The organism is Methanosarcina soligelidi, from assembly GCF_000744315.1.
GTDB classification, from domain to species: Archaea; Halobacteriota; Methanosarcinia; order Methanosarcinales; family Methanosarcinaceae; genus Methanosarcina; species Methanosarcina mazei.
The window spans coordinates 402,965-633,650 of the sequence record NZ_JQLR01000001.1 but is presented as its reverse complement, the minus strand read 5'-3'; the positions used below and the strand labels follow the sequence as shown (position 1 = coordinate 633,650).

At 41.9% G+C, this 230,686-nt stretch carries 192 protein-coding genes, 5 tRNA genes, 1 other RNA gene and 5 pseudogenes (1 of these 203 only partly in view); 87 read left to right on the top strand and 116 right to left on the bottom strand.

Going from position 1 to position 230,686, the window contains the following annotated elements:
* Together M886_RS02900 and M886_RS02895 are read left to right on the top strand one after the other, a co-directional pair.
* Nucleotides 1-318, top strand: the final stretch of a protein-coding gene (locus tag M886_RS02900; protein ID WP_048050624.1) for a DUF166 domain-containing protein. The gene continues 345 nt to the left of window position 1, outside the view; the window shows 318 of its 663 coding nt (coding positions 346-663); its start codon lies beyond the left edge, outside the window; the stop codon is at nt 316-318.
* A 91-nt stretch (nt 319-409) separates the two neighbouring features.
* Nucleotides 410-820 carry a DUF2111 domain-containing protein gene (locus M886_RS02895; protein WP_048039624.1) on the top strand — a complete coding sequence of 137 codons (411 nt, stop codon included), beginning with the start codon at nt 410-412 and terminating at the stop codon, nt 818-820.
* 198 nt (nt 821-1,018) lie between these two features.
* Here the strand turns inward: M886_RS02895 and M886_RS02890 are convergent, their stop codons facing one another.
* Nucleotides 1,019-1,849: a F420-dependent methylenetetrahydromethanopterin dehydrogenase gene (locus M886_RS02890; RefSeq protein WP_015411578.1), complete on the bottom strand. Its 831-nt coding sequence runs from the start codon at nt 1,847-1,849 to the stop codon at nt 1,019-1,021.
* A 402-nt stretch (nt 1,850-2,251) separates the two neighbouring features.
* On the opposite strand from M886_RS02890, the gene serB reads away from it, so the two are divergent.
* Nucleotides 2,252-2,959 (top strand): phosphoserine phosphatase SerB, encoded by a 708-nt coding sequence (serB, locus tag M886_RS02885; protein WP_048050623.1) that lies wholly within the window; start codon nt 2,252-2,254, stop codon nt 2,957-2,959.
* Nucleotides 2,960-2,999: 40 nt separating this feature from the next.
* Nucleotides 3,000-3,857, top strand: a complete 858-nt coding sequence (locus tag M886_RS02880; RefSeq protein ID WP_011033055.1) for a coiled-coil protein — start codon at nt 3,000-3,002, stop codon at nt 3,855-3,857.
* 296 nt (nt 3,858-4,153) lie between these two features.
* On the opposite strand, the gene M886_RS02875 is transcribed toward M886_RS02880, so the two are convergent.
* The 5 genes from M886_RS02875 to M886_RS02855 all read right to left on the bottom strand — a co-directional run bounded on the left by M886_RS02875 (nt 4,154) and on the right by M886_RS02855 (nt 10,058).
* The gene (locus tag M886_RS02875; RefSeq protein WP_048050622.1) at nt 4,154-5,344 is read right to left on the bottom strand and encodes a radical SAM protein; all 1,191 of its coding nucleotides are present in this window, start codon (nt 5,342-5,344) and stop codon (nt 4,154-4,156) included.
* 110 nt (nt 5,345-5,454) lie between these two features.
* Nucleotides 5,455-6,612: an NAD(P)/FAD-dependent oxidoreductase gene (locus M886_RS02870; RefSeq protein ID WP_048050621.1), complete on the bottom strand. Its 1,158-nt coding sequence runs from the start codon at nt 6,610-6,612 to the stop codon at nt 5,455-5,457.
* Between the two features lie 28 nt (nt 6,613-6,640).
* Nucleotides 6,641-7,582 carry a UbiA family prenyltransferase gene (locus tag M886_RS02865; protein ID WP_048039626.1) on the bottom strand — a complete coding sequence of 314 codons (942 nt, stop codon included), beginning with the start codon at nt 7,580-7,582 and terminating at the stop codon, nt 6,641-6,643.
* 293 nt (nt 7,583-7,875) lie between these two features.
* Nucleotides 7,876-9,348 carry a tRNA guanosine(15) transglycosylase TgtA gene (gene tgtA, locus M886_RS02860; RefSeq protein ID WP_048039627.1) on the bottom strand — a complete coding sequence of 491 codons (1,473 nt, stop codon included), beginning with the start codon at nt 9,346-9,348 and terminating at the stop codon, nt 7,876-7,878.
* Nucleotides 9,349-9,470: 122 nt separating this feature from the next.
* A complete protein-coding gene (locus tag M886_RS02855; protein ID WP_048039628.1) occupies nt 9,471-10,058 on the bottom strand; it encodes a pyruvate kinase alpha/beta domain-containing protein in 588 nt (195 codons plus the stop codon).
* Nucleotides 10,059-10,716: 658 nt separating this feature from the next.
* On the opposite strand from M886_RS02855, the gene M886_RS02850 reads away from it, so the two are divergent.
* On the top strand, nt 10,717-11,466 hold the full coding sequence (locus M886_RS02850) for a proteasome assembly chaperone family protein (RefSeq protein ID WP_011033047.1): 750 nt from the start codon (nt 10,717-10,719) through the stop codon (nt 11,464-11,466).
* 4 nt (nt 11,467-11,470) lie between these two features.
* Nucleotides 11,471-11,860, top strand: a complete 390-nt coding sequence (locus tag M886_RS02845; protein WP_011033046.1) for a DUF473 domain-containing protein — start codon at nt 11,471-11,473, stop codon at nt 11,858-11,860.
* A 366-nt stretch (nt 11,861-12,226) separates the two neighbouring features.
* Here the strand turns inward: M886_RS02845 and thsB are convergent, their stop codons facing one another.
* From thsB to M886_RS02825, 4 genes are all read right to left on the bottom strand, one after another.
* Nucleotides 12,227-13,855 carry a thermosome subunit beta gene (gene thsB, locus M886_RS02840; RefSeq protein WP_011033045.1) on the bottom strand — a complete coding sequence of 543 codons (1,629 nt, stop codon included), beginning with the start codon at nt 13,853-13,855 and terminating at the stop codon, nt 12,227-12,229.
* Between the two features lie 672 nt (nt 13,856-14,527).
* Nucleotides 14,528-15,145, bottom strand: coding sequence for a 4Fe-4S binding protein (locus tag M886_RS02835; protein WP_200880731.1), 618 nt, complete (start codon nt 15,143-15,145; stop codon nt 14,528-14,530).
* A gap of 1 nt (nt 15,146) precedes the next feature.
* Nucleotides 15,147-15,509, bottom strand: coding sequence for a transcriptional regulator (locus tag M886_RS02830; RefSeq protein ID WP_011033043.1), 363 nt, complete (start codon nt 15,507-15,509; stop codon nt 15,147-15,149).
* A gap of 620 nt (nt 15,510-16,129) precedes the next feature.
* Complete coding sequence (locus M886_RS02825) at nt 16,130-17,434, bottom strand: ISNCY family transposase (RefSeq protein WP_048040114.1); 1,305 nt, start codon at nt 17,432-17,434, stop codon at nt 16,130-16,132.
* Between the two features lie 118 nt (nt 17,435-17,552).
* Between M886_RS02825 and M886_RS18540 the strand changes: the two genes are divergently transcribed.
* Nucleotides 17,553-17,726, top strand: coding sequence for a hypothetical protein (locus M886_RS18540; protein ID WP_155395169.1), 174 nt, complete (start codon nt 17,553-17,555; stop codon nt 17,724-17,726).
* Between the two features lie 169 nt (nt 17,727-17,895).
* Here M886_RS18540 and M886_RS17435 read toward each other — a convergent pair whose 3' ends face one another.
* From M886_RS17435 to M886_RS02765, 11 genes are all read right to left on the bottom strand, one after another.
* The gene (locus M886_RS17435; protein WP_160173152.1) at nt 17,896-20,352 is read right to left on the bottom strand and encodes a PAS domain S-box protein; all 2,457 of its coding nucleotides are present in this window, start codon (nt 20,350-20,352) and stop codon (nt 17,896-17,898) included.
* A 32-nt stretch (nt 20,353-20,384) separates the two neighbouring features.
* Nucleotides 20,385-20,759, bottom strand: a complete 375-nt coding sequence (locus tag M886_RS02815; RefSeq protein ID WP_015411566.1) for a circadian clock KaiB family protein — start codon at nt 20,757-20,759, stop codon at nt 20,385-20,387.
* Nucleotides 20,760-20,764: 5 nt separating this feature from the next.
* Complete coding sequence (locus tag M886_RS02810) at nt 20,765-21,265, bottom strand: circadian clock KaiB family protein (protein WP_235203856.1); 501 nt, start codon at nt 21,263-21,265, stop codon at nt 20,765-20,767.
* On the bottom strand, nt 21,266-22,978 hold the full coding sequence (gene kaiC / locus M886_RS02805; RefSeq protein ID WP_048050619.1) for a circadian clock protein KaiC: 1,713 nt from the start codon (nt 22,976-22,978) through the stop codon (nt 21,266-21,268). It lies immediately after the preceding gene.
* Nucleotides 22,979-23,692: 714 nt separating this feature from the next.
* A complete protein-coding gene (locus M886_RS02795) occupies nt 23,693-24,916 on the bottom strand; it encodes a SufB/SufD family protein (RefSeq protein WP_048042591.1) in 1,224 nt (407 codons plus the stop codon).
* Entirely contained in the window at nt 24,898-25,641 is a 744-nt protein-coding gene (locus M886_RS02790; protein ID WP_048050617.1) for an ABC transporter ATP-binding protein, read from the bottom strand. Before M886_RS02790 ends, M886_RS02795 begins: the two co-directional genes overlap by 19 nt.
* 511 nt (nt 25,642-26,152) lie before the next feature.
* Nucleotides 26,153-26,821, bottom strand: coding sequence for an MBL fold metallo-hydrolase (locus tag M886_RS02785; RefSeq protein WP_048044543.1), 669 nt, complete (start codon nt 26,819-26,821; stop codon nt 26,153-26,155).
* Between the two features lie 118 nt (nt 26,822-26,939).
* Entirely contained in the window at nt 26,940-27,911 is a 972-nt protein-coding gene (gene nrpRI, locus M886_RS02780; RefSeq protein WP_011033034.1) for a global nitrogen regulator NrpRI, read from the bottom strand.
* 778 nt (nt 27,912-28,689) lie between these two features.
* Nucleotides 28,690-29,223 (bottom strand): DUF5817 domain-containing protein, encoded by a 534-nt coding sequence (locus M886_RS02775; RefSeq protein ID WP_048039307.1) that lies wholly within the window; start codon nt 29,221-29,223, stop codon nt 28,690-28,692.
* A 2-nt stretch (nt 29,224-29,225) separates the two neighbouring features.
* Nucleotides 29,226-29,900, bottom strand: a complete 675-nt coding sequence (locus tag M886_RS02770) for an undecaprenyl diphosphate synthase family protein (RefSeq protein ID WP_011033032.1) — start codon at nt 29,898-29,900, stop codon at nt 29,226-29,228.
* 104 nt (nt 29,901-30,004) lie between these two features.
* Nucleotides 30,005-31,189, bottom strand: a complete 1,185-nt coding sequence (locus M886_RS02765; protein ID WP_048050616.1) for a redox-regulated ATPase YchF — start codon at nt 31,187-31,189, stop codon at nt 30,005-30,007.
* A 171-nt stretch (nt 31,190-31,360) separates the two neighbouring features.
* Between M886_RS02765 and M886_RS02760 the strand changes: the two genes are divergently transcribed.
* Nucleotides 31,361-31,432 (top strand) — tRNA-Arg (locus M886_RS02760).
* A 276-nt stretch (nt 31,433-31,708) separates the two neighbouring features.
* A complete protein-coding gene (locus M886_RS02755; protein ID WP_048036635.1) occupies nt 31,709-32,125 on the top strand; it encodes a cell surface lipoprotein in 417 nt (138 codons plus the stop codon).
* A 183-nt stretch (nt 32,126-32,308) separates the two neighbouring features.
* Here the strand turns inward: M886_RS02755 and M886_RS02750 are convergent, their stop codons facing one another.
* The 12 genes from M886_RS02750 to mtaA all read right to left on the bottom strand — a co-directional run bounded on the left by M886_RS02750 (nt 32,309) and on the right by mtaA (nt 49,464).
* Complete coding sequence (locus M886_RS02750; RefSeq protein ID WP_011033029.1) at nt 32,309-33,097, bottom strand: helix-turn-helix transcriptional regulator; 789 nt, start codon at nt 33,095-33,097, stop codon at nt 32,309-32,311.
* A gap of 351 nt (nt 33,098-33,448) precedes the next feature.
* Nucleotides 33,449-34,234 (bottom strand): helix-turn-helix transcriptional regulator, encoded by a 786-nt coding sequence (locus tag M886_RS02745; RefSeq protein WP_011033028.1) that lies wholly within the window; start codon nt 34,232-34,234, stop codon nt 33,449-33,451.
* 128 nt (nt 34,235-34,362) lie between these two features.
* Nucleotides 34,363-36,291: a hydantoinase/oxoprolinase N-terminal domain-containing protein gene (locus M886_RS02740; protein WP_011033027.1), complete on the bottom strand. Its 1,929-nt coding sequence runs from the start codon at nt 36,289-36,291 to the stop codon at nt 34,363-34,365.
* Nucleotides 36,292-36,438: 147 nt separating this feature from the next.
* Entirely contained in the window at nt 36,439-38,454 is a 2,016-nt protein-coding gene (locus tag M886_RS02735) for a hydantoinase/oxoprolinase family protein (RefSeq protein WP_048038096.1), read from the bottom strand.
* A gap of 395 nt (nt 38,455-38,849) precedes the next feature.
* The gene (locus tag M886_RS02730) at nt 38,850-39,842 is read right to left on the bottom strand and encodes a cation diffusion facilitator family transporter (protein WP_048039809.1); all 993 of its coding nucleotides are present in this window, start codon (nt 39,840-39,842) and stop codon (nt 38,850-38,852) included.
* A gap of 398 nt (nt 39,843-40,240) precedes the next feature.
* Entirely contained in the window at nt 40,241-40,825 is a 585-nt protein-coding gene (locus M886_RS02725; protein ID WP_011033024.1) for an acetate uptake transporter, read from the bottom strand.
* A gap of 55 nt (nt 40,826-40,880) precedes the next feature.
* Nucleotides 40,881-42,266, bottom strand: a complete 1,386-nt coding sequence (gene mtaB, locus M886_RS02720; protein WP_048042605.1) for a methanol--corrinoid protein co-methyltransferase MtaB — start codon at nt 42,264-42,266, stop codon at nt 40,881-40,883.
* A gap of 12 nt (nt 42,267-42,278) precedes the next feature.
* Nucleotides 42,279-43,055, bottom strand: a complete 777-nt coding sequence (gene mtaC / locus M886_RS02715; protein ID WP_011033022.1) for a methanol--corrinoid protein MtaC — start codon at nt 43,053-43,055, stop codon at nt 42,279-42,281.
* Between the two features lie 1,039 nt (nt 43,056-44,094).
* Entirely contained in the window at nt 44,095-44,286 is a 192-nt protein-coding gene (locus tag M886_RS02710) for a hypothetical protein (protein WP_048038091.1), read from the bottom strand.
* A 645-nt stretch (nt 44,287-44,931) separates the two neighbouring features.
* Nucleotides 44,932-46,089, bottom strand: coding sequence for a CobW family GTP-binding protein (locus M886_RS02705; protein ID WP_048050615.1), 1,158 nt, complete (start codon nt 46,087-46,089; stop codon nt 44,932-44,934).
* 436 nt (nt 46,090-46,525) lie between these two features.
* The gene (locus M886_RS02700; protein ID WP_048050614.1) at nt 46,526-48,145 is read right to left on the bottom strand and encodes a methylamine methyltransferase corrinoid protein reductive activase; all 1,620 of its coding nucleotides are present in this window, start codon (nt 48,143-48,145) and stop codon (nt 46,526-46,528) included.
* Nucleotides 48,146-48,444: 299 nt separating this feature from the next.
* Nucleotides 48,445-49,464 carry a methylcobamide:CoM methyltransferase MtaA gene (gene mtaA / locus M886_RS02695; RefSeq protein ID WP_200880730.1) on the bottom strand — a complete coding sequence of 340 codons (1,020 nt, stop codon included), beginning with the start codon at nt 49,462-49,464 and terminating at the stop codon, nt 48,445-48,447.
* 526 nt (nt 49,465-49,990) lie between these two features.
* Between mtaA and M886_RS02690 the strand changes: the two genes are divergently transcribed.
* Nucleotides 49,991-52,858: a cation-translocating P-type ATPase gene (locus M886_RS02690; RefSeq protein WP_048039634.1), complete on the top strand. Its 2,868-nt coding sequence runs from the start codon at nt 49,991-49,993 to the stop codon at nt 52,856-52,858.
* Nucleotides 52,859-53,099: 241 nt separating this feature from the next.
* Nucleotides 53,100-53,465 carry a response regulator gene (locus M886_RS02685; protein WP_048036673.1) on the top strand — a complete coding sequence of 122 codons (366 nt, stop codon included), beginning with the start codon at nt 53,100-53,102 and terminating at the stop codon, nt 53,463-53,465.
* Between the two features lie 364 nt (nt 53,466-53,829).
* Here M886_RS02685 and M886_RS02680 read toward each other — a convergent pair whose 3' ends face one another.
* The 9 genes from M886_RS02680 to M886_RS02640 all read right to left on the bottom strand — a co-directional run bounded on the left by M886_RS02680 (nt 53,830) and on the right by M886_RS02640 (nt 64,407).
* A complete protein-coding gene (locus tag M886_RS02680) occupies nt 53,830-54,615 on the bottom strand; it encodes a helix-turn-helix transcriptional regulator (RefSeq protein WP_048039635.1) in 786 nt (261 codons plus the stop codon).
* 463 nt (nt 54,616-55,078) lie between these two features.
* Nucleotides 55,079-55,264: a hypothetical protein gene (locus M886_RS02675; RefSeq protein WP_048042152.1), complete on the bottom strand. Its 186-nt coding sequence runs from the start codon at nt 55,262-55,264 to the stop codon at nt 55,079-55,081.
* 321 nt (nt 55,265-55,585) lie between these two features.
* Complete coding sequence (locus M886_RS02670) at nt 55,586-56,098, bottom strand: NADH-quinone oxidoreductase subunit B family protein (RefSeq protein WP_048036648.1); 513 nt, start codon at nt 56,096-56,098, stop codon at nt 55,586-55,588.
* 85 nt (nt 56,099-56,183) lie between these two features.
* On the bottom strand, nt 56,184-57,809 hold the full coding sequence (locus M886_RS02665) for a hydrogenase large subunit (protein WP_048050612.1): 1,626 nt from the start codon (nt 57,807-57,809) through the stop codon (nt 56,184-56,186).
* Nucleotides 57,810-57,820: 11 nt separating this feature from the next.
* Nucleotides 57,821-59,359 carry a proton-conducting transporter transmembrane domain-containing protein gene (locus M886_RS02660; protein WP_048036650.1) on the bottom strand — a complete coding sequence of 513 codons (1,539 nt, stop codon included), beginning with the start codon at nt 59,357-59,359 and terminating at the stop codon, nt 57,821-57,823.
* Nucleotides 59,356-60,042 carry a hydrogenase-4 component E gene (locus tag M886_RS02655; RefSeq protein ID WP_011033010.1) on the bottom strand — a complete coding sequence of 229 codons (687 nt, stop codon included), beginning with the start codon at nt 60,040-60,042 and terminating at the stop codon, nt 59,356-59,358. Before M886_RS02655 ends, M886_RS02660 begins: the two co-directional genes overlap by 4 nt.
* Nucleotides 60,039-60,980, bottom strand: coding sequence for a respiratory chain complex I subunit 1 family protein (locus M886_RS02650; RefSeq protein WP_048050611.1), 942 nt, complete (start codon nt 60,978-60,980; stop codon nt 60,039-60,041). The genes M886_RS02655 and M886_RS02650 overlap by 4 nt, the downstream gene beginning before the upstream one ends.
* Nucleotides 60,977-62,917, bottom strand: coding sequence for a proton-conducting transporter transmembrane domain-containing protein (locus M886_RS02645; protein WP_230670650.1), 1,941 nt, complete (start codon nt 62,915-62,917; stop codon nt 60,977-60,979). Before M886_RS02645 ends, M886_RS02650 begins: the two co-directional genes overlap by 4 nt.
* A gap of 818 nt (nt 62,918-63,735) precedes the next feature.
* On the bottom strand, nt 63,736-64,407 hold the full coding sequence (locus M886_RS02640; protein WP_048046283.1) for a dihydrofolate reductase family protein: 672 nt from the start codon (nt 64,405-64,407) through the stop codon (nt 63,736-63,738).
* 110 nt (nt 64,408-64,517) lie between these two features.
* Between M886_RS02640 and M886_RS02635 the strand changes: the two genes are divergently transcribed.
* Nucleotides 64,518-65,429 carry an ABC transporter ATP-binding protein gene (locus M886_RS02635; protein WP_048050610.1) on the top strand — a complete coding sequence of 304 codons (912 nt, stop codon included), beginning with the start codon at nt 64,518-64,520 and terminating at the stop codon, nt 65,427-65,429.
* Nucleotides 65,422-66,675, top strand: a complete 1,254-nt coding sequence (locus M886_RS02630; RefSeq protein WP_235203855.1) for an ABC transporter permease — start codon at nt 65,422-65,424, stop codon at nt 66,673-66,675. Before M886_RS02635 ends, M886_RS02630 begins: the two co-directional genes overlap by 8 nt.
* 762 nt (nt 66,676-67,437) lie before the next feature.
* On the opposite strand, the gene M886_RS02620 is transcribed toward M886_RS02630, so the two are convergent.
* The 5 genes from M886_RS02620 to M886_RS02595 all read right to left on the bottom strand — a co-directional run bounded on the left by M886_RS02620 (nt 67,438) and on the right by M886_RS02595 (nt 74,469).
* Nucleotides 67,438-67,986: a cobalamin B12-binding domain-containing protein gene (locus M886_RS02620; protein WP_015411537.1), complete on the bottom strand. Its 549-nt coding sequence runs from the start codon at nt 67,984-67,986 to the stop codon at nt 67,438-67,440.
* Nucleotides 67,987-68,047: 61 nt separating this feature from the next.
* A complete protein-coding gene (locus M886_RS02615) occupies nt 68,048-69,973 on the bottom strand; it encodes a right-handed parallel beta-helix repeat-containing protein (protein ID WP_084685037.1) in 1,926 nt (641 codons plus the stop codon).
* A 541-nt stretch (nt 69,974-70,514) separates the two neighbouring features.
* On the bottom strand, nt 70,515-72,086 hold the full coding sequence (locus tag M886_RS02610; protein ID WP_048050607.1) for a PAS domain-containing protein: 1,572 nt from the start codon (nt 72,084-72,086) through the stop codon (nt 70,515-70,517).
* 279 nt (nt 72,087-72,365) lie between these two features.
* Nucleotides 72,366-72,438 (bottom strand) — tRNA-Gln (locus tag M886_RS02605).
* A 1,776-nt stretch (nt 72,439-74,214) separates the two neighbouring features.
* Complete coding sequence (locus tag M886_RS02595; protein ID WP_011033001.1) at nt 74,215-74,469, bottom strand: type II toxin-antitoxin system HicB family antitoxin; 255 nt, start codon at nt 74,467-74,469, stop codon at nt 74,215-74,217.
* Between the two features lie 224 nt (nt 74,470-74,693).
* On the opposite strand from M886_RS02595, the gene M886_RS02590 reads away from it, so the two are divergent.
* Entirely contained in the window at nt 74,694-74,978 is a 285-nt protein-coding gene (locus tag M886_RS02590) for a non-histone chromosomal MC1 family protein (protein ID WP_011033000.1), read from the top strand.
* Nucleotides 74,979-75,230: 252 nt separating this feature from the next.
* On the opposite strand, the gene M886_RS02585 is transcribed toward M886_RS02590, so the two are convergent.
* A complete protein-coding gene (locus tag M886_RS02585; protein WP_048036659.1) occupies nt 75,231-75,422 on the bottom strand; it encodes a hypothetical protein in 192 nt (63 codons plus the stop codon).
* 184 nt (nt 75,423-75,606) lie between these two features.
* On the opposite strand from M886_RS02585, the gene M886_RS02580 reads away from it, so the two are divergent.
* Together M886_RS02580 and M886_RS02575 are read left to right on the top strand one after the other, a co-directional pair.
* The gene (locus M886_RS02580) at nt 75,607-76,869 is read left to right on the top strand and encodes an anion transporter (RefSeq protein WP_048050606.1); all 1,263 of its coding nucleotides are present in this window, start codon (nt 75,607-75,609) and stop codon (nt 76,867-76,869) included.
* A gap of 190 nt (nt 76,870-77,059) precedes the next feature.
* Complete coding sequence (locus tag M886_RS02575; protein ID WP_048050605.1) at nt 77,060-79,162, top strand: methyltransferase domain-containing protein; 2,103 nt, start codon at nt 77,060-77,062, stop codon at nt 79,160-79,162.
* Nucleotides 79,163-79,385: 223 nt separating this feature from the next.
* Here M886_RS02575 and M886_RS02570 read toward each other — a convergent pair whose 3' ends face one another.
* From M886_RS02570 to ilvE, 3 genes are all read right to left on the bottom strand, one after another.
* Nucleotides 79,386-80,480: an OBG GTPase family GTP-binding protein gene (locus tag M886_RS02570; RefSeq protein ID WP_048050604.1), complete on the bottom strand. Its 1,095-nt coding sequence runs from the start codon at nt 80,478-80,480 to the stop codon at nt 79,386-79,388.
* A gap of 379 nt (nt 80,481-80,859) precedes the next feature.
* Nucleotides 80,860-82,788 (bottom strand): molybdopterin biosynthesis protein, encoded by a 1,929-nt coding sequence (locus tag M886_RS02565; protein ID WP_048051622.1) that lies wholly within the window; start codon nt 82,786-82,788, stop codon nt 80,860-80,862.
* A 428-nt stretch (nt 82,789-83,216) separates the two neighbouring features.
* Nucleotides 83,217-84,095 carry a branched-chain-amino-acid transaminase gene (gene ilvE, locus M886_RS02560; RefSeq protein ID WP_015411527.1) on the bottom strand — a complete coding sequence of 293 codons (879 nt, stop codon included), beginning with the start codon at nt 84,093-84,095 and terminating at the stop codon, nt 83,217-83,219.
* Between the two features lie 346 nt (nt 84,096-84,441).
* Between ilvE and M886_RS02555 the strand changes: the two genes are divergently transcribed.
* A tRNA-Arg gene (locus M886_RS02555) sits at nt 84,442-84,516 on the top strand.
* A 425-nt stretch (nt 84,517-84,941) separates the two neighbouring features.
* Here M886_RS02555 and M886_RS19445 read toward each other — a convergent pair.
* From M886_RS19445 to M886_RS02520, 7 genes are all read right to left on the bottom strand, one after another.
* Entirely contained in the window at nt 84,942-85,448 is a 507-nt protein-coding gene (locus M886_RS19445) for a PspC domain-containing protein (protein ID WP_048050603.1), read from the bottom strand.
* Between the two features lie 93 nt (nt 85,449-85,541).
* Nucleotides 85,542-86,909, bottom strand: coding sequence for an SO_0444 family Cu/Zn efflux transporter (locus M886_RS02545; protein WP_048050602.1), 1,368 nt, complete (start codon nt 86,907-86,909; stop codon nt 85,542-85,544).
* Nucleotides 86,906-87,253, bottom strand: a complete 348-nt coding sequence (locus M886_RS02540) for an ArsR/SmtB family transcription factor (protein ID WP_048042181.1) — start codon at nt 87,251-87,253, stop codon at nt 86,906-86,908. Before M886_RS02540 ends, M886_RS02545 begins: the two co-directional genes overlap by 4 nt.
* Before the next feature lie 107 nt (nt 87,254-87,360).
* Nucleotides 87,361-88,134 (bottom strand): energy-coupling factor transporter transmembrane component T family protein, encoded by a 774-nt coding sequence (locus M886_RS02535; protein ID WP_048051621.1) that lies wholly within the window; start codon nt 88,132-88,134, stop codon nt 87,361-87,363.
* A 70-nt stretch (nt 88,135-88,204) separates the two neighbouring features.
* Nucleotides 88,205-89,068, bottom strand: coding sequence for an ATP-binding cassette domain-containing protein (locus M886_RS02530; RefSeq protein ID WP_015411521.1), 864 nt, complete (start codon nt 89,066-89,068; stop codon nt 88,205-88,207).
* Nucleotides 89,044-89,868 (bottom strand): energy-coupling factor transporter ATPase, encoded by an 825-nt coding sequence (locus tag M886_RS02525; RefSeq protein ID WP_048050601.1) that lies wholly within the window; start codon nt 89,866-89,868, stop codon nt 89,044-89,046. The genes M886_RS02530 and M886_RS02525 overlap by 25 nt, the downstream gene beginning before the upstream one ends.
* 85 nt (nt 89,869-89,953) lie before the next feature.
* A complete protein-coding gene (locus M886_RS02520; RefSeq protein WP_048050600.1) occupies nt 89,954-90,517 on the bottom strand; it encodes a biotin transporter BioY in 564 nt (187 codons plus the stop codon).
* 440 nt (nt 90,518-90,957) lie between these two features.
* Between M886_RS02520 and M886_RS02515 the strand changes: the two genes are divergently transcribed.
* The 15 genes from M886_RS02515 (at nt 90,958) to M886_RS02445 (ending at nt 109,839) form a co-directional block, all read left to right on the top strand.
* Nucleotides 90,958-91,032, top strand: a tRNA-Arg gene (locus M886_RS02515).
* 235 nt (nt 91,033-91,267) lie between these two features.
* Nucleotides 91,268-91,723: an N-acetyltransferase gene (locus M886_RS02510; RefSeq protein WP_048050599.1), complete on the top strand. Its 456-nt coding sequence runs from the start codon at nt 91,268-91,270 to the stop codon at nt 91,721-91,723.
* Nucleotides 91,724-91,958: 235 nt separating this feature from the next.
* A complete protein-coding gene (locus M886_RS02505) occupies nt 91,959-92,612 on the top strand; it encodes a metal-dependent transcriptional regulator (protein ID WP_048046288.1) in 654 nt (217 codons plus the stop codon).
* Between the two features lie 60 nt (nt 92,613-92,672).
* Nucleotides 92,673-94,670 carry a ferrous iron transport protein B gene (gene feoB, locus M886_RS02500; protein ID WP_048050598.1) on the top strand — a complete coding sequence of 666 codons (1,998 nt, stop codon included), beginning with the start codon at nt 92,673-92,675 and terminating at the stop codon, nt 94,668-94,670.
* Nucleotides 94,671-94,908: 238 nt separating this feature from the next.
* Nucleotides 94,909-95,088, top strand: a complete 180-nt coding sequence (locus tag M886_RS02495; RefSeq protein ID WP_230626461.1) for a hypothetical protein — start codon at nt 94,909-94,911, stop codon at nt 95,086-95,088.
* Nucleotides 95,089-95,891: 803 nt separating this feature from the next.
* Nucleotides 95,892-96,860 (top strand): hypothetical protein, encoded by a 969-nt coding sequence (locus M886_RS02490; protein ID WP_048050596.1) that lies wholly within the window; start codon nt 95,892-95,894, stop codon nt 96,858-96,860.
* Between the two features lie 52 nt (nt 96,861-96,912).
* On the top strand, nt 96,913-100,440 hold the full coding sequence (gene smc / locus M886_RS02485) for a chromosome segregation protein SMC (protein WP_048050595.1): 3,528 nt from the start codon (nt 96,913-96,915) through the stop codon (nt 100,438-100,440).
* Entirely contained in the window at nt 100,433-101,437 is a 1,005-nt protein-coding gene (locus tag M886_RS02480) for a segregation/condensation protein A (protein ID WP_048046290.1), read from the top strand. Before smc ends, M886_RS02480 begins: the two co-directional genes overlap by 8 nt.
* A 44-nt stretch (nt 101,438-101,481) precedes the next feature.
* Entirely contained in the window at nt 101,482-102,597 is a 1,116-nt protein-coding gene (gene scpB / locus M886_RS02475) for an SMC-Scp complex subunit ScpB (protein ID WP_048050594.1), read from the top strand.
* A gap of 194 nt (nt 102,598-102,791) precedes the next feature.
* A complete protein-coding gene (locus M886_RS02470) occupies nt 102,792-103,343 on the top strand; it encodes a TATA-box-binding protein (protein WP_011032977.1) in 552 nt (183 codons plus the stop codon).
* 79 nt (nt 103,344-103,422) lie between these two features.
* Nucleotides 103,423-103,974: a TATA-box-binding protein gene (locus M886_RS02465; protein ID WP_048046292.1), complete on the top strand. Its 552-nt coding sequence runs from the start codon at nt 103,423-103,425 to the stop codon at nt 103,972-103,974.
* A 124-nt stretch (nt 103,975-104,098) separates the two neighbouring features.
* Complete coding sequence (gene aglJ / locus M886_RS02460) at nt 104,099-105,016, top strand: S-layer glycoprotein N-glycosyltransferase AglJ (protein WP_048046293.1); 918 nt, start codon at nt 104,099-104,101, stop codon at nt 105,014-105,016.
* A 415-nt stretch (nt 105,017-105,431) separates the two neighbouring features.
* Nucleotides 105,432-106,718 (top strand): phosphomethylpyrimidine synthase ThiC, encoded by a 1,287-nt coding sequence (gene thiC, locus M886_RS02455; RefSeq protein WP_048050593.1) that lies wholly within the window; start codon nt 105,432-105,434, stop codon nt 106,716-106,718.
* A 335-nt stretch (nt 106,719-107,053) separates the two neighbouring features.
* On the top strand, nt 107,054-109,123 hold the full coding sequence (locus M886_RS02450) for a M3 family oligoendopeptidase (RefSeq protein ID WP_084685035.1): 2,070 nt from the start codon (nt 107,054-107,056) through the stop codon (nt 109,121-109,123).
* A 239-nt stretch (nt 109,124-109,362) separates the two neighbouring features.
* Nucleotides 109,363-109,839 (top strand): methylated-DNA--[protein]-cysteine S-methyltransferase, encoded by a 477-nt coding sequence (locus tag M886_RS02445; RefSeq protein WP_048039647.1) that lies wholly within the window; start codon nt 109,363-109,365, stop codon nt 109,837-109,839.
* 16 nt (nt 109,840-109,855) lie between these two features.
* Here M886_RS02445 and M886_RS02440 read toward each other — a convergent pair whose 3' ends face one another.
* Entirely contained in the window at nt 109,856-110,047 is a 192-nt protein-coding gene (locus M886_RS02440; RefSeq protein WP_048045861.1) for a hypothetical protein, read from the bottom strand.
* 77 nt (nt 110,048-110,124) lie between these two features.
* On the opposite strand from M886_RS02440, the gene M886_RS02435 reads away from it, so the two are divergent.
* Nucleotides 110,125-110,868, top strand: coding sequence for an epoxyqueuosine reductase (locus M886_RS02435; protein ID WP_011032968.1), 744 nt, complete (start codon nt 110,125-110,127; stop codon nt 110,866-110,868).
* Between the two features lie 102 nt (nt 110,869-110,970).
* On the opposite strand, the gene M886_RS02430 is transcribed toward M886_RS02435, so the two are convergent.
* Entirely contained in the window at nt 110,971-111,477 is a 507-nt protein-coding gene (locus M886_RS02430; protein ID WP_048051619.1) for a DUF1616 domain-containing protein, read from the bottom strand.
* A gap of 122 nt (nt 111,478-111,599) precedes the next feature.
* On the opposite strand from M886_RS02430, the gene M886_RS02425 reads away from it, so the two are divergent.
* A complete protein-coding gene (locus M886_RS02425) occupies nt 111,600-112,388 on the top strand; it encodes an SAM hydrolase/SAM-dependent halogenase family protein (RefSeq protein ID WP_011032966.1) in 789 nt (262 codons plus the stop codon).
* A 191-nt stretch (nt 112,389-112,579) separates the two neighbouring features.
* On the opposite strand, the gene M886_RS02420 is transcribed toward M886_RS02425, so the two are convergent.
* The 12 genes from M886_RS02420 to M886_RS02365 form a co-directional block, all read right to left on the bottom strand.
* Nucleotides 112,580-112,996, bottom strand: coding sequence for a GNAT family N-acetyltransferase (locus tag M886_RS02420; RefSeq protein WP_152557981.1), 417 nt, complete (start codon nt 112,994-112,996; stop codon nt 112,580-112,582).
* Nucleotides 112,997-113,831: 835 nt separating this feature from the next.
* Nucleotides 113,832-114,965, bottom strand: coding sequence for a radical SAM protein (locus tag M886_RS02415; protein WP_011032964.1), 1,134 nt, complete (start codon nt 114,963-114,965; stop codon nt 113,832-113,834).
* Between the two features lie 288 nt (nt 114,966-115,253).
* A complete protein-coding gene (gene rpl12p, locus M886_RS02410; RefSeq protein ID WP_011032963.1) occupies nt 115,254-115,568 on the bottom strand; it encodes a 50S ribosomal protein P1 in 315 nt (104 codons plus the stop codon).
* 42 nt (nt 115,569-115,610) lie between these two features.
* Nucleotides 115,611-116,654, bottom strand: a complete 1,044-nt coding sequence (locus M886_RS02405; protein ID WP_048050592.1) for a 50S ribosomal protein L10 — start codon at nt 116,652-116,654, stop codon at nt 115,611-115,613.
* Nucleotides 116,655-117,296, bottom strand: a complete 642-nt coding sequence (locus M886_RS02400; protein WP_011032961.1) for a 50S ribosomal protein L1 — start codon at nt 117,294-117,296, stop codon at nt 116,655-116,657.
* A gap of 241 nt (nt 117,297-117,537) precedes the next feature.
* Nucleotides 117,538-118,023, bottom strand: a complete 486-nt coding sequence (locus M886_RS02395; RefSeq protein ID WP_011032960.1) for a 50S ribosomal protein L11 — start codon at nt 118,021-118,023, stop codon at nt 117,538-117,540.
* 119 nt (nt 118,024-118,142) lie between these two features.
* Nucleotides 118,143-118,601 (bottom strand): transcription elongation factor Spt5, encoded by a 459-nt coding sequence (locus tag M886_RS02390; protein ID WP_015411503.1) that lies wholly within the window; start codon nt 118,599-118,601, stop codon nt 118,143-118,145.
* On the bottom strand, nt 118,598-118,813 hold the full coding sequence (locus M886_RS02385) for a protein translocase SEC61 complex subunit gamma (RefSeq protein ID WP_011032958.1): 216 nt from the start codon (nt 118,811-118,813) through the stop codon (nt 118,598-118,600). Before M886_RS02385 ends, M886_RS02390 begins: the two co-directional genes overlap by 4 nt.
* A gap of 424 nt (nt 118,814-119,237) precedes the next feature.
* A complete protein-coding gene (gene ftsZ / locus M886_RS02380) occupies nt 119,238-120,362 on the bottom strand; it encodes a cell division protein FtsZ (protein ID WP_011032957.1) in 1,125 nt (374 codons plus the stop codon).
* Nucleotides 120,363-120,454: 92 nt separating this feature from the next.
* A complete protein-coding gene (locus M886_RS02375) occupies nt 120,455-120,646 on the bottom strand; it encodes a hypothetical protein (RefSeq protein ID WP_048050591.1) in 192 nt (63 codons plus the stop codon).
* 273 nt (nt 120,647-120,919) lie between these two features.
* Nucleotides 120,920-121,510, bottom strand: coding sequence for an endonuclease dU (locus M886_RS02370; RefSeq protein WP_048050590.1), 591 nt, complete (start codon nt 121,508-121,510; stop codon nt 120,920-120,922).
* Between the two features lie 135 nt (nt 121,511-121,645).
* Entirely contained in the window at nt 121,646-122,941 is a 1,296-nt protein-coding gene (locus M886_RS02365; RefSeq protein WP_048050589.1) for a proteasome-activating nucleotidase, read from the bottom strand.
* Nucleotides 122,942-122,998: 57 nt separating this feature from the next.
* Between M886_RS02365 and M886_RS02360 the strand changes: the two genes are divergently transcribed.
* On the top strand, nt 122,999-123,484 hold the full coding sequence (locus M886_RS02360; protein ID WP_015411501.1) for a multiprotein bridging factor aMBF1: 486 nt from the start codon (nt 122,999-123,001) through the stop codon (nt 123,482-123,484).
* A gap of 396 nt (nt 123,485-123,880) precedes the next feature.
* Here M886_RS02360 and M886_RS02355 read toward each other — a convergent pair whose 3' ends face one another.
* Nucleotides 123,881-124,723, bottom strand: coding sequence for a TatD family hydrolase (locus M886_RS02355; RefSeq protein ID WP_011032953.1), 843 nt, complete (start codon nt 124,721-124,723; stop codon nt 123,881-123,883).
* 304 nt (nt 124,724-125,027) lie between these two features.
* Here M886_RS02355 and M886_RS02350 point away from each other — a divergent pair, with 304 nt between their 5' ends.
* Nucleotides 125,028-126,056, top strand: a complete 1,029-nt coding sequence (locus M886_RS02350; RefSeq protein WP_048050588.1) for an isocitrate/isopropylmalate dehydrogenase family protein — start codon at nt 125,028-125,030, stop codon at nt 126,054-126,056.
* A gap of 165 nt (nt 126,057-126,221) precedes the next feature.
* Here the strand turns inward: M886_RS02350 and M886_RS02345 are convergent, their stop codons facing one another.
* On the bottom strand, nt 126,222-127,544 hold the full coding sequence (locus tag M886_RS02345; protein ID WP_011032951.1) for a homocitrate synthase/isopropylmalate synthase family protein: 1,323 nt from the start codon (nt 127,542-127,544) through the stop codon (nt 126,222-126,224).
* A 777-nt stretch (nt 127,545-128,321) separates the two neighbouring features.
* Between M886_RS02345 and cbiT the strand changes: the two genes are divergently transcribed.
* From cbiT to M886_RS02305, 8 genes are all read left to right on the top strand, one after another.
* Nucleotides 128,322-128,876 carry a precorrin-6Y C5,15-methyltransferase (decarboxylating) subunit CbiT gene (gene cbiT, locus M886_RS02340; protein ID WP_048050587.1) on the top strand — a complete coding sequence of 185 codons (555 nt, stop codon included), beginning with the start codon at nt 128,322-128,324 and terminating at the stop codon, nt 128,874-128,876.
* Nucleotides 128,877-128,966: 90 nt separating this feature from the next.
* On the top strand, nt 128,967-129,575 hold the full coding sequence (locus tag M886_RS02335; protein WP_015411498.1) for a cobalt-factor II C(20)-methyltransferase: 609 nt from the start codon (nt 128,967-128,969) through the stop codon (nt 129,573-129,575).
* Between the two features lie 194 nt (nt 129,576-129,769).
* Entirely contained in the window at nt 129,770-130,498 is a 729-nt protein-coding gene (locus M886_RS02330) for a cobalt-precorrin-4/precorrin-4 C(11)-methyltransferase (protein WP_048042653.1), read from the top strand.
* Nucleotides 130,499-130,521: 23 nt separating this feature from the next.
* Nucleotides 130,522-131,031: a cobalamin biosynthesis protein CbiG gene (locus M886_RS02325; RefSeq protein WP_268745872.1), complete on the top strand. Its 510-nt coding sequence runs from the start codon at nt 130,522-130,524 to the stop codon at nt 131,029-131,031.
* 64 nt (nt 131,032-131,095) lie between these two features.
* A complete protein-coding gene (locus M886_RS02320; protein ID WP_011032945.1) occupies nt 131,096-131,467 on the top strand; it encodes a cobalamin biosynthesis protein in 372 nt (123 codons plus the stop codon).
* Nucleotides 131,436-132,233: a precorrin-3B C(17)-methyltransferase gene (gene cobJ / locus M886_RS02315; RefSeq protein ID WP_011032944.1), complete on the top strand. Its 798-nt coding sequence runs from the start codon at nt 131,436-131,438 to the stop codon at nt 132,231-132,233. Before M886_RS02320 ends, cobJ begins: the two co-directional genes overlap by 32 nt.
* Nucleotides 132,223-132,954: a precorrin-8X methylmutase gene (locus tag M886_RS02310; RefSeq protein WP_015411496.1), complete on the top strand. Its 732-nt coding sequence runs from the start codon at nt 132,223-132,225 to the stop codon at nt 132,952-132,954. Before cobJ ends, M886_RS02310 begins: the two co-directional genes overlap by 11 nt.
* 205 nt (nt 132,955-133,159) lie before the next feature.
* Complete coding sequence (locus M886_RS02305; protein ID WP_048038159.1) at nt 133,160-133,603, top strand: hypothetical protein; 444 nt, start codon at nt 133,160-133,162, stop codon at nt 133,601-133,603.
* A gap of 72 nt (nt 133,604-133,675) precedes the next feature.
* Here the strand turns inward: M886_RS02305 and M886_RS02300 are convergent, their stop codons facing one another.
* The 4 genes from M886_RS02300 to M886_RS02285 all read right to left on the bottom strand — a co-directional run bounded on the left by M886_RS02300 (nt 133,676) and on the right by M886_RS02285 (nt 136,666).
* On the bottom strand, nt 133,676-134,326 hold the full coding sequence (locus M886_RS02300; RefSeq protein ID WP_048050586.1) for a cytochrome c biogenesis CcdA family protein: 651 nt from the start codon (nt 134,324-134,326) through the stop codon (nt 133,676-133,678).
* A 281-nt stretch (nt 134,327-134,607) separates the two neighbouring features.
* Nucleotides 134,608-135,105: a thioredoxin family protein gene (locus tag M886_RS02295; protein ID WP_048042667.1), complete on the bottom strand. Its 498-nt coding sequence runs from the start codon at nt 135,103-135,105 to the stop codon at nt 134,608-134,610.
* Between the two features lie 306 nt (nt 135,106-135,411).
* Nucleotides 135,412-136,254, bottom strand: a complete 843-nt coding sequence (locus M886_RS02290; protein ID WP_200880711.1) for an Mrp/NBP35 family ATP-binding protein — start codon at nt 136,252-136,254, stop codon at nt 135,412-135,414.
* Between the two features lie 49 nt (nt 136,255-136,303).
* Nucleotides 136,304-136,666 carry a DUF134 domain-containing protein gene (locus M886_RS02285; protein ID WP_048050584.1) on the bottom strand — a complete coding sequence of 121 codons (363 nt, stop codon included), beginning with the start codon at nt 136,664-136,666 and terminating at the stop codon, nt 136,304-136,306.
* A 210-nt stretch (nt 136,667-136,876) separates the two neighbouring features.
* On the opposite strand from M886_RS02285, the gene M886_RS02280 reads away from it, so the two are divergent.
* The 7 genes from M886_RS02280 (at nt 136,877) to M886_RS02250 (ending at nt 141,670) form a co-directional block, all read left to right on the top strand.
* Nucleotides 136,877-137,242 (top strand): NifB/NifX family molybdenum-iron cluster-binding protein, encoded by a 366-nt coding sequence (locus tag M886_RS02280; RefSeq protein WP_048050583.1) that lies wholly within the window; start codon nt 136,877-136,879, stop codon nt 137,240-137,242.
* 94 nt (nt 137,243-137,336) lie between these two features.
* Nucleotides 137,337-137,702, top strand: coding sequence for a NifB/NifX family molybdenum-iron cluster-binding protein (locus M886_RS02275; RefSeq protein WP_048050582.1), 366 nt, complete (start codon nt 137,337-137,339; stop codon nt 137,700-137,702).
* 45 nt (nt 137,703-137,747) lie between these two features.
* Nucleotides 137,748-138,602 carry an ATP-binding protein gene (locus M886_RS02270; protein WP_048050581.1) on the top strand — a complete coding sequence of 285 codons (855 nt, stop codon included), beginning with the start codon at nt 137,748-137,750 and terminating at the stop codon, nt 138,600-138,602.
* On the top strand, nt 138,599-139,543 hold the full coding sequence (locus tag M886_RS02265; protein ID WP_048050580.1) for an ATP-binding protein: 945 nt from the start codon (nt 138,599-138,601) through the stop codon (nt 139,541-139,543). The genes M886_RS02270 and M886_RS02265 overlap by 4 nt, the downstream gene beginning before the upstream one ends.
* A gap of 207 nt (nt 139,544-139,750) precedes the next feature.
* Nucleotides 139,751-140,446, top strand: coding sequence for a DUF169 domain-containing protein (locus tag M886_RS02260; RefSeq protein WP_048050579.1), 696 nt, complete (start codon nt 139,751-139,753; stop codon nt 140,444-140,446).
* 189 nt (nt 140,447-140,635) lie between these two features.
* Nucleotides 140,636-141,169: a DUF1847 domain-containing protein gene (locus tag M886_RS02255; RefSeq protein WP_048050578.1), complete on the top strand. Its 534-nt coding sequence runs from the start codon at nt 140,636-140,638 to the stop codon at nt 141,167-141,169.
* Nucleotides 141,170-141,217: 48 nt separating this feature from the next.
* The gene (locus M886_RS02250; RefSeq protein WP_048050577.1) at nt 141,218-141,670 is read left to right on the top strand and encodes a DUF1284 domain-containing protein; all 453 of its coding nucleotides are present in this window, start codon (nt 141,218-141,220) and stop codon (nt 141,668-141,670) included.
* 43 nt (nt 141,671-141,713) lie between these two features.
* Here the strand turns inward: M886_RS02250 and hdrB are convergent, their stop codons facing one another.
* The 3 genes from hdrB to npdG all read right to left on the bottom strand — a co-directional run bounded on the left by hdrB (nt 141,714) and on the right by npdG (nt 144,380).
* Nucleotides 141,714-142,616, bottom strand: coding sequence for a CoB--CoM heterodisulfide reductase subunit B (gene hdrB / locus M886_RS02245; RefSeq protein ID WP_048051618.1), 903 nt, complete (start codon nt 142,614-142,616; stop codon nt 141,714-141,716).
* Nucleotides 142,617-142,629: 13 nt separating this feature from the next.
* Nucleotides 142,630-143,115 carry a CoB--CoM heterodisulfide reductase subunit C gene (hdrC, locus tag M886_RS02240; RefSeq protein WP_048042672.1) on the bottom strand — a complete coding sequence of 162 codons (486 nt, stop codon included), beginning with the start codon at nt 143,113-143,115 and terminating at the stop codon, nt 142,630-142,632.
* A gap of 557 nt (nt 143,116-143,672) precedes the next feature.
* Nucleotides 143,673-144,380, bottom strand: coding sequence for an NADPH-dependent F420 reductase (gene npdG / locus M886_RS02230; RefSeq protein ID WP_048050575.1), 708 nt, complete (start codon nt 144,378-144,380; stop codon nt 143,673-143,675).
* Between the two features lie 545 nt (nt 144,381-144,925).
* Between npdG and M886_RS02225 the strand changes: the two genes are divergently transcribed.
* The gene (locus M886_RS02225; RefSeq protein ID WP_235203854.1) at nt 144,926-146,551 is read left to right on the top strand and encodes a S8 family serine peptidase; all 1,626 of its coding nucleotides are present in this window, start codon (nt 144,926-144,928) and stop codon (nt 146,549-146,551) included.
* 88 nt (nt 146,552-146,639) lie between these two features.
* On the opposite strand, the gene M886_RS02220 is transcribed toward M886_RS02225, so the two are convergent.
* Nucleotides 146,640-147,179, bottom strand: a complete 540-nt coding sequence (locus tag M886_RS02220) for a DUF2284 domain-containing protein (RefSeq protein ID WP_011032925.1) — start codon at nt 147,177-147,179, stop codon at nt 146,640-146,642.
* 677 nt (nt 147,180-147,856) lie between these two features.
* On the opposite strand from M886_RS02220, the gene M886_RS02215 reads away from it, so the two are divergent.
* The gene (locus M886_RS02215) at nt 147,857-149,059 is read left to right on the top strand and encodes a M24 family metallopeptidase (protein ID WP_048050573.1); all 1,203 of its coding nucleotides are present in this window, start codon (nt 147,857-147,859) and stop codon (nt 149,057-149,059) included.
* 356 nt (nt 149,060-149,415) lie between these two features.
* Here M886_RS02215 and M886_RS17630 read toward each other — a convergent pair.
* From M886_RS17630 to M886_RS17625, 3 genes and pseudogenes are all read right to left on the bottom strand, one after another.
* Nucleotides 149,416-150,512, bottom strand: a pseudogene (locus M886_RS17630) (IS630-like element ISMma8 family transposase).
* Between the two features lie 342 nt (nt 150,513-150,854).
* Nucleotides 150,855-151,925 (bottom strand): hypothetical protein, encoded by a 1,071-nt coding sequence (locus M886_RS02200; protein ID WP_048038137.1) that lies wholly within the window; start codon nt 151,923-151,925, stop codon nt 150,855-150,857.
* Nucleotides 151,926-152,763: 838 nt separating this feature from the next.
* Nucleotides 152,764-153,000, bottom strand: a complete 237-nt coding sequence (locus M886_RS17625) for a hypothetical protein (RefSeq protein WP_011032922.1) — start codon at nt 152,998-153,000, stop codon at nt 152,764-152,766.
* Between the two features lie 486 nt (nt 153,001-153,486).
* Here M886_RS17625 and M886_RS02190 point away from each other — a divergent pair, with 486 nt between their 5' ends.
* The 3 genes from M886_RS02190 (at nt 153,487) to M886_RS18535 (ending at nt 158,544) form a co-directional block, all read left to right on the top strand.
* A complete protein-coding gene (locus M886_RS02190; RefSeq protein WP_048037975.1) occupies nt 153,487-154,692 on the top strand; it encodes a hypothetical protein in 1,206 nt (401 codons plus the stop codon).
* A 544-nt stretch (nt 154,693-155,236) separates the two neighbouring features.
* A complete protein-coding gene (locus M886_RS02185; protein WP_235204013.1) occupies nt 155,237-157,552 on the top strand; it encodes a DUF3160 domain-containing protein in 2,316 nt (771 codons plus the stop codon).
* Nucleotides 157,553-158,406: 854 nt separating this feature from the next.
* Nucleotides 158,407-158,544: a hypothetical protein gene (locus M886_RS18535; RefSeq protein WP_155395325.1), complete on the top strand. Its 138-nt coding sequence runs from the start codon at nt 158,407-158,409 to the stop codon at nt 158,542-158,544.
* 316 nt (nt 158,545-158,860) lie between these two features.
* Here M886_RS18535 and M886_RS02180 read toward each other — a convergent pair whose 3' ends face one another.
* Both M886_RS02180 and M886_RS02175 read right to left on the bottom strand, forming a co-directional pair.
* The gene (locus M886_RS02180; protein WP_048041933.1) at nt 158,861-159,265 is read right to left on the bottom strand and encodes a hypothetical protein; all 405 of its coding nucleotides are present in this window, start codon (nt 159,263-159,265) and stop codon (nt 158,861-158,863) included.
* A gap of 413 nt (nt 159,266-159,678) precedes the next feature.
* On the bottom strand, nt 159,679-160,932 hold the full coding sequence (locus tag M886_RS02175) for a M12 family metallo-peptidase (RefSeq protein ID WP_048038602.1): 1,254 nt from the start codon (nt 160,930-160,932) through the stop codon (nt 159,679-159,681).
* Between the two features lie 667 nt (nt 160,933-161,599).
* Here M886_RS02175 and M886_RS02165 point away from each other — a divergent pair.
* Nucleotides 161,600-161,857, top strand: coding sequence for a M24 family metallopeptidase (locus M886_RS02165; RefSeq protein WP_230625092.1), 258 nt, complete (start codon nt 161,600-161,602; stop codon nt 161,855-161,857).
* Nucleotides 161,858-162,100: 243 nt separating this feature from the next.
* Here the strand turns inward: M886_RS02165 and M886_RS02160 are convergent, their stop codons facing one another.
* Genes M886_RS02160 through M886_RS19020 form a run of 3 tightly spaced genes read right to left on the bottom strand, consistent with a single transcriptional unit; the run spans nt 162,101 to nt 163,327 of the window.
* Complete coding sequence (locus M886_RS02160) at nt 162,101-162,829, bottom strand: winged helix-turn-helix transcriptional regulator (protein WP_048038600.1); 729 nt, start codon at nt 162,827-162,829, stop codon at nt 162,101-162,103.
* 35 nt (nt 162,830-162,864) lie between these two features.
* Nucleotides 162,865-163,119 (bottom strand): hypothetical protein, encoded by a 255-nt coding sequence (locus M886_RS02155; RefSeq protein WP_230625094.1) that lies wholly within the window; start codon nt 163,117-163,119, stop codon nt 162,865-162,867.
* Nucleotides 163,100-163,327 carry a hypothetical protein gene (locus M886_RS19020; protein WP_137726745.1) on the bottom strand — a complete coding sequence of 76 codons (228 nt, stop codon included), beginning with the start codon at nt 163,325-163,327 and terminating at the stop codon, nt 163,100-163,102. Before M886_RS19020 ends, M886_RS02155 begins: the two co-directional genes overlap by 20 nt.
* Nucleotides 163,328-163,633: 306 nt before the next feature.
* On the opposite strand from M886_RS19020, the gene M886_RS02150 reads away from it, so the two are divergent.
* Nucleotides 163,634-164,323, top strand: coding sequence for a hypothetical protein (locus M886_RS02150; protein WP_230625095.1), 690 nt, complete (start codon nt 163,634-163,636; stop codon nt 164,321-164,323).
* 515 nt (nt 164,324-164,838) lie between these two features.
* Here M886_RS02150 and M886_RS02145 read toward each other — a convergent pair.
* A pseudogene (locus M886_RS02145) lies at nt 164,839-165,374 on the bottom strand (UPF0228 family protein).
* Between the two features lie 422 nt (nt 165,375-165,796).
* Here M886_RS02145 and M886_RS02140 point away from each other — a divergent pair.
* From M886_RS02140 to M886_RS02120, 5 genes are all read left to right on the top strand, one after another.
* Nucleotides 165,797-167,005, top strand: a complete 1,209-nt coding sequence (locus M886_RS02140) for a C39 family peptidase (protein WP_048037637.1) — start codon at nt 165,797-165,799, stop codon at nt 167,003-167,005.
* 320 nt (nt 167,006-167,325) lie between these two features.
* The gene (locus M886_RS02135) at nt 167,326-169,497 is read left to right on the top strand and encodes a DUF3160 domain-containing protein (RefSeq protein WP_080925729.1); all 2,172 of its coding nucleotides are present in this window, start codon (nt 167,326-167,328) and stop codon (nt 169,495-169,497) included.
* A gap of 577 nt (nt 169,498-170,074) precedes the next feature.
* Nucleotides 170,075-171,127, top strand: coding sequence for a hypothetical protein (locus M886_RS02130; RefSeq protein ID WP_230625096.1), 1,053 nt, complete (start codon nt 170,075-170,077; stop codon nt 171,125-171,127).
* Nucleotides 171,128-171,157: 30 nt separating this feature from the next.
* A complete protein-coding gene (locus tag M886_RS02125; protein ID WP_048050572.1) occupies nt 171,158-171,931 on the top strand; it encodes a hypothetical protein in 774 nt (257 codons plus the stop codon).
* Between the two features lie 365 nt (nt 171,932-172,296).
* Nucleotides 172,297-172,608, top strand: a complete 312-nt coding sequence (locus M886_RS02120) for a hypothetical protein (RefSeq protein WP_048050571.1) — start codon at nt 172,297-172,299, stop codon at nt 172,606-172,608.
* 450 nt (nt 172,609-173,058) lie between these two features.
* Here M886_RS02120 and M886_RS17620 read toward each other — a convergent pair.
* Both M886_RS17620 and M886_RS02100 read right to left on the bottom strand, forming a co-directional pair.
* Nucleotides 173,059-173,753 (bottom strand): annotated as a pseudogene (locus tag M886_RS17620) (M28 family metallopeptidase).
* 162 nt (nt 173,754-173,915) lie between these two features.
* Nucleotides 173,916-174,113, bottom strand: a complete 198-nt coding sequence (locus M886_RS02100) for a hypothetical protein (protein WP_048037646.1) — start codon at nt 174,111-174,113, stop codon at nt 173,916-173,918.
* Nucleotides 174,114-174,422: 309 nt separating this feature from the next.
* Between M886_RS02100 and M886_RS02095 the strand changes: the two genes are divergently transcribed.
* From M886_RS02095 to M886_RS02070, 6 genes and pseudogenes are all read left to right on the top strand, one after another.
* Nucleotides 174,423-174,734 (top strand): hypothetical protein, encoded by a 312-nt coding sequence (locus M886_RS02095; protein ID WP_048050569.1) that lies wholly within the window; start codon nt 174,423-174,425, stop codon nt 174,732-174,734.
* 116 nt (nt 174,735-174,850) lie between these two features.
* Nucleotides 174,851-175,021 carry a hypothetical protein gene (locus M886_RS18530; protein WP_160173151.1) on the top strand — a complete coding sequence of 57 codons (171 nt, stop codon included), beginning with the start codon at nt 174,851-174,853 and terminating at the stop codon, nt 175,019-175,021.
* Nucleotides 174,975-175,454, top strand: coding sequence for a hypothetical protein (locus M886_RS02090; RefSeq protein ID WP_160173150.1), 480 nt, complete (start codon nt 174,975-174,977; stop codon nt 175,452-175,454). Before M886_RS18530 ends, M886_RS02090 begins: the two co-directional genes overlap by 47 nt.
* A gap of 182 nt (nt 175,455-175,636) precedes the next feature.
* Nucleotides 175,637-176,733 (top strand): annotated as a pseudogene (locus M886_RS17615) (IS630 family transposase).
* A 54-nt stretch (nt 176,734-176,787) separates the two neighbouring features.
* Entirely contained in the window at nt 176,788-177,135 is a 348-nt protein-coding gene (locus M886_RS02075) for a hypothetical protein (protein WP_235203853.1), read from the top strand.
* Between the two features lie 38 nt (nt 177,136-177,173).
* Complete coding sequence (locus tag M886_RS02070) at nt 177,174-178,064, top strand: hypothetical protein (protein ID WP_235203852.1); 891 nt, start codon at nt 177,174-177,176, stop codon at nt 178,062-178,064.
* A gap of 238 nt (nt 178,065-178,302) precedes the next feature.
* Here M886_RS02070 and M886_RS02065 read toward each other — a convergent pair whose 3' ends face one another.
* The 6 genes from M886_RS02065 to glnA all read right to left on the bottom strand — a co-directional run bounded on the left by M886_RS02065 (nt 178,303) and on the right by glnA (nt 184,786).
* The gene (locus M886_RS02065) at nt 178,303-179,337 is read right to left on the bottom strand and encodes a Coenzyme F420 hydrogenase/dehydrogenase, beta subunit C-terminal domain (protein ID WP_048050565.1); all 1,035 of its coding nucleotides are present in this window, start codon (nt 179,335-179,337) and stop codon (nt 178,303-178,305) included.
* A 6-nt stretch (nt 179,338-179,343) separates the two neighbouring features.
* The gene (locus M886_RS02060) at nt 179,344-180,087 is read right to left on the bottom strand and encodes a GltB/FmdC/FwdC-like GXGXG domain-containing protein (protein ID WP_048050564.1); all 744 of its coding nucleotides are present in this window, start codon (nt 180,085-180,087) and stop codon (nt 179,344-179,346) included.
* Between the two features lie 2 nt (nt 180,088-180,089).
* A complete protein-coding gene (locus M886_RS02055; protein ID WP_011032917.1) occupies nt 180,090-181,601 on the bottom strand; it encodes a glutamate synthase-related protein in 1,512 nt (503 codons plus the stop codon).
* Nucleotides 181,598-182,650 carry a class II glutamine amidotransferase gene (locus tag M886_RS02050; protein WP_048050563.1) on the bottom strand — a complete coding sequence of 351 codons (1,053 nt, stop codon included), beginning with the start codon at nt 182,648-182,650 and terminating at the stop codon, nt 181,598-181,600. Before M886_RS02050 ends, M886_RS02055 begins: the two co-directional genes overlap by 4 nt.
* Before the next feature lie 306 nt (nt 182,651-182,956).
* On the bottom strand, nt 182,957-183,136 hold the full coding sequence (locus M886_RS02045; protein WP_235203851.1) for a hypothetical protein: 180 nt from the start codon (nt 183,134-183,136) through the stop codon (nt 182,957-182,959).
* Nucleotides 183,137-183,442: 306 nt separating this feature from the next.
* A complete protein-coding gene (gene glnA, locus M886_RS02040) occupies nt 183,443-184,786 on the bottom strand; it encodes a type I glutamate--ammonia ligase (protein WP_048050562.1) in 1,344 nt (447 codons plus the stop codon).
* 336 nt (nt 184,787-185,122) lie between these two features.
* On the opposite strand from glnA, the gene M886_RS02035 reads away from it, so the two are divergent.
* On the top strand, nt 185,123-185,605 hold the full coding sequence (locus M886_RS02035; protein WP_048050561.1) for a TspO/MBR family protein: 483 nt from the start codon (nt 185,123-185,125) through the stop codon (nt 185,603-185,605).
* Between the two features lie 239 nt (nt 185,606-185,844).
* Here the strand turns inward: M886_RS02035 and M886_RS02025 are convergent, their stop codons facing one another.
* The 6 genes from M886_RS02025 to M886_RS02000 all read right to left on the bottom strand — a co-directional run bounded on the left by M886_RS02025 (nt 185,845) and on the right by M886_RS02000 (nt 189,395).
* Nucleotides 185,845-186,072: a DUF1059 domain-containing protein gene (locus tag M886_RS02025; RefSeq protein ID WP_011032912.1), complete on the bottom strand. Its 228-nt coding sequence runs from the start codon at nt 186,070-186,072 to the stop codon at nt 185,845-185,847.
* Between the two features lie 145 nt (nt 186,073-186,217).
* Complete coding sequence (locus tag M886_RS02020) at nt 186,218-186,526, bottom strand: Hsp20/alpha crystallin family protein (RefSeq protein WP_011032911.1); 309 nt, start codon at nt 186,524-186,526, stop codon at nt 186,218-186,220.
* A gap of 67 nt (nt 186,527-186,593) precedes the next feature.
* Nucleotides 186,594-186,893 (bottom strand): Hsp20/alpha crystallin family protein, encoded by a 300-nt coding sequence (locus tag M886_RS02015; protein WP_011032910.1) that lies wholly within the window; start codon nt 186,891-186,893, stop codon nt 186,594-186,596.
* Nucleotides 186,894-187,130: 237 nt separating this feature from the next.
* A complete protein-coding gene (locus M886_RS02010; RefSeq protein WP_048050559.1) occupies nt 187,131-187,559 on the bottom strand; it encodes a hypothetical protein in 429 nt (142 codons plus the stop codon).
* A 76-nt stretch (nt 187,560-187,635) separates the two neighbouring features.
* Nucleotides 187,636-187,983, bottom strand: coding sequence for a P-II family nitrogen regulator (locus tag M886_RS02005; protein ID WP_048050558.1), 348 nt, complete (start codon nt 187,981-187,983; stop codon nt 187,636-187,638).
* Between the two features lie 2 nt (nt 187,984-187,985).
* Nucleotides 187,986-189,395: an ammonium transporter gene (locus tag M886_RS02000; RefSeq protein ID WP_048037700.1), complete on the bottom strand. Its 1,410-nt coding sequence runs from the start codon at nt 189,393-189,395 to the stop codon at nt 187,986-187,988.
* 707 nt (nt 189,396-190,102) lie between these two features.
* Between M886_RS02000 and M886_RS01990 the strand changes: the two genes are divergently transcribed.
* Both M886_RS01990 and M886_RS01985 read left to right on the top strand, forming a co-directional pair.
* The gene (locus M886_RS01990; protein WP_011032906.1) at nt 190,103-191,092 is read left to right on the top strand and encodes an ATP-binding cassette domain-containing protein; all 990 of its coding nucleotides are present in this window, start codon (nt 190,103-190,105) and stop codon (nt 191,090-191,092) included.
* Entirely contained in the window at nt 191,089-191,922 is an 834-nt protein-coding gene (locus M886_RS01985; protein ID WP_011032905.1) for an ABC transporter permease, read from the top strand. The genes M886_RS01990 and M886_RS01985 overlap by 4 nt, the downstream gene beginning before the upstream one ends.
* 392 nt (nt 191,923-192,314) lie before the next feature.
* On the opposite strand, the gene M886_RS01980 is transcribed toward M886_RS01985, so the two are convergent.
* A complete protein-coding gene (locus M886_RS01980) occupies nt 192,315-193,493 on the bottom strand; it encodes an IS256 family transposase (protein WP_080925730.1) in 1,179 nt (392 codons plus the stop codon).
* A gap of 3,514 nt (nt 193,494-197,007) precedes the next feature.
* Between M886_RS01980 and M886_RS01970 the strand changes: the two genes are divergently transcribed.
* From M886_RS01970 to M886_RS01950, 5 genes are all read left to right on the top strand, one after another.
* Complete coding sequence (locus M886_RS01970; RefSeq protein ID WP_011032903.1) at nt 197,008-197,712, top strand: ABC transporter ATP-binding protein; 705 nt, start codon at nt 197,008-197,010, stop codon at nt 197,710-197,712.
* A gap of 26 nt (nt 197,713-197,738) precedes the next feature.
* Nucleotides 197,739-198,986: a COG1361 S-layer family protein gene (locus M886_RS01965; RefSeq protein ID WP_048050557.1), complete on the top strand. Its 1,248-nt coding sequence runs from the start codon at nt 197,739-197,741 to the stop codon at nt 198,984-198,986.
* Between the two features lie 43 nt (nt 198,987-199,029).
* Complete coding sequence (locus M886_RS01960) at nt 199,030-200,244, top strand: ABC transporter permease (RefSeq protein WP_015411474.1); 1,215 nt, start codon at nt 199,030-199,032, stop codon at nt 200,242-200,244.
* Between the two features lie 419 nt (nt 200,245-200,663).
* Nucleotides 200,664-201,545 carry an ABC transporter ATP-binding protein gene (locus tag M886_RS01955; RefSeq protein WP_048050556.1) on the top strand — a complete coding sequence of 294 codons (882 nt, stop codon included), beginning with the start codon at nt 200,664-200,666 and terminating at the stop codon, nt 201,543-201,545.
* A gap of 148 nt (nt 201,546-201,693) precedes the next feature.
* Nucleotides 201,694-202,950, top strand: a complete 1,257-nt coding sequence (locus M886_RS01950; RefSeq protein WP_048050555.1) for a COG1361 S-layer family protein — start codon at nt 201,694-201,696, stop codon at nt 202,948-202,950.
* A 270-nt stretch (nt 202,951-203,220) separates the two neighbouring features.
* Here M886_RS01950 and M886_RS01945 read toward each other — a convergent pair whose 3' ends face one another.
* Together M886_RS01945 and M886_RS01940 are read right to left on the bottom strand one after the other, a co-directional pair.
* Nucleotides 203,221-204,465, bottom strand: coding sequence for an IS110-like element ISMma5 family transposase (locus M886_RS01945; RefSeq protein WP_011032006.1), 1,245 nt, complete (start codon nt 204,463-204,465; stop codon nt 203,221-203,223).
* Nucleotides 204,466-204,534: 69 nt separating this feature from the next.
* Nucleotides 204,535-206,073: an ATP-binding protein gene (locus tag M886_RS01940; RefSeq protein WP_084685034.1), complete on the bottom strand. Its 1,539-nt coding sequence runs from the start codon at nt 206,071-206,073 to the stop codon at nt 204,535-204,537.
* Between the two features lie 516 nt (nt 206,074-206,589).
* Here M886_RS01940 and M886_RS01935 point away from each other — a divergent pair.
* The 3 genes from M886_RS01935 to M886_RS01925 all read left to right on the top strand — a co-directional run bounded on the left by M886_RS01935 (nt 206,590) and on the right by M886_RS01925 (nt 209,473).
* Nucleotides 206,590-207,804 (top strand): ABC transporter permease, encoded by a 1,215-nt coding sequence (locus tag M886_RS01935; RefSeq protein WP_015411469.1) that lies wholly within the window; start codon nt 206,590-206,592, stop codon nt 207,802-207,804.
* Between the two features lie 174 nt (nt 207,805-207,978).
* Complete coding sequence (locus tag M886_RS01930; protein WP_235203850.1) at nt 207,979-208,602, top strand: flavin reductase family protein; 624 nt, start codon at nt 207,979-207,981, stop codon at nt 208,600-208,602.
* Between the two features lie 190 nt (nt 208,603-208,792).
* Nucleotides 208,793-209,473 carry a flavodoxin family protein gene (locus M886_RS01925; protein WP_053228861.1) on the top strand — a complete coding sequence of 227 codons (681 nt, stop codon included), beginning with the start codon at nt 208,793-208,795 and terminating at the stop codon, nt 209,471-209,473.
* 147 nt (nt 209,474-209,620) lie between these two features.
* Here M886_RS01925 and M886_RS01920 read toward each other — a convergent pair whose 3' ends face one another.
* The 3 genes from M886_RS01920 to M886_RS01910 form a co-directional block, all read right to left on the bottom strand.
* Entirely contained in the window at nt 209,621-211,357 is a 1,737-nt protein-coding gene (locus tag M886_RS01920; protein ID WP_048038079.1) for an ABC transporter ATP-binding protein, read from the bottom strand.
* Nucleotides 211,358-211,958: 601 nt separating this feature from the next.
* The gene (locus M886_RS01915; protein WP_015411465.1) at nt 211,959-212,702 is read right to left on the bottom strand and encodes a geranylgeranylglyceryl/heptaprenylglyceryl phosphate synthase; all 744 of its coding nucleotides are present in this window, start codon (nt 212,700-212,702) and stop codon (nt 211,959-211,961) included.
* Nucleotides 212,703-212,708: 6 nt separating this feature from the next.
* Nucleotides 212,709-212,858: a 50S ribosomal protein L40e gene (locus M886_RS01910; RefSeq protein WP_011035257.1), complete on the bottom strand. Its 150-nt coding sequence runs from the start codon at nt 212,856-212,858 to the stop codon at nt 212,709-212,711.
* Nucleotides 212,859-213,381: 523 nt separating this feature from the next.
* Between M886_RS01910 and purB the strand changes: the two genes are divergently transcribed.
* Nucleotides 213,382-214,728, top strand: coding sequence for an adenylosuccinate lyase (gene purB, locus M886_RS01905; RefSeq protein WP_048050553.1), 1,347 nt, complete (start codon nt 213,382-213,384; stop codon nt 214,726-214,728).
* Between the two features lie 971 nt (nt 214,729-215,699).
* On the opposite strand, the gene M886_RS01900 is transcribed toward purB, so the two are convergent.
* The 3 genes and pseudogenes from M886_RS01900 to M886_RS01885 all read right to left on the bottom strand — a co-directional run bounded on the left by M886_RS01900 (nt 215,700) and on the right by M886_RS01885 (nt 220,529).
* Nucleotides 215,700-217,004, bottom strand: coding sequence for an ISNCY family transposase (locus M886_RS01900; protein WP_048050552.1), 1,305 nt, complete (start codon nt 217,002-217,004; stop codon nt 215,700-215,702).
* Nucleotides 217,005-217,098: 94 nt separating this feature from the next.
* Nucleotides 217,099-218,195: pseudogene (locus M886_RS17610) on the bottom strand (IS630-like element ISMma8 family transposase).
* Nucleotides 218,196-218,900: 705 nt separating this feature from the next.
* Entirely contained in the window at nt 218,901-220,529 is a 1,629-nt protein-coding gene (locus M886_RS01885) for a methylamine methyltransferase corrinoid protein reductive activase (protein ID WP_048050551.1), read from the bottom strand.
* Nucleotides 220,530-220,830: 301 nt separating this feature from the next.
* Between M886_RS01885 and ffs the strand changes: the two genes are divergently transcribed.
* The 6 genes from ffs (at nt 220,831) to M886_RS01855 (ending at nt 227,826) form a co-directional block, all read left to right on the top strand.
* Nucleotides 220,831-221,145, top strand: an RNA gene (gene ffs / locus M886_RS01880) — signal recognition particle sRNA.
* 151 nt (nt 221,146-221,296) lie between these two features.
* Nucleotides 221,297-221,381, top strand: a tRNA-Ser gene (locus M886_RS01875).
* Between the two features lie 182 nt (nt 221,382-221,563).
* A complete protein-coding gene (locus M886_RS01870; RefSeq protein ID WP_015411460.1) occupies nt 221,564-222,262 on the top strand; it encodes an RAD55 family ATPase in 699 nt (232 codons plus the stop codon).
* A 1,168-nt stretch (nt 222,263-223,430) separates the two neighbouring features.
* Entirely contained in the window at nt 223,431-225,128 is a 1,698-nt protein-coding gene (locus M886_RS01865; RefSeq protein ID WP_048039362.1) for a type II/IV secretion system ATPase subunit, read from the top strand.
* Nucleotides 225,129-225,140: 12 nt separating this feature from the next.
* The gene (locus M886_RS01860; RefSeq protein ID WP_048037267.1) at nt 225,141-227,090 is read left to right on the top strand and encodes a type II secretion system F family protein; all 1,950 of its coding nucleotides are present in this window, start codon (nt 225,141-225,143) and stop codon (nt 227,088-227,090) included.
* A gap of 118 nt (nt 227,091-227,208) precedes the next feature.
* The gene (locus M886_RS01855) at nt 227,209-227,826 is read left to right on the top strand and encodes a hypothetical protein (RefSeq protein ID WP_048037268.1); all 618 of its coding nucleotides are present in this window, start codon (nt 227,209-227,211) and stop codon (nt 227,824-227,826) included.
* A 21-nt stretch (nt 227,827-227,847) separates the two neighbouring features.
* Here M886_RS01855 and ablB read toward each other — a convergent pair whose 3' ends face one another.
* Nucleotides 227,848-228,693, bottom strand: coding sequence for a putative beta-lysine N-acetyltransferase (gene ablB, locus M886_RS01850; protein ID WP_268745871.1), 846 nt, complete (start codon nt 228,691-228,693; stop codon nt 227,848-227,850).
* A 174-nt stretch (nt 228,694-228,867) separates the two neighbouring features.
* Nucleotides 228,868-230,127 (bottom strand): lysine 2,3-aminomutase, encoded by a 1,260-nt coding sequence (gene kamA, locus M886_RS01845; protein ID WP_048050550.1) that lies wholly within the window; start codon nt 230,125-230,127, stop codon nt 228,868-228,870.
* Between the last annotated feature and the right edge of the window lie 559 nt (nt 230,128-230,686).

Below are 230,686 nucleotides of genomic sequence, written 5' to 3'. Positions count from 1 at the left end.
GACGAAATTTGCTGTACCCTCGAGCCCAACTTATACAATAAGCCCTTTGCTGAGATTTTCGGGTCTCCTGTTCTGGAAGTCAGGACTGAAAACGGGAAAATCGCTGAAGTTAAGGTTTTAAAAGGAGCTCCCTGCGGGAGTACGTGGCATATGGCAAAGGAAATTGTCGGGGTGCCTGTAAAGGATGCTCCTCCGAAAGCCGGCCTCTTAATCCAGCACTATCCCTGTAGGGCGGCAAGGGGTGACCTTGGAGGTATTCATGAATCAGGAGAATTGCATAAACAGGCGCTGATAAAAGCCCTTGAAAATGAGAAGTGATTATATATTCTTTGGAAATATAATCTAAATATGGCAAAAAAAATGGAGTTCATTTTTCAGTTATGAAATTCCTGTTTTTTGCCTGTACTGGTTGCCAAATATCTTTGGGGGTGAAAACATTATTTCCCTATGTATCTCAGAAGATTCAGGTCCTGAAGAACTTGAGTCAATAGCAATTGCAATACATTCGTTAACCGGGCTCCCTACAACCATCAGAAGCCTGAAAAGAAAAGGCCTTAGACTGGAAAAGGGAAAAGTTATTGACAGGGACTATACAGGTCCTGTACTTGAAAAAGTATTAAAAGCCGACAAAGTTATCCATGAAGCTCCTTCAGAGGGCGTGTATCGCGGTAAACATGTCGTAGTTGCTCCTCTTCATTCCAGGGATGGTAAAATTGTTGCGGCTATAGGGATTGTTGACCTTCTGGCTACAATTGACCTTTCATCTGTCTTTTCGGAATACGCATCCGTGCTGGAAGAAGTTGAAGATGCAAAAAAATGACAGCGTAAAATCTATACAAAATTGAAGACTACCAGAAAGTCTTCTAAAGAAGCAACAAACTAATTGTATTTTTGCTGGAGGACTTTGTCCCTATCTCTTTTAATTGAGAGGGACATCTTTTCAGTCCCTCCAGTTTTAATAACAGGTTTATTTCAGAAATAATAACAGGTTATTTCACAAATGATATTTTTTCCAGAATTACTCTGGCTTTTCATATAACCTGACTTTTTTCAACACGGCTCCGTTCTTTGCATGGGGCATCCTGGAGACGGTGTCATTGGATTTCTCTATTTCTCTTGCCTGGTTTGCGAGCTGTGCTGCAGCTCCCATAATCTCATGTCCGGCTGCGGCTGTAAGGCATACCTGCTCGATTTCCTTCAACATGAAGCAAGCAGGGAAGTTGACCTGAGCAACCTTTTCAGCCATGTGAAGGGCAGCAAGAGCTTTTGACTTTGCATAGGGGTTTGCAAAGCCTGCATGTTCGACACATTTCTCGGGTTTAGCGAAAATGTGCGGGAGTTCCAGGTCCTTTCCTGACTTTCCGGATGCGACCTGTTCTGTCACTTTGTCAAGTTCTTCCTGGATAAGTCTTACAACACCACAGATGGAAAGCACTTTCATAGCGTCGGCGTTAAAGGATGCCATCTCGACAGAGTCAAGGAACTCCCTCTTTGCTCCGATAAGGGGATCTACCGGCAGGATAATGTATCCGAAACCTTCCTGCTCAAAAGCCTCACGAGCTTCTTTTTTCGTAGGGCCGTCTGAAACTATGATGCAGGGTACATCTTTCCAGATTTCACGGGCTGCGGTAGGTCCTGGAGCTGCTGCGTTCGGGCTGATAATTACCACGAAGTCAGCATTCCACTGCTTGAAGCTTTCAGTGTCTGCAGCATCGGCAGGAGCCATTTTAGCACCGGTACCAAATACTCTTACAGTGATTCCTTCTCGTGCTGCAATTTCATCCTGGATCAGATTAATAACCTGGCTCATTCCCAGGTTGCCCATTTTTATAAAGCCTATGTTGACCATTTTTTTCAAAATCCTGTGTTGACCTTTTTCTCAATAGTGGAATTCCCAAAGGGTTTATAATCCTTTTGGCAATTTCCTTCCCTTATCACCTTTATTTTATATATATCTACTCTATTTATCATCATTATTCGATATATTTTGCAGCTCCTCCGAAAAGCTTAAAAGGGATGTGATTTATTTCAGTCAAAAACGTTGACATCAATGCTGTTGTTTTGTGGTTTTGTTTTCGCGAAACCCGCATTATAATTTGACAAACTTATCCGTTGGTGGGCTTTTAATGTCAGGGCATATATATTATCTAAAACTGTGGGGGTACCTCTGAAACGGTACTTCGGGCAGTATGCCCTATTTCGGGAATTGTCCCGCTATATCTATAGATATTCAGGTCCAGGTTTTGATTGAGTGAACTGTCCTATAAACGATTCTACTGAAAACAAACTCATTGTTTTTGATATGGATAGCACCCTTATAGACGCTGAGACTATCGATGAGCTCGCCAGGGCTGCAGGTGTTGTAAGCAAAGTAGAGGAGATTACGAATAGAGCGATGCATGGAGACCTCGATTTCGAGCAAGCGCTTGCAGAAAGGGTCAGACTTCTTGAGGGTCTTCCTGTGGAAACTGCCCTTGATGCTGTAAACCAGATAAATCTAATGCCGGGAGCAGCAGAACTTGTCCTGTATGTCAAAAGTCGGGGTTATAAGACTGCTATGATTTCCGGCGGGTTTGCCATAGCCGCCGAGAGGATAGGTAAAACGCTTGGTATCGATTTTGTTGTTTCTAACGAACTGCTTGTGGAAGATGGCTATCTCCTGGGAGAAGTTGTCGGCCCTGTCACACAAAGTGATTCCAAAGCAAAGGTGTTCGAGGAACTGGCACAGCTCTACAATGTCAGGCCCGAGCAGTGTGTGGTTGTCGGGGACGGCGCAAACGATGCCTGTATTTTTGAGATAGCAGGTTTTGCCATAGCTTTCAATCCAAAGCCCATCCTTAGGGAGTATGCGGACGTGGTCATAACAGTAAAAGACCTGAGGGCCGTAATCCCTGTTCTTGAATCTCTTTCTTATCAATGTTGTAATCAGGCACAGCATGTCGACATCGAACACTACTAAAATGCCAGCTTTTTTGCTGGACCGGGAGGCACAATAAGAGATGCTAAAGGAATTGCAGAAAAAAAGATCAGATTTGAAGGACATTTCTGAAGAATCCAAAGAGAAGAGGAATACTCTTAACGCTGAAGCCAGCGCTCTCGCCGCAAAGCGCAACGAACTCAACAAGAAGACGAAAGACCTTATCAACGAAGCCCAGGAATTAAAAGTTCTCAGGGACGAGATTAACGAGAAAGTCAGTGAGTACAAGAATAAGCGCGACGAGACCAATGCCAGAGCAAATGAACTGTTTGCAAAGGCAGACACCATCAGAAAGCAGAACAACCTTGGCGGGCCCTCAATCAAAGCCTTAAGGAAAGACATCGATCGCCTTGAATTCGCCCAGCAGACAGAAGTACTGAGCACCACCAAGGAAAGAGAACTCGTTGGTAAGATCCAGCAGCTTCAGAAACAGTACCATGTTAAAAAAGTCCAGCTTGAGAGCAACCTCGAACTGAAAAATATCCTGGACGAAGCCCAGAAAATCAGGGATGAAGCTTCAGTGTTCCATGACGAGCTTGCAGAGTATGCAAGGCAGGCACAGGAATACCACGAGAAGATGATTGCAGCTTTCAAGGAAGCTGACAGAACCAGAGCAGAGTCAGACATTGCACACAGGGAATTTGTAAAAGCCCAGGAAGCAGCTGACGAACAGCACAAGATTTTCATCAACGCCCAGAAGGAAATAAGAGACCTTGACAAAGAAATCTTCAAGCTTAAGAAGAAAGACAAGGATGGAAAGTCCCGTGTTGTCAAGTCCGAACTCCAGAAAGATGCAAAATCCATTTTCGAGAAGTTCAAGGGCGGAGCAAAGCTCACCACTGAAGACCTGATGACTCTTCAGAGGTCTGGTTTAGTCTAATCAATCTCACAAAATAGATTCATTGAATCTTTAATTTCAATTGCACGTGAAAGCAGCTTTGCTCTCACCTGCGTCTATTTTTCTATTATCAGAACCTTACAGGTATCTGTTTGTTCTACGAGTTAAGTTCCGTGCATCCTGTGCTTTAGACTAGCTGCTGCGCAGGCAAGCTCAGACTACATATATCGTATGAAAAAAGGGAATTCCTGTTTTCTAGCTCCAGCTTTGTCTCTTGCCACTTCGACTTTTTTAACCTGCCTGCACGAAAAATTTAAAATTTGCTTTGAGTCTGAAGTTCATTCTGGAAGTTTCAGATATTTCTCCCTGAACTCCGGATTCCTCATAAGGCAGCATTTTGCATTATATGCGGGGTCTTTCCTGATTTTTTTCCAGATATCCTTCACCCTGTCTCTGTGGACATTCCCGTAAGGAATGGGGATACATGCGCAGGGCAGAATGTTTCCTTCTGGCGTAATATGCAGCCATTTCCTGCCTGCCATACAGCCTGTTGTCCTCATAACCAGCGGAATCGGAAAAATTCTCGGGCCTTCTTTTTCGTGTGCCTGAGCCACAAAGTTATCAAATTTTCTCATATCCTTTGGGGTCATTATTTCGGAGGCGTGGTCCATCCACCTGCCTGTAGGCACTATCTCATAGAAAGAGAGTTCATGGGCTCCGAGGCCTGCTGCAAGGTTATAAAGCTCATCAAGTTCATTGACATTGTCCCGTGAGAGCACCACGTATATATTTACAAGCAGCCCTGCAGCAAGCCCATTTTTAACTGCTTCAACCGCGCTTTTGAATACTCCCTTCCTGCCCCTTACATAGTCGTGTTTTTCTTCATATGCGCTGTCAAAACTGACCGTAAGAGAGTAAAGCCCTGCAGTCTTGAGGCTCCTTGCACGTTCTTCTGTCAGCCCAACCCCGGAAGTGAACATTCCGGTAATGGCTTTTTCAGGGTCAACGTAGTTTATAAGCTCTTCCAGACCTGGATATGTCAGAGGTTCTCCCCCGTCAAAGATAACAAAGGTCGTACCCATTTCGAGAACCTGGTCGATCACATCCCTGACTGTTTCAGGTGAAAGTTTCGCTCTGTTCTTCGTATCAGGAAGGGCACAGTGGATGCAGTTGTTGGGGCAGTCCTCTGTAATCGAGATTGTTACCTGGTCGGGAATGTTTTTCCCTAGCATTGATGAAAGCTGGCTTTTAACAAGGCGGTCAAAACCAGAACTCGGAATCGGGGGCATCCATGTAGAATAGATCAGGCGGTTAGCCTCTATTCTTGCAGGCTTTTCGCCGTTAAAGATTGAGATATTTGCCTTAAGGACGTTTTTCATCAGTGGTGACACTGCCCCGCCTGTTTTCATCGCAAGGCATCCGTCTTCAATTTCGGCATAAACCCTGAAAAGGGGATTTTTGTAAAACTCGTATTGCATATTTTCCCTGCATCTGGATTTCTGGTGGCTTTTATTTTCCGTGTTGTTCAATTACATGTTTCAGTTCTTCTTTTTCAGTAGTTCCTGGTCCTTCTTTTCAGCGCCTTAGCTTTTGTTTACTTCTTTCGTTGATTTATGTTTTTGTTAGTTTATTTTGCTGTTTATTTGTTTCTCAGGAATGCCCCGTACCTGAGCATGGCTGAAGGCTTCTTCTTCAACATGAACGTAAAAACCTGCATAGCCTGTTCAAAAGCGCTGCCGTGGATAAAGGAGAGGTCTTCGTTTTCAAATACTTCTGCCATCTCATCGATTTCCCTATCAGTCATCTTCCTGAGAGTCTCAAGCCCTATACGGCCCACGTAGTGCTCTGCCCTGAATTCCTTTTCCCAGGTTTTCCTGTATTCCGAGAGAACACTTTTTGATACCTCACCTTTCTTTACGGCATCCGCTGCCATGTCCCCGCATATCTGGCCTGCCCTCATGGCATATCCTATCCCGGACTGGCCTGCAGCTCCTCCAACCACCATTATTCCATCCGTTATATACTCCCCGGGTATGGTTACGATAGGGTCTCCTCCGGAAAGTTTTCTGACAACCTCTATTTCTTCAAGCCCTTTAAGCTTTTTAAAACGCTCTACCCAGGCATCCAGGTAAGGGGTCGCGTCCTTTCCGCACCTGCGCACATAAGCACCGATAGCTGCGTTATTGCCTCCCCTGGGCGCATATGTCGTTTTCCAGCCAGGGGCATGGTTCCCGACATAATACTCAAACATTTCAGGTTTGCCAAGTCCTGGAGCTCTTATGTCCAGCTCGGTTCCCCAGGCGATATCTTCAGGGTATTTCATTGTTTTCAAACCCAGAAGAGAAGCCATTTTCGAATTGATGCCGTCAGAAATTATTACAAGTTTCGACCTGAACCTCCCGGCAGAAGTGCTGACAGCAAATTCCTTTCCTTCTCTCCAGATATCCTTTGCTTCGATTCCTGTCCTTATATCAACACCGATTTTAGCGGCTTTCTCTGTATAAAACCGGTCAAACTTTGTCTTGTCAATGGAATAGCCGGGAGTTTCCACTATTACTTCGTGTCCTTCCGGGGAGATGATTTTCATTCCTTTGAGGTGGTGAACAACATAAGATGCGTCTGCCTTTTCTCCGCACCTGTCAAGCATTCCCTTAAAAAAAGAATTTGCAGGGTGGGGTGGATTCCCTATCTCTTTTTTCCTTTCGAGCAAAAGCACATCCACACCTTTCTCACAGGCATTTCTGGCGGCCATGAGCCCTGCAGGAGATGCACCGATTACAATTATATCTGCGTCCATTTTTTTCTATCCTTCCCAACAGGGATTTTTACCAGAGTATGGAGGTATAAGACCCAATATATATGCAGAGCACAACATCCAGAATCATTGACCCGAACATTACTGCCCTGTAATTTGAGCCGTTAAGGAAAAGTGCGCCGCCTCTCTCAGGCGTCGGGTGTTTTATAAAGTCAATGCACTGAGCGAGCATCCAGAGTCCTGAAGCAAGGGCTCCTGCAAAAAATACCGGGCCCAGATGTGCTGACCAGCCTATGATAACCGAGGCAATAACCCCTACAATCCACCAGAAGGTCACAAATCTGGCGGTAAAGGGGATCCCGAAGGTTACGGGCATTGTAGGTGCACCCTTTAACCTGTCCCCTTCCACATCCCTGGCAACTCCTCCGAGTGTAAAAGCCCAGTCAGTAACGCACATCATTAGACCGAAACAGATTGCTGGGAGGGGCAGAATTACTCCATCACTGCCTTTCAGGATCCCTGCCGGGTCAAATGCAAGCCATACCCCGATAGGCACGAGACCATAAGATATCCCCACAGGCAGAAAACTTAGAAAGGTGTTTCTTTTTGCAAAGATCGAGTAAATTGTTATGGTTGCAGCTGCGATAAAGAGAACCACAAGAGATTCAGGGTTCAGGTAAAAAGCAGCAGCTCCCGCAATCAGTAAAAGCAGCCCGGCATATAGCATTGCTGAGTTTTTCGAAACCTTTGAGGAAGGAAGGGGCCTGCCTGGAAGATTGATCGTGTCTATATCAATATCACAGCAGTCATTGAAGACATATGAACTGGTTATGGCCGCAAAGCCTCCGACTACGGCAACCAGGAATGGGAGAATTTCGGGGAGCTCTCCGGTTGCCAGGTAAGAAGCGAGAATTGCACTTGAGGCCGGGAGGGTAAGGTCCATATAGTATAGTTCGGGCCTCAGCAGCCGGAGGTAGGGACTGAGCTCCCCTATTCTTGCTGTAAGGGACAATAGTTTCACCTTTGGTTTTTCGGTTTATAAGGAGTTTTCTGTATCCGGAATTTCGTGTTTCGGGATTTTTTCGGTTTAAGAGCTTGTTTACAAATAGTCCTATAAACTTTCGCATTTCAAAAAAGTTTCCTTTTTCTTTTTTACCGAAAGATTCTGCCAATGCGGGAGAGTTGAAAGTTAGACAATTGGAAGGGTTATTGAGCAGGGTTCTAAACCTAACCGATATTCCGCCCTTCAATTCTCAAAAATTTAATAGAAGTCTGTTCTATTCAAGTTGCAGTCTTTAAGCCTGCTTATTCTTTTTTCCAGGCTTCCCTGTATACAAGCTTTGCCTTTTTTCCGATTTCTTCAATTAAAGGATGCTGGAACTCTTTTTCGCAGATAAAGGTAAATTCTGCCCCGGGATTCAGATCCATCAGTTTAATTGTATTTGACAGGGACGTGCTGAGAGCTTCGTAGTCCGGAAATTTTGGAACCTCGGCATTGAAGGGATACACTTCTTCCATTTCTGCCGGGAAGGCCCCGAATGGAGCTTTAAATGTCAGAATCCGGTCATAGTCCTTTTCTCCTTTAACCGGAGATGTACGTATGATCGCCGAACCTTCAATGCTGAACCTTTCCAGGCGCTTCCCGAAACGCAGAACCTCAGGTCTGGAAGCAGACTCCGGCCCACAGTAGAAATAAGTGCCTTTAGTTGCAGGATCAAACTGTTCCAGCCATGCAGAGTGAGTATAGAGCCTCTTCAGACCGTCAAGGAGTTTCGGGTGGGCACGGCAGCGCTGCTCAACAAGCTCAAGCAGTTTTCCGTCCTTAATAGACTGTTTAATAAGCCGGATTTCCGCAAAAGTCGCATAAAGGTTATGCCGCCCGAGAAGTTCTTCTTTATTTTTAGCTTTTCTTAATTCTTCGGCAGTATATCTGGAGCAGACAGGACAGGAACAGGGCAGGTAGTTCAGTTTCTCCAGGTGGTATGTCCCGTTTGAGGTAATATAACGACCATCTTTTGCGTAAAGGGCATAAGCTGCCGAATCAAAAAGGTCGCAGCCAAGGGCAACTGCAAGGGCAAACATCATCGGGTGCCCTGCCCCGAAAAGATGGACAGGTGAGGTTGGAGAAAGTCCTTTTTTGGATGCTGCAATTACATCAACAAGCTCTGCATAACGGTAGGATTCCATGAGAGGCACAACTGCTCCCAGGGGATAAACTTCAAAATTCAAATCTTTAAGGTGGGATGCAGCCTTTTCCCTGAGTTCCGGATATGTTGAACCCTGGACAGGACCTGCGAGGAGCTGTTTGCTCTGGATGAATTTACGGGCAGCTTCAAGGCGCTCGGCTGTGGTCGCAAGTTCTTCTTCCGCTCTTCTAAAATGGACATCCGGAGGGGTCGGGATATCAAGTGGGACTATAATGTCGCTTCCTATTTTTTCCTGGAACCCGAGGATCTCTTCATTTGTAACTTCCACAGACCCGTATACTGAAAGCTGGAAAGAGCCGGAGTCTGTCATAATCGGGCCGTCAAAACCCAGTAGCTCGTGTAACCCTTTTTCAAGGGCGACAGTACGCAGTTCTTCTTTCCTGTAAATAATGTAGGAATTGGTGATCAGAATCTCTGCCCCGAAACTTCTCATTTCTTTCGGGGAAATAAGCTGGATGTTCGGATTGATAACAGGCATGACTGTAGGGGTCTCAACCACTCCGTGAGGAGTCCTGAGTTTTCCTATCCTGCCGCCTGCGTCCTTATCGATAATTTCAAATATTGCTGACATGCCGCGGTTATAGATGCCGCTCAGATATATTTATCTTTGGGGATTGGAAGGAGTTCGGGACAGATAAAAAGCTGCATCTGTCTTTCTTATCCCCTTTTTTCTTCCCCCAATCTATTTCAGCATCAGTCTTCTTTTGCCCTTGGCATTGCGATTATTTCCCTTACCTGAAGGGAGAAGAAGTCATTGCTGTGAGCCGGCTTCAGCACAAGAGCTACATCTGCACCCCATCTTGTTCCTCCTATAGCGATGATTTCAGTATCATCTGATACCGGGATGTGACCTGAATCCGCTGCCATAATGGCAACTTCTATAGCCACTTTGAAACCTTTTCCGAAGAGGGAGCGAAGGGTATCTGATATTACTTCGATCCTTGAATATCCTCCGAATTTCTTTGTGATGGAACGTTCTATACCGGAAAACATGTGCGACTGGGTAGTAATCACTGCTCCAAGCTCTTCGAGTTTCTTTCTGTACTCTTCTTCCACTTCCCATTCGCCTTTCTCTTTCTGACCGTACTGGTGACTAACCCCAATTACCTTTATGTTGCTGCCTTTTACCGCCTCTGCCATTTTTAAGGCAGTTTTTCCGCTTGTACTGGCAACTACGATACGTGAGATTCCAAGCTCTGCTGCTCTTTTTGCTGCAGCCCCAATAACAGCTTCGGTGTTTTCTTCTCCTACTCTGTCCAGATAAAGAACTGGTTTTTCCATAAATTACTCTCTCCTGTAGTCGGTTTTTATTTTTTATGAGCTTTTTTAATTGATTATTACAATCGCTTTGTGTTTTATTCGGCTTTCGTGCCTATTGAGCTACTTTACTAATTCTGCCTTTACTTATTCCGCTTTTATTTATCCTTTTTTTATTCATTCAGCTTTTATTTATCTTACTTTTATTTATTATGCTTTTATTTATCCTTCTTTTATTTATTCTGCTTTTACTTGTTCTGCTTTTACTTGTTCTGCTTCTATCTTTGTTTCAGCTTCACTTATGGATTGCTTTTACAACTATTTTTTTTGCGGATTTCTCTTACTTTTCTTCTTTCCTGTAAACTTCCTATATTCTTTAAGGCCTTCTTTAAATTCGGTTTATATCTGAAATATATAGCAAACGCCGGATGGGGGAAACATAACAATTAGAATAACTGTTTCTGATCAGAATTATTTTTTCTCTGTAGTAAGAAGAAATATATATTAAAAGGATTCTCTTTTAATAAAAAAGAGGGTTATGGCATCCGAAATCCCGGAATCATCGATATTTTTTTATTGATGCCTGTGCAGAAGGTAGTACAGGTCCGGGCCGGCAAGAAACTTGTTTATTTAGGATTAGATCAGATATACTCATAGGGGTTGTATTTCATGAGGTGGTTTTTTGTCAACTACGACAGACTATGACGACAATGACGTGAAGATTATTACGAAACCTGTACAATCAAAAAATCCTGTTTTGATTGAAGGTTTTCCCGGAATCGGGCTTGTGGGGAATATTGCAAGTCAGCATATCATCGAAGAGCTGAACATGGAGTACATAGGCTCCATTGATTCCAGGTATTTCCCCTCAATTGCAGTGCTTTATGAGGGGCTTATAAACATGCCTGTAAGGATCTACGAAAATGTAGAGCACAATCTCATTATAGTTATTTCCGACATTCCTATCAGCCATTCGGTTTCCTACGATGTAAGTAATGCTCTTGTAGACTGGGCTGAGGCTATCAATGTAAAAGAGATTGCTTCCATTGCAGGGATTGCAATTATGGACGGAGGCCATAAGGTCTTCGGAGCAGCTACCACTCCGGAAATGCTGGACAAAATCAGGGATAAGGTCGAGATTTTCCAGATGGGAACTATTTCCGGAATTTCGGGCAGCGTAATGGCTGAATGTCTGCTGCGTGGGATTCCTGCAATCAGTCTCCTTGGGGCTACGAGGACCCAGAACCCTGATCCAAGGGCTGCATCTTCTGTTATTGGAGTCCTCAATGAGCTTTACGGGCTTTCAATCAGCACTGACAGGCTCATAGAACAGGCCGAGCGCATAGAAATCGAACTCCAGAGGCTTGCTGAAGACGTTCAGGCTACCGAGCGGAAAGGAGAAGTCAAAAAGGAGTTCCCAATGTACGGGTGATCTCATGGAGTACATTACGTTAACAGGAATTGCCGACTCCGTGATCGAGATCCTGAAAAAGCACGATCTCAGGACTCTTGAGATCCGAAATCCGCAGAACTTCTTTGGAGTACTAGGACTCAATGCAGGAGACAGTGTTCTCCTGACTTCCACAAGCCTTCAGGATCTAACTGATGGGACCCAGGGGCTTATAGCAAGAGTTGTCCAGAAGCAGATCTCAGTCCACTCTTTTGTAAGCTCAAGTGAACTCTATATTGAAGAGCGAGAAGCTCTGTCAGCACGCATTCAGCTTGAATGCAGATGTATGGCAAGGGTAAGGAACGTTATCTCAAACGAAATAGGAAAACCCGTTATAGTAGACGCAAGGGAGATCTCCTGCTACGAAGCCCGTTAAAGTTTATTTGATTGGTATACTTGCCAGAACCCAGTTCCGAATATGTTTTTTGGAGCCATTAACCCTCTTATAATATTCGGCTTTAAAATCCGGATTATTGTGGCTAATTTTTTGAAAAAAACGTATTCTCTTTAATTTTCATTTAATTTTTAGTAAGTATTCTCAAAAAAGAGGTGTCTCTTAAAAAGGGCATCTATATAATGAAATTTATCTGAAGCCCCAAAATTTTATCCTGAATCACTTCAGGAAAGAAATTTATTTGCCTTCCAAGTAAAAAATTTTTTAAAATGTTTTTGAAAGAGGATGCCGAAAAATTAAGCTTTTCCGGCAACCTTCTGTTAAGTTTTGATTTTATTCTAAGTCTCTTTACATCATGTCTTCCATGTCGCCGCCTGGCATTCCGCCTGGAGCTGCTCTTCCGCCGCCTGTGGAAGCGATAACATCATCGATCCTGAGGACCATGATTGCAGCTTCTGTTGCTGCATTAATTGCCTGGGTCTTGATTCTAAGGGGTTCGACCACGTTATTTTCAAACATATCCTCGATCTTGCCCTTGTAGACGTTAAGTCCAGCCCTCTTGTTTCCTTTCTCATGCTGTGAGCGCATTTCTACAAGCATGTCAATCGGGTCAAGCCCTGCATTCTCTGCAAGGGTTTGCGGGATAACTTCCAGAGACTCTGCGAATTTTGTTACTGCAAGCTGTTCCCTTCCTTTGAGGGTTGCTGCATATTCTTTGAGCCTGAGGGACAGTTCTATTTCTGGGGAGCCGCCACCGACAACAATCTTCTGGTCTTCTAGGGCAACACCAACGACCCTGAGAGCGTCTTCAAGGGCTCTCTCAAGTCCGTCCACAACATGCTCGGTTCCGCCGCGGAGAAGGATAGAGGTGGTCTTGCTGTCTTTACAGCCCGTAACAAAGGTCATCCTTGAACCTGTGACGTCCTTTTCTTCCACCATACCTGCATAGCCGAGGTCGGATTCGTCGATTTCGTCCAGGTTGGTGATGATTCTTCCGCCTGTGGCTCTGGAGAGCTTGTCCATGTCACTCTTCTTTACTCTGCGCATTGCGAAAATGCCTGCTTTTGTCAGGTAGTACTGGGCGAGGTCGTCAATTCCTTTCTGGCAGAATACTACGTTTGCGCCGGTATCAATCACTTTGTCTACAATTTCCCTGAGCATTGCTTCTTCCTGGTCGAGGAAAAGCTGCATCTGGTCGGGAGTGGTGATCTTTATTTCGGCTTTGGTTTCTGTCTTTTTGAGTTCGATTGGCACGCTTAAAAGAAGGACCTTTGCATCCTTCACAACTTCCGGCATGCCGGTGTGGACGCGTTCCTTGTCGACAATTACACCTTCGACAATCTCAGAGTCCTTAATGCTTCCGCCTGGCCTCTTTTCTGTTTTAACATCTTCTATGTCGACAGTGATCTTCCCATTTTCATCTTTCTCAACAATGGACTTGATTGCACGGACTGCAAGATTGGAGAGGTGAGCCTTGTGGGATTCTGCACCCTTTCCAGTGATGGCTGTGCCTGCGATCTTCTCAAGAGTCTCTGTGTCTTCAGGGGATGCGCTGATTGTAATTGTGTCAAGGATCTTTACAGCCTGGATTGCTGCGAGCCTATAACCGCTTGCGATAACAGTCGGGTGTACGCCGCTTTCAAGCAGGTCTTCTGCCTTTGTAAGTAACTCTCCTGCAAGTACGGCTGCTGTGGTTGTCCCGTCTCCTACTTCGGCATCCTGGGTCTTTGCGACTTCCACAATCATCTTTGCACCGGGGTGCTCGATGTCCATTTCTTTCAGGATGGTTGCTCCGTCATTTGTAATGACGACGTCTCCCATCGCATCTACAAGCATCTTGTCCATACCCTTTGGCCCAAGAGTCGTTCTTACTGCTTCAGCTACAGCTTTTGCGGCCATGATGTTATTGTGCTGAGCGTCTGAACCGTGGGTTCTCTTGCTGCCTTCCCTTAATATAAAGATCGGTTGTGCTGCCAAAAATTCAATCTCCTTTTTAATGATATGAAATAGTGTGAATTTCTATTAGTTGTATTCCTGAGCACTTTTTTTTGTGCTTAATTTTCCTATTCTTAATGCAAGCACTTCTATATAAGAATTCCTCTGGAGGAAAGGTTCCTAATCTGGAAAAAAGGGTCTGCTGGTTCTTTTAATAGGCTCGAATTTCTCCTCCCGAGTTCTGCTTCCCCAGTTCTTCCTCGGGAAAGAAAATCATGGATTTTTCCTGTGAGCGGATTTTGCTTAAAGGGAAAACTTCCAGATTATTTCTAATAGTGGGCTGAACTCAAAAAGACTGATAAGTATTGATTATTGCAGCTCAATATAGAGGACATTTTTAATTTAAAAAAGGAAGTAGAAAGACCTGCAGATACAATCGATTGAAAAAATACTTTATAAGGTGTAAAAAAACCAGTTTTTATCTGAAAAAGGGTTAATCGATAGAATTCTGGTTTTTTCCCTTCTATTTACGGATTTTATCTTTCGTTTTTCTGTTTTTCCTGATGTAACTCAGCGACGTTTTATCAATTCATAACTATAAAAATAATTTAAGTCGATAATGACCTTAATTAATAATAACCTAAGTCGATAATGATCTTAATTAATAATAACCTATGTTAATAACGGTCTAAGTTAATTATTAAAGTTAATAGTTTAGAAATGGAGGGCATCTCTGGGGCAGATACTCACGCAGCGCCCGCATTTTATACAATCGGGATTTGCTCCGGTCTGGCAAATCTTAAGCTGCATGGGGCAGACTTTTTCACATTTTTTGCAGTTAACGCATTTATCTTTTTCAAGTTTCAGCTGGTACTTATTCCCTCCAATAAGGCGCTGGGCGGTCCCCATGGGGCAGAAAGAACACCAGGCTCTGGGGCTCAGGAAAGTTCCGAGGAGAACTGCAATTGAAGTGGTTACAAGGCACATCATTACAAAGATCATGCCTATCTTTTCAAATGTATTGAGGCTTCCGATAGTGCTTGCTACCCTGTAGCCCATAAATCCCATCATCAGGAAAAATATTGGCAGGCGGACCCAGAGACTCCGGAATGCATCGGGTATTTTCCTTTTCTTTGAGATTTTACTGACTCCAAAGTCCACAAGGCTACCTCTAGGGCAGAGATTTCCACAGAACCATCTTCCTCTGAAAGGGCTGCTCAGGAAGATTGCAGCAAAGATCAGCAGCATAAAGTAGCCGAGTGCAGGATACCAGAGTCCGCCGATAGAAACGATCAGTACAAGTATTCCCAGGTAGGGTGTGATTTTGAGTATTTTATTCGCCTCCGTTTTCCCATTCTTTCAGTTCCTGTCCGAGTCTATCAGCCCAGGACTGGACGATTTTTTGAATGATATTCCTTATCTGGTTTTTTGAATATATTTTATAAATGTAAACATAGCCCCCTCCGTCAAGGTTTTGCTGCGATCTCTGAAGGATCTCTTTCTCATGCAGCTTTTTTACGGAGCGCTGGACTGTAGAAACATCAAGTTTCAGAGATTTTGAAAGGGCATCAGTATCAATCCATCTGTCAGGTTCATTTAAGAATGACTTCATAACATTCAGATCAGCTTTTGTAAGGTTGAGGGCGCACTTGATTACATCCTCTACTTTGAACTCTTTGCAGGCAAAATCTATCATTCAATCCCTCTTTTATTTTGCAGTACTGTATTATTCTGTCCGTAGTACTTATATACTGGCAAGTACTGCAAAATAAAGCTAAAAAACTGAAGTACTATATTTTTTGATTCTGTTCTCCAAGCTTATGTTACAGAGAATAATAAGCACACAGAGGGAAAATAAGATACGGCAAATGTGATCCTGAGAAATCGATGAATATTCCTCTTTATTAAACTCATAAGAATCGGAAAAAAATCTATATGGTGACCTGTTTTTTATTTTTTGCCCTAACCTCTGCATAAGGACTGTCTCGACAACAATTTTGGATCGTTTAGTTCCTAGCATCTGTCAGGCTTAGATGGATTAAGGTATGTACCTGAGTCTAATAGCAATATTTATTATTATATTGCACCAATTATATCGACACAATTTCATAATTTAGTGATTTCTCATTTTTTCCTTTCTTAAATCTTCATTTTTCTCTGCTAACCGTCCAAATAAACTGTAATAATCCTTGAGAAACAATTTCTTTGGCATGAATTCCAAAGAATTCTTTTATTCTTTTAATTTTTCACTTATTTTTTGCCTAAAATCGATACGCTCCGCTACATAATCCTTAATTCCTCTCTCAAAATAGATTACTAAAGCTTAAATGGATTAAATAATCTGAACAATTCCAGAAATGACTTTTGTGGTTTCTTGAGCAAATTTAACCTTCTCATTTGAGTAAGTTTAATCTGGTTCTCAATTCCTTTGTCAGTCCTGAACTGCTTCTTGTTGTCGGTTTTTAGACTTTTTGAATAATAGCTTTCAATAGGGTTATTTGTCGCTGGCGCTCCTGGAAGATAATGGAACAAAGTAAGATTTAACCAGTGTTTATTGATCATCCACAATCTTTTTTGAATCGTTTCATCATATGTCCTTATATTTTGCATTAATTTATCAAAGTTATCTTTTGCTTTTTCAAGGCTATTAAGTGGGAGATTTTCCTTTTTTCGTCTTCTTTTAAGCTTTAATTTATGTCTAAACTGGTTAAATTCCTTTTTTGCTTTTTTACTCCATTCTTGATGTTTTTCTTCATTAGTAATTACGTTGAGTTCTTCAGATAGAAGTTTTTCCAGAAATTTAATCTCATTTTCTCGATTGTAGAATATATTCAATAACCTGTACTTCAATAGTTCCTGTTCAATCGTTGTATTCTTTGGGAAATCACTAACTATAAGCTTGTTTAAGTGCATCAAACAATATTGATGGACTAACTTATCCCCAAAAATTTCCTTTAATATATCAGGGTATCTCTTATCAAAATCCGTAACGATAAACACAGGCTCTGATGGATCAAGATTTTTCTGCAGAAACTCCTTAATAGTTTCTGGATTCTTATCTTCAAAAAGTTCATCTGCTATCGTTGTTTGAGTTTTTGCATCCAGTAAGGTTAAACGGTATTTCTGACACCTTCCTTCTTTTGGATGTTGTTCGTCATAGTGTACCATATGTATATTTTCTGAAAATGGAACAGTTTCCTGTTCCATTTCTTTGTAGAATGCTCTTAAAATAGTGCTTCTTGATATTGGATAGATGAATTCCATTATATCAGAAATTCCATCGTATGAAACGTTATGGTATCTGAGTAACTTGAAGAAATCATTGAATGAATCAAAAAGTAAAGCTTTCAGATCTCCCCAAAAACTATAATCTTCTTCGTATGTACGACCACAATTTGAGCATTTATATCTACCAATGTTGATTTCTCCAAGACCTTGTTTAGTATGGGGGTTATAGCCATTATGAACCATTGGAGTATTACAAATTGAACAGACTGGAGGAATTTTTCTACGAAAAATTCCTTGTGTAGTGTATTCATAATTGTTTCCAAAACAACCAAAAACGTCTAAAAGAGCAGGGAGCTCCGAAAAGTTATTAAGAGTAAGGTTTATAGTTACCATTGTTTGTGCCGTAACATCATTACATAATTATAGAATTATAATTTTGTGTAGTGATGTTACACTTACTTTTATCACTAGATTTTGGAACTGAGTCATTATATCATAGGGGAAAATAAAAATGGGGGAAAATAGAAATTCATCTGCAATTGGTATTCTAGTATTCATCATATTTGTTGTGATAATGCTTGCAGCATTTAATACAGCGAACAATTTAACGACAGGCACAGTTTTAGGTACAATTCTTACCGGGCTTTTTATAGGATTTTTAGTAGCTGCCGCAATAGAGCAATAATAAATTCTTGGATTCCCAGTATCTGGCGAGCCAATTCTAAACTTAAAACTAATTTTTGGATCTTGACTTAAGTAATAAATCGAGCTACTGATCGGAAAAGTAGTTATGGAACTTTTGTGGATATTTAAGTGAAAACGGGTTTTGAATAGACAGCCATAAATTGAAGAGCTTACGGCTCTTTATCCCCAAACCAGATTGTAAATTCTGTCCCGCAATTTCTACTGAGCTCTACACAGCCGTCTATTTGGTCAACAAGGATATTTACAAGCTGGAGCCCTAGAGAATCAGCATTTTCGATCTCTATTTCTTTTGATATGCCCTTTCCATTGTCAGCCACTCTGAGTATGTATCGGAAATTATCTATTTCGTTGCAGTGCTGGTCCGAGTCTGATACATTGTTTCCTTTGTCAAAAGTCTCAGCTCTTCTCAGGCTTATATGGACTTCGCCTTCGCTTCCAGCAGGGAAAGCATGCTTCAGGGAGTTTGAAAACAGTTCATTTACAATGATACCAAGAGGGATTGCTGTATCCATATCCAGATATACCTGCTCAAGATCCATTTTCAAGCTGATATTGTCATTTCCTAGATTATATGAGCTGAATAGATCAGCAGTGAGTTTGCGGAGATAAGCTGCAAAGTCAAGGGTGTCGTTTTTATCTCCTTTGTAGAGCTCTTCGTGTATCAGAGCCATTGAAGCTACACGGTTCTGGCTCTCTTTCAAAGTTTCAAGCATCTTTTCGTCACTGAATCTTTCAGCTTCAAGACTGAGAAGAGAACATATAACCTGCAGGTTATTTTTGATTCTGTGGTGGATTTCTTTTATGCGGATTTTGTCCATTTTTTCCAGGGTTTCTTCAGCTTTTTTACGCTCCGTAATATCCTGAACTGTTCCTCTGAGTTGGACAGGATTACTTTTCTCATCAAAGACAACTTTGAATTCCTCATGGACTACACGCTCCTCCCCATTGTTCAGGACAATCCTGTAATCAATACTGGAGAGTTTTCCCTCTAAAGCCTGTTTAGCTGCCTTAATTACTCGGTCTTGGTCGTCAGGATGTACACAATTTAAATATGTGCTATAAGTTACTCCAAATTCCTTAGGCTTAAATCCAAAAATACGATAAACTTCATCAGACCAGTGAACTTCATTAGTTATAAGACTCCGATCCCAGTTTCCGATGTGTGCCATTTTTTGAGCCTCAGCAAGACCTCTTTCGCTTTCTTTTAATGAGCCGTAAGCCTTCTCAAGCTCTATCGTGCGTTCCTGAACTAATTTTTCCAAATTGTTGAGGGTTTGTTTTAGTTTAACTTCTGCTTCTTTTCTTTCGGTAATGTTTGTAAGCATCTTCATAGAGCCCATAAAATTGCCATCTTTATCAAAAAGAGCTTTAGCACTTACAATTGTCCATAGAGGCGTACCATTTTTGCTTATTAATTTTAATTCATGATCTCTATCAATACGCTGCTTTCCTTTTTCCATACTCTGCTTGGCAGCTTCTTTTCCTTCATCACCGGTAAAGTCCCATGCAGACCTTCCAATTATTTCTTCATGATTGTATCCCAGCATCTCTGCCATTCTCTGATTAACATAAGTAATTCTGGCTTCAGGGTCAAGTATCCATATACCTTCGTTTGCTGTCTCTACGATATTTCGGTATTTTTCCTCACTTTCTTGAAGCTCCCTTTCCATTTTCTTGCGCTCAGTGATATCCGTGAGAGTTACTACACAGCCTATTATCCTGCCATTGGAGTTTCTGAGAGGTCCTGAATTTAATAGTAAATGGAGCTTCTGGTTGAACTTCTGGCAACTTTTATATTCTAAGATTGCTTCCAATCCAAGGATGGTATCTCCTTTCAGAGCAGAGGAGACCGGAAGAATACTTTTTCCTGCATCTTTTCCTTCTGAGAACCGGATATCTATGATATCTTCAAATCTCTTGAACGCCGGATCGCATTTACAGACCTTGGACACTGTGTTGCTGAAATATGTGATCCTTCCAGTCGTGTCGCAGACTACTATGGCTTCGGCAGCCTGTTCTATAATTGACCGGGCCAGACGTTCAGCAGCAACTATTTCTTCATTCTTCTTCTGCTCAGTCAGGTCTGTAACCACAAGGCACCATGCACTTGGTGATCCCTCGGACTGCAATGAACTGATAGACAGGTATACTGGTACAGACGTACCACCCTGAGCCCTAAATTTCAACTCCCCTACACTGTTTTTCTGTTTCAGGAGTGCCTTAAAGGTAATAGCATCTTCTGGCGCAATAAATCCATAAATAGACGTACCTACTACAGCCCCGGATGACATCTTTGTGAGTTCTGCAAATTGGCGATTGCAGTAAAGAATAGTACCGTCGGAGGCAAGGGTGGCAGTACCCTCATTCATCGTCTCCACAAGGACGCGATACGCCCGGTCGGCACTATCCAGGGTGAAAATCAATTTTTCTTGAGGTCCAGGTATAATCAAAGCATCAAGATCCCCCTCACTGATGGCACGCCTGAGTTCTTCGGCCTCTTCCAGCTGTATTTTTAGATCCTGTATCTCTGCTTCCAGGGCATGATTTTTATCTAACAGCTCCTGATATGGCACGTTTCCCTGATCTTTCGCCAATTTTGAACTCATATTTACAACGCCCTTCCCCAAAAATTGCATTTTTAGCATTCTTTATCTTTTTTTGATTTCAGGTCCATCCCCATAAGAACCCTTTCGGTATCTGACATGCTGCCTATGAGCTTTCTTAATGGTGGAGGGAGCTCTTTTATAAGAGTAGGAGCTGCCACTATCTGCCCATCTCTGGCAAAGACAGGATGCTGATAGATATCAATAACCTCAAGCTCATACTTGCCGGGCGCATACTCTTCAAATATATGCTTGATATTGTTTATCGCCTGTATTGATTTGGGCCCCATCCCCGCGACATAGAGGCGCAGAACATATATGTTGTTATCTTCTCCTTTGGCAAGGGCTTCTTCAAAGGCTGCTGTTGAGTCCTTAACATCTGACTTTCTGGCCTCTTCGGTATCGGACATTAGCATCACTCCACAGGACGCAAATCCAGGCCTACCAGGACTCGCTCCGTATTCGAGAGATCTCCTATAATTTTCTTTATTGGTGGAGGGAGTCTTCTAACCAGTGTTGGAACAGCTAATATTTGATCTCCTTTAGCCAACTGCGGGTTCTCCAGAAGATCGATGACTTCAATCCTGTACCTGCCGCCAAGATGTTCTTCGCAGATTTTCTTTAAGTTGGCGAAGGCTGTCAAACTCTTTTTAGTCTGACCAGCTACGTATAGCCTCAGGATATAAAATTCCTGGTCAGATGTCGTATCAGACTCGAGAAGCTCGGGCCCGTTTTCACTTTGTGCCGCATTTCCCATATAATTTCCACCATTTGAACATAAGAAGGAGCAATTTTTCCCTGGAAGCCCCCTTCTCTTATTTTTTGAACCCCATACATTTTTAACATAGACTATTGGATGGCGAAAATGTCCACTTGTCTGGGTTTTCAGATTGTTGCCTGCGTAAACCACGCCCATTCAGGGCTTCTCGGCTTTCCTTATTCGAGCCAGCTCACTTCTACCAGTTGCAAGCGCTTCATTCCTCAGTTGCTGGTCGGAGATAAGCCTGTCAAGCTCCTCTTTCTGCGTCTCATATTCAGAATTCAAGCTGGCAATCTGGGCATCCAGAGATTTGAGCTTGGTCTCAAGTTCTCTCTTTTTTCTATCAGCATTCTGTCTTTGAGCCACTGCCTCTGCCAGGTCTTCAGCTTTCTGGACAGCTTTAGAAGATCCCATAAGTAAATCTCCAGATGGCCCCAGGTATACATCCTGTATCTCTATTCCATGGTCAGCCAGAAGATACTCCCTGATCTGGTTTGAATGTCCCATGCCTCTCGACTTAATAACAGATATTCCACGATTGCGCTCATTGCTGTTCTCGAAGAAGCGAAGATTGACCCAGGTATCCATAAGGGAAGATATGCCCTCAGCATTAATGCCAGCAGTACTCTCTTGTACTACCAGGCTTGTACACACAGCAGTAATATTCCTGAGCTTTAAGTGATCGATAAACCTGGTGAGCATGAGCCTTACATCGGTCTGAGTGCCCACATTGGTCAGGTTAGAAATGGGGTCTATGACTACAACGTCCGGTTTGAAGGTGTCAAGGAATTTGCGCATTGTAATCAGATGCATTTCCAGCCCGTACGCCATAGGTCTGGATGCATGGATCTTCAGAAGTCCAGAGTCTAAATAAGGTTGGAGGTCTATACCTATGGACCTCATGTTCCTGATTATCTGGTCTGGAGATTCTTCATATGCGAAGTACAGGCAGCTTTCCCCCCTTTCACATGCAGCTTTACAGAACTGGGCTGCAAAACTGGTTTTTCCTGAACCAGCTGTTCCTGAGATAAGTATGGTGGTACCGCGGTAGTAACCCTGCCCTCCAAGCATCGTATCCAGGCGCGGTATGCCCGTAGATATTCTTTCTCTAGATGCCTCATGTTCCAGGCCCAGCGAAGTGATAGGCAGGACCGATATTCCATCTTCTTCTATTAAGAAGGGATACTCGTTACTGCCATGCTTTGAGCCTCTATACTTAATAATGCGCAGGCGCCTGGTTGCAATCTGTTCCTCCATTCTGTTATCCAGGAAAATTACACAGTCTGCGACATACTCTTCCAGTCCGTATCTTGTAAGAGATGTTTCTCCTCTTTCCCCGGTGACTATAGCTGTTACACCCCTGTCCTTTAGCCACCGGAAGAGCCTGCGGAGTTCAGAGCGCAGTATCGCTTCGTTCTGGAAACCTGAGAACAGAACCTCAAGTGTATCCAGTGCAACACGTTTGGCACCTATGGAATCTATAGCCAGCCCGAGCCTTATGAACAGTCCCTCCAGGTCATACTCGCCTGTTTCCTCTATTTCGCTCTTCTCAATACGAACATAATCAACTATTAGCTTGTTCCTGGTTTCCAGGCTATCCAGGCCGAATCCCAGAGAGGCAAAATTCTCAGCCAGATCCTCAGAGGTCTCCTCAAAAGCCATGAATACCCCCGGCTCGCCGTAATTTTCTGCTCCTTTAACCAGGAATTCCATAGCCATGAGAGTCTTTCCCGAACCCGCACTTCCATACACCAGGGTCGTGCGTCCCTCAGGCAGTCCCCCATAAGTTATATCATCCAGACCGCTTATGCCTGTTGGGGTTTTCTTCAAACTTTTTTCTTTTAAATCTCTGTCCTTTTCTTCGACCATTAATTCCCCTTCTCACTCTCTGGTGCATAAAATACATTACTATAAATTCTTATTTTCCATTAAGTCTTTCAGCATTGAAAATTAAGCTATGTAATGCTGTTCTTGTAAATAATAATCGGGCTCCGTATTTCAGAAACAGATCTTCTACCCTGACGAAGGATTTTCTTTCCTCCAGTCACCTCAACTAGTAATAAAACTTTAAGACTTCTATTTTGTTTTGATTCAATTTACCCTAAATTCTCACTCATGAGATCAGGAATCTTTCCGAAACCTTCTTGGTAAATAGTTTCTCCTTGATAATAAGTTTTGAAGAAAAGAACAGATATCCGGAAATTTTACATCTTATTTTTATATAAATAATCGAACAGAAACGTTTTTATATTCCTTATCCAATTTGCAAATTAAGGTTTAATGAGCTTGCCTGTTTTAAGGTTTATCTAACTCAAAAAGACCTAATCTTAAAATCATGCTTTATGCTCGTTAAAATCCACTTATACCACAAAAGCCGGCAGGTTTCTCCTTTTCTCCTGCCGGAACCACACACCCTTTTCTCAATTAAAAAATACCTTATTCTTTTCTCAATTGTAAAACCTGTCTTTTCCAATGTTTTTTTCAGCGGCTGCCTCTTCCCCTCCCGGCAGTTCGATCTTTTTCCTCAGGCTTTTTCAGAGAAGTTTTTCCGGGGAGACTCAGAAGTCCCCCGGCCTGCAGAAATTACATTCCAAGAGCTGTCTGTGCAATTGTGTTTTCTATTTCTTCCTTAAGCTCTTCCGGGATTCCCCTTATACCCACGTCCAGGAAGCCTCTTATGATCATTCCGACTGCTTCATCCTCGGTAAGCCCTCTTGCCATCAGGTATTCCACCTGGTCTTTAGCAATTTTTCCAACGGCTGCCTCATGAGTAAGCTCTATGTCGTCCACATTTGCCTCCAGGATAGGGATTGCAAGCTGGCTGCCTTTATCGGTAAGGACAAGGCCTTTACATTCGAGGTGGCCTTTTGCACCCTTTGCATTTCCTATCATCTCTCCACGTGCAATCAGCCTCCCGCCTACGGTAATTGTTCTTGAAATCAGCTCTGCTCTTGTACCCGGGGCATTGAAAATAGCTTTGCTCCCAAGGTCAAGCTCGGAACCCGGGTGCGCAATTGCTATGGTATTGAGCCTGGTTACCGCCCCCTCTCCTTCGAGCCTGACAGTCGGGTAAGTCTGTACAGAGCGCACGGGCTTTAAGCAAATATAATTACTGACATAAGTCCCGCCTTCTTCAACACTCACAACCGTTCTCGGGCGGACTCCTATCTGTTCTGCCCAGTTGTGGATCATTGTAAAATTCAGGGTGCCGCCTTTCTTTATGTACATCTCGGAAATCCCAAGGTGCAGACCTTCTTCAACTCCTTTTTTAGTTGTACACCCCGTTATTATGTCAAGAGTCGCCCCTTCCTCAACAATTATGATGTTATGTACTGTCTGGGCTGCCTTTTTGCTTCCCAGCATAAGGCATGTCTGGACAGGCATGGAGGTTTTCTTTCCCGCAGGCACTCTGATAAAATAACCGTCAGCGTCTTCCAGATAGGTTTTTGCGGTGTATTTGTCGGCATCCACCTGAACAAGTTTCCAGGAGTAATCTTTAAGCCATTCGTATTTTTCCATAGCCTTGTGGGTTGACATCAGCTCCACGTTTTTATCTTTAAGGGTTGAGTGAGAAACCGCATTATCCAGTACCAGAAAACTTCCTGACCTGCCTTCTTCGCTCGGGATCACCCCTACCTGGAGCAGTGTCTTTTTGCTTTCTTCATCAAGAGACTGGAGGTCTTCAATTGGTTTGCTGACCTTAGAACCTTCTTCGTATTTTTCCAGTTCAAAGTCCTCTCCGAAAGCCGCTTTCTTCTCAGCTGCGCTCTCGGCTCTTTTTTTAAGGCTCACCTGTTCAGTCTGCATGTTATACACTCCTGGTACCCTTTGTTTTTAATCTCTTCAAGCATTTTCATAGGATTCCCCGAACACATAACCGTGCCGTTGCAGAGGATATATCCCCGGTCTGCCTGCACATAGTCCAGAACCTGGCCCGTGTGTGTAATAATAAGAGCTGATTTACCTTTCGTGCATCTCTCTCCGGGACAGTCCATCCCTTCGTCAAGCAGTTCTTTTATTGTCATCCCTACCTGCTCTATACTCACAAGATCCACTCCTGACTCGGGCTCGTCCAGAAGATAGAGCGTCGGGTTCTGGGCTGCAAGCTGGAGAAGTTCGGAGCGTTTAATCTCCCCTCCTGAAAAACCAACGTTCACATCCCTGTCGAGAAAACGCTTCATATCAAGGTTTTCTGCAAGTGCTTCAGGGTCTTTCTTTCCTTTTGATGTTACTTTTACAAGGTCCCCGAGTTTAATCCCTGTCATATCGGGCGGACGCTGCATCATAATACCAAGCCCGCGGCGGGCTCTTTCATCCACTGGAAGGTGAGTAATGTCCTCTCCATTGAACAGTATCCTGCCTTTCAAAACCTTGTACTCGCTGAAACCCATAATCGTCCTCATGAGGGCAGACTTCCCGGCTCCGTTTGGTCCGAAAAGTACATTTGTGTACCCTTTCTCAACCTCGAGGTTCACATCATGGAGTAAGATTTTTCCGTTGACCTCTACAGTCAGGTCTTCTATTTTTAGCATGGTATTTTCTCCCTTTATCTCTTTTCGGATACTGTTTCCCCGATTTTCTTCGTATCCTGAGAAATAGCCGTTTAGAGTGAGTCCACTTAGTTCTATCTGGCAGAATAAGGACCAAGATCAGGCTGGCCTGACAGCTCTGTCTCATCTCCGGTTCTCTGCACAAAATCCTTTATCCCTTTTGGAGGGCATTATATTTCTAATTATATGTTCTCTGAGTGCTTCCGAACATTCTTTTGAAAATAAAATAACAAGTTTGTATTGAATCCTGAATTAAAACACTTAATTAAAACACTTAATTAAAACACTTAATTAAAACCCTGAATTGAAATTCTTCCAGATCCAGCAACCTGAATCAGGCCGATTTTGAGGTTATTAAAAGATAATCTTCAACCGCCTGAAATATAGAAATTCCTGTGTAAGCTGTCTGATAGTATAAGATGTACGATAGGTCTTCACTTTTTCTAGAAAAATAGTATTCATCAAATTATTATCTTGTTAACTTCAGTCTCACTTAATATGTTGTTAACTCCAGTTTCAGGCCAGCTTGAGTTTCCATAAATTTCGTGGGGAAAAGCTCTTTTATTTTTTCCTTATGGGTTGTGCAGTGCCCGGCTGCTATCAGTTCCATTCCTTCGAGCCTCTCAAATCTGTCATCGTCGTGCAAGCCGCCAATAATTCCTTTAACTTCTCCGTGACAAAGAGCAGCGTCCAGAATTGCGGCAATGCCTGGGTGAGCACAGCCCGTAAGGACGTAGGATCCTTTCTCCGTACACAGAACCAGGGACTGTTCCTTTATTTTTTCTCCCAGTTCCCCTGTACTCCAGATGCCATCAGATATCTCAATAGACTCCTTCACCTCTATCAGCTCAGCTCTCTTCCGGATTTCCCTTTTGAGGTTCTCTGAAAAAGATGCAGGAACATAAACTGTAATGCCGGAGTTTGCGTTAAGGATTTCTGGCAGACCGCCTATATGGTCCCAATGCTGATGGGAAAGAACCAGTTTATTTACACAGGCAGGGTCAATGCCTATTTTCTCCATATTCTTTAGAAGAAGAGTCCCATCCCAGCCTGTGTCGAAAAGAAGGGTTTCAGTGCCTGTTTCAATTAGAGCTGAAAACCCCCAGCTTCCTGTTAAACCGGGACATGCTTCATTATCGTACAACACTGTCAGCCTGAGCATTTTCCTGCCTCACGTTTCCATCTTAGTTTTTGCCTGTATTTCAAAATTTGATTTATATTAAATTTATATTAGATTTATATTAAATTTGTATTAGATTTATATTTGATTTATATTAAATTTATATCTCTTTCATTGTCTGATAATCCAGCATGGTAGAAATTGGGTTTGTCTCTATTTCAATTCCTGTTTCCTCAAGTGCGCAGATCCCGTTAATTCCTCCCACTACCGCAGCCCCGAACTTTCCGGTTTCAACCGGAGCTCCAAGTAAATACTCATCAATTTCTCCCAGAGTGATACAGCCTGCAAGACCCACTTTTTCTGCTTTTTTCAAAATTTTTCCTGTCATCTCGTAAGCAGAGGAATTTATCTGACGCATATTGGCAAGTATTTTTCCTTCCCCTTTCTCAAGTACTTCAAGAACTGAAGTAGGAGTCCTATTCATAAAAATCTTTATTGGGTCTATAGAGGTCCCGCTGTAAGAAATAAGGTCAAGGAAACGTGCAGGTTTTTTGTTTTCTATCTGGAGTATCCCTCCGTAAGCAGGTTCTACGGGAATTCCTGCTTTCAGAAGAAGCCCGTCAAAAGTGACGCTGCACACGGTAGCTATTCCTATTTTCCCCGGAGGCAAAGACATTTCCAGCGAATCCTCTTCGAAAATTCTTACTCTCGGGCTTATCATATAGCCTGCGTGAGCAGTATACGAAATTAACTCGATAACAGTTTCGAAATCATCTTTGTCAAAATAAGAGATATTTACCACAACATCCCCTTTGTCAGTTTCAGGGTTATAGGTGGTTCTGAATGCCATTTCTTCTATCCTGGATATTACAAAACCGAAACGGTCCCCAATGAGGGCGTCATTCATTTCGTTTTCCCCAAGATCAGTAAGTGTACGCCCGGCGTATCCGTGCTTGCGTGTAAACCCTCTCTCATCCAGGATCCTGAGGTGGTAACGGACAGCCCGCTCTCCTATATCATAGCCCCGGTTGTTCAGTTCATCAGCTATAGCCCGGGCACCTATGGGCTTGTCACTTTCATGAATCACCCTCATGATTTCAATGAGTTTTCTTTCTATTTGCGGATCCATCATGTCTATAACACCGTTATATCCTGTATAAATTCCGTAACGTTTACGGATAATAATGATAAAACCACAGAAGCCACATAATAAACCTTTTATGGGTGACTCTGATCGACAAATTCCAGGTGGTTTCAGTGGGGTTTCAGTATAATAGTTCCCGGATCACTTAATAGGTATTTTTTCAGTAAGCTCCGGATTAATATAATAATTTATGAATCTCATTGCCTATTATCCAGTTACTCAAACCGGATTCTTTTTTGCTTTTAAATGCTTAATTATAGTAAATCTTTTCGTACTTAATATATGTTTGTCTTATTCAACTTCGTAATAAATGTGCTAGAAACCACGGAAAAGAGATTTCCTGACAACAAAAAGTTCTTTAACAAACTCTTTATTAATTTTCCTTTTATTTTATCTCTGTCATTTGAACTGATAACCTTATTAAGTGCTATTTTTAAAAAGTATTTAAAAGTGGATATATCAACCGTAAATTTTCATTCGGGATTATGTACAGGAATTATATACTTGAATTATGTGGGGGAATTATGTGCAATGATTATGTAGGGAATCATGTGAGGAATTATGTGGAGGAATTATGTGCAATGATTATGTAGGGAATCATGTGAGGAATTATGTGGAGAAATTATATGCAATGATTATGTGGAGGAATTATGTGCAGGGATTGTACCAGAATAATCTACAGTGGTTCTCTGCAGGAACTATCTATAATCAGGTACGGTAATGAAATCTCAACATCTATCAGCAGTATATCAGATTATGTTCATAGTTATATGAGTTTTACAACCCCTGGTTCCGGAGAATAAAGCTCTCCTGTTTCCAGAAGTTTTTTCAGGATTATCTCAAACCTTTCCTTACTTATCCCTTTTTCCAGAGCTTCCTCACGAAACTCTTCTATCTTCATCTTCCCACATGAAGATTTAAGGATCTCACTCATGATTGACTTCTGGTCTCTTTTAACTGATATATTTCCGGGAGCAGCTCCTGATGCCAGAGGTTGTGCCTTTTTCTGTACAGCTTCGTTTTCAAAACCTGAGCTGCCAGAATCTTCTGAAAAGGTTTTCAGGGAAAAAGTTTCTTTTCCTTTTCCGGAAATCTCAGCTTGCAGACGAGTCCTGAAGTCCACAGCTTCAGGTAATTCCTCAAAAGAACCGAACACTCTAAGTTTTCGAGCATGCAGGAGTGCTCCGCATTTCTGGCATCTCAGAGTCTTTTTTCCGGTTTCGCTTATCTGAGCATGCTGCCTGCATTTAGGGCAGACAACCACAACATAATGACTTCCTGTCCTTTCCCCAAACTCCATCTTTATTTCCCGTACCTTCTCTGTCTTTTCTGAAAGTCCCTGATTACTCTCAGGAGATCTATTTTCCTTACATCTTTCCAGTTAACATCCGTAAAATACAGTTCCGAATATACGGACTGCCAGACAAGGAAATCCGAAAGCTTCTGCCCTCCTGAACGGATCATTATATCCGGCTCATGCTTAACAAGGAGGTGTGATTCAAGCATTTTTTCGTCAACTTCTTCAGGCCTGATGCGCCCTGCCTTAACTTCGTCAAGTATAGAAATTACAGCCCTGGTGATTTCCCCTCTCCCTCCAAAACCAAGGGACAGATATACAAAAAAATCCTTGCCCTGCCGGCTGCAATTTACTTCCCCCTCAAGACCGCATATTTCGTACCCTGTTCCGGAAGGAAGGCCCATAAAACTTTCTTCCAGCTGTTCACCAAGAGTTGAGGCAAGCTCGGCTTTCATAGTCTGGTCAGCCTTCAGGATGTCCACATAAATGCTTACGAGTTCCACCTTAAACTTTCTGAATGTAAGAAGCGCGGTCAGGAGTTTTTCAATCCCTTTATATTCGAGGAGGTCGGCCTCTTTGAGAATAAGAGCCACATGTGCAGGGATCTTTGTAGCTGACCTTGTGATTTGCCAGGACAGATACCTCTCATAAAGTGGCTGACCAAAGGAAAGCAGGTCCATTGAGTATTCCTTCCGAATAAAGCCTTAAATTCGGTGTTTTTTTAATTCTTATTTCACCCGGCAGTTTTTTCCGACATGAGCTTTTCCGGTCTTTTCTACGCGGCTTACTTTGCAGTAGATACAATTTTTATTACATCTCCATTTTTCAGTTCATGTTTTTCCCCGAGCCTCAGCCTTGTCCTTGCATTCACTGCGTACAGGAAACGGTCTCCTATTTCTGTATGGATCTGGTATGCGAGATCGTGGCAGGTAGATCCCTTTTTCATGAGATAAGCATCCGGAAGCATATTTCCAAGTTTGTCAGACCATTTCCCTTCATCTTCTACCGGATATACTACAATCAGGTCCAGAAGTTCAAAGACAGTCCTGTTAATGCACTCCTGAATGCCTGTAGTGCCGAACCGCTCAAGTACCTTATGGATGGCTTCAAGCCCTTTTTTCTGGGCTTCTGTAATCTCTTCCGTAAGCAGCTCGAAATCTCTATCTCCGGGGGTGTATTTTATTACCCCTGCCTTTGCAGCTGACCTTAAAACCAGTTCAGCTGCTGCACTTGTAGATACTACTATCCTGTCAAGTTCTCTGAGTTTTTCCAGGTTCTCTCTCGGGGCAATATCAGTCTTGTTTGCTGCGATAAGCATGGGCTTGCTTATCTCCCTCATGGTATCGCAGAGGCGTATCATGTCTTCTTCAGTCCACTTAATATGATCTATCCTTGAAAGCCCTGTTTCAATCAAGGCGGCGTTTACATGAGATTCCTTTATCCCTGCTCCGGCAAGCTGTTCTGAAATTACCACTTCAAGCTTGAGCCCTTCAGCCTGGATTTTTCTGGAAAGCTTGACCCAGTTCCTCTCAAGAATCCCGTAAAGCCACATCGTAATTTCCCTGTTCAGGAAAGCCACGTCGTCAAGGGGGTTGTGGTCTCCGATATCCACAGGGTTGCCTTCAGCGTCCGTCCCGCCTGAGGCATCTACCACGTGAATTATTGCCTGAGCCTGCCTGAGTTCGTCCAGGAATGTGTTTCCAAGCCCTCTGCCTTTACATGCGTCAGGCACAAGCCCTGCAACATCTATAATGTCAATAGGAACAAGCCTGACCCCGTCCACGCACTTCCCGCATGTTTTTCCTTTCTCTTTGCACGGGCATTCCGCCCGGACATATGTGACGCCGTGGTTGGCATTTATGGTTGTGAAAGGATAGTTTGCAATCTCAACATCTGCAAGGGTAGCCGCTTTAAAAAAGGTGGATTTGCCCGCATTGGGCTTTCCTGCAAGGCCTATGGTCATCGACATAAATTATAAAAAAGAACTTGTTGCATTTAATCTTTATTGATATTGAAGTCCCTTGAAAAAGGTTTTTCCTCTCTTTTTTCAGAGTTATCTTATTGAATTATTGCACGCCTGGCTTTTTTTCAACAATAAAGTTTATATTCTAGAATGTGCTTATCAGTGGTGCTCGCTTGCGTCCCGATAGGGTAGTGGATATCCTTGAGGCCTGCGGAGCCTTAGACCTGAGTTCAAGTCTCAGTCGGGACGTAAATTTTTATTTCTGGTTGTTTTTTGGTTACATTCCGCATTTCGTTATACCACTGCTTCTTCTGGATTTTTGCATCCCTGCTTTTTACTATTTTTTGTTCCAGATTTTTTGTACTTAATGTTTTGATTTAACTTTCTATGCTCCTTTTGTTTTTCTTTTAATTTCAGTTTTTATCCTTTATTTTTTGTTTCTTTCTCACCAATCTTTTAAAATCTATCAAAAAGGTAATCTATATAAATTAACTTATAAATAAAGGCTTAAGGATGGTGAGATCCATGAAAGGGAAAATTCTGGTTTTACTTCTGGTATTTGTGTTTCTGTTTGCTTCCGGTTGTGCCGGAGAAGACTCAGAGGCCGCATCTGAGGAATCAGATTTAGAAGCCTCTGCAGAGCCGCAGGATGATGTACAGCAGGAAAATGTTAGTTCTGGGTCCGCAAAGGATCATGTTGTCCGCCTTGAATACTACAAAGTAATAAGACCTTCAGAACTGGATGTCCAGACAGGCGATACGGTCTCATGGTGGAGCGGAAAAAGGCAGGGAACCTATATTCTCGTCAGTGAAGAAGGACTCTTTGAGGATCAGGAACTTGCTTACAGTGTTCCCTATAGCTATACTTTTAACAAGCCCGGATCATATCTTTTCACTGTAAAAGATGTTCCGGAAATGAATGTTACTATCAGGGTGAACTGAGAACCTCAGTTTCCCCTTTTTTTAAAAATTATTTTTTCAGCAGATATCTGCTTTCTCTATGATATATGAAAAAAAGAATACATAACATAGTATAATAATTCTTTTTAGAAAAACAGTACTTTACTCTTGCAGGATCATTGCCCTTTAAAGTTTATTTTCTAAAATTAATAAGGGGAAGTTCTTTCAGACCCTGGTAATCGGCCTTGCCATACTCTTATAGTGGTCAAAAAGTTCTTTTCCCCATTTAAGTGCACTTTCATCAAAACTTACCAGGTTATGATTGTAATAGATCCCGCTGTTGCAAAAGAGGGACAGTGCCATAAACTTCTCCGTAACTATGCTTGATGCAATTTTCATATTATTGTTATTGCACACATACAGCTTTGTATACTTCAGGTTCAGGAAATGCTCAAGTTCTTTTTTGTAGTCGTTAAGCATCCTGTCATAGACATATTCCGTAAATACAAGCGTAATGTCCGTACCTTTTGCAGCAAGCTCTATACAGAGAGAAGGGTAGATTGGAAGGAAAAATGATGAGGATATCATTACCTTCTCTGATTCGGATAGGTTTTTAACCACTTCTTTCGGATACTCAAAAACATGGTTTCGGTCAGGATTCACTTCTATATAATTTCCAAGCTTTCCGATGTCATCCAGAAACTCGGGAGGAATTGACGTCATGTCCTGGTTTACCCAGTAGTTGTGGTTTTTATCAAATACATTAAATGTTTCAAGAATAGCTTTCATCTTGGGAACCAGAATCTCTCCGATACTTGAAAGCTTATATAGCCTGTTATTTTCAACAATTAAGTCCTGCTTCATCAGGATCTTTATCTGGGTCATAATCGGGCTTGAACGTACATCAAGTGTGCTTTTAATCTCCTCGATAGTTTTGGGTCCGTCCAGAAGAAGCAGAAGCAGGTTTTTCCTTTTTTCTGAAAGAAAGAGAACATCCAGTAATGATGATTCCATCTAATTCCCTCTCTTGTTTTTCATCCTGTTATATTCAACATTGTATATATCTCTATACCGGAAGTTTAATCACTTCTCAACTATCTCCATAACCATTACCGTTATGGAAAAAGTATTCACAGGTTAAGGGCTGCAGGAACATCCTGAAAATTGCCATTTTTGCGTAACAAATTACTACTATAAGATATATAATTATTTTTCATTAAGCTGGTCCTGATGTTCCCATTTCAGGGCTTTATCCGGCAAAACCCCGATCGATTATTTCTTTATATGCATGAAAAACTAGACAGGGTTCATATCTGGAATTAGCTGGGGTTTTCATCTTTGTTTTTCCTCCCTTGCATTTTTAAATTATATCTTATTTACCTGTTTGGAAAGTCTCTTAAGATAATCGAATAATTCCTGTCCCCACTTCAGAGCAGCAGGCTGAAAACTCATAATGAACTGCTGGTCAAACTTACCATTTTTATCAAAGAGCCCGAGAAGCATTATTTTTTCAGTTACCGTAACTTCTGAGATTTTTATACCTTCTTTTGAGATATAAAGGCTTACGTTGTCCATACTCATTAGCTCTTTTATCATATTTGAGTGCTCGTTTGACAGGTGGTCCCAGACGGACTGCGTAAAATTAAGAGAAAGTTCGGCATCCTTTCTGCCAAGTTCAACATACAGAGGCAGATAAGCAGGGTTGAAATAGGAAGCAAAGGTTGAAGCCATTTTTGCATTTGCCATACTATCAATAATCTTCTGGGAGGGCTCATAGATGTGGTTCAGATCCGGCTCTATCAATGTACAATCCCCAAGCTCAGAAATTCTTTCAAGAAGATGGCGGGGGATCGAATTCAGATCGTGACCTGTCCAGTAACAGTTGTTTTTTTCAACAACTTCAAGGGCACTTATCAGCGGCTTAACCTTTTTAATTATAAACTCTCCAAACACCGTGAGCTTATACATCCGGTCTTCCTGGACAATAAGGTCGCTGTCTATTAGCTTCTTTATCTGGGGAAGAATTGAAGTGGCAGTAACATCCAGCTCTTCCTTAATTTCATCAATATTTTTTGAGCCGCTATCCAGCAGTATTAGAAGATTTTTTCTTTTATCAGAGCGGAAAACAAGATCAATAAGCGAAGACTCCATTTCTCCCTACTTCCTGCAGTATGGTTTCCTGCGATATGCCGCCAGTCCTTACTGCCGGCAGGCTGTTTCTATGGCTGTTCCTTTTCAAATTCAAAATTTCTCCGACTCTTTTGGGGGTGAATGTAAATTCAGTCTGTTGAAAAACCAGGAGCGCAGACCCCTACGAATGTTATCTTTGTTTCCATCGGGGTTCGTTTCCAACCGGGAGGGACAAGGTACTCTATGCTGGTGTCTATCTTTATTGAATTGTCAGGAAGCCCGAAATCTTTCATAGAATCCAGAATGAGTTCTTCCCCGACTTTCTGGGAATATTCCATTGCGGTCCTGTAATGTTCGAATTTTTTTCTTCCGGCCGGGGTAAATACAAGGAAATTCTGATCCGGGTTTTCCATTGAATTTGGTCTTATAGTAATCTCAATTCTTTTAATTCCTTTCCCTACAAGAGCTCCCACAGCATTTCCTACTCTTGCCTGCTCCGGGACAATAATTTCCGCATCAATAAGAGACTTCAGCTCCCCATAGTAAGCTTTTACAGGCCCTCCAAGAAGAACTATTGGAATGTTTACTTTATACTGGACAGGCACTTCTTTTTCCAGCAGCATTTTTATCCCGTCTTTGCCCTTACCTTCCATTATAAAGGACATCAGGCTGTAAGCCATATTTTTTGCAACCTGTTGCTTTACTTTTTTACAGAAAGCGATAACTCCCATCTGAGTAAAGCGGGAGAGTTTTCTTGCCCCTATCTGGGCGGCTTCCACATCCCATTCCGTATATTCTCCAAGGACATGCAGGGCATCTGTTGGTGTAAATCCTATTGCCTGAATTGCCCTCTGGTTGAGAAGGGAATCAAGAACAGCAGGAGAGGGAAACCGATTCATTTTATTTAATATGTCATGTATGGAGACAGGTTCGTCTCCTATCGCTTCAAGCAGTTTCTGTTCACTCTCTGTAGGGTTGTTGAGCGTAGCTCCAGTACTTACAAAAAATTTTGTGGGCTGGAGATGTTCATTGAGCATTGTCCTCAAAGGTATGGGATTTTTCTCCAGTTTTTCTTTGAAATTGGGATAGTTTACCGCAGCAAAACAGAGGGGTATAACTCTTCTCGGGCCTACCCTTATGCATTTTTTGAACCATATATGGCTGTCTCCCCCGTTTGCGGAGCTTTCCATTTTTATGGCTTTTACACGGGTCTGCCAGCCTCCTACAACAGCTCCTTTTTCGCAGAGCTCTGGAACACCATTTTTAATTATGGAGACATCCGTGCTCGTCCCTCCTACATCAATTACGGCACATGTGTCAAGCCCCGAGAGGTGTGAGGCTCCCATAATACTTGCAGCGGGACCGGAAAATATAGTTTCAATAGGTCGCAGCTTTGCTCCCTTTATATCTATGACAGAACCGTCACATTTTAACATCAGGACTTTGGCATCGATATTTCTTTCCTTTATTTCATTCATGATTGAATGGATAAACTGGTAGGTTATGGGGATTAACTGGGCATTTAAAACTGCCGTAGCAGCTCTTTCGTAAGCTCCAAGTTCCTGGGATAGTTCATGTCCGCAGACTACGGGATGCCCTGTAAGTTTAAGGATTACTTCCTTTATCTTGATCTCATGTTCAGGATTTCTGGTGCTGAAATAAGAAGAAACAGCAAATGCGGACACTTTATTTTTAAAGCTAACTGCAAACTGCTCTACAGCCGCAATGTCAAGAGGCTGGAGCTCATCTCCATTGCTATCGTGACCCCCGTTAACCATGATAGTATAATCGGCTGGAAGCTCCCTTGGGACGGTATAGTTTCCTACAAGGATCAGGCCAACAGGATATCCTGTCTTTTCCAGAATGGTATTTGTGGAAAGAGTTGTGGAAACCGACACAAGTTTGACTTGTTTTAGATATTCCGGGTTCAATTCATTAATTGCATTCCGAATTCCGGTCATCAGGTTTGGATAGGTGGTAACCGCTTTACCGGTATCAAGGATCTTGCTGTCCGAATCCCTCAAGATGACAGCATCCGTGTATGTTCCACCTGCATCAATACCCAGACTATATTGCATATCAAAACAGCCCCATTTTTTATTCTAATTGGCGATTTATATCATTTTTAACTATATTAATCCCTTTTAGCCGGATTTATAAAGTTATGCCTCAAGATATATATTTTTACTTATATTGTTCGACATTTCCGTTACTTCTTACTTCCCTCAGGCAATCACACTATTCTTCGGGATTCCTATCCCTACATAAACAAGTTTTGTCTCCAGAGGGACATCCGTCCAGCCGCTTGGTGACAGATGTTTTCTGCTTACGTCTATTCTTATATCTTCTTTCCCAAGACCTGCATTGATCATATAATCCATAACAAGCTGCTTTCCAAGTTTTTCGGCATATTCGAGAGCTTCGGAATATACTTCAAATTTTTTCCTTTCCGATGGTGAAAAGACAATGAACTCGGTTTTCTTTTCCTGCTGCTGGAGTGTATCTTCTATAACTTCACTCTCCGGCGCTGCACAGTGTTCCTCACCTTCAGGCGTCTCTTCTCTTGATTTGGGGATGAACCTTGTTTTTATGAGAATCTCCACCCTCTTAATTCCTTTTCCGACAAGAGCCCCAACTGCATTACCGACATCAGCGTGTTCTGGAACTATAAACTCGGCGCTGATCAGCGTTCTCATGTCTTCTACATATGCTCCCACAGGACCTCCGAGAAGAACGACAGGAATTTCTACTCTGAAACGAGTAAAGTTCTTTCCCTTGAGCACTCTGTCAATCTCTTCTCTGGGCATTCCTTCTATCATATATGCGATGAGGTCTTCTGCAATATTACGTGCAACCCTGCGCTTTACTTCTGCACTGAAATCTTCAGGGTCCAGTTTAAGTGGCCTCCCAAGTAAGTAAGCTCCTATCCTTGCAGCTTCAACATCCCATTCCGTATACTCACCCAGGACGTGCAGGGCATCGGTAGGTGTAAAGCCTATAGCCTGAATAAGTCTTTTCTGTATAAGAGAATCAAGTATTGAAGGCGAAGGGCGTTTTTTCAGGGCTATGAGCAGGTCTCCAAAAGAAACAGGGTCTTTTCCTATGTTCCTGTAAATTTCCCTTTCCCCTGCTTTTAACTCTATAGGTCTGAACCCTGTCCTGACAAAAAACTTCGTTACCTGGATATTTTCACAGAGGTAACCTTTTGCTACCCTGTTATGCTTGAGCTTCTCCCTGAATCCCGGATATATAGCAGAAGCCCTGCAGAGAGGAATGACTCTTCGGGGTCCCACATTGATCCTATCTCCCTTGAGCCAGATATGGCTGTCACCTCCGGTCGCTGAGGTCTCCATGCGGATAGCTTTTACACGGGTCTGCCAGCCTCCAACCACCGCGCCCGAGCTGCTGAGTTCCGGAAGCCCGTTCTGCATCATGGCAACATCCGTACTCGTCCCTCCTACATCGATTACGGCACATGTATCAAGCCTGGTAAGGTGTGAGGCTCCAACAAGACTTGCTGCTGGGCCCGAGAAAATAGTTTCGATGGGTTTTTCCAGAGCCTCTTCTATCCCTACCACTGACCCATCGCATTTCAGCATCAGCATGTTTGCGTTGATTCCGCGACTTTCGAATTCTTCAATTATTGCCTGGATGAACTTATGAGTAATAGGGATCAGCTGGGCATTCAGAAAAGCAGTTACAGCCCTTTCATAGGCTCCGAGATCCTGGGATAGTTCATGCCCGCAAACAACCGGCAGTCCGGTAAGTTCCTTTAAGGCTTTTTTAACTTCAAGCTCATGTTCAGGGTTCCGGTTGCTGAAATAAGAAGAAACTGCAAAAGCGGAAACTTTACTCTGTACTTTGAGTGCGAATTCTTCTACTGCATCAAGGTTCAGGGCTTTTAATTCTTCTCCATCGCTGTTATGCCCGCCTGAAACTGCTATCCAGTAATCAGTGGGAAGTTTCTCAGGGATCACATAGTCCCCCACCATAATAAGCCCTACAGGAAATCCCGTGCTTTCCAGAATCGTATTTGTGGATAGTGTGGTGGATACTGATACCAGCTTTATATCTCCAAGGTATCCCGGATCCAGTTTGTCAATTGCATTTTTCATTCCAGGCAGAGGGTCGGGGTAGGTTGTCAGAGCTTTGCTTGACTCAACCACTGCTCCGTCCGAATCCCTCACGATAACGGCATCGGTATATGTGCCCCCTGCATCAATTCCAAGACTGAAGTGCATTTCTTCATTAACCTCTTTTATGAATTGGATAGTAGCTTCTTAAGGCTTTCCAGAAAGTATTCCGGTCATTCTTTCCTATGGCAGGCCGGTTATCGAGAATACCAGCCTCTGTCAATTCCATCACTGGTTAAAGCCTGATATTATAATTAAGTCTGAATAGTTGTTAAACTTGAAGTAACCAAATAGATATCTGATGATAACTGAATTATATTAAAGGCAGATTTTAAGATTTTAACATCCAGAAAGATTATATTTCCTGAAAGATTATTTTTACCATCTTTGATGAATATAGAAATTAATATGGTAAAAAGCCATCACCAGTAAAACCTTCGTATCAGGTTTATAAGTATCTCCCTATTTTATTTTTCTGAATTTATAATTATTTACTTTCTCTGTCAGGCCAGCATTTTATCCTGAGTGTTTATGCCCTTATTTTCTTTTCTTCCTTCTTCAGAGAATTCCATCTTTTTCCTGAAAGAACAATTTCTTCCAGGGTCAGGCTCTGCTTTTACAAGAGCATAAATGTCTTCTCCATATACTGTTTTTAACCTATTTTCCACTCTGTCTGCAATTTCTGCAACTTCCTGAATGTTCAATGAATCACTTACGGTAATGCAGGCATTGATAGCTATCCCATTCCCTATTTTTCGTGTTTTAAGCTCCCCTGAGCCCGTAACCCCTTCTGTTGTGTTTATTATCTTCCTGATCTTTTTATTGTCTTCCTCATCAAGAGAGGCTTCTATAAGTTCATTGGCAGTGCCATAAAGGAGTTTGCCAGAAGTTCCCAGAAGATAAAGGCTCATGAGAGCCGCAATAAAGGAATCAGTTACAACCCAGTTTTTTCCGGGGAGAAAAGTACACCCTATTCCCAGGGTAACAAAACAGGAGAGAAGTAAACTTCTAATCTGAGCGTTTCTGGTGTAAATGCCGGTTCCTGATAAAGTACCTTCAATTTCTTTCCCTTTACTGCTGAACAAAGGAATAATTTCTCTTGATACCAGGGTTAAAGCGGCTGCGGATAGTGCGAGGATTTCAGGGGCTTCTGTCTCTCTCCCCTGTATAAATATAAGCAGTTCCTGTGAAGCCAGGCTTATTGACTCGATACCGGCAAAAAGGAGTATACATGCCCCTGCTCCAGTAAAGAGGGTTGCAACCTTTCCATGTCCGTAATTATGGCTCCAGTCTTCCGGTTTACTGGCTATAAAAACTTCAAGAAGCTTTTTAAGTTCATTGATTAATTCAGAAAATGAACGGATAGAATCCGCAATAAGTGCTGTGCTGTTTCCCAAAAACCCTGCAAGTAATTTAATAAGGGTTAATGCAAAGCTAAAAAAAAGGGCTTTATATGATATTTTCAGGGTTTTATTCAGGTTTTTCTCCGCTTTCATCAGAAATTCACCATCAATGAATTTTGTCCTTCTTCGGTAAAGCGGGCCCTAAAGGGTCTAAAAGAGGTGTATGTGTTATCTAAAATTTAGCATTCCTCGAACGCCTACATCTTCCCCAACGCGGTACAGAACGCAGTATTTTAAGCCAGGTATGATCAATAGATACGGAGAGGGGGATAAGTTGAAAACACAGATTTAGAATCTGTGTTTTCAAGGGTTGGTGTTTTTTGGGCTTTCTATCCTGTTTTTGCCCTTTCGCTTTGTGGGTTTTGTAGGTCGTCGAGGTTGGTGTAGTTTCCTCAGATTCCGTTTTTCGTTCCGTTTTTCATTCCGTTTTTCATTCCGTTTTTCATTCCGTTTTTATTTACTGAGGATGTAATGCTGTCATTACTTTATCTTTAGAGTGGAGCGACTGCCTTTCCATGGATTTCATTCATTACCATGGCAAGAGCCGTATACATGGACCCGAGGCCCATAATAAGTCCGACATATCCGGCCACTACAAGCAGACCGGCGTTTCCGGTTGCGTTTACAACGGCCAGCAACATAAATAGTATAAATAATGTTACAAATACAAACTGAAGGGCTCTAACTCCGATTTTCATTGTAATGATCAACATGACAAAGGTGTACACACCCCAGGTAAAGAGATACGCGGCCATAGCGATTCCAGAGGAGGGGGAAGCCCAGCCCATTGCAGGCATTACAAGCAGTCCGGCAAGTGAGAACCAGAAAAGGCCAAATGCTGAAAATGCTGTTCCTGCAAAAATATCTCCTTTCTTCCAGGACATAATTCCTGCAAACACCTGGGCAAATCCTCCCAGGAATATTGCCATGGAGACAATCATTGACTCTACAGGGTATACGCCAATATAGCTCAGACTTAACAGAACTGCGGCAAGACCCAGCCCTGTAAAACCAAGAGGGGCGGCGTTTGCTGTTTTATCAACAATTACGGTAGAAGTTCCTGCGTTTTCGCTCATGATTATTCTCCTGAAGCCATTTTTGAAAAAAAATTAAAAAAAGGAAGTTTAGGGCTTAAAGCCCGTAGTTTTCTGGTTTGAAAACTGCAACTTCCTGCTTGAATTTGGTCAGGTTGTCACTCATGAACTTGTCAGCATCGTCGGTAAGAGCTTCGAGGTCGGCTTTAACCTTTGCAAGTGCATTGGTTTCGAACCTTGTGAGTTTCAGCTTGCCGGAGCCGACACCTTCTTCTATGAGGTTGCAGCACTCGATTGCAGCATTCTTGGAACGGAGGTAGTTGTTGTTTCCGTCTTTTGCGATTGCCTGTCCAACCCTGTAGGCGTTGTCATAGGCAAGCACATAGCCCTGTGGGTCTCTGTATTTGTCAGAGAGCACGAGGATGTCCCTGAGGTCCTTTGCCTTTCCGGTCTTGAGGGCGACGTTCATCATGGAACAGTCGTATGCAAGGGTTTCGGACCAGCACTGGACGGTTGTACCACCGAATTCACCGTGGTATTCAACGGACTCGTTAGACCAGAGGTCGCAGCACTGCATGACGAGGTTACCCATCAGGTCAGAGTGTGCGCAGGTTGAGGTCTTACCTTCCTGGGTGATTGGTACACCTGAAATTGCTTTTATGATGGAGTTCTCGTAACCGCAGTCCTTTCCTGGGCCTGTTGCACCTGCTTCATATGCACAGAGGGACCTTGCTGCAGAGATTGCCCTTGCAACAATTGCAGTTGTGTGGGCAAGGTTCTTGTCAAGGAGACCGCCTGCAATGAACATTGCAGTGTTTGCCTGGGCACAGTCTGTGTCACCAGCGGAAACAGTTCCGGTCTTCTTTGCAATGTCAGAAATGTCTTTCCAGACCATTTCCATGTCCATGCTGCCGAGCACACCGATACCGAAGAGGATACCTGCAGTGTCGTTCCTGAGGATGGAGTAGTCGAAGACTTCCTTACCACCCATGCTCTCTACTGAAAGCAGGTCAGCACCGTTCTTGGCGACTTCCTCAAAAGCTTCCATAAAGACGTTGTACTTGTCTCCTCTGAGCTGGAGGTAGTCGCGGTCTTCACGGATGTCACCAATGGTGTGGCGGAGTGCGCACTTTATGCCGTATTCATCGTGGTATTCTTCCATGATGGTTTTCTGGGCGTGTGCAACAGCGCCTCCCCAGTCAGGGTTGTTGGACATCTGTTCGACGTGTTCGGTTTCAAGAACTACAGAAGGAGCCCCGATCTGGACCATCCTTGCCATGATGTCAGTGGTGATCCTTTCGTATTCCTTAACGAGTTTTTCTTTGGATTTTCCTGCCTGGGGTCTCGGAGCATAGTTCACTTCGGGGGATGTGTATCCTGCACCAATTTCGAGTCCAAGGCCTGCCTTTACCGGGAATTTACATTGCCCGAAAATAAGTTCATCTGCGTTAGCGTAAGCCATTGAAGTGTATTTCTTTACCATTTTGCTCCCTCCTTAGTGCTTGTGGAATTCCTCTCTTAATGCTGCGATATCTGTGGTACCTGCTACGATTGCGTCAGCAATCTTGGGGGCATCAGCAGCTTCTTCACCATAAACTCCGAGGTCATACTGGGACACGAAGTCCTGGTTCACAGCACCGCCACCGCATGCAAAGGGCAGTTTGATTCCCTTCTCAAGGAGTTTGTCATTGATTTCCTTGAATGCATACATGGTGGTTGTCATGAGGGCAGTACCTGTAAGCAGTATCGGCTTCTCTTTTGTAACACATTCAATGACCTCATCTACAGGAACATCTCTTCCAAGGTCAACTACATCATAGCCGTTTGCTCTCAGGAGGGCAACAACAATGTTCTTTCCGATGTCATGGACGTCACCTTCTGCGACATGGCAGACAACCTTGCCCTTTGGCTCGGGAACTTCTGTGGTCTTGGTCTTACAATATTCGATACCTGCAAGCATAGCGTCAGCAGACATCATAACGTTGGGGAGGAAAATGATACCATCATCATAAAGCTGGGTTACAACTCCCATTCCTACCATAAGGGCATCGTCAATAAGGGCAATCGGGTTCTTTCCTGCATCGATTGCTGCCTGAAGACCATCTACAACATCGTCTTCTTCTCCCTCGTAGATAGCTTTTGCAATTGGATAAATGAGTTTATCCTTGGGGTAAAGCTCTTCTGCTGCTTCGTCAGGTGTCATTTCCTTTTCGAGGGCGACGTTGTAGCGTACTAATATGCCATCGACATCTTCCAGTTTCAAATCCAACATATTTTAACCTCCATTTTAATAATGAAGAGATCTCAGATTGCTCAGATCTTTGATCCTGCAAGTTGAATCTTCCTGAATTTTCAGGTATTTCATCCCGAAATACTGTCTGAAACAATGAAAATGAATTCGAAAACCTCCAGATCGAATTCTTTCCATTGTGAGAGTTGGATAACCTCTTGGTGGTATACTGGTCGCACGTAGTGCCGAATTACAGGCCAGGTTTTCGTTTTTCAGGCTCCTTAGGAATACTATTTATTTCCTGGGGTTCAGGTTTTTTCCTATTCCTATTTCATGTGCCTTTTAGCCTTTTCCCAGTTAACTAATGAAAGGTGTACTCCCTTTATTATTCGGGAATTCACTTGCAGATGACAGTTGGAGTTTCTGGAATATACCTTCATCTGTGCTAATTTTTGAGCAGCTATAATTTTATAATTATGGCTTCAATTTTCCAGGCAAATGATTTTATAAAAAAGAACTGTTTTTTTACCCCGGTTTATTTAATCAATGGCATCAAAATTTATGAGGCAATTATCGCCTTTTCCAGAATATTTCTTACTGGAATCTTAATTTAATTAAAGATTCTTTTTTGAGCTATGGAGGTTATCAAGTGGACTTGATTTCTATGAAATTTTTATTAAGGCAAAATATTGATCTGCCAGGGCTTTCTCGTAAATGCAAGCAAGTGAAATTAACTTGCTGAGTTATATTTCTGTATCTTTTCAGATATTTTATTTCTCTTCTTTATATATTAGAAGACCTTTGAAAGTCCCATATTTCTAATTGGTACAGGTTCTAATTAAACCTTACTTTTTGCCTTCTTTTCTTCGTTTTTCAAAAAGTGAGCGATCTTTTTCCCTGATAAGTTTTTGTATCTCTGTTTTTAATTTCTTAGTATGATGACTTTTAACTATTTTTTGAAAAAATATTTCCGTATGGAAGCCAGATGCTCTATTGCCTGGATAGAATACTTTTTCTCTCCTTATGTTGAGACTCTATCCATGTAAAAGTCGAGGACAATTTTAACATATATAATCTTTTCTCACGTCAGGTCACAGCTTTCCTGAACCGGAAATATTTTTCCTTCAAATGCATCCATGCTTAAAGGGACTGACTGTGATCTGACCGTAACAGTGAGTGCTTTTTGAATTTTCGTAACTAACAGCTTTCTGACCTCTATTTTCCCGCTTTCCAACACGTCCACAGGTTTTGTTAATCTTTCCGTGGAGCGCATCGCTGACCCTATTATGACTCTATCTCGATAGGACTCCTTCCTCGGAGGCTATCAAGCCGACAGGGAAGAGTAGTTCACTGTGAATCTCTTCGAGGAGTACACCCCTGAATCTATGATCTGACTCTATTATAATAGTATCCGGGGGTTGAGAGCGCAAAGATTTACTATCATTTGCTTCAACGCTTTAACGTCATCTGCGGGATTTTGCCTTCTGCAGGATTCTATTCTGGACTAACATGGAGGCGGGCTTTGGAGAAATGAAGAAACTGTGACGAGAATGAAAATAGTACATCTTCTCTTTAAGTTGTCCTTCTTTTTAAGTTGTCCTTCTTTTTAAGTTGTCCTTCTTTTTAAGTTGTTCTTCTCTTCATGTGCATCTCCTCTTTATGTGCGTCTTTTCTTTGATGATAAAATATACCAGCTAAGAAAAGACTTTAAAAAAGAATATGTATCCATCTAATAATGGGTTGTTCACTCACCGTTGAAATGTAAATTAAACTAATAAAATCAGCATGCTGTAACCAGGAAACATTTCCTGGAATTTCCTGCGGCATCAGGTCAGTAATTTCAGTAAAAATGTTTTAGAATAGGGTTTGACGAGTCAGGTTTTTATCTGGCCCGCCCTTCATTTTCTTTTTCGGCTTTTTATTCTTTTATACCTTTTATGCTCCCGATTCTCTGTGTATGTCCCTCATGTTTGTGTTCATTATGCGCGTGTCCTTCGTGCTTATGTCCATTCTCGGTTTTGTGCGCATTTATCCCTTTTTTCTCAAATGTTTCTTTCACAGAACTGTTTACAGCATCTTTCAGAGCTTCTTTGTCAACATTTGAAACCGCAGAGAGTATCTTGAATGTCGGGAAAGCTCCATCTTTTGATTTAATCACATCTTCCTGAGGCTCTTCGTTATAGATGGTGACACTCTGTTTTACAGTCTCTGTCCCATTGTCCAAGAAGAGTTTTATATGCCCTACAAATTCAGGGTTAAGCTCCAGAACTTTTCCTTTTACTATATTCATTAATTCGGTGGTGAGTTTCCTGGCTTCTTCTGTGTTCAGGTTTCCTCCTTCCTTAATTTCAAACTCTGCCGCATAGCTTCCAACGCCTGAGGCTTTGATGGAGTCTTCGGTTTCCTGCGGCCCTGTAATGCTGGATATATCTTTTGCAGCAGCTGTTTCCTGGATTTTTTTCGGGGCTTCTCTTATATCAGGAAGAACTACCTGCATGAATTTCTCAAATCTTTCACCTGTATCCTTTCCCGAAAGCAAGACCACCTTTGCTTCAGGGTTCAACTGCTGGACCGAAGCTTCGAGTATCGGTATCCTGATTGGTTCTATGAGATCTACCTTATTTATCCCCAGGATTTCAGCATCTATAATCTGCCTCATAGCGAATTCTTTTACCTCTTTCATCAGGTGTTTGAAGCGGCTGCCGTCAATCAGAGTTACAAGTGGGGCAATTTTCACTTCCTCTCCAAAATTCATAAGCTCAACTTCGGTTTTGATCACATGCGGGAAAGCGATTCCTGTGGGCTCGATCATTATGATATCGGGCTTATACTCTTTTACAAGAGTGCTCATTGTTGTTCTCAGCCCAACTTTCAATGTACAGCAGATGCATCCGCTTGTTATTTCCTTGGTGTCGAAACCGAACCTCTTAATCACATCGCCGTCAATCCCTATTTCCCCTATCTCGTTTACGATAATTGCAACTTTTTTCCCTTTATCTGCGAGGTATTTGCCCATATTGATAATGGTAGTGGTCTTTCCGCTTCCCAGGAAACCTCCAACAACAATGACTTCCACTTTTTTTCCTCCGTTTTCTGCCGCTTTCTGCTTATTGTTTTCTTTCCGTTTTTTATTAAAAGTATTGTAAAAATATTTTTTTATTCAGGAATATATGTCAACTTTTCTATCCTCAAAGTATATTTTTCTATCTCTATATGGAGTTCTTAAAATTTTTATTAGTTATCTCACCCATTTCCCAGTAAAACAGGACGATAGCAATGGGATTAAAAGCCTGAAATTGGGTACGAAATTTTAGTTCCCAGGTTAATTTCGCTTTTAGAAAAAGAAAAAGCCTGAATCAAGCCAGTAAAAAGTAATAAAAATTCATGTTTCAGGGATGTATCAGACATATTGCAGTTTAGCCAGCGTTTTTCGAATAAAGCGGTAATCAGGATTTCATTCCTGAATCAGCCGCTTATTCTGTCTGATTAAGCACCCTTATTTTTCCTTTTCCTTAAATTCCTGCAACAGTCAGGTTTTCCCATTTGAACCTGTCATCAGGGCAGGCATGCAGGCAGCGCTGGCAGTTTGCTCCGTCACATAGGTCTGTCCTTATTTTGACAAGCCCGTTGTCTTCCATTCTGAGGGCTCCGTTCGGGCACACCTTTGCACACTTTTTACAGCCCTGGCAGTCTTCTATAACCATTGTGAGGTAGGTCCCGACCTTCTCAAGCACCTCAAGCCCTTCTTCTCCAAGTACGGGGATATCCCTTTCTACCTGGCGGTCAATTTTCAGGATAGTTGAAGGTTCGCTTAACATGGGCAGTTTTTTCTTTTTCAGGAACTTCTGGAGCATCTTGAATGCCATGCCCTCATTCCAGTAAGCAAGTTCAAGCAGGTAAGCTTCCTTAAAGGCTTCCGAGGTTGCAAACATTACATGCGTACCAAGGATTTGCTTTGCAATTGTCTGCAGCTCCCATAGCCTGTCTTCGGAAAGCAGGATTTCCCTGGCAACTGTAAGAGAGGTGTTCCCTATCTGTGATACATAATTTGCATTGTAAGGTATCATCCCTACCTGATGGGCTTTTGCGGCATCCATGTAAGTCCCGGCAGCACCTGACATGTATGCTATCTTGAGGTCTTCCATCTCAATGCCTGCCGCTGCACAGAGGGTGATGTGGCCTGCCCGGAGTGCGCCTATCGCTCTTCCGGCTTCGATAAGGTCATTATTCGTGAACTTGATGCCGTCCTGCAGATAAAGGACGCCTTCAGGAGTCTGGATTTTTGGCAGGACTATTAACTTGTTTCTCATCCCGGCTTCGATAAGGGCAATAACTCCCGTGCCTGTAATGCCTTTTGCAGTGACCTCTCCCTTTTCCACAACTTCCCCTGTTTTCGGGTTTATGAGGTCTCCTTTTGCTGTTTTCATGTCTCTGTCAAGAACATAACAGCGCAGGTTATTGCCTTCAAATTCGACATCACATATTGTGTGAGGAGAAGCAATGGATCCGTATTCGATTTCCTGGCCTTCGAGGGCAGGTCCGGCAGCAGCAGACCCTGTATAAATAATCCCGTTTGATTTAAGTGCCATTTCCGCATTTGTCCCGTAGTCCGTGGCAATTGCAATCTCGTCGCTCTCGATCATGCCTGCTTTTACAATAAGGGCAAGTGCGTCGGCTCCAACTTCGTGTTTTATTGCCGGGGGGACGATGAGTTTACAGTTTTGAAATTCTTCAAATCCGGCAATTTCGGACAGCGGTATAATCCGAGCATCTCTGTTTTGCTCCTGGATATGATACTTCTCTTTCTTACGCTCTCCGGCATATGCAAGGTCTTCAATTGGAATTCCCTGAAAGATAGAAAGCTGGATAGGGTTTCCGCAGATTGCGAACCTTTCCATCTCTTCAGGTTTTACTCCCAGCTCATTAAGGATGTTCTTTACTGCTGTTGCCGAGAGCCCGTGTGCTTTATCAAGACCGTAATGGATTGCAAAGTCGAGGTGGTCCATTACATTTGCTCCTGGCAGAGGGTTCCGGAGAGTTATTACGGTTTTCTTGATCTCGCCGCTCTCCAGGTCAATTTTCTGGGCCCTGAATCCACTGGTTCCCAGGTCAATTGCAACTCCTGTTTTCATATCTTAACCTCCTTCAAAAAAGTTTAAGATTTTCTCAACTAATCCTTTCAACAGCTTTTGTTTTCAATAAATTTCGATAAGTTATAATGAATAAGATATTACTGTGAATGTTGCTGGATTATTTCTGCCCGGACCGAGTATCCTGAACTGCCAGCCTTTCAGGGTCCTGGTTCGGATATGCCTCATCCCTGAGGTCCCTTCCCGGCAAGTAAAAAAAATATGAATTGGGCACGATGTCAGAGCTTGAAATCCCTGGCTCAGAATCTGCCCGTAAAAAAAATAAAGGATTTTATGCCTTATCAGGCGTAGAATTCGTCTCTTGCTGCGACCAGAGCTTTAATATTCTCAAGAGGGGTCATGGGTGCAATTCCACAGCCTGGTGCAAGTACATCAATGCCGCCTTCAAGAGCTTCTTTTGCTTCAGCCTTTATCTTGTCAACAGGTCCGGGCAGAAGAGTGAACGGACTGGAGACATTTCCTACTAACCTTGCTCTGGTTCCGATTGCTTCCTTGCCCTTCTTTGCGCTTCCGATCTTTTCTTCTACGCTGAGGCCTTCAAAACCGCAGTCTGCCATGTCGCTGAGGATCGGGTTCACGTTTCCGCAGATGTGGAGGACAGTTACGGAGTTTACGCTGGAGGAGAACTTCTGCAGCCTTGACTGGAGGAACTGCCTGAAGGAGTCAGGGCTCATAAGGTCAGGAGAGGCGACCGGGTCTGCGATGGCAATTACGTCTGCACCGGCTTCTACCATTGCATTTGCATATATAATTGAAGCTTCGGTTGCGATGTCCAGAGCCTGTTCAAAAAGGTCTGTTTTCTTGATGGACCATTTCATGAAGGATTTAACACTTACAAGGTCGGATGCGACTGTAACAGGGCCTTCCATACCGCCAACGATTGGCACGTCAGGTCCAACTTTTTCCCTTATGATCTTGATTGCTTCAAGCACTGCTGGAATTCTGCCCTTCTGCAGGAGGTCTGCAGGGACTACTGCGCCTTCAAGGTCCTTGGGATAGGGGTGACCGGTAACGGAAGGCTGTCTGTTCTTGGTACCCATGTTGATTTCACAGCCCATGGCTTCGACCAGAACGGTAAGGCAGTAGGGAAGTCTTACAGCTTCAAGTCCGCTGAGCTCGTAGTTGGCGATTGCCAGCTTTGCCATGAGTTCAGGGTTGGTGTGAGCTTCAGGCCAGGGGGCACCGACTACGTCCATGAGTTCTACAATTCCGGTCTGGGTTACGGAACAAACAGGTACTTTGTCAACAGGTTCGCCTTTCAGGGCGGCTAAAAGTCTTGTTTTAAGTGTGAATTCGCTCATATCGGTCATACCTTTTTTTACTTTTATCCTTGTACATTTATTTTTATTACAATTTTATTGTCTACTTGACAATATTATATAGACCTTTTCAATCCAAAATGTTTCACACTCCAGACTAGAGTATCCAGAGTTTAAAGCATATTAAAAAATTAAGGTCTCTTTTGATAAACGCGAATAGATAGCTCTGAATCATCTTTTTTCTCGCCTGAGCGGGAATGAGAATAATCAAAGTAAAAACAATTCTCGAACCCCTCTGTTGAGTCAGAATGCGGACATTTTTTTAGTTAGCAAATTATAAAAGCTAATTGCCAGGAATTTTTTTCTACCTCTTTTTTGATAAATCACACAATAAATTTTAACCCTATTATCTCTCTTATTATTTTTCTTATTGGTGCTTCTCGACCCGGTTATTTCTCCCTTAAATGATATGCAATTCCTGTTCATTCTGTCCGGAGTTTTCAGGATTAAGTAAACTCATTAAGTTAAGTTTCTTATTCTTGCGTTACATTGAATTACAGGGGGTTCGATGGAAAAAGGATCGGCTGGGGTCAAACATGGTTCATGCTCTCCATGGGGTGAAGAACATCTTATTCCTCTTGCTGAGTTCCTGCAGAAGCTGGAAGTAAATGAAAACGGACTGAGCGAAGAGGAAGCCGCCCGCAGACTCCTGAAATGCGGCCCAAATATCCTTGAGGGCGCCGGAAAAGAGAATATACTTAAGAGATACTTTCGACAGTTTCGTAACTTCTTCTCCATACTGCTGATTGTTGGAGCTGCTCTTTCTTTTCTTGGTGAATACCTTGATCCTGGGCAGGGGAATATTTATATAGGAATTGCCCTTGTAGGCGTCGTTTTTCTGAATGGGACTTTCACATTTATTCAGGAATACCAGGCTGTAAAGACAATGGAAAGCTTCCGGCAGCTTCTTCCTCCACATGCAAAAGTCCTGAGGGATGGAAACTTAAGGTACGTCCTCGCTTCCGAGCTTGTGCCAGGGGACGTTATACTCCTTGAAGAGGGAGATAAGGTTCCCGCAGACGGGCGCCTGATTGAAATTAATTCCCTTAAAGTGGATAATTCAGCCCTTACCGGAGAGTCAGAGCCGCAGCTGCGCTCTCTTGAATGTACTCATTCAAACCTGCTGGAGTGCCGGAACATGGTTTTTTCCGGGACTCTTGTGCAGAGCGGAAACGGTAAAGCTGTCATCTTTGCAACCGGGCATGATACCCAGATAGGAAGCCTGGCAACCCTTACAGAGCAGACATCCTCCGTAGACACCCCTATCAGAAAAGAGCTCAACCATTTCATAAAGATCATTTCAGCAATTGCTATTTCCCTTGGCGTTACTTTTTTCCTGCTCGCTTTTTTTCTTCAGGATATTTTTCTTGCAAGTCTTATTTTTGCCATAGGGATCATTGTTGCCAACGTTCCTGAAGGGCTTTTGCCCACAGTTACTCTTGCTCTGAGCCTTGCATCCAGAAGAATGGCTTCCAGAGATGCCCTTATAAAGCAGCTTGAATCTGTGGAAACCCTCGGGTCTACCACTGTAATATGTACGGACAAGACCGGGACCCTGACCCAGAACAGGATGGCAGTGAATTCTCTCATTATAGGGTTTGAAATTCTGGAGCCGGATAAGTCTTCCATTTATCAAGACGGAATTAAGGCGCAGGACATAAATAAAAATGCAAAAAAGGGCCCTGCTGAGAAGGTTGCGGACTCCACAAATATTGCCGGCTCAGGCGAAACAGAAATTTCTGCTGCTTCAAGTCCCGTGATATTTATGGAAAAAATCCCCCCGGCTTTTATAAGGGTTGCAGGTCTCTGCAACAACGCCAAGCTTTATGAGGCGCCTCCGGGCTATACCGGTGACCCGACAGAGGGAGCCCTTCTTGTTTTTGCGAACAGTTTCATGGATATAAGAGGTCTCCAGAGTAAGTATCCGAGGCTTGAGGAGTTTCCTTTTGATTCCCTTACCCGGCGCATGGAAGTTATCTGCCGTACTCCCGAAGGAGAGCTTGAAGCGTACCTTAAAGGCGCTCCTGAGGTGGTTGTGCAGATGTGCACGTCGGTTATGGAGACCGGAACAGTCAGAGAACTGGATGAATCCGGGAAAAAAGAGCTTCTGGAGAAAGACCTCAGGCTTGCAGAAAAAGGAGAACGTGTAATTGCCCTTGCCTTCAGGAAAGCAGAAGATCTGAAAGAATACACCGGGGGCTTCGTTTTCCTGGGTTTCATAGGGATTGTAGATCCTCCGCGCCCCGAAGCAAGAGAAGCTATTGCAAGGTGCCATGCAGCAGGAATTAAGGTTGTTATGATTACAGGAGATCATCCTGTCACCGCAGAGTCGATTGCAAGGAACGTAGGGCTTGCGGGTTCGGAAAAGCCTGAAATTATCACCGGGGACGAGTTAAAATCTTTATCCCGCAAGGAACTTGCCTCAAGGCTCAAAAACCCGAGTATTGTTTTTGCCCGGACTTCTCCAGTCCAGAAGTTAAAAATAGTACAGCTTTTCCAGGCAGAAGGGGAAATAGTTACCATGACAGGAGACGGGGTAAACGATGCTCCTGCTATCAAGAATGCCGATATGGGAGTTGCTATGGGCAGCGGTACGGATGTGGCACGCGAAGCCGCAGACATGGTGCTTCTGGACGACAATTTTGCCACTATAGTAAATGCCGTGGAAGAAGGCAGGACTGTCTTTGATAATATTAAAAAATTTATTGTTTATATCCTTGCAAGCAATATTCCCGAAATTCTGCCTTTCATAGCTTTTGTGCTCCTTTCCATCCCCCTTCCCATGCCCGTCCAGCTTATCCTGGCAATCGATCTTGGAACTGATATACTCCCGGCAATAGCCCTGGGGGTGGAAAAGGGGGAAGGAGACATTATGGAAAGGCCTCCCAGGAAAAAGGATGAAAAATTACTGACTCCTCAGGTTCTTTTGACAGCCTACGGGGTAAAAGGGCCCATAGAGGCTGCTGCAGGCTTCTTCTGTTATTTTGCCGTACTGTTTGAAGGGGGCTGGACTTTCGGAGAAAGGCTTGCAAACACGAATCCCCTTTATATGCAGGCGATAACAGCTTTCTTTTCAGCCGTGGTTATCTGTCAGATCGCCAATGTATTTGCTTCAAGAACAGGGACCCAGTCAGTTTTCTCAGTGGGATTGCTCAAAAACCGGCTGGTTCTCCTGGGAATTGCAAGCGAACTTTTTATTCTTGCCCTCATAATATGGAACCCTTTTGCCAACCTGATTTTCAATACAGCGCCCATTGAACTCAGGTATATGCTGCTTTCAGTTCCTTTTGCAGTTTTGCTCCTTGGGGTTGACGAACTGAGAAAATACCTCCTGAGAAAAAACATTAAATGGGCAACCAGACTTTTCAAATGGTAAATTTTTATATTATGTCTGTATTGTAAAGAAACTGAAGATGATGTTATTACTCTCAATATTTTTCCTTCCTGATACTATTCCTTTAATTGTATGTGACGTAGCAGAGTTTACCTGGAAAAATATCGAAGAATTGAATGGAGAATTCAAAGGAAGTCTCTTTCTATTATGAAAAAAGAAGCTTTCAAAAGAAAAGAATTAATTAATAAGATAAAACAATTAGCTATGCTGAAGAGGCTTGATGATGAAAGAAATTCTTATTGTAGAAGATAACCCCATGAACATGGAATTGATCCTTGACCTCCTGGAGTTTTACGGGCACCGTGTAACCGAAGCTGAAGACGGGATAAAGGCTCTTGAACGCCTTGCTGAGAAAAAATTCGATCTCATACTCCTTGATATGCAGCTTCCTAAAATGGACGGGCTTGAGGTTCTGGAAAGGATCAAAAAGAACCCTGCGACTTCAGAGATCCCTGTGATAGCTGTTACAGCTCATGCCATGAAAGGAAGTGAAGAACACTTTATCGAAATGGGATGCGTGGATTATATTTCAAAACCCATAGATATTCACAGGTTCAGGTCACTTATCGATAAATACCTTGGAGAATAATGGAAAGAAGAAAGGATTCAGCCTGAATAGTCCGGAGCTATGGACCGGTATCTTCTTAAAAAACTGTTAAGGTTTTGTAAATTTTTATAAACTGTGCATGACCAGAGTCCTGGAGCCTGAAATAGTCTCGAAATCTGAAGAGGTCTAAAATGCAGATCCAGGAGCCACGGGAAAAGTAAATTGAGGTTGACAGGCTATTAAAGCCGGAAAACGTTTTTTTTTCGAGGAGCTATTTTTCAATTCGGTTTTCATTCCATATTTGAATTTTGCAGCTTATTTTCATTCCATATTTGAATTTTGCAGCTTATTTTCAGTCTGTCATCAAGGAGAAATGTTTTTATTTTACGCAATTATCCGTAGGCAGTTATATTTTCTCCAGCTTTCTGGACATGTCTTTATAGTATGAAAAAAGCTCTCCGCACCATTTAAGTGCACTTTCGTCGAAGCTCATCAAGCGCTGATGATCAAACTTCCCTTTTTTATCAAAGAGTACGAGCGAGCAGAAACGTTCTGTTACAACGTCTTTAAGAGTTACGTTTTTGTCACAGATATAAACTTCCGCTCTCTTTGATTCTATAAGCATCTTCAGGTCTTCTCTGTAGTCTTTTTTCATCCTGTCATAAACAGGCTCTGTCAGGATGAGACACATATCTGCTTCTTTTTTTATGAGTTCGGAATATATTTCAATATAAAGGGGATTGAAGTATGAAAGAAATATTTTTATATTTCTGGATTCGAGCAGGTTATTTTTAAAGTCTTCAGGGACTTCAAAAAGCCGGTTAAGGTCGGCTTCAAGCATAAAGTAGTTTCCTAGTTCGTCTATCCTGTTAAGGAGGTGTTCGGGAATTGCGGTAAAATCATGGTTGATCCAGTAATCATAGTTCTCCTCAAAAACCCTGACTGTATCAAGAAGAGGCTCCATCTTCTCGACAACTATTTCCCCCATATCCGAAAGCCTGTATGAATTTTTTTCATCCTGCACTATCAGGCGCCCTTCTTTTAGCTTTTTAATTTGAGGCATAATTGACGTAGAATTCACGTTGAGGGCTGTTTTTATTTCGTCGCCTGTCTTGGGTCCTTCTTCCAGAAGGAGCAGTACGTCTTTCCTTTTTTCGGACAGGAACGCCAGGTCAATCAGTGATATTTTCATTTTATTCCATCTCCCCTAGAAGCTTCTGAGGTATGCCGGAGCATTTCTCCTTCATTCCTTTTCAGGAAGCAACTTTTATTGGCAAAAGTCCTTTCTTTCTCCCAGGAGAAAACCGTAATGGGGACTTAATGCAACACTCATGGGCTACTTTTTAGCTGATTCCTTATATTTTTTTCCAAAAAACACTTACTTTCTTAAAGTTAAGCTACTTTTCCTGCTTTTTACTTTCCTTTTTTCCCATATTTTTAAAGGATCTTTTAGCTTACTTTACTTCTATTTTTATCTTTATTTCTTAAATAATATTTTCTAAAGCTCTGTTTTTTATTAAAAGAATTATTTCTTATTTATTGAATATTTTAAGGTTTTTTCGCATAAAAAATGAATATTTGTGACTTTTTATAGATTTAATATAAATTAAAAACTATTTTGGGCTATCTCGATATATTTAAGCTCCCTATGTCGTTTATTTCTTATTAAGAAATTCTTTTGAGCCTTTAAATACTGTCCTTGATGAATTCCATGATACGCTTGAGATCACATTGTTAATTCCATAGACCATATTGTTATATTGTGGCTTTCTGTTGAAGCTCAGATCCCACAGGTCTTCATGTCCCACCGACAGGAGATTTAGCAAAACTTTAGTCTCCATAAAAATTTCTTCCCCACAATTTCTATGAAAGCTGATTTTTGTATTAATTTATTTGTCTGGATAGCTTCAGGGGTCAAATTATAAAAACATAGAAAGTAAAACACAGTAAATAACTGGTATGATAAATAATCAGAATAGAAAATAATCAGAATAGAAAACAGCTGGAATAGAAAACAATTAGACTAAATCTTTCCGACACCTGATGCCTGAAGACTAAATTTCTTCAGTAAACGGGTATGATGTAAACGGGTTCTGATCAAAGGAATATAGCCAGAAGTAAAAAGAAGTTGACTCCTGCATGAGGCAGGAGAGATCCCCGGATTATTCCCGGGCTTTTTTTACAAGGGCAAAAATTCCCTGAAGAATTTCTTTTGGAGAGGGCGGGTTCCCGGGAATTTTTACATCCACGGGAAGGATTTTGTCAACTCCCCCAAGTACGGCGTAAGAACCCTTGTAGATCCCGCCGTCACAGGCGTCGTCTCCGACTGCTATTACATACTTGGGGTAAGGCATGGCTTCATAGGTCTTTTTTGCGGCTTCAGCCATATTAAGGGTGACTGCCCCTGTAACCAGAAGGACATCAGCATGCCTGGGAGATGCTACAAAAGAAATCCCGAACCTTTCAACATCATAATGCGGGTTTCCAAGGTTTGAAATTTCTATCTCCGTAGAATTGTCGCTTCCCGAGTCTAGCTCACGGATTGCAAGGCTGTGCCCGAAAACTTTAGGAACTTCTTTTTTTATTTGTGCTCCAAGGGCTTCCAGTTCTTCGTCCCTGAACTCAAATGTCTCCGTAACTTTCGGACGAAGGAAAAGGGAAAGAGGGTTTACCATATAAGACCTCACTTTTTCTTTATATTCCTTAATTGAATCTGCTCACTGTTTTTTTGCTCGAACCTTCAACTGCCTTTTTCTCTTTTCAAAGGTCCGTTCCTGCATAGGAGAGGTTAAGGCTCTTATTTATCAGGGGGAAATCAGGAACAATATTTCCAAGAACAGCATGTTCTATAGCCTGCCAGTTGCAGAAAGATGCCGTCCTTACCTTATAACGGTCAACAATCCCGTTTTTAAGATATACCCAGTGAAGGTTCTGTCCCCTTGGGGCTTCTACCAGGGAAAGGGAATATCCTGTAGTTCCGGAAATGTTTATCTCTCCGGCACTTTCTCCTCTTCCGCCGTTCTCAGCAAGTACGGGATCCTGCGGGAGTTTTTCCGTGAGACGGAGGATCAGGCCCACAGCTGCACGGATTTCACTGGCTTTTATCTCAAAACGGGAAAAAACATCTCCTTTTTTCCTCAGGCAGTGCTCTGGAGTAAAGTTCCTGTAGGCTCCGTAAGGCCTGTCAAGCCTGGTATCCGAAGAGGACCCAGAAGCTCTGGCAATAGGGCCCGTAAGGTTAAGCGGAGAAATAAGTTCTTTCTTTATCACTCCGGTCGTTACAAACCTGTCAATCAGGGAAGACGAAGATGTTGCCCTGTTATAAGCGGATTCAAAAGACCTGGAAAACTTCCCAAGAAATTCAGGAATTTCTTTCAGAGCCGGGTCTGGAATGTCTTTTTTCAACCCTCCGGGAACGGTGATCCCGCGAAGGAACCTTGAACCCGTTAGCTTCTCGTTCAGCCTGAAAACTTCTTCTCTTAATATGAAGAACGGACTTGCTACAAGCGCGAAACCCACATCTACAGCCATTCCTGCGAGGTCTCCGAGCAGGGAGTAAATGCGCTCCAGTTCGAGCATTACCGCCCTCAGGCGTTCCGCCCTTTCAGGCACCTTTATCCCGCAGACCTGTTCCACTGCCATACAGAATCCTGCTGCGTTTGCCATGCTCTCATCCCCACTTACGGCTTCTGCGAGAGCAACACATTCTGAAGGGTTTTTTCCTTCAGCCAGCTTTTCTATTCCCCTGTGCTTGTAAAAAAGACGGATCTCCAGGCTGAATATAGGCTCTCCTATCACACTGAACCTGAAATGTCCCGGCTCAATTATCCCGGCATGCACCGGCCCGACGGGGATCTGATATACACCCTCCCCTTTGTGCTGCCTGAATTTGTACTCCTTACGCGGAGCCTCAACCGGGCTGATTGGTCCGTTTTTGAAGGATTTCAGGAGGGGGTGGAAACCTTCAGGATAACACTCGTGCAGGAAAAGCCTTCGTGTATCAAAAGCTCCGTCAAATTCAATGCCGAAACCGTCCCTGACCTCCCTTTCAAACCAGGATGCTGAGGGAAAAGTTTCTGCAATCGAAGTAATCCTTTTTTCATTTCCTGTTTCCCTGACGAGAATAAGGACCGGTGACATTCCTTCTTTCTTGAAGGCATAAAATAGGGTAAAGCCGTCCTTTCCCTCAAAGGCTTCCGCACAGAAAAGCCCTATCAGGCTAAACTTCCTTTCCGCAAGTGCAGGGCAGGCCTCTTTAAACCCGGTTTCCGAAATTCTCAGGTATATCTCGTTTTCACGGGCGCTGAGAATTTCAAGCTTCTCCTGTGCGATGCTGGAGACTGTAGAAAGCAGTTCTGTTATATCTTCGTTCATTTTGATGTCCATACATACGCCCCTTAAACATATCCCAGTTCGAGAATTATCGCATCCAGCAGATCCGTCAGCGAGTCCGGAAAATAAAATCCCAGGGCAAGGGCAAGAGCCAGCATAAAAACTGCCGGAATCCTCATCCCGCTCTTAACAGCATACTTACGTGGAAGCCTTATTTCATCATGATCTGCTTCTCCGGCTGCGATTTTCAGTTCAGCCTCTCCTGTTAAGGAATGGGGCCTGGTAATCTGCCCTTCTATTTCTTCCTCCAGGGTTACTTTTGAGAAAGCTTTTAACAGGAAGTTTGCAAAGGAGGCAGCTGCAAGGATGAGCATAAGCAGTATTGCAAGGGTCAGGTAAGGGGAAATTGCCGCACTTTCCAGCAGGATGAAAAACTTTGCCGGGAAAAGGGGAAAAGGCGGCATTCCCACGATCGCAATGCTTCCAAGTATCAGGCTCCAGGCTGCCCTGGGCTGGAGTTTAAAAACATCCCACATGTTTTCACGCATATTGCTTCTGTACTGCCTGTGCAGGATGCCTGCGGAAAACAGCAGGGTTTCCTTTACAAGGACATGGACGAGCATGTAGAAAAGGGCCCAGAAAAGAGCCAGAGGCGTCCCTATTCCTATCCCTATAAGGAGAAGGCCCATATGCTCGACACTCGAGAAAGCTATCAGCCTTTTAAGGTTTCTCTGCTGGAACATGCTGAATGAAGCAAGTGCAATTGAGAAAACCCCTGCTGCAAGAAGGATAGAGGAAGCCTGCGGGGCTGCGCCGCTTTCCCTGAGCAGGGCATACATCCTTATTATGCCGTAGATCCCCAGGTTCTGCATCAGCCCTGAGAGGATTGCGCTCACCGAAGGTGCTCTTGCATAGGCATCCGGGAGCCAGGTGTGAAAAGGAGCTACCCCTGCTTTTGCCCCGAAACCTATGAACATGAATGTGAAGCTCGCGAGGAGCAGGGCAGGTGAAAATTCTGAAACATGAGCTGCCAGTTCTGTCCAGTTGAGAGTGCCTTCCCCAAGTGCCTGTTCCGAGAGTGTGAACAGGAAAATTAATCCCAGGAAAGCAAAGAGCATGGCTCCGGAAACTATAAAGACGTACTTTAAGGCTGCATCGATATTTTCCCTTGCAGAAAGTATCGCAACTAGCATGGCGGCACAGACCGTAGTGAGTTCTGCGAAGATCCAGAAGAGTGCCAGGTTGTCTGAGAAGAGCGCAACTGTGGCTGTAATAAGAAGCAGGTTGAAGGCAAGGTAGAAGGTCTTCAGGTTCTTGGGGTCAAGTTCTCCTGCTTCCATAAGGCTGTCAGTGTACCCTCTGGCATAGAAGGCTGCAGCAGTGAATCCAAGTGCGGTTATCAGTTCTACATAAAGGTTGAGGTGGTCAAGATACAGCGACTCTCCCAGCCTTCCCGGCAGGTCGAGAACGGAAAGGGCCACGCAGCTCACAACAAGGTGCAGCATTCCGTTTCCTGCGGCAAGTGCATTCATAAGCCTGTGAGATTTCGGAATAAGGCCGAATGCCAGGAATATTCCCATTATTAGAAGGTAGTACCGGATCACTGGGATTCACCTCCTGCCCATACCTGCAGTTTCCGGAACTTTTGCCTGTATTCTTCAATGCTGGAGTCCATTCCCACAGCCAGGATTGTGGTCAGTATGACCAGGATAATAAGGTCAATTATAATCAGGACTTCTATAATGAAGGGGAGCTCGGTCACAAACAGGCCAAACATCAGCACCCCGTTTTCCATGCTGAGGTAACCGAGGGCTTTTGTGATGACTCTTTTTCTGCTGAATATTACAAGCATACCCATCAGGGTCAGGGAAAGCCCTATTACCGCCCCGAAAAAGAAAAGCTTAGAGAGGGGCAGACCTTCGAAAACCCTTGAAAGGAAGGTGTAGGAGAGGATGATAAGACCTATACTCAGCAGAAGAGAGGGCGTTGGCTCCAGATATGTAAAATGGAGGTCTCTCCCTATCTTTATTTTCTCTTCTATCCTGGAAATAAAGTAAGGAATCAGGATTACCTTGCTTGCCAGGGTCAGGACCGCCAGTAGCAGGAGCTGGTCTTTCCCGTCCATCAGGTAAAGGAGAGATGAGACTGAAGCCAGCAGGAAAGACTGGATTGTGTATGCGGTCAATACCGAACTCAGGTTTCGGGTTGAAATGATCAACCCTGCACTGATGAGGACAAAGACGAAAAGGATCTTAATTATGCCTTCAAGGAAGGTCGGGTCAATCATGCAAACACCTCGATAAGGATTGTAATGGCTGAAAAGAAAAACGCCATGACGTAAAATGCGGGAAGCCTGAATAGCCTCATCTTTGCAAGGGATGATTCAAAGAGCCCTATTATTATTGCAAGCAGCCCTGCCTTTACAAGGAAGAGAAGGGCTGAAACTGCAATTTTTCCTGCTTCTATCTCAGTACTGAGCCCTACCGGAAGGATTGTGTTGATCAAAATTCCCATCAGCAGGAGCTGTTTAAGGGCATGTGCAAGCTCGAGCAGAGCAAGGTTCTTTCCTGCCTGCTCAAGGATCATTGCCTCGTTAATCATAGTAAGTTCAAGGTGAGTTGCAGGGTTGTCCACTGGGATTCTGCCGGTCTCCACAATCAGGATAATGAAGAGGGAGATTGCGACAAGGACAAGGGTCGGGCTGATTGGAAGAACCTTGCCTGCGGTAAGTGTAAACATCTGGTGCAGGTTAAGGCTTTTCAGGACAAATGCCAGAGCTGCAAAGGAAATTACCATGGTAGGTTCGATTACAGCAGCAAGGCTCATGGACCTTGAACTGCCCATGCCTCCGAAAGCACTCCCCGAGTCAATCCCTCCAAGGGCGGTAAAGAACCTTTCAAGCGCCAGAAGGTACAGGAAAACAATTATGTTCCCCAACCCTCCTGCAGGTTCGGGGACAAATACCAGAGGTACGAAAAGTGAGCAGACAAGAAGGGTTGAAAGGTTAAGGTACGGAGTAAACCGCATGACCCATGAAGAAACAGGGGAATACACCGTTTCTTTTTTCATGAGCTTTTTTAAGTCGTAATAGGCCTGAAAGAGCCCCGGACCCTTTCTTCCCTGGGCATATGCCTTAACTTTCCGAATCAGAGCCATGTATAGAGGGGCTGCCAGCAGGGCAAACAGGGGATTCAGGAGGGCGAAGAGCAGAAACGAGCTGTTCATACAAAGCCTCCGGTTGCTATAATTAATACAATCACTGCAAGAAAGGCGTAAAGGACATAACTGTCAAGTTTTCCATTCTGCAGTTTTGAAACATGTTTTGAAAAAATATCAATTGCCCGCGCAGGTGGGATGTAAAGGTATTCTTCAAAGAAGCGGAGCAGGCGTATTTCCACCTTTCCGTTCTTAAAGAGGCTTTCCTTTTCGTCGAAGTACTCGGGCCTGTTCACAATCTTTGTCCTGTAAATACTTTTGAAGATCATTACAAGAGGCTCGGAAAAGCCTGCAGAACTGTATTCCATATAAGGTGCAAGGGCCGGGATCCCGCATCCCCATGTCTCGCTAATCCTTGCAGGGCCCGTTTCTTTTGAGCGGATTATTACGAAAAGGGCTGTGTATATCAAGCCGAGAAGAATCCCCAGCAAGAGAAGGTCCGGAAAATCGATTTCCCAGCCTGCGAGAGATAGAAGCTGCTTTGAAAACAACCCGCCCAGTATACAGAAAGCTGCCGGCACTGCAGGCCCTAACAGCATGGGTTTCTGGACTTCTTCTGCAAGCCTGCTCTTCTCAGAGCGCGGGATTGCAAGGCAGGTGATCCCGAAAAGTTTTACGAAAAGGGCAGCTGCAAGGGCTCCGGTAAGGGCAAAGCTTGAGAGGGCAATTATCAGAAATATGTTCAGTAGAGGGTCTGTTACGGCAAAAGACTGGAAGAAAGCCTGGTAAAGCAGGAGCTCGCCGGCAAAACCATTTGTTGGCGGCATGGCTGCAATGGATACCGAACCTATCAGGAAAAGGGCAGAGGTTACAGGCATGCTTTTTACAAGCCCTCCAAAGGCTTCGATTTTCCTCGTGCCTGTAGCATGGACCACCGAGCCTGCACAGAGGAAGAGCAGGCTTTTGAATACAGCATGGTTAAAGGCATGAAAACAGGCCCCAGCAAGGCTTAAGAGGGCAAGGGATTCAAGCCCCTCAACTTTGAATACTGCATACAGCCCAATTCCTGTGAAAATAATTCCTATGTTTTCAATGCTGCTGTAGGCGAGCATCCTTTTTATGTCATTTTCTTTAAGGGCATAGATTACCCCGAAAAGGGCTGAAATGCTGCCTGCTGTAAGGATAAGCACTCCCCACCAGAGTTCGGGAGCAGATACCGAGAGCAGAAAACGCAGGAAGCCGTAAACTGCAACTTTCAGCATGACTCCTGACATCAGGGCTGAAACACTTGAAGGGGCTGCAGGGTGAGCATAGGGAAGCCATTTATGGAAAGGGACAAGCCCTGCCTTGACTCCAAATCCGATGAACAGAAAGATGAAAGGTAAAGCCAGATCTGCTGCAGGGTATTCCAGAGGCCCGAAATCGGCAGAACCCGTCAGCCTGAAGAGGCTTATGAAGCCCACGAAAAGAAAAGCCGTACTTATATTGGTCATTACAAAGTAGAAAAAGCCGGCTTTTTTATTCTCCTCGGAAGAGTAGTCATGCAGAACCAGGAGGAGAGAGGAAAGGGACATTATTTCCCAGAAAACCAGGAAACTTACCATATTGCCTGCAAGAACGACCATAAGCATGGCAAGGATGAAAAGATTTGTAAGGGATGCCTGAAGGCTTTTTCTGGCTTCGCTTTTAGCGTGTTCAACGTATTCTACCGAATATATTGAAACTCCGGGCACTACTGCTGCGATTAGCAGGATAAACCCGGCTGCAAGCCTGTCTGCGCTCAGGGTAAAACCAGCGCCCGGAAGAAATCCGGTAACTGGAAAAACAGGCTCTGTTCTGGTGTAAAGAATTATGCCCGCAAAGCCCAGAAGCAGGATTGATGAGAGAAGAGAAAGACCAGAAGAAGCCTTTCTTATGTTTTTACTGCGATACAGGAGAGGGAGGACTGTTCCGGATATAAGGGCAGAGATTGCACCATACATTAAGGCTTCGAGCAATATATTCACTCCTCAAACCCAGGTCTGGCAGCTGAAAGAAAAGCTGAAAACAGTTTTCCAGTTCGGGAAAAGAGTCCTGTTTTTTCAGTTCCTGTCCTGCCTAAAGCGGGACTTTTGAAACTGTCCTCTGCACATGAGATATCAGGGTTAGTTATGTAATTCGTATTGACATTCCACCGTAAATTTCATCCGGGAGGCTGCTTTTCCCGGGGACGTTTTTTGCCTAATACTCTCTCATATTATATAGGTTTACATTATAAAGTTTATTGCACCGATTACTAATTATTATTCATGATATATATTTTTCTGGAAAAAAATCAATAAAGCTTTGAAAAAAGAATAAAAAATTCCCTGAAAGTAATAATCCGGCTTTTCTTTCCGTTTACGAGAAGAAAATTTTCTGTCCCGATATTTTTAACCGGATTAATAAAATTTTGTTAATTAGAATGGTCTAACATTAATATTATGGTTTACTTCCAATATAGCTACTTCAAAACCTTTACATTTTGAAAATATTAATCTCAACTCAAAAAATTTCCGATCTAAATAATGTTTCCGGTATATTATCAGGAAATGATTTTTCCATTTACTCTTTCTTACGGGTCAAGCATTTGAGTCAGGAATGTATAACATTTAAGTCAGAAATGTATAGCGTCAGGAATGCATATACTCCAGAATAATTGAAGCATAGTCCGGCATGTTCTGATGCCCGGGTTCTCATACCTGCCGGTATGGGCTCTTTTTAAGTCCCCCTGGCGAACTCGCAACTATATCTACAGGTTTTTTCGTACCTGAGATAATTTTCTGCCTTATCTTTGCTCTTATCCTTATTCTTTCAAAACCCTGTAAACAAGGTGCACATATTTCTTTTCCACAATCTCGTTTCTTGAAAGCTCCAGTTGAATCCCGCTTTTCTCAATGCCCCTGAAAAGGTTCGTCCCGCTTTTCCCAACAATTTCCGGAGTCAGGACCAAACTTATTTCATCAACAAGTCCCTGTTCAAGTAAAATACTGTTTAATATCCCTCCGCTGTCTGAAACCACAAGTTTAAATCCGTATCTTTCACCTGCAATTTCAAGAGCCTGCCTGACATCCACACGTTCCGCCCCTGCCCGGATAAAATCATAATCTCTTTCCTTGAGGTAATTTATGTAAGATTCAGGGGTTTTCTCCGAGACGAGTACGATTATGTCTTTACTATATTCTGAACGCCTGAATACGTGCATAAGCCCTTCGAGAGTCCCTCTTGAGTCTGCGATCATCCAGTAAGCCCTTGTATCATCCGGATGGATATCAGGCTTTTTGAAGTCCTCTTTATCTTCAGGAGGTATCTTTTCGCAAAAAAATTGTGTCCCCACCTTTGCGGTATTTGACCCTACTATCATGGCATCGGGTTCGTAACTGCCCAGGATCCCATAGTGAACATCAAGGTTTGCATCAAAACCAGTGGTTGAGCCGTCAAGGCTTATGCTGTTGTGTATAACCAGTCTGGGTAGCATGTTTTCACCTCTTCCCCCAAATTAAAAGCATATATAGTTTAATTAAAGTTGTATTAACTTAAATCAAACATTCAATAAACTTATTCTATCTTGGAATATATTTAATCTGGATGCATGCTCTGGAATTTAAAGGCGTATCAAAGTCTTTTGCAGAAAAAAATGTCATCAGAGATATCTCCTTTTCAGTCGAGAAGGGCGAAATCTTCGGGCTGCTGGGCCCTAACGGGGCTGGAAAAACAACCCTTATAAGACTGCTTCTTGACATTATAAAGCCGGATTCAGGCGAAATCCATGTTTTTGGGAGCTCTCTTACTGCTGCCGGAAAGGACAGGATAGGATACCTGCCAGAAGAACGGGGGCTTTACAAAAAAACAAAAATTCTGGATATGCTTGTTTACCTTGCCCGGCTTAAAAATGTCCCTAAAAAAGAAGCTCAGGCAAATGCTGAAAAGCTTCTGAAATCCCTGGAGCTTTATGAGCACAGGGAAAAGAGAATAGAAGAGCTTTCAAAAGGGATGCAGCAAAAAATTCAGTTCCTTTCTTCAATAATCCATGACCCTGAACTTATCATTCTTGATGAGCCTTTTTCAGGGCTTGATCCTGTGAGCACAAAAACCATTAAATCCAAAATTACCGAGTACAGAGACGCGGGCAGAACCGTCATACTCTCCACACATATGATGGAGCAGGCGCAAAAACTATGCGACAGAATTCTTATGCTCAATAAAGGCCAGCAGGTTCTTTACGGTACTGTTGAAGTAATACGGAAAGAACATGGAAAAAACTCTTTGTTTGTTGAGTTTGCGGATAAAAGGAATTTAAGCGTTATTCGAGAAATTCCAGGCATCAAAAAAATTGCATGGCATGAGGGGCTGTTAGAGATTTTTCCTGAGGAAGGGATAAGCGCACAGGCGGTTCTTCAGGAGCTTGTTAAAAGGGCTGAGATACTTCGCTTTGAGCAGGCATTTCCTTCCCTGAACGATATTTTTATTGAAACTGTGGAGAGTGCTTCCGGTGAGTAAGTTTTCCGGAAAAACCTTTATTGTTGCCAGGCACGAGTTTCTAAAAACTGTCAGGCGCAAAGAGTTTCTCTTCATGACCTTTGTTTTTCCTCTCCTCCTTGCCGGAATAGCAATCATTCCCTCCCTGCTTGTCAGTACAGCCACTGTCGAAGACCAGAGAGTAGGCTACATTGACATGACAGGTTCCTTCGAATTCCCGGAATCTTTTATCAGCGAAGGTTTCTCTGCAGGTCCCCTGGAAGCAAAACCCTTAACAATAGAGTTAGTAAGGTATGAAGAGAACTCCGAAGCAAGGGAAGCCCTGCGGTCAGGCCGAATTTCTTCCTATATTATAGTCCCTGAAAATTTCCTTGAGACCGGTGTGATTGAACTTTATTCCTCCAAAAAAGAAATGTCAGTTCCGGGGGCTGAACTCTCGGCTGAGCTTTCGGATATAGCTATTGACTCTCTCCTGAAAGACAGAGTGAATGAGTCTGTGCTCCAGAGGATCAAGGACCCCATCAACCTGAGGCTTTATAATATCGGGGACAACGGGGAGTCGTCAGAGCAGGGAATAGCTGAGATCCTGGCCAGCTTTGGTCTTCCTTTCCTTACCGGTTTTCTCCTTTTTTTCAGCATATTTACCGCGTCAGGCTATCTACTTCGTGGAGTTGCCGAAGAGAAGGAAAACAGGATTATGGAAGTTCTACTTTCTTCTGCTACCCCCACAGAACTTCTTACAGGAAAAATAATAGGGCTTGGCGCAGTCGGCCTTCTACAGATTATTGTGTGGCTCTCTGTCATTGTTATCGGAGGTGGATATGCCCTCCCTGTAAGAGTGGATCCCATGATTCTTTTCCTTGCCCTTATCTATTTCCTGCTGGGCTTTCTCTTCTTTGCCAGCATGATGGCAGGAATCGGGGCAATAACAGGCTCCCTTCAGGAGAGCCAGCAGGTTGCAGGCATCTTCACATTTGCTGCTGCTTTCCCTCTAGTTTTCATGCAGCTCATACTTACAAATCCTGACAGCCCTGCTGCAGTTTTTCTCTCCCTTTTTCCATTTACATCTCCCGTAACTATGCTTTCCAGAATCGCGGCTTCAGAAGTGCCTTTCTACCAGATCGCAGCCAGCCTTTTCATCCTTTTTGTTTCTATTCACGTGGTAATTATAATTTCGAGCCGTCTATTCAGGATTTATTTACTCATGTACGGAAAAAGACCCGAAGTAAAAGAAATCCTGAAGAGCATCCGGGACGCCGGGAGATGAAGGAGGACTATTGAGGAAAGAAAAAGCTGACTTGAACAGCAGTCAGACTTCCAATTTAAATTAATGGGTCAGGTGCCTGCATCTCCTGTCTTATAACCTGTTTGTTTCCTGTTAGATGACTGGTTAAATATTCAAGATGGATGAAAGGGTTTTTAGGGGCTAATCAGGGCATTCGATAATTATATTTCTTAACTGACTTAATATTCTATAATTCTATCGCTGGGATTTTATATTATGAGTTACATAGTATTAATTGGTTCATAAGGGAAGTACTGTAAAATGGAGCAAATTCAGGACAGCCTGAAAACTGATCCCGAAATCTACTTCATTGACGCGCAGGATGTAAGATGAAGCAAATTCAGGACGGCTTGAAAACCGATCTTGCAATATACTTCATTAATGCGTAAGCTGTAAAATGAGGTAAATTCAGGACAGTCTGAAAGCTGATCCCGTAATCTACTTCATGGATGCAGAACCCCTTTGAACCACCAAACTGCTCTTTTTACAATATCCATCTCCATAAACTGCTTTTTTCTGGTTCTTTACATCGCTTTTCCTGATTTTCTTTCGTCTTACTCTCTTATTGCTTTTCTTCCCCTCTGCTGGCCTGATTTTCTTTTCTCTTACTCCCCTCTTGCTTCTCTTTTTACTGCTTTTCTTTCCTCCGGGCTGGCCCGATTTATTACTACATTTATCTAAACAATTTGATTGGGAGAGTTAACGTCTCCCAATCTTCCTGTTCAAAATTTTTGTTCTGTGGGTTTATCCATGGCAGCTTCCGCAATTTGTATTTTCATCAGCCGAAATATGGGTTTCCTGGGTGCTGCTGTTCAGGAGAGCCGATTTTGCTTTTAAGACCGCGTCTTCCGAACCTGAAGCGTAGATGTCAGCTCCTATCCGGTCAGCCCATTCCTGAGTTATCAGCGATCCCCCCACACCTGTTACGACTTTATCCCGTATTCCGGCGTTTTTAAGCTGCTCTTCAATCTGTATCTGCTGGATCATGGTTGTGCTCATGGATGCCGAACTGAATACAAAATCTGCTTCGTGTTCTTTGGCGGCTTCAGCAAATCTTTCAGATGAGACTCCCTCTCCAAGGTTAATTACTTCAAAGCCCTCTTTTTCAAAAGCGGCTGCAATACTGTCCTTGCCATAAGTGTGGGAATCCCCTTCAACAGTAGCGATTACGACAGCTCCCACATTACCTCTATCCTTTCCGCCCGGATCTCCGGCCGACACAGGGAAGATGAATTGAGCAGCAACTATCCCCAGAATTAACAGGACCAGTAAACTCAATTTTTTAACGCACATATTTTTCTCTCCTTTCTTTCTCCAGATTTTTGACTTCCTTCTGACTTTTTTTTCTCCGGAATTACCTGTTCCTTCTGCACCTTTTTCCGCTCACATTTTCAAAATCTTCTGCGGTTTTTCCGGATATAAGGGGAAGATAATCACAGTTTGCTTCCGTTACATTGTAAGGCAGATCTGAAATCATATCCCCGTCCTCGTCAGAAGCTGTTTCTGAGAAACCGTTCCCTTGCGGGGAAACCCATAAATTTCCGCCAAGGTAAGGCCCCCCTGCAATATTCACACCAGCGATTTTCGAAATATTCCAGCTGTTTGTTCCGAAGTCTTCAGCGTTCCGGCTGTTATTCAGGTAATTGTTGTAGATTATATTGAAGTCTGAACCTGTCCCATCTGTCCAGTTCAGGTTAAGAGAGATGCCGATATTATTTCCCAGTATCCTGTTTCCTGATATTGTATTGTTGCCGCAGCCTTCGGTATATAATCCATAGGAGCTGGCTGTGATGGTATTATTGTTCAGGGTATTTTCTTCACTTGACCCGTAGAGGTAGATCCCTTCATAAGCCTCTGAAAGTATATTTCCTTCAAGGGTGTTGTTGCAGCTTGTATCCCCAAGGTCTACACAGCACCAGCTGCTTGAGCTAACAGTGTTTTCTTTAAGGACATTGTCTGTGCTTGTATCACACAGCCAGATTCCCGCCATGTTATTTGAAGCACTGTTATCTTCTACATGGCAGTTCCTGCAGCTGCTCAAAATGAAAGCGTTTCCTTCATTAGAATTTACATCATTTCCCCTTAGAGCTGTCATGGAACAGTTTCCAAGATATACTCCATGTTCACAGTTTGAGATGCTGCATCCTTCAAGCAGAGAATTTTGACTATTATAGAGGTAAACCCCAAAACTGCTGTTTTCAAGACCCAGGTCTTTGAGGGTGATGTTTTCACAATTTATGCAGTATACAACTCCTGCACTGGAATTGGAGTCAATTGTAAGGTCTGAAACTCCTGACAAATAATATATCGATTTCCCGTCTACCTTATTGCTTGTGTCGATGCTGTTATTCATTTCACCTGTGTAATGATAGGTGTAAGCCCCGAAATTTCTGCTGTTGCGGGACATTTTATTTTTTTGGAGTATATTGAAGCTTGAGTCGAGATAAATTCCCCAGTGGTTTGAATTAGCTTTGTTTCCTCTCAGGATGCTTCCGTTCGAGTTCCCGAGGTATATCCCGTACATTTCGTTTGAGTTTGCGGTATTCTTTTCAAGCAGGCTTTCCCCTGAGCCGGTAAGATAAATTCCGTAAAAATTATTCAATGTTTTTGAGCCAGATATACGGCAGCCGGATGAATCTTCCAGGTAGATGCCAACCGCTCCTTCAGATGCGCAATTATTTTGAAGGGTATTGTTTTCGGACGAATTAAGATAAAATCCGTAATGCCTGTTCGATTTTGCTTTATTGTCTTTTATCAGGTTCCGTTCCGAACTTTCAAGCCAGATACCGTTGTCACTGCTTTCCAGGCGGTTATTTTTCAGGATATTTCCGTGTGAATTATTCAGCACGATACTTCTCCAGTTTCCTGAAAAATAGTTGTTAGTGATATTGCTTCCAGAAACGCCGTCAAGGTAAATTCCATATGTGGAATTTGCCCCTTTTATAGAGAACCCGCTGATTTTTACAGAATCAGAAACAATGTGGAACACAGGGGCTTCCGGGTCTAGAGCAGTGATTACGGTTTTTTCAGGGTTATGATTCGTGGAGCTTATTTCCAGTGATTTATTTACGAGTACGTTTTCACTGTACTGCCCTTTCCCAACAAGGATAATATCCCCTTCGGAAGCTGCGTTTACTGCCTCCTGCAGATTTTCGTATGATCCTGTTCCTCCTCCTTCTTTTACATAAAGAGTAGCTGAGGATGCGGAGCCTGATATAAGGATAAGCAGTGTGAAAACAGCAATAAGTACAAATATTCTCTTCCCTTTCAACAGTATCACCTTCCTGTAAATGAACCCCGGTTTATCTCTCTCATAAAGTCTGAATAATGAATGCTGGATGAGTTTTTTCCGGGTAACCCATGAAATTTGGGCAAACTTTACAGGATAGATAAGAAGGTCTCTGCACGACCAGTATTCAGGTTTTCACAGGGACATGGTCAGATTAAAAATCCACCTGAGGGTTAATTCAGAATATCCTGTATTCAGCTAACCCGGAAACAATCCTTAAACGGAGTTCATAGCTGATTTAAAAAAAGAGTTTTAATTTTATTATTTAGACCTGGTTATCTGGATAACAACTGTTATCTTTTACTGCCTGCTGGTATATTGTTCGTTTTTTACTGGTATACTGCTTACTTTTTACTGGTATACTGCTTACTTTTTACTGGTATACTGCTTACTTTTTACTGGTATACTGCTTACTTTTTACTGGTATATTGTTCGCTTTTTACTGGTATACTGTTCACTTTTATGCTCACCGGGCTCTATTCGGTTTAAGGGAGCTGGAAACCCGGTTAAAATTTCAGGTTCAGCAGGTAGTTCAGGACAGGTCTGCCTGGATACATACCGGGGCTATATGGCTTACCACCTGGAGGGCAATGCTCTCAAGGAAGTTGCGGATATTCCATGGAATCTTATCCAGAGTATGGGAAGCAAAGTTCAGGCTGCCTATGATTTCGTTGCTATATTTTAAAGGAATTACCGCAACTGCTTTTATCCCCTCTTTTCTTGCAGCTTCAGCCATTTTATCCGAGTAAAAATCCATTGAATAGATAGGTTTTTCAGCCCAGACCTGTTTTGCTTCATTTGAGTCTGCTTTAAACCTGGAAACTTTTTCTTTGAATTCTGGAGAGATGCCGCGGGATTGAACAAGGTTTATCTGGTCCAGGAGTTCATCCCTGATATATACGCCTCCGGCATCTATCCCGTTTATTTGCAGGCAGGCATCAAGTACCATATTAAGAATGGCATGGAGATTCCATGTCGTGTTAAGTTTTGCTCCAAGTTCCCTCTGTATTTCAAGCATTTTCTGGGCTTCTTTTCTTTCGGTAATATCCACAACCAGGCCCTGAAGATGAGTTGCTCTGCCTTCTTCGTCCCTCTGGACAAAGACTCTTTCTTCTACCCAGAGCATTCTTCCCTCTCCTGTATAAATCCTGTATTCAATGCCGAAAGAACCCTGCCCCTCAGCGATGCTGCGTTTAAGGGTTTCATTAACCTTATTAATGTCATCTTTATGTATTATATCCCCGTACAGCACCTTTCCTGATATGAAATCTTCTACCTTATACCCTAACTGGGTCACATTCTCTGAAACATATTCTGCAGGCAGGTTCTCTTTGTTCTCCCATAAAAAAGCTATAGCCTGGCTGTTGTTGATTATGGTTCTCAGCATGCTCTGCATTTCAATCGATTTACTGAGCGCTTCTTCTTTTTCTTTGTCTTCAGTTATATCAAGCACAAGCCCCTGAATGTGAGTTATCTCGCCTTCTCTGTTCCTCTGAATAAATGCCCTTTCATTAACCCAGCGCACGTCTCCGGCTTTTGTGAATATCCTGTATCCCGTATTGAAGTCAACTTCCCCTCTGCGTATTCGTGTTTTAAGTTCCTCTTTCACTCTGTTCCTGTCTTCAGGATGGATGATATCCCCGTAAAGGAAATTGCCGGAAATAAAGTCCTCAACTGTATATCCAAACTTAACAACATTTTCCGAAACGAATTCTGCAGGCCACTTTTCTTCATTTCTCCATAGAAAAACAACAGCAGGGCTGTTATTTACCACAGTCCGGATTGTTTCCTGCATCTTGAGGACAGAGAGCAAATCCACAATTCCTATTGCTGCAACAACTTTTCCATCTTCGGAGAAAATAGGGGAAACGGCTACATTCCTGCCAAGGTACGTACCTCCCTTTGGGACTCCACGCACAGTTTTACCGTTCCTGAGTACCTCTTCGAGTACAGGTCCCGTATAGTCTCTATCAATTATTTTTCCGTTTTCCAGGCGAAGCCCTTTCCGCTTTAAACTGCGGATAGTGGTCGGGAGCCCTACAAGAGAATGTACTGCTACGGCTATTGCTTCAAGCTCTTCTGGTCCTGCATCTTCGGATATCAAAGAACTAATTCTTTCACCCCCGGAAAGATCCTGATGTTTGAATTGAAATATAAGAACTCTTGAACAGGAGAAGGCATCAAACTGAAAATCAGACTCGAGATTTTTATATTATATCTCTTGAGATATATAGTCACTTTTCATTTATATAATTGAGATTTCTCAAACCTTTCCAGAGTATCTTTTCTAAGTGTACGTGCAGGAATAGATCGGAAGACACTGGATGAACTGAAAAAAAGTATTTTTTATAGATTTTTTTAATCCCTAACTGGAAAAATAGTATAGTCCTGAGCGGATTCGAACCGCTGTCCCGGGCTCCAAAGGCCCGAAGGATTGACCACTACCCTACAGGACTGCGCATGAAAGCTTTTACTTATAGCTTAATTCATGTACTTAATTTTTGTGCCATCTCGGGACTTTTTTGTGAATTTCCTGTAAAATATCAATCATATCAAAAATCATATATTGGCGTTGAAATTTTTCATATAGCAATCTTTTTTGTTTCAAAAAAATTTTTTGTATAATTAATTTAAAGTATTTTACATTATTAGTATATTATGGAGCTGGAAAAGAAAGGTATGGTCGAATAGAGAAGTGTTAGCGGATTGTAAAATAATTGCCCGGAGTTATCGGGTCCTGCTCTGGAACATGTTTGATGGGAGCATTGTTCAGGGCGGCTGGTTGGGGAATACGGCAAAGGATCACGGTGGCACCGGGCTTCTTCTTGTATTAAGCATTCTACTGGTTCTAAACATTTATTGGTTTAAGCATTTTATTGGTCTAAGCATTTTATTGGTTCTAATTTGTAATCAATTAATTTTCAGTTAATTATATCCCGTATTGTTCCGTTTTTATGTTGTTTCAAAATTATTTCTTTATTATCTAATTCCAACAGAATATTATCTAATTCCAACAGAATACTTTTTGCTACGTTTTTTAATTAAAAATTACAAATGCCGCATATTTTATTCTTACTTTAAAACTTTTAATGCAATAATATAATTTGCTGTAGGACAATTTTTAACATAATTAATTTAAAATAACTTACGTTATAATTATATGTTGCAGTTGGGAAGCAATACAGGATAAACCAATGTAATCTGCCACCAAAAAACTGCCTGGAGCCGCTGGTATTCTCTTTGAATCAATATGCTTGGGGGAGCATAATTTGAAGAGGCTGTGTTGGGGGATGCAGAAACTTATGCGGCATCCGGGCTTTTTTTACAACCTTTTTACTCTTTTTTTTACAACCTTTTTACTCTTTTTCACTAACCTTTTCACTAACTTTTTCAATCTCTGCTTTCAGGAGAAGTAACCTCTGAGTTGAAAAAGCAATATATTCATCCGCTATTCTTTTAATTTGCCTTTTTTCTCAGAAAGTAATGGTATTGCAATAATATTTAATATTGAATCCTTTTCAGGCGCTGAATTGTTTCATAATAAAATATATTTCGCTGCGAAACAATTTTTAATATAATTAATTTAAAATAATCAAGAGTTAATTATATATTTGCAACCGGGAGTGAACAGATCGAACGAATGAGTAATGGATGTGAATAAGTACAGGAATTGAGAATCTCTCGAAAGCTTTGATCCTGTTCTTGACCTGTTCTTGACTTATGCTCGGGGGCGCATATCTCTGGAACAAATGTATCGAGGACTACAGCCGGAACAAATGCTTTCGGGATTTTTCTTACTCTGTCTCTGATTAATTCCTTCTTTGATTTTCCTTTTCGCTTTCTCTATCTTATTTTTGTCCTTTCCCCTGATTTTTTATTTCCTTATCTTTTATATCAATAAACGTAAAACCCCTGAGTCCTTAGCCCGGTGGTAATTCACTTTCCTTATATCTTTAATCTCCTATCTGTAATCTTCTTTTGAAGTTTTCAATATGGAATTAATTTTTTTCTGAATGAAAAATTTGGAGTAATTAATTTGAAATAGTAATGATATAATGTTATATTTGTGGAGTTGGGAAGTGAGACGGGTATTAAAATGGAACTGCTTGGGGGCAATTGATCATGCTTCTGATTCAATATGCTTGGGGGAGCATATCTTCGGGGCTTGCTATGTTGGGGGACATAGTAACTAAAGGGCAATAGTGCCTCTAAGCTTCTTCTTACAACACTTTTTACTTCGGTTTTTTATCTTCGGTTTTTTTATCTTCGGTTTTTTTTCCCTTTACTTTAAATTTAGTCAAAAAAGGACGCTTGACCGGAAGGTCAATCCCTTCTATTTCAATATAGAGCTCAACTGCTTCCTTTAGATTTGACACTGCTTCTTCAATCGTTTTTCCCTGGCTTGATATGTCCAGTTCCAGGCATGAGGATATGTACCAGTCACCCTTTTTCTGCACCTTCGCAGTTAAAGTAAACGTTTCTGTCATAATTTGTAATACTTCGGGATTATGTTAAATATTTCGCAGTTGGTCCCCTGTATCTGTCAATTTGTACTGCATAAAGCCTTCTGTTCCGTATATTCTCTTCTCATGGCAGTATGACTAAAGGTTATACCTTAAAGAAAGCAACAACTATTGACCACATTATAAGAAAATTATATATACTTTCAACTTAATCACTCTCTAATAATATACTTTGAGAGATGACCTTTATGGCTGACACACGAAATTTTGTTTTGCGAGATGTAGATGGCACGGAACATGGAGTTTTCACTGGAAAACAGCCTCGTCAGGCTGCTTTGAAAGCTGCAAACAGAGGTAAAGGAACAAAATCAAAACCAGATATTATCCGTCTAAGAGAGCGCGGGACAAAGAAGATTCACGTTTTCAAGGCATGGAAGCAGGTTGTCGCAGCTCCGAAAAACAAGCCTGAATGGATGCCGGATAAAATCAGCAAACCTTTTGTTAAGAAAGAAAAAATAGAAACAATCGAGTAAAATACATTTTTCTTCATATACCCTGGAAAACCGGGGACATTTCATTTTTTTCAAAGCCCACGAGCATCTTCTTTTCCCTGGATATTTTTAATACTTTTTTCTGGATATGTGGTGATTTTTTTCCAGTAGACTTTTCTTTCTAAATTATCCGCTTCAAGCTTAAAATGGGATTCTGTATTTTATAAGCGCTATTTTTCAGAATCCGGGGAATTTTGAGCCAGATGACAAAACGTTTCTTAGTAAAAAAATTTCTTAGTAATATACAATTTTCGAAAATCCCCTGGGCAGTTCTTCCCCCAGGAATTGTTCAACTTCTTTTTTCAGGTTTGTAACCGCTTCTTCGATACTTTCCCCTCTACAGACAATATCCGCCTCCGGGCAGATTGAAATATAGGTGTTCTCTTCTTTCCGAATAGTCACAGAAAAAGGAAAGTAAATTGTCATACCTTGAAATATTATTCAGTTTATTTTAAACATTTCGAGTCTGACATTCCTTATGTCTATTTTCGCTGATCTTTTCTTTCTGTTCTCCCCTACAAGCGCAGGGATTTTATACTTGTACATATATCACTCCCAAAGTTTATGTTAATAGAACTCTGGAATGTATGTTAACAGGCTTGCGGGATTTATGGTAGCTGACTCTTTTGTATATTCTTTTGTATCTTCGCCCGACCTTTCTGTACTCGTCCTTCTCTGTGTCCTTCTGCTTACCGCTCTCAGGCAGGTCGGGTCTTTAAGGTTGCAGATCTGGCAGGTCATGACCCTTGGAGCCATTTCTGTGCTGCTTCTCGGGGAAATTTCACCTCAGGAAGCTCTCAGGGCAATAAACATAGATGTGCTCCTTTTTCTTTTCGGGGCCTTTTGTGTGGGGGAAGCACTTAACAGGAGCGGATATCTTGCCTGGATAGGAGGCCGGATTGTTTCAAGGGCAAAAAATACGGACCAGCTCGTTTTACTGGTAATCTTCTCCACAGGTCTTCTCTCCGCAGTCCTTATGAATGACACCCTTGCTATAATGGGTACCCCGCTGGTTTTGCGTTTTTCAAGGAAATACGGCGTGTCTCCCAAACTCATGCTCTTTGCCCTGGCTTTCGGGATAACCACCGGGAGCGTCATGAGCCCCATAGGAAACCCCCAGAACCTCCTGATCGCAATTGACGGAAATCTTGACTCCCCCTTTGTGGTATTTTTAAGCTCCCTGGCCGTACCTACTATGATAAATCTTGTGCTTGTTTATGCCGTTCTTAAACTCTTTTTCAGCAGCGAATTTGGGAAACCAGCTCTGATACACACCGACGAGCTTATTTCAGATCCCGAACTTGCGGAAATATCAAAAAAGGCTCTTTTCCTTCTGCTGGCTCTTATTACATGTAAAATTCTTCTCGTAGAGTTCTTGCCTGCCTGGGATTTCAGTTTGAGCTGGATTGCCCTTTTCTCGGCTTCTCCCATACTGCTCAGCAAAAGGCGGACTGAAGTTGTAAAAAATATTGACTGGGCAACCCTGGTCTTCTTTGTTTCCATGTTCGTGCTCATGGAAAGCGTCTGGATTTCCGGGACCTGTCAGGAACTCCTGCACAGAATGTCTCCGCAGTTAGGCTCAGTTCCCACTATCCTTGCACTCAGCATAGGACTCAGCCAGCTTATTTCTAATGTTCCCTTTGTTGCGCTCTACCTCCCTGCAATGGGAAGTGGTGTTTCACAGGGACAGTTGATGGCTCTCGCTGCCGGAAGTACAATTGCAGGGAATCTTTTGATTCTTGGGGCCGCAAGCAACGTTATTATACTCCAGAATGCCGAAAAAGAAGGTGAAACTTTCTCTTTTATTGAATTCGCTAAAATAGGGCTTTTAATTTCATTTTTAAATGCTATTATTTACTTTATATTTCTTTAAACTTTAAAAGCAATTATATTTACTTAAATGAAGCAAGGAAATTCGTTCTAGCTTGAAATGCTGTTTTAATACCCATTAATCCTTTAACTGCTCTATCCAGCTGACCCTTTGAGTATATAAATCTCCCTGACTGTCCGATAAACTTGATATACTGAAAGCACATACATTTTTTTCGGGAAGATATCTTATCATGACCCAGAATAATATTGATTCTAATTCCAGGCGCAAACGCGCTAAAGGTGCCGTACAGACGAAAACCCTCGGGCCTGTTGAAGACCTTGAAACTCATGTCCGGTCCGACTGGTGGCAGACTCTTTTTAATTCTCTCTATCTCAAGACTGATGCCGATCTTCTGGATGACATTGAAGTTACAAAGAAAGAAGCTGATCTTGTTGTTTCTATCCTTGGGCTCAACCCTGAAGATGCTGTTCTTGACCTTTGCTGCGGACAGGGCAGGCATGTCCTGGAACTGGCAAGGAGAGGATTTCCAAATGTTGAAGGCTATGACAGATCCCAGTACCTCATCCGAAAAGCAAGGACAAGGGCTCAAAAGGAAAATCTGCAGGTCAGGTTCAGGGAGGGGGACGCAAGAAAGCTGCCTTATCCATCTGACACCTTTTCTGTGGTTACCATTCTCGGGAACAGCTTTGGATACTTTGATTCCACTCTGCAGGACAGAAAAGTGCTCGAAGAAGTTTTCCGGGTACTGAAGCCAGGTGGGAGAGTCTTTATTGACGCTGTAGACGGGGACCACATTAGAAAGAATTTCCAGCCAAGATCATGGGAATGGCTGGACAGGAAGTATTTTGTATGCAGGGAAAGAGCCCTTTCTTCAGATTGTGAAAGGTTGATCTGCAGGGAGGTTATATGCCGTATTGATAGAGGGATAATTGCAGACCAGTTTTACGCTGAAAGGCTGTACAACAGGGAAAGCCTTTTTGAACTGCTTACAGCATCAGGTTTTAGCAGCCCGACCTTCCACACAACTTTCAGCCCTGTCTCGACAGGCACTCAGGACGCAGGAATGATGGAAAAGAGAATTCTGCTTTCGGCCACTGTTGAGAAAGCCTGGCCTTCCGTGGAGTCTTCAGGTGCGGAAAGCAAAAAGCCCCTTAACGTTGTTGTTGTGCTTGGGGATCCAAGGAAGGAAGACCAGGTCAAGCCTGCCTGTGTATTTGACGATGATGATTTCGAAACCGTTAACCGGATGAAGACGGCTCTTTCTGAAAATTCTTATATGAAATTCACTTTCCTTGACAGGCATGAAACCCTTTTCGAAGACCTCAGAAAGAAAGCAGGGAAAACCGACCTTGTACTCAACCTATGTGATGAAGGTTTTTACAACGATCCCGTAAAAGAATTACACGTTCCTGCCATGCTTGAACAGCTTAATATCCCTTACACCGGCGCAGGTCCACAGTGCCTTGCCTACTGCTATGATAAATCTCTTGTAAGGGGAGTAGCTCGTGAGATGAGGATTCCTGTGGCAAAAGGGGTTCTCGTTACAGATGATTCTGATATCTCAAGGCTTTCTCTCTCTTTTCCCCTGCTCGTAAAACCCAATTCAGGAGATTCAAGTTTCGGGATCACACAGAAAAGCATAGTCCACAGCAGAGAGGAACTTCTTGACATCATGAAAGAAACACGGGAAAAAATAGGGTCAGACAAGCCTTTCCTTCTGGAGGAATTCCTCCCTGGAAAAGATATCAGCGTAGGTATAATCGGAAACCCTCCTTCGTGCATCGTGCTGCCCATTACGGAAGAAGACTACTCTGCAGTCCCGGGGGAACTGCCAAAGATTTGCGGGTATGAAGCCAAATGGCTCCCGGATTCTCCTTACTGGAAGATTAAATCCGTACCTGCGGACCTTCCTGAAAAGACCCAGAAGGAAGTCGTAAGGAGCTGCCTTGCTCTCTTTACAAGGCTGGAATGCCGTGATTATGCCCGCTTTGATTGGAGGCTCGACGCTGAAGGCAGGCCAAGGCTCCTTGAGGTAAACCCCAACCCTGGATGGTGCTGGGACGGTCACCTTGCCAAAATGGCAGCTTATGCGAACATCTCTTATTCCGGTATGCTTGCGACAATTATTGGGGCTGCAAAGAAAAGATATGGTATCGGGCTGGGCGGCAAGGTTGTGCTTCAAACGAAGGCAGGCCAGTCCACAAGAAAAAGCCCGGCTGAATGTGCTGCGGAATTCGAGGAAGAAGTTGAGGCTAAAAGCTCAATTGAGCCAGGAAATGGCAGGAAGAGAAATGTTTTCTCAAGCAATTCCGAAACTATAAAGGTTCTCTAAGAGTAGAGGCTCTCTCATAGTGTATGGTTAAAACAATCAAAAATCGGTTAAAAAAATTTGACTTGGAAATAAACCCGGATCAAATAAGCGGGTCTGAAAATTTGCCGGATCGGAGTATATCTGATCCACAAAAGACCGGAATTTTATACTCGAAAAATTGAATAAAAAAACGGAACGCGAAAGACTAATTTTTTTCCTTCGCTTTCCTTTTACTCTGCGATGTTTATTTTTGAATGATTATCGTCAGAATATCTTCGTCTTCCATGGCATGTTCAAGCCCCACTCTCTGACCGGGGTGTTTTGCAGACGAGCCCCATATCTGGGCATAGCGGAACTTCCTGCGGAAATCGCGGTGCAGCCTGTCGCAGATCTGGCCTATGTTCGTCCCGCTCATAACTATAAGGGGTTCTTCCATATCTGCCGGTTGCCCCTGAGGTTTCAGATATACTCGAATAAAGCCAAGGCGGTCGTAAATAGCATTCTTGAGTGTTTCGATATTTGTGCCTTCGTGGGCTGAGATAAAAATCGCGTCAGGGTACATTCTCCGGCATTCTTCTATCAGCTGGGGATACCCAAGGTCCACTTTGTTGACAGCAATTAAAGAACGGACATAACTCCTGTTTCCCAGAACTATATCTATAAGCTGGTCCACAGTGATATTTTCCCTTATGAGGACATGAGCATTATGGATTTTGTATTCGTCAAGGACGGCTTTTATAGTTTCTTCATTGAGGTCCAGCTCTATGGTTGAGTTTATCTCGATGCCGCCCCTGTCTTTTCTTTTAATGCTGACGTCAGGAGGCACTTCATCCACGCGGATTCCTGCCTGGTAAAGTTCATCCATAAGCACTTCATAGTGTTTTGGCTGGAAAACATCAAGCAAAAAGATGACCATATCAGAGTTACGGATGACCGATATAACTTCCTTCCCGCGACCGCGCCCTGAAGACGCGCCTTTTACAAGTCCGGGTACGTCAAGGAACTGGATTGTTGCACCTTTATGTTCAAGCACTCCGGGTACAACTGTAAGCGTGGTAAACTCGTATGCTCCTACCTCTGATTTTGCGCCTGTAACTTTGTTCAGAAGCGTGGATTTCCCCACTGACGGAAAGCCCACCAGAGTTACGGTACCGTCTCCCGATTTTTTGACCGAGTATCCTTCTCCTCCACCCTTTGAGGAAGACTTCTTCTCAATTTCATCCCTCATGCGGGCTATCTTGGCTTTCAGCCTGCCTATGTGGTGGGAAGTTGCCTTATTATACTGGGTCTTCCGGATTTCTTCTTCTACTTCCTGTATTTGCTCCTGTATGCTGCTCATCTGAAACCTGCCGATTTCGGGACTGAAGAAATGATCTTATAGTGATTTTATATTTCGTGAAAAAGAAACCGCATCCAAACGGTCTCTAAAAACCTTTTTTGATCCAAAACAGATCCGTTATCTGGATATTTTATCCTGAATAGTTGGATGCAATATATATACCTATGGAATACTTTTATTGCCCCGGAATTTTTCATTGATAAAATTATTTATTAAAACTTACTGCTGCTAAAAGGGGTTTTCCTAATTTATTCCCTGTTTAAAATTTGCTTTAGATTCCTGATTCCATAGTAGATTTATATTTATATCACTGAATAAGTATAATAATATTTAAACCTTATTGATATATCTTTCTGGTAATTATGGATAGCAGATGCCTTTATCCATTATAAATAATCTCTCCTGTTCTCTCACATACCTGAAGCCCTGCAGGAAGTTTTGAGGCAAATTCTTTCGAGCCAAGGGTTTGAAGGAATTTTTGGACTTCAGGGGTGTCGAGGACCTCTTTTCTGATCAGAAAATCATATTCCTCTTCCGCAATTTTTATGAATTTTATGCCATTATTTTTCTCTGCACAGTTCCTTAAACCTACTCCTGCATCAGCTTTTCCTGAAAGAACCGCTTCGCAGACTGCAACTTCGGATTTTGCTCCTGAAGAGTATCCGTGTATCGAGTCTGTAAACTCTTTTTTGTTAATCTCCTTCTCTCCTGCCAGTTCTTCTATTTTCAAATCCAGGAGTGCCCTTGTCCCGGACCCTCTGTTCCGGTTAATTAAACGCTTTCCTGGCAGGTCTTCAAGTCCCTTAATTGTGCTGTCCAGCCTGACAAGAATCCCGACTTCCCGCCTGTACCCCCTGACAAGTACAGCCCCTGAAAGCTCCATATTCTTCATTATCGGAATATTGTACAGAGCTTCTGCCTGACCCTTTGATTTCGAGGGTAAGTTCACACCCGCAATATCTGCCGTCTTTGCTGCAATTGCGCTGAAACCCCCGCTTGAACCCGTATAAAGTGTCCTGAACCTTAGTCCACTGAGGTCTTCCAGAACGTCAAGCCCTGGACAGAAACCTCCTGATATCTGGAGGTCCGGTTTTTCGACTTCTCCAAAAAGGGTCACTTCCACAGGCGTCCCGGATTCTATAAATTCTGTTTTCGGCGGAATTTCTATAAATCCATCTGCTCCGGAAAGGGAGGTTATGGCACCTGAACCCCGGTCTGCAGGATAAACTCTTCCCCTTACCATCCCAACCGGAAGGAGCTGCTGCCTTCCTTCGGAGCGCAGGTCAGTACCCATTATTCCTTTTTCCATTTTTCTTGTCCCTGCTTCCGCTCTAAGGGATTTTTTAAGCAGAGGAGCCACAAATTCGTTAAAAATCATTAAAGCAGATGTCGGGTTCCCGGGAAGCCCTATAATCGGGATGCCTTTTATGATGCCGATGACAACAGGTTTTCCGGGCTTTATATTGATCCCGTGAGCGAGGGTCTCGCCTGCTCTGTCTATTAGCCTGTACATCACGTCCCCTGACCCTGAGGACGTGCTCCCGGAAGTAAGGATCAGGGCACATTCGGAAACTGCAGTTTCAAGTACTTTTCCCATCAGGTTTTCGTCGTCTTTCACAATCCCGTAAAGAAGAGGGAAAGCTCCGCATTCTTTAACGCCTGCATAGAGCGTATAAGAGTTTGCATCGTACACTTTTCCCTGAGTCAGGTTTTCTCCGGGACTTACAAGTTCGTCTCCTGTTGAGATTATCCCTATGGGCAGCCTGAGTACGGGGACTCCTTTTTTGCCTGTGGAAGCCAGAACCCCGATTTCTCTTGTGCCGATTTTCCTCCCCCTGCGCAGTACCCTTTCCCCTTTCCGAATATCAGAGCCTGCTTTCATGATATTTTCCCCCACGGTTACAGGTATGAATACAGATACAGTCCCGTTTTCTTCATACGTATACTCAACCATTACCACAGCATCAGCCCCTTCGGGAATCGGGGCACCTGTCGCAATCTCCACGGCTTCCCCTGCCGAAATCCTGAATTTTTCATCCGATCCTGCCGGGATATTTCCAAGGAGTTTAAGTTTTACGGGTACTTTTTCACTGCCTGCATAGGTATCTTCTGCCCTGACAGCATAACCGTCCATAACCGCCCTTGGAAAAGGAGGGACATTAATTTCGGTAATTATATCCTCTGCAAGGGTTTTTCCATAAGCGTTTTCAAGAGCCAGATATTCCTTTTCCGGAGTGACCTTAAGGCTGTTTATTATTTTCCGTGCTTCTTCTACAGAGACGAGTTCCCGAAATTCTTTACGTTTCATCAGCATCAAACCCTGAGTCTTATCGGTTTTCAGATTGTTTTTTACCTTAATAGCGTTTCCCGGCATATGTCAACACTTTAAACATTAGAAGTCTCAACTAAAATACTCTCAACTAAAATACTCTCAACTAAAATACTCTCAACTAAAATACTCTCAACTAAAATACTCTCAACTAAAATACTCTCAACTAAGGTACTCTCAACTAAAATATGTTTCAGCTAAAACACGTCTCGGCTAAATACGTCTTATACGAATAAATTCACTAAAATAGTTACATTAATTAAAACAAATTTTGCTAAAAAGGCAGATAATAAAGAAATTAGTAATAAAATCGATCAAAAAAGATTTTTAGCGGGAAAAACCCCGCAATTCTTGCATTTGCTTTAGCATTATTCTTTTCTCAAGCAAATTCTTTCATTCTGATTCTTTTATTTATAAATAGGGGTGCCCGTACTGCGGGTTATTTTGTCAAAGGCTTCAACCATCTTCATTGTGAGAGGACCGGGTTTGCCATTACCGATGATTCTTCCGTCGAGCCTGGTGACCGGAGCAGATTCGGCTGCAGTCCCGGTAACGAAAATTTCGTCTGCCGTGTAGAGGTCAAAAAGGCCGAGGTTTGCTTCGATAACCTTGTATCCCATTTCATCCAGAAGCTCAATGGCTGTAGCTCTTGTGATGCCTTTTAAGTTGCTTATTGTGTGGGGAGTAAAGACCTTATCATTTTTGACGATAAAGATGTTGTCTCCAGAACCTTCGCACACAAAGCCGTTCTGGTCAAGGAATATGGCTTCATCTCCGCCTTTCTCATTTGCTTCTATCTTTGCAAGGATATTATTCAGGTAGTTCAGGGACTTGATGTTCGGGGACAGGGCATCAGGTGCATTCCTGCGGACGCAGACGCTGACTCCTGTAAGCCCGATTTCATAAAGGTTGCCGTACATGGCACCCCATCCCTGGGCGATAACAACAACGCACGGTTTTTCACACTTGCGGGGGTCAAGCCCGAGATCTCCGACTCCTCTTGAGACGATAGGGCGGATGTAAGCGTCTTTGAGGTTATTTTTTCTCAGGGTCTCAAGGATTATTTCGGTCATCTCTTCTCTTGTAACGGGTATGTCCATTGCAATTGCTTTTGCTGAATCAAAAAGCCTGTCAACATGTTCCTTTAACTTGAAAACACGTCCGTTATATGCCCTTATTCCTTCGAACACACCGTCCCCATAGAGGTAACCGTGATCATAAACCGAAACTTTGGCTTCGGATTTCGGGACAAATTTCCCGTCTAAATAAATAAGTAACTCACTCATTTGCAAATCATCCTTCTCGGTTTTTTTGCCTGTAAATTATTTAACCGGAGCTTTTGATCCAGTACGGCCTTTAATCTACAGGCCAATAGCCCAATTTACTTTTTCAGTCTTTATTAGTATGTAAGCTCTGTGCAAAGATCACAAAAGAACTCTGAACTTTGAGAGAGTTACCATACTGGAAGTCTTATAAAACGCTCCAAGTGAAATGGGTATATGCTGATTATATATTACAATTCCGCTTCCACATAAATATTTTAAGATTTAATACAGCCCTAATTTACATTTTCAGACAAAAGGCTTTTATCTTAGAAGGCTCATTTCGTATTCCGCAGTAGAAAAGCAAACAGGGCTCGTGGCTTAGCCAGGATATAGCGCTGGGCTTCTAACCCAGACGTCGGGGGTTCAAATCCCTTCGAGCCCGCTTTATTCTTCTTCTTTCAATTTACCTTTGACAAATAAACCTCGAATTTCTTCCCGGTTTTCTTATCTCTCCTGCTGAAATCCTCTTCTTTCTGTTTTCACCTTCATTATTTCTCGCTTTGTTTTCACCTTCAATATTTTGGCAGTTTTCTCCTGCATAGCTTAGTCTCTTAAGGAAATGCTTAAGCAAGCATTTTTTAAAGCCACAGGGTTCAAAACAGGATTGAAAAGTGTCCTAAACAGGATTAAAAAGTGTTCAAAACAGGATTGAAAGTTCGAATAAATGAAAATAAATTAAAAAACAATTTGTCGGGTGTTAAAGAGACCTGAAGTCCCTGTATAATCTCTCCCTGTTATTTTCTTTGTTTGCAGGCGATTTTTTTCTTTAATTGCCTTTAATCTTTATTGCTTTAAGGATTTCAGACATCATTTAACATTATTTTCCTGAGGCATGATTATTGCCATAATAATGTATATCACGATTCCGGGCCCGATTCCGCTCAACAGGATAAAGAACGCAAAGCCAAGCCTAATAAGGGTTGGATCAACATCGAAGTATTTTCCGAGCCCTCCGCAGACTCCAAAAACCATGCGGTCACTTTTGCTTCTTGTCAGGCGCTTCTTTGTATAGCCTGTGCTTTCCTCTTCTCGGGTTTCCCCTTCAGATCCCATATCTTCTTCCATAGTTCCTTCGGGTTTTTTCCATGATCTCTCTGTATATCCTGTTTCATGTTCTCCCGGAGATTTGAACTCGCTTGCAGCTGGTTCTTCTCTTTCCTGGTATTCCGAATCCATAGTCGTGCCTTTTTCTTCCATTGTTTTCTCAGGCTTTTTCCAGGCTTTTTCTGTGTAACCAGTTTCAAGTTCCCCCGGAGATTTGAAATCGCTTTCTTCAGGTTCCTTTTTTTCCTGGAATTCTGAATTTTCCTGCATATTGTTTATTCTATTTAGGAGGATTTATATTATCTGGTACTTGTTAATTCTTTAACTGTCCCTGCTAGATTTATTGCTGCTCCACTTCTTTTTTCAGTGACATTCGGTGCAGCCGCACCCATGGTTCCTTCGGAAAATTCCGTACAGCATTAGAGAGAGAAGAAGGACCGCAAAACCGAGCTTAATACTCTCAGGGAGCAGTTCTTCTGCGCTTCCAAGGGTTGCAGTAACGCTTATTCCCAGTTTGAAGTAAAGCCAGTCAAGAAGGATTCCTGCTCCAATGGCACAGAGTGAGATTACTCCAACATAAAGGACTGCGGAACGTTTTCCCAGAAACCGGGCGACCATGGTTATGGTTGCCGCATTGGTTGCAGGTCCTGCAAGCAGGAAAACAAAAGCTGTGCCAGGACTCATCCCTTTGGCTACCAGGCTTGCTGCAAGAGGAGTTGAAGCGGTAGCGCAGATGTAAAGCGGGATACCTATTACAAGCATGACCAGCATTGAACTGAAACCACCACCAAGGTATTCCTGGATCAGGGTTTCGGGAATAGCATAGGAAATTATTCCTGCAAGCAGAATACCTATAAGCATCCATTTGGCAATCTCTCCCGGAAGTTCTATGAAGGCATATTTCAGGCATTCCAGAATCTCTTCTTTTATGGACTTTTTACTCCTTTTGTCAGAGAACTGTTCTCTTTTCCCCTCTCCGCAGTGTCCGCAGCCACATGAAGAGGCTCTGTTTTCAGAAGCATGAATTGCAGGCGTAATTTTAAGATGTGAAGTCTCTCTTCCGGGCTCGGACTTTAATTCCAGATTTCCGGACTTTAAAGGCACAGTATTCTGGTCAGGATGTTTCTCTTTTCCCGTTTCCGTTGCCTCATGTGTTCCACAGTTGCATGAAACGGGACCGCATTTATCTCCGCTTACTGATACGCCAACAAGAGTTGAGGCCGCAAGGATTTCAGCTTTCTTTCCGGCTTTCTCATTTTCACTTTTTCCGCTTTTTTCCGGATCCTCCCCTATCAGCAGGTTATCTGCAATCCCTGCAAGGATTGCGGTTACAAGGGTCGCAAGCGGGCGAAAAACAGCCATCAGAGGGTCAAGGAGGGCGTATGTGATAGAAATAGAGTCCATTCCTGTCTGAGGAGTTGAAATCAGGAAGGAAAGGGTCGCACCCCGGTTTGCTCCTCTTTTCCTTATGGACATTGCTGCCGGGATAACTCCGCAGGAGCAGAGAGGAAGGGGAAGCCCTGCCAGAGCGGCATTGATTACGGAACGGATTTTTCCTGCTGATGTTCCAAGATATTCTACAATTTTCTGATCCGGCACAAGGACATTGAGGATGCCTGCGATTGCAAATCCGAAAATAAGGTAAGGAGCAGCTTCTACAAAGATTTCCCATGAAGATATGAGGATGGCCGAAATCAGTTCCGGGATGGAACTGAATATATCAGTACTCAAGCTTTTTCCTCCACGTGTTCAAGGCACATCTCGATAAGTGTGCGTACATGTTCATCTGCGATATAGTAAACTGTAAATTTTCCTTCCCTCCTGACCCTTACAAGGTCGAGCTGCCTGAGGGTCCTGAGCCCATGCGATACGGCAGACTGTGTGACTTCAAGTTCCTCTTCAAGTTCACAGACGCACATCTCTTTCTGTCTGAGTAAAAAAAGTATTTTCAGGCGGGTATCCGATTGGAGCGCCTGAAATATTGCAGACATCCGTGTGATGATTTCCGCGTTGGGAACCTTTTGCATCAGGGTTTTTATCTGTTCAGTGCTTACTCGCTTGCACTTATTTTGCATGATTATATGAACAAATGTTCATGTATTAATCCTTTTCTAAAACTTCTCAAATGCAGAATTTTAAGATAAGATATATCAAAATTTAATGTAAGATATCAAAATGTATCTTAGAGCACCAGCATGATAATTGCAAAAAGCCCCAGAACTAAAAGGGATACCCTGTCTCTTTTCCGCATCAAAAGCTCATGAATCGAAGTCCTGCAGGTCCCCTGATATCCCCTGCTTTCCATTGCAAGGGAAAGTTCTTCCGCATCCCTGACCACTCCTCTTATCAGGGGGATTGTAAGTGCCGGAACAGACCTTACTGGGTTCTTCCCAAAATACATACCTCTTGAAGCCTGGGCAGCTTTTGTCCGCTCAACCCTATCAAAAAGAAGAGGGAGGAAAGCTATTGAGAGGTTCATCATTGTCGCAAGCTCATAGGAATTCACACCCAGCCAGCGGAGAGGCAGAGGGCGCAACATTCTCTCTATCCCGCAGGTGATTGCGGACGGGTCAGTGCTTGCTGTCATAAGGGCAGCAAAAAGCAGGAGAAGGATAAACCTTGCAGAAATCCTGATCCCGTTATAAAGCCCTTCAAGGGTGGGGCGCAGGATCCAGAAAGAAGCCAGTTCCTGTCCTTCCGTGAAGAAAAACTGTGCAAGGAAAATGAATATAATAAACAGAGCCATGGGCCTTACTGCCCGGAAAAAAACCTTTAGCGGAAGCCGGGAAAATGAAGCAAGGGCAATAAAAAAAGTGAAGAGGGTCCCTATTTCTAAAAAGCTTTCCGCCCTGAAAGCCAGGATGCCCAGCAGCATTACGGCTGCAAGTTTTGTTCTTGGATCAAGCTTATGCAGAAATGATTCTCCGGGCACATAACTGAAAACAGGTTCTTGCATGCTCTTCTCTCCTCTTTTTTCTCCCTTGTTTTTTATCACCTGTTTTACATTTTTCAGGATGTTTCTCCGGTTACTTTTCAGTCTGTTTTTCAGCTCTTTCTTTTTCAGCCTTTTCTTTTTCAATCATTAATTTTACACGCAATATCTCTTCAAGGGCTTCCTCAACAGTAAATACTGCAGGATTTACCTGTATGCCTCTGGAATGAAGTTCTCTCATCATGGAAGCCACAGGAGGAAGGGGCACATTTTCAGTTTCCATGTACTCTTTTCTGCTCCCCTGAAAACTTATCCTCCCTTCCTTAATGAGTACTATTCTTTCCAGCAGAGGAAAAAACCCTTTGAGGTTATGGGTTACGGTTATAATTGTCGTCCCCTGCCCCTTTATTTTTTTGAGAGTCTCCAGAATCTCTTTTTTACCGGCAGGGTCAAGCCCTGTTATCGGCTCATCAAGCACAAGGTAGTCCGGCCTGAGTGCAAGGGCTCCTGCAAGTGCGACTCTCTGCATTTCTCCTCCGCTCAGACTCAGGGGGTCTCTGGACAGCATTGAGCGTTCAAGAGATGCGGCTTCAAGGGCTTCAAAAACCCTTTCTTCAGTTTCTTTTCTAGAATATCCGAAATTAAGAGGCCCGAATGCTATTTCTTCATATACTGTCCTGCAAAAGAGCTGGTCTGCAGGCTGCTGAAATACCATCCCTACCCTGCTTTTAACCTTTTTTGAAGAGGGGTCAAGCCCGTTAACTGTTATTCTTCCCGAATCCGGACGCAGAAGGCCGTTAAACAGCTTTATAAGAGTGGATTTCCCTGCACCTTTTTCTCCAAGTATCCCCACAAATTCCCCTTTTTCAATACGCAGGTTAACATCTTTTAAGGCTGCAATTTCAAGAGGGGTATTTCTGGAGTAGAAGACACTTATGTTTTCAAGAATAATCGGCATAGTTCCTCCGCAAAGCTGGAAGGGGAAGAGGTATTTTCCCATGAAATTTCGATTCCATGGTTTTTCAGCTGCTCTGCAAGTTCTATGAGGGAAGGTGGAGTAAGCCCCAGATCTTTAAGTAAAGGATCTGAGAGTATGTATTCAGGTTCTCCTTCAAGCACTATTCTCCCCCTGTCCATTACTATGATCCTGTCTGCAACATGAAGTTCTTCCAGGTTATGTGTGGTATATACAATGGTCTTTCCTTTTTCATGAAGCTTTTTTATGCGCCTGAGGACAGCTTCTCCGGAATCAGGGTCAAGCATGGATGTTACTTCATCAAAAACAAGACATTCAGGCTCCATGGTAAGGACCCCTGCAAGAGCCACGCACTGACCCTGCCCTCCACTCAGGGACTTTGGGGAATGGTGCCTGTATTTCTCAAGTTTGATTTCTGCAAGGGCTCTATCCACCCTTTTGCGTATTTCCGCCGGGGGGAGGCAGAGGTTTTCAGGACCAAAAGCAAGGTCTTCTTCTACAGTCCTGCCAATAAACTGGGTTTCAGGGTTTTGAAATACGATTCCAACAATTTTCCTGAACTCCTGAAGCTTTGAAAAGTCTCCGGCGTCGATGCCCTTTACAATGACCTTTCCTTTCTGAGGTCTTCGGAGCCCATTAAGGTGGAGAGCAAGAGTGGATTTGCCGCTCCCGTTCCTCCCTATTATCCCCAGGTACTCCCCTTTTCTTATCGTCAGATTTATGTTTGTTAGAGCAGGGGTTCCATCAGGATAGCAGTAACTTACGTTTTCGAGCCGGATCATGTGGTATCGAGTTTACATATTTTTATTGATTGTATCAGATTCAATTAACTTCTAAATATTTTGCCGAGACATCCGGTCACAGTCTTCAAAGCTTATAGGTTGTAGCGATATATGCTGCAGCTGCGGTTTTCACTATTTCTCCCGGAATAAAGGGGATGGCTCCGAGGGCAAGTGCTGTCTCGAGACCGATTTCAGCAACCAGCATTAACTGGGTAACACCCAGGGCATATATAGTTAAAATTCCCGCACTCATATTGAGGACATTAACTGCAAGCCCTGACTTTCCAGCGCTTTCTGCTTTTTCAGCGAGTTTGCCTGTAAAGTACGCAGCCACGATAAAACCGAAAATATATCCTCCTGTAGGTCCCAGGAGCACTCCCAGACCTGAACTGCCTCCTGAAAAGACCGGAAGCCCTGCAACACCGAGAAGGGTATATACAACCATGCTCAGACTCCCCCATTTACTCTTTAACATACTTCCTGCAAGCAAAACAAAAAAAACCTGCAGTGTGACAGGAACAGGAGAAAAAGGTATAGGGATCTGTATATAAGCTCCCACAGCAGTCAGGGCTGCAAAAAGGGATGCAAAGACCATTTTCCGGAGTTCCGAGGTATGAGGTGGGTAAGAATTGTCATGTCTTATATGCATGCTTTTTCCTTTCTTGTTATTTTTTATTTACCCGTCTTCCTTTCAGGTCTTCTCGTTTTAATATCATTTGAGTTTTCCTTCCTGAAAAATCATCAGGTAAATCTTTCTTAAAATATATTAATTGAACTGTGTGATCATGATATATCGAGATCCTCCAGGTAGCAGTGATCGTATTGTTAACTCCAATCTTCATTAACTTTTGAATGAGAACGGGTTCTCGATAATCTAAAAAACATTGTTAACCTCGAGGGGGTACATGGTTTACATTTGATTTAAAACTTTCCAGAGAATTCGCTTCAGGACATCTGCTCTTATGATATGGCAGGCTTTCCATGTTTGGAGCGATAATTAAATATATATCTTATGCCGGTATTATGGATACTTCACCTGGAATACAGTTTTACTATACTGTTTCATGCTGTGTTCTGGAAGTTCATTGTGGGCGCGTGGCCTAGCCCGGATATGGCGGCAGCCTCCTAAGCTGTAAATCGGGGGTTCAAATCCCTTCGCGCCCGCTAAAACCCATCTTTTCATTTAAATATATCTTTTATTTACTGTTCGTTTTTGTTTCAAATTTTTCCTTTTCATTTTACCGGTTTTGTATGTCTGCTTCTACAGTCATGTCTCTTTAATTGTGGAAAAATTTCTTATTTAGAAGTACAGTTATCTCCTATCTGCATTACAGCAAATGTTTAAGGTGCAGCGCACTTTCTATTTAAAATACAATTGCAGCTTCAGAGGACACAGAAATTGATCAGAAAAGCCAGGATAAGTGATGTTGTTGAGATGAAACAGATCATCAACACTTACTCCAGGGAGGAGCTTATGCTTGCTCGCTCCCTGAGCGAGATATATGAGAACATCAGGGACTATTACGTTTGTGAGATCGAAGGAGAAATTGTGGGATGCTGTGCCCTGCATGTAGTCTGGGAAGACCTTGCGGAAATTCTTGCTCTCGCCGTTAAACCTGATTGTGCAAGAAAAGGAGTGGGCACAAAGCTTGTCTCAGCCTGTCTTGAGGATGCAAAAAGCCTCGGCATGAAAGAAGTTTTTGCTCTTACCTATGTGCCCGGTTTTTTTGAAACCCTTGGCTTTAATATTGTTGACAAAAACAGCCTGCCCCGGAAGATCTGGTCAGGATGCATCAGGTGCCCCAAGTTCCCGGATTGTAATGAGATTGCCGTCCTTAAGTCAATCAAAGTATGAAAGATCCCGGGAGTTTTCAGGGAGTTTGAGCTTCGCTCTTCCCGAAATCTTTATTTTTTATATTTCCTTTGCAGAACTCAGGTTCTATTTCGGCTTTGAATCGTTTTTATCCGTCTCTTCTCTGACAGGCAAAAAACAAAAACTATTTATTCAGTAATTATTCTTTTTAGGTTGTCCTAATTATCTGAGCCGATCAATTTCGGGCAGGCGCCGGTGCGCTGGCAGGATGGTGTTAATGCATACGGATCGACTTGAAGAGTACCTTGAAACTATTCTTTACCTTATTACAAAAAACCAGAGCCCTGCTAAAACTAAACAAATTGCAGAAGAACTCAATGTGTCATCACCCAGTGTGACGGAAATGATTAAAAAGTTGCATTCAATGGGGTTTGTTGAATATAAACCTTATCAGGGGGTAGAATTGACTGAAAAAGGGGCTGAAGAAGCTGTTCGGATTAAAAGGAAACACCAGGTGCTTGAAACTTTCCTGGCTGAAGTCCTTGATTTTGACCGGAGGGAAGCCCATAAGGAAGCCTGTGAGCTTGAACATGCGGTATCGGATTCGGTTCTTGAGAGAATTTACGATTTCCTTGGAAACCCGGAGTACTGTCCTGACGGACACCCGATAAATATTGATAAAAATAATTTGCAGCGAGAAGAAGCGTTCATTCCTCTGGATGAAATGAAAGAGGGAAGTTCAGGCACGGTTGCAAGAGTAACCCTTCCCAGAGAAACCAAAGAGCGTTTGACCTCCCTTGGTATTATAGCAGGAGAGGATATCGAAGTCCGGCGCAAGCAAAAACAGGGCTGTATTTCAGTCATGGCTGTCGGGTCCGAGATCGCCCTTGGAAGGGATGTAGCAAAAAAAATTTTCATCACTCCTAAATGAAAAGTCCTGTAAAAATGGATGATTCAGCTGTAACTGGAGTGGAGTGTAGTTGACGGAGATGTGATAGAGATTTCCAGCTCATGCTGTAATCCCGGTGAGAGAGGTAAAAATGACCCCCTTTATGAAAGGATTCCTCCCTATGATTTGACACTTGCTTTTATAGGCAACCCGAGCGTTGGAAAAAGCGTTTTCTTTAGCAGGCTTACAGGCGTCGGGGTTGAAGTTTCCAACTATCCTGGCACAACGGTTTCGCTCAAACAGGGAACTGTAAAAGTAAACGACAGGACCATTGAAGTAGTAGACCTTCCCGGAATATACTCTCTGGGGGTTGCAAACGAAGATGAAAAGGTAACCAAGAGATTCCTTATTGAAAATTCTCCTGATGTTATTGTTAATGTCCTTGATGCAAGCCGGCTTGAGAGAAACCTCTATCTGACCCTTCAGCTCCTGGAACTCGATATCCCTATGGTCATCGCCTTAAATCAGGTAGATCTTGCAGCCGAGCTTGGTATCCTTGTTGATACGGATAAACTCTCGGAACTTCTGGGCCTGCCCGTAGTCCCAACTGTTGCAACCTGGGGTGTGGGGCTTGACGATGTCGTGCTTGCGGCTCTTGAAGAAGCAAGAAAAGTCCAGAAGCACCACAGGGTAAGATACAGCCAGTGGATCCGTCAGGCTCTATCCGGGCTTGACCATGCTTTTCCGAATGTATCTCAAAGTGTTAAGATTGCAGCCCTGTTAAACGACGCGGAGTTTGTGGAACTCTGCTGCATGCCGCCTGAAGCAAATGCGATTCTTTCTTCTGCCAGGCGTTTGAGGCAGAATATTGAAATCGATCACGGAATCTCAGTTCCTGACACGGTCGCAAGAGACCTTTACGGAGAGTCCGGATTTATTGTTGACACTGTGGTTTCAAGTTTTGAGCCTAAAAAAAGGTTCCGTGATAAAGTAGATAAAGTTCTTACTTCTCCTCACTTCGGAATAGCAGTCCTTATATCTGCTCTTCTGTTTACGTTTTTAATGGTCTTCAGGGTAGGGGGTTTTCTCGAAACCTGGATTGTTAACGACCTTTTCGAGCCTCATATAATCCAGCCCGTCGAGGAGATGACTCGTGATATGTCTCCCGTTGTCAGAAACCTTATCGTCTATTCCCTGCGAGGTGTGGAAGCCGGATTCGCAATCGCAATCCCGTACATTGCAGTATTTTACGCGATTCTCTCCATATTCGAGGATTCGGGCTACCTGACAAGGGCAGCTTTTCTTCTGGACAATGTAACACATAAACTCGGGCTTCACGGGAGAGCTGTCATCCCTCTTGTTCTGGGGTTTGGCTGCAATGTCCCGGCAATAATGGCTGTACATGCACTCGGTACAAAAAGGGAAAAGAGGATAGCTTCGATTCTTATCTCTCTTATTCCCTGCTCTGCAAGGACAGTTATCATCCTTGGGCTTGTAGGGACCTTTGTTGGTTTCTGGCCTGCGGTTTCGATCTATGTGCTTGAGGTCATCATAATCGGAGCAATGGGCTGGATTCTTGGAAGAACTCTTCCGGGCCAGAGAAGCGGTTTCATTATGGAAATGACTCCTCTCAGGAAACCCGAACTCAAATCAACCCTCAGAAAGACCTGGATGAAAAGCCGTGAATTTTTATACATAGCTTTTCCGCTGCTGCTCGCAGGGAGTGCAGCCCTGGGAGTTGCCGATGCACTGGGACTTCTTTCTGTCTTCCAGGACTTCGTAGAGCCCATATCCGTAGGGCTTCTGGGACTTCCGGCTTTTGCCGCAACAGCTCTTGTCTTTGGGATTCTCAGAAAAGAAATGGCGCTTCAGATTCTTGCAGTACTGGCAGGCACAGCCAATTTTGCAGCAGTGATGACTCCGCTTCAGATGTATCAGTTTGCGGTGATCACTACGATTTATGTCCCTTGCGTGGCAACGATTGCAGTACTGAAGCATGAACTCGGTACAAAAGATACAACTCTAATTGTCACCTTCACAATAGTCCTTGCTGTTGTAGTAGGTGTTTTGATCCGGATTTTCGGGCCTTTATTCCTTTAATTTTTCATTTTTTGTTCTTTTACTGTATTTTTTTCCTTATTCTAGCCTGTGATGCTGAATCAAATTATGTGCCTTAAGCACAATTTTTATATATTAAAACTCTTCTTTATTCCTTTCTCTTTTATTCTTCTATTAACGTTAATTATTAATACTTTATACATCGTGTTTATTTCCGATGACTCGGATTACCGATCACTTACAGAAAAACGTATTTAGTGTTATTATGGATATTTTCGAAATGGACCATTTCCGAGAGCCAGAGGTTGAAGAGGTTCAACTTTTTCTCGAAAGCACCGGAACCCACGGTTCTATTGTTGACGAAACTGCTCTGGATATGGACTGCGGTACATCCCCCAAAATACAGGCAAGGCAAAGTGTACTGCTCAATTTCGATGAACCTGTTCAGCCCATTAAGTAACACTTACCCCTGAGAAGTTCCATCCCATATTGAAATCCAACTCTTTAACTCCTTTTGTTTTAGAGTTAGTTTTTGGGTTTCATTCTCTATTTTGTAAAATTCAGGACCTTGAGCCTTCTTCTATTTATCTAAAACAGTCTATATAAAACTGTCAGCCGTGCCTCTCCTTCCGGAATTTTCTTCTATATTATCCTCTATTATTCTCTATATGTGTTCTTCGTAATTCTCCTGAGCACAGGCCTGCACAGTAACGTCTATTTAATATTTTTTGTTTGAACTTTTTCGGAAAATATTTATTCTGCTTTTCTGTCCCGTTCTTTTGCAGAAAAAATTATTTTTCTATGGAATACCTCTTTTCCCTGCCTGCAATATTATATCTCCTCATGTGAGATGCTTTAGTATGCATATAATTTTTCACAAAAAAACTTAATGATATGGATTTCTTCCCTTCTGGGTATTTTAGGGCTTCCTCTCCTGTTTTTAATAATCATGTTAATTTAGTCTTCTTTCTCCGGAAATTTTATATTTTATGCCCTGTTTTGATTCCTCTGTATGGTCTCTGTATTCGGTTTCAGAAAAGTTAATAAAGTTATCTTATTATAATATAATTTAAAGTAATATGGAAGCCGCTGAATACTATCGATTACCATATATATATAAAGTAAGATTACATCTACTTTATACATATTATTTAAATTTCACTGACCAGATCAGTCTAATTATATTATAATGAAGTTTCATGATAACAATAATTTCCAGGCATAAAAAACCCGGGACCCGAGTTTATTATTAGAGGTATTTTCATGAGAACTGGACAGAGGGACATGCACAATACACCGCTTAAAAGGCGACTGTCAATTACCTGCGAGGAGCTCGAAACTCTCAAAAAATCAATAAAGACTTCGGTTCTCAATGAGCTTCAGGCCGAAGTAGAAAATGGTTCTGGCCCTGATTCCTTTAAGGATCAAATTCTATCCGAAATAAGGGCTGAAATGAGGGGGCTATCCGACTCTGCATCTCTCAAGGCTTCAATCCTTGGTGACCTCAGGTCCGAATTAATTTCCGGTAGAAATGACGAATCCGAAGCTATTGACCGGAGAGTGAAAGAGCTTGCTGGAGTACAGGATGGGCTCGTCAGAGAACTGCTCGACCAGAAAATGCTTATAAAGAAACTGGAATCAGAAGTTGAAAGGCTTTCAAAAGCACTGGAAAGTAAGCAAAATCCTGTTACACATTCCTCTCCTTCTCCCTCTGTTCCTGTCCTTGAAGACCCCCTTGACCTTCCTCCTCTCTCCAGAAAACCAAAGCGTAAACTTGAGTTCCAAAAAGATGGTTCTTCCTCACATGAGAGGAGCGATTTCAGGGAAGCTTCCGCACCTCTCCCGGGTACAAACGCAAAAGTCCAGCTGAAAATAAAAGAGGTTGAACCAGGGGAGCTTGACAGGAAGGAGCCCGTCGAAACAAAATGCGAATACATTATTGCCGAGAGTGGGGACCGAAAACGGTTTAGAGGCACTCTGAGGCAGTCAACCCCCGTAATTGAGGCTCCTGCGGGGCATTTATTTCCCCCACGACCACCCGTTTCTTCAAGGTCCTGCCCTCCCGTGAAGGCAGATTCTGTGAAATCCCGGCCTGATGACGATTACAAATGTGAATACATCATCGCCGAAAAGGCCCCTAAAAGGCATATAATTGAAGAGTCTGTAGACCTGAGAGACAGTGAGGACGCGGAACTCATTACCTGCAGCCGAAAAGATTCCAGGGCAAAATGAGACTTAAAAAAACGAAAGTTCCCTCAAAAACGCAAAACCTCAGAGGCATTCTGTGTACATAAAAGAGATTGAGTTCGTTAATTTCAAGTCCTTTGGAAAAAAAGTAAGGATTTCCTTTTACAATGACTTCACCACTATTTCCGGTCCAAACGGAAGTGGAAAGTCAAATATCATAGATGGGATTCTCTTTGCGCTCGGGCTCACAAGCTCAAGAACCTTAAGGGCTGAAAAACTTACTGACCTTATTTATAACGGGGATGAAGCAAAAAAACCGGATTTTGCCCAGGTTACGATACGTTTTGACAATACTGACCGCAAACTGCCTTTAGAACTCGATGAGATTGAAGTCTCAAGAAAGGTCAGACGGACTAAAAATGCGTATTACAGCTATTTTTACTTTAACGGGAAAGCCGTAAGCCTCGGAGAGATTCATTCCCAGCTTGCAAAGGCAGGGGTAACCCCTGAAGGCTATAACGTAGTAATGCAGGGAGATGTCACACAGATTATTTCCATGACATCTGTGGAAAGGCGGAAGATTATTGACGAGATTGCCGGGGTTGCAGAATTTGACGAGCGCAAGCAAAAAGCACTCGGTGAACTTGAAATCGTCAGGCAGCAGATAGAACGCGTTGATATTATCCTTGAAGAGGTGCGCACCCAGCTTGAAAAACTCTCGGGGGAACGTGACCAGGCCCTGAAATATCAGTCTCTTAAATCTGAAAAGGTTAAATTCGAAGGTTATGTCCTGCTCTCCAAACTCAAGGACGCAAAGACTGAACTGGAAAATGTGGATAAGGAACTGGCAGGAAAAGAAGAGCACCTCGAAAAAGTACAGGTACTGCTTAATGAAAGGGCTCAGGAACTGGAAGCCCTTGAAATAATCCTGGAAAATCTCTCCCTTGAAATCCGGAAAAAAGGGGAAGACGAACAGCTTCAGGTTAAGAAGGAAATAGAAGAGACAAAAGGGGAAATCTCCCGCTGTGTTGACAGCATTGAGGTTTCGGAATCCGAACTTGAAGAAGCTGACGCACGGCGCAGAAAAGCATTTGTTGATATTGACTCTACAAAGGGAAAGGTCCGGGAGCTCGAAGAGAAAATCGAAGCTGAAAACGTAAGGAAAGAAAGCATCTCAGCAGAACTTTCCGAAAGAAAAACCGAGCGCATGCTTCTTCAGAGCAGGATTGCTGATATTGACGCAAAATTCGCAGCAACAAGGGACGAGCTCATGGTTGCCCGCAAAAAGCTCGAGGACGTTAAAAACGAAAAGAACGAGCTTATCCGGAATGAGGACAGGCTTCTTGATGCCCTCAGGAGAAAGTCTTCGGAACTGCGCGAGATCGAGAATCAGATAAAGGACGCACAGGCTGCAGTTACTGCTTCGGACAGCGATACCCTTTCTGTCCAGTATGAAATAGAAAAACTTACAAGCAATCTTGAGTCTCTCATAAAAGACCGGGACGATATCGAGAGCAGCCATTTCAGGATCAAAGAAGACATTAAAAAACTTGAAAGCCGACTTCATACCCTCCAGCAGGAATATGCGATTGCTGAGGCAAGGTTCCGGGCTTCGGAGCATGGGGGAGGTTACTCAAGAGCAGTAGAGCTGGTAATCGGGGCTTCCAGGCAGGAAGAGCTCTTCGGAATCCACGGTACCATTGCCCAGCTAGGAAAAGTAGACCGCAGGTATGCGGCTGCCCTTGAGGTTGCTGCAGGGAACAGGATGCAGGCGGTTGTCGTGGATACTGATGCTGACGCGGCAGAAGCGATCGAATTCCTTAAACGGAAAAAAGGGGGCAGGGCTACTTTTCTTCCGCTTAATAAAATGAAGGATGCTAGAAGGCTTGAAAACCTGAATTATGAAAATGGGGTAATAGGGTACGCAATCGACCTTATAGAATTCGATCCTGATTTCGAGCCTGCTTTCTGGTATGTTTTTCAGGATACTCTTGTTATGGAAGACCTTGCCAGTGCCCGCCGCCTTATGGGCAGGGCAAGAATGGTAACCCTTGAAGGCGAACTCCTTGAAAAGAGCGGGGCAATGGTAGGAGGTTCTCTTTCTTCAAAATCAGGGATTTCTTTTGCAGCAGCGGAAAAAGACAAGCTCCTTGAACTTGCGGAGGAGATAAGGTCCCTTGATGCAAGCCGGAATGCGGCAATCAGCAAACAGGACAGCATTGAAAGCCATGTTTTTGAGCTTAGCAGGAAGATCCGTGACTGTGAGGCTACGATTTCCAGAAAAGAACTCGAACTTCAGGAGATTGCCGGCAGGGAAGCCAAACTCGCAGAACTCCTTGAAGCCAAACAGGCAGACCTGAAAGCGATTGAAGAATCAAGGACCGAACTCAGGGCTGAAATGGACAGGGTAATTGCGGAAAAGACTGAAAAAGAAGGTATTGCGGCTGAACTTGAATCCCAGGTCGCAGAACTTGAAGCAAAGCTTGCAGATTCTCCTCTCCCCGAGATAAACAAAAAAGCGGATTTTGTGGATGAAGAGATCCGCAGGCTTGACGGCAGGATGAGGGATACCGAAGCCAGCCTGAATGCCCTGCAGCTTGAAAAAGAATACGCTGAACAGAAGATTAACGAAGCCAAGGAGCTTATAAAAGAACTCGATGAAAAGAAAGCTTCAAGGCGTGAAAGAGTAGATTCTCTTAAAGCAAAAATTACTGAACTTGAAGCTCAGCTTGAAGAAAAACGGAAACGTGAACTTCAGCTTTCAGATGAGCTTATAGGGCTTCAGAATGAGAGGGAGGGAGTTCAGGCAGAACATAGTGCTGTAAAGCGCAGGGTCAGCACAGCTGCAACAACCCTTGAAAAAGCAAAACAGCAGGTAATTACGCTCACAGCTACCAGGAGCGCACTTTTTGACCAGGAAAAACAGCTGGTTGAAGAGATCGAGAGAAGAGGAATTGAAGATACCTCAGAGGTTCCGAGCTACGAAACCGTTTACATGCGGATACAGGCAATAGAAGAAGCCATGCGCAGGCTTGAGCCTGTAAATATGCGGGCAATTGACGAGTATAATGAGGTGGAATTCAGGCTTTCTGACCTTCAGGGCAAGCGTGATACTCTCTTCACTGAAAGGGAGCAGCTCCTTGAACGCATTGACCAGTACGAACAGCTCAAGCGGGATACCTTTATGGAGGCTTACATAAGCATAAATTCCAACTTCAAAGAGATCTTTTACGAACTTTCTGACGGCATGGGCGAACTTCTGCTGGAAAACCCTGACGACCCCTTTGCCGGAGGAATGACCCTGAGAGCCCAGCCAAAAGAAAAGACCCTCCAGCGCATAGAAGCAATGTCCGGAGGAGAAAAGAGTCTTACTGCACTTGCTTTCATTTTTGCAATCCAGCAGTACCGACCTGCTCCTTTCTACGCTTTTGATGAGATTGACATGTTCCTTGACGGCTGGAATGTGGAGAGGGTCTCAAGGCGCGTAAAAACATCGGGCTCAAAGGTCCAGTTTATTGTTGTTTCTTTACGAAAGCCCATGATCCAGGCTGCAAGCCGGACAATAGGGGTTACTATGCAGGAGAATAATATCACGAGTATTACCGGAGTGAAGCTTAATGGCTGAAATTATTGATAACTCGGCACTTGACATTTCCGGCCTTACTTCTCCCGAGGTCTGCGATTCCGGTGAGAAGGACTCTCTTTTTTCAGACCCTGAAACTTTCGGGCTTCCTACAACTCTTTCTTATCTTGGCATTAACTGGGCTCTTCTTGACCTCTCGGAATTTAACACCTGTGAGCCTCTGGGCATTCTGGTCGAACTTGCAAAGGACGGAAAGATAGACCCCTGGGACATCGATGTTGTGCAGCTAACCGATAATTTCCTGCGCAGGATAGAAGAACTCCAGAAAATGGACCTCAGAATTTCTTCAAGGACTCTCCTTTATTCAGCTATCCTCCTCCGCATGAAATCTTCAGTAATCATGGGGCCTGAAGAAGAGGAGGCAGAAGATTTTGATTCTGGCTTTTTCGATGACGAAGAGCTTCCGGAGCCTGATGAGTTTCCGGTTCCGAAGCTGCCTGTCCGCCGCCTTTCAACAAGGCCTGTTACATTGAATGAACTGATAGTGGAGCTCAAAAAAGCCGAAAAATCACTCTCAAGAAAAAACGAAAAAAGAGCCCGTCTGGCAGCAGAAGAACATGATATTCCTGATGCCCCTCTGGCTACCGGAGATGTGCTCGGGATTGCCCATGACGAGGCTATCAGCTCGAGGCTGGCCTTAATCTGGGGCAGGCTTGTTGAGCTTTTTATGAAGCAGCCTGTTGCGGAATTTTCTGCCCTGACCCACATGAGTGAGGACAGGATAATGGATTACCTTTCCCTTCTCTTTCTTGCTTCAAGCAGGAAGATCTGGCTTTTCCAGGAGGAGCTTTTCGGAGAGTTACATATTTATCCCGGAGAGGATTCCGGTTTTCCCACAGAGAATAACCCTCCTCTTTTCCATCAGATAAAAAAGGGCTTAACAGAAGATGTTTCAGATCTCGAAGACGGCGTAAATCCTGAAGTCCTTTCCTGTGAACCGGAATATATAAATCCTGACTCTTCTGAAGAAGCACATTAATTCCCTGAAAAATAATTTTACTCTCTTTTCTGGTCGTGAAATTTATGAGTGAGCTTGAAATTATCGAAGCGGCTCTTTTTGCTGCAGGCAGGGCAGTAAGCCTTGAAAAACTTATGAAAATTACCGGGAAGCCGAAAAAAAATGTCTCTTCGGCAGTTCAGGAGCTGATGGGTGCTTATTCTTCCCGGAGGTCGGGTCTTGAAATCCTTGATCTTGGAGACCGCTATGTCATGCAGGTGAAGCCTGAGTATTCCGAACTCATGCGTGAGGTTGCCCCAAAAGAACTCTCAGCTCCCAAACTCCGGACTCTGTCCATGATTGCTTATCATCAGCCCCTTCTCCAGTCCGACCTCATTGAAATGAGAGGCAGTGGAGCTTATGACCACATAAAAGACCTGATTGAAAGAGGTTTTGTCGAGTCTGTTCCCTGTGGAAGGAGCAGGCAGCTTTCCACCTCCCCTCTGTTTGCAGATTATTTCGGGCTCAAAAAGAACGATCCCAAAGCTATAAAAGAGAAAATTATCGAGTTATTGAGGGCTCAGGGCGGTCAGAGTGAGATCAACCTCTGGGTCGGGAAAAAGACCATTGCAGTGACTCCTATGTACGAGTCCCTTATGAAGATGTGCGGGATTAAAGATTATTTTGTTGTGAATGCTTACTGCCCTTCCAAAGAGGAAATTTCTCGCCTGCTTGAAGCTGATGTTCTTATAGTTACTGCCGGTTACCTCGATACGGTAAAACAACACTGCGATGGCGAGATCCTTGAGGTCCGTTCGACAACCTTTGGAGACCTTATTGAGGCAGTTTCCTTAATCTCTGAAGAACTTTCCGATGAAGTAGACCCTGAAGCTGTGGAAAACACTCTTCGGAAAATCAGGGGGACAAGAGAAAAATATGTAGCTTCAGCCATGCTCATTGAGAAGAAAGTAAAACCTGCAACTGATATGGTCTCAAAAATCGTCAATGATCTAAATATAAGGATTTCTACGGAAGGCATCCTTATAGCTCCTGATTACGGGACTTCGGGCGAGGGAGTAAGTATCGGAAAAGGGGCTAAAATTCTGGTCCCCACCCACCGCAGTGTAGAGGGAGATCTTCTTGAGAGGGTATATAAAAAATATGACTCTATCATTGAAGGTTTAAAAAATTTTGAGGGCTGATCTCTTATAAAGCCAGGTCGGAGGCCGTTTTCTTCTTTAATTTTTTTTATTTTACTGGCGCCTCCAATTTAAGCTTTTCTGTCGTATTTATATTCTTTATATATGGTATTTATATAGTATGCAGGGCATTTAACTATAGCTTTATATACTGGTTAGAGGATATTACTTTTGCTTTATATACTGAGGGTTGACTAATGAGCGAATCTAGCATCAAAATCGAAAACGTGGTTGCATCCACCAAACTCGCTGAAGAGTTTGATTTAACTGTGATAGAATCCCAGTTCGAAGGGGCTGAGTATAACAAACAGAAGTTCCCTGGACTCGTCTACAGAGTCTCTGACCCTAAAGCCGCTTTTCTGGTATTTACTTCCGGAAAGGTTGTCTGCACAGGAGCAAAAAACGTTGCTGACGTGCACACAGTTATTGGCAACATGGCAAAAAAGCTGAACAGCATCGGGATCAAAACAATGGAAAACCCGCAGATTACTGTTCAGAATATAGTCGCTTCAGCAGATCTGCACACCATTCTTAACCTCAATGCAATTGCAATCGGGCTTGGGCTTGAGAATATTGAATACGAACCCGAGCAGTTTCCTGGTCTTGTATACAGAATTGATGAGCCCAAAGTAGTTGTGCTTATCTTCAGCTCCGGAAAACTGGTAGTTACAGGCGGCAAGACGCCTGAAGATTGCGAGAGCGGCGTTGAAGTAGTCCGTCAGCAGCTCGACAATATGGGGCTTTTATAAGAACCCTCAATCTATTAATTATATACCATTTTTCTGGAAATTAGGTAACTTACTGGCTTTATATGCTAAGGGTGGACAAATGAGCGAATCTAGTATCAAGATCGAAAATGTGGTTGCATCCACCAAACTCGCTGAAGAATTCGACTTAACTGTTATCGAATCAGAGTTCGAAGGAGCAGAGTACAACAAGCAGAAGTTCCCCGGGCTCGTTTACAGGGTTTCAGATCCTAAAGCTGCATTCCTGGTCTTTACTTCCGGCAAGGTTGTCTGTACAGGGACGAAAAATGTTGCCGATGTACACACAGTTGTAGGCAATTTGGCGAAAAAGCTGAACAGTATAGGGATTAAGACCATAGAGGACCCTCAGATTACTGTCCAGAATATTGTTGCTTCCGCAGACCTGCATACTATTTTGAACCTTAATGCAATTGCAATAGGGCTTGGACTTGAAAACATTGAATACGAGCCTGAGCAGTTTCCTGGTCTTGTATACAGAATTGATGAGCCCAAAGTAGTTGTGCTTATCTTCAGCTCCGGAAAACTGGTAGTTGCAGGCGGTAAGAGCCCTGAAGATTGCGAGAGGAGCGTGGAAGTAGTCCGCCAGCAGCTCGACAGTATGGGTCTTTTATAAAATCCTCAAACTTTTTATCTATTATATCCATTTTAATCTGCCTCATAAAGTACATGGGGAATACTAAAATAAAAACGGATTCTGCGGTATTCGTAGAGGCTCCGGCAAAGGATATGTGTGAAACGTGAATAATGCAGATGTTTGCATCCTCATTCCTACACTTAACGAAGCTGCAACTATAGGGGAGCTCATTAAAGACTTTAAGAAAGAAGGCTTTTCCAATATTCTGGTAATAGATGGAAACAGCAGGGACGGAACAGCACAGATTGCAGAAGCTGAAGGCGCAAGAGTTGTCCTGCAGACCGGAAGGGGAAAGGGGCAGGCAATGATCCAGGCTTTTGGACTCATCGAATGCCCCTATGTAATAATGGTTGACGGGGACGGGACATATCTTGCAAAAGAAGCTCCTTTTCTTCTAAGGCCTGTTCTGGAAGGAACAGCCGACCATGTTATAGGCAACCGGCTGGAAAAATATTCTCGGGGCTCTTTTACAAAACTGAACCTGGTTGGCAACCGCCTGATAAATACGCTCTTTGACACCGTTTATGGGGTGCAGTTAAGGGATATCCTCTCAGGTTACCGTGCGTTCACGCTTGAGAGTATAAGGGAGCTTGAGCTTAATAAAACAGGATTTGAGATTGAGACCGAAATATCAGTAGAATGTGTCCTGAAAAAGCAGAGAGTCGAAGAGATTTCGATTACTTATCTCCCCAGAAGTAAAAAAGGTGCAACCAAGCTAAACCCCGTAAAAGACGGAATAAGAATCGGTTCTACTATTTACAGGCTTGCAAAAGTTCATAACCCTATGTTTTATTTTGGGATCATTGGTTTTGCCTTTATTATTGCAGGTCTGTTTACAGGAACCTATGTGGTAGTTGAGTGGTTCAAGGATATCACTCATGTTCTCCTTTCAGTTCTCACGGCCCTGTTTATTATATTCGGACTTCAGATGTTTATTTTCGGGATGCTCAGCGACCTTATAGTAACTCTTCACAGGCAAACGGTCAACTTGATCCAGGAAAGAAATAAGCAGAGAAAATGATCGGGACCTTCTGGTCTTCTGGTCACCCCCAGATTCCTTTCATATACTTCTCAGATTTTATCATATGCTTTTTTTATTCCTGTCCGGGTCAATTTTTAACTTTTTTGTCATGCTATTTATCTTTATTTTTCAGAATAATTCTCAGGATAATTCTTGGTTTAAATCAAGTTTACTTGTGTAAAACTCAGCCATACTTTCGGAATTCTTTATAAAAACCTTATTTTAATGCTGAACTTTATATTTTTCGATATCAAAAGAGGCTCAAGTAAAGTAAAGTTGTTTAAGATTAAAGTTTGTTTTTTAAATAGTGTTATATATAATTACTTTCCTTTTATGTTCTAACTCACAATCCCTTTACTTACATATGAACTCTGATGCTAATCTCATTTACAAATGAAAGCTTGAGGTAATAAAGATGACAATTGTGGAAGATGCACAGAAAGGAATTATCACCGAAGAGATGAAGATCGTCGCAAAGGATGAAGGACTTGACCCTGAATTCATCCGCCGCGGTGTTGCAGCCGGAAGGATCGTTATTCCAACTTCTCCTTACAGACAGGTTAAGATCTGCGGTATCGGAGAAGGGCTCAGGACCAAGGTCAATGCCTCTATCGGTGTATCCTCGGACATTGTTGATCCCGACATGGAAGTCAAAAAAGCAATCGCTGCAGAAAAAGCAGGTGCTGACACTCTCATGGAGCTAGGAACCGGTGGCGACTTCCTTGGAATCAGGAAAAAAGTCATTGACAGCATCTCCCTCTCTGTCGGTTCAGTGCCTCTCTATCAGGCTTTCATTGAAGCTGCAAGAAAATATGGCTCAATTGTGCACATGACAGAAGACGAGCTCTTTAACGCAACCGAAGCCCAGGCAAAGCTCGGAACCAACTTCATGGCAATCCACACAGGGATCAACAACATTACCCTTGACAGGCTTAAAGCTCACGGCAGGTACGGCGGACTCTGCTCCCGCGGCGGCGCTTTCATGAGCTCTTGGATGCTCCATAACGAAAAGGAAAACCCGCTTTTCGCAAACTTCGACTACCTTGCTGAAATCCTCAAGGAACACGAAGTCGTCCTCTCAACAGGAAACGGAATGCGTGCAGGTGCAGTCCACGATGCAACCGACCGCGCTCAGATCCAGGAATTGATCATTAACTCTGAAATTGCTGACAGAGCACACAAGCAGGGCCTGCAGGTCATTGTCGAAGGTCCTGGCCACGTCCCGCTCGACCAGATCGCAACCAACGTGAAGCTCATGAAAGAAATGAGTGGTCACAAGCCCTTCTACATGCTCGGCCCTCTCGTTACTGACATCGCTCCTGGCTACGACCACATCGTAACCGCAATCGGCGCATCCGTGTCCGCATCATACGGCTGCGACTTCCTCTGCTACGTAACTCCTGCAGAACACCTTGCCCTCCCGAACCTCGAAGACGTCATCACCGGTGTCAAGACCTCCAGAATTGCAGCCCACGTCGGCGACATGATAAAGTATCCTGACAGGGCAAAACAGTGGGACCTTGACATGGGCAGAGCCAGAAGGGAACTCGACTGGGAAAAGATGTACTCCCTTGCAATCGACCCGGAACACGCAAGAGAAGTCAGGAACAGCAGGGCACCTGAAGACACAGATGCATGCACAATGTGCGGCAACTTCTGCGCCCTCAAGATCGTCAACCAGAACTACAACCTTGCAAAATAAGCAGGCACTGATTCAACTAAGAGTAAGGCCTCCAGGCTTTACTAATTTCTTCTTTTTTAAACCAATTTTTGTGATCTCATTTCACTAAGGCATTTTAATTTCTCTTTTTTAAATAGTCATTTTTTTCAATAATTTCTCCTTTTATTCATGGCATTTCTTCCTATCTTTTCTTAAAATTTTTATTTCCTGACAGTTCAATTTCGATAGATTTTTAGATATGTGCTTCAAGTATATCAAAAGTTTTTTATAATTTATTAAACTGTTAGCGAGTTTTCCCAATCAACCTAAATTTGTCAAAATAACGAATGCTTTAGAACTATCAGGGGTAGAGGTTTATGAGACGAAAGTCAACTAAAGAGCTCATTGCTCTCGGGACACTTAAAGGACTTATTATTTTTGGAATACTGCTCTTTTTCACAGTTTCCTCTGGGTTTATAGCTTATGCGAAAGAAGATTATTCTTCTGAAATTGCGAGTGCTGATCAAACATTTGAAGAGCTTAATCCCAGCGAAGTTACAACTGAATGGGATGATGAATATCTCTTCAGCAGCAGGGAAGAAGCTTTGAAAGAACTCGAATCTTTAAAGAAGGGATCAGAGGAAATAAACGAAACCTTCCGTCCGGAATTTGGTAATCTGTCGGGACCTGTTTTACTAAACTACATTGAAACCGAAAAGGAGTTTTCAAGGTCTATTGATATTCTCTATATTTACGCATATACTCAGTTAAGCAAAAACGTAAACGACCAGTTCTTTTCATCTCTTCTTGCGGATACCCAGGACCTGGCTACGGAACATGGAAAAGCCGTTGCATTTGCCGCTGTAAAACTGACTTCGCTTTCAACAGAGGAATGGGAACAGCTCTTTTCCGATGAGCCCGGGCTTGAGATATACAGATCCTATCTCGAAGCTTCATATATCCGGTTTGGAGAACACAGGCCAGAAAACGAGTCTCAAGTCGCATATCTTGCAGATATAGAAAACCAGCGCATGAAACTTCAGACTGAGGCAGTTTCACAGATTACTAATAACGTCACAATGGCAGGGAACATAACCCTTGAGAATGGGGAAGAGTTTTCAGTCAATTCTCAGTCCTATGCTACTCTGATTTCTACAGACCCAAGCCAGGAAAATAGGAAAAGATGTTATGAGAAGAGGTTTTACCACCTGATAAACCAGTCGGACTCGATGGCATCTCTTTATTCCGAAAAATCTCAGCTTGACGACCTTGCCGCAAAGGAGTTGAACTATAATGACTCTTACGAAAAATGTCTTTACAATCTTTATCTTACTGATTTTCAGGTTAACGACATGAACTCGGTCTTCAAAGGACGAAAAGATATATTTGAAGGCTATAACGATTTCAGGAAAGAAAAGCTCAGACTCGAAACCTTGAAACCCTATGACCTCGCGCTGGAATTAACCGAAGAGCCGGGTAAAGAGTATACTTATGTAGATGTTCTTAAAAACACTCAGAAGTCCTATGCCGGAATGGACTCCTGTTTCAATAATATATTTTTAGAGATGGCTACAGGCAATTTCATAGACGTATACCCTGACCCCGAAAATGGAAAGCAGCCAGGTGGTTACTGTTACGGGCTCTCTGCCCTGCAGGCCCCGGCTCTGATTTTCATGAATTATAACGGCCTGATTTCGGACCAGAAGACCCTCACTCATGAACTCGGGCACGGGATTCATTTCTATCTGATGGGCAACTCCGTAGATTACCTCTATTGTACTGCTACAACCTATGAAATGGAGATCCCTTCCACTTTCAATGAAGAACTCTTCGTCGATTATGTGGTTGAAAACTCTGATCGTGATACCGCTGTTGCCGTGCTTTCCCAGCACATAGGAGAGTATCAAAACTATTTTTCCTTCCAGCCTATGATAACGGAATTCGAACATAAGGCACACCAGCTCTGCGCTGAAAAAGACCATGAAAACGGTACTGTCAGTGGAGCGGAATTCAATGCCCTCTGGACCGAATTATATAAGGATTACAGGAGCGATTCCATCGAATACTATTCCGAAAACTCTGCGGAATGGACCTATATCTCCCACATCTATCTGGAAAATAACTACTACACCTTTAACTACGCAGTTTCTAAAGCAATAACTCTTGCCCTTTTCAAGCAGTACAGGGAAGATCCGGAAACATTCAATGAAAACTACATAGCCTATCTTTCAGCCGGCTCGACAATGACACCTGAAGAAAAGCTAAAAAAGTACTTCGGAATCGAAATCGACAGGCAGCTTTTTGAGGATGCCATGGATGTCGTGGAATTGAGGATCCAGCAACTAGAGGAACTGAACAGCGGAGAAGAAGAACCGAAATTCGAGTCTGCGGTAGAAAGTCTGAATGTCTATTCAGGATCTTTCTGGAGCCTTCAGTTGCTAAAATGATCAACTGGAAAGTTAATGAATTGAAGAACCAGGAATTTTGAGGGCACACGAACATTTTATTGCTCTCTGCCTCATCTTTTTTTTTCTTTTTATCTTTCTGTGTTTCTGGAAACCTTTTTCTTTTTGTTGTAATACTTCACTTTCTTTCTGCCGTGCGAGCTGCCTGTTGAAGGTTTATTAAATAAACATTTCTACCATAAGTGATAGAACTATCATATAACTGGAAGGAGAAGACCCAGATGTATTATCACATAATTGAATCTCCAGTTGGCCCAATACTCCTCGCAGGAGATAAGGAGGGACTGAAGAATCTTATCTTCCTTAAAGGCAAAAAGAAAATTGAGGTTCCGGCTGATTGGATAGAAAATAGAGAGTTTTTCAAGGATATCTCAGGACAGCTTGAAGCTTATTTTTCGGGAAAACTCAAGACTTTTGATGTAAAGCTGGCTCCGCAAGGAACTGAATTCCAGAAATCCGTCTGGAAAGCTTTATGTGAAATCCCTTGTGGAGAGACCCGAACTTACGGGGAGATCGCAAAAAGAATTCAGAACCCGAAGGCTTACAGGGCTGTCGGGCTTGCAAACAACAGGAATCCGATTGCAATAATTGTGCCCTGCCACAGGGTTATCGGGGCGAATGGAAAACTTACGGGCTACGCGAGCGGGCTGGATATAAAAGAGTTTCTACTAAAACTTGAAGAAAACAATTTGAAATAAGAGAATTACATAAATTTTATTTAAGTTCTCTGCAACACCTATCCAGTTCTCTTTGAATACTGTCAATTTTTTCTAATTGCTCTCTTTGAATGCTGTAAATTTTTTCCAATTTATATACCATTATCAAAAACAACAATGGTATTATAATATAGAATATTATCCCAAAAATAGCTCCAAGGATAACTATTACTTCGCTAACCCCTATCATCGTTAAAAACCCTTTAATTTATTATGATTTTTCACCTATTTGTAACTTTGCAAAAATAAATAAAAGGAGATCCCAGTATGGAGCTCAAAGACAAGATCGAGAATTTTATCAAAGAAGCCGCCGTAAACCCTGGTACTGAGATTCGATATCGTGAACCTCTCGTAGGCTACGCTTCAGCCAGAGATCCAATTTTTGAGGAAATGAAGAAAATCATTGGCTCTCATCACCTGCACCCAAAAGAGATCTTTCCCGAAGCAAAAACGGTTGTCTCGTTTTTCCTGCCGTTTGAAAAAGAACTTGTAAAGCTGAACTGGAAATCTCAGGGACCTGTAAAGGAATGGATTCAGGCTAAAGGAGAAACAGACCGTCTGATAGGAGAAATCAGTGAGAGACTGATTGTTGAGCTGGCAAAAAACGGCATAGAAGCAGTTGTGCCTTCAATTGTTTTTGATTACAAAAATAAGGGTTTTGCTGTTACATGGTCCCATAAAAGTGCAGCTTACGCTGCCGGGCTGGGCACTTTCGGTGTCCACCAAATGCTGATCACGAAAGCCGGATGTGCTGGCCGTTTCGGGACAATACTGATTTCTGCAGAGATCCCTCCTACTCAACGTCCGGCTGAAGAATTCTGCCGTTACAAAAAAGGAGAAAAATGTCTTGTCTGTGTGGACAGGTGTCCGGCTGGTGCCATTAACATAAAAGGGGTAGACACAGAGAAGTGTTTCAGGCTGCTTCAGGAAAACGCAAAGGCTTTTCCGGAGCTTAACCAGCTTGCCTGCGGAAAATGCGCAACCGGACCCTGTGCTCTCAGGTCTCGCTGAAACAAACTAAATTCTTTTTTTTTCTGCGAATTTAGCGATTTTAATTATTTCGTTTTTTCGAGATGTTAGGGTCCAATGTTAAATTTCCTTCAAGTAGATTGCTTATATCGCTGTTATCGAATTATTCTTCGAGATATTCTGATATACATTTATCCCCAGGTAGACGCCTCTATAAGGCGTGCAGAGATCTCCTTCAACTATGTTTTTCTCGCCTTCTTTGTAGAGCGAAAATCCAAGCATCATATTCGTTCCTTCAAATGGTGGGGTTATGGTAACTGCTTTTTCCCATGTTGCGTTGTCCCTGAGACTTATATACTGCTTATCAGGAGGTAAAGGCAAAGAAGTATTTTCAAGCTTAACTTCCATTGTATAATTGACAGGCTTCTGCTCATGGTTTACAATTCCTACTATTACAGTCCCGTTCTCTCCGAGTACGTAATCTGCTGGATAGTTGTCAGCTTTCCCTTCAGGTCCCAGAATATAAAATTCTGTGTAAGGTTCCTTTAAAGACTCTCCTGTTTTTTCGTTGTTCATTTTTTCCCCGCACCCGGATGCGAGAATAGAAAGACTGATGAAAATCAGTATGAGTATTATTTTTGTATACTTCATTTTCTCCACACTTCTTCTATTTTCCTTCTATATTTTTCAATGTTTGACTGTATCTCCTCACATCTTATTATTATTTTTCAATTCAACATAGCCTGAAATAGCAAAAAAGCCGAATAATATGTATGTCTATAATTTCCCTTACCACCGATTTTGGAGGCCTCTACCCCGCAGCCATGAAAGCCGTCATTCTTGGAATTAACCCCGAAGCGCAGATCGTTGATGTAACCCATTCTATCCGGCAGGCAAGTATCAGAGAGGGCGCCTTTGCACTGTACTCGCTTGTCCCTTATTTCCCGGCTAAAAGCGTGCACGTGGGAGTTGTCGACCCCGGAGTGGGGACTTCCCGCCGTGCCCTTGCCCTGAAAGCAGGTCCGGAAGGTGAAGAACAGTTTTTTGTTGGTCCTGATAACGGGCTTATGATCCCTGCAGCCCGCCGCCTTGGAGATATGGAAGTTTATGAGATCACAAACAGGGAAATAATGCTTAATTCGGAAATTTCTGCAACTTTTCACGGCAGGGACATTTTTGCACCTGTAGGGGCCAGACTCTCTAAAGGTATGCCAATCGAGACTGTTGGGAATAGAGTTTCGGATTTTGTAAACCTGGATTTCGAAAATTATGGGGTTGATGGGCAATTTCTTGTAGGGGAAGTCGTTTATACTGATAATTTCGGGAATGTGATTACAAATATCCCTGAGGATGCGGTCCTGAAGTTCCGTACTTTCGGCTCACAGGTGGAAGTTAACGGCAGAAAAGTCTTTTTTGTTCAGACCTATGGTTTTGTAGGGCAGGGAGATGCGCTTATTCTTATTGGCAGTCATGGCTTTCTGGAAATTGCAATTAACAAAGGTAATGCGGCTCTGCAGTTCGGACTCAGAAGTGGAGATACTGTGACAATAAAGGTCCTTTGAAAAAAAGCCGTCATTTATGCGGGTTAAGGGCATAGAAAAGCGGAGAGTAAGGGAAATACCTTATCCTTCGTTTTTTAATGTGCTAATCCGTGATACTTCGAGCCAGCTTGGTCAGAACTTGAATTTAAGATATTCAGCTTCCTCCGGTGCAGGCTAAGCAATTAGTATTTACAGTTCTCTTTTTAGATAAATCATGTCAACAAGCTGTTTCCCATTTTCATATATTGGATGGTCATAATTGTCAGTAAAAAATTCCTGATACGATGCGACTCCGTAAAACCACAACTCTTATAAAAATTTAGAGTTACAGGGCTGTTTCCTGTTCCGACAAGAATAGTTCTGAAATCTGGATAGAAGGAGAACAGAAACTTTATCAGAGCTTTTCCATAGCCTTTTCGCTGACAATCAGGCTGAACCGCGATGTTTTTTAGTTCGTAAATACCGTTTGATTCTTTTGTAACCACGCATTCAGCTTTTACCCCATTGTCATTCAGAACAAACATTTCGCCACGCTCGAGATATTTATCTACCATGTCTTCCTGCTCGTCCGCCAGCAATAGCAGATCTATATATTCTTTTTTACTTCCTGTAACTTTTATGATTTCCATGTCAGGTACCCCTCAAGTCCGTATTTATATCGCTAAATTAACAACCCGATTATAGCCTGGACTCGATTATAGTTTAGTAATCGCAAGAGGACAAGCAATAACTGTCCTCTACTGAATTATTCCAGGTATATCACAAATCCAAACCCCTTGCCAACAGTCCCAGCCTGTAATGAATGATTCGGATTATACACGTTTACGTCCATAAATAATTCCAGTGTATTTCAACTCCTCCCTTCAAACGTAGGGTGAAGTTGTCATTTCAGTGCTAGAAACTGCAAGTCGGCGAGCCGCATCAGGGGTGATCCAGGTCTCAGCAACGGGGGAGACCCAGGTATCCGCGGCAGCAACCCTGGCTTCCGTCTTCTGAGGGAATTGTAACCACTTCCTACTTTCCCGCTTTACCACTCAAGTTAATAATTGAAGTACAGTTGGATTCCAAAAGATGAAGCTCGAAGGCTTGAAGCGTGCGAAGTCGCCGAGCTTGAAATGTAAATGCCTCTACTTTAAAAAATAGTTACGTTTTTTCTGGCAATGAAACACTTTTGATTTCTCTACATATATTCTCATGCTAGTGGTTCAATGTACTTCTTAAGTGTCAATTTCTGAGTTCTACACTTGGAAAAGCCATTTGCTTCGCAAACGTGACCAGACACGTTTGATACGATATTCCGGTTGCCCTGTTTTTCGTTCCTTACTTATCCACACATCGGTTTTAAGTCCTCTTGAGGGAGCGAAGCGACCGAAAAGGACACCGTGCTCCCGAAGCGGAACTCGGGTGCCGAAGCGGAACTCGGGTGCCGAAGCGGAACTCGGGTGCCGAAGCGGAACTCGGGCATCACATCCATTCGTAATGCATTAAAACTTCAGGATTGAAACTCTGCATTAAACTGTTTTCCGTATATCCAAAAAAGAGGCAGCCTTTACAGTTTTCTACGATCTCTTCCCTGCGCTGCGCAGAGTTCTTCCATACCTTTTCAAAACCGTCTTTCATAACGTTTCCAAGAGGTTCCTGATGCACACGGCAGGTCTCGGCAGTTCCGTCATGCGTAACGTTAATAATAATGCCACTTGCTCTGCATTTGTAATCCTTTTTTTCGTCCCTGACCATCCCCAGGTAGGTCTTGGAATTGATTATGGGGTAGCCCTTTTCTTTCATCTCGATTATGAGGTTAACGGTGCTGCGGAACTTTTCCTTATCCCTGATTCCTATTTCTTCCCATATTTCCCGGCTGATTCCGGGGAACTCATGTACTGGTTCAAAAGAAATTTTCACACCCAGTTTTTCTGCAAGCAAAATAAGGGTTTCAATATCATCAAGGTTCTTTCCTGTGAGCACGCAGTTCATCAGGATCGGGTTTTTCTGCTTCTGGAGTTTTCTTACCTCAATAGCTTTTTTCAAGCCTTTCAGAAGGGTTCCGAAATCCATTTTCCTGATTTCTTTATAGCTTTCTGTCCCGTCTACTGAAACCGAAAGGTAGTCCACATTCTCAAGCTCTTCCACTCTTTCGTAAAGAAGCTTCCCGTTCGTGACCATGGAAGTAACCATCCCGAGTTCCTTTGCGCGAGCCATTATGAGGGGCAGGTCCTTTCTGAGGAGAGGTTCCGTGGTCCAGGCATTGTAAACTCCGATTCCAAATTTTTTTGCATCATTGAGCAGCCTGAAGACCTCGTCTCTGGACGGTTCTTTTCCGGGTTCTTTCCTCCAGTATTCACAGAACTTGCAGCGCATATTACAATTAGCATTTACGCCGTGAGAGAGGACAAAAGGGCGTTTTTTGATTCTTATTTGCCAGAGTGCTCTTGAAGCAAGGATGGGATCAAATCGGGACATAACAATCGCGTTTTGTTTTTCTAAAAAGAAATTCGGGTAAAAATGGAAAAGGGGGTCATTAATATCTCCATAGCTATAGCACCCTTTCAGTTCGGGAACAGTTCCTATGTAGATTCCATCTTCATCCTTTTCGATCAACACGACAAATTTTTGCTTGTCGTATTGACTGCTTCATACTCTCTATCTTATTCTATAAATAGGTAAATATGATTTTGAAGATGTGTAGGGAATCTGTGGAGACTTATGGTGTGAGTTCCATCAGTTAACTTTAGAACCAGGGTTGAATTATAATGTTAATCAGAGATATAAAATTGAGAAATAAGTCCGTGCAGATTTAATAATTATTTTTAGTATGTAACAATTATTGCAAAGTTTTGCAGTCCAAAAAAAAGAGAGCCCGCCCTGAGGCGAGCTGAGATATTGAAATTATCCGAAAAGGGCACCGAGTCCGGCCATCCCGTCTTCTTCGGCATGGTCTTCTTCTTCCTCTTCAGGCTCTTCGGCAGGAGCTTCTGCTGCTGCGGGTGCGGCTGCTGCGGGTGCGGCTGCTGCTGCAGGGGCTGCAAATGCTGCCTTTGCGATAGCTTCTTCGATGTCCACGCCTTCAAGGGCTGCGACAAGGGCCTTTGCCCTGGCTTCGTTCACTTCGATACCAGCTGCCTGAAGAACGGCAGTGATTGCTTCTTCGGTAATTGCTTTACCAGCGTTGTGCAATAAGAGAGCTGCATATATGTATTCCATCGTTAATCACCTAACTTTGTATTAGCGTAAATGTAAATCTGTTTATCCGAAAAGGGCACCGAGTCCGGCCATTCCATCTTCTTCGGCATGGTCCTCTTCTTCCTCTTCAGGTTCTTCTTCCTTCTTTTCTTCTTCTGCGGCAGGAGCTGCTACTGTGGCTGCTGCGGCTGCGCTTGCGGCTGCCCCAAGAACTTCTCTCAGGTCGTCGTCCACGGCATTTGCGTCCTTTTCTGCGGCTTCGGATGCAACGGATGTCATCTGAACATGGGCTTTTGCCAGCAAGGAGTCCATGACTCCAGGTTCAAGGATAACAGCATTGACACCAAGGCTCTTTGATTCTGCATAGGCTTTTGCCAGCAGGGTGCCGATTGTTGCGCCTGTCGGGTATGCTGTGTTGACCGAGAGGTTGAAAGCGTTCTGAGCTGCCCTGATAATGTCAGAGAAGTACTTGCTTTCATCAACTGCAAGGAGTTCAGGCTCGTAAATTGTCCCGTCATCGTAGGCGGCTCTAAGGTCAAGCCCGACGATAAGCGGGTATATTTCCAGCTTTGAAAGCATGGTAGCGAGTTTCTGAGGGACTGCCTCGCCTGCTTTACAGACAACCTTTGTTTCCTTTACTGCCACCTTTCCGGCATCGATTGAAGCGGGAATTCCTGCACTCTGGAGTTCACCCAGAATCGGACCGGGCGGAAAACTGGTGGGCCCCTTCTGGACAATTATGTCCTCTGGAGCTATTGCGCCTGCTTTAATCGGAGAAGGAGTCTTTGTCTGCTCAAGCAGTTTGTAAAGCTTGAAGGGACTTTCATTGGTAAATATCAGAGCGGTCTGATTGTCCAGATACCTGGTCATTTCGGGAATAGATTCCCCAAGCTGGTTTAAAGCACGCTCTGTGAGGGTGTTCCTGGAGACTTTGAGCACCGCAACGTCCTTAAGGTCCCGGCGGATCTTCTGGATCTTGGTTGCGAGGATGCCTTCGATCCCAACCATCCCGAAAACTTTGTGAGACTGGATGAGTTCCTTAATATTTTCAATTTCATCCTTTTTCCACTGCGGGATGTGCTCGGTGTGATGCCTTTCTTCTGCCATTTACACCACCCTCTCTGATTTTCCCATGGTTGTCGTGACATAGACCGATCTCAGGTTGTGCTTGCCCTTATCGAGGACACGCTCAAGCCTGGACATAATAGTCTCTATGTTTTCGGAAAGGTCGTCAGGGTTCATGTTCCTTCTGCCGACAGCCACGTGGAAGGTAAGTCTGTCTTTTGACCTGAGCTTGACTGCGTTTTGCTTGCTCTGAATCAGTTCACCGATGTCCTTGTTCGGCATGAGCGGGATAGGCATCTTGCCTCTGGGTCCCAGAACAATACCAAGGTTCTTACCGATAATCGGCATGAACTGAGTTTCTGCAATAAAAAGGTCGCATTCGTTTGCAAGAACTCTGGCTTTATTTTTGTCAGCAGCCAGCTCTTCGAGCTCAACGTCAGAAATAACATACGCAGCACCGGCAGCCTTTGCTCTCAGGCCAACGTCACCCTTTGCAAAAACGCCGATCTTCAGCTCTTTTCCGAGCCCGTGCGGAAGAATTACTTCTTCATCGACTCTGTTCTTTGGTTGGTTCATGTCAAGGTTCTTTAAGTTAATCGCCAGATCCACGCTTTCCGAGAAATTACGCTTTGGCGATTCCTCAATTACTTTCTTGACAGCTTCCAGTATAGTTCTTTCTACCATCTTGTTCCTCCCCGTAGTGTTTGAACTTCATGTCCAGACAGCCGTTCCGGCTTACTACGGTGGTCGTAGGGGGCTCCCCTTTCCGGGTTCTGTTACTCTCAACAGTAAGCCACCAATAACATCCTCTTAGTTATTCTAATCGAAAACTGTTCAAGGCTCTTGTGCTATTAGTGGTATCCAATTTAAAACTATTGGTGTACAGCCAGATCCCGGATTTAAAAGGTGGGAGGAGATAAAAGGCTTACCACGCCTCGTTTGCAAGCAAATCGTCAAATTTGCCTTCATCGAGTGCTTTCTGGCAGTCCTTTGCCTTCATTCCCTCTACATTCACGCCCATAGGGACACAGGTGCCCATGACCTCTTTCATTGTAGCTTTGAGGTCGTAAGAAAGTACGTCTTCCTTTTTCATACGGGCGATCTTTGCAACCTGAGGGATTGTCAGGTTTCCAACAACCTCACTTCCTGCATTTCCAGACCCTTTCTGGATCCCAAGCTCTTTCATGACCAGGGATGCAGTCGGTGGGGTACCTACCTCGATTTCGACGTTTTTCTTGTCGTCAACAATTACTTTCACAGGGACCTGCATTCCATTGTAGTCCCTTGTTTTTTCGTTGATCTTTTCGACCACTTCTTTTATGTTAACCCCGAGCGGACCAAGTGCCGGACCTAATGGTGGTCCGGGATTCGCTTTTCCTCCGGGGACAAGTGCTTCAACAATACTTGTCATCTGAGTCTCACCGGTTTTTATAAGTATGAATTTTGTAGATCTGTTTCAATCCACTCTGAGTGCTGGTGATTTTATTTATTAATAAGCTTGAATTTTCAGTATTCCCAACTGATCCGGGCTTACTCGTTCTCTTTTTTGAGTATTCTTACGGTGTCGCCACGAATCGTAATCGGGATCGGGACCACAGCATCGAAGAGTTCAACAGTAATTTCCTCGTGCCCTTCATCAACCCTTTTAACACGGGCTTTCTCTCCCTTAAAGGGTCCGGAGGTAACCTCAATTATAGCCCCTTCTTTGATTCCGGTAACTACTGGTTTTGGCTTGAGGAAATGTTCGATTTCCGAGATTGAAGAACTCCCCTTAACAAGGGCTCTTGCATGTGGGATTGTCTGGATTGCCAGTTCGACAATTCCTGATTTTGGAGCCTCTACAAGGACATATCCTTTAAGCTCGTCAGGAGCCAGAATTGCTCTTATATCCAGCTTTTCCTTTTTTGCAACCCTGGCAAGTGTCATTGCAACAGACCTTTCCTGATTTGCTGTGGTTTTGATTACAAATATCTGGGAATCCTCACTCATTTGGCCACCCACTGGGGCAACATTGTCAGCAGTACATATATTATAAATCCAACTGCGCCCACAGCCAGAATCCCGGCACCTGCAACTTTGGCAATGGTCAAGAACTCTTCCCTGGACGGTTTTTTAGTAAGTTTCAGGACCCTCAGGTGTGCCCGAATTGCCTGACCAACGCTTTTTGTAGTTATATTCGGTTCTAAGGCGGATTCTACCAATTAATTCACATCCAGGTTTTATGTACATATTTAATTTTATCTGGAATTTCGCGCACAGTTCTTCTTCTTTATGGTATACACCCGAAGTTGCTTTTTATCTCGCAGAATTCGGATTTTACTTTTCAGGAAGAACGGGCGGATTATATTATTGATTCCTATTATATGAAGATATCACTGGCACGATCTATTATACATCTCAAATTTTAGACGCAGGATTATTTTTCATATAAAACCCCTAATCGTGTCAGCAAAAATTTTCTTTTTTTGGTGCCGAATTGTATCGGCATCATACTGCATTTACCATAAAAATAGTTTTCGATTGGATTTATATTTCTACGTTCCTTCTTTTTAGCTTAAGAGGAGGAAAACAGTATTTTTCTCCAACCGAACGTTTTTATCCATTTTTACTTTTTCATCTCTCTGATCACTCTACGAAGTCAATTCCGTACTTATATGTGATGTCCTTATCGTTTCCGTGCCCATATATCTGAGCGGAGGTAACTCCTGTAACCACTATCATTGTACGTACTGTCTTTTCGAGGTCCGGATCAACCTGGGCACCCCAGATAAGGCGAGCATTGCTGTCTATGCGGCTGTAGACTTCCTGTACCACAGATTCTGCTTCAGAAATGGTCATGTCAGGACCTCCAACCACGTTAACGAGGGCAGAGGTTGCACCGGATATGTCCACATCAAGGAGCGGGCTGCGCAGTGCTTTCTGGACTGATTCGACAGCTTTGTTTTCACCGTCAGATTCTCCAAGTCCTATCATAGCAACGCCCCCGTTCTGCATTACAGTCCTTATATCTGCAAAGTCAAGGTTAACAAGCCCGGGCTTTGTGATAAGTTCGGTTATACCTTTTACAGCTCTCATAAGGACTTCGTCAGAGACCTTAAAGGCAGCCTGCAGAGGAAGCTTCGGGACTACTTCAATCAGCTTATCGTTTGGGACAACTATTACCGTATCGGCTACGTCTCTCAGGCGCTCGAGGCCTGCTTCGGCATTTGTCCTCCTGACATGCCCTTCCACGCTAAACGGAAGAGTCACAACTGCAATAGTAAGGGCGCCTGAATCTCTGGCTGCCTCAGCAACTATTGGTGCAGATCCTGTCCCTGTTCCTCCTCCAAGACCCGCGGTGATAAAAACCATATCCGAGCCCTGGACGATTTTGTTAATCTCATCAATACTTTCGATTGCTGCATCTTCTCCGATCTGGGGAAGACTGCCGGCTCCAAGCCCTCGGGTTTTCTTTTTCCCGATGAGAATCTTTTTGCCGGAGCGTATATGAAGGAGGTGCTGAGCGTCAGTATTTATGGCAACAAGGTCTGCTCCCTGGATACCTTCGCCCATCATTCTCTGTATACTGTTTGAACCGCCGCCTCCGCAACCTACCACTTTGATGGTTGTTTTGAGGCTTCTCAGTATTTCTTCAAGTTCAGCGTCCACTTCTATGTTTTCATCAGAGTAATCCGAATTTGAGTTATTTCCCTGCCCACCACGTCCTTCCAGGGCAGATCGAGCAAGGGCTTCTTCCACAATGGATCTCATGCTACTGTTTTCCTCCATTCTGCTGGGGTGATCATTTGATGAATTGTATTAACTATAAGTATGTTACAACACGGAAAAAATTATTTTAACCATCACATATACAGTTTCCAATTTAATAGTTTTCCTTTTCTAGTTTTTGAAATTATACTATATATGTTTAATAATTTTATTAATGTTGTCCTATCTTCAGGTCTGAAGCTGGATTTTTCAGTCCTGAAATTATCTGGTATTTCTTTTTCTTCAAAATTTTCTTCAAAATTTTCTTCAAAATTCTCTTTATTCACATAACCTTCTTTAATATCTTTTTTAATATCTTCTTTAACATCTTTTTTAATTTCTTTGTCTCAAATGTATATTTTTTTATTTTTTATATTTTTTTGAGGCTGGTTCCTGTATTTTTATCTTTCCCTTTTTTTCTGATTTTTTCCATGTTGTTCTTAATTTTACTCCCAGCCGAGCTTATTCAGAGCCGCCCCATGTCAGTTTTTTCTCCTTTTTTCTAATACTCTTTGCCAGAATTTTCTTTTTGAATCCGGTAAAACCAGTTATATTTCAAGTTATGCCTTTCCTCTGGATTCTCCCAGAGTTATGCCGGTTGCAATCAGATGGGCGACTCTGAGAGGCTCAGGAATGCTGCTTCTTATTGAAGTGAGATGGATGATCTTTTCTACGTTTTTTGCCCTTATCCCGGCTTTCTGAATATAAATAGGAGTCCCATTCCTTCCAGTAATCAGTTTTTCTATTTTTCCGGCTTTTTTTATTATTTTCCAGCGTTCCTCTCCGTCCGAGAAATGATTCAGTGCAGATCTGATTTTTTCAAAATCTGGACAGGAACGCATTATCACAATAACCGGAAGCCCTGTTTCTCTGTAGAGTTCCTCTATATCGACAACGTTAAAGCCTCCATAAGTAATCCCATCAAGCATGATAACCCTGAGCTGGTTGTGATGCCTGCTGTTTTTTATCATTGTGACCATCACCTCTGTAGCGTCAAGCCCGTCTCTGGTAATCTCAGAGCGCAGGACTCCATCTATCCAGTCCCCTCCCCTAAAAACAGTCCCAACTATCATTACCTTTTCATTAAGAAGTGCAGAGTCATCTATGCCCAGAATTCGGATTTCGGGTTTTACATGAAAATCTGAATCCACAGCTACCTGTATGTCTGAATTCTAAAAATAGTTTGCCGGTTTCCCGTGAAGCCGCTTTAAGCAAAAATCAAAGGGAAACTGGAGTTTTCCGGAAAATAGGTGCCTTTAAAAGGCTTTTTTTCATTAGCCGGATTTTTACACGAACATGGTTTCCGGAAGGTTGGAAGGCATCATCTTCTGCGTATCCGCAGCCATGGACACCTTTTCCACTGCTTCGAGGAACTCTTCCATCTCAACCAGTTCCTTATCTCTTCTGACCGCGAACATGCCTGCTTCGGTAGCTATAGCTTTCAGGTCTGCCCCGCTCATTCCTTCGGTAGCTTTTGCAAGCTTTTTGAAATCGATGTCTCCTGCAAGAGTCATCTTTTCGCAATGGATTTTAAGGATTTTTCCCCTGGCTTCGATGCCGGGCATGGGAACATGGACAAGCCTATCAAAACGACCTGGCCTGAGAATTGCAGGGTCAAGGACGTCCGGCCTGTTTGTTGCTGCAATAATCCTGATGTTTTTCCTCTTGTCAAAGCCATCCATTTCTGCAAGAAGCTGCATCAAAGTTCTCTGAACCTCTCTATCTGCGCCAGTTGTCTCGTTTAAACGCCTTGCAGCTATCGAATCCAGTTCATCGATAAAAATGATACTGGGAGCTTTTTTCCGTGCCATCTCGAAGATTTCCCTGACCAGCTTGGACCCGTCCCCTATGTACTTCTGCACCAGTTCAGAACCAACAACTCTGATAAATGTAGCATTGGTCCTGTGGGCTACGGCTTTTGCAAGCAAGGTTTTGCCCGTCCCCGGAAGCCCGTAAAGTAATACTCCTTTTGGGGGCTCAATTCCTATCCGGGCAAAGCGTTCAGGCGAAGTTAACGGAAGTTCTACTGCTTCCTGAAGTTCCTGAATCTGCTCGTCGAGACCACCTATCTGATCGTAATCAACTTCAACACTTTCGATAACCTCCATTGCAGCTACAAAAGGCTCTTCCGTGGAAGGGATAACCTCTGCAATGGCAAGTGTATGCTGGTTCAAGGCAACTTTTGCCCCTGGCAGCAGCTTTTTCTCGTCAATATATTGTGAGACGTTTACCAGGAACTGAGGCCCGTTACTGCTACGGACTATAATACGATCATTCTTGATCACGTCAATAACCGTACCAATGATCAGAGGAGAGGTTTTCATCCGATCTAGCTCGGACTGCAGCTTTCGTATCTCCCTCTCATATTTGATCTTTTGGTTCTCTAAATAGCGTTTTTCGGACTCTATCTGGCTGCACTGCTCTTCCAGAAAACTGTTGCGGCTTTCAAGTTGCCTCACTCGGTCCTGGACGCTTTCAGTTGTTTCCCCCAGCTCTCCAGGCTCGATTCCGTCATACACAGATCCGGGCTTCACAAGGTGACTGCGCATGCTTTCATCCTTACTCTTGGTACTTTCCGTCATGGAGCTCCGAATATTATTTAAGTTCATACCGTATATAGCGTTTTCGAAGTGATCAATATGCAGTGCGAAATATGTGGTGCAGAGATCCGCGGAAAGCCTATATGCGTTACAATCGACAACAGCGAACTCCAGGTCTGCCAGAAATGTGCACCGTACGGTAAGCCCGTTGATAAGCGGTCTCCCGTATCAAGGAAAGTCTCTCCGGTAGTTCGTACGGTACCACGAACTGAAAAGAGGCCAAAAAAGGATTTCTTCGATATTCTAAAAGACGAGCTTCTGGACGATTACGATCACATTATCCGGGAAGCTAGAGAAGCCAGAGGCTGGTCTCAGGAGGACCTGGCTGAAAACATCAAGGAAAAAGCATCTCTGATCAAAAAAATAGAACGCAGCGAAATAGTACCCGAAGATTCTGTTAGAAAAAAACTGGAACATGCCCTTAACATTAAGCTTACCGAACGCTTGGATGATGCGGGGCAGGAAGTCTCTCATATGAAGAAAGACACCACTCTTGGTGATATAGTGAAAATAAAACGCAAGTAACAAAGCGCAATTAACAAAGCGCAATTGATCCATGAGTTTTAACTGTAAAGTTTTATATTGAGGTTTTGTTCCACCAGCATAGTTTCCGGCAGGTTTTTCCTTCCGGAAACATGATGGAAATCCGGAAACGAATAATGGAAATATTTACATCCTGAGAGATTCTCTTTTGATTTTGAACCCATACAGGTCCTTTTAATCCTTTTAATGCGTGCTTAAAAAATCAGGCGGGCTGGCTCAGATAGCCACCAGTTTTTTCACTCCTTTCTTTTTTTCTGTGTTTAATTCTTAATTTTTTCTGTGTTTAATTCTTAATTTTTTCTGTGTTTAATTCTTAATTTTTTCTGTGTTTAATTCTTAATTTGAGCCTTTTCCGAAGCCGACTTTCTTAATAGAATATCAGAGTTCAATCTCTATATCATAGACTTTTTCCGGATTTTCTTTATGGATCGTCCAGAAGGGCTCTTCTCCATATGTTTCCATCAGCTTTATGGTTCTTTTAGGGATTGTCTTCGGTCCAAGTACCGCACCCGGCCTGTCAGGGTCATCAATATAATCTGTTTCCATCATAAAGCGAGTCCCCTCTTCAATTGCCTTTTCAATCGCCCCTTTAACCGATATTACTCCCGGAAAAATCCCCAGTTCCTCGCAGGTTTTTACAAGAGGGGGAGAGTAATGCTTGACTACCCTGTACATCTTAATTCCTGTTTTTCTTGCCCTTTCGGCTATGTCCTTAAGTTCGGGTTCCTGCACGCTTTCGGTATGGAGCTGGACTGCGCAGTCCTGTTCTTTTCCGAGAGAAAAGGCATGTTCCATAATTTCGTTTGAAGCTTCCCAGACATCTGAGGGTACGGGATAGTGCGGGCGTCCGGACTTTATTCCCACTGCAAGGCCTCTTTCCACATATCCTGCAGCAAGCTCAAGCCCCTTTTTCATGGTTTCTACTGCTTCTGATAGGTCCATATATTCCGTAATCTTTGAGATCTCAGCAGGATGAACTCCTAAGACCGGGAAAGCTCCAACTCCAATCTCCCGGATTTTCGATGCTATTTCCACTGTTTCGTCAAATACAGCAAGGTAATCTTCAGGTTTTTTAACCGCAATTCCAAGGGACCAGCTTGGTTTGGTGACCAGGATTATATGCGTCCCGCCTGAGTTCTTGAACTCTTTTACGGCTTCAAGCCCCCTTGCTCTCGGGTCTATATGCATATGGTTGTCGGTAATCGGAATTTTTGCAGGCATGCTTGTTTCCTCGAATATTTTCTAAAAACTTTCTTCAAGATTATCTATACCATTGAAACCAATTCTATTAGAGTACTAAGGAAGGGTTATATTCTGCAATCCCATATTTACTTCAAGGAATCCCATATCTATTTCCTGGAAGTATTGGTGTCTATATTATTACCCAAAAGTTGAAATATGAGCCTTACATTGAGTACGCCGCAAGATTCAATTATACTTATTAAATTCTTAGAAAAGTTCCCCCTTTTTTAGCTTTTCATCGCTACGGTTCTTTTAACACGAACCCTATAAATCTGGTGATAACATGACCAAAACCGCAGCAGTAATCAAAGGTGACGGGGTAGGCCCCGAACTGGTGGATGCAATGCTTAAAGTTGCAGAAGCCGCTGGCACTGATGTCGAATTCGTAATGTGTGAAGCAGGAGCCGGCTGGTGGGAGGAGCATGGAGGCAATTCCCTTATTCCTGAAGACACCTGGCAGATCCTTGACAGTTCTGACGCATGTTTCAAGGGTCCGACAACCACTCCAGGAGGAATCGGCTCCCCGAGAAGTGTGGCTGTATCCATCAGGAGAAAGTACGACCTTTATGCCAATGTCAGGCCAATAAAAACCTTCCCGAATTCAAGTGCACCTCTCGGAGATGTCGAAATGGTTTGTGTTCGTGAAGGGACAGAAGGTCTCTACATAGGAGAAGAAATCCAGCTCACAGACGATGTATCCATTGCAATCAGGAAAATTACCCGGACGGCATCCAGCAAGATTGCCCGCTATGCTTTTGAAGACGCAAAAAAGAGAGGTTACGACACAGTTGTGCCAATCCACAAAAGTAACATCCTGAAATTGACCTGCGGCTCATTCCTTGAAGAGGTCGAAAAGGTTGCTCACGACTTCCCGGATATCGAGGTCTGGCCCTACCATATTGATAATATTGCCCAGCAGCTTATCAAGAACCCCCAGATCTTTAACAAGAAAGTCCTCCTTTCCACCAACCTCTTCATGGACGTGATCAGTGAGGAATGCTCAGCCCTTGTTGGCAGTATCGGGCTTATCTATTCCGCAAATATCGGGGACAACTTTGCAATGTTTGAACCTGCTCACGGCTCAGCCCCGAAGTATGCAGGCCTTGACAAGGTAAACCCTGTTGCAACCGTTCTTGCGGGCGCCTGGATGCTGGACTACCTTGGAGAAAAGGACAAATCCGACGCGATCTTTAAAGCCACTGAGCGTGTTATTTCCGAAGGCAAATACGTGACTTATGACCTCGGAGGAAGCGCAAAGCTCAGCCAGATGGCAGATGAGATCGCAAAATACACAGAAGAAATCCTGAAATAAAGATTTGAAAATCAATAATTCGAAAATCCGGGGATTCTCGGAGCACAATAAGTGGTAAAACTGATAATAAGAGATTAATTTGTGTAAGGTTAAATAAGGTTGATATCAGGTCTGAAAAACCTCACACCATTTAATCTGATATTTCTTTTTACCTTTTTTGTGACTTCATTCTTTTTCTTCTACAGGTTCCTGAATTTTCCCTCTGTTTTTGAGTTTTCCTCTGCCTGTTCGTGCAGGATCAGAGATTGGCTGATACAGGAAGTACTTTTCAACGTAAGCAAGGAGCTCTTCATCTGAGATACAGGAAACCCTCTCTTCTTTATCGTAAAGCTTCTGGATCTCTTTCTGGATCTTAAGCAGTCTCCTGTCGTCTTTTTCTACTACGGTTTCGACATCAAGGAGGTTATTTAAGGTTTCCTGAACCTTATAGCGTATTACCTCAAGCCCCGATGAATCACCTATGAGGAGAAGTCTTGTGCCCCCGACCAGTTCAGGAGGGTAGGGCTCATAGTTAAATGGATTTTTCAGGACGCCTGCGGCGTGGATGCCTGACTCATGGGCAAAGATATTTTTCCCGACAACAGCTTTATTTCTCGGGACTCTGAGTCCGAGCTCTTTTTCCATAAATTCCGCAAAACGGGTTACAGGCTCAAGGTTATATTTGTCAAAACCTTCAACCCTGTCAGCCAGGAAGAGAAGGATTTTTTCCATCTCGCTGTTTCCTGCACGTTCTCCTATTCCAAGGAAAGTCACACTTGTCCAGTTGGCTCCATGCCAGAAACCTGCAATCGAACTTGCGGAACCGAACCCGTAATCGTCATGGATGTGGGTTTCTATATTTTTGACCCCAATTTCTTTTTTAAGGTGCTGGATAATTTTCGGGATTCCGTATGGCTCATCGATATTCATGAACGGCATCCCGTACCCAACGGTATCGCAGACTCTTATTATACAGTCAGGGTCGATTTCCATTATCTTTTTTACAAGGGGGAAAACAAAGCCATAGTTATCAGCTCTTGTCATATCCTCAAGGTGAGCCCTTGTCTTCAGCCCGTGGTCAACAGCGTATTGAAGGGCATCGAGATATCTTTCTTCCGCCTCTTCCCTGCCTGAAAGTCTCATCTTGGAATGAATGTGCGTATCCGAGACCGACATCAAAATCCCGGTTTCTTCAATTCCGTCAACTTCCAGAATTTTATCTATGTCTGCTCTTGAAGACCTCGCCCATCCTGTAATTTCGGGGAATTCGTATCCCTTATCGAACATCAGGTCCACAGCGTCCCTGTCTCTTTTGTTGAATACAAAGGCTTCAAGTTTCTCGATCCCTATTTCGTGGAGGTATTCATAAATTTGAATCTTGTGTTCTCTGCTCAGGACTATTCCCGGCATCTGTGAACCGTCGCGAATGGTGCTGTCACTTATGAATACCTCGTTCCCATAGGGCAGCTTCAGCTTGGGGAGGTCCTCATATGATTCATATATTTTCATATATTCGTCTCCTATCTTTTTCAGGATGCATGGCCCTATGTCGAGAGAGTGGGCTTACTCTACTGGATTTTTGCTTCGAAAAAGATGCTGTTATGTATAAAGATCAGAAAATCAGGTATAAACCGAAGACGGTCATCTTCTTGTTAAAAAATATTTATTCTAAGAATTATCTATCGTTTTTCATTTCAGGGGCGCTTTAAACTTTCTTAAATAGACACTTCGATATTCATAGAATTTTCGTTAATATACGCTGTTATACTTAAAATCTCTTTCTTTTAAAATATCTATACTTTTTCTTAAATTTATAATTATAAAAACATTTTGAAGGTATATGGATAAATGTAAATTCCATACTCTCAACCTTTATTTTTCCGAATTTCTTTTAGGAATTTTTGCCTGATGGATAATCATCCGGTTTTCAGAGGGGCTCTATTCATGTTTTCAGGATACTATTATAGGATTCGGTTTACATGTGATGCAATATCTTTTACCTGTCAATTCTCTCTCCTTTTTATGTTTCATTAAAGTTTACTTTCCTTTGTTGCCCTTCTTGCCGATAATAAGGTATATCTACAGCAAGTTATATTTATAATCGGACAGATCTTAAATATCTAATATTATAAAAGTCTCTCACTATGCGACTGCATATGATTTGCCTTTTAATAATTACCTTCTGTCAGCTTTAATTGCTGTGTTCAATTAATATATTTTCAAAATAATATCACCATCTATTTAATTTACTTTAATATATTTGCTTTAATTTTCCCGAGGTAATACATGTCCGAAATAGTAAGTGTTAGCGGCGGTCCGACTAAACCGGAAATAATTGCAGTTTCCCTTTCCAAACTCGGACTTAAAGACGGGGACCGGTTTGCAGATGTCGGCTGCGGTACCGGGTCGGTCTCTATTGAAGCAGCCCGAATTGCTCGGAACCTGACTATCTATGCAATCGATGCCCGTAAAGAAGCTCTTCTCGCCACGGAAACAAATTTTAAGAATTTTGGGATTGAAAATGCCAGGATTCTAGCCGGCGAAGCTTCGGATATCCTTGGTTCAGAAAAGACTATTGATTCCATAGACTGCGCTTTTGTTGGAGGGACGAAAAACATTGGTTCCATACTTGCGAAGCTTGTTGAGAAAAAAGCCCGGAGCATTGTTGTAAACGCGGTCCGCATCGAAACCGTTGTCAGGACGATTGAGGCTATGAAGAGTCTGGATATTTTTGATGAGGTCATTCATGTTGCAGTCTCAAGAAGCTCCCCGATTGCCGGAGAGACCATGTTCAAACCCGAAAACCCGGTTTATATAGTTGTTGGAAAAAAGCAATCCTGAGATTCATTCTTTAATTACCATCAGATTAAATCACCATCAAGTTCATTAATTTACTCTTAATATTTACCTGTAAATTTATGGAGCGATAATATGTTAATAGGAGTAGGACTTGGTCCCGGAGACCCCCAGCTTTTGACCCTCAAAGCAGTGAACGTTTTGAAAAACAGCGATAAGGTATATGTTCCAGGCCGCCTGGCAAAAGACCTTGTAGCTCCTTATGTGGATGCAGAAATCCTTGAGTTCCCCATGATAAGGGATATCGAAGTCCTGAACACTCTCTGGAAAGAAAATGCAGACCGTATTGCCGACGAAGCAAGAAAAGGGACAGTGGCTTTCGGGCTTATAGGTGATCCAAACTTTTTCTCAACTTTCACTCACCTGAAAAAAGTTATGAACAGGCACTATCCGGATGTTGAGACCTCAACAGTGCCAGGAATAAGTTCTATCACATCTTTTGCTGCAAGGACTGATGTGGCTGTTGAGAGTTCCTTTGAGGTCAGTGACGGCTCTGATGTCGGGTATAAGATCCACCTTAAAGCCACACAGCCGAGAAAGATAATCGAACAGCTTGAAACCGAAGGGTACAGGGAATTTATTTTCGCAGAGAGGCTCTTTTCGGATAATGAAACGATTATCAGCAAAAAAGAAGATATTCCGGAAAAAGGGAACTATTTCAGCATTATTTACGGAAAGAAGTAAAGCTGCATGAAACGAATTTCTAGCGATAAAATGAGGTTTGAGTATTGTATAAATTGAATTTCTGTAATAATTGAACTTCTGTAGACAATTGAACTTCTGTAGACAATTGAAAACCTCAATATGCAAATTAACCCTATAATCAAATTAATTCACTATAATTCTGAAATACTCAGGAAAGCAAAGGGAATGGTCAGATGGAAAGAAAAGTATATTTTGTAGGGGCAGGGCCTGGAAACCCCAAACTGATTACCGTTCTGGGACGTGAAATGCTCGAAAAAGCAGACCTTGTTATGTATGCGGGCTCCCTGGTAAACCCTGAAGTCCTTAATTACACTAAAGGGGAAACTGTGGACAGCTACGGGCTTACCCTTGACGAAACCACGAAAATAATCGCCGATGCGGTGGATGCAGGGAAGTTTGTGGTGAGGCTCCATAGCGGAGACCCCTCTCTTTACGGGTCTGTCATAGAACAGATGGAAGAGCTGAGAAAATACGATATTGAGGTAGAAAGGGTTGCAGGTGTCTCCTCGGTTTTTGCAAGTGCAGCAGCTCTCGGAACCCAGCTTACTCTTAACGGCGTTTCCGATACCCTTATCATCACCCGCCCTGCTGGAAAGACTCTGGAAAAAGACCTTATCCCCGAGCTTTCTGCTTATAACACCACAATGGCAATTTTCCTAGGCACCCAGAAGATCAGGGAAATAATGGACAAAGTCCGCTGCCCAAAAGATACTCCCGTTGCAGTTGTTTTCCACGCATCCTGGGAAGACGAAGAAGTTATTACAGGGACTGTGGAAGATATCGCAGATAAGGTCAAAGATGCAGGAATTACACGCTCGGCAATGATTATAATCGGCGGAGTTGTCGACCCTAAAAACTACAGGAGGTCCTATCTATACGGAGTGGCCCAGGAACCGCTGTAATTACCTTTGAAAGGAACAGGGAAATTGCATCAAGGGTAGCAGAGCATCTTGAAGCCGACCTCCTTCTCTACGAAAAGGGTATCTTCAGGAAAGCCTTTGAAAATTACGGGGCAATTGTTGCAGTCTTTGCCACAGGCATTGTGGTAAGGGATATTGCCCCTCTTCTCGATAACAAGTGGTCAGACCCGGCAGTGGTTGTTGTGGACTCAAACCTTAATTTCGCAATTCCTCTCCTTGGAGGTCATCATGGGGCAAATGAGGTCGCCCGAAAAATTGCGGAGTTAGGTGCAGTCCCTGTGCTTACGACAGCTACTGAAGTTCACGGCAAACCCTCGGTGGAGGGCATAGCTGACAGGTTGGGCTGCGAAGTCTTCAATAAACAATCCACAATAGCTGTGAACTGTGCTCTCCTTGACCAGAATGTGGAGGTCCTTGAGGTTAAGGGTCCCAGGATTGTTGTTGTGGATGATGATGTTTCCGTGCTTGTGAGGAAAAAGCAGGCTGAAAAGGATAAAAGTGCCGGAAACAGCTAAAATTAAGGTTCATAGCTAAAATTAGGTTTATAAGTCAATAAATAATGAAACTGCATGAAAAGCAGTGGACAAAAGATTACTGATGATACTCGGTATCGGAACCCGCAGGGGCATTACAAGGGAAGAAGTCCTTGAAGCCGTAAAACAGGCGCTTGATGAGTGTGGTTTGAGTCTCCAGGAGATTACGGCTTTTGCCTCTGCAAAACTTAAAGAAAATGAGCGAGGTCTGCTGGAAGCAGGCGAATTTCTCGGCATTCCGGTTAATTTTTTGCCGGATGAAGTGCTGAACAGCTACAACCCTCCTTCATCCTCCCAGGCTTCGCGCTTCGGATTAAAAGGGGTTGCAGAGCCTGCTGCTCTGGCTCTCTCGGAAAAACACGAATTGATTTGCAGGAAGAAAGTCTATGGCAGAGTCACAATCGCAATCGCAAGATAAGGCATCCGGAAAACTCTATGTAGTAGGGATAGGACCGGGCTCAGTTGAACAGTTAACCCTCAAAGCCCGGGATGTAATCCTCAATGCCGATTATGTTCTTGGAAACAGCACTTACCTGGACCAGATGGAAAGCCTTCTCGGCTCTCAGGAAGTGATCCGCAGTTATATGGGAAAAGAGGTCGAAAGGGCACGAAAAGCTGTGGAACTTGCAAAAACCGCAAATGTCGTCATGATCAGTGGTGGGGACACCAATGTCTACGGCATGGCAGGCATAGTACTTGAGGTAGCGGAACACGAGAACCTTGATGTGGACATTGAAATCCTTCCAGGGGTCACAGCAGTCCTTGCCGGGGCAAGCCTCCTGGGCGCACCAGTTGTTACGGATTTTGCGGTGATCAGTTTAAGCGACCTCCTAACTCCATGGGAAGTAATCGAAAAGCGGCTTAATATGGCTGCGGATGCCGACTTTGTGATAGGTCTTTACAACCCTAAGAGCCGCAAGAGAAAATCCAACTTTGCAAGGGCAATTGAAATTATTCGCAGATACAAAGCCGATTCCGTACCTGTAGGGCTTGTAAAGAACGCCATGAGAGGCGAGGAAGAAGACCAGATCGTGACGACCCTTGGGGAAGTCATGAATTATGAGGACTGGGTGGACATGAGCACTGCTATTCTCATAGGCAACGGAGAGTCCAGGATCTGGAAGTCTCCGAAAAAGGATATAATAATAACTCCCAGGGGGTATCATAAGAAATATGACTACTGAACAAAAAGCTAATGAAAATGCAGGAAACCTTGAAAACCTCGAAGAATTTACCGAGCTTACAGTGGAAGTAGACCCCGAACTTGTAAAGATCTGCAATGACTCCGGGGCAAGGACTGATGAGGCAAAAGCCATCTACATGAAAAGCCGGACAATGATCCGTGAGATTGTCGGTAACTCCACCCCCGAAGACCGCTTCCGGCAGCGCTGTGTTATTGCAACAGGAGACCTTTCAGTCGCCGATATCATGCGTTTCAATAACGACCCCATACCTGCAGGCGTTGAGGCAATTAAAAAAGGTGCCCCCATTTTTGTGGACATCAATATGGTAAAATCCGGGATCACAAAAGCCGGGCATAAATCCGAAATCATCTGCGTGCTTGACGAAGATCCCGACGCTAAAATCGCCAACAAGTACGGGATAACCAGGACATCGGCAGGTTTCCTGGCGGCAAGGGAAAAACTCGATGGAAGCATTATAGCTATTGGAAACGCCCCTTCTGCCCTGATCATGGTCTGCAAGCTTATTGAGAAAGGTGTAAGGCCTGCCCTTATTATCGGTCTTCCTGTCGGTTTTGTCAATGCAGCCGAATCAAGGGAAATGGTCAGAAACCTGAAAATCCCGATTCCTTCTATCAGCTGTGTCGGGACCAGGGGAGGGACTCCGATGGCTGTTGCCTGCGTAAACGAGCTCGTAGCAATCGCAAGAGAAAGTGAGGAGTAATCTCCCCGCTTTCTTTTTTAATTTTATTTTTTCTCTGTTTTTTGTTCTGTCATCGGCTTATTAGTAGCCATCTGTATGATATTATTTCTCTTTTTTTTCTTTTGAATAAATTTATATCTGTAGCACCCTTTTATTACAGGAGTCAAGAATGGACAAATAGTAATGTGTCTATTCTTTTTCACATCTCTTTTTTTGGGGTGAATAATTGGGTAATGCTGCTAAGAAACTGGTTATTTCAGGTATCATTATTTTAATTACTATTTTACTTCTCTCTATCTCTATTCATTTTATGTTTAGAGGACCGGCAGCGCCTTTTTTCGTAATTCATAATCATGACATTATTAGTCATGAAGTAACAGTTGAAGTATTTGATCATAATAGCAAACCAATAGTAAATGAAACATATAATCTGGAACCTCATCGCGATTTTACAAAACGTCGTCCTTTGAGTGTACAGCTCAACAGAGAAAAAGAATATACATTTAAAGTAACTATGGATAAACAAATCACAAATATAAGTACGATGGAAATTCCAGGTCGTAAAACTTCAGTAAACATTCGTTTATATACCAAATCTGGTGAAACCATTCCCTATAACCCTAATCGTGAAGCTATCCCTATTCTCGTAGAGATTGTAGAATGGATGTGAGAAGAAATTAATTAGACTTATTATTTTTTCTTCTCAGGATTGAAATTTAAACTGAGTACTGACCTAATAAATTTAAAATAGCCACCAGAAGTGATTCTGGTAGACCATCCAGAGCCCGACAAGGATGAGCACTACTCCGGCCCCTTTCTTAAGTGCTGCGTCATACTTTGATATAAGTTTTATCTTTGAAGTGGAAAACTGAGCTGAGTATGCGAGCAGGAGCATGGGCACAGCAAACCCTGCAGAGTAAATCATAAGGGTTATTGCACCGTTAACAGTGCTTCCTTCCAGAGCTACCATTGTCAGGATTGATGCAAGGATCGGTCCCACACAGGGGATCCAGAGCACTCCCAGAGAAAGCCCTAAGAGGAGGCCGGAGACCGGACCTTTGTCATTCATTCCTGCAAGGAGGGGAAATTTTGCAAAAGCATTGAACAGGCCGATTTCAAAAATCATTGCAATACCCATTGTAATGATTAAGATTTCTGCCAGGATTTTCAACTGGGTTGTGTATGCCTGAAAAGCTGCTCCGAAGGCAGAGGTCACAATGCCCATAACGGTAAAAGATATGGTTACTCCAAGCACTATGGCAAGGGGCCTTAACTTTCCTTTTCCTGTAGAACTTGCAAGAACTGCAGGAAGAAGGGGAAGGATGCATGGGGACAGGATGCTGAGAACTCCTGCGCCAAATGCAACCACGGGGGAAATAGCTTCATAAGACATGGTTCTGATTTGACGTTTTATTGTTCAGTCATCTACGATTGCTGGTTGCACCAGTGAGTTACTGATCAATTACGAAAAGGCAAGTATATCTCACATATTTAAGAAAAATGTAAAGATATTCGTATGCTTACGTTTCTCAATAACCCCTGCTATTAAAGATACGTTTTTCATCCGAAAATCTGTTTTCAGTCCTAACCATTTAATAAGTTTTATTTTCAGCTGATGATTTAATTTTCAGCTGGCGAGGAAGTTTAAAACTCAGATTTCACTGTATTGCTTTTTTATTTATTTACGTTTTCATGGTAAAGAATTGCTCTATCCAGGAGTTCTTCGTATACCTGTTTATCCATAACCCCAAGAACTCTTGCCTGGAATCTGTCTTTAGTGACGTTTCCGTTATCCTGCATGTAAACATACTCTCCGTCTTCAAGACCAACAACCACAAAGGAATCCGGAATATAAGACGTTACGAAATAAGCTGAAAGATTACGGCTCTGATCTATGTCTGCAGACATGACTGTGGCTTTTCCGGTATATTCTGCTGCCAGGTCACTCAGGATGGGTTTCATCTGCTGGCACGGCCCACACCATTCAGCTCCGAATTTGATAAGGACCGGACCTTCCTGTACGGATGTGTTAATCTGTTCCAGAGCGGTTAAGTTTTCAACAACACTTACCTGGATTTGCTGAGCGTCTGTGGAGTTGTCCGCGTCTTCAGTACAGCCTGCTGTAAAGAGTACAGCTGCAAGCAGGATCAGTAATATGACTAGCCTATTCATGTTCTCAACATTGATTCGTTCATTTGGTATTTCTTCAGGCTTTCAATATCAGTGATTTTCTCGTTACACTAATAATTTTCTTTTAATAGTCCTGAAAGCCTTTTTTCTGCAATAGAATTATCTATCATACACAAATAATTAACTGTAAACAATGATAACAATCATTTATTAATTTCCCGATTTAAGTTATGCGGTAGAATAGGATATCAATAACTATATTAGAGAGCCGTTGCAGACATGGGTTTTATATATGGAGAACTGATAAAAATAAAATAAGGAAAAAAGAGAAAACAAAGAAGTTTTGACTTACTCTTTATCAAGTATTTTTTCAACGGCGTCGACGACATTTTCAAAATTCTTCTGCCATTCCGTGCCGTGTTTAAGCTGGCCCTGAACAACCGTGCCCCTGTCTTCCATTTCCGCGACTCCGGGTTCTATAGGAAGTCTGGCAAGGATGGGGATATTAAAGTCTTTTGAGGCTTTCTCGACGCCTCCGCTTCCGAAGACTTCTATGGGCTTGCCGCAGTGGGGGCAGATTAGCCCGTGCATGTTGTCCACAAGCCCTATTATGGGCACATTTAGTTTTTCCGAAAATGTGATTGATTTCCGGACACTTATAAGAGCCACGTCCTGAGGTGTCGTGACAAGTACGGAACCGTCACAGTTGGGGATAAGTTGTGCCACACTCAGAGGCTCGTCTCCGGTTCCGGGGGGCAGGTCGATAATCAAAAAGTCAAGTGCTCCCCAGAATACTTCTTCAAGGAACTGCTTGATTGCTCCCATTTTGGCGGGCCCCCTCCAGATTATGGGCGAGTCTTTGTTTTCGAGCAGAAAACCAATAGACATCACTGAGAGATTGGGGAGCACCTCTATCGGGAGAATTCCTTCTTCGCTTACTCCAGGTCTTGCGGACTCCAATCCGAAGATCGTGGGGACCGTTGGACCGTGAATATCGCAGTCAAGAAGACCTACCCTGTGCCCGCGGAGAGCGAGCCCGACAGCGAGGTTTGCGGCAACCGTACTTTTCCCTACGCCGCCTTTCCCGCTCATTACCATGATCTTACGCTTGATGCGCCTGAGGTTTACTACGATTTTCGGTTCCTCGGGCTTTTTTGATAAGCTTTCCAGTGGTTGAACCTTATCTGTCATTTTTATCGCCTGTATAAAATTTCCGCAACTTCCAGTTTTTTCCGGATTTTTATATCTCTTTTTCACGAGTCAGCATCTTGTCAGCATCTTCATTGGTATCAGCAGTCTCGATCCTGATATAGTTACCGCCTTTAATTTCTATTGCTTTTCCGGTGCTCAGAGCAAGAGCTACTTTCATCCTGGCGGCTTTCAGATCTTCCCAGAAAGCTCTTCTCGATACTCCTACCCTTGTGGCCGCGTCTTCCTGCCTCAGGCCTTCGATATCTACAAGCCTGAGAGCTTCAAGTTCCTCTATTGTAAGGGATACCACCTCAAGGCCTGATAGTGGAACCCCTCTGGGCTTGAAGTATGTGATTTCAGGGGTTTGCTCAACGCGCCTGGGACATTTTGACCTTCCTCTGCATTTTTTCATAGATTACTTATGCACATTGTGGAATAAATATATAACAATTTCTCTTTTCAAATAGAAAATTATAAATATTTACGCACATATGAGTGAAATTGTACTTTATATTTCTCTGGCTTCCCCCAGTCTGATAGGATTGACATGCATTTACTCACTTTAAATTTACAGAAAAATGCATATTTTGAGAGTCAGCGGATTATAACTGGAGTGTAAAATATGAAAATCTGCATAAGTGCGTGTGGAAAGGACCCTGATTCTGAAGTGGACCCTCAATTTGGAAGATGCAACTATTTCCTGGTGATCGACCCGGATGCGGGATCAATAAGCTCAATTAAAAACCCGGGTTCTGAAGCCTCAGGTGGCGCAGGAATTAAGGCAGCAGAGGCGGTTGTGGGCGCAGGGGCAGATGTTCTCTTAACCGGAAGCTTGGGGCCAAACTCTTTTTCGGTACTTTCTGAAGCAGGCATTGAAATTTACTCCGGAGTCAGGGGCACTGTCTCCTCTTCTCTGCGAGAGTATCAGTCCGGAAAGCTTTCCTCCCTCAAGAGTCCAAACGCTTCCAGTCATAGCGGTATGAAATAAAGTTTGACTTAAAGCTTAAACAGAATAAATCTTTAAAATATGGAAATTTGTAATAATACTTTATCCAATGTAACTTGATAAAAAGGTGACCCGAATGAAAGTATGTATACCCACTAAAGATAACAAAGGCATGGACGGAACTGTAGAGCAACATTTCGGAAAAGCCCCCACCTATACAATCCTTGATGCTGAAACCGGGGAAGTTTCCGTGATCCCCAATACCAGTGAGCATATGGGCGGAGTGGACCTGCCTCCTGAGTTTCTGCGTAAGAATGGAGTTGAAATCATGTTATGTGGAGGGCTGGGGTACAAAGCTGTTAAGATGTTTGAGTCTTGTGGGATCAGTGTTTTTGTGGGTGCTGGAGGCACGGTTCAGGATACAATAGAAGCCTGGAGAGCAGGTCAGCTCAACAATGCCAGTGCCAAAAATACCTGTGCGGAACATGAGCACCATCACTGAAGTGCCTGTTTTTTAATCTACATGTAAAGAGGGAAGTTACATCCTATGAAAATTGCAATAGCAAGTGGCAAAGGTGGTACCGGTAAAACAACGGTTGCAGTAAACCTCGCACTCGCTCTCGAAGAGGTGCAGCTTTTTGACTGTGACGTGGAAGAACCCAATTGCAACCTGTTCCTTGGATTTGAAATGGAGCCTGTAGAAGAAGTGATTTTCCTGGTTCCTGAGATCAATCCTGACAAATGTACACTCTGCAGGAACTGTTCCGATTTCTGCAGATATAATGCCCTGGCTGCTATTCCTAATAGGATTCTTTCATTTCCTTCCCTCTGCCACGGCTGTGGAGGCTGCAGCTTTGTCTGTCCGGCAGGAGCTATAGAAGAAAAGCCCGAAACCATTGGAATTATCCAAAAAGCACTCTCCGACTCTCCTTTTACATTTTTCTGCGGTACTCTGAAAATAGGGAAAGCCACGGCAACACCTATCATAAAGTCTCTTCAGAATCATATCGATGAAAGCAGACCTGCAATTATTGATTCACCCCCGGGGACTGCATGTCCGGTCCTTGCGGTTATGGGATTTGCGGACTATTGTGTGCTTGTGACAGAGTCTACACCTTTTGGCTTTCACGATTTCTGTCTTGCCCTGGAAGCTGCGAGGGCTCTTAATGTACCGGTAGGAGTCGTCCTAAACCGAGACGGGTTGGGAGATTCAAGAGTGGAAGATTTTTGCAAGGCTGAAGGAATTCCTGTTCTGCTCCGTATTCCCAATGACAGGACGATTGCAAGGCTCTATTCGGAAGGCATTCCTTTTGTTAAGGAAATGCCTGAATGGAAAAAACAGTTTAAAGATATGTTTGAAACTATAAAAGCAGGGCTCTGTGAAATTAAGGGGGTACAATGAAGCAACTGGCCATAATTAGCGGAAAAGGCGGTTGTGGAAAGACCACACTTACAGCTGCCTTCTCTTCTCTGTCAGAAAATGCTGTACTTGCGGACTGCGATGTTGATGCATCTGATCTGCCTCTTATTCTTAAGCCTCAGGTGATTAAAAGAGAAGACAGTCTGGGCCTCGAGCTTGCTTCTATTGATCCCGATATCTGTACTGGTTGCGGGATCTGTCTTAAGATGTGCAGGTTCGGAGCGGTTAGCGAAGATTTTACGATAAACCCGTATAGCTGCGAAGGTTGTGCAGTCTGTACTGTCGCCTGTCCGGAAAATGCGGTGTCTTTGATGCCGAGAGTTGCCGGGCAGGCATTTTCCTCCATGACCCGTTTCGGGCCCATGGCTCATGCAAAACTGGGAATCGGTGAGGAGGCGAGTGGAAAACTTGTGAATATGGTCAGAAAAAAGGCAGCAGAACTTGCAGACCAATATTGCTGCAAGCTCGTTATAATTGACGGCCCTCCAGGTACCGGCTGTCCGGTTATTGCTGCTATTACCGGAACTGACCTTGTCCTTGTGCTCAGCGAACCAACGGTTTCCGGAATTCATGACCTGAAACGGGCAATAGAGCTCACCACACACTTCAAAATCCCAGCTGTCGCCTGCATTAACAGATATGATATTAACAAGAAAAAAAGCCTTGAAATTGCGGATTTTTGCAGGGGCGCTGGAATTCCTCTCCTTGCCTGTTTACCCTACTCCGATGTGACCACACAGGCAATGCTGATGGAAGAATCTGTTATAGAGTATGCTGCTCATTCCAGGGATTCGGAGGCTACGGAGTTCGCAAATATTGTCCGCAAGCTCTGGGCAGAGATTGAAACAGGGCTTTCAGAGTTTCCGGATAAAGATAAGTATTCAAAAGCCCTCGAGGTCAGGGAGTTCAAAACTCAGGAATGATCATAGGCCAGAAGTTAGAAAGTTAAATAATATGGCAGTTGTTAATTAGTATGGTAATTTATTCTTTTTACATTGCTGTGAATATTATGGTTAACAGGAATTTGTAACAGCAGGCAATTTTGTAGTAGTAAGGATTATTCTATAGTAATTCAATAAGCAGTAAATTCGACGAGTAGTGAGTTCATAAATAGTCGGTGAGGGAATAATATGGATTATACTCAGCTTGCAGAGAAACTGGTCAAGTACCTTGGCCTTAAATACGAACCTGTCGCAGTGAAAGTCCTTAAAAAAGGAGAGCCGATGCCCGAAGGGTACAGCGAGCCCGATAAAAATCTCAGGCACTGCCAGTCCATTATGAAAGCCAGAAAAGGAGAGTCTTTTATAATCCCTGCTGATAAGCATGCCTGCGTGGTAGGAGCTTCAAGCCTGGGGATTATCCCTACACCTGAAAAGGTGGCATCAGGAGAGTTCCATCATAACCTGGGGATGTTTGACAGCGTGGAAGCTGCAGCCGAAATGATAGGTAAACGCCCTAAGTTTGAGCCTGAAAGCAGGGCTGCAACCGTCGTAGGCCCTCTGAAAGATGCAAAAGTTGAGCCTGACGTGGTTATTCTTGTGGACAGGCCGGAAACCATTTACTGGATTATTCCTGCAAGCACTTACCATAAAGGCGGAAGGGCTAACTTTAGCAGTGCGGCTTTCCAGGCAACCTGCGCCGATACAACTATCCTGCCAAGCCTGACAGGAGAAATAAATATATCTTTAGGCTGCTTCGGGTGCAGAAAAGCTACGGACATCGAAAATGATGAAATGCTTGTGGGCATTCCTTTCAATAAACTTGAAGAAATTGTTAACGTTCTTGAAAAGCTCTATGAAGGTCCTATGCCTAAGGCAAGGAAGTAAACTTCTTGAGACTTTAATTTTTCCTTATTTTTCAATGAGATTTTTTTCTTTTTTCATTGAGCTTTTTTAATCTGGTTTGCTCATCATAAGCTCTCCAGTATATTTCTTTATTTTATGGAAATATTTATACCTGCAAAGTTTATTTATGATTGTAGTACCTATCGTGTTAAAGACCCCGGGAGAAAAAGTGTGCAGTGCGCGTTGTGCAGGAATAAGGAATGCCTGATAGGCAAAAACTGCTCTGTTATAAAATCGGGACTTGATTACAGCGGCGATAACCTTAAGTCAATCCAGATTTCAGCCTGGCTTGAATCGGACCCTACCAAGAGAACAAAGCTAGAGGAAATTGCAATTTACTCGAAAAGGCTCGGGTACAGAAAGATAGGTATCGCTTTCTGTATCGAACATGAAAGGGAAGCAAGGCTTGTTTACGACATCCTTTCAAGGTATTTCGATGTATTTTCAGTTTGCTGCAAGGTTTGCAGTATTGAAAAAGAAAGCCTGGATATCAGGAAAACCGTTGAATCGGAATTTGAGGCAGTCTGTAATCCCATAGGGCAGGCTCTTCTCCTTAATGATGACCGAACTGACCTCAATATTATGCTCGGGCTTAAAACAGGTTATGACATTCTATTCGCAAAATATTCGGAAGCCCCTTCAATAACGCTTCCTCTTCTGGAACTTCCCTCTTCTGGGGATTCCGAGATCGATTTTATTGAATAAAATTTAAATCTGGTTTTTATTTGCGATGCTAAAACACCGGAGAAATACATGCCAGAAAAATCTACATCTAAATTGGAAACTGATTCTGAACGCGACTCTGAAATCCTGAAAATCAGGGCACATCACCTCTGCTGCATCCAGGGATTCCAGGGGTATGGATACAGTCCTGCATTTGTTGCCAATATGCGGGCTGTGATTTCGGATCTGGAAGCTCTCCCTTCCAGGCCTCTTAAGCTTGTGACAGAATGTGATGCAATCTGCGTTTCCTGCCCGAGCAAAAGGGAGTGCACTATTCAGGAATCTATCCTCTCCCGCAGGATTAGACAGATGGATCTTGTTGTCCTTGATAAATTAAAAATAGAGGATGGAAGTGTTATAAATGCAGACGAAGCTTTCAGGCTCATAAATTCCAGAATTAACAGTTCTTCGGATGTTGAAGAGGTCTGCGGAACCTGTAAGTGGAGGCAAAAATGCCTCTGGTATATGCAGGCAGGCAAATAAAAGCCGGCAGGAAAATGTTTTCTGCAGTTTCATATCCTGCAGTTCAACTTAAACCTGCACTGATCTCATATATTTTTGCTAAAAACTCGATGTTCTGGACCGCATTCTGTTCTATGCCCAGCTGATCCGGAGAAAAGCCGAGAGCGAGGCCGAGAAGCTGAGAATAATGAAGGACCGGAATGGAATAGTCTGTTCCGAATTTTTCATTGACAGCAATCTGCCCCCTGTCAAACTGAAGGTGACAGAACGGGCAGGCATTGACTATGCAGTCCACTCCTGCTTTACGGATACAGTCAAGTTTATGCTCGAGCATTTCCAGAGATTCGTCAGCATACCCTGAGCGTACTCCTCCTCCTGCACCGCAGCACATCATTTTGTCGGTATAGTCCACACTCTTTGCGCCAGTGACTTCAACCAGCTCATCAAAGAATACCGGTGACTCCGTATCTCCGAGATTCCTGTCCTTCGAGGGCTTTATCAGGTGGCATCCGTAATGCAGGGCTACTTTCAGGTCGAGGGGAGTTGTAATATAGTCTTTAAGTTTTTCGGGTCCAAATTCTTTGTATAAAAACTCAATTATGTGCCTTACCTCTGATGTTCCCCTGAATTCCATACTTATTTCTTTAAGGCAGTTGTTTGTGCAGGCTTTTATTTCAGGGTCTTTTTTAAGTTCCATATTGGCGTCTGCCAGTGACCCATAGCAGCCATTGCAAACTGTCAGGACATCTCTCTCCATCCTTTCCGAAAGAACAATATTCCGGCTTGCAAGGGCGAGCCAGGTTGCTTTATCAAAAGACTTGAACACTCCCGGGGCAGGGCAGCAGGAAGCTCCAGGCAGGTCACATGCATCGATTTCAAGCCTCTGCAGGCAGAGTTTGGTTGCTTTTTCAATCCCGGGATAGCGGTTGGGTACGATACAGCCAAGGAATAGCGATAATTTGTTCATTACTTCTGCCTCCTTACTTTTCAGCTGCCAGTTCATCGAATTTGCAGGTTTTGAGGAGAGCCTTCAGTTCCTCAAGAGCTTCAGGATACTTCTGGACAGTTTCAGGTATGGGGTCCAGCCCGAGTTCCTCTCTCTTTTTCTTTGTCTCTTCGTCAAGGGGGACTGCGTGTCCGCATTCGAGCACCATTTCCGAGACACGGCGGTGTTCAGGGCGCATAAATCCCTCTCTTACTGCCAGCCGCCTGAGCTCAAGAAGGGCATCTGTGATAGGTATTCCGCGTGGGCAGCGCTCCTGGCAGGTGTAGCAGGTTGTACAGAGCCAGAGTGCATCATCTGACAGAACAGTAGCTCTGTTCTTGCGTGCGTCCCGAATTATTCTTCGGGTATTAAGCCCGGTATGCCGTCCCGAAGGGCAGCTTCCTGTGCATGTGCCGCAATGCATGCAGGAAAGCACGTCCAGCCCCGCAGCCTTTAACACTTTTAGCAGTTCTTCGCTCATACAGGTTCACTGTCTGGTTTTCGATTGATTTTTTCCTTTTTAAAAAATAAGTATAACCGAAAGAAGCAGGTAAGGGAGAAACTCTGCAGCCAGATCCTTATACTGACGGGCAGGTTTCTAATTTCAAAATGATAATTACTTCCAGAGGAAGCTTTTAGAAGTTTTTCAGTTTTATTTTCCTTTCAGAAGGATTTTTAGAATTTTTTCAGTCCTATTATATTCGTATTACTCTTATGATATTTAACATGAGCTAAATTTGTCCGGGATTAAAATCAGGAAAAAGAATTTTTATGTTCCGTATACGCATCGGAGGATAATTGAAAACAATACACCTGATTCCTTCAGGGATGAAACTAAGCGTATTTCTGGCTTTACTTTTTCCACGGTTTATGTCCTGAGAAATTATTTTGTTTTTTCGCTCCAGAGTATTTATGCCGATTTATATGCCCTATCTCATATAAGAGAAATTTTTTGAGTAAGCCCTGCACCCTTTAATTCCTTTTTCGGCAAACTTCATCCCTTATATACGTTTTTCCTGACATTTTTGCCTGGATTGTTCAGGAGAAATTTATTCCGAGGTCTTTAAGCCCGTTCAATTTTGCCAGATTTATAAGTAGCGGGGTCAGGGATTCCATGGTAGCTGCCTGCTTAAGGGGGCCTCCATCAAGGGGTTTGAGGCATCCCATATGCCGTGTAAGCTCCATGACCAGTTTCTTTGCCTCTTCGTCATCGCTGCAAACAAGTGCGTCGTGCACTGCTTTGCATTTAACAACATCCTTGAGTTTTCCTGCAGGAATATTATGGAAGGCTGCAACAACTTTCGTGGTCTCCGGGACATTTTTCTGGATTGCAAGAGCTGCCGAACCCTCTACCGGAGGCCTGTACGCCATAAAGCTACCTTCTTTCACCATTGGGACTACCGGAGAAATAACTATTTTATTCTCAAGTGTCTCTTTTATTTCTTCCAGAAGAGGAAGAACATGGTCAAAACGGATCGTGAGTATTGCCATTTTGGCTGTTTTTGCAGCTTCAAAGTTGTTCATTCCGGTAATACTTATGCCGGATGTATCGAACCCGCAGTTCTCAAGTTCGGATAACGCTTTTTTTGCAGCTTCTTCTGCAGTTTCCAGAGATCTGGACCCAATAATTATCTCATTCTTCACACCTTCAGGCATAAGGTTTTGAAGGGCAAGTCTCAGTACCATTCCTTCTCCTATATTGCCGGTTCCTCCCAGAACAGCTATTTTTAGCTTTTCAGAATTCAATTGAACAGGACCTCCAGTTTGCTATGTCTTTCCATAACATATGTCAGGAAGTTAATATATCTTCTGTCTTAACTCATATGATTATAATACTTAATGTTATATGGAAATTATTTCATTAAGTCATTCTATTTTTTCCCGGATTCTCTCTTATCATCCCACTCTTATGCTACTTTTTATTTTTTAGTTTTGAATATTCTTTTTCTAATAGTTAATGGAAATATTTATAATGTTTCTCGTTATATGTTAAAATAAATTAATTCTGTTGATGGGTTGTTTCAGGGATTACTTCACGTATACCTGTATCCTGTCTGCAGTCCTGACCCGCTACATAAGCAACATCGGGGGTAGTGTATCTGGGGAGTTACACCGCAAAAATACTTTATCTATTAACGCTGGCTACGGTCTTTACATGTCTACTTTTTTCTACTAGTTTTGTAGTGCATGGAGAGGAAGGGTCTTCAGTATTTGAACGGGAAACTTCTTATTCACTGCCTCCTGAGAACGTTTTATTTAAGCAAGAGATCTCATACTCGGTCTCGTCTATTATGAAACCGATAGAGCACGATTCGAGAACAACTTCTAAAAAAACAATTAAAGATAAAAAAGAAACCGAAGAAGCCCTCGCAGCATATGTTCAGATCTTTCTCGGTACAGGTGTAGAGGCCCTGGCTCCTCTTTCCGAGCTTAAAGAGTGGGACGAAGATTCCGGTATGGCTGCAGTCTGCGTTAAACCGGGATCAATTGAAGAGCTCTCCTCTCTTGAAGGCGTGCGTTCAGTCGAGCTGGCTGTTCCTCCCGTCATCAGAAAAATTGAGAGGGGAGATAAAGAGTCTCTTTCTTCATGGAGCTTCTGGAAACAGGGCGGTATAAGTGGAACCGGAATTAAAATAGGGATAATTTCCGATGGAGTAGAAGACATCTCCGAAGCTGAGAAATCGGGAGCCCTTCCTGAAAGCGTGCATGTCCTTTCTCCGGGAAAAGGAACTGAAGGGACTGTAATACTCGAAGTAGTCCATAAGGTGTCTCCGGGTGCGGAACTTTACTTCCACAGCGCAGGAAACAACAAGCTTGAATTTAACAGGGCAATTGACGCTCTTATCACCGAAGGCTGCCAGATTATCTGCGATGACGTTGGCTGGCCTGATGAACCTTTTTTTGAAGATGGTATTGTAGCTTCCCATGTCAGAGAGGTTATTGAAAGCCAGGATATTCTTTATGTGAGCGCAGCAGGCAACGATGCAGGGCGTCATTATCAGGGAATGTTTTTTGATAATGGGTCAGGCTGGCATGATTTCAGCTCAGGGACCAGTGATTCCAGAAATATTTATATGGACGTCCCACAGGGGGAGAAAATAACTGTAGTTCTTCAGTGGAATGACCCCTGGAACTGCTCCGAAAACGACTATGACCTCTATCTGTGTGACTGCTGCAGCGGGGAAGAACTGGTTGCAAGTGAAAAGGTTCAGAGCGGCACAGGAAAACCTCTCGAATACATTCAGTACACCAATATGGAAGAAACCATAAAAGAAGTGAACATTTCAGTTAAAAAACACTGCGGACAGGACAGGATGCTGGAGATTTATATTTACGGAAACTCTTCAGTAAAGATCCATCCGGATAATCTTGTTGAGGAGGACTCTGTATTCGGGCACCCTGCCGTCCAGGATGTTATCTGTGTTGGAGCGGTTGATTCTGGAAATTTGCAGAATAGTATAGCGTCATACTCCTCTCGCGGCCCTGTAAGCATTTACTACCCTGAGTATGAGTTAAGGAACAAAATAGACCTTAGCGGGCCCGGGAGCGTGAGAGTTTCAGGCACAAACGGGAAGGGAAGCCTTTTTGCAGGTACAAGTGCTTCTGCTCCATCCGTAGCGGGAATCGGGGCTCTTGTCTGGAGCATGTGCCCGGAAAAAAACAGCAGTGAAATACGCGAGATCCTGTGTTTTTCAGCCGAAGACCTTGGAGATCCGGGTTATGATACCGTTTTCGGGCACGGCTCTGTCAATAGCAACACAGCCCATTCTCTAAAAAAACTTTACGCAGATTCCAGCTTATCATCGAAAACATATGGAGTTTCATCTGCAGAAACAAGAGGAACATTTTCGCTGAAAAATTCCATACCTTTTGAACAGCTCTGCTCTCTCGCAAAATTGCCTTCGAGAGACAGGTAAAGGAACTTCTCAGGCGAAAAGGCATTTTACCGGTCCCATAGGTGAATTTCCTGCCGGGATTCATTCTCAGGTTCATTCAGCAAGATTTTCACTCCAAAAGTAAGATCCCCACACATGAAACCCTGTCAGGCCTGCAAAACTCAAGCATAACTCCTGCTTCTTCCATTGTTTTCTGGACATTTATCCCGACAGCTTCGGGTGCAAAGCGCCTCATTTCAGGTTTTACACATTTTTCAAGGTTACAGGTCTCACATTCATTGCAGGAGCCTGGCCTGAGAAGGTGTGCAAAAGTAAATCCTTCCCTGAAAGCTTCCTGCTCAAGCTCGAACATCTTATGAAATGAATCCTTCCGAAGCCCTGACCACGCTTCAAGAACGTCCTGAATTCCTGACGTATCCAACTCTTCTACAAGGAGAAGTGCACTGCTGTATTCCCTTATAACCTTCCTGAATTCATCAACTGACATGATGTGTGGAGGGCAACTCAACCTTTTCCCATAACCTCTACATCCGTAAGCACATTTAAGAGCAATCCGGTTCTCAACCGGAATATCTCCTGCCTTCATGAAATAAGCCTTAATTCCTATTTCCGATGCTTTTTTAACAAGGTCTTCATATTTCCCGAGCATAATAACCCCTTCTAAAAGCTTTATCTATTTTGTTTTTGTTTATTTCTCTTATTATTTCCCTCTAATTCGTTTTTCTTCTAATTATTTTTTCTGTTTTGAAAAAATAGGGGTATGCGCAATGTGAGTTTTTTCATCTCTAATTATTATTCTGATAAAATAATAACAACCTGTACATCTTTGTACTTTATACCCTGGTTTTATAGGAAGAAGCGTAAAACCTCGAAGTCTTTAGCTTCGTGAGATATAAGCGTCAACTTCCAAACTGTTATCCGTTATAGATTCTGTAAGTTATTAAGTATCTTCAAAACGTTTTTAATATTAGATTTTGCTGTCACCACAACCTCACAGTTCCTAAGAACGTTGCCGAATTTCAAAGCGAAAACCAAGCGAGGTAACGTTTGAACATCGGGGAGTTGGATAACAGGGCAAGAATCATCCTGAAGGGATCGGGATTAAGCCGTGGAAAGACGGTAGCTATAAGCATCTCAAGTACAACCTCACGCTCATATCTATTTCACCTTCGGAACGAGGGGCTAGAGCCTGCACGACTTGCCTCCAATGGGAGAAAGGATGACTCAGGAAGCCACTCAGTCTTTAGCTGAGTGGTAGTTCACTTGGTTTTTCTTACGGGTTACACTTCTATAATTGTTAGCATATAACTTAGTAAAGGGATCTGCATGATCAAGAAAGTACCTTCAACCGAACTGAAAAACCGTATGAGTTGCTTCAGAAAACAGATGGATATCTCAAATCCCGACTGGGAAATAGCTTTCATCTTCAGCAAAATCAATCTTTATTACTTTACCGGCACCATGCAGGATGGGACGCTTATTATTCCGAGGAACGGAGAAACAACTTTCTGGGTACGGCGCAGTTATGAGCGGGCTCTGGATGAATCGCTATTTTCCTTTATAAAGCCTATGAACAGTTTCCGTGATGCTGCAGGGAGCATAAGTAAAACAGGTGAGCTTCCGGATACGGTATACCTGGAAACCGAAGTAGTCCCTCTGGCTTTATATCAAAGGTTTCAAAAATATTTCCCTTTTAAGAACGTTAAATCCGTTGACGCTCAGGTCTGTGCTATTAGAGCAGTAAAAAGCGAATATGAGCTGTCCCTGCTGCGAGAAGCAGGCAGGATCCACCAGCATGTGCTGGAAGACCTTGTGCCCGGAATGCTGCGGGAAGGAATGAGCGAGGCTGACCTCTCAACCGAACTGTTTTCGGTTCTGGTAGAAGAAGGACATCACGGAGCATGTCGTTTTGGTATGTTCGATACTGAGATGATTCTTGGAAATGTCTGTTTCGGGGAAAGCTCCATCTATCCGACTTACTTTAATGGCCCCGGCGGAAAGCTCGGATTAAGCCCGGCAGCTCCCGTGCTCGGCAGCAGGGATCGAAAATTAAGGAAAGGTGACCTTGTTTTTGTCGACGTCGGGTGTGGGGTTGACGGTTACCATACGGACAAAACCACGACATATATGTTTGGCTCTCCTCTCCCGCAGTATGCCATAGATCTCCATAATAAATGTGTGGATATACAGAATGAAGCTGCAGCAATGTTAAAACCAGGGATTGCCCCTTCTGAAATCTACAATACCATAATGAATGGGCTTGATAAGGAATTTCTGCAAAACTTCATGGGTTTCGGCAACCGTAAAGTGAAATTTCTCGGGCATGGAGTCGGTTTATTAATTGACGAAACTCCCGTAATTGCCAAAGGGTTTGATGAGTCCTTGCAGGAAGGAATGGTATTTGCTCTCGAACCTAAAAAAGGAATTGAAAATATCGGTATGGTTGGAATCGAAAACACTTTCATAGTAACTGCTGATAGCGGAGAATGCATTACAGGAGATAATCCGGGATTGATTCCTGTATATTGATTAGTAAATGAGAATAAAATTTACGTTTAGTGCGTTAAGAGCAAAAAAATTGGGAAGTATAGCTTTTAAAAATAGGATTTACGCAGTTGAACAAAAAACCAGTAACATAAAACACCAAACTGTCTAAAGCGTTATCTTCTCGGAAAGCTCACATATGCTCGTTTTACATCTCAAGTGCGTAACTCCGACTCAGTTCCAAAATCTAGTGATTTCTACATTTTTTGATTGAAATCTTGAATTCCCCTGCAGAATTCAATTTTCGATCAAACTCAATATTCAAGCTCTTCTGGCACAGGTCAATATGTCATGCTCAAAGAATTGTGCCATATTCAAAATCTAGTGTCTTAGCAACTTAATTATGGTGCATAATGCTTGGACATTTTCTCATCAGCAACTTTTCTCGTAAACTTCCAGTTGATCTTACTTTCATGTTCATTTCTTCTCTTTGTCCATGCACCCACTTCGTGGGTAAGTGTCTGCATATCTCCGATCCTTCTGTCTGTACATTCAATATCCATTACATTGATCTCTATTTCTGCAGCATTAAGCCAACTTGCATGTTTTGGTGTGTAATGGAATTCTATCTTGTCCAGAATCTTTTTTGCTTCCTCTTCGCTGAATGTTTCGTAGAATGACTTTTCTTTATGGATATTGAGATTATCCGTAACCAGTCGGATGACTTCAGCTTCAGAATATTTTTCAGTAAGGAGAATTTTCACGAATTGTGCAAAATCCTTCATAGTTCTTCTTTCGGTGACTTGAGTCACCCTTTTTCCTGCTTTAAATTCTACTGCCACGAATACATTTGCGGTTCCATTCCTGACATATTCGTAATCATATTTTTCTGGACTTCCAGGTTTCATTGGGATAGCTTTCCTCTTATCTCCAAGAAGTTGTTTTGGTTTCTCGTCAAGGCATATGAGAGGTTTTTTCGGGTCATATTTTTCTTCATAGAGGTTGAGAATGTTGTACATTCTTTCTCTATACTCGGCATTTATCTTTTGAATGCACCACATCCGTCTTAACCAAGGTTTAGTTTTGCTTTTTTTAGAATAAGCCGGATGCTCTCCTTGTTTATTGTTTCAAACCCTTCTCTCATCTTCAGTTCTTCAGTAAGCAGTACAAGTGTCCACTTTTTTCTTCCATCAGGAGGTTTGGTACATGCTTGCGCTATGATTTCAGCCGTGTGCTTTTCGGTGTATTTTATAGGCTGGCCAGTTCTTGTTTTATCTTCAAGAGCGCTTTGGAGACCTTCATCCAAGTACCTTTTCTTGATTCGCCCAACAGTATTCCTACTAACATTCAATATCTCTACGATCTCGGTGTTCTTTTTATTCTTGTTGGCAAGTAACAGGATTCGTGCTCTTGTTAGTTCTCGTGCACTTTTCTGTCCCTTTTTAACAAAGTCTATGAGGTACTGCACCTCATCTTCTTCAAGTTTTATTTTTGCCATGAATGAAGATACAGATGGGATTCAAAGTTTATAATAATGACTCAAAATTAAGTTGCCATGACACTAGTGATTTTTGATTTTTATGGTTATCACTAGATTTTGGCATTGTGTCGTAACTCCTATATTTATATTTCTATGATTATTTACACTCTACAAAGTATAGCCTTTTTTGTCAGAAATAAATTACTTTCATTTTGGACGGTTGTTTGTTCAGTGATTGATGTAAAATCCTTTTTTTCATCAAAAAAGAAATCCTGGCGTTTTTTAATCACCTAAAATTTAGTTGAGACTCGAAAGGCAATAGGTTACCAATCTCCAGTGTCCTGGAGTTTTCAAACTACATTATCTTTTCTTGAGCCTCCATCCACCACACAGGCAGGCCAGACTCCCCAACAATCCGAAGCCTGGAATAGAATTATTTTTGCTCGATTCATTTCTACCTGAACTACTACCGCTGCCAGATTCGGAATTATTATTTGAATTATCAGATCCTTTTATACCTTCTTCAGGTGTCGACATAAAAATAACTGGAACATTATTCACATTTTGTTTTCTTGCCTCTTGATCAATGGTCTGGTAGATTTCTTCAGCAAGAAAAGTTTTTTCTTCAGGAGACAAAGTTTCGTTAATCTCTACTTCCAATCTAATTCCTGTTGCGTATCTAATTACCTGACCTTGTTCCATATATGGAGTGATTTTTTCCTCGGTAGCATTAGCAATCTCAGATAGCTCATTCACCCAGGAAATTGTCTCATTCTTATCTTTTAACAGAGGAATATTCCCATAAGCTGCAACGGTTTTCTGCACTGGCATGACCGTTTTTTGCTTCATAACTTCTTCAAGTGTATATATATCAGCTTCAGAAAGATTTTCTGTATTTTCCCCAAACCAGTACCAGCGATTAATGCCTTCCAGGTAAATTACCTCCCTATAAGTTCCGTATCCGAATTCTACTGGAATATCCTGTATACCCATTTCTTCTGCAGAATTATCTATTAGAGAGTAGATCTCATCCATTAACTGCTCGTCAACATTGCCATACTTGAACAAAATCACAAAGTATCCCTTGGCATTAATTCCACATGACATTACCTCTCCATGAGGATACATGTATTTGGAGACAACAGTGTCTTTTATCTCATTACTAAGTTCTTCAAGAGTAGAGTTCCAGTTTTCTTTTTGAGTCTCAGTTTCCAGTACAGGAGGCTTTCCGTATCTTGTAATTACATTATTTCCTTGTGAATACAGACCAAAAAAGTAAGTATAATAGTCAAAATCTACATTACTTATTTCTGAATTTTCAGAATTATTACTTTCCGGCGAAAGTTGCACTGAATCATCGGCAGATGCAGGAAATATCAAGACCCCAAAAAATAGAAGTAACGTTATCAATAAAGTTTCAGATTTTTTCATCATACCTGCTCCATGTTTAATTAACTACCGTCAAGATTTATCATTGTACAAAGGTCCGATTTAATAAGAAAATGAAAAATTCTATAAAATTGGCCATCAATTTTTAATTGATTATGTTATTCCCAAGACGCTTTTAATTCACCCTATCTTTCTTTAGGAATAAAGAAGATGTAATTTCATGTTTTTGTTCTCGGTATTGTCTTCTGCAATGCCTATGAAGTCATTCCTAAAATGAATATTTGAAATTATATTTTTACCATTCCTTAAATACAGACAAAGCTAACATAATCATTACCTCTTAGGGCAGATTTTATGGAGTTCAGGTGTACCGGAAATACTTCCAAACTCCATAAACTCATTTTTATCAGTTCTTTAAATGTTTTATGGCCAAATCATCCAACTATTAATCTAATTCCCCGATATATCTCCAAACAGTTTGGATTTAGATTTGACTATTCTTTCAGTTGGGTGATTTGGCTATAAATTAGTTATAAAAGTAAGTTTCCAGAATAATAACATTTAATTAGATCCTGAGTTTGACAGTTTGATTTTTATGTTGAAAGATTGTTTTCATATCTGTTGGAATGATAAGTAATATTATTTCAACAAATTTTTGCCCATTTTTTAAGATTCAATTTGACAGATAGCATGAATCTCAGATAAAATATAGATACTATACAAAAAGTCAGGTGTCAAAAGTGCCAAAATGGGACAAAAATCTCTACTAATTTACCTTATAGTGATTGTGAAGCTGGAGAATCAGAGGCAATTTGATGGAATTTATGAATACTGTCAATTGATTTTTGACAAAAAATTGAAGCTTCTCACTAAATTTAATTTATACTGTCAAACTAAGGATATAGAGATAAATCCTACCGTCAGTTTGGCCGTCTGCATTATCATAGTATGTACCCAGCAATGCGCCACTCGGAGTATACACCTTAAGCCGGAGTGAATCAGTCGAATCTCCCCAGTTAAGATCCACTACCAGAAGGGTCAGGCCGCTACTTACACTTTTTTCATGCAGGTTTGTCTCTCCCTGTCTGATCGTATCATAAATTGTACGAATACCCATTTCCTCGTTAACTGTCTAGGCTTCAGTGTCAATTGCAGGTGTTACGATGTAATTACTTGAGATTTCTGCTTTATCTATATTCTCAGTTGTTGCTGTTGCAGTGGAAGATAAAAAAAGCAAAGTTGTCAACATAATTAAAAATATCTTTCTCGACATTGTTAGCCCTCTTTTTAACACTTGTCAAGACAGTTTACTTAAATTTTATGGCCAAATCATCCAACTATCAATCTAATAGCTCTATAAATCTCCAAAGAACTCGGATTTAGGTTTGCCTATACTCTCAGTTGGATGATTTGGCCACAGATTAATTATAAGAGTAAATTCATGAAAAAAACGAACATTAAAAAGATGTTTGGTGGAGTTCACTCGATTTTCCAGATCCAATTTGAACCCCACTTTGCCCGGAGGCATGAGTTAGTGTTAGCTTTGTGAATATTTAAGGCTTGCTTGATCCTGCCTCTGGAACAAAATGTGCGAGGTAGAAACATGACAACAAAGAATAAATTTGGAATAAGAATATTGTTTTTGACAATGTTCTTAATAAGCACGGTTTTTGTACCGGTGGCGAGTGCCGAAACATTATCTGAAGGTGCTGATGATATAGAAGTTGCAGAGCTAGGACTAATTACATCAGAGGAGCTAAATTCGATAATCAAACAGATTCCTCCAACAGATCCCCATATCCTGGAAAAAATGAGTGAAAATGAGAGCGCTTTAAGAACGTACGGTAAAGTTCCTGAAATTACAACAGGTACTGAGGTTTATAAATGGTTTAATACTTTGGACTGTATCAGGGTTAACCTGAATGAGAACAAAGAAATGAAGCCGTACTTTTATCCTGCAGGCCCACTTGTAGCATACGGTACACATGCAGACGGTTATTTTTGGATTATTGTCGACGAAAGGTATGATATTAAAAACGAGGATTTTGATGCCATTGTCGATTTAATAAATAAACAAGCAATAAAACTAAACATTAAAGATGTGCCAATTATTTTTTCTACTGGCACTCCAATAAATATTACTTCTGCTTCCATTAATCAAGTTTCAACAAGTTCTGTAGACCCGTACCTTGTTTATCGTCGCCCTATTACAGGAGGGATAGCGCTTACTATAGTTAATGGGGGTTCTGGAGCTGACGGGACTATAGGATTTGCTGCTAAAAGAAATAGTGATAATGCCAATGGATATGTAACTACTGGACATACATCTTGGTTCCAAACGGGCTTACCATCATACCAGCCAATATACGGCTCTGGTAATCAGGCTGGGACGGTTTCAAAAATCGGCGTAAATACTGATGCAGCTTTTATACCATATAGTAATGTTACGGCTCGAATACATACTGGTGGAGGGAATTTTGTGAACGTAGCCGGTTACTATTCGGGTGGAATTTCAGGCATGACTCTTACAAAATCTGGAAGAGCAAGTGGATCTGTGACAGGACAATACATCGGAGTTTTGACAGGTCAGACCATTGGTGGGCACTACATGGATAAAATAGAGTTAATGACTACAACATGCACAAGTGGAGATAGCGGCGGACCTGTATATGCTTATTATAATGGGAATTATAAGATCGTTGGAATAATATGTGGATGGACGACAGTAAATCAATCTATACCAGCCACTGTTTATATTCCATGCGGGGAAGTAACGTCTAAGCTCGGTGTAACTCCTCTTACAGCATAAATTTAAGACGTAAATATTTGCGTCTTTTTCATTTTTAGAGAATTTCCGCGAGGAAAAATCGGCAAATAAGTACGTTTGTGCACGTCTGCGGAGTTTGGATAGAAGAATATCAATCGGATCTCAGAAACTGAGTTTAGAGTAAGTGCCCGCAACGAAATAACCTATGCAACTTATTATTTATTGTAACTTTGATTGGCGACCCTGATCGTGAAAATCAAGATGTCCAATCTAATGTCTGCAGAGGTAATTCTGTGACGGGGCCTAAGTATAATAGTTTTCTTTCAGTGGCTCTGTAGAAAACCTACCTAAACCAGCTTCAGGAGGACGAAAATAACTAAGTATAAATGAATCCGCCCATTCAGTTAAAATTAATGGAGATTCATTATATCAGAGGATTTCTACAGAGCCCTTTCAGTCGCAATAATTATAAATCTGCAGTTATTCGTGTTTTTTATTTTTCAATTGTTTCTGAATTTGCCTGCATAAATTAAAAATGGAGGGACTTTACCTGAAAATCAGAACATTGATAGTTATCTGCCTGCTGATGGTGTCACTGATACCTGGGTCGGGCTGCATTGACAGTAGTAGCGAACCAGTCAAAGAAGCCAAACTGGATGAAGTAACAGACAGTCAGGACACTTCATCCAATACTACAGTAGAAACTGCTCATGAGGAAAACTTCTCGGAAGAAAGCAAAGCTACCCTTGAATCTGAAAAAAAAAGCTCTTTTTTCGGATATTATAGTAAAAGAAGCCTACAGTTTGAGGCAGATGTTCCTCCTTATCCTTTGCCTCTAAAAGCTTCCGAAATTGCAAATTATGAAGATTTCTCCCAGAAAATTCCCCTGACAAACGACAGCAGGAATTTACTGTACAAAAATGGATTCGTTGTAATTGAAAGTGGGGCAGCCGGCCTGTTTGAAGCAGAGCCAGTGAGAGTAAACGAAACTTACAAGGATCTGAAAGTGGCTGACGTTCCTATCTTTATTACATCGGATTCTCTTCTTCACCTTTATAATATTCAGTTTGATGAAACTTTAAAACGAGTCGAAGAAAAGGAGTTTTACAACATCCTTTGGAAACTTGATAAAGCCCTCCTTGAAGCCTCCATCGAGGATTATAATAGGTCGATAGAGGATAAAGCTTCTGAAGAAGTAATAGAAGCTTCAAGAAGAAATGTTGTCTACTTTGCTGTGGCTTTGAGCCTACTTGAACCAAAACCCGAGCAGATAGAAGAAAAACCGGAAATTTCAGGGAAGAATTTCTATTCTCAGGACGCGAAACAATACAATGTCGAAATCCCTTCATTTGTAAAAACTGATGTAGAGACTGAACTACGCCTGATAGAGGCTCAAGAAGGTTCTGTACTTTCTCCGATTTTCAATTATGACGAAGATTACTCTCAGTACACCCCACGGGGACACTATACATCTTCTGAAAAATTGAAGAACTACTTTAAGGCTATGATGTGGCATGGTAGAATAAGTATGCTACTTCAACCGGGCATGATTACTGCAAAAGAATTAACGACAGAAGATTCGGTTACAGAAAAATCAGCTGCGGAAAACTCAGTTGCGGAAAAATCTGAAAAGGAAACGATAATTCAGACCATACAGGCTCTTTTAATTTCTGACCACCTTAACAGGGATAGAAACCTTCAGGCCGAATGGGACATAATTTACGACGTGACGGCTTTCTATGTCGGTTTTTCCGACGACCTCGGGCCCTACGAATATGCAAAAGCTCTGGATATTGTTTTTGGGAATAATAGGGAAGGAATAAATTTCGATAACAAAAACCTTACGGCGTTGAAAGCGGAACTGGAAAGATACGAAAGCCCAAAAATCTACAGCGGAACAGGAGCAGTAATTTATGCAGGCTCCGAAACTGAAAACAAAACTCTTGAGGCAACAAAAGGATTCAGGTTCATGGGTCAGCGATACACGCCAGATTCCTATATCCTCCAGAATCTCAATCCTCCTGCCCTGAATATCATGGATCTCCTTGGTTCTGAACGAGCGAAGGAACACCTGAAAAACCTAGATATTTCTGAAAATGAAGAATACAAAGAACGTCACCTGTCTCTGGAAAATGAATTTGAAGCTTTTGATGAAGAGGACTGGGATAAAAACCTTTACTGGGCTCAACTATATGCCTTAAAGCCTCTCCTTGTAAGTTATCCAGAGGGTTATCCTACCTTCATGCAAACCGAAGCCTGGGAAGATAAGCAGCTTAACACGGCCCTCGCTTCTTGGACCGAGCTTAGGCATGATACTATCCTCTATGCAAAGCAGGCTTACTTTGTAAGTGCGTTCTATGATCTGGAAGAAAAACCTGTTCAGGGATACGTGGAACCAGTGCCTGAATTCTATGCAAGGATGCTTGCTCTTACAAAAATGGCGCATAGTGGGCTGGCTGAAATGGAAGTACTTGACGAACAGTCGGATAAAGACTTTACAACTCTTGAAAGCACCCTTGAAAAACTGCTGGAAATCTCGATTAAAGAGCTTGAAAATAAAGAGCTGACAGATGAAGAATATGAGTTCATCAAAAGTTTCGAAAAAAATATAGCTCCAATGCTTGAGAACATAGATGAGGACGCTCAGAGCTCTGTTGTGGTTGCGGATGTTTATACAGATCAGGAAGGGAGAGTTTTGGAAGAAGGAACCGGAAAACTGGACCTTCTAATTGTAGCCTACAAACAGCCTGATGGCAGGATTGTGCTAGGGGCAGGCCCTGTAATGAGTTATTACGAATTCTGGCAGCCCTCGGGAGAAAGGTTAACGGATGAAGAATGGAGAGAAATGCTAGAAAATAATCCTCCCGGAAGACCGGAATGGGTCGAGTCTTTTAAGGTGTAAAAGGTGCTATCTTTGATAGCCTACATTTTTCATCCATTTCTTTCTTTTTAAGGATTTGTCAAACTTGCTACAGAATCTACTTGAGCATAAGAAGGTGATAAAAAATCTAGATGCTGCAGAAATCTTCTGAAACAACTAATATCCATTCAAATTAATGGCCTGACACTTTTTTGCTTATTTTTTTCAATCTCTTACATCTAATTTAGATAGATATTTTACAAAGCCCGAACATATCTTTTCAACATTGTTAGCCCTCTTTTTAATACTTATCAAGACAGTTTACTTAAATTTTATGGCCAAATAATCCAACTAACAATCCAATAGCCCTATAAATCTCCAAAAAGCTCGTATTTAGGTTTATCTATACTCTCAGTTGGATGATTTGGCCACAAATTAATTATAAAGGTAAATCCCTGAGAAAATGAACATTAAAAAGATATTTAGAGAAGTTTAAATTCCCTCTGGGAAGTCTATTTGAACTCCACCTTGCCCGGAGGCAAGAATATGATAGCTTTGCGAATATTAAGGCTTACCTGATCCTGCTTCCTGGGTAAGAGGAATGATTCAGTGTTAGCTTTGTGAATAGTTTTGTTCTTGTATCAACTGCGAGTGCGGCTGCCTAGGATTCAAGTGTAAATAATCTCTCTGATAGTGAGGTTGAAACACGGCATCGATGGGCTAACTCCTCAAAAGGCGAAAGAAATAGAAGCTGAAATCAATCGTATAAGGAACAATGCCTGAAGGTTAAGAGATGTTAACCCGAACTACTTAACCAGATGGCACTTAAGATACCTGCGAGAGATCGATAACCGGCTTAAAGAGCTTGTTTTTACTCTTGAGATTGAGGGGGTGCTATGATGATGCTCATCAATGGGATAGAGGACAGGAGGAAGAAAAAAAATTTCCTTCTCACACCTGGGCAGGATTTTACCTTTATTTGTACCTATCCTAGAAAGGAGTTCTCTGCCATAAATGTGCCAATGAGAATATAGAAAGTTGTCTTAACCCTAAAAACGAACTTTTCATTAATTATGATATTAATTGGGAGGAGAAATTCCTATACTGTGATCACTGCGGCAAAAAGATAGAACCCTCTTACGGAGGTCTATAACATGACTGAGAATACCTGGAGCTTAATAGTAGGAGGAACAGCCATCCCACTCATTTTCTTTCGGAAAAGAACTTTTTCTTCAAGGTGATGATGTTCAGACCTTTTTCATCCTGGAACTGATTCAACTAGCAGAAAAAAAATAGTTTCCACTTAAATAGTAATTTAAGAAAATTTTGCTCAATTTTATACAATCAAATTCACGGAGTAACAATACTTAGATCCAACGGGTTATCGGAACGCGCATTTATATTAATATATAATATATCTGTATCGCTCAAATTTGAGTAAACAGTTTCAGCTTTTATAATATTGTTATCTAATGTAACTTCAATATATGTCCCTGTTATCAGTCTAACCGGATATTGACTTTTTATTTTTTCTTCAGGATCTAAAACATATGATTCATTAAATATAGAGCTGTTATTTGAATCAAATAATTTTACAGTAACTTCATGACTTGTATTGTCCTGATTACGTATAATTAACGTATGATTTTCTTTTTTTTCATGAAGAGAATTATACGTGATAACATAAGGTAAAACAACAGTGAGTATTAATAAAAAGAATATGCCTACAACTATAATTAGCAATCTTCTTTGCATTTTAATCCTCTTAATTAAAATCACTCTACTATATTAGGACTTACGCAGTTGAACTGAAAACCATAAGCGGAAAAGACTTAACCGTATAAATCAGACTAATGTTGACGAGTCCGCATGTGCCTGATTTTACTCCCCAAGTGCGTAAGTCCTATATATAATTTACATCCAATCTTATAGAGATTTGTACCTCTAACAAAAGTTGTATAATAGCCTAATCATTAAATCAAAGTTACTTTAATTGAGGTTATTACACGAGCTTATCCCAAAACTAATATTTTTCTCAAATCAGTAAGTTTTTAGAACATTTTTCCATGATCAGAAACTCGATTAATTGTTAGAAGTATGAGTCTGAGACGCGATTTTGAGTTTTGGGATAAACTCCATAATTGTTTACTAAGGGTTCTTTGGAATATTTATTGGAATCCTGCAATTGTATTTTTATTCGCCACGATGTACAATATATTGTTATGACTAGAATCTCCATGGTCATTTAAGTTAGAGAATTCGTCTTGCATGTAGTTAGGGAAAATCGAGCCCATGAAAGGAGTCCACATGACGGTGTAATAGTGAGATAAACCACTATCCCAGCTATATGCTTCATCGTGAGTTGCACCAAAATTATGTCCAAGTTCATGCGCTGTAAGAATTATTTTTTGTAAAGAGGTTGCTTGATAACTGTTTATATATCCTGCTGACACCATCTGTCCTACTGCATATGCTTGACCCGAATTACCATTAAATACACGCGCACAACCAATATCGCTGCCGGTCATCTCTTTTCCAGTGAATAAAAAAGCTAAATCACTGTTTGTGCTATCTCTATCATTTGCAGCAATACTAGCGAAATCGGATAGCACTTCACAGGCTTCATCATTAGGAATTGTACTATAATATGTGTATGATTTTATGTTTAAATCTACATTAGCTAGTGAAAATATAGATTCGACACCAGCCAATATATTCTGCATCTCAGCATTAGGATTGGAAAACTCTAAGTCAAATTCTTCATCATAGCACGCCATAATATCCACAACAGGTAAGGAAAGTAACAAGGTTGAAATTTGTGCCGGATCCAACGAAGAAGTGGACAAACCCTCTTGAGCCGCTTTTACATCATCTCCGTCAGTATTATACACCAAAATTTTTCTATCCTTAATAGCATCTGATGAATAAACGACATGAACAATTTTTTCATTGTATGTTATAGGGGTCTGTTCAATAAAATAACTTTTATCGCCAACGTTTATTTGTCCTATAATTACATCATCTGCTACTGTTAATAGAACACTACTATTTTCTTTACCAACAACTGTTCCTTTATATGTAGAAATTTTAGGAGCAGGCATCCTTGATCCATTTTCTGTTATAATTATTGCATCATCACTTACTATATCTATTTCTTGAAGGTCAAGCTGGAATTTTTGTCCTGATATTTTTAGTGTGACCTGACCATCAGGAATATCATTAAGAAAAGCTGTAGTATTTGTAGTAACAGTTTCAAAATTATCTAGTATCTCATTGAATTTAAGAGATGTTTTGTCAAAATCAATATTATTCATAATATCTGAATTTTCATTATTTGTAGCTGCACTTACTGCCGGTATCAACGCTATACCAACCAGCATTGTCAAAAGAAGCATATTTATCATAATTTTGTTTCTACTCATTCGTCTAACTCCTAAGTTATTTTTACCTTAGGAGGCAAGATCAAGCAAGCTTAAATACAGACAAAGCTAACATAATCATTGCCTCTTAGGGCAGATTTTATGGAGTTCAGGTGTACCGGAAATACTTCCAAACTCCATAAACTCATTTTTATTAGTTGTTTTAATGTTTTATGGCCAAATCATCAAACTATCAATCTAATAGTCCTATAAATCTCCAAAAAGCTCGGGTTTTGGTTTGAATATACTCTCAGTTGGATGATTTGGCCACAAATTAGTTATAAAAGTAAGAAAAGTAAGTTTCTAGAATAATAACATTTTATAAGATAACAGGAAATGGCCAGTGGTCTTTCTGCAGGGGACGATGATGATTTCGATGTTAAGGTGCCCTTATTATCACGAGGAATAGTATTATGTTCAGAAAGATGTCTAGCAAATCATTGGCAGAGATATTCTTTGTAATGTTACTGCTCATCACTGTTCTTTATTACATATTCCCTAACAATGATTCTTTTTTTATGCTCTTTAGCAAATTAGTAGGTATTACGTTTTATTCTTTGATGTTATTTGCCATTATAAGTATATGTGTTTCAATAATCAGACTTCCTCTTAAATATTGTAAAATGTAATAATGAAGATATTCCTGCCTTTTTATGAGACTATAAAAAGAGTGGGATCGAAAACAGTGACGTTAAATCCCGGTGTTGCCCTCTCCGATATTTGCAATACCATAATGAGAAGGTTACATAACGAATTCCTGCACAATTTCATGGGGTTCAGTAGCTGTAGAGTGAAATTCCTCGGGCATGCCGTCGGCCTCTTGATCGATGAAACTCCCATAATCGCCACCGGGTTCGAGGAACCCCCTCAGGAAGGAATGGTATTTGCCCTCGAACCCAAAAAGGAATTGAAAAAATCGGTATGGTAGGAATTGAAAACACCTTCATAGTAACTTCTGAAGGCGGAGAATGCATTACCGGGGATAATCCGGGCCTGATTCCTGTATATTGATTATTAAATGTGGATGAAAGCTGATGTTTAGTGAGTTAAGAGAAACCGATTGTGAGGAAGTATAGTTTTTAAGAACAAAATAGGACTGCTTTGATAGTTGCTATCTCCCTTTGCAGCTATCTATTCTTTTTTTAACACAGCAATAAAATTGTCTCATGCCTTATGTTTTAAGCCATTTTAGTAGATCTGTTTCCACAGCAGGGTTTATAATATATTTTGAGAACTTCCATTCTGCTTCGGAAATAATAATATCGTCTTCCCGTAACTTTTTTATATGCCAGTGAGTAGTACTTTTGTCTAAACTCAGCTTTTCTGAGATTTCCTGATTTGTAATCCCGGGATTTTCCAGAATATTAAGGAGTATCTGTTTTCTTGTACCGCCTTTGAGGTGTGCTATTATTGTTTTTTCGTTGTTTGTGAATGCATTGGAATTTTGAAAGGCTCTTGTGAACTTTCTTTCTTTAATTAAGGTCAACTTCTCTTCGATTTTAAGTGTCTTGAGATGATACCTTACGCAACCCCGGGTAATTTTCAGTTCTTTTGATATTTCGGAGGGGGTACATCCCGGCTTCTTCAGTACATAATCGATAATTTTCTTTCTCTTATTACGTTTATTTAGATTTCTCATCTGGCCAAGGATTACCGGAGCCATTTTAAAAACAGAAACAAAAATGGCCAGGTATCCTATTATGTAAGCTATTTTGAATGACAGTGGAAACTCCCAGAAAGTAAGAGTCTTGTCCGCCCCACTCATATCAATAGCATCACCCAATTTTTCTAGCTCTTCCTCGGGTGGGCAGGGACCAACAATATATCCTCCGGTATCTGCACTCACCGTATCTGCGACGGCATTCAGGACAAGAATAAAAAGTAAGATCTTTTTCCACATACTGGCTCATAACTTGATTAACTCAGTTTATAAATTTATATCGTATAATCTTCTGTTCCGGTCACTCTGTACCCATATACTTCATACTTCCAGGTTCCTGCTTCAATTCCATTTGGATTTTGTATATAGAGATGAATCCTGCCGTCAGTTATGCCGTCTGCACTATCATAGTATGTACCTAGCAATGCGCCACTCGGAGTATACACCTTAAGCCGGAGTGAATCAGTCGAATCTCCCCAGTTAAGATCAATGACCAGAAGGGTCAGGCCGCTACTTACACTTTTTTTCATGCAGGTTTGTCTCTCCCTGTCTGATCGTATCATAAATTGTACGAATACCCATTTCCTCGTCAACTGTCCAGGTTTCAGTGTCAATTGCAGGTGTTACGATGTAATTACTTGAGATTTCTGCTTTATCTATATTCTCAGTTGTTGCTGTTGCAGTGGAAAATAAAAAAAGCAAAGTTGTCAACATAATCAAAAATATCTTTCTCGACATTATTAGCTCTCCTTTTAACACTTGTCAAGACAGTTTACTTAAATTTTATGGCCAAATCATCCAACTATCAATCTAATTCCTCTATAAATCTTAAAACAGCTCGATTTGGATTTGAATATACTTTCAGTTGGATGATTTGGCCATAAAGTAGTTATAAAAGTGAGTTCATGGAAAAAATGAACATCCAAAAAGATGTTTGGCGGAGTTCAAATTCACTCTGGAAAGTCTGTTTGAACCCCACTTTGCCCGGAGGCATGAGTTAGTGTTAGCTTTGTCTGTACTCAAGAGTAGATTAGGTGGAGAAATATGAGGACTCGTCACAAAATAGGGATCGGATTTGTACTAGTAATAATCATTTCTGCTGTGGTTTTGTCTATCTGGTGGCAAGGCCAGAAGCAGAAGATGTATGATAGTAGCATCAGGAGTAGTTATGATTACGATGTAATATTAACTACAGATTCGACCCTGATCAACGTGACTCTTTACCTTCCACTCCCTGCGATAAACAAGACGTCATCTGTGGGCATGGATATAGTAGAGCATAACTTCAATGACGACGATCCTTCATGGGAATATGCCCTAGTGGACACGGAACACGGGCTCATGCTTTCTATGAAAAATGAGAAGGCAAGAAGTATAGATCTTAGTACAATGGTATTATCCAACCAAACCATAGACACAATGAACCCTGTTGGCAATGAAATGGTTCTTATGCCTAAATACAATCTCACGCATAATGTCAATGCTAGTGGAGCTTATTCACGGACGTCTGAACAATTTGATTATGAAAGCCGGATGTATGCCTACTATGAAACCTCCTCGAATGCAAACGTCAACATTTCAATCTACCTAAACGCACGTAATGAATGGTGGATCGGAGGATGGCAGTATAACAGCTATTGGGAGAGCATGGAAATTAAGTTGTCTGGATCTCAGGATGGATGGACAACAGTAAATGGTGAGCTTGTTACCGGAGAAGGAACGTACGAGATATGACGTATCACCCGTTAAAACGAGTGGCTTCCTGATTCATTACTTATTTTTTTATTTGTTGTAATTTGTGATCGAATAAAGAGAATGATATACCCCACTTTCCGCAGGAAAATTTCAGATTTCATAATTTTTCCTGCTATCGATTTTGAATCTAACGTCGATTTATTGGATTTTTATGCATGAGGTAAAAGCAACTATGTGAGGTATTTAGAAACCAAAAAACGATATCAATCAATTTTCACCAAATTACTTTAATAGTCAAAATTCCTTAAATCTGTTCAAAAAACGCTATCAGGAAAAATGTCAAATTTCGAAAAAATACTGCGGAATGTGGGATAAAAAAATAGTGCGGAAAGTGGGGTGAAAAACATCAACCGTGTAATGGTGGATGACATATGTATCTTCAAAAATGAAAACTCCACTTTGAATAGCAAAGAAAAAGGGGATTAAACCGGCACTTATAGAACTCTCGTTACACTGTCTCATTATGTCTGTAGTGATAATTCAGTACAGGGTTTTTATCCTTCAATATCATCCAGGCCTACAATCAAAACTTTCTCATTTGTTTCGAGCTCATTTTTTATCCTGATTGCATCCCTCTCCAGAATACAATTCTCTCCCACAACCCAGTCCGGTGATCCATCTCCAAAATGGATATAACACACAACAGCCTTTTTCAACTGAAGGTTATTTTTTCCAGCATTGTGAGAAAATTTTCATCCGGAACAAATTCTTCAGATAACATAATTATGTTATAATTTCCTTTTTTGATTTCAACTGCAGAAGTCCAGTTTTCATCTTTCCTTAATTCATATATTTTATCTTCATCTACTTTTATGTAGTACATTCCTCGCCCAATATTAGAATCGTAGTCTATGGTATAATTCACGGGTATATCGTAATTTTCAAGAATGGCTTTAACTCCCGGCTCACTAGTTTCATTTTCAAATTGAATAAGTAAACCAGCTACTTTAACTTCTTGAGATTGCGTCATCAGTACTAAGAAGGTTAGAAGAACAATAAAAACAACTACTACCTTGCTAATTTTATTCACATCAATCACCGAAAAAATGAGGAGTTTTAACTCCTCACATATATACGGTCATCTTCAGAACCAAATGCTTCCCAATAAGGTATGTGGAAATACTTCCAAACTCCATAAACTCATTTTTATTAGTTCTTTTAATATCTTATGGCCAAATCATCCAACTATCAATCTAATTCCTCTATAAATCTTAAAACAGCTCGATTTGGATTTGAATATACTTTCAGTTGGATGATTTGGCCATAAAGTAGTTATAAAAGTGAGTTCATGGAAAAAATGAACATCCAAAAAGATGTTTGGCGGAGCTCAAATTCTCTCTGGTAAAGTCTATTTGAACTCCACGTTGCCCGGAGGCATGAGTTAGTGTTAGCTTTGTGAATATTTAAGGCTTGCTTGATTCTGCCTCCTGGGAAATGAACAGGAGACAAACTATGACGATAAAGTATGAATTTAGATTAGGTGTATTACTTGCAGGATTGCTACTATTGAGTGTTGTATGCATTCTACCTGCATCTGCATCTATTGATGATAAAATAATCGAAAAGAATTATGTCTCAATAAAAGAGGCAGAAATGCATGCCAAAACCGCTCTCTACGATTTCTTATTGATTGGTGCTCCAGGCTCCAACCCTACGGATTGGACAAATGCAACAGTAAACTCAGATCCTCTTATAATATACGATACGAATGGGAAAAAACTTTTTTATCAGTTTACGGTTGAAAGTAATGGGATAAATATAGGGGCAATAAAAGTTGCAGCAAGTAAAGTGCTTGGAGATCCCATCCGGACAATAGAGTTCTATTCTGAAGACTGGGATATGAAAAAAGAAGTTGAAAATACAAAAAAATTAATCGCAAAAGATCATAAAAATGTAAATGTTACCTCCTCAAAAGTTGTATGCTATAGCTATCCTAAAATAGGAATAATGGTAGATATGCAGGAATCTGAGTCCAAAGAAGAAAAAAATAAATTGTTTGACTTCTCTGGTTCTGAAATTGTTGACAAGAGCGTAAATGATACCAACTCCTCTGAAGTTGCTGATGCATGGTCGTTATATGCGGAAATACCTGAGAAAGAAATAGAGGAACGATTAGTAGCTTGGGATGAATATGACGAACGTGCAACGAAAATTGCAGATAATAATTTTAAAGGAGACGAAGTTCAGCTAAAAATTGTTGGAGTCCAAAAAACGCTTCCTTTCACTCGTTATGCGCAACAAAATTACTATTATTGTGCACCAGCTACAGGAAAGATGATTGCGAATTTCTATGAAGTCACTCATACTCAGACATACATTGCTGGTATAATGCTTGTAGTAATGGGTCTAGGAACTAGTGTTACTGATCAACTCGAATATTATGAAGACAGTGATGGGTTAGACAAAGATGGTTCATACATCGATTATAGCCCAACATGGACTGAAGCTAAAACAGAAATAGACAATAATAGGCCTTTAGCAACTTTGATTAGCGGTCATGTAAGAGCTTGTGCAGGCTATTGTCAGGGAGCTGATGGAAACTATTACCTGTACATATACGATCCCTGGAGCCTCAATTTTGGAAATGATTATCGGGGAGGTATATATTGGGAAGACTGGGACTCAATTACTCATAGCCATCATATCGTTGTTAAAGACTAAAAATGAAAAAAAGCTTAAAATTGTTTTTTAATTTTACTATATACATATCCTTTTTGGTTTGTGTACTTGATTTGATAATCAATGCACTAAATATCTTATTTATGTAAACAATTACAAGTTCATTAACTATATCATAAAAATATACTCATTACTCCTGATTTCTAGCCTACTTTTAAGTATAATTTCAATATAAATAGCTATGAGGGTATACTTTGAAAAAAATAACTATAATTATTTTTATCTGCTTGCTGGCAGTATCGTTGATTTTCGGGTGTACAGATAATCAAGATAATCTAGCTCAAGGAAAGAATCCTAGAAACATGACAGATGAATCTCCAAACAAAAATACCTTAGATAAAGAGTATGCAGGCAATATAAACTCTCTTCAGCTTGAGAAACAAAGTTCTTTTTCCAAATATTACAGTAAAGAAAATCTGCAGTTTGAAGCAGATGTTTCCCCTTATTCTTTACCTCTACAGGCTTCTGAAATTTCAAATTATTATCATTTTACCCAGAAAATTCCCCTCACCAAAGAAAACAGGAAGTTACTGTACAAAAATGGGTTTGTTGTAATTGAAAATGAAGTTACTAAAAACCAATTTAAAGCGGAGCAGGTAAATGAAACTTACAGGAATCTGAAAGTTACTGATGTTCCTATTTTCATAACGTCGGATTCCCTTCTTCACCTTTATCATATCCAGTTTGATGAGACACTAAAAAGGGTAGAAGCTGAGGAATTTTACGATGATCTCTGGAAACTTGACAATTCTCTCCTTGAAGCTTCTATAGACGATTATGGCAAGTCGATAGAGGACGATGCTTCTGAAGAAGTAACTGAAGCTGCAAGAAGAAATGTTGCCTACTTTGCCGTGGCTTTGAGCCTTCTTGAACCGAAATCTAAGCAGATAGGACAATCAGGGGAAGATTCAGCTATACTCTTCGATCCTCAGGATGCGAAACAATACAGTATCGAAGTTCCTGCATTTGTAAAAGATGATGTCGAAGCCGAACTCGCTTTGATAGAAGCCCAAAATGAAGCAATGTCTCAGATTTCCAAGTACATCGAAGATTACTCTCAGTATACCCCACGGGGACACTACATGTCCTCTGAGAAACTGAAGAACTATTTTAAGGCAATGATGTGGCACGGTAGAATAGGTATGCTCCTTCAGTCGGATATGATTACTCCAGAAGGATCAACTGCAGAAGACCCAGAAAAGGAAGCTAGAATTCAGACAATACAGGCTCTTTTAATCTCTGATCATTTTGATGGAGACAAAAACCTCCGGGACAGATGGGATAGAATTTATGGTGTGACGGCTTTTTATGTCGGTTTTTCTGACGACCTTGGACCCTATGAATATGCAAAATCTCTGGATACTGTTTTTGGGAGTGATAGAGAAAAAATTAGTTTTGACAACGAAAACCTCACGGCACTTATAACCGAACTGGAAAGACACGAAAGTCCGAAAATCTACGGCGGAACAGGGAAAATAATTCTTGCAGGCTCCGAAACTGATAACAAAACTCTTGACACCACAAAAGGGTTCAGATTTATGGGGCAGCGCTACATTCCAGACTCCTATATTCTTCAGACTCTCAATCCCCCTGCCCTGAATATCATGGACCTTCTCGGTTCTGAAAGAGCTAAAGAACACATGAAAAACCTGGGTATTTCTGAAAATGAAGAATACAAAGAGCGCCACCAATCTCTGGCAAATGAATTTGGAGCTTTTGACGAAGATGATTGGAATAAAAATCTCTACTGGACTCAATTACATGCTCTAAAATCTCTGCTTGTAAATTATCAAGAAGGTTATCCCACCTTCATGCAAACCGAAGCTTGGGAAGATAAACAACTGAATGCGGCTCTTGCTTCCTGGACTGAACTCAGGCATGACACTATCCTCTATGCAAAACAAGCTCGTTTCACAGGAGCTTATACCGAGCCACCAGAAGAAAAACCTGTTCAAGGATACGTAGAACCAGTGCCTGAATTCTATGCAAGGATGCTTGCCCTTACAAAAATGGCACACAAAGGGCTAGCTGAAATGGAAGTACTTGATGAGCAGTCGGATAAAGACTTTACAACTCTTGAAGTCACCCTTGAAAAGCTGCTGGAAATCTCGGTTAAAGAGCTTGAAAACAAAGAGCTGACAGATGAAGAGTACGAGTTCATCAGGAATTTCGGTCAGAATATAGCTCCAATGCTTGAAAACATAGACGAGGATGCCCAGAGCTCTGTTATGGTTGCCGATGTCTATACAGATCAGGAAGGGAGGGTTTTGGAAGAAGGAACCGGAAAACTGGATCTGATAGTAATAGCTTATAAACAACCGAATGGCAGGATCGTACTCGGAGCAGGCCCTGTAATGAGTTATTATGAGTTCTGGCAGCCTTCAGGGGAAAGGTTAACGGATGAAGAATGGGGAGAAATGCTAGAAAATAACCCTCCCGGAAGACCGGAATGGGTCGAGTCTTTTAAGGTGTAAAAGGTGCTATCTTTGATAGCCTAGATTTTTCATCCATTTTTTTCTTTTTAAGGATTTGTTAAACTTGCTACAGAATCTACTTGAGCATAAGAAAGCGATAAAAAAACTAGATTCTGCAAAAATCTTCTGAAACAACTAATATCCATTCAAATTAATGGCCTGACACTTTTTTTGCTTATTTTTTTCAATCTCTTACATCTAATTTAGATAGATATTTTACAAAGCCCGAAAATATCTTTCTTGACATTGTTAGCCCTCTTTTTAACACTTGTCAAGACAGTTTACTTACATTTTATGGCCAAATCATCCAACTGACAATCTAATAGCCCTATAAATCTCCAAAAAACTCGGATTTAGGTTCATCTATACTCTCAGTTGGATGATTTGGCCACAGATTAATTATAAGAGTAAATTCATGAAAAAAACGAACATTAAAAAGATGTTTGGCGGAGTTCACTCGATTTTCCAGATCCAATTTGAACCCCACTTTGCCCGGAGGCATGAGTTAGTGTTAGCTTTGTGAATATTTAAGGCTTGCTTGATCCTGCCTCTGGAACAAAATGTGCGAGGTAGAAACATGACAACAAAGAATAAATTTGGAATAAGAATATTGTTTTTGACAATGTTCTTAATAAGCACGGTTTTTGTACCGGTGGCGAGTGCCGAAACACTAACCGAAGATACCGATAATATTGCTATTGGAGAGATGGAATATCCAGTTCCAGAGCCAGAGCCGATTACTGTGCTTGATACAACACCTAAATTGCCCTATTTGCACTTACTCGAAGCAGATAATGAAGAACAAGAAATCTTATTCAGTTACATTGACAATTGTTACGTTTCCGATGAAGAAAAGGAAGAAATGAAAAAATCAATGGAAGATATTTGGAAAAGATATCCCGATCAAATAACTGAACAGGACAATCTAATGCTTGACAAAGTTGCTAAGGCAACAGCTGAATATCTTAATGATAAGTATGGAAATAGTGAGGTTGGAATTAAGTGGATAGGACAACCAGTTCACGGCGATATAATTAATATATCTGTCAAAAAATGGGGGGTGTCTGATTATTACGCAGGAATAGCTAGAGACCATGCCGATGATCCCGACGATTGGTCGGATAGTGAGATCTGGCAATCTTATCATCATTACTATAACCCCAATACCCATACTGGCTATGCTCCTTCAAACTGTGAATACTATGCAAATATTGCTAAAACAAATTATGGAGACTCACAGCTTACTACTGCATATACAAATCTGGGCTATTCAAGTCATTATTTACAAGATGTAGGAAATCCGCTTCATACAGGCTATGAAGTTGAGCAGGGTATGGATAAATGGATTCATTATGACTATGAAGATTATGTAGAAGCTAACTGGGATAGTGGATATAACTTTAAATCTATAGTGGAGAACAACAACAATTACTATACAATAACCGATCCTGAGCAAGCGACAAAAGATCTAGCTGGGTATTCTAACACATATCTGGACGAGTTATATCAGACTATATATTTCAATCCGGATACATGGGAAAATGATGCAGATATCAGAGACCTTACAGAGGATGTATTACTTAGAACAGCAAAGTATAACTTAGGACTTGTTAAATACATGAGAAGTTAAAAACTTCTCTTTTTTATTTGAGGAGTTGAAATGAAAAAGAAATATATTTTTCTCATTATTTCCTTGACCTTAATTCTAGTGGTTGGATTGTATTTTGTGGAAATGAATTTGAGAGAGTGGCGAAGTGATTATAGAAGATATCATTATTACTATGAGGTTGAAATCAAAGGTCTCTCAGGAAGAGGGGCTACAGGGACGACTGAAATACTTGTTCCAATCCCTGCGACGAATGATGGTGAATTTGTTATTACTCCTTCCCAGAAAGAACCCTCTATTTTAAAAAATTTGTTGCAAGAATATATTCTTCACACTCCGGAAAGTCGCCGAAGAGGCCCTTATTTTGAAAACACCACAGAGGCTCTTGATAACAACTCTATTAACGGAAATTGGACAACTTTTATTGCAGAAACTGAAGAAGGGTACATGTTAGGGTTTAAGACGAATGATTCTATACTTAAAGATATTCTTTTCCGAAAAAACGTAGTTGTGGAGTATATTGATATTTTCGATCCAATTAACAAAAATGGTCCGATACTTTATCCTGCGGTAAATATTTCAAATACTTCTTTGATCGCATACGGAGACCAAGTAAAATATGAAGCAAACCCCACATATGAGAGCTACGTATACATGAGTAATAATGTAGAAGTCGGGATCATTCATTTTGAAATTACTCTCGAAGGGTATAACGATCCGATGGAATGGCCAAAAAGGTATAGAGGCTCTTATTTAAATTATCTGGTTATGGATACTTCCGATAGAGGCAAAATAGAAGCTAGAGTCGTATTAAATCAAGATTTTTAATATAACTTACTTTATCGTCATAAACCTAAATTTTTTAATGAAGAATTTAATCAGATTAATGAATGTTAATCAGAATGATGAAAATTAATCATCCTAATTATGTGTCCGACATTTCGCAGATATACACAAGTGCAGAATTTATTTGTCAATTCGTCTGCTGTTCCCTTATAAAAGCAAGATAACCATTCAAATTACTGTCGCATTGAGAAAATTGATGGCATTTTTGTGGATATCTGTGGAATTCAAATGAACTTTCCAGAATGAATTTCAATTTCCATCTATGCCTGGCAGTAGGAGGATATTAGTTTAAAGGGTCTTAAATCTATTCTATTCTGCCTCTTGGAAAATAAACAGAAGTGAAACAAATGATAGCAAAGAAGTTAGGAGCAGGAACATTATTCTTGGTAATGTTTCTGTATTCATGGTTTTTTATATATAATACTCTTCCAACTAATAGTTACTTTGTGTTTATTGAAAACAAGTGCATAGTCTATGGGTCGACCACTATTTTATATTGGCAAGATCTTCACACTTTTGGATATAATGAACTTATAAAAGTTAAGGTAAAATATGATGATACAGGAAGTTTCAACCTTTATGCATATGACCATGAACAGGAAATAGCTAGTGGTCTTTCTGCATGGGATGATGATAATTTCGATGTAACGGTGTCCTGAGTATAACAAGGAGATGAGTGGTATGTTAAGAAGAATATCCAGCAAATCATTGGCAGAGGTATTCTTCGTGATGTTACTGCTCGTCACTTTTTTTTATTATATCTTTCCTGGTAACGATTCTTTATTTATGCTCTTTGGCCAACTAGTAGGTATTGTATTTTATGCTTTAATGGCATTTGCCATTATAAGTGTAAATGTCTTGATGATCAAACTTGCTATTAAATATTATAAAAAGTAGAAATAAAGACATATACTGCTTTTAATTGGAAAGTAACGGGGCTGGAGAGACATTATAAAGGAGTTCAAATGAGCCTCCTGAAACCTCTGAATTGAAAATATTAACAAATAGAGGCTGATTCTCAGCAGGATCTGCCAGATAAATAACATTTTTTGCTGTCAGAAGACTCGCATTCCTTACTACTGAAAAATCGACATTATCAATCGTATCACTTAATTTATGGAAGTTTTTGTCATTCTGATGCAAAGAATTACTGCAGGTATGTTGTTTTCCCAGAAGATTTCATGATCTCCTCCTATTAAAGGATGAATAAAGTTTGAATAATCCGGAATTTCACATTGAATTTCGATCCCTAAGTCTCTTGCCTCGTTTTCAAGAACAGATTTAAGCCAGGCATTCTGGGGAAGATATTCTATGTAGAGAGGCTCGATTCCCACACAATCCACATTAATGACCGCAACAATATTGTCCTTAAGCTCAGGATGGGCTTCAACCCATGCCTGGCTGGCAAGAAGATTGTATTCTTCCCCGGAAAAATAAAACATATTGTTCTGTTAAAGGATTCATTCTGCAAGACCCTTGCAAGTTCAAGCATGCAGGCAACACCTCCTGTATTATCATCTGCTCCGGTTCCATTGGCTGATTCGCAAACGTAAGTATCGGACCAGATCGGCCAAAGATAGGGATTTCTAATCCAGGAGTCAAAAATATCTCGTAAACCTGATTCTGGACGTACAATTATTTTTGAATCATGACGAGCGGTTATAAGAATTATCTCGTCTTTAAGGGCGTTTCCCTCTTTAATCCCCACAACATTTGTGCCGCTCACATTCCAGTAATTGAAATCCCTTGTATGCACTCTGGCAGAAAAGTTGTCAAGGGAAACTTGCAGGCCTGCTTCTTCCATCTCATTTTTTATAAATAAGGAAGCTTAGGCAGCATTTTGGCTTCCGATTTTTCTTTATCCAAAAGAAGATATAATTCGGGTTGAGTTTTCAAGCCTGATTTCAGAAATGTAAGAAGAAACTGTGTTGTTATAATGTACGTTGGAATCAAAACCATAAACTACCTAGATACCAGTATCCCCGTCAACTGTCCAGGTTTCAGTATCAGTTGCAGGTGTTACGGTATAGTTGTTTGAGATTTCTTCTTTATCTATTTTTTCAGTTATTGCTGCTGCAGTGACAGATAGAAAAAACAGTGTATTGTCAATATAACCAAGAATATCTTTCTTGACGTTGTTAACTCTCCTTTTAACACTTATCAAGAGAGTTTACTTAAATTTTATGGCCAAATCATCTAACTATCAATCAAATAGCCCTATAAATCTCCAAAAAGCTCGTATTTAGGTTTATCTATACTCTCAGTTGGATGATTTGGCCACAAATTAATTATAAGAGTGAATCCATGAAAAAAATGAACATTAAAAAGATGTTTAGTGGAGTTCAAATTTGCTCTGGAAAGTCTATTTGGACTCCATTTTGCCCGTAGGCATGATTAGTGTTAGCTTTGTGAATATTTAAGGCTTGCTTTATTCTGCCTCCTGGGATAACTGAACCGAGAGGTGAACAATATAATGTTACGAAATAGAAAAGTTGCCGTAAATATACTAATTGCGGCATTTTTAGTTATGGATATACTGTTCATGCCAGTGGCATCTGCTTATGACGAACCTGACTGGGATTCTACTTTGAAAGCATCGGCATCTTATAACGGAGTATATGCGTATACAGCCGCTACTCTTGGTCTTTTTGGCGACCCTGTATATATGCCTGGAAGGAATGCATATGTATATAATTATCGCATAACAGGCTGGGAGAAACACGAACTTCTAGTGGAGGATCTACAGCAAAATGTAGGATTCAAAGCGTTGAAATTAAGGAAGTAACAAATAATGCAAACCAAGCAATATGGACCAGTACAGACCCACAGTACATAGGTTCGTGGCCCAGATCTAATGGTAACAGTGCTTATTATGCAAACGTTGCCTATGAAATTTCCTCTATGGCAATCGGTGCAATAAACTCTTATGCAAGTTTTGCTATTTCAGCGACAACCCTTGTAGCTTCTCTACTCAGCGGCTATGATGATGAAATCAATGGAGAGACTGTATGGCGAGAGTGGGAATATGCTCCAGATAACAGATGTTTCATACTTTTTCTGGTGGATGCATGATGTAAAACCGGGTCAAACGGTTAAATTTTCCGTAGAAAACTGCTTATTTGGTCCATACTATGAAGTAGTAGATGTTAAAAAGACGTATACTGTAACAGCCCCAAGTCGTGCTCCGAGCAAAATGACTGAAGCAGAAAAGGAAAAATACGGGATAGAAGTAATTCCTTTAAATGAGTTGGAAGCACGTTCCAGTGAGCTTAATCTCGCCCCTGAAATAGTCGAAGAGCTGATTAAGTACGGAGAACCCGTGTATGTTGCACACAACCTTACTGTAGAAGAAGTGATTTCAGAAGATGAACCTGCTGATAAAGAAGAATTAATTTCCGAACTTGTGAACAGAACTGATTACTCCAGAGAAGAGTTACTTGGTCCGGTAAATCCGTTTGGCAATAAAACAAACAAAAGTGAGGAATCTCTCTCTCTTGAAAAATAAAATCTGGATTGTTTTGATAGTTGCTATATCCTTTGCAACTATTTCATTTTTACTTTATGCTGTAGCTCACGGTTCTGATAACCTCTCCGTAGATAACTGCAGTGAAATATACAGACTAGTGTCATGGCAACTTAATTTTGAGTCATTATTATAAACTTTGAATCCCATCTGTATCTTCATTCATGGCAACAATAAAACTTGAAGAAGATGAGGTGCAGTACCTCATAGACTTTGTTAAAAAGGGACAGAAAAGTGCACGAGAACTAACAAGAGCACGAATCCTGTTACTTGCCAACAAGAATAAAAAGAACACCGAGATCGTAGAAATATTGAATGTTAGTAGGAATACTGTTGGGAGAATCAAGAAAAGGTACTTGGATGAAGGTCTCCAAAGCGCTCTTGAGGATAAAACAAGAACTGGTCAGCCTATAAAATACACCGAAAAGCACACGGCTGAAATCATAGCGCAAGCATGTACCACACCCCCTGATGGAAGAAAAAAGTGGACGCTTGTACTGCTTACTGAAGAACTGAAGATGAGAAAAGGGTTTGAAACAATAAACAAGGAGAGCATCCGGCTTATTCTAAAAAAAGCAAAACTAAACCTTGGTTAAGACGGATGTGGTGCATTCAAACGATAAATGCCGAGTATAGAGAAAGAATGTACAACATTCTCAACCTCTATGAAGAAAAATATGACCTGAAAAAACCTCTCATATGCCTTGACGAGAAACCAAAACAACTTCTTGGAGATAAGAGGAAAGCTATCCCAATGAAACCTGGAAGTCCAGAAAAATATGATTACGAATATGTAAGGAATGGAACCGCAAATGTATTCGTGGCAGTAGAATTTAAAGCAGGAAAAAGGGTGACTCAAGTCACCGAAAGAAGAACTATGAAGGATTTTGCACAATTCGTGAAAATTCTCGTTACCGAAAAATATTCTGAAGCTGAAGTCATCCGTCTGGTTACGGATAATCTCAATATCCATAAAGAAAAGTCATTCTACGAAACATTCAGCGAAGAGGAAGCAAAAAATATTCTGGACAAGATAGAATTCCATTACACATCAAAACATGCAAGTTGGCTTAATGCTGCAGAAATAGAGATCAATGTAATGGATATTGAATGTACAGACAGAAGGATCGGAGATATGCAGACACTTACCCACGAAGTGGGTGCATGGACAAAGAGAAGAAATGAACATGAAAGTAAGATCAACTGGAAGTTTACGAGAAAAGTTGCTGATGAGAAAATGTCCAAGCATTATGCACTATAATTAAGTTGCTAAGACAATAGTGCATATCAACATCTTGGATATTCAAGCCATTACATGGCTGATCTAGGAAACCCTATGCATACAGGTAAGGAATCTGAACAGTATCTAAATCAATGGGTTCACACTTCCTATGAGTCGTATGTAGCCAATAACTGGAATACAGGATATAACTATAAAAATGCAGTACAAAACACTGGCACTTACTACTCAATAACCAATCCTGAACAATCTGCCAAAAATTTAGCAAGTGCGACCCACTCCGATTTGAATGCTTTATATGACGCGGTTTTCTATTATCCAGATACTTTTGGATCCGATTCTGACGTAATCGAAATCACACAAAGAGTTCTGGGGAAGACAGCAAAGTACAATATGGGGCTTGTAAAGTATGTGAGAGGGTAATCCTCTCAATTTTTTAAACATAATCTGGGTGAGTAATAGTGAGAAAAAGAAATTTGCTATTCATAGCTATACTTATTATTCTTTTTGTTGGGGGCATATTTACTCATGCTATTTACATGGATGCAATAGATTGGAGAGATAGGGGCCAAAGATATTATTGCATATATCAGGTTAGTGTGGGAAATCTTTCCGGAAGGGAGGTAGAGGGAACTACTGTAGTAATGGTTCCGATTCCTGCGACAAAAGAAGGCAAACTATTTACTCCCCCGGCTCAGAAAGATCCTTATTTCCCCCAGGAGCTGATGCATGAAATCAACAACTGGCCTGAAAAACACCGCAAAGGCCCCTATTTTGAAAATGCAACGGAAGTTTTTGATAACAAAACAATAAACGGGAACTGGACAACTTTCATTGCAGAAACCGATAAAGGATATATGCTTGGATTCAGAACAAACGAGACAAGGCTCGAAGATATCTCTTATAGTGCAGATTTTGTTGCTGACTACTTCGACATTTTCGATCCCATAAATAATGGGAGCCCGATATTATTCCCAGTTGAAAACGTTTCTAATATTTTTGTAGTCTCCTATGGAGAATACATTAAATATTCCTCGAATCCGACGTATGACAGCTACGTCTACGTAAGCGATAATCTTGGAGAAGGATCGGTATCTTTCTATGTCCATCTGCAGGCAAATAATGACCCCAATGAATGGTCCAGGGAATACAGGGGTCTGTATATGAATGAAATTATAACAAATGTTAATGCCACAGGCAACTTAAAAGTCAGTGCTGTTCTGGGGCAGGTTATACCTCATGGGAACTACACCTTATGGTACGGTCGATATGGTCCAGAATATTATGCTAATGAAACCTTAATGGTGAGACGAAGCAGCGTATCCGGTACATATGCTTTGTATGAAAATTAATGCATTCGGAGAAGATTGGCCATAGGAGCACATCTTTAATTTTAGTATATTTAATTCATGGCAGAAATGTGTGTGGGAAATAGCAGGCAAAATTTCACAAATGTGAAAGTCAAAAAAGCACAAAAAACACACATGATATTCTTCGAATAACACGCCCAAAAAATGAAAGTACTTGAGAGCACTTTCATGCCAAATGAAATAAAGATGAAGCCTGAAACTTCACCTTTATGTTTACTAGTTACTCCGGCTTTCTTGCCATCTTCTTCTTTGCAAGCTTTTCAATAATCCCCAGGCTGACCTCGCCACCAACGCTCAGCTTCCCGCTAGCAACTGCGCTGTCAAGGAGGTGCTGTCCTACAAGGGTGCGGACGATAAGAGTAGTATAGCCGTCAGGACTGCCTACCGAACCGGCAGAAATGTCGGACTTAAGAGCGGTAAAGTCCGTACAGACACTGCATCCCGGGCGTACCGTGTCCTCAAGTTCGGTAAGAGGAATCACATACTGGGTCCCGTCATTAAGTGTGATTTCGAGCTTGCCTTTAACATCAATGCGGCAGACTTTCATTGGTTCGAGTGCATACTCGCTTTTCAGCTTGCCAGCAACGAGTTTTTCGTAGTCGAAGTTTTCGGTACAGAAGAGCCCGAGTACGAAGCGGATTGACTTCTTGTAGGGGCTGACCAGCTGGTGGTCGGACTCAAGCATCTTGCGGACAGCCTGGATAACGCAGGGCACTCCGACAACTGCAATGTTCCTGTACTTCTTGTTTATAACCGCTTCCTTGAGGGAAGAGACAAGAGGGACCCACCAGTTATAGCGGCTTCCTGCCTGGCCAATGAGGGCTTCACTCCTGGTAATTACCATAGAGCGCGGCTTGAGAGTCCAGGGGTCTTCAGTAACCGTAACCACGGCGTCCACGAGGCCGGTGTCGAGAGCATTTGCAAGAATTGCAGTAACGGCTCCTCCGCTCTGTTTTCTCGGGATATCGAACTCGGCTTTTCCGGCAGTAATTTGCAGGTAGTCCCCTAGCAGGCTTGAAGGCTGTTCGTCAAGCCTCGGGCACACTTCATAGCAGGCTCCACAGGGCACATCATCAACAGCAGCTTTACAGTAATTGTTGCTTTTCGGGTGTGTGGAATCGCCGCCTGTTTCGAAGTACAGGGCATCAGCAGGGCAGACTGCAATGCAGGCTCCGCAGCCTGAGCAGAGTCCTGTGTCCCAGACTTTTGATTTCAGGTCAAGGTAACTTTTGCTTATTGGTTTCTTTTCTGCCATTTCTGATCACTCCCAGACGTATTTGCTTGCAAAAGGCCGGCTACTTGCAGGTCCGATCCTTGTATAGTTAGTGTCCAGGAACTCCGCGGGGTCATACCCGAACTGCTCACAAAAACTCTTTATTATCGGAGATATGCGTTCAAGGTCTTCTTCCGTAAATTTGAATTTCTTGGCTCCCACTCCGAGCAGGTAATCATCCACTTCTCCGCGGATGATAATTTCTCCACCGTGGATTCCGCTTCCTATGCCCCTGTCTGTCATGGCTTTCTCTTTGCCGATCCCGAGGACAAGAACAAGGCCTCCTGCCATGTATTCTCCCAGGAAGGAATGGGCTGTGCCTCCAATGACAAGTACGGGTCTGGCTTCCATTTCATACTGCTTCATATGGATGCCGCCACGGTAGCCGATATTGTTCCTTATGAATACCTTGCCGCCCCTCATGCTGTGAGCGACTGCATCCCCGGCGCTTCCATGGATAACAAGCATGCCGCTGTCCATTGTATTCCCTGGGGCGTGTTCGGCGTTTCCGTTAACTATGCAGGTAGGCCCGCTCATGAACATCCCGAGGTCTCCTCCGGGAACTCCGTTGATTATGATGCGGACATTGCCTCTTACCCCGTCGCCTATGAAGCGCTGGCCGAGCACATTATCGAGGATGATCTCTTCTGCCCCGTCTGCAACTGCAGCCCTTATTTTCTGGTTTAAGGGGGTGTAGTGCATACATCTGGCATCAATTCTTACTGTCTTCATGTTCAGGCCCCCGCTGGCAGTACATCCAGGATTTTAAGCATTCCTTCATCCAGCATATATCCGCGCAGGCGGTCCCTGTTTCCGCGCAGGCTCTCTATACTGTTGATGCCTGCCGCACCCATAAGTTCGCTAAGCTCCAGGGTCCATCCGTGAATAAGGTTTGAAACCTGTGCTGCTCCGGCTTCCGGGTCAAGCCTGCTCACAAGGTCAGGGCGCTGGGTAGCAATTCCCCATGGGCAGAGGTTTCTATAACAGTTGCCGCATACTCTGCATCCGAGAGCAACAAGAGCGGCAGTTCCTATATAGACTGCATCTGCTCCGAGAGCTATTGACTTGGCAAGGTCAGCGCTGCTTCTTATACCGCCGCTTGCGATGATGGAAATCTCGTTCCTTACACCCTGGTCCCTTAGTTTCTGGTCAACGCTTGCGATTGCCGCTTCGATGGGGATTCCCACATGGTCCCTGAATACTTTCGGGGCTGCTCCTGTCCCTCCACGGAACCCGTCAATGACCACTGCATCTGCTGAGGACCTTGCAATGCCTGCAGCTATAGGAGCCACATTGTGCACGGCTGCAATCTTTACAAAGACAGGCTTTTTCCATTCGGTCGCTTCTTTCAGGCTTCTGATGAGCTGGACGAGATCTTCGATACTGTAAATATCATGGTGAGGAGCAGGGCTGATTGCGTCGCTTCCAAGTGGGATCATGCGGGTTCTGGAAACTTCATCGTTTACCTTTTCTCCGGGGAGGTGCCCTCCTATACCTGGCTTTGCTCCCTGCCCTATCTTGATCTCAATAGCAGCGCCTCTTTCCAGGTAGTCGATATTTACTCCGAAACGGCCTGAAGCTACCTGGACAATCATGTGATTCTGGTAGGGGTAGAGATCCTTGTGCAGGCCTCCTTCTCCTGTCCCCATAAAAGTACCGGTCTCTGCTACGGCTTTTGCCATACTGAGCTGGGAGTTAAGGCTGATAGCCCCGAAGCTCATGTGTCCGATCATTATAGGGGTATCAAGCTTGAGGTTTGGAGCAAGTTTTGTGTCCAGCTCGACATCTCCGCTCTCGGTTTTTCTGAATTTGAGTTTTGCCGGCTTTTTTCCTATATAGGTCCTGAGCTCCATTGGTTCTCTCAGGGGGTCAATGCTCGGGTTTGTAACCTGGCAGGCATCGAGCAGAAGGCGGTCGTAGATAATTGGAAGGTCTCTGGCATTTCCCATCCCTGAAAGGATGATCTTCCCGCTGCGTGCCTGATTGATTATATCTTCTCTGGCTTCCCTTGTCCAGACTGGGTGGCTGCGGTAGTCAACTGGTTTTTCTGTAATACTTATTGCGTCCCTGGGGCACATGGAAACACAGCGGAGACAGGCAGTACACTTCCTTGATTCTATCAGGATTTTGTCGCCTTCTCTCCTGTATACGCCGTAGGAACAGTTTTCAATGCACCGGCCGCAGTCCATGCACTGGTCGCGGTCAATGCTGACCTTAAATTTTGGGGGTACACTTCCGAGCGTCATTCGATAAACCTCCCTATTATGGGTTCTCCTGCCCTGGGAGTGTAAATACTCTTTACTTCGGGGTCAAGGGTCCTTATTGCTGCTTCTTCACTGGAGATGTAAAGTTTGCTTCCGTTTTCTCCAACTACGAGGGGGCGAAGCTTAATTCTGTCAGTAAATCCTACAATTCCTTCATCAGTGCCGACAACAATAGCAAAAGGACCGTTCATAAGGGCAGACCCATAGGTCAGGCGGACTGCCTTATTTAATTCAGCTTCCTTTTCCGGCATTCTGTCTATGTCGTCCCAGAACGGAGGGGCAAGAGCCCTGACAATCATTTCATGGGAGAGTTCGTGCTGCCTTCCGAGAAGGTCGAAAAGGTAAGCTACAACTTCGGTATCGGTAAAGAGGGTGCATTTGTATCCGTACCCCTCGACATAGCGCTGGTTAGTGCCGTATGAGGTAATTTCTCCGTTGTGCACTACTGACCAGTTAAGCAGGTTAAAAGGGTGAGCTCCTCCCCACCAGCCCGGAGAGTTGGTTGGGTAGCGGTTGTGAGCAAGCCAGATATAGCCCTTGTAGTCTTCAATCCTGTAGAAGTTTGCTACATCCTCAGGCCAGCCTGAAGCTTTAAAAACCCCCATATTTTTGCCGGAGGAAAATATTGTGGCGCCTTTTACATTGGCGTTTACTTCCATGACTATGTACGTTACAATATCATTTTCAGAGTTCATCCTTCCTGCCATCAGGTCTTCCGAGGGTTTGAAGAAATATCTCCAGGGGATATGGACCTTTCTGATTCCTGGTTGAGGGGTAGTCGGAATTTCTTCCTGGTGAACTATTTCTCCCCACTGCTGGAGGAGTTCATCAACCTTCTTTTTTGGCTCAGCCAGGTTATCAAAGAAAACATGAAGAGCATAGTAGTCCGCATATTCGGGGTAAATCCCGTATGCAGCATAGCCTGCCCCGTCTCCACTGCCTCTTTCATTCATGAGACTGAGAGCGGCTTTTATGCCCGACCCGTCCATTCTGGACTTTGTTCGATCTATAAAGCCTATTATTCCACACATTTTGATCACTCTAGAAATGGATAGATATGAGCGTGATAAGAGCAATTTTCTAATAATCCCTTCGTTTCCGGGTATTTCCCAGGACTTATGCGGCTCATTTTTGAGAAATAGTTCAAAAAATTTGCCAGCTGGATAACTGGGTTCTCAAGGAATATTCACAGGTATTAGATTAAAGGGATATTTCACGTAATTCCATTTTGTTTGATTATATTATTAACTTGAATTTGTGATAACTTTCCTGCCTCTGTTTTTTCTATTCCGTAAAATTGAGAGGGTCGCCGCTAAGGGAAGTAAGTAATTTAGTACCTATTTGACAATATATATATGTTTCTTTTTCCAGAACCGGAACTTCCTGACATAACACTGCGAAGCAGGTCGTTTTAATCCTTCAATGTTCTTTTTTGCATCCTTTTTCTCTTTTCTGGATGCCCATCTACAATTTGTATTGTTTTTATTCAGGACTATAATCTCTTTCCCGGCAGGCATATCCTGTTTTCCCGTCTTAGACGCATCAAAAAAAGTAACCACAGAGTCGATAACCTAATGAAATAAAATGATTTTCCGGGGAAAGCATTTTTATACAGAAATTATTTTCCAGTTCTTTTCCTTAATTGCATAAAAAAGAACTTTTACATAAAATCTCTTCTTGCAAGTTCTCTGATTTTTTTCAAAAAATATGGATAAAACTGCCGGCAACATATCCCTTAATGGCAGTATATCCCTTAATAAACGTTTTTAAGGCCTGGAGCAGATCCTCCCGGCACATCTTAAGTCAAACTTTCTTTTCTATATTTACAGCATAGAGAGATATCTGGAAAGTTCCCAGGGGTGAACAACTGCTTTGTATTCGTCCCATTCCATCTCTTTTGCACAGAGGTAATGGCTGAAAACATGTTCTCCGAGGGCTTCCTTTACGAACTTGCTGCCTTTCATTTCATCGATTGCTTCCTTAAGGTCTGCGGGAAGGGAGCGGATTCCTCTCTCTTCGCGTTCTTTGTTCGAAAGGTGGAATATGTTTACGTTGGTAGGCTCTCCGGGATCAATTTTGTTCTTTATTCCCTCAAGGCCAGCTCTGAGCATGAGAGCAAATGCAAGGTAAGGGTTGCATGCCGGGTCCGGACATCTGAGTTCTATTCTTGTTCCGTTTCCTCTGGTTGCCGGGATACGGATCAGGGAACTTCTGTTTTGTGCAGACCACGAAATATAAACAGGAGCTTCATAGCCAGGGACAAGTCTCTTGTAAGAGTTTACTACAGGGTTCGTAACAGCTGTAAATTCTCTGATGTGCTTCAACAGCCCGCCTATATAATACATTGCATCCTGGGACAGTTTAGTTGGAGTGTCCGGGTCATAGAAAACGTTCTTTCCATCCTTAAAAAGGGACTGGTTGCTGTGCATACCTGATCCGTTTACACCAAAGAGAGGCTTTGGCATGAAGGAGGCATAGTAGCCTTTGTGGTAAGCAATTGATTTTACCACGTATTTGAAAGTCACAACATTGTCTGCTGTGCAAAGCACGTCTCCGAACCTGAAGTCTATTTCATGCTGGGAAGGTGCAACTTCGTGATGGGAAGCTTCTATCTGGAAGCCCATGTGTTCCAGGGCGTAGTCAATGTCTCTGCGGACATCCTGTGCACGGTCGAGGGGTGCGAAATCGAAGTATCCTCCCTGGTCGGTAAGTTCGGTTGTCGGGTTTCCATTTGCATCAAGCTTGAACAGGAAAAACTCAAGTTCCGGCCCTACGTTCATTGAGAAGCCCATTTTTTCGGCTTCTTTGATTGCGGTCTTAAGTACATATCTCGGGTCTCCCTTGAAGGGGTTTCCGTCAGGAAGATATACATCTCCGAGAATCCTGGCTACTGCGCCGGTTGCAGGTCTCCAGGGCAGGATTCTGAATGTTGAAGGGTCAAGTGCGAGTTTCATATCAGATTCTTCAATCCTTGTAAAACCCTGGATTGAAGATCCGTCAAACATTACACCGTTTTCAAAAGCTTCTTCCAGTTGTTCCGCAGGAATTGCCCAGCTTTTGATGATGCCGAGTGTATCCGTAAACTGGGTACGGATAAACTTCACGTCTCGTTCTTTTACGGCCTCTAACACATCTTCTTTAGTTGTACACTTTTTCATCTGCACCATTTGATTCCATCCTCACTAGGCATTAGGTAACCATTTGCCTATCTGATACTATATATAATTTACTACAAATCCCGGATCTAAGATACTTTAGAAACCCGGTCAGAACTCGCAAACTATAAAATTATTTATGGCTTCATCCCCACTTACTGTATATATTTCAATATCCTGTATATAAATTTCATTCCAGATGAGATAGATCCCTCAATAAAGTTTAAATTTCAACTTTCTATCTCTAAAAGTTTGTTAAAACTCTTAAATACGCAGAAAGAGAAAGTTAAACTTTTTTAACCTCATTATTAATGAGCTTTGAAGTTCAATATATCATTGAGGTCATATATGTTTCAGAGAATAAATGTTCCCAGATTACTGGCTTGCATAATAATCTGCCAGCTTGCAGGAATAATCGGATCTGTATTTACATCTTCTTCCCTTGATACCTGGTACATTTTGCTTGAAAAGCCATCTTACAACCCTCCTGCCTGGGTCTTCTTCCCTGTCTGGACCACACTTTACACACTAATGGGAATTTCCCTGTACCTTGTTTGGGAAAAAGGTCTGCAGTATAAAGAGGTCAAAACAGGTGTTTTTCTCTTCGGATTACAGCTGGTACTTAATACACTCTGGTCCCTGTTATTCTTCGGGTTAAAGTCTCCTTATTATGCCTTTCTTGAGATTCTCGTTCTCTGGATTGCAATTCTGCTGACTATAATACAGTTCTGGAAAATTTCAAAATCTGCTTCCCTTCTCCTTGTCCCATATATACTCTGGGTTAGCTTTGCAGCTCTGCTTAATTACCAGATCTGGGTTCTCAATTCATGAATGCATATCTCTATCAATAGTTCCCTTCCCACCAGCCATCTCCTTTTTTCTACCGATAGCTCCCCACAAATAGCATCTGTATTAAAAATAAGTATTCAGTACAGGACAATATCTCTGAAGGGATTTATTTCTGGGATCATCCTGCTTCATAAAATGAGTTCTGAAAAAATATATGAATTCTGAAAAAAAGATTATATCCGGAGAATCCGGGTGAACTTCAAGGCAGAATGAGATTTGAGTTAAAAGGAATCATCAGTATGGAGGGCACCGCAACCGCAGCTTCTTCCTAACAGAGTTGATACTCGATGTCTGAGGTGGTGAATGTCGTCCTCTGACATCCTTTCAAGTTCTTGTTTATGTTCTTTTTCTATATGGTCAAACATGGCCTGTTCTACTTCTTCAAGTTCATTCCCGGCAGCCATAAAGTTGCATCTGAACCCCAGATCGCCGCACTTAACAATTTTCATAGCATCTCCTCTCGCAGAATAATTTCTTAAAATAGACTTTCAAAATAGGTTCATTCGATTCAAATTAAATATAATAAAAATTGATTGGATATAAAATTAAGTCTTTATGTTTTTCTCTTTATGCGAAATTTCTGGTATCAACTTTTTAATCTACATGAATGAATCTTGCACAGGTGAAACCTTCTTTGTAAGGAACCTTTATCGTAAGCATTCCATTATTGTTCGCTGCAACAGCTTTTTCCGGGTCTACAGGTCCGTCCAGGAAAAAAGATCCCAGATATTCAACTGTTTCACTGAAAGCTTTTATGTAAAAGCTATTTTCATGCATCATAAGAGTTATATTCTCGTCCTTAACATCCGAAAGTTCAACCTCTATAGTAAGCTCTTCCCGTCTATCGTCATGATACATCGCTATAACTGGAGTTTTTATTATTCTGGGCACGGGATTTTTCATTGAATACTCCCCCCAAAAATCTTGTAGCTTGATGACTTCAAACTTGCTGTCATTTTAAATGTGATATTTATTCTATTTTGACATCAACTGCCTTTTCAAAAGGCTGCTGATATGGTACATTGACTTTGAGCACTCCATTTGAATAGGTTGCAGTAGCTTTCTCAGGGCTTATAGGGCAGCATACTGCATAGCTGTCAGTATACTCAACCCCTTCTTTGGTCGCTTTTACATAAAAACCGTCTTCTACAACCTTAAAAGAAATGTTTTCTTTTTCTACGCCCGGAAGAACTACTTCTATCTTCAAATTTTCATATGTCTCGTCAGGATACGCACAGATAGCAGGTGATAATCTTAAAATCTCAGCCATAACATTCCCCAGATAAAATCGCCTATTAAGATATTTATATATATCTTACATATTTATTTCACTTCAGTCCGGGTCTTTTTTTTATAAACACAATGAGCCAGGTATGTTAATGAGACACAACAGAGCCAGGTATGTTAATCAATGAGACACGAGACATCGCGTGTTTATGAAAATAAATTGAATATAGAAAAGTATTGAAAGATTCTTTTACAAAGAATCTTTATATCTGGTTCCTTTTCAGAGTTTTATAATCCCGAGGTCAAGGCTCAGGGATAGAACAATTGCTATTATCGAGAATAAAAATATTACATAGTAGTTTGCACGCTCTTTTGAAACTGAAAGGCTCCAGAGAAGATATTCCAGTCCTTCAAAGTCCTGGCATGAAAGTTTCTGCCTGGTTCTTATTTTTTCAAGCAGATTCAGGTCTCTAATCACAGCAAACCTTCGTCTTGCAACGCGATATCTGTGAGCGAAGAACCAGAGGTAACCTGTTATTCCCAGATACCATATTGCTTTTCCCCAGAAAACACTGTAGTAGTCAGCGATAATTATACTCCTGAGCAGGACTGCAGAAATCAGCCCTAACCAGAAATACAGATTAATTACGGGCATACCGTACCCGTGTGGAATCTCAAATTTCGAGCTTTCTGATTTTAGTTCGGTCATCGTCTATCTGCCTTATTCTTTAAGCGTTTCTTTGTTCAATGGTAAATAATGTAAATGAGAATAAAGAGGTGCCTGGTTACAGGGCATCTCCGTTCCTTTCTCCGGTTCTTATCCTGACCACGGTTTCTATTGGGATTACGAAGATTTTTCCGTCTCCGATTTCTCCGGTATAAGCTGTACTCTGGATAACCTGTATTATTTCTTCGATCTTTTCTTCCGGCACAACTATTTCTATTTTAGTTTTTGGAAGAAGGTCTACACAGTATTTTTTTCCTCTCCACTGCTGTACGATCCCTTTTTGCTGGCCTCGCCCTTTGACATCGGTAACTGTCAGGCTTGCGAATCCTGCTTCTTCCAGGGCATCTTTTACCTGGTGCAGTTTCAGGGGCTTAATGATCGCTTCTATTTTGCACATCCTGGCCATGTTTATTCCTCCCTCATCAGATACTCGGGATACGCTCTTATTCCGTGCTCACAAATATCAAGGCCCATAATTTCTTCTTCCTCGGATACCCTGAGTCCTATTACGGCATCTAGGATCTTGAAGATTATAAATGATAATCCAAAGCCCCAGACAATGGTTATCAGAACTGCCACGAGCTGGATAAGAAGCAAACTTACCCCTCCTCCGTAGAAGAGTCCGGGAACCGCGGCGGCATACGAAGCGTCTGCAAGGATGCCGTTTCCTATACCTATCGAGAAGAGCCCGACAGAGATCAGACCCCAGGTTCCACAGTATCCGTGTACGGCAATTGCACCTACCGGGTCGTCCAGTTTAAGTTTGTTCTCGTTAAACATGACACCTGCATAGATGATTATCCCGGCAATGATTCCTATTGCTATGGCTCCCCAGTTCGATATCGAGCCACATGGGGCAGTGACTGCCACAAGCCCTCCGAGAAGACCGTTTGCAGTAAGAGATGGATCTGGTTTTCCGGTTTTCATCCAGGTAATTGCCATAGTTGTGACAGCTCCAACAGCACCTGCCAGGAAAGTATTGACCACTACAAGGTTCATGTAAGGGTCGTTTGCGTTAAGGGTGCTCCCTCCGTTGAACCCCAGCCATCCGAGGGCGAGGATCAGAGTTCCGAGGAAAGCAATGGTCAGGTTGTGACCTGGAATCGGTATGGCTTTTCCATCCCTGAATTTGCCTATCCTTGCACCTACAAGGAGTACGCCTGCAAGGGCAGAATACCCACCTATCGAGTGCACCACTCCGGAACCTGCAAAGTCATGGTGTGCCACTCCTATTGCTTTTACGATCGGGCTATCGGCTCCGCTCAGGAGAGCCGTGTCAGCTCCGCTCCATACCCAGTGCCCGTATATTGGGTAGATTACTGCTACCATCAGGACACAGTAAACAAGGTAAGCTTTGAAGTTTGTCCTCTCAGCCATTGCTCCTGAAACTATAGTTGCGCCTGTGGCTGCGAATACCATCTGGAAGAACCAGCTGTTCCAGGTTGCGTTATCCGCACCTGCCAGGAAGAACTGATCAGTCCCTATAAGTCCTGCCGCATCAGCTCCATACATAACTCCCCAGCCCACTGCCCAGTAGACGAGAATGCCGAGAACTACAGTCATGAAGTTTTTCATCAGGATATTGGCTGTGTTTTTACTCCGGGTAAGGCCGGTTTCTACCAGCGAGAAACCCGCATGCATAAAAAATACCAGTCCGCTTGCTATAAGCAGCCATAAGAATGTAAGTGTAGTTTGAAGCCCTTCGATTGCTTCTGCATTTTCTTCTGCCGTTACAGCAAGTGCCGGTGAAGACAGCACTATAAATATCATACAGATTACTATCAGCAGTTTTTCTATCTTCTGTACATTTTTTGACATACCGTTCTTTGCCTCCTTTTTTTCCATCGGCAACCGGTAAGTGGTTGTAGATCTAATATTATTTATAATTTTCTATTAGGCGCACGGCAAGTTAGTGTAAAAGCAGATTTCAATTCCAAAAATACAGGTTCACAAACAGTTTGTTATGTAAAATAATGAGCTCTGAGCCCAACTTTTCCGGATATTTATGAACTTTTATTCTACTCGTAACAGTTTTATCAGTACTTTTAAAGATCTTTCTAATTACCTCATCTGGAAATACTTTATCTGGAAACTCCTTCTGGTTAATAGACAATTTTTGCAATATTTAAATTCACTTCACGATAAATTCCATGATATAAAGATTTCTTTTTCTTATTTATAGTCCCTATTTTAATAGTAATCAATCGGAAAAAAATTGTTTTTTGAAAAAGTAAAATCAGGAAAGTTATCAAGCATTGAATTCAGGAAAAGAAAAGGATTTAACAGAATCTTAGATCATTTTAATGTCATGAAACCAGAAAAGAATGAGCCTATAGGAAGTTAGTTTAGAATCAATATTTCCTAATTATATAAGCGTACTGAGAGACAACTACTTGTGTAAAACTATCTAGATATTTATCCGAACTTAATTGTTTCAACAAATTTATAACTCTCTTGTCACTCGGAATTTGGGGTTAAATCAGGGTGATGGGGTGCATTAATTCATCAGGGAAGGGGGGTTACAGATGACTGCAAATGTCATAGAAGTAAATAATCTTGAGCACTCGTATGGCTCTGTAAAAGCTGTTGATAATATCAGCTTTTCAGTAAAAGAAGGGGAAATATTCTCATTTCTAGGTCCAAATGGTGCGGGCAAGAGTACGGTAATCAATATTCTCACAACACTTAGAAAAATCCAGAAAGGGGAAGCCCGGGTTAATGGATATGACGTGGCAAAGGAGGCAAAATCTGTACGAAAATCTATAGGTATTGTTTTTCAGATGCTTTGCCTTGACCATGAAATGACTGTATGTGAGAATCTCGAATACCACGGTAAAATATATTCAATGCCAAAAAATGAAAGAAAAAAGCGTATAGAAGAGCTCTTAATACTAACTGAGCTGGAGCATAAAAAAGATACTCTGGCAAAAGATCTTAGCGGTGGTATGAAGCGAAGGCTTGAGCTTGCGAGGGGATTGATGACAAAACCTGCAGTCCTCTTCCTGGATGAGCCCACAATAGGTTTTGATATCCAGACAAGAATGAGAATGTGGGAATATTTGAGAGAGATTAAGAGAGAGGGCACTACGATATTCCTTACCACTCATTATATGGAAGAGGCCGACCAGCTCAGCGACAGGATCAGTATAATAGATCACGGGAAGATTATTGTAACCGGAACTGCAGACGAATTAAAGAACAAGCTCGGTAAAGATCTTATTTATCTGGAAACCAGTGATAATAAAATTGCTGCAGATATTTTAAGGGCTATTAAATCAGTAAAAACCGTAACCGAAGATACAAAATCGCTGAGAGTTATGATAGGAGAAGACGTTACTCACGTACTTCCCCAGATCATAGAACAGATCAGAAAGGCAGGGTTAGAAATCACGACCGTGAATATAAAGAAACCTTCAATGGATGACGTTTTCGTTCACTATACCGGACATGGTTTAAGGGAAGGGGAACCACAGGAAAAACCCGAAGGAATAGAGGTCCTGGGGGCATCTGAATGAACTTTGAATTCCGTGCAATATACTGGAGAGATATGGTAAAATTCTTCAGGTACAAGTCCATGCTATTCAGTTCGTTAATTCAGCCTGTAATGTGGCTGGCTTTTTTCGGGCTTGCAATGTCAGATAGTTTTGACCAGCTGACCTCTCTTATTCCTCCTGTTGAAGGAGTCCGAAACGTCAGTTATCTCTCTTATATGGGGGCAGGAATCATTGCCATGGACGTATTGTTCAGCAGCCTTTTTGGTGGAACCAGCCTTATGTTTGATAAAAAGTTTAGTCTGCTGAGGGAAACTCTTGCAAGCCCGGTTCCCAGAGTTCACATTATTCTAGGTGTCGGGCTTTCCGGTGTGACAAAAGCATTTATTCAAACTGCCATGATAATAGGATTTGGGAAATTGATTGGAATGGATTTCTTTACAGGGTATACACTTGCCGAAACGCTTTTCGCAATGGCAGGCATTTTCCTACTTGTAGGGATTTTTACTCTGGGTTTCCTTTTCCTGTCCGGCTCCATTGCTATAACCATAGAGAACCCTGAGGGAATGCAGTCTATACTTACCCTGCTCAGTATGCCCCTTTTCTTTGTAAGCAATGCGTTATATCCGGTTGATGCTTTCCCTAGTTTTCTGAAGTTTCTTTCTATGTTTAATCCACTGACCCTTCTGGCAAATGGAATCCGCTATTTTGCTTTAGGGGACAATTTCTCTGTAATAGGTAATCACTACATTTACACTGCAACAGACATAGGCGTGTCTTTCCTGGGCCTTTTATTCTTTGCCCTATCAATGCTAGCCATTTCACTCTGGAGGTTCAATAAAGTAGACGTATAAATATTTACAAAATCTTTTTTTCATTTTTTAGTTGCCATACTGTTTGCAAAATGATAGTTTTAATCTGTTCTATGGTATTTTTATCTTTTTTTGATATCAACGTTCTCTTCTTTAAAAAGTTCCATAGTATAAAAGCAGGTTATTCAGTCATTGATTTTGAGATTATTTCTGGGTTTTTAACCCCTTCTCTAAGTTTTGGTTTTAAGGATAAGCGGAGTCTATATTTAAGAAGCGTTTCTGTTAAGACGTCAGTTTCTTGTTAAGCGGGTCAGGGAATAATACCTGAATACTTTTCTTAAATTACTTAATTTCTACCATTTCAGACAGAAAGCAGAGGCAGTGTGCCTAATTTTCTGTAAAATTCTCTATACCCTTTTCCTCTTGTTTTTTGATTACTGTTCCATTATTAAATACTTATTTCCTGTAATCCATTCTTCATTTATATCGATCAGTATTGAGACTACAAGTCTCAATACTGATTCGTCATTCGGGAATGCCCCTACTACCTTACTTCTTCTTTTAACCTCCTTGTTAGTTCTCTCCATTATATTTGTTGTCCTTATCCTTCTCCAATGATCCTTTGGGAACTGTATATAATTCATGACGTCATACTGAAACCTTTCAAGGGTATCAGCTGCACCTTTATATCCCATCTTATCCAGTTCCCTTATCAAATCATTGTATTTCTGACGGTCTACTAATGCTTCTTTTATCATATCTGCTACTTCTTTTTGCTTCTTTTTTGGAACCTTTTTTAGAGCTTGCCTCATCAGATGAACATGACACATCTGCCAGCTTGATCCAATAAAGGATTCTCTAACTGCTTTTTGTATTCCTTTATGACCATCAGAAACGATTAACTTGACACCTCTTAATCCTCTTTCTTTAAGGTCTTCGAATAGATCTTGCCAGAAAAGAGAGTCTTCACTGTCTGCTAATTTTACTCCAAGAATCTCACGATAACCGTCGTCCCTGACTCCAGCAACTATAAAGAGAGCTTTATTTTCGTAATGAAGTCCATCTCTTACTTTGAGATAAGTTGCATCAATAAACAAGTAAGGAATTTCGTGTTCTATTGGCTTTGACAAGAATTCAGAAACTTTCTCATCCAGCTCTTTTGTAATCCTGGAAACCGAAGATGCTGAGATTCCCTCAACTCCTAAAGCAGCCATGACCTTATTCACCCTTCGAGTGGATACGCCTTGAAGGTAAGATTCAGCTACAGCGGATAAGATGGACTGTTCAACTCGGGAATATTTCTCAAATATCTGAGTTTCAAAGGGAAATTCACGGAATTGAGGTTTTAATAATTCAACTTCTCCATACTTGGTGAGAAGAGTTCGCGGCTTGTAGCCGTTTCGACTGGCTTTACGGGAATCTGTCCTCTCGTAACGTTGCGCACCAGCCTGGAGGAGGGCTTCCTCCTCCATGACAAGGTTTAAATACCACGTAATTAAACAACGAATTCCATCTTCTTGATCGACAAGATAATCTTTTATGAGAGAGAATAAATCTACCATTGACTCTGCATCCTGTTTTTTTGTGGTGAAAGAAAAAGGATACAGAGTCAATCATATTTTACAGAACTTTCGGTACGCTATCAAAGCAGAATAATAACAAGCAGAATAATAACAAGCAGAATAACAAAAAGCAGAACAAAACAGGACATTAACAAGTCAAAGCGGTCACAATATTAAATATAATTGTAATGCAAAACAGAATTAATGAAATCTGTGTGGATTAATAAAGATTTCTTTAAGCACGAGAGTTTCTTTCTTAATAGCTCTGTAGAAAACCTGCCTAAATCAGCTGCAAGAGGCTGAAAATTATTAAGTAAAAGCATATAAAGCCACTTGGTCACATTAATGGAGATTCTTTATTTCAGAGGATATCCGCAGAGCCTTCTTAAGTATGCTACTAATATGTCCCTGGCAGTAACATCACAGGTTACAACTTCTTCACGGAAGCTCATAATAAGGACACATATGAGAAGTAGAACAACTGAGGATGCTTATTATCTGATCCTGAAAACAGAGGCCCTGAAAATCTTAATTGGTTAATAAGAAATTATTAAAGTCTTTTTCAGGAAGCCTTGCCTTAAAAGTATAATTCAAAAATTATAATTTTTATATTTGATTTTTTTCTTATCTTTATGAGGTTCTTCTTAAATACCTGTGTCTTCTTAAGTCCTCTATTATTTGTCATAATTTCAGGGATTTTTTCCTTCAACTGGAATAAATCAATGTTTTAATTAATTGACTCAGGAGGACATTGCTAATTGAAATGGATTTATTCCGGCTGAAGCTCTTTACTCTCTTTTCTTCCCAATCTCTCTTATTCCAGTATTCTGGCCTGCCTGTTACCAGTGAAATAATGAAATAGTAGGGATACTACTGCTATTGAACCTGTACTATAAGCCGCACTATTTCATTATTCAAAGGCCGATCTGTAGACATCTATGACGCATTACCTGTTGAGGGTTCCATAACCGCTCATCTGCAATATTTTCAAATGTACTATTTCTAGGTAAAGACTTATCTTTGTATAGTTTAAATAGAGAAACATGTAATTCCCTCCACTCCTGAAACTGTTATCTTTTGTTCAAAACCATACCCTTAGAGCTCATCTCAAACTAAATTTATTCTGAATTATATATAGTATTATCAGGGTTATTTTTCCTTATCCGAAACTTGATTGGTTCTCCAACTCTAAAATTTAAAGAAATAAATTCGAGTTCTGAGATCAGCCCTTGAAATCACACTGAATCAAATTTTGAGCAATTTCTTAGCTTTCTTCGCCAACCCCCTCTTGTACTTTATATTTGCGGAGATCTGTTTTACTCTCAAAGGCATGTTTTGGTACAATACATATTAGACAATTGTAGAGATATCCAGCTAAAAAGATTAAGATACTTAATCTTTTTTAATCCCCTCTCCAGATAATCCATATTTAATTAAAGACGATATTTTGATATTCTTTCTTTTTTAAAATTGGATAATCCAATTTTAGGAATTAAAAGAACATCAATATACAGGTATATTATGAATTTATATATAATGTGAAGAACATCTACTCCTTACAAAAAGTAGTCTTTAAGAATTTGGTCACAGAATGTCTCCCCAGGTTAAGTAATTATCATGCTCATGCCCCTCTCTCCTTTTATTAATCCCCTGAATATTTGAACATAAATCATGTAAAAATATTTTAATGTTCGAAAAGCATTCTCTTTTTTTAAAATGATGATCTTTTAAATGTACATTCTGATTTTATTCATATATTTTATCTCATATCTGGATGAACACATTCAAAGGTTAATACAGAAATGAAAACGTAAATTTTTAAAAAAATAGTTAATATGTAAAAAAGTAATAGTTATATATTTATTTTTTAAAGACAAAATTGCCTGAGAAACAGGCAACTTTGTACATGTTATTTTTACGGTTTATTAATTCTGCTGCTTAATTACATACAGTAAAAGAACTTGAGGACGGTGGATTTGTAGACGATTTCGGTGGTCTTATAGAAAATGCTAAGGATCATATCTTTCACTCCATTCTTTTCCTTTATTTTGTTCATTCCCCGTTATACACTCTGCAATGGACTCTGAGTACACAACTCCTTTAATAGCCCTTGCAGTTCCCCCTTATAGCTCAATTACATACAGTAAAAGAGCTGGAAGACTGTGGAATTGTAGACTACTGATACAGTCTTATAGAAAATGCTAAGGATCATATCTTTCACTCCATTCTTTTCCTTTATTTTGTTCATTTCCCGTTATACCCGCTCTATCGGGCCCGGAGCACATAGCCCCTTATAGCCTGGTAGTTTTCCCATCATAGCTCAATTACATACAGTAAAAGAACTTGAAGACGGTAGATGTGTAGGCGATTTCTACAGCCTTATAGAATAAGCTGAGGAACATATCTTTCACTCCATTCTTTTCTTTTATTTTGTTCATTCCCGTTATACATCCGTCTGCAATTGGTCCAGGGATTCACTGCACTCCCAATTGCCCTTTATGACTTTCTTTGCATCCCGGTTATATCCGGTAAATGAATCTTACACAGGTTGCTTTGCAAATCTATACATTCATATCTTATATCGGCTGAATCTGGATTTGAACTCAGATTCAATCTATCGAATTCGATTAGAAGCCGAAGAACATTCCCAGGTTGAAGTTAAATATGAGCTGAAGGAATGTATCAAGGTTGATTATAAAGCCGAATGGCATATTGGTTTCCTCCTTGTTTGTATTGTTTCAATACCGATGCCTATGTATACTCTTTTGAGTAACACTTCTTCGAAAAGCTTGCTTAAAGCTTTCTTTACCAACCCCCCCATAATGTTACTCTGCCAGCCACTCACAGAAATTATTTTTGGAAATTTCTGTTCTATTTAAATTTACAGTTCTAATTTCTAAGTGGCAGTGAGCATACTTAGCTATATATATCAGCTTATATAAATTGAATAGAACTAGACATCCTTACAAATCATAGTTCTTAAAAATTTAGATAAAATGTATTGGACAACTAATTATATATTTTTTACAATTATAAATGGTGGACGTTTATTAAAGTTCTGAATTTTGAATAAATATTTTTCTGCTCCTCTCTTATTTCAGGACAACTTTTTGAAACTGACCTCGTCAGCGATCACAGTTTTCTATTTGACATATGTGCCTTGAATCCTCCAGGAAAAGGGCTTAAAATTCCAAATCTATGACCTGGATAAGAATTTAAATTTCTGCAAACCTTTTGTTTTCAGAAATAACCTGTAAATTCTCTATTTTCTGCTGTCAAAAGTTACTACTGTTTTTATTTCCGTTTTAATAAGAAAGACTGATCTTAATGATCTGTTGAAGAGTCCAAAACAGTGGACTAAATGCTTACTTTAAGAATTAAGCTCCGACACCCACGCTGGAAGACATAAATAATGAACTGTTAGATATTGACTCCAACTTTATAAATAAATTAAGAGAGCATAGGTTAAAATGGACTTTCTTACATAAGGAGTAAAAAAACAATTGAGATTATTTTATGTAATTTTCTTTCTGATCATATCTCAGTAATCATTGGGGGGAGGGATGTGAACATTAATGAAAATAGTTTACCTGATGATAAGTCGCCTATAGTTGAGGTTTCTAACGTCAGGAAAAGTTATATGCTTGGGAAGATGGAAGTCCCTGTACTTTCAAATATTTCCCTTCGAATCGAAAAAGGAGAATTTCTCGCGATTGTAGGCCCTTCAGGTTCTGGAAAAAGCACTCTTATGAACCTTATAGGCTGCCTTGATAGGCCTACTGAAGGTCAGGTCCTTATAAAAGGAAGAGATCTGGATGGGATGTCCGATGAAGAGCTTGCCCGCCTCCGGGGGCTTGAAATAGGTTTTGTTTTTCAAACATTCAATCTGGTCCCTCGATTGACCGCTTTCGAGAATGTTTTGCTTCCTACTTTTGCTAATTCAAGGAGCACAGATCCGCAAAAGCGTGCAAAGGAACTTCTCAGTATTATGGGACTGAAGGACCGCATGCGCCACAGGCCTGGAGAGCTTTCTGGGGGTCAATCGCAGAGAGTCTCAATTGCAAGGGCACTCATCAATGATCCTTCAATTCTTCTTGCGGATGAACCGACTGGAAACCTGGACTCGAAAACAGGCTTTGAAATCCTTAACATATTTATGGATTTAAATAAGGACGGAAGGACAGTCGTAATAGTTACACACGACCCCGAGATCGCAAAATTTGCTGATAGGGTCATCCTGGTAAAAGATGGAACAATTCAATATAATTAATTAAACGATAGATAAGGTGGGAATATATGGGGTTAATTAAAGAGCGTATTATTGCAACTTTTTTTTCTTTACTTCTAGTTGCCTCAGTTTTTGCATGTCCGGCTTCTGCAGCAGTGGGAAGTGCAAACCTGAAAGTAACGATCGTTGAAACAAATCCTTATCCTGCAAAAATAGGAGAGTATCTTACCCTGAATATACAGGTGGAAAATGTCGGAGGAGCCAAAGCTGATAACATTGATATTGAAGTAGTCCCTGAATTTCCTTTTTCTCTTGACTCTAAGGAAAATGCCCGGCAGAACATCGGAGCTCTCAATCCTGGCAGGACTGCTACAAAAGAGTTCTATCTGTTTGTTGATAAAAGCGCCAAGAAAGGAACTCGTTCTATAGACATCCGTACGAGAACGAGCCCGAATGATCCATGGAGTGAACAATCTTTTGATATAAGAGTAGGCACTGAGACATTTACCAGCAAAGGCACTGTCGAACTTGCAGAGATCGTCTCGTCTCCTGAGGTCTTTATGCCAGGAGATGAAGGTACTGTCACAGTAACTCTTAAGAATACCGCAACTGCGGCTACAGTTAGCATCGATGGAAAAGATTACGATACCAATGCAAGGATTCAGGCTGCAGTTTTAAGGCCGTTGTCTGATGGAATTCGTGTTCAGTACGCTCCCTATTACGAAATGGGACTTTTGGGGCCGGGAGAAAGTATTAAATTGACTTTCAATATCGAGGTTGAGGAAGATGCTAGAGAAGGAGTTCACAACCTTGAACTTGATATCGAAGGAAACTCTTATGACTATAACAGCCGGAAGAATATCCCGCTCAAAGTTGACTCTTCAAATATTAAGGTGATTACTTCAAAACCACTTGAGCTGATAAATGGTCAAGCTACGGTAGAGTTTGATGTAGCAAATACTCATCCAAACGAGCTAAACTCTGTCAGCATAAGACCTGCAGCTGAAGGTCTGAAATTTTATCCTGCAGAATACTTCATAGGACCTATGGACCCTGATGAACTCTTCACTATAAAATTTGATGCTGTACGGGACAATTCTTCGGGATCTGACAATGAAGACTCAGAAGGGATAAATATGTCTGTTACTGCAAGCTATAATAATGGAATTAACAGGCACGAAAATGTTGCAGGTAACCTGGAATTTGCAACTGACTCCTTGCCTTCTGAAGGAAACTCTACAGTTGCAATTGCGGGTGTTATTGCAGTCATTTTTATCCCTGCAGCTGTTCTCCTGTATAGAAGAAAAAAACAATGAGTGAATGAAGGCCTTCTAAATGTCATATTTGCGGGGGTAAAATATGATACAATTTGTACAGGCGGCTCAAATTGCTTCAGGAAGCATACGTAGCGCCAAACTTCGTTCTGCACTCACGACACTCGGAATAGTGATAGGCGTCGCAGCAGTAATTATAAACGCATCCCTAGGTGCCAGCTTTAATCAGTTCTTCACTGATGAAGTTTCCTCTGTGGGCTCAAACTTTATAATTGCATATAGCGATCAGCCAAACCTCTTCTATGATAGTGAGCTTGAACTTATTAAAAACACTCCCGGGATTTTAGGAGTTTCTCCCAGGAAGATGGTATCTGGAGAGATCAATTACCTTTCCGATGTTAAAAGCGTGAGCATTGTGGGTGTAAACGGAGATTTTCAGGAAATCCAGGGAATCAAAATGGAAGAGGGCAGTTTTCTTACAGATAAGGATATTTATTCTGCTGTGCTCGGGTATGACCTTGCGAAAGAGGAATTTGGCAGGAGTATTTCGCACAGGAGCAGTGTTGATATTGCTTTCCGGCAGGAGGACGGCACGCTTGTAATTAAAAAATTCAAAGTAAAAGGAATTCTGGAGGATTCAAAAGAAACTATTGTTGGAGGGGATGGCAGTACAGACATGATAGTCTATATCCCTATCTCGACCATGAATGAGATGACTGGGGAACAGGACTATGGAGCCTTTTTTGCGATGGCAGAAAGTTCTGAAAACATCGGCAATATTTCAAAAGACGTGGATAAAAGACTTGCTCGAAGCTTCGGAATTGCTGAAAGGGATCTCAACAATGAAGACTCGAAGCCTTATACTGTATTCGATCAGGCAGATGTCCTAGAAGAGACCGGTGCACTGGGAAAAGCTTTAAGCACTTTTCTGCTCGTCCTTGCTTTAATTTCACTGTTTGTAGGCTCGATAGGAATAATGAATATCATGCTTGTTACGGTCACTGAACGCACAAGAGAGATCGGTATTATGAAGTCCGTAGGTTACAGCAGTTCCAATATTTTGTCCCTTTTTTTACTGGAGTCAATAATGGTCAGTTCTCTCGGCGGGCTACTGGGTACTGCTATAGGAGGTTTTGGAGCCTATATCCTTGAAGAGGCACTTAAACTTCCGCCGGTTTTCCCTTTCAAGTTAATCGAAATCGGAATTCTTATTTCGGTTCTCGTGGGAGTGGGCGCGGGATTGTACCCTGCAAGAAAAGCTGCAAATATGAATCCTGTAGATGCCTTACGATATGAATAAGGGTCTTTTAAGTTTGAAGGAATGACCCTTATTCTTTCAATATTTTTTACCATCTCTATCTTTTTCTTCGAGTTTTTTTCTACTTTTAATCCCGTTATATTAAATAAGTAAAATGACTTTTAATATCTTTTGTTTACAGTACTTTTACTGATAAGCTCATCCCAAAACCAATTTTATTCTCAAATCAATGAAAGTTTCAGAATTACAGCTCGCGATCCGAATCTTGATTGAGTATCCTGAATTCGAGATTGTGAAAAGCAATTTTGAATTTTGGGATCAGCCCCTTAACTGGAAAATTGGTTTTCTCGATATTATCATGAACTCGAATACCGATGAAAAACACTTATAGCTAATAAATACTGATGTCTTTAAACGAATCCATATAATAACTTCAAAGTTGGACAAACAGCGGAGTAAACATGAATTCCAAAACAGCTGATCATGAAGTTTCTTTTCCCGATGTTTCCTCTCTGGAAACAGACGCTAGAGATGAAAATAAGGAAAAGTTGTTTTCGGAAGAAAAACTTTCTTATAGTGAAACTTCTGATACAGAGTCCTTTAAATGTGAGTTGTCCCATTCTGGTCAATCAGGCAGTAATGGTAGAGGAAAAAGTCAACCTGGGCCTCCAGTAATAGAAGTCATAAACGTCAAGAAGAGTTATACCCTGGGAGATATGGAAGTTCCCATTCTCAGTGATGTTAACCTTACAGTATATGCGGGGGAATTTCTTGCTATAATGGGCCCTTCAGGTTCTGGAAAAAGCACACTTATGAACCTTATAGGCTTTCTTGATAGGCCTACGGAAGGAAAAATCCTGATTAAAGGCCGTGATATTATTAAACTATCTGATAAGGAAGTTGCCAGGCTCAGAGGGCTTGAAATTGGTTTTATTTTTCAGACGTTCAATCTAATCCCGAGGCTCACAGCCCTTGAAAATGTTGAGTTGCCCACCTATGCTAACTCACGAGAAGGTGTGGATACGCGCAAAAGGGCAAAAGAACTTCTTGATATGGTCGGGCTTGCGGACCGCATGCACCATAAACCCGGTGAACTTTCCGGAGGACAGTCGCAAAGGGTAGCCATTGCCAGAGCTCTTATTAATGACCCGGCAATCCTTCTTGCCGATGAACCCACAGGAAATCTGGACTCTAAAACAGGCTGTGAAATTCTTGGCATGTTCGCCAGACTTAACAAAGACGGCAGGACTATTATAATGATAACTCATGACCCAGAAATTGCGAAATATGCTGACAGGGTAGTACTCGTAAAAGACGGAATAATCCAGAGCAATACAGAATAAACAGGATTAATTTTGAATCTTCTATACATTTTGAAATTCAATGTCAAAATACTAATAATCTGGATATATAAAAATAGTCAAGATAGATATGAATAATCAGAACTCCCGGATTATTTTATCTGCATTAAGCTAATCAGGATGAGTTAAAATGGAACGAATAAAGACGCCGACTGCCTCCATTATTATATTTTTGCTTTTAGTTTCATCCATTATTGCGACACCTGCATCTGCATCGACTGCCGGTGCTAATCTGAAGATTACAATAGTCGAAACAAATCCTTATCCAGCAAAAATAGGAGAATATCTGGACCTCACAGTTCAGGTAGAAAACGTGGGCAGGGATAGGGCAGAAAACGTTGATCTCGAAATAGTTCCTGAATATCCCTTTTCCCTTGATTCCCAGGAAAATGCCGTGCAGAATATAGGGTCTCTTGCTCCTGGTAAATTTGCATCCAGAGAGTTTCATCTTTTCGTGGACAAGAACGCTCAGAAAGGGGTCAGGTCAATTGATGTTCGTGCCCGAATTAATAATAACAGCCCATGGAGTGAGAAATCATTTGATATAAGAATAGGTACCGAAACATTCGACAGTAAAGGCACTGTCGAGCTTGCAGAGATTGTCTCATCCCCTGAAGTCTTTATGCCCGGGGGCCGGGGCACTATTACAGCAACTCTTAAAAATACTGCAACAACCCCGATTGTTACTATCAGTGGAAAAGATTACGATACCAATGCGAGGATCCAGTCTGCAGTTTTAAGACCACTTTCTGACGAGGTAATCGTCCTTGATGCTCCTTACGGAGAAATGGGCCTTCTTGGTCCGGGTGACAGTATCAAACTGACATTTAACGTTATGGTCTCTGAGGACGCTAATGAGGGAACGCACAACCTCGAGCTTGCAATCGAAGGCAACTCTTTTGATTACAATAGCCGGAAGAACATTCCCCTTGAGGTTGACCCCTCAAATGTAAAGGTCATTCCTTCAAAGCCCCTCACGCTGGTAAATGGCGAAGCTACTGTAGAATTTGATGTGGCAAATACTCACCCAAACAGTTTTAACTCTGTTAGCATAAAGCCTGAAGCTGAAGGTGTAAAGTTTTACCCTGTCGAATATTTTATCGGACCAATGGACCCTGACGAGCTTTTCACAATAAAGTTTGATGCTGTGGCAGACTCATCTCTGGATAACAGATGGGAAACTTCTGAACCTATAAACCTCAGCCTCTCCGCAAGTTATAGCAATGGCATTAACAAGCATGAAAATCTGGTAAGTAATCTTTATATTCAGCAGACTAGGGAAAACCAGGGGAGTAACTCCGGTATGATTCTACTTGCCCTCGTGCTTGTCGCCCTTGCCACTGCAGGTGTGTTCTTATATCGAAAAAAACAGAGTAAAAATAAATAAGTAATCCGGAAGCATTCCGGTAACTAGCTGCTGATGCCTGCAGTTAAATTGTCACTTTTTAATCAGGCATCTTCCTCTGGATCTCCATCCTTAAAATAGAGGTTTTAATCCAGGCCCGTATTTAATGAAAGTTATATATTTTCAATTTTCATCTTCACTTAATAGTTCTGTTTTTTTCAATTTTTTTCCTTTTGTAGATGATTCCACTTTGGCATGAAAGTGCTTTCAAGTACTTTCATTTGGCATGAAAGTCCATGATGAGAAAACTCATCACGTACTCTCTCCTTCCTTTTTTCCCATAATTGCGATAATTCCACTAATTATTGTTATCCTTTCATCAACCGAGAATATGTCTGCCTCAACAATCTTTCTCTTTTTAACTTCTCCCTTTTGGTATCCTGTTTCATCTTCGTACATCTCATCGTTTGTGATCAAATGCCATATTATTGTTGCAATTTTCCTTGCTAAGGCAATAATTGCCTTAGCATATCCAATTGTCTTCTTTTTCCTGTTAAAAAACTCCTTTAATCTGCTATTTTTCTTTCTTGCTGCTGCTTGAGCAATCTGAGTTAGAATCCACCTTGCTACTTTTGATCCTCTCTTAGTGATTCTTCCGTTATGGTATTTATCTGCAGATTGATACACATTAGGAACTATTCCAAGCCATGAAGCAAGTTTATCTCCCGTTGGAAAATCCCTGAAATCTCCTATTTCAGCAATTAGAGTTGCCGCACCAAGCTCCCCAATACCTGGAACTGACATCAAAATTTCCATTTCCCTTTTATGCTTTTGATAAGCATAATTGAAAATTTCTCTTTCAAGAACTTCAATTTCTTCATCTAAATGTTTTATAAGGTTCAGACATATCTGAAGCCTTATTGCAGCACTCTGTGATATTTCTCTATCCAGAATTTCCCTTATCTGAACACTCTTTTTCCGAACATTTGGAGAAAGCGACTCTATAATTTGATCAATATTTTTACCTGAAGAGATTCCTGCTAGAATTGCTCTACCATTTTTTCCAAAAATGTCAGTCAGAACATCACCCAGATGTAACATTTCGGAGGAAAGAATTGCATGAGCTTCATTTTTAATGTCCGTTCTTTTTCTTACAAGAGTTAGGCGAAGCCTGACGTATGACCTGAATTCTCTATGTTTCTTCGGAAAAACTCTTGATGGTTGAACCATCTTATTCAATGCAAGTTTTGCAATTACTTCGGAATCTATTTTATCTGTTTTTTTATGTGTAAATGCTTTCATATCTCGAGCATTTCCAACTATAACAGGCAAATGATCTATCAATGCCTCATAAATCGGAACCCAGAAATCACTTGTTGATTCACAGGCAACAACATCACATTTTTCAGAGGTTACTAAATTTTTAAGATCTAAAATCCCATCATCATCTCTGGCAAAACGATGTTGTTGTTTTTCACCGGATCTACTGAGGATAGTAGCAATAACAAAACGTTTGTGAATGTCTAAACCACAAGATTTGTTTATTTCTCCGTCCAATTTACATTACTCCATCATTTCCAGGACAGTAGAATTGCTTCAAAGGCAATTTGGCATCCGTGATCAAGGTCACATCTGGGCCTTCGATGGCAATTCAATGGTTAGTTTTTTGACGGCTTCGGAGAACCAAAGTAAAAACAACCTTCCTGTCCAAAGGTAATGATGGAGTTCTATTATCAAAAAAGCTAAGTGAAAAAGACTTTCATTTTTTGGGCATGTTATTCCAAGAATATCATGTGTGTTTTTTGGGCATGTTATTCGAAGAATATCATGTGTGTTTTTTGTTTCGTTTTCCTGAAGGGAAGTGTTCTCTGGTTTTGCCGGAATGGTGAAAGTAAATGTACTTCCTTTCCCTACTTCGGAGTCCACACTTATATCCCCTCCATGCAGGTCTACAAAGTTTCTGACAATAAATAACCCAAGTCCTGCTCCCCCATATCCTCGTGCTGCTGAAGAATCTGCCTGTGTGAAAGGCATGAATATTTTCTCGTAGCTATCTTCAGAAATCCCTATCCCGTTATCCGAGACTTTTACTTCGAGAACTCCTTCTTTTTTGCAGGCGCTGATTACAACCTTTCCTCTCGCCGGAGTGAACTTTATGGCGTTACTTACCAGGTTATACAGGATCTGCCTGAGTTTTGAAATATCAGCTTCAACATTTCCTACAGAGGGGTCTATCTTCAGTTCGACATTGATCTTCTTTACCGAAGCAGGTGAAAGGAGGTTCATTCTAACCTCTCCTATGAGGCTTGCAACATCCACGTCCTCATATTTGAGAGTCTTTTCTCCAGCTTCAAGCCTCGAGATATCAAGCAGGTTATTAATGATCTCAAGCAGATTTTTTCCGCTTATAAGGATATTATTGACATATTTTGACTGCTTTGTATTCATGGGCCCGAATGCTCCTTCCAGCAGCAGGTCAGAAAAACCTATAACCGAATTGAGAGGGGTCCTGAGCTCATGGCTCATATTCATTATGAAACTGTTCTTTGCCCGGTTTGTAGCTTCAGCATCTTTTTTTGCTGTAAGGAGGGTCGTTTCAAGCTCTTTTTGCCCGTTTATGTTGCATGTATGCATCAGGCATTCCCAGCCACCTTTTCTTTTAACGAGAACGCCCTTTTCCTCCACAAGCCTGAGAAGTTCGCTGCCCGATAATTCTTCAAGAGGAAAAGTACATAGATATGTAAGCTTTCTTTCGTTATCCCGGTTAATCTCTTTAAGGTTTTCTTCCAGCTTTTCAGGGTCGGGATTCAGGGAACCTCCCTTCCTGGTAATACTAACATTCATTCTAAAGCCGGGGAATCCTTCAGAAAAGGCTTTTTCACTCTTTTCTTTCATGAGTTCTTTTACTGCTGATTCAGGAAGCGGGGAACCTTTAGAGAGCGTGCCGGTGTTAATAATCTCTAATTGAAATGAAGTCAGATATTTCTCGACACTCACATCTGCTTTCTCAAGTTCTTTTTTTACTCTTTCTTCTTCAAGTGCGTCCGTAACAGTCCAGAGGCAGTACTCTCCCCTCTCAATTCCCTGTTTAAAATAGGAAACAAGTAGTTCTGTCAGTTCTTCGATATCACTATATACGGCAGAGAGCTGAGAGCTCTGTGGAATGCTTGAAAAAAGTTCGGGGTATTTGTCAGTCTTTTTTGTCAGAATCTTTCCCCCTCCATATGTTTACAGTAAGCGCATCTTCAGCGCACATCCGGGTTTGAGTGGGGCATGAGACAGAGGCTGCGGAGATGTATGATAATTTTCCGCGCTCCAAATAGGGTTAAAGTTTTAGGGAATCTCCCTGAAAATTACAGGACAATATTAATTTTCAAACATTTATTTTTTCCTAACTTCCAATATTTAATACATATGCTTTTATTTTCTATCATATTACATCAGCATATATAAGAAATGTGCTAATTTCCAATGTTGCAAATTATTCTCCTTTTTTATTGTCTGTCTCTTCGCAAAATATCTGAGTGACCTTTTTATTTTTTTCTTATAATGCTCTTATATATTTGTGAATTAATATCTACTAAGGTTTTCTGGATAATTAATCAGCACCAGGTTAACTGAAGGTACGGATTTCTTACATCCTTTATGATTGCGTGAAGCTTCATTTGACGTGGAGATTGTATGCTGAAGTTGAGGCAAGCTATTGGGATTTCTCTTGGGAGTATAAAGAGCTCAAAGCTCCGTTCAGGCCTGACAACCCTTGGTATTGTCATAGGTATTGCCGCAGTAGTTGCAAATATCTCTCTTGGGGAAAGTTTTAATGTGTTTTTTGAAGAGGAAATAAGTGCCCAGGGCTCCAATTTTATTATCATTTACAGCCAGGAGCCTAACCTTTTTTACAGCAACGAGCTTCAAATAATCGAAAAAACTCCTGGAATCAGCGGGGTCTCTCCAATAAAACAGCAGCTTGGGGAAGTGACCTATTTCTCCCAGAATAAAAATATCGACATCGCAGGGGTGACCGGAGACTATGAGGATACTGCTAACATCGTTATGGAAAGTGGAAGTTTCATAAGCGACCAGGACACTTTTTCCGCAGCTATCGGGTCTGAAATCGCAAATGAAAAATTTGACAGGAGTATTTCTGCCCGCAGTTCAATAGATGTTACCCTGCGTCTGGAGGGTGGGCGGACTGTGACCAGAACGTTCAAGGTGAAAGGCGTTGTTGAAAGCCTGAACGCTTCGTTTACCGGAGGCGGAATAGATAGGGATGTAACCATTTTTGTACCTGTTTCAACCATCAACCAGATGCTCGAAGAAGATGATTTTTCAGCCTTTTTTGCGATGTCTGACAGTCTCGAGGATGTGGAGGAAGTCTCGGATGAGGTGGATGAGCGACTTGCCCGAAACTTTGGGGTCTCATCAAGAGACCTTGATGATGAAGACGCAAAACCCTACAGTATTTTTAATCAGGCGGATGTCCTTGAGCAAATAAACCAGCTTTCTGACACCCTGAGAAATTTCCTCGTTGCAGTAGCTCTCATCTCTCTACTTGTGGGTTCGATAGGAATCATGAACATAATGCTTGTTACAGTTACAGAAAGGACCAGGGAAATAGGGATCATGAAAGCTCTGGGATTTTCAAGCACTGACATTCTTGTCCTTTTTATTGTCGAGTCTATTATTCTCAGTCTGTTTGGAGGGCTTCTGGGACTGATTGTAGGAATTGGGGGAGCTTATGCAGTCACAACCGCCCTTAACCTGCCTTTCCTTTATCCACATTATATTTTCGAGGCAGGAATTCTAGTTGCAATAATTGTCGGCGTTTCTGCCGGAGTTTACCCTGCAAACAAAGCAGCAAAACTCACTCCTGTGGATGCGCTGAGGCATGAGTAAAAACAACGCTCTTAAACACCAGTTCTTACGAATTTTAATTTATCCTTAAACAGAAACCGGAATAATAATTACATATACAGGAGGATACTTATTCAAAAATACATTTTTTGTGTTTTCTTCCACAGGTTCGTGAAAAGGGCAACCAATAACCTGGATTTTTGCTTATATAATTTTGTGGAGGATTTAAGGGTGGAACTCGGAGAGAAGAAGACTATTGGAGCCAGGAATTTCCTTTATCCTATGCCCACTGTCCTTGTAGGTGCCGATGTTAATGGAAAGCCAAATTACCTGACAGTTGCTTTTTGTGGAATTGTTCAGGCAGGTCCCCCTATGATTGCGGTAACTCTCGGAAAAATGCATTATACAAATGAGGGTATCCGGGAAAATAAATGCTTCAGCGTGAATATTCCTTCCAGACATATGCTTGAAGTCACGGATTACTGCGGCATAGTATCCGGGAAAAAAGCCGATAAATCCGACATTTTTCGGAGTTTTTACGGAAAACTTGGGAAAGCTCCAATGATCCATGAATGTCCTGTCAATCTTGAGTGCAGGCTGGTCGATACTCTGGACTTTGGTGGTGGCAGTGAGGTTTTTATCGGTGAGATTCTTGAAAGCTATGCAGAGGAGAAATATTTCTGCAACGGGATTCCTGATGTAGAAAAGATCGAACCCATCGTTTTTTCTATGTATGATAACAATTACTGGGGAATCGGTGAGCACCTCGGTAAAGCCTGGTATTCTGGAAAAAAATTCAGTCAGAATATTAATGAGGACAGAAGTGAAAATAACGTGTAGAAAAAGGGCGCTCTTTGAAGAGGGCTTTTTTGCAGGCGCAAACAAAGGGTTTTGATAGCAATTTTGAAAATTTCAGGCCGAATAATCAGCTTTTACCAGTTTCGATTTCTATGGGACAGCAGGGGGTTATCTTATAAAAATAACAGTATTCAGCGGGAGCCATAAGGGCAGGGAAGGAAATACTCTTATTATGGTTGAGGAGTTCCTGAAAGGAGCAGAAGAAGCCGGGGCAGAGACTGAAAATATTATTCTGGCAGAGAAAAATATCAGGCGCTGCAGGGGGAAATTTGAGTGCTGGCTTAAGACCCCGGGCAGCTGTACTATTCACGATGACATGGAAGACCTGATCTCCAGGTTCATGGGCTCGGATATTGTGGTCTTTGCATGCCCTGTATACTTTGATAATGTCCCTTCCATAATGAAAAGCTTCGTAGAGAGGCTTTCTCCTGTACTTTTGCCTCAATTCGAGGAAGACGGGAAGGGAGAGTACAGGCACGCTAAACGTTATGAAAAATATCCGAAACTTGCCGTAATTTCGAATGCAGGGCTTCCCGGGCAGATAAATTTCGATGTAGAGAGGCTTTTCTTTCGGAGGCTTGCAAGAACTTTTCATACTGAGCTTGTCGCGGAAATCTATAGAGCAGAAGGGGAAATTTTCAGGGGCCAGAAAAATATCATGTTGAAACCTCTCATAGGAAAATACAAAAAACTGCTCAGGTCTGCCGGTAAAGAAATCGTTGAAAACCACATGCTTTCTGAAAAAATAATTGAAGACCTTGGGAAGCCAATTGTACCTTCCAGCCTGTACATAAAATTCGGAAACGAAGAGTGGGACAGGCTCATAAAAGAAAATCAGACCGAATATAAATGATGCCCTGTAACTTATTTTTTTCTCTGGAGCTCAGATAAGGAGCAAATGCTTAAATAAGCTGTAAAAAATCTTATTTGGCCAGCAATACTGGTAAATAATGAAGGAAAGAGTCTATAGCAGACTCTTTAATCACTGGTTTAATACCAGTTATTGACTCTGGAGGTCTCCTTCAACCAGGTCATCCAGGCTGTGTTCCATGTAAGGTGCATTACTCCTGTTAATAAGCTCCTGGCAGACTTCTACAGGCTTTCCGTCCATTACAAGAGCTCCGTTTTCTATCAACAGAGCTCTATGAGCTACTTCCCTGACAAAGTCCATATGGTGGCTTACGAGTACAATTGTTGTGCCAAAACGCTCGTTAACCCTTTTTAGTGAATTTGTCACATCCCTCAGGGTTACGGGGTCAAGGTCTCCGAAAGGCTCGTCAAGCATAAGGTATTCTGGAGAGGTTGCAAGGCTCAGGGCAATAAAAGCTCTGACGTGTTCTCCTCCGCTTATCTGGTAAGGAGTCTTGTCAAGGATTTCAAGTGGAAGGTCAAGGGCTTCGAAAACGGGTTTTGAGTAGATGTCAACATCAGTAACCGGAACTGTTGGGAAAAGTTCGTAATAAATCGTGTCGCTGAGGTTGAGTTCTCTGAGCGCTTCTGTCTTTTCCTCTTCAGGCATATCTGGCAGGCGATAAATTGTATCCAGGGTTTCATCTGAGAGTCCCAGTTCGCTGGCTTTATTTCTTGCATATTCGATTGCACCCTGTTTTTTCAGGCTCAGCCTGAAGCGGATCTGGTCTCTCACAGTTGAGTTTACGGACATTGAGAATTCCTGGTTCATAATGCTCATAATGCGCCTGAGTTCCATACGCTTCCTGCTATATCCGGTGACATCCACCCACTCACCTTTGCAGAGGTACTCGACAGTCCCACTTTTCGGTTTTACCAGACCTTCCATCAGTTTCATTATTGTTGTTTTTCCGGCTCCTGAAGGCCCTATAAACGCCAGAATTTCTCCTTTATAAACATCCAGAGAGAAATCTTTGATGTTGAGAACTTCTCCCATCCGGATAAGAGAATAACGTTTTGATATCTCTCTTACTTTAATGCAGACTTCTTTGTTCCCGGATTCTGAAAGTTCTTCCCTTGGTTTCATATCTTTCAGGAAGTTTTTAAGGACCCAGGCGGGTTCACCATCTGCTGCGATTTTCCCTTTCTCAAGGAAGATAAGTCTGTCTGCAAGATAAGCATGGATTTCAGGAAGGTGGGATACAACTATAATAGGGATATTCAGTTTTTCTTTCAGACTCTTTATAACGTCAAGGATTTCCTGCTTTGTATCCGGGCCTGTCATCGTTACGGGCTCATCAAGGAGAAGGACTTTTGGTTTTGCTGCAAGCTGCCTTGCCATTACAACCCTTTGTTTTTCTCCCCCGCTCAGAAGATTTGTGGAATGAAGGGCTTTGTGTTCCAGGCCCACCAGTTTTATGTACTCCATAGCTTCGTCAAAGAGATCTTTATAATCATCTGTCTCATTGTGCGGAAGAGCTTCATGCCCTACTCTAAGGTAATTCAATTTCCTTATGATGTTTTCTATTGCAGGACCGTTCCAGAGACCGAAATTCCGCTGGAGGTGTATTGCCGTGACACTTTTCAGGAAGTGTTCGCCCTCAATCCCTGAATCCGGAGTTACAACTTTTCCATCAACTTCTATAGTCCCTTCGTTAAAGGGCTCGACTCCACGGATAATCCGTAACAGAGTAGATTTTCCACTTCCGCTTCGACCTGTAATTCCGAGGATTTCTCCGTCCTCCACCGTGAGGTCGATATGGTCTAATACTCTTATTTTTTCGGAACGTACCTCATAATCTTTTACCAGATTGGAAATCCTGATCATAATCATACCTCTTAGTGCTGACTGCATTTTTGGGCCCGATACTGAGATTTTCAGGTCTATTACAAGAAATTACTCGTTCTTGCCTGAATCCTGGGCCATGTAACACTAATTAATATCTTTTATTGTTTAATATGTTACTAGTGTCATGAACATTTAGTTTTTGGTCATTTTATAAGTTAAGAATCGTTATGTATTAACATATAAATACTATAAATTATGCTCAATAATTAAATTGTCATGACACTAGATTAAATTTAAGTGATATTTCTGAATGTGTGTATTATAACAGGTTACTGATGGTCTACCTGTGAACTATTAATATCATATGCTCTGGGAAGTTGAGCATTCAAGAATATTTCTAAGTATAAAAGGTTTCAGAAATAAAAAGTTTAGGTAAAAGTCTTACAGGAAATTCAAAGCAAAAATCTGAAAAGGAACTATAAGTTTAAAATTTGAAGTTAAACAGCAAATCTCTGAAAAGAAATAAGTAAGTTCCGAAACTTTCAGAACCACAAAAATATTAATGTTTAAAATCGGTCAAGCGCAACGAATCTTTTTGATGCAATAAGCAGGTAGCACACCTTGAGCCCTTAACAGGCACTTATCTTTTTATGGCTGATACAATCTCAGCCACCTTTGCAGTAACGTCTTTTACTTCTTCAACAACTGTGCCGGTGACGATCATATCCGCACCTGCAGAGGTACAGATCTTTGCAGTTTCCGCGTTTCTTATCCCGCCGCCAACAATAAGTTTGTTTTCTCCAAGTACCTGCTTGACAGCCCCTATCATTTCAGGGTTGACTGGAGAATCAGCCCCGGATCCTGCTTCCAGATAGGTATAATGCATGCCAAGATATTTGCCTGCAAGAGCATAGACTGCGGCAATTTCAGGCTTCTTTCTTGGAATCAGTTTGGCGTCCCCCACCCAGCCAACAGTGCCTCCAGGTTCAACTATAAGGTATGCCATGGAGATTGGCTCGATCTGGCTTCTGTATACAAGCGGAGCTCCAAGAACCTGGTTTGTAATTACATATCCCAGATCCCTTGAGTTCAAAAGGCTCATAAAAAATACCGCATCTGCGTACTTACTGAGCCCGGCTGAGCTTCCCGGGAAAAGGATTGTGGGGACGTCTACATTCTCTTTAATTTTTATTACAGTCTCATCTAACAGGGTTCCCGACGCTCCGGTTGAGCCCCCTATCATGATGGCATCAGTGCCCCCTTCAACTGCTGCAAGAGCAATTTCGGCGGCTCTATCAGGCGTCTGGGACGCCGGATCGATAAGGGTAAGATGAACTTTTCCGTCCTTTTCAATAATCTTCTGGAGGTGTGCTTCCACCTGCAAAAAAGATCATGCTCCCTTGGATTCCTTGGATTTTACGCGAAGAGCGCTGGAACCGCACTTTCTGCAGCGGGTTGCCCTTGTAGCGTTTCTGGCATTACACTTCATGCAGATTTTCTTGTTTAACAATCTTTCTTCTGCTTCTGGAAAACGACCCATTTTTGTCACCTGCTATTATTTTTTATTATCAATACGGTATATAGCCCGCTTAATGGATGTTAAGACATATAATGTTTTTCATCAAAAATTTCCGCGGCTTACTGGGTTTGAACTCTTTTTCTCTTCTATCACATACCCTGCCCTTTTCTTCATACTCAAAGGTTATTTATTGGTTATGCTGTTTATCCCGTATCCTGCAGGCTGGAGTTAGAGACTGCAGAATATTGCAGAATATTAATGACATCTGTTTAATAGTAATAATATCAATGCTGGCATTTCTGGCGGTAAATGTATTTTTACACTGCCATTAACAGGCTGATATTGATAGCCTGTGAAGTTTATGACTGAATTTATGTAATTCCAGGATTGTCAGGCCAAAGGTAATCTAGTCTGAAAGACAATTTTGACTCAAAAACAATCAGGCAGAAAATATCGAACTCAGACTATTCAAAAACCAGGATTAATTTAAAATTTAATGTAGACCCGGGATAACTTAATTCTCGATTCCAGTGTGGTGATTGATATGGCTATTCATCCTATAGAATACCGGTACGGTACAGCAGAAATGAAATATGTGTGGAGTCAGGAAAACAGACTTGCTAAGATCTTGCAGACCGAGGCAGCTCTTGCCCGGGCAGAAGCGGATATGGGGCTTATTCCCGCAGAAGCGGCTGAAATTATATTCGAAAGCATTACTTCTGTAAAAGCCGAGAGAGTCGATGAAATAGAATCCGAGATCCACCATGACATGATGGCTGTCGTTGTTGCAATTTCAGAGATGTGCAGGGATGACGCAGGAAAATGGGTTCACTTCGGAGCCACTTCAAACGATATTCTTGATACCGCAACAGCTCTCCAGATTAAAGACGCAATTGATATTCTAGAAGACAAACTCAAAACCCTTCTAAAAGTTCTGGTAAACCAGGCTGAAGCCCACAAAAATACTGTTTGCTGCGGAAGGACTCACGGGCAGATAGGTGTTCCAACCACTTACGGTCTTCGTTTTGCAATCTGGGCTTCTGAAATCTCAAGGCATCTTGACCGCCTGTACGAACTGACTCCAAGAGCTACTGTGGGGCAGATGACCGGCGCTGTAGGCACTCAGGCAGCTTTTGGAAAATCGGGAATCCTTATTCAGAAACTTACAATGCAGCACCTCGGAATCGGGGCTGTTGATGTCTCAAACCAGATTATCCAGAGGGACAGACATGCCGAGTTTGTTATGTGGATGGCAAATGTAGTTACAACACTGGACAAGATCGGGATCGAAATCAGGACTCTTCAACGCAGTGAGATCGCCGAGATAGAGGAAAGTTTCGGGAAAAAGCAGGTAGGTTCATCCACCATGCCTCACAAGCGTAATCCTATCAAGTCCGAACAGATCTGCGGGCTCGCCCGAATAGTAAGGGCAATGGTTGAGCCTGAACTCCTTAACAACACACTATGGGACGAGAGGGACCTCACGAATTCTTCAAGTGAACGGATTGTCTTCCCTGAAGCCTGTATACTTACCGATCATATCATTAAACTCGGGATCAGCGTTCTTGAAAACCTCAGGTTCTATCCTGAAAATATCCGCAGGAACCTTGATTCCTTAAATGGTCTGAATATGGGCGAGGCTGTTATGATAGAACTTGCAAAAAGAGGTGTCGGCAGGCAGGAAGCTCACGAACTTGTCCGGACTGCAGCTATGAGAGCTCATGATACAGGGCAGCATTTCAAACAGGTTCTTCTGGATACTCCTTCCGTTTCAAAATATCTGAGTGCAGGAGATATCGAGAACCTTGTAAACCCTGACAAATATATAGGGACAGCAGTGGAACAGGTAGAAGGGCTCGTTATAAAGCTTCGAGAAGCCTATTCACTCTGAAACTCTTTTCCTTTTTTATTAAATTTCATAAATACAAAAAAGTAATTTCTTTCGTGACCCTAAAATATTCTCGATCGTTCTGTTTTTATCGACAGGCTTAAATATAAATATTTATATCAGATGAATCCCTTCTGTATATGAAAGCTTTAACCTGAATATAATTCAATTGGGTGATGAGGCATCTAATTAACGGGTGATGCGTAACTAAATTCTACAGGGCTAGATGTTGTAGATAATTTGTGGTGTGAAAGTGGATAAGATGCCTCATTAACTCCTATGTACAGGTTATTTATAAAATTTATGCTAATTTTATTCCCTGTTTTCCCAGAATAATTCTTTCTCCCACTATCTCTTTTTCTTATCTTTTTATTCTTTTTTATTTAGTTTCTGTTTATCTAACACTAATCATCTACATACCAGTCGAAAATGAAGATCATATTAAGCTTTTTACGGAAAAGATGAATGGATTATTCCGGATGAATGGATACTTTCTTATCTGGCTTCCCATTTTAGGACTTCTATTTTTCCCATACAATGTCTGGACCAGAATGTTATCTACATCTCCGAGAAATAATACTTCTATGAGCTCTCCATGCCCTGACCCGGAAGTTTTCTGAGAAAAGGAAGACAATACATCATAAGGGTATTTAATCTTTTGAGTTTTGCAGGCATTCATGCCTGGATCTATTTGAAATTACTTTATTTGTCGAAAGAAATAGATGATCTCATTTTTTTATTTTATGATTATAAAAGACACAATTTCATAATTTAGTGATTTCTCATTTTTTCCTTTCTTAAATCTTCATTTTTCTCTGCTAACCGTCCAAATAAACTGTAATAATCCTTGAGAAACAATTTCTTTGGCATGAATTCCAAAGAATTCTTTTATTCTTTTAATTTTTCACTTATTTTTTGCCTAAAATCGATACGCTCCGCTACATAATCCTTAATTCCTCTCTCAAAATAGATTACTAAAGCTTAAATGGATTAAATAATCTGAACAATTCCAGAAATGACTTTTGTGGTTTCTTGAGCAAATTTAACCTTCTCATTTGAGTAAGTTTAATCTGGTTCTCAATTCCTTTGTCAGTCCTGAACTGCTTCTTGTTGTCGGTTTTTAGACTTTTTGAATAATAGCTTTCAATAGGGTTATTTGTCGCTGGCGCTCCTGGAAGATAATGGAACAAAGTAAGATTTAACCAGTGTTTATTGATCATCCACAATCTTTTTTGAATCGTTTCATCATATGTCCTTATATTTTGCATTAATTTATCAAAGTTATCTTTTGCTTTTTCAAGGCTATTAAGTGGGAAATTTTCCTTTTTTCGTCTTCTTTTAAGCTTTAATTTATGTCTAAACTGGTTAAATTCCTTTTTTGCTTTTTTACTCCATTCTTGATGTTTTTCTTCATTAGTAATTACGTTGAGTTCTTCAGATAGAAGTTTTTCCAGAAATTTAATCTCATTTTCTCGATTGTAGAATATATTCAATAACCTGTACTTCAATAGTTCCTGTTCAATCGTTGTATTCTTTGGGAAATCACTAACTATAAGCTTGTTTAAGTGCATCAAACAATATTGATGGACTAACTTATCCCCAAAAATTTCCTTTAATATATCAGGGTATCTCTTATCAAAATCCGTAACGATAAACACAGGCTCTGATGGATCAAGATTTTTCTGCAGAAACTCCTTAATAGTTTCTGGATTCTTATCTTCAAAAAGTTCATCTGCTATCGTTGTTTGAGTTTTTGCATCCAGTAAGGTTAAACGGTATTTCTGACACCTTCCTTCTTTTGGATGTTGTTCGTCATAGTGTACCATATGTATATTTTCTGAAAATGGAACAGTTTCCTGTTCCATTTCTTTGTAGAATGCTCTTAAAATAGTGCTTCTTGATATTGGATAGATGAATTCCATTATATCAGAAATTCCATCGTATGAAACGTTATGGTATCTGAGTAACTTGAAGAAATCATTGAATGAATCAAAAAGTAAAGCTTTCAGATCTCCCCAAAAACTATAATCTTCTTCGTATGTACGACCACAATTTGAGCATTTATATCTACCAATGTTGATTTCTCCAAGACCTTGTTTAGTATGGGGGTTATAGCCATTATGAACCATTGGAGTATTACAAATTGAACAGACTGGAGGAATTTTTCTACGAAAAATTCCTTGTGTAGTGTATTCATAATTGTTTCCAAAACAACCAAAAACGTCTAAAAGAGCAGGGAGCTCCGAAAAGTTATTAAGAGTAAGGTTTATAGTTACCATTGTTTGTGCCGTAACATCATTACATAATTATAGAATTATAATTTTGTGTAGTGATGTTACACTTACTTTTATCACTAGTGTCTTAGCAACTTAATTATGGTGCATAATGCTTGGACATTTTCTCATCAGCAACTTTTCTCGTAAACTTCCAGTTGATCTTACTTTCATGTTCATTTCTTCTCTTTGTCCATGCACCCACTTCGTGGGTAAGTGTCTGCATATCTCCGATCCTTCTGTCTGTACATTCAATATCCATTACATTGATCTCTATTTCTGCAGCATTAAGCCAACTTGCATGTTTTGGTGTGTAATGGAATTCTATCTTGTCCAGAATCTTTTTTGCTTCCTCTTCGCTGAATGTTTCGTAGAATGACTTTTCTTTATGGATATTGAGATTATCCGTAACCAGTCGGATGACTTCAGCTTCAGAATATTTTTCAGTAAGGAGAATTTTCACGAATTGTGCAAAATCCTTCATAGTTCTTCTTTCGGTGACTTGAGTCACCCTTTTTCCTGCTTTAAATTCTACTGCCACGAATACATTTGCGGTTCCATTCCTGACATATTCGTAATCATATTTTTCTGGACTTCCAGGTTTCATTGGGATAGCTTTCCTCTTATCTCCAAGAAGTTGTTTTGGTTTCTCGTCAAGGCATATGAGAGGTTTTTTCGGGTCATATTTTTCTTCATAGAGGTTGAGAATGTTGTACATTCTTTCTCTATACTCGGCATTTATCTTTTGAATGCACCACATCCGTCTTAACCAAGGTTTAGTTTTGCTTTTTTTAGAATAAGCCGGATGCTCTCCTTGTTTATTGTTTCAAACCCTTCTCTCATCTTCAGTTCTTCAGTAAGCAGTACAAGTGTCCACTTTTTTCTTCCATCAGGAGGTTTGGTACATGCTTGCGCTATGATTTCAGCCGTGTGCTTTTCGGTGTATTTTATAGGCTGGCCAGTTCTTGTTTTATCTTCAAGAGCGCTTTGGAGACCTTCATCCAAGTACCTTTTCTTGATTCGCCCAACAGTATTCCTACTAACATTCAATATCTCTACGATCTCGGTGTTCTTTTTATTCTTGTTGGCAAGTAACAGGATTCGTGCTCTTGTTAGTTCTCGTGCACTTTTCTGTCCCTTTTTAACAAAGTCTATGAGGTACTGCACCTCATCTTCTTCAAGTTTTATTTTTGCCATGAATGAAGATACAGATGGGATTCAAAGTTTATAATAATGACTCAAAATTAAGTTGCCATGACACTAGATTTTGGAACTGAGTCTTATAAAATAAAAGTTTATATATGATGATTCTCTATCCCACTTAGCGTGCTTTAACCAGAATTCATCCACATGGGTGATTGAGGCATCTAACAAAACAGACTTTATTTAATCAGAAATCTATTATGGGCTAGATGGTAGATTCTTTTTGGTGTGAAAGTGGATTAGATGCCTCAATAATTTCTAATGATGAGGTTATTTATATAATTTGTGTTCATTCTGCACACAACCGCCCAAAACTATCTGCTTAATTCTGTTTTCCCTTTTCCGGACCAGCATACTCTCTTTCTATCCGAGTTTTTTCATTATTCCCTGCATTTTCATCATTTCTCTCAATTAAGCAGAAGTTCTCAGTAAGAGTATAATTCCCAAATTAAGCAGAAATCTCAATAAGAGTATAGTTCCTCAATAAAACAGAAATTCTCAATTCCTCAATAAGAGACGATTCTATTATACAGTACTTCCTGGCAGGGGCAGTACCAGATGACACTTTAAGATGACACATTAAATACTGTCGTGCGTGGGCGTCTCTCAGCTCCAACTCTCATTAAATATTTATTTTAAACTGATGTCTTCCTGCACGATCAGTATTAAAGTGCCGGTTCAGTAGTAACCAGATTTGGCTTACTCCTGCTGTGGGGGTTTGAAAACTTCCAGGTTCTTCCAGTCGAATTTGTCCGGAGGGCAGGCTCTAATGCATTTCTGACAGTGTGCACCTTCACAGAGGTCAGTGCTTATCATAACCCTGTTTTCTTCGTCAATTGAAATGGCATCGTTGGGGCAGACCTTTATGCACTTCCTGCACTCGGGGCAGTCAGAGACTACCATGGTCATATAGGTCCCTACCCTTTCCAGTACGTACAGGCCCTCCTCTCCAAGCACAGGGATATCTCTTTCCACGCGCTTATCGACCACAGGGTTGCTTATAGGGTCATCGAGTGACGGAAGCCCCTTCTTTTTAAGGTATTTCTTAAACATCTTGAAGGGCATCCCCTCTTCCCAGTACGCAAGTTCAAGGACATATGCATCCCTGAATTCCGGAACAGTCGCAAACATTATATGAGTGCCTATTATCTGGCTTGCAATGTCCTGAAGCTCCCAGAGCCTCTCCTCTGAAAGCAGGGTCTCCCTTGCAACTGCAAGTGAAGTATTTCCGAGCTGAGCAATTTTTCCTGTCGAGTAAGGGATTAATCCAATTTTCTGGGCTTTTTCAGCGTCCATGTAAGTTCCGGCAGCCCCTGCCATATAGGCAACATCTATATCTGTCATTTCGATGCCTGCAGCCGCACAGAGAGTTATATGCCCTGCTCTGATAGCGCCAATAGCTTTTCCGGCTTCTTTCAGGTCTCTTTCCGAGAACGAAATATTGTTCTGCAGGTGAATAAATCCGTCCGGGGTCTTGACTTTCGGAAGTTCAACCAGGCCATGCCCTATGGCTTTTTCAATAAGGGCAATAACTCCAGTACCTGTGATCCCTTTTGCTTTAATCTTACCTTCTTCAAGGATTTCTCCGGTTTTAGGGTCAACAAGATCCCCAGGGTCGGGTTTCATCTCTTCGTTCAATACATAGTTCCTCAATGCCCCGTTTTCGAATTCAAAGTCCGAAATTGCAAAGGGAGAAGCAAGGGTTCCGTGCTTTATCTGCTGCCCTTCAAGCGCAGGACCTGCTGCTGCCGAGCCTGTATAAATGATATCCTTTACTTTGAGTGCCATCTCGGCATTTGTCCCATAATCCGTTGCAATTGATATTTCGTCACTTTCAAGCATTCCCGATTTGGTTATGAGGGCAAGGGCATCCGCTCCTACTTCGTGTTTTATGGCAGGAGGGATTACAACTTCGCAGTTGAACTCTTCAAGCCCTGAAATTTCGCTGCTGGGTATTATCCTCGCGTTTCTGGTCTGTTCCTGTATGTTGTACTTCTTTTTCTTCCGTTCCCCTGCGTAAGCCAGGTCTTCGATAGTGATTCCCTGGAAAATAGACAACTGAATCGGGTTTCCGCAGATTGAAATTCTGTCCAGTTCCCCGCTAGGCACATCAAGCGTCTGGAGCAGGGTTTTTACCGCATTTACCGATAGCCCATGTGCAAGATCCTGCCCGTAGCGAATTGCGAAGTCCATGTGATCCATCACATTCGCTCCGGGAAGAGGATTTCTCAGTGTTATTACTGTCCTTTTGATTTCTCTGGTATCCATGTCAATCTTCTGAGCTCGATACCCACTTGTTCCCAGGTCAACTGCAACTCCATATCTCATATAGATCCCCTCATCTTTTTATTTTTCCGGGTTTTTGACATATCACTTAAGCCGTTTGAGATTTTGTGTAATATTACTTTGAAAAATGACGTATAAATAAATGCGGGGATTTATTCTTTATCTAATATTTTAATACCTGGCTAATTTTTTAATTTTCCTGTTCTATGTGTAAAAAATACCTTTTCCGTCTTTGCTTTTTCTTTTCAGGCTGATTAAATATCCGGACTATTTTACTAAAAAATAGATATCGGGAGAGATACGGGTAAGATATTTTTATATACTACATATGTCTTTGTATAGCTGATGAGCTAGTCCGGGTAGCCCGGCGTTACCTGTAACCCGAAATCGCCGATACGCGGGGGACGAAGCCAAAGGAAGATGTGCCAGAGAGATTCCAGCCTGAAGTCTCAACTGAGAAGCCCCGTCCTGCTTGGATGGTGCAGGTATGCGGGCCTGCTGGAAAACAGGTTCTCATACCCTAACCGTGGAAACCGGTCGAGGCCCGGAAGGGAGCAGACTCACTGTGGGCAACCGTCGCTTGCGGGGTCGCGGGGTGGAGAAGAGATCTCAGCCTACTGGAGCTTCCGAGGCGCAGCGACCTGAGGCGTGCTCATCACTTGATCCATTATTGAATCCATTTGAAAAGTTTGGTTTTATAATATAACTGTGATTTTTCACTTAATCAATCCCTTAAATATGTTTCTCTCTCCGGAAAAGGTTAAATATATGAAATGCGTTTTAGGGGACGCGTTTCTAAAGTTCAATGTGACGAGATAGCCAAGCCCGGTATGGCGCGGGATTGCTAATCCCGTGATGCTCCGCATCCCGGGGGTTCGAGTCCCCCTCTCGTCGTTTCTTTTTTAATATCTTTTTAATTTTTATTTCTTCTTTATCTATTTTCTTCTCTTTTCTGTATGTACATTTTATATAAGAGCTCTCCTTATACTCTATAAATAAAATTCAATTCTAGCCCTCTTCTCTGTACTGCAACTCAGAGGGTTAAAGATTATGATAAAATGGACCGAGTTAAAACAATGAAACGGATATCATCAGGGATACCTGAGCTTGACACAAGAATCGGCGGTGGATACCTGGCGGGCAGGGTTCTCCTTATCACAGGGGATACAGGAACCGGTAAAACAACTTTTACCATTCATTTTCTGCACAGGGCATGCCTTGATGGTAAAAAGTGTGTTCTGGTTGCAACGGAAGAACTTCCTGAGGATATTCTTGACCTATCCGAAATGCTGGGTCTCGGGCTTACTAAATATTATGAAAATGGTCAGCTTGCTATTGAGAGGTCCTTTCAGAACCGCTCGGAAAAAGTTCAGACTTCCAAATTCGGTTTCACTCCCGAAGGCCTTGAAATTGAACTGCCAACCCTTTCTGATTATGTACCTGAAGGAACAGATGTCGTGGTTATTGACAATATAGGGGTTTTCACACTCAGGCTCTCTATACAGGACTTCAGGGACCAGTTTGACGCATTGAATTTTATCCTGAGCACCAGAGGTGACTGCACGGCAATGTTTGTCATGGACGACACGGCTTGCAAGATGACTCACAACCTTGCCGAATATTCTGTAAGCGGTTCTCTCCGGCTTATGGTAGACGAAAACCCATATACGGGAAACATTGAACGCTACATAAGAATTCCTAAAATGAGACGGACATGCCTCAGTTTAAACCCTATTAGATTTGAAATTACCTCATCCGGGATTAAACTCCTTTGAGCCTCTGATTAATTATAATTCTATTCTCTTTTTCAAATAATCTCTCTTTTCAAATAATTTTTCTTAAAAATCCTTTTTATATTTTCCTGTATGGATATCAGCTTTTAAATTTGAATTCAATTTTCAATACAAATTAAATATAATATATTTTTTATGATTTATCTTCATGAAAAGATTTATACTATTAAACGCTATTTCTTATTTAATTAATTTCAAAATTTTCAGTAGTTTTTCTCTATATTCATTGAAGAGTAAATTAAATTTCGAATGAAATATCATTGTTTAGTAACATGATGAATACTATTGAAGACCTTTAACAATTATGATAAATTTAAACAGAACATGTATTATTATTTTATACCGATAGCCGAATTTACGAGGGGACTAATCTCCGGTGGGGTGGGCTTCTATGGTTTCTAAAAACGAGAAATCTCCGGATGACTCAGAAAGATCAGAAAAGAACATGCGTACAGGCGAGGAAAAAGATGTTCAGGCAGGCAAATCCTATCTTTTACAGGTGCCTGTCAAGAAAATTCCTTATGAAACCGGTGCTAATACGCCCGGTAGCAGCCCTCAGGCTGGAAAGGATACAGATGCAGATACGGATAATATCCTGCAGGAAGCTTTAAAAGATGAAACTGCGGGAAATGAAAATGATTTCAATAAAATTGCAGAAAATGAGAATGAAGAAGATGGGGATGATCAAAATGAAAATACTCATCTCCCTGATATGAAAATCAAGGTAGAAAGCCGTAAAACCAAACCTGTACTGGAACCTGTACAATTTGAGAGTTTTTCCCCGGAAACAGGGGTTGAAGGAGGTTTGAAATCTGAAGTTTTACATGGCCCATCTTTAATTGCGGACGAGCCCGACAGCGATAAAACGACCTTTTCTGATGGAAATGCGGCTTCTGAACAAAAACCTGCTGTTTCTAAAGAGGCGACTTCTGAAAAGAAAGTTGAACTAATTCAGGAAACTGAAAATAAAGGCATTTTTCCCCCTCCTAGAGGGCCTCATCTTGAAGGGACTGCAGGCGATAAAGATGGAGTTAAGGAATTAAAGAGTTCTCAAGAAACAAAAATAGAGAAAAAAGTCCGAACTTCAGGTAAATCCAAAAAAGCTGTCCGGAAGGCAAAAATCAAGAAAAAACCCGGATTCGCCGAAAATATGAAAGGTCTTACCCGGGACATAATGGGGATTAAAGAAGGCGAAAAATTAAGTGATAAGCTCAAAGAGTTCTTTGAGGAAGTAAAAACCCCTGAGGGGGCAAAAAAGAAATTTGAAGAAATAATCCGGAATTTGAAGGACGAGGAAATAAGGGTTCTTCCGCCTTATGATCCGGAAACCTGCGGCCCTCTTCTTGAATATGAAATTCCTGCGGGATTTACTGAAATCGAACGCTACTGGGTAGAAGAGCCTTACGCTTTTGTCAGCATAATAGAAAACAGGGAAATGAAATACTATTATGTTATTGAGCCTACTCTAACCGTCTATGAAAAAACTGTTCTTGAAAGGGTCAGAAATAATCTTGAAGACGTTCTTACTCAGGAGGACATGATAACCGGAAAAGAAAAAGACGTCGTCCTCATTAACAGGTCTATGCGGCTTTTTGATCAGTATTACAGTACCCTTGAAGTTTCCTCCATTCATAAAATAATGTATTTCCTGAGAAGAAATTTCATTGGATATGAAAGGATAAACCCGCTGATTCATGACCCGAACATAGAAGATATTTCCTGTTCCGGTATTGAAATCCCTATTTATCTTTACCATAGAAAGCACAACAACATCGTGACCAATATCCATTTTGGGGAGAAAGAACTGGATTCCCTTGTTGTCAAGCTCTGCCAGAGGAGCGGCAAGCACATCTCTATAGGAGAACCAATCGTAGATGCGACTCTTCCTGACGGGTCAAGAATTCAGGCAACCCTCGGAAAAGAAGTTACTACAAGGGGAAGTTCTTACACAATCCGTAAGTTTAAAGGAGATCCGATAACTCCTGTTGACCTGATGCGGTACGGCACATGCAGTGTCGAAATGATGGCTTACTACTGGATTGCAATTGAAAACAATATCAGTGTGCTTTTTGCTGGGGGCACGGCCTCAGGTAAAACTTCTCTTATGAATGCTATTTCTCTTTTTATTCCAAGGCTGTCAAAAGTGGTGTCCATTGAAGACACAAGGGAAATAATGCTCTACCATGAAAACTGGATTGCAGGAGCAACCAGGAAATCGTTCACAGTGGGAGGTACTGGCGAAGTTTCAATGTATGAGCTCCTGAAAGCTGCTCTCAGGCAGCGTCCTGAGTATATCCTGGTGGGCGAAGTGCGTGGCAAAGAGGCTCTTACTCTTTTCCAGGCAATGTCAACAGGCCACACCACCTATTCAACAATGCATGCAAGCGATGTGCAGACTGTAGTTAACAGGCTTGAGAACGAGCCTATCAACGTACCTCATGTAATGATGCAGGCCCTTGGTATCATCTGCATTCAGATGCAGACCTATGTCAATGAGACCAGAGTTAGGAGAACCAAAACAATAGTGGAGATCACAGGACTTGACGCAAGGTCAGGAAGTCTGAGGATCAATGAACTCTACCGCTGGGAGCCGGTGCACGATAACTTCAAGCGGGCAGGCGATTCCTATGTGCTTAATGAGATTATGAGAGCAAGAGGATGGAGCCCTGATAAGCTCTTCATTGAATTTAAAAACCGGGAGCAGATCCTTGCCTATATGGCAGCAAAACAGATCCGTGATTACGTGAGCGTTTCCCTTATAGTACATATGTATGCTACAAATCCGCAGCTTGTAATGGAAGCGGTTGGAAACGATACCCTGCGGGATATGGTAGCACATCACAGTTAATCGGGGGTATCCATGAACGCTATAAATACCCTGGCATTCAGAATTTTCGGAGAAAAAATTCTTGAAAAAGAAGACAAATTTGCCCTTCTCAGGATAAAGCTTCGTCAGGCCCAAATTCCCTTGCCTGTGGAGCAGTATGTTTCAACCGCAATTTTATTTTCCCTGCTTGCGGGAATTTTTGGAGGGTTTGCAGGCTTGCTTCTCGGGAGTCAACTTTTCCGGGGAATTACTCCGGAAAGCATTGTTTCAATGTTCGGCATCTCGAACAGGGTAACCCGGGCGGTTGAGACTCCTGCATTTATCGAATCTCATCTCCCTTTTATCCTTACGGCTATAGGGGGAATCATTCTCTTTTCTATGATTTCTGCCCTTACTTACGGGCTTATCATGGCGTACCCGCCCATGAAGGCTGACAGCAGGAAGCGCGCTATCAACGCATCAATGCCTCATGCAACAGCTTTTCTCTATGTCCTGCAGAGAGGCGGAGGCATGACCATCTATGATATCATGAAGTCGCTTTCGAAGCATTCCCATCTTTACGGGACCACCGCCCGTGAATTCGGGAATATTGTCAGGGATATAGAGTACTTTGGAAAAGACCTTCAGGATTCTCTCTGGGACTCTGCTGACAGGACGCCTTCCGAGCAGTTCAAAGACCTTGTAGACGGTCTGATTTCTATAGTTTCAAGCGGAGGAGACATTACTCTTTACCTGAAAAATAAGACTGACCTTTATAAATCGAATGCAAATAAGGAACACAAACGTTTCCTTGAAACCCTCGGTCTCCTGGCAGAGGTTTATATTACGGTGTTCGTTGTAGGTCCCCTTTTCCTTATGGTTATCCTCGTTGTTATGAATATGATCGATAACGGGGGCCCAACCCAGCTCTATATCCTTGTATACGGTGCAATTCCTTTCGGGACCATGATTTTCCTTGTCTTTCTGGATATGCTTACAGGAGATGCGGAAAAGATGCCTGAAGAGCAAATCTCTGCAATCAGGCCGGATTCTTTCAGCGACGTCAGGGTAAAACCGTTAACCGAAGTTGATGAAGAGCTACTTCAGAAAATGGAGTTCTTTGAAAAGGTCTCCAGAGTCAAAAGAATTCTCCTGCATCCCATAAGGGCTATGATTGACAGACCTGTATATGCTTTCGTGGTGAGCGCTCCGGTCGCCCTGGGATATTTTGTTTCTGCTTACATGGAACACGGGCCTTACTATGGAGGTTTTGTCGAGACAGCATCCACTCTTGACGACTATCTCTATGCAACTCTTCTTATTCTTTTCATTCCTTACATAATCTTCCACGAACTTGAAGTCCGCAGGATAAGGCAGATTGAGGACCAGGTTCCTGAATTCCTTAAAAGGCTTGCAAGTATCAACGGTACAGGAATTCTGCTTGCCGATGCCATTGCCATTACAGCCCAGTCAAATATGGGCAGGCTTAAATCCGAAATTAAACGTACGGTTGCGGATATCCGCTGGAATTCAAACCTTGTAGACGCTATGAAGCGTTTTGAAGCCAGGATCCGGACCAACATGACCAGACGCAGCCTGAGCCTTATTGCCAAAGCAAGCGAGTCCACAGGAGATATACATCAGGTTATCAGCACGGTTGCGGATGATGCAGATATCGAGAAAAACCTCAAGAAAGAGCGTTCTGCAGAGATGTTTATCTATGTCTTCATCATCTTTGTGACATTCTTTGTTTTTCTGGTGATAGTATACGTGCTTGCTGCGTTCTTCCTGCCTGCACTTGACGGTTCGAGTAACCCGGCAATGTCCATGGGAGGTTTTGACCTTAAGGAATACACCCTTCTCTTCTTCCATGCAGCTCTCCTGCAGGGTTTCGGCTCAGGGCTGGTTGCAGGTAAAATGGGCTCGGGAAACATTTCCTCAGGGATCAAGCACTCCCTTGCGATGATGTCGCTGTCTTATGTGCTGTTCGTTATGTTTATCTGAGTCCTGGGTTTGAGGTTAAGCCTTCGAGATTTTTCCGGAGGCTTACCTGAATTTTTATCCAATTTTTACCTGCTTTTTAACCCATTCCTTTTTAATCTCCAAAATGAATTTTTAAAGTATGTCTGAAAATCCGAAAATAAAGAAAATACTTCTGGTCTTTTTTGTCTTTGCACTTCTTCTTTCCGCTTTCTATGCCCTGGACTTCAAAATATCACAGAGCGAGACCCATGTCAACTCTGGATTAAGTGCTTATTCTTCAGGCAGCCCTGAACTCAACTCTTCTGGCAGGATTTACCTCTATACTGAAGGAGAGGATGCGCTTTCAGTAAATTTGAAAGAGAAGCTTAAGGAAGACCTTGAAGCAGAAGGTATGGAAGTTATAGCTATAAACTCCATTGAAGAAAAATATGGTTCTCAGGCTCTCCTGGTGAATGTCAGCAGAGATAAATGGCTGTATACTCCTTTTTACGCTTCTTCAAACCTCAATTTAGCATTCTTTTATACCTCCACAGGTGAAGATACAAAATATTTCGAACAATTCAAAAATGGAAACGAGTCTGTTATCTTTGTAAATGACGGTTCGGGCAAAGGGAAAATGCTGATGGATGGAGAAATTGTAGTGCAGGATTCCACAAAAGGGATTATCTCTTTAAAAGCTTACAGGAAACACCTGGCTGAAGAAGCTGCAGGAAAAACTGTAGAGCAGCTCCTGCAGCATATCAATAAACTTCCTTAAGCCCGGTTTTCTGGAGAGGATTCATAACATCCTGCACCAGATGTTCATATCCTCAAATCCGTTTCCTATCCTGCAGTTGTTCACAAGCCTGCCTGTAAAGGCATAGCCAAGGGAAGAAAAGGCTGCGTTAATTCCGGGGGCTGAAGCTCTGCAAAGGGTATAGAAAGTCAGGAAGCTTCTTTCTGAAAGTTCTTTCTCCAGGGCTCTGATAAGCTCTTTCATATGCCCTTTCCCTCTTTCTGAAGGGATTGTCAGGCAGTCGGTTATTTCAGCATTTCTGTTTTTTGGGTCCATTTCTGCTGAGGCAAGGCTTACAATTTTTCCGTATTTTTCCACAAGGAAATAAAGTACATTTGAGTGCATTGTTTCGAGAATGTAGTTTTCCATATGCAGGGGAGTGGGATATAGTTCAAATCCCTGGCTGTACAGGCTTGCCATTGCAGAGGCATCAGCCTGAACTGCAGGTCTTAGCGTATACCCTTCCGGAAGCCGGCTTTTCTCTTTTCGTTTTTTCCAGTTATCTTTTTTCCGTGAAATTTTGTTTTTTTTCTGGTTTTTTCCGGTCCCTCTATCTTTTCTAAGGCAATTTTTGATAATCCGGTCTTCTTTTTCTTTATAGAAGGACGTCTCCCTGGAACTTTCAGGGTAGTTTGAATAAATGTGGCAGTCCTTTCCTGCATAATATCCCCTGATAATCCCTTCTTCCATATAACCGCAGGTTTCTGGTTCGTCCTTTTTTTCCGGAGGGGTATATACAATTATTTTTCCCATTTTTTCGGTTCCTGTCAGAGCTTTGAGGGCTCCTGCAATCTCCTCAAAACGTCCGATAAAGTCCATGACTTTTATTCTTCTGTTATAATAATCAATTATAAGTTCGGCTCTTTTTACTTCGGATTCCTTTAACTCTGCATTTATCCAGTACCCGGGAAGTTCTTCTTTGATCTCGAGCGTTAAGGAGACGTTTTTTTTCGTGGCTGGCCCTCCTCAGTTTAAATACATTTTTTAATTTTAGATAACCTGTTTTTCCGGAATTTTTTCCTTTCAGAAACGCTGTTTTCTTTCAAGTCCTTCCGGCTCAAGGGCGATAACACCATTTTCCTCATCATAAAGCCTGGCAAGTCCTGTATCACTTTTAAGCCCTGGGTGCTTATCACAGATAGTGCATTTTTGCTGGCACTTTGAGGAGTACTCTGCAGGTTCCGGATATACGCAGATTACCCCTTCGTAGTTTCTGAGAGTAACTCCTGTATCCGAGCTTGAGATCAGGTAATTGGGCCCTACAGGAATTTTTCCTCCCCCTCCCGGAGCGTCGACCACAAAAGTAGGGACTGCAAGCCCTGATGTGTGCCCTCTTAGCATCTCTATTATTTCTATGCCCCTTGCAACTGAGGTTCTGAAATGTTCCAGCCCAAAAGAGAGGTCACACTGATAGAGGTAATAAGGTCTGGTCTTTATCTTCAGGAGTTCGTGACAGAGGTTTTTGATTATCACCGGACAGTCATTTACCCTTCTGAGGAGTACGGACTGGTTGCCAAGTGGAATTCCAGCACAGGCGAGCATATTCATTGCCTTTTTAGCTTCAGGAGTGATCTCTTTTGGGTGGTTAAAATGAGTATTGAGCCAGACCGACGGATATTTTCCAAGGATTTCGCACAGTTCCGGGGTTATGCGCTGGGGCAGGGTCACAGGTGCTCTTGTACCTAACCTTACTATCTCTACGTGAGGAATGCTGAAGAGTTCACCTAAAAGCCAGTCCAGCCTTTCATCAGATACCAGCAGGGCATCTCCTCCTGAAAGAAGCACATCCCTTACTTCATGGTGCATCCGGATGTACTCGATTCCCTCCGTTATTGCTTTTTCAGAATAGTCATGCTCTCTGTTGCCGACCCTGCGCTTGCGAGTGCAGTGCCTGCAGTACATCCCACAGCGGTTTGAGATTAGGAAAAGAACCCTATCCGGGTACCTGTGGGTTATACAGCTCTCTTCAGATGGTGAGTCCTGGTCCTCACAGAGAGGGTCTTCAAGTTCCCGGGAAGATTTTTGAAGCTCGGCTGACTGTGGCACAGCTTGCAGTCTTACAGGACATTCCGGGTCGTCAGGGTCGATAAGTGAGGCATAATAAGGAGAAATAGCCATTGGAAAAACCTCAAGTGCTTTCTTTATGTCTCTCTTTTCCGTGTCCGAAAGCAGAATCAGTTTTTCGAGTTCTTCAACGGTGGTAATTCTATTTCTATACTGCCATTTCCAGTCTGAAAATTCTTCTTCGGATGCATTAAAACAGTCTTTTATCCTGGATTTCACGTTTAAACCTCGTGACTGCTGGAAGAAAAATTAAGGGACAGATGTCCAGAACATAAAATATCTATAATATGTGAAAAATTTAAATATGTTCTATGAACTAAATCCTGTCTTTCCCAGCTTATTTAAAGAAAATGCGTATATAATTGATTAATTTTAAGATTAAACACATCTATTAAATACTTTTTTATCGAAATGAGCTGTAATAATCCTTATATTTTTATGAAAAGCTCCAAAAAAGCTCCTTTTATATTCAGTTTTTTCTCTTTCAAACCTGTTTTATCTCTTTATTCTTTTATAATGTAGCAGGATCCAGATTATTCCTTATTTAATCATTCCTGAATATTGCAAGCCTGAAAAAAAAGAGTTTAATTCTTTTAATAACCTTTTAAAGCTTCCAGAATAGATAATTTCTATATAGAAAAACTATTCTTCTTCTTCCATCCTGATAAAAACTTTATATCGATTTTAAAATGAGCTTTTCTAAGGGTTAAACTTTTATCCCTTTAAAGTTCGCTCCGTTAATAACCTATTAAGTTCTGAATTCTATAATTAAAATTTG

Bases quoted from the DNA above. Each gene is read 5' to 3' on its own strand.
- scpB (WP_048050594.1), top strand. From the start codon at position 101,482: ATGAGTGAGCTTGAAATTATCGAAGCGGCTCTTTTTGCTGCAGGCAGG.
- M886_RS02570 (WP_048050604.1), bottom strand. From the start codon at position 80,480: ATGAGCAGCATACAGGAGCAAATACAGGAAGTAGAAGAAGAAATCCGG.
- M886_RS02095 (WP_048050569.1), top strand. From the start codon at position 174,423: ATGTTACGAAATAGAAAAGTTGCCGTAAATATACTAATTGCGGCATTT.
- M886_RS02670 (WP_048036648.1), bottom strand. From the start codon at position 56,098: ATGGTAAACCCTCTTTCCCTTTTCCTTCGTCCGAAAGTTACGGAGACA.
- M886_RS02590 (WP_011033000.1), top strand. From the start codon at position 74,694: ATGGCTGACACACGAAATTTTGTTTTGCGAGATGTAGATGGCACGGAA.
- tgtA (WP_048039627.1), bottom strand. From the start codon at position 9,348: ATGTCAGCAATATTTGAAATTATCGATAAGGACGCAGGCGGCAGGATA.
- kaiC (WP_048050619.1), bottom strand. From the start codon at position 22,978: ATGGTCGAAGAAAAGGACAGAGATTTAAAAGAAAAAAGTTTGAAGAAA.
- M886_RS02125 (WP_048050572.1), top strand. From the start codon at position 171,158: ATGAAAAAGAAATATATTTTTCTCATTATTTCCTTGACCTTAATTCTA.
- M886_RS02250 (WP_048050577.1), top strand. From the start codon at position 141,218: ATGCCAGAAAAATCTACATCTAAATTGGAAACTGATTCTGAACGCGAC.
- M886_RS18535 (WP_155395325.1), top strand. From the start codon at position 158,407: ATGATGATGCTCATCAATGGGATAGAGGACAGGAGGAAGAAAAAAAAT.
- M886_RS02795 (WP_048042591.1), bottom strand. From the start codon at position 24,916: ATGCAGACTGAACAGGTGAGCCTTAAAAAAAGAGCCGAGAGCGCAGCT.
- M886_RS02450 (WP_084685035.1), top strand. From the start codon at position 107,054: ATGAGACGAAAGTCAACTAAAGAGCTCATTGCTCTCGGGACACTTAAA.
- M886_RS02035 (WP_048050561.1), top strand. From the start codon at position 185,123: ATGTTTCAGAGAATAAATGTTCCCAGATTACTGGCTTGCATAATAATC.
- M886_RS02060 (WP_048050564.1), bottom strand. From the start codon at position 180,087: ATGAAGACAGTAAGAATTGATGCCAGATGTATGCACTACACCCCCTTA.
- M886_RS02335 (WP_015411498.1), top strand. From the start codon at position 128,967: ATGTTAATAGGAGTAGGACTTGGTCCCGGAGACCCCCAGCTTTTGACC.
- M886_RS02745 (WP_011033028.1), bottom strand. From the start codon at position 34,234: ATGGAGTCTTCGCTTATTGATCTTGTTTTCCGCTCTGATAAAAGAAAA.
- M886_RS02025 (WP_011032912.1), bottom strand. From the start codon at position 186,072: ATGAAAATTGTTAAGTGCGGCGATCTGGGGTTCAGATGCAACTTTATG.
- hdrB (WP_048051618.1), bottom strand. From the start codon at position 142,616: ATGAACAAATTATCGCTATTCCTTGGCTGTATCGTACCCAACCGCTAT.
- M886_RS02270 (WP_048050581.1), top strand. From the start codon at position 137,748: ATGAAAATTGCAATAGCAAGTGGCAAAGGTGGTACCGGTAAAACAACG.
- M886_RS02785 (WP_048044543.1), bottom strand. From the start codon at position 26,821: ATGCTCAGGCTGACAGTGTTGTACGATAATGAAGCATGTCCCGGTTTA.
- M886_RS02020 (WP_011032911.1), bottom strand. From the start codon at position 186,526: ATGAAAAATCCCGTGCCCAGAATAATAAAAACTCCAGTTATAGCGATG.
- M886_RS01900 (WP_048050552.1), bottom strand. From the start codon at position 217,004: ATGGTAACTATAAACCTTACTCTTAATAACTTTTCGGAGCTCCCTGCT.
- M886_RS02740 (WP_011033027.1), bottom strand. From the start codon at position 36,291: ATGCAATATAGTCTGGGTATTGATGCAGGTGGAACATACACGGATGCT.
- M886_RS02295 (WP_048042667.1), bottom strand. From the start codon at position 135,105: ATGAATAGGCTAGTCATATTACTGATCCTGCTTGCAGCTGTACTCTTT.
- M886_RS02400 (WP_011032961.1), bottom strand. From the start codon at position 117,296: ATGGTAGAAAGAACTATACTGGAAGCTGTCAAGAAAGTAATTGAGGAA.
- M886_RS02225 (WP_235203854.1), top strand. From the start codon at position 144,926: ATGAAACCGATAGAGCACGATTCGAGAACAACTTCTAAAAAAACAATT.
- M886_RS01865 (WP_048039362.1), top strand. From the start codon at position 223,431: ATGAAAGGTCTTACCCGGGACATAATGGGGATTAAAGAAGGCGAAAAA.
- M886_RS02685 (WP_048036673.1), top strand. From the start codon at position 53,100: ATGAAAGAAATTCTTATTGTAGAAGATAACCCCATGAACATGGAATTG.
- M886_RS02815 (WP_015411566.1), bottom strand. From the start codon at position 20,759: ATGTCCGATACCGAAGAGGCCAGAAAGTCAGATGTTAAGGACTCAACA.
- M886_RS02065 (WP_048050565.1), bottom strand. From the start codon at position 179,337: ATGGCAGAAAAGAAACCAATAAGCAAAAGTTACCTTGACCTGAAATCA.
- M886_RS02585 (WP_048036659.1), bottom strand. From the start codon at position 75,422: ATGACAATTTACTTTCCTTTTTCTGTGACTATTCGGAAAGAAGAGAAC.
- M886_RS02505 (WP_048046288.1), top strand. From the start codon at position 91,959: ATGCATACGGATCGACTTGAAGAGTACCTTGAAACTATTCTTTACCTT.
- M886_RS02150 (WP_230625095.1), top strand. From the start codon at position 163,634: ATGAGGACTCGTCACAAAATAGGGATCGGATTTGTACTAGTAATAATC.
- M886_RS02445 (WP_048039647.1), top strand. From the start codon at position 109,363: ATGTATTATCACATAATTGAATCTCCAGTTGGCCCAATACTCCTCGCA.
- M886_RS02160 (WP_048038600.1), bottom strand. From the start codon at position 162,829: ATGTGGAAAAAGATCTTACTTTTTATTCTTGTCCTGAATGCCGTCGCA.
- M886_RS02775 (WP_048039307.1), bottom strand. From the start codon at position 29,223: ATGGAGTTTGGGGAAAGGACAGGAAGTCATTATGTTGTGGTTGTCTGC.
- M886_RS02075 (WP_235203853.1), top strand. From the start codon at position 176,788: ATGGCTGATCTAGGAAACCCTATGCATACAGGTAAGGAATCTGAACAG.
- M886_RS02350 (WP_048050588.1), top strand. From the start codon at position 125,028: ATGACCAAAACCGCAGCAGTAATCAAAGGTGACGGGGTAGGCCCCGAA.
- M886_RS02090 (WP_160173150.1), top strand. From the start codon at position 174,975: ATGCTCCAGATAACAGATGTTTCATACTTTTTCTGGTGGATGCATGAT.
- M886_RS02595 (WP_011033001.1), bottom strand. From the start codon at position 74,469: ATGACAGAAACGTTTACTTTAACTGCGAAGGTGCAGAAAAAGGGTGAC.
- M886_RS02770 (WP_011033032.1), bottom strand. From the start codon at position 29,900: ATGGACCTGCTTTCCTTTGGTCAGCCACTTTATGAGAGGTATCTGTCC.
- M886_RS02140 (WP_048037637.1), top strand. From the start codon at position 165,797: ATGACGATAAAGTATGAATTTAGATTAGGTGTATTACTTGCAGGATTG.
- M886_RS02430 (WP_048051619.1), bottom strand. From the start codon at position 111,477: ATGAAGTATACAAAAATAATACTCATACTGATTTTCATCAGTCTTTCT.
- mtaA (WP_200880730.1), bottom strand. From the start codon at position 49,464: ATGAGCGAATTCACACTTAAAACAAGACTTTTAGCCGCCCTGAAAGGC.
- mtaC (WP_011033022.1), bottom strand. From the start codon at position 43,055: ATGTTGGATTTGAAACTGGAAGATGTCGATGGCATATTAGTACGCTAC.
- M886_RS01955 (WP_048050556.1), top strand. From the start codon at position 200,664: ATGAATTCCAAAACAGCTGATCATGAAGTTTCTTTTCCCGATGTTTCC.
- M886_RS02190 (WP_048037975.1), top strand. From the start codon at position 153,487: ATGACAACAAAGAATAAATTTGGAATAAGAATATTGTTTTTGACAATG.
- M886_RS01950 (WP_048050555.1), top strand. From the start codon at position 201,694: ATGGAACGAATAAAGACGCCGACTGCCTCCATTATTATATTTTTGCTT.
- M886_RS02310 (WP_015411496.1), top strand. From the start codon at position 132,223: ATGACTACTGAACAAAAAGCTAATGAAAATGCAGGAAACCTTGAAAAC.
- M886_RS01870 (WP_015411460.1), top strand. From the start codon at position 221,564: ATGAAACGGATATCATCAGGGATACCTGAGCTTGACACAAGAATCGGC.
- M886_RS02480 (WP_048046290.1), top strand. From the start codon at position 100,433: ATGGCTGAAATTATTGATAACTCGGCACTTGACATTTCCGGCCTTACT.
- cbiT (WP_048050587.1), top strand. From the start codon at position 128,322: ATGTCCGAAATAGTAAGTGTTAGCGGCGGTCCGACTAAACCGGAAATA.
- M886_RS02365 (WP_048050589.1), bottom strand. From the start codon at position 122,941: ATGACGGAAAGTACCAAGAGTAAGGATGAAAGCATGCGCAGTCACCTT.
- M886_RS02650 (WP_048050611.1), bottom strand. From the start codon at position 60,980: ATGAACAGCTCGTTTCTGCTCTTCGCCCTCCTGAATCCCCTGTTTGCC.
- M886_RS02710 (WP_048038091.1), bottom strand. From the start codon at position 44,286: ATGCGCTCCACGGAAAGATTAACAAAACCTGTGGACGTGTTGGAAAGC.
- M886_RS02290 (WP_200880711.1), bottom strand. From the start codon at position 136,254: ATGACAGATAAGGTTCAACCACTGGAAAGCTTATCAAAAAAGCCCGAG.
- glnA (WP_048050562.1), bottom strand. From the start codon at position 184,786: ATGGTGCAGATGAAAAAGTGTACAACTAAAGAAGATGTGTTAGAGGCC.
- M886_RS02300 (WP_048050586.1), bottom strand. From the start codon at position 134,326: ATGTCTTATGAAGCTATTTCCCCCGTGGTTGCATTTGGCGCAGGAGTT.
- M886_RS02180 (WP_048041933.1), bottom strand. From the start codon at position 159,265: ATGCAAAGAAGATTGCTAATTATAGTTGTAGGCATATTCTTTTTATTA.
- M886_RS02405 (WP_048050592.1), bottom strand. From the start codon at position 116,654: ATGGCAGAAGAAAGGCATCACACCGAGCACATCCCGCAGTGGAAAAAG.
- M886_RS01885 (WP_048050551.1), bottom strand. From the start codon at position 220,529: ATGAGATATGGAGTTGCAGTTGACCTGGGAACAAGTGGGTATCGAGCT.
- M886_RS02420 (WP_152557981.1), bottom strand. From the start codon at position 112,996: ATGGAAATCATAAAAGTTACAGGAAGTAAAAAAGAATATATAGATCTG.
- M886_RS02665 (WP_048050612.1), bottom strand. From the start codon at position 57,809: ATGGACATCAAAATGAACGAAGATATAACAGAACTGCTTTCTACAGTC.
- M886_RS02655 (WP_011033010.1), bottom strand. From the start codon at position 60,042: ATGATTGACCCGACCTTCCTTGAAGGCATAATTAAGATCCTTTTCGTC.
- M886_RS02440 (WP_048045861.1), bottom strand. From the start codon at position 110,047: ATGATAGGGGTTAGCGAAGTAATAGTTATCCTTGGAGCTATTTTTGGG.
- M886_RS02355 (WP_011032953.1), bottom strand. From the start codon at position 124,723: ATGCCTGCAAAAATTCCGATTACCGACAACCATATGCATATAGACCCG.
- M886_RS02395 (WP_011032960.1), bottom strand. From the start codon at position 118,023: ATGACAAGTATTGTTGAAGCACTTGTCCCCGGAGGAAAAGCGAATCCC.
- M886_RS02565 (WP_048051622.1), bottom strand. From the start codon at position 82,788: ATGAAACGTAAAGAATTTCGGGAACTCGTCTCTGTAGAAGAAGCACGG.
- M886_RS02015 (WP_011032910.1), bottom strand. From the start codon at position 186,893: ATGGCTGAGATTTTAAGATTATCACCTGCTATCTGTGCGTATCCTGAC.
- M886_RS02260 (WP_048050579.1), top strand. From the start codon at position 139,751: ATGGATTATACTCAGCTTGCAGAGAAACTGGTCAAGTACCTTGGCCTT.
- M886_RS02765 (WP_048050616.1), bottom strand. From the start codon at position 31,189: ATGTCGATGACCATAGGCCTTGCAGGAAAGCCCAATGCGGGCAAATCC.
- M886_RS02390 (WP_015411503.1), bottom strand. From the start codon at position 118,601: ATGAGTGAGGATTCCCAGATATTTGTAATCAAAACCACAGCAAATCAG.
- M886_RS02220 (WP_011032925.1), bottom strand. From the start codon at position 147,179: ATGCTCGGGAAATATGAAGACCTTGTTAAAAAAGCATCGGAAATAGGA.
- M886_RS02490 (WP_048050596.1), top strand. From the start codon at position 95,892: ATGAGAACTGGACAGAGGGACATGCACAATACACCGCTTAAAAGGCGA.
- M886_RS02280 (WP_048050583.1), top strand. From the start codon at position 136,877: ATGAAAATCTGCATAAGTGCGTGTGGAAAGGACCCTGATTCTGAAGTG.
- M886_RS02185 (WP_235204013.1), top strand. From the start codon at position 155,237: ATGGTGTCACTGATACCTGGGTCGGGCTGCATTGACAGTAGTAGCGAA.
- M886_RS02890 (WP_015411578.1), bottom strand. From the start codon at position 1,849: ATGGTCAACATAGGCTTTATAAAAATGGGCAACCTGGGAATGAGCCAG.
- M886_RS01960 (WP_015411474.1), top strand. From the start codon at position 199,030: ATGATACAATTTGTACAGGCGGCTCAAATTGCTTCAGGAAGCATACGT.
- M886_RS01990 (WP_011032906.1), top strand. From the start codon at position 190,103: ATGACTGCAAATGTCATAGAAGTAAATAATCTTGAGCACTCGTATGGC.
- M886_RS02155 (WP_230625094.1), bottom strand. From the start codon at position 163,119: ATGAAAAAAAGTGTAAGTAGCGGCCTGACCCTTCTGGTCATTGATCTT.
- M886_RS02175 (WP_048038602.1), bottom strand. From the start codon at position 160,932: ATGAGTAGAAACAAAATTATGATAAATATGCTTCTTTTGACAATGCTG.
- M886_RS19445 (WP_048050603.1), bottom strand. From the start codon at position 85,448: ATGCAGGAAAATTCAGAATTCCAGGAAAAAAAGGAACCTGAAGAAAGC.
- M886_RS02055 (WP_011032917.1), bottom strand. From the start codon at position 181,601: ATGACGCTCGGAAGTGTACCCCCAAAATTTAAGGTCAGCATTGACCGC.
- M886_RS02135 (WP_080925729.1), top strand. From the start codon at position 167,326: ATGACAGATGAATCTCCAAACAAAAATACCTTAGATAAAGAGTATGCA.
- M886_RS02045 (WP_235203851.1), bottom strand. From the start codon at position 183,136: ATGCCTGCCGGGAAAGAGATTATAGTCCTGAATAAAAACAATACAAAT.
- M886_RS18540 (WP_155395169.1), top strand. From the start codon at position 17,553: ATGGGGGAAAATAGAAATTCATCTGCAATTGGTATTCTAGTATTCATC.
- M886_RS01965 (WP_048050557.1), top strand. From the start codon at position 197,739: ATGGGGTTAATTAAAGAGCGTATTATTGCAACTTTTTTTTCTTTACTT.
- M886_RS02360 (WP_015411501.1), top strand. From the start codon at position 122,999: ATGCAGTGCGAAATATGTGGTGCAGAGATCCGCGGAAAGCCTATATGC.
- M886_RS02640 (WP_048046283.1), bottom strand. From the start codon at position 64,407: ATGCTACCCAGACTGGTTATACACAACAGCATAAGCCTTGACGGCTCA.
- M886_RS02755 (WP_048036635.1), top strand. From the start codon at position 31,709: ATGAAAGGGAAAATTCTGGTTTTACTTCTGGTATTTGTGTTTCTGTTT.
- M886_RS02345 (WP_011032951.1), bottom strand. From the start codon at position 127,544: ATGAAAATATATGAATCATATGAGGACCTCCCCAAGCTGAAGCTGCCC.
- M886_RS02620 (WP_015411537.1), bottom strand. From the start codon at position 67,986: ATGTGCGTTAAAAAATTGAGTTTACTGGTCCTGTTAATTCTGGGGATA.
- nrpRI (WP_011033034.1), bottom strand. From the start codon at position 27,911: ATGATGGATCCGCAAATAGAAAGAAAACTCATTGAAATCATGAGGGTG.
- M886_RS19020 (WP_137726745.1), bottom strand. From the start codon at position 163,327: ATGTCGAGAAAGATATTTTTGATTATGTTGACAACTTTGCTTTTTTTA.
- M886_RS02435 (WP_011032968.1), top strand. From the start codon at position 110,125: ATGGAGCTCAAAGACAAGATCGAGAATTTTATCAAAGAAGCCGCCGTA.
- M886_RS02540 (WP_048042181.1), bottom strand. From the start codon at position 87,253: ATGCAAAATAAGTGCAAGCGAGTAAGCACTGAACAGATAAAAACCCTG.
- M886_RS02790 (WP_048050617.1), bottom strand. From the start codon at position 25,641: ATGCTAAAAATAGAAGACCTGACTGTAGAGGTCAACGGAAAAATCTTA.
- M886_RS02845 (WP_011033046.1), top strand. From the start codon at position 11,471: ATGGAGTACATTACGTTAACAGGAATTGCCGACTCCGTGATCGAGATC.
- M886_RS02330 (WP_048042653.1), top strand. From the start codon at position 129,770: ATGGAAAGAAAAGTATATTTTGTAGGGGCAGGGCCTGGAAACCCCAAA.
- M886_RS02880 (WP_011033055.1), top strand. From the start codon at position 3,000: ATGCTAAAGGAATTGCAGAAAAAAAGATCAGATTTGAAGGACATTTCT.
- thiC (WP_048050593.1), top strand. From the start codon at position 105,432: ATGACAATTGTGGAAGATGCACAGAAAGGAATTATCACCGAAGAGATG.
- M886_RS02470 (WP_011032977.1), top strand. From the start codon at position 102,792: ATGAGCGAATCTAGCATCAAAATCGAAAACGTGGTTGCATCCACCAAA.
- M886_RS02285 (WP_048050584.1), bottom strand. From the start codon at position 136,666: ATGAAAAAATGCAGAGGAAGGTCAAAATGTCCCAGGCGCGTTGAGCAA.
- M886_RS02750 (WP_011033029.1), bottom strand. From the start codon at position 33,097: ATGGAATCATCATTACTGGATGTTCTCTTTCTTTCAGAAAAAAGGAAA.
- M886_RS01925 (WP_053228861.1), top strand. From the start codon at position 208,793: ATGGTTGAGGAGTTCCTGAAAGGAGCAGAAGAAGCCGGGGCAGAGACT.
- M886_RS02730 (WP_048039809.1), bottom strand. From the start codon at position 39,842: ATGAAAGCGGAGAAAAACCTGAATAAAACCCTGAAAATATCATATAAA.
- M886_RS01920 (WP_048038079.1), bottom strand. From the start codon at position 211,357: ATGATCAGGATTTCCAATCTGGTAAAAGATTATGAGGTACGTTCCGAA.
- M886_RS01860 (WP_048037267.1), top strand. From the start codon at position 225,141: ATGAACGCTATAAATACCCTGGCATTCAGAATTTTCGGAGAAAAAATT.
- purB (WP_048050553.1), top strand. From the start codon at position 213,382: ATGGCTATTCATCCTATAGAATACCGGTACGGTACAGCAGAAATGAAA.
- ftsZ (WP_011032957.1), bottom strand. From the start codon at position 120,362: ATGAGATCCATTGTGGAAGAAGCCCTTGCTCGATCTGCCCTGGAAGGA.
- ilvE (WP_015411527.1), bottom strand. From the start codon at position 84,095: ATGAGTGAGTTACTTATTTATTTAGACGGGAAATTTGTCCCGAAATCC.
- M886_RS01910 (WP_011035257.1), bottom strand. From the start codon at position 212,858: ATGGGTCGTTTTCCAGAAGCAGAAGAAAGATTGTTAAACAAGAAAATC.
- hdrC (WP_048042672.1), bottom strand. From the start codon at position 143,115: ATGAGCGAAGAACTGCTAAAAGTGTTAAAGGCTGCGGGGCTGGACGTG.
- M886_RS17435 (WP_160173152.1), bottom strand. From the start codon at position 20,352: ATGAGTTCAAAATTGGCGAAAGATCAGGGAAACGTGCCATATCAGGAG.
- M886_RS02825 (WP_048040114.1), bottom strand. From the start codon at position 17,434: ATGGTAACTATAAACCTTACTCTTAATAACTTTTCGGAGCTCCCTGCT.
- M886_RS02525 (WP_048050601.1), bottom strand. From the start codon at position 89,868: ATGATCCGGCTCGAAAACGTAAGTTACTGCTATCCTGATGGAACCCCT.
- M886_RS02810 (WP_235203856.1), bottom strand. From the start codon at position 21,265: ATGGGCGTGGTTTACGCAGGCAACAATCTGAAAACCCAGACAAGTGGA.
- mtaB (WP_048042605.1), bottom strand. From the start codon at position 42,266: ATGGTAAAGAAATACACTTCAATGGCTTACGCTAACGCAGATGAACTT.
- M886_RS02680 (WP_048039635.1), bottom strand. From the start codon at position 54,615: ATGAAAATATCACTGATTGACCTGGCGTTCCTGTCCGAAAAAAGGAAA.
- rpl12p (WP_011032963.1), bottom strand. From the start codon at position 115,568: ATGGAATACATATATGCAGCTCTCTTATTGCACAACGCTGGTAAAGCA.
- M886_RS02530 (WP_015411521.1), bottom strand. From the start codon at position 89,068: ATGCCGATTATTCTTGAAAACATAAGTGTCTTCTACTCCAGAAATACC.
- M886_RS02425 (WP_011032966.1), top strand. From the start codon at position 111,600: ATGTCTATAATTTCCCTTACCACCGATTTTGGAGGCCTCTACCCCGCA.
- M886_RS02000 (WP_048037700.1), bottom strand. From the start codon at position 189,395: ATGTCAAAAAATGTACAGAAGATAGAAAAACTGCTGATAGTAATCTGT.
- M886_RS02690 (WP_048039634.1), top strand. From the start codon at position 49,991: ATGGAAAAAGGATCGGCTGGGGTCAAACATGGTTCATGCTCTCCATGG.
- M886_RS02870 (WP_048050621.1), bottom strand. From the start codon at position 6,612: ATGGACGCAGATATAATTGTAATCGGTGCATCTCCTGCAGGGCTCATG.
- M886_RS02200 (WP_048038137.1), bottom strand. From the start codon at position 151,925: ATGAAAAAATCTGAAACTTTATTGATAACGTTACTTCTATTTTTTGGG.
- M886_RS01855 (WP_048037268.1), top strand. From the start codon at position 227,209: ATGTCTGAAAATCCGAAAATAAAGAAAATACTTCTGGTCTTTTTTGTC.
- M886_RS02535 (WP_048051621.1), bottom strand. From the start codon at position 88,134: ATGCAAGAACCTGTTTTCAGTTATGTGCCCGGAGAATCATTTCTGCAT.
- M886_RS02495 (WP_230626461.1), top strand. From the start codon at position 94,909: ATGGACCATTTCCGAGAGCCAGAGGTTGAAGAGGTTCAACTTTTTCTC.
- M886_RS02855 (WP_048039628.1), bottom strand. From the start codon at position 10,058: ATGGAAAAACCAGTTCTTTATCTGGACAGAGTAGGAGAAGAAAACACC.
- cobJ (WP_011032944.1), top strand. From the start codon at position 131,436: ATGGCAGAGTCACAATCGCAATCGCAAGATAAGGCATCCGGAAAACTC.
- M886_RS02580 (WP_048050606.1), top strand. From the start codon at position 75,607: ATGGTAGCTGACTCTTTTGTATATTCTTTTGTATCTTCGCCCGACCTT.
- M886_RS01985 (WP_011032905.1), top strand. From the start codon at position 191,089: ATGAACTTTGAATTCCGTGCAATATACTGGAGAGATATGGTAAAATTC.
- M886_RS02635 (WP_048050610.1), top strand. From the start codon at position 64,518: ATGCATGCTCTGGAATTTAAAGGCGTATCAAAGTCTTTTGCAGAAAAA.
- M886_RS02735 (WP_048038096.1), bottom strand. From the start codon at position 38,454: ATGCACTTCAGTCTTGGAATTGATGCAGGGGGCACATATACCGATGCC.
- M886_RS02120 (WP_048050571.1), top strand. From the start codon at position 172,297: ATGATAGCAAAGAAGTTAGGAGCAGGAACATTATTCTTGGTAATGTTT.
- M886_RS01935 (WP_015411469.1), top strand. From the start codon at position 206,590: ATGCTGAAGTTGAGGCAAGCTATTGGGATTTCTCTTGGGAGTATAAAG.
- M886_RS18530 (WP_160173151.1), top strand. From the start codon at position 174,851: ATGGCAATCGGTGCAATAAACTCTTATGCAAGTTTTGCTATTTCAGCG.
- M886_RS02010 (WP_048050559.1), bottom strand. From the start codon at position 187,559: ATGACCGAACTAAAATCAGAAAGCTCGAAATTTGAGATTCCACACGGG.
- M886_RS02130 (WP_230625096.1), top strand. From the start codon at position 170,075: ATGACAACAAAGAATAAATTTGGAATAAGAATATTGTTTTTGACAATG.
- M886_RS02465 (WP_048046292.1), top strand. From the start codon at position 103,423: ATGAGCGAATCTAGTATCAAGATCGAAAATGTGGTTGCATCCACCAAA.
- M886_RS02675 (WP_048042152.1), bottom strand. From the start codon at position 55,264: ATGGAGACTAAAGTTTTGCTAAATCTCCTGTCGGTGGGACATGAAGAC.
- M886_RS17625 (WP_011032922.1), bottom strand. From the start codon at position 153,000: ATGGGTATTCGTACAATTTATGATACGATCAGACAGGGAGAGACAAAC.
- M886_RS02830 (WP_011033043.1), bottom strand. From the start codon at position 15,509: ATGATAGATTTTGCCTGCAAAGAGTTCAAAGTAGAGGATGTAATCAAG.
- M886_RS02005 (WP_048050558.1), bottom strand. From the start codon at position 187,983: ATGGCCAGGATGTGCAAAATAGAAGCGATCATTAAGCCCCTGAAACTG.
- M886_RS02215 (WP_048050573.1), top strand. From the start codon at position 147,857: ATGATCAAGAAAGTACCTTCAACCGAACTGAAAAACCGTATGAGTTGC.
- M886_RS02725 (WP_011033024.1), bottom strand. From the start codon at position 40,825: ATGAGCGAAAACGCAGGAACTTCTACCGTAATTGTTGATAAAACAGCA.
- M886_RS02520 (WP_048050600.1), bottom strand. From the start codon at position 90,517: ATGCATATAAGACATGACAATTCTTACCCACCTCATACCTCGGAACTC.
- M886_RS02265 (WP_048050580.1), top strand. From the start codon at position 138,599: ATGAAGCAACTGGCCATAATTAGCGGAAAAGGCGGTTGTGGAAAGACC.
- M886_RS02275 (WP_048050582.1), top strand. From the start codon at position 137,337: ATGAAAGTATGTATACCCACTAAAGATAACAAAGGCATGGACGGAACT.
- M886_RS02575 (WP_048050605.1), top strand. From the start codon at position 77,060: ATGACCCAGAATAATATTGATTCTAATTCCAGGCGCAAACGCGCTAAA.
- M886_RS02050 (WP_048050563.1), bottom strand. From the start codon at position 182,650: ATGTGTGGAATAATAGGCTTTATAGATCGAACAAAGTCCAGAATGGAC.
- M886_RS02700 (WP_048050614.1), bottom strand. From the start codon at position 48,145: ATGAAAACAGGAGTTGCAATTGACCTGGGAACCAGTGGATTCAGGGCC.